The 179,883-nt window shown below is 50.5% G+C and carries 176 protein-coding genes, 2 tRNA genes, 1 other RNA gene, 4 pseudogenes and 1 riboswitch (1 of these 184 cut by a window edge); of the genes and pseudogenes, 17 read left to right on the forward strand and 166 right to left on the reverse strand.

The annotated features are described in order from the left end of the window. The 16 genes and pseudogenes from WMO29_RS05990 to plsX form a co-directional block, all read right to left on the reverse strand. On the reverse strand, positions 1 to 334 hold the beginning of the coding sequence (locus WMO29_RS05990; RefSeq protein WP_178038695.1) for a solute carrier family 23 protein. Its footprint begins 1,049 nt before the window's first position; 334 of the gene's 1,383 nt are visible here — the first part of the coding sequence; it begins with the start codon at positions 332 to 334; its stop codon lies off the left edge, out of view. Positions 335 to 426: 92 nt separating this feature from the next. Beyond that, the gene (locus tag WMO29_RS05995) at positions 427 to 1,779 is read right to left on the reverse strand and encodes an MATE family efflux transporter (protein WP_349164178.1); all 1,353 of its coding nucleotides are present in this window, start codon (positions 1,777 to 1,779) and stop codon (positions 427 to 429) included. 23 nt (positions 1,780 to 1,802) lie between these two features. Then, a complete protein-coding gene (locus WMO29_RS06000; protein WP_349164301.1) occupies positions 1,803 to 2,483 on the reverse strand; it encodes an HAD family hydrolase in 681 nt (226 codons plus the stop codon). Beyond that, positions 2,463 to 3,185: pseudogene (gene trmD, locus WMO29_RS06005) on the reverse strand (tRNA (guanosine(37)-N1)-methyltransferase TrmD); the annotation flags it as partial. The pseudogene trmD and the gene WMO29_RS06000, both read right to left, overlap by 21 nt. Beyond that, the gene (rimM, locus tag WMO29_RS06010; RefSeq protein WP_178038692.1) at positions 3,185 to 3,691 is read right to left on the reverse strand and encodes a ribosome maturation factor RimM; all 507 of its coding nucleotides are present in this window, start codon (positions 3,689 to 3,691) and stop codon (positions 3,185 to 3,187) included. The gene rimM and the pseudogene trmD, both read right to left, overlap by 1 nt. 125 nt (positions 3,692 to 3,816) lie before the next feature. Beyond that, on the reverse strand, positions 3,817 to 4,047 hold the full coding sequence (locus WMO29_RS06015) for a KH domain-containing protein (RefSeq protein ID WP_158362258.1): 231 nt from the start codon (positions 4,045 to 4,047) through the stop codon (positions 3,817 to 3,819). Between the two features lie 12 nt (positions 4,048 to 4,059). Beyond that, complete coding sequence (gene rpsP, locus WMO29_RS06020; protein WP_158362256.1) at positions 4,060 to 4,305, reverse strand: 30S ribosomal protein S16; 246 nt, start codon at positions 4,303 to 4,305, stop codon at positions 4,060 to 4,062. 48 nt (positions 4,306 to 4,353) lie between these two features. Next, positions 4,354 to 5,706, reverse strand: a complete 1,353-nt coding sequence (ffh, locus tag WMO29_RS06025) for a signal recognition particle protein (protein WP_349164179.1) — start codon at positions 5,704 to 5,706, stop codon at positions 4,354 to 4,356. Then, positions 5,707 to 6,039 (reverse strand): YlxM family DNA-binding protein, encoded by a 333-nt coding sequence (gene ylxM, locus WMO29_RS06030; protein WP_158362252.1) that lies wholly within the window; start codon positions 6,037 to 6,039, stop codon positions 5,707 to 5,709. A gap of 91 nt (positions 6,040 to 6,130) precedes the next feature. Then, positions 6,131 to 6,709, reverse strand: a complete 579-nt coding sequence (locus tag WMO29_RS06035; RefSeq protein WP_349164180.1) for a manganese efflux pump MntP — start codon at positions 6,707 to 6,709, stop codon at positions 6,131 to 6,133. A gap of 238 nt (positions 6,710 to 6,947) precedes the next feature. Beyond that, positions 6,948 to 8,159, reverse strand: a complete 1,212-nt coding sequence (gene ilvA, locus WMO29_RS06040) for a threonine ammonia-lyase (RefSeq protein WP_178038689.1) — start codon at positions 8,157 to 8,159, stop codon at positions 6,948 to 6,950. A 37-nt stretch (positions 8,160 to 8,196) separates the two neighbouring features. Continuing rightward, a complete protein-coding gene (gene ftsY, locus WMO29_RS06045; RefSeq protein ID WP_178038688.1) occupies positions 8,197 to 9,135 on the reverse strand; it encodes a signal recognition particle-docking protein FtsY in 939 nt (312 codons plus the stop codon). 21 nt (positions 9,136 to 9,156) lie between these two features. Continuing rightward, positions 9,157 to 12,717 carry a chromosome segregation protein SMC gene (gene smc / locus WMO29_RS06050; RefSeq protein WP_349164181.1) on the reverse strand — a complete coding sequence of 1,187 codons (3,561 nt, stop codon included), beginning with the start codon at positions 12,715 to 12,717 and terminating at the stop codon, positions 9,157 to 9,159. An 11-nt stretch (positions 12,718 to 12,728) separates the two neighbouring features. After that, positions 12,729 to 13,412 (reverse strand): ribonuclease III, encoded by a 684-nt coding sequence (rnc, locus tag WMO29_RS06055; RefSeq protein WP_178038686.1) that lies wholly within the window; start codon positions 13,410 to 13,412, stop codon positions 12,729 to 12,731. Between the two features lie 77 nt (positions 13,413 to 13,489). Beyond that, complete coding sequence (gene acpP, locus WMO29_RS06060) at positions 13,490 to 13,723, reverse strand: acyl carrier protein (protein WP_178038685.1); 234 nt, start codon at positions 13,721 to 13,723, stop codon at positions 13,490 to 13,492. Positions 13,724 to 13,727: 4 nt separating this feature from the next. Continuing rightward, complete coding sequence (gene plsX, locus WMO29_RS06065) at positions 13,728 to 14,732, reverse strand: phosphate acyltransferase PlsX (RefSeq protein ID WP_435391116.1); 1,005 nt, start codon at positions 14,730 to 14,732, stop codon at positions 13,728 to 13,730. A 193-nt stretch (positions 14,733 to 14,925) separates the two neighbouring features. On the opposite strand from plsX, the gene WMO29_RS06070 reads away from it, so the two are divergent. After that, the gene (locus WMO29_RS06070; RefSeq protein ID WP_349164183.1) at positions 14,926 to 15,882 is read left to right on the forward strand and encodes an aldo/keto reductase; all 957 of its coding nucleotides are present in this window, start codon (positions 14,926 to 14,928) and stop codon (positions 15,880 to 15,882) included. A gap of 178 nt (positions 15,883 to 16,060) precedes the next feature. Here WMO29_RS06070 and ssrA read toward each other — a convergent pair. The 3 genes from ssrA to WMO29_RS06085 all read right to left on the reverse strand — a co-directional run bounded on the left by ssrA (position 16,061) and on the right by WMO29_RS06085 (position 18,802). Beyond that, positions 16,061 to 16,400, reverse strand: a transfer-messenger RNA (tmRNA) gene (gene ssrA, locus WMO29_RS06075). A 119-nt stretch (positions 16,401 to 16,519) separates the two neighbouring features. Next, positions 16,520 to 17,869: a putative ABC transporter permease gene (locus WMO29_RS06080; RefSeq protein ID WP_349164184.1), complete on the reverse strand. Its 1,350-nt coding sequence runs from the start codon at positions 17,867 to 17,869 to the stop codon at positions 16,520 to 16,522. Between the two features lie 51 nt (positions 17,870 to 17,920). Next, on the reverse strand, positions 17,921 to 18,802 hold the full coding sequence (locus tag WMO29_RS06085) for a LysR family transcriptional regulator (protein WP_349164185.1): 882 nt from the start codon (positions 18,800 to 18,802) through the stop codon (positions 17,921 to 17,923). 108 nt (positions 18,803 to 18,910) lie between these two features. Between WMO29_RS06085 and WMO29_RS06090 the strand changes: the two genes are divergently transcribed. Next, positions 18,911 to 19,660 (forward strand): AzlC family ABC transporter permease, encoded by a 750-nt coding sequence (locus tag WMO29_RS06090; RefSeq protein ID WP_349164186.1) that lies wholly within the window; start codon positions 18,911 to 18,913, stop codon positions 19,658 to 19,660. After that, positions 19,657 to 19,962, forward strand: a complete 306-nt coding sequence (locus WMO29_RS06095) for an AzlD domain-containing protein (RefSeq protein WP_349164187.1) — start codon at positions 19,657 to 19,659, stop codon at positions 19,960 to 19,962. Before WMO29_RS06090 ends, WMO29_RS06095 begins: the two co-directional genes overlap by 4 nt. Positions 19,963 to 20,080: 118 nt before the next feature. Here the strand turns inward: WMO29_RS06095 and WMO29_RS06100 are convergent, their stop codons facing one another. From WMO29_RS06100 to WMO29_RS06210, 23 genes are all read right to left on the reverse strand, one after another. Next, positions 20,081 to 21,004, reverse strand: a complete 924-nt coding sequence (locus tag WMO29_RS06100) for a methylenetetrahydrofolate reductase (protein ID WP_158362230.1) — start codon at positions 21,002 to 21,004, stop codon at positions 20,081 to 20,083. Then, positions 21,004 to 21,654: a methylenetetrahydrofolate reductase C-terminal domain-containing protein gene (locus WMO29_RS06105; RefSeq protein ID WP_158362228.1), complete on the reverse strand. Its 651-nt coding sequence runs from the start codon at positions 21,652 to 21,654 to the stop codon at positions 21,004 to 21,006. The genes WMO29_RS06100 and WMO29_RS06105 overlap by 1 nt, the downstream gene beginning before the upstream one ends. A gap of 244 nt (positions 21,655 to 21,898) precedes the next feature. Beyond that, the gene (recQ, locus tag WMO29_RS06110) at positions 21,899 to 23,746 is read right to left on the reverse strand and encodes a DNA helicase RecQ (protein ID WP_349164188.1); all 1,848 of its coding nucleotides are present in this window, start codon (positions 23,744 to 23,746) and stop codon (positions 21,899 to 21,901) included. Then, complete coding sequence (locus WMO29_RS06115) at positions 23,743 to 27,096, reverse strand: UvrD-helicase domain-containing protein (protein ID WP_349164189.1); 3,354 nt, start codon at positions 27,094 to 27,096, stop codon at positions 23,743 to 23,745. Before WMO29_RS06115 ends, recQ begins: the two co-directional genes overlap by 4 nt. A 123-nt stretch (positions 27,097 to 27,219) precedes the next feature. Beyond that, positions 27,220 to 27,570, reverse strand: coding sequence for a VapD family protein (gene vapD / locus WMO29_RS06120; RefSeq protein WP_178038190.1), 351 nt, complete (start codon positions 27,568 to 27,570; stop codon positions 27,220 to 27,222). Between the two features lie 4 nt (positions 27,571 to 27,574). Continuing rightward, a complete protein-coding gene (locus tag WMO29_RS06125) occupies positions 27,575 to 27,910 on the reverse strand; it encodes a hypothetical protein (RefSeq protein ID WP_178038189.1) in 336 nt (111 codons plus the stop codon). Positions 27,911 to 27,935: 25 nt separating this feature from the next. After that, positions 27,936 to 28,403: an SsrA-binding protein SmpB gene (gene smpB / locus WMO29_RS06130; protein ID WP_178038188.1), complete on the reverse strand. Its 468-nt coding sequence runs from the start codon at positions 28,401 to 28,403 to the stop codon at positions 27,936 to 27,938. Between the two features lie 142 nt (positions 28,404 to 28,545). Continuing rightward, positions 28,546 to 30,678 carry a ribonuclease R gene (gene rnr, locus WMO29_RS06135; protein WP_349164190.1) on the reverse strand — a complete coding sequence of 711 codons (2,133 nt, stop codon included), beginning with the start codon at positions 30,676 to 30,678 and terminating at the stop codon, positions 28,546 to 28,548. 256 nt (positions 30,679 to 30,934) lie between these two features. Further along, entirely contained in the window at positions 30,935 to 31,171 is a 237-nt protein-coding gene (secG, locus tag WMO29_RS06140; RefSeq protein ID WP_158362216.1) for a preprotein translocase subunit SecG, read from the reverse strand. A 2-nt stretch (positions 31,172 to 31,173) separates the two neighbouring features. Next, a complete protein-coding gene (gene gpmI / locus WMO29_RS06145) occupies positions 31,174 to 32,718 on the reverse strand; it encodes a 2,3-bisphosphoglycerate-independent phosphoglycerate mutase (RefSeq protein ID WP_349164191.1) in 1,545 nt (514 codons plus the stop codon). Beyond that, a complete protein-coding gene (gene yajC, locus WMO29_RS06150) occupies positions 32,711 to 33,013 on the reverse strand; it encodes a preprotein translocase subunit YajC (protein WP_435391114.1) in 303 nt (100 codons plus the stop codon). Before yajC ends, gpmI begins: the two co-directional genes overlap by 8 nt. Before the next feature lie 123 nt (positions 33,014 to 33,136). Then, complete coding sequence (gene tgt / locus WMO29_RS06155; protein WP_178039375.1) at positions 33,137 to 34,270, reverse strand: tRNA guanosine(34) transglycosylase Tgt; 1,134 nt, start codon at positions 34,268 to 34,270, stop codon at positions 33,137 to 33,139. 156 nt (positions 34,271 to 34,426) lie between these two features. Beyond that, positions 34,427 to 35,527, reverse strand: coding sequence for a chorismate synthase (gene aroC, locus WMO29_RS06160; protein WP_178039374.1), 1,101 nt, complete (start codon positions 35,525 to 35,527; stop codon positions 34,427 to 34,429). 239 nt (positions 35,528 to 35,766) lie between these two features. Then, complete coding sequence (locus tag WMO29_RS06165) at positions 35,767 to 36,939, reverse strand: iron-containing alcohol dehydrogenase (RefSeq protein WP_349164193.1); 1,173 nt, start codon at positions 36,937 to 36,939, stop codon at positions 35,767 to 35,769. Between the two features lie 29 nt (positions 36,940 to 36,968). Then, the gene (locus WMO29_RS06170; protein WP_178039372.1) at positions 36,969 to 37,385 is read right to left on the reverse strand and encodes a PTS sugar transporter subunit IIA; all 417 of its coding nucleotides are present in this window, start codon (positions 37,383 to 37,385) and stop codon (positions 36,969 to 36,971) included. Further along, on the reverse strand, positions 37,385 to 37,819 hold the full coding sequence (locus WMO29_RS06175; protein ID WP_349164194.1) for a hypothetical protein: 435 nt from the start codon (positions 37,817 to 37,819) through the stop codon (positions 37,385 to 37,387). Before WMO29_RS06175 ends, WMO29_RS06170 begins: the two co-directional genes overlap by 1 nt. A gap of 11 nt (positions 37,820 to 37,830) precedes the next feature. Beyond that, positions 37,831 to 38,727 carry an alpha/beta hydrolase fold domain-containing protein gene (locus WMO29_RS06180; RefSeq protein ID WP_349164195.1) on the reverse strand — a complete coding sequence of 299 codons (897 nt, stop codon included), beginning with the start codon at positions 38,725 to 38,727 and terminating at the stop codon, positions 37,831 to 37,833. A 2-nt stretch (positions 38,728 to 38,729) separates the two neighbouring features. Beyond that, positions 38,730 to 39,140 (reverse strand): hypothetical protein, encoded by a 411-nt coding sequence (locus WMO29_RS06185; protein WP_349164196.1) that lies wholly within the window; start codon positions 39,138 to 39,140, stop codon positions 38,730 to 38,732. A 122-nt stretch (positions 39,141 to 39,262) separates the two neighbouring features. Next, a complete protein-coding gene (locus tag WMO29_RS06190) occupies positions 39,263 to 40,087 on the reverse strand; it encodes a PTS system mannose/fructose/sorbose family transporter subunit IID (RefSeq protein WP_349164197.1) in 825 nt (274 codons plus the stop codon). Continuing rightward, positions 40,088 to 40,825, reverse strand: a complete 738-nt coding sequence (locus tag WMO29_RS06195; protein ID WP_178039367.1) for a PTS sugar transporter subunit IIC — start codon at positions 40,823 to 40,825, stop codon at positions 40,088 to 40,090. Between the two features lie 45 nt (positions 40,826 to 40,870). Then, on the reverse strand, positions 40,871 to 41,362 hold the full coding sequence (locus WMO29_RS06200; protein WP_178039366.1) for a PTS sugar transporter subunit IIB: 492 nt from the start codon (positions 41,360 to 41,362) through the stop codon (positions 40,871 to 40,873). A 16-nt stretch (positions 41,363 to 41,378) separates the two neighbouring features. Then, a complete protein-coding gene (locus WMO29_RS06205) occupies positions 41,379 to 42,206 on the reverse strand; it encodes a ketose-bisphosphate aldolase (RefSeq protein ID WP_178039365.1) in 828 nt (275 codons plus the stop codon). Positions 42,207 to 42,248: 42 nt separating this feature from the next. Beyond that, positions 42,249 to 43,289, reverse strand: a complete 1,041-nt coding sequence (locus WMO29_RS06210; protein ID WP_349164198.1) for a zinc-dependent alcohol dehydrogenase — start codon at positions 43,287 to 43,289, stop codon at positions 42,249 to 42,251. 278 nt (positions 43,290 to 43,567) lie between these two features. On the opposite strand from WMO29_RS06210, the gene WMO29_RS06215 reads away from it, so the two are divergent. Further along, positions 43,568 to 44,329, forward strand: coding sequence for an SDR family NAD(P)-dependent oxidoreductase (locus WMO29_RS06215; RefSeq protein WP_349164199.1), 762 nt, complete (start codon positions 43,568 to 43,570; stop codon positions 44,327 to 44,329). Positions 44,330 to 44,332: 3 nt separating this feature from the next. On the opposite strand, the gene WMO29_RS06220 is transcribed toward WMO29_RS06215, so the two are convergent. The 47 genes and pseudogenes from WMO29_RS06220 to WMO29_RS06450 form a co-directional block, all read right to left on the reverse strand. Beyond that, positions 44,333 to 46,219: a BglG family transcription antiterminator gene (locus WMO29_RS06220; RefSeq protein ID WP_349164200.1), complete on the reverse strand. Its 1,887-nt coding sequence runs from the start codon at positions 46,217 to 46,219 to the stop codon at positions 44,333 to 44,335. 139 nt (positions 46,220 to 46,358) lie between these two features. Further along, positions 46,359 to 47,033, reverse strand: a complete 675-nt coding sequence (locus WMO29_RS06225; protein ID WP_349164202.1) for a SpoIIIAH-like family protein — start codon at positions 47,031 to 47,033, stop codon at positions 46,359 to 46,361. Beyond that, complete coding sequence (locus WMO29_RS06230; protein WP_349164203.1) at positions 47,030 to 47,641, reverse strand: SpoIIIAG-related protein; 612 nt, start codon at positions 47,639 to 47,641, stop codon at positions 47,030 to 47,032. The genes WMO29_RS06225 and WMO29_RS06230 overlap by 4 nt, the downstream gene beginning before the upstream one ends. Beyond that, positions 47,598 to 47,984, reverse strand: coding sequence for a stage III sporulation protein AF (locus tag WMO29_RS06235; RefSeq protein ID WP_349164204.1), 387 nt, complete (start codon positions 47,982 to 47,984; stop codon positions 47,598 to 47,600). Before WMO29_RS06235 ends, WMO29_RS06230 begins: the two co-directional genes overlap by 44 nt. Before the next feature lie 9 nt (positions 47,985 to 47,993). After that, a complete protein-coding gene (locus WMO29_RS06240; RefSeq protein ID WP_178039358.1) occupies positions 47,994 to 49,040 on the reverse strand; it encodes a stage III sporulation protein AE in 1,047 nt (348 codons plus the stop codon). A gap of 2 nt (positions 49,041 to 49,042) precedes the next feature. Further along, positions 49,043 to 49,426 carry a SpoIIIAC/SpoIIIAD family protein gene (locus WMO29_RS06245; RefSeq protein WP_349164205.1) on the reverse strand — a complete coding sequence of 128 codons (384 nt, stop codon included), beginning with the start codon at positions 49,424 to 49,426 and terminating at the stop codon, positions 49,043 to 49,045. Between the two features lie 27 nt (positions 49,427 to 49,453). Next, the gene (spoIIIAC, locus tag WMO29_RS06250; RefSeq protein ID WP_158362197.1) at positions 49,454 to 49,648 is read right to left on the reverse strand and encodes a stage III sporulation protein AC; all 195 of its coding nucleotides are present in this window, start codon (positions 49,646 to 49,648) and stop codon (positions 49,454 to 49,456) included. Between the two features lie 19 nt (positions 49,649 to 49,667). Beyond that, positions 49,668 to 50,186 carry a stage III sporulation protein AB gene (locus WMO29_RS06255; protein WP_178039356.1) on the reverse strand — a complete coding sequence of 173 codons (519 nt, stop codon included), beginning with the start codon at positions 50,184 to 50,186 and terminating at the stop codon, positions 49,668 to 49,670. After that, positions 50,159 to 51,172: a stage III sporulation protein AA gene (gene spoIIIAA, locus WMO29_RS06260; protein ID WP_349164206.1), complete on the reverse strand. Its 1,014-nt coding sequence runs from the start codon at positions 51,170 to 51,172 to the stop codon at positions 50,159 to 50,161. Before spoIIIAA ends, WMO29_RS06255 begins: the two co-directional genes overlap by 28 nt. Positions 51,173 to 51,275: 103 nt before the next feature. Further along, positions 51,276 to 53,915: an alanine--tRNA ligase gene (gene alaS, locus WMO29_RS06265; protein WP_349164207.1), complete on the reverse strand. Its 2,640-nt coding sequence runs from the start codon at positions 53,913 to 53,915 to the stop codon at positions 51,276 to 51,278. 89 nt (positions 53,916 to 54,004) lie between these two features. Then, a complete protein-coding gene (locus tag WMO29_RS06270; protein ID WP_349164208.1) occupies positions 54,005 to 54,253 on the reverse strand; it encodes a kinase in 249 nt (82 codons plus the stop codon). Between the two features lies 1 nt (position 54,254). Then, entirely contained in the window at positions 54,255 to 55,487 is a 1,233-nt protein-coding gene (tyrS, locus tag WMO29_RS06275) for a tyrosine--tRNA ligase (protein WP_349164209.1), read from the reverse strand. A 505-nt stretch (positions 55,488 to 55,992) separates the two neighbouring features. Continuing rightward, positions 55,993 to 56,781: an ABC transporter ATP-binding protein gene (locus WMO29_RS06280; RefSeq protein WP_349164210.1), complete on the reverse strand. Its 789-nt coding sequence runs from the start codon at positions 56,779 to 56,781 to the stop codon at positions 55,993 to 55,995. Positions 56,782 to 56,793: 12 nt separating this feature from the next. Then, a complete protein-coding gene (locus tag WMO29_RS06285) occupies positions 56,794 to 57,852 on the reverse strand; it encodes a FecCD family ABC transporter permease (RefSeq protein WP_349164211.1) in 1,059 nt (352 codons plus the stop codon). A gap of 75 nt (positions 57,853 to 57,927) precedes the next feature. Then, positions 57,928 to 58,989: an ABC transporter substrate-binding protein gene (locus WMO29_RS06290; RefSeq protein ID WP_349164213.1), complete on the reverse strand. Its 1,062-nt coding sequence runs from the start codon at positions 58,987 to 58,989 to the stop codon at positions 57,928 to 57,930. A 137-nt stretch (positions 58,990 to 59,126) separates the two neighbouring features. Beyond that, positions 59,127 to 59,344, reverse strand: a riboswitch (cobalamin riboswitch). Between the two features lie 268 nt (positions 59,345 to 59,612). Then, positions 59,613 to 59,684, reverse strand: a tRNA-Glu gene (locus WMO29_RS06295). Positions 59,685 to 59,910: 226 nt separating this feature from the next. Then, positions 59,911 to 61,158 carry a CapA family protein gene (locus tag WMO29_RS06300; protein ID WP_349164214.1) on the reverse strand — a complete coding sequence of 416 codons (1,248 nt, stop codon included), beginning with the start codon at positions 61,156 to 61,158 and terminating at the stop codon, positions 59,911 to 59,913. 116 nt (positions 61,159 to 61,274) lie between these two features. Next, positions 61,275 to 61,634 (reverse strand): PqqD family protein, encoded by a 360-nt coding sequence (locus WMO29_RS06305; RefSeq protein ID WP_349164215.1) that lies wholly within the window; start codon positions 61,632 to 61,634, stop codon positions 61,275 to 61,277. Then, the gene (locus WMO29_RS06310; RefSeq protein WP_349164302.1) at positions 61,635 to 63,557 is read right to left on the reverse strand and encodes an OPT family oligopeptide transporter; all 1,923 of its coding nucleotides are present in this window, start codon (positions 63,555 to 63,557) and stop codon (positions 61,635 to 61,637) included. It abuts the gene before it with no gap. Between the two features lie 257 nt (positions 63,558 to 63,814). Beyond that, positions 63,815 to 64,291, reverse strand: a complete 477-nt coding sequence (gene rnhA / locus WMO29_RS06315; RefSeq protein ID WP_349164216.1) for a ribonuclease HI — start codon at positions 64,289 to 64,291, stop codon at positions 63,815 to 63,817. 128 nt (positions 64,292 to 64,419) lie between these two features. Continuing rightward, positions 64,420 to 65,787 carry an NCS2 family permease gene (locus tag WMO29_RS06320; protein ID WP_178039473.1) on the reverse strand — a complete coding sequence of 456 codons (1,368 nt, stop codon included), beginning with the start codon at positions 65,785 to 65,787 and terminating at the stop codon, positions 64,420 to 64,422. A 162-nt stretch (positions 65,788 to 65,949) separates the two neighbouring features. Further along, on the reverse strand, positions 65,950 to 67,431 hold the full coding sequence (spoIVA, locus tag WMO29_RS06325) for a stage IV sporulation protein A (protein WP_178039474.1): 1,482 nt from the start codon (positions 67,429 to 67,431) through the stop codon (positions 65,950 to 65,952). A 64-nt stretch (positions 67,432 to 67,495) separates the two neighbouring features. Next, positions 67,496 to 69,031 (reverse strand): PucR family transcriptional regulator, encoded by a 1,536-nt coding sequence (locus tag WMO29_RS06330; protein ID WP_349164217.1) that lies wholly within the window; start codon positions 69,029 to 69,031, stop codon positions 67,496 to 67,498. A 179-nt stretch (positions 69,032 to 69,210) separates the two neighbouring features. Continuing rightward, a complete protein-coding gene (locus WMO29_RS06335; protein WP_349164218.1) occupies positions 69,211 to 70,062 on the reverse strand; it encodes a bifunctional 5,10-methylenetetrahydrofolate dehydrogenase/5,10-methenyltetrahydrofolate cyclohydrolase in 852 nt (283 codons plus the stop codon). Positions 70,063 to 70,085: 23 nt separating this feature from the next. Beyond that, on the reverse strand, positions 70,086 to 70,715 hold the full coding sequence (locus WMO29_RS06340; protein WP_349164219.1) for a cyclodeaminase/cyclohydrolase family protein: 630 nt from the start codon (positions 70,713 to 70,715) through the stop codon (positions 70,086 to 70,088). Positions 70,716 to 70,913: 198 nt separating this feature from the next. Continuing rightward, entirely contained in the window at positions 70,914 to 72,605 is a 1,692-nt protein-coding gene (locus WMO29_RS06345) for a formate--tetrahydrofolate ligase (RefSeq protein WP_349164220.1), read from the reverse strand. 487 nt (positions 72,606 to 73,092) lie between these two features. Then, complete coding sequence (locus WMO29_RS06350; protein WP_349164221.1) at positions 73,093 to 73,593, reverse strand: flavin reductase family protein; 501 nt, start codon at positions 73,591 to 73,593, stop codon at positions 73,093 to 73,095. 28 nt (positions 73,594 to 73,621) lie between these two features. Beyond that, positions 73,622 to 74,626, reverse strand: coding sequence for a tryptophan--tRNA ligase (trpS, locus tag WMO29_RS06355; RefSeq protein ID WP_178038675.1), 1,005 nt, complete (start codon positions 74,624 to 74,626; stop codon positions 73,622 to 73,624). 27 nt (positions 74,627 to 74,653) lie between these two features. Next, positions 74,654 to 76,009, reverse strand: a complete 1,356-nt coding sequence (mgtE, locus tag WMO29_RS06360) for a magnesium transporter (RefSeq protein ID WP_349164222.1) — start codon at positions 76,007 to 76,009, stop codon at positions 74,654 to 74,656. A 261-nt stretch (positions 76,010 to 76,270) separates the two neighbouring features. After that, the gene (locus tag WMO29_RS06365; RefSeq protein ID WP_178038673.1) at positions 76,271 to 76,978 is read right to left on the reverse strand and encodes an ABC transporter permease subunit; all 708 of its coding nucleotides are present in this window, start codon (positions 76,976 to 76,978) and stop codon (positions 76,271 to 76,273) included. Next, a complete protein-coding gene (locus WMO29_RS06370; protein ID WP_349164223.1) occupies positions 76,968 to 77,981 on the reverse strand; it encodes a methionine ABC transporter ATP-binding protein in 1,014 nt (337 codons plus the stop codon). The genes WMO29_RS06365 and WMO29_RS06370 overlap by 11 nt, the downstream gene beginning before the upstream one ends. A gap of 100 nt (positions 77,982 to 78,081) precedes the next feature. Continuing rightward, a pseudogene (locus WMO29_RS06375) lies at positions 78,082 to 78,363 on the reverse strand (MetQ/NlpA family ABC transporter substrate-binding protein); the annotation flags it as partial. Positions 78,364 to 78,441: 78 nt separating this feature from the next. Then, positions 78,442 to 78,930: pseudogene (locus WMO29_RS06380) on the reverse strand (MetQ/NlpA family ABC transporter substrate-binding protein); the annotation flags it as partial. A gap of 165 nt (positions 78,931 to 79,095) precedes the next feature. Next, entirely contained in the window at positions 79,096 to 79,824 is a 729-nt protein-coding gene (locus tag WMO29_RS06385; protein WP_178038670.1) for a methyltransferase domain-containing protein, read from the reverse strand. Between the two features lie 2 nt (positions 79,825 to 79,826). After that, entirely contained in the window at positions 79,827 to 80,585 is a 759-nt protein-coding gene (locus tag WMO29_RS06390) for a class I SAM-dependent methyltransferase (protein ID WP_349164224.1), read from the reverse strand. 138 nt (positions 80,586 to 80,723) lie between these two features. Next, positions 80,724 to 81,482 carry an ATP-binding cassette domain-containing protein gene (locus WMO29_RS06395; RefSeq protein WP_178038668.1) on the reverse strand — a complete coding sequence of 253 codons (759 nt, stop codon included), beginning with the start codon at positions 81,480 to 81,482 and terminating at the stop codon, positions 80,724 to 80,726. A gap of 2 nt (positions 81,483 to 81,484) precedes the next feature. Next, on the reverse strand, positions 81,485 to 82,276 hold the full coding sequence (locus WMO29_RS06400) for an ABC transporter ATP-binding protein (protein ID WP_349164225.1): 792 nt from the start codon (positions 82,274 to 82,276) through the stop codon (positions 81,485 to 81,487). 38 nt (positions 82,277 to 82,314) lie between these two features. Beyond that, positions 82,315 to 83,916 carry an ABC transporter substrate-binding protein gene (locus WMO29_RS06405; RefSeq protein WP_349164226.1) on the reverse strand — a complete coding sequence of 534 codons (1,602 nt, stop codon included), beginning with the start codon at positions 83,914 to 83,916 and terminating at the stop codon, positions 82,315 to 82,317. Positions 83,917 to 83,950: 34 nt separating this feature from the next. Further along, positions 83,951 to 84,814, reverse strand: a complete 864-nt coding sequence (gene nikC / locus WMO29_RS06410; protein ID WP_349164227.1) for a nickel transporter permease — start codon at positions 84,812 to 84,814, stop codon at positions 83,951 to 83,953. Further along, positions 84,811 to 85,755 carry a nickel ABC transporter permease gene (gene nikB, locus WMO29_RS06415; protein ID WP_349164228.1) on the reverse strand — a complete coding sequence of 315 codons (945 nt, stop codon included), beginning with the start codon at positions 85,753 to 85,755 and terminating at the stop codon, positions 84,811 to 84,813. Before nikB (WMO29_RS06415) ends, nikC (WMO29_RS06410) begins: the two co-directional genes overlap by 4 nt. A 149-nt stretch (positions 85,756 to 85,904) precedes the next feature. Further along, on the reverse strand, positions 85,905 to 86,807 hold the full coding sequence (locus WMO29_RS06420) for a LysR family transcriptional regulator (RefSeq protein ID WP_349164229.1): 903 nt from the start codon (positions 86,805 to 86,807) through the stop codon (positions 85,905 to 85,907). 86 nt (positions 86,808 to 86,893) lie between these two features. Next, on the reverse strand, positions 86,894 to 87,637 hold the full coding sequence (locus WMO29_RS06425) for an ABC transporter ATP-binding protein (RefSeq protein ID WP_349164230.1): 744 nt from the start codon (positions 87,635 to 87,637) through the stop codon (positions 86,894 to 86,896). Positions 87,638 to 87,640: 3 nt separating this feature from the next. Beyond that, positions 87,641 to 88,414 carry an ABC transporter ATP-binding protein gene (locus tag WMO29_RS06430; protein ID WP_349164231.1) on the reverse strand — a complete coding sequence of 258 codons (774 nt, stop codon included), beginning with the start codon at positions 88,412 to 88,414 and terminating at the stop codon, positions 87,641 to 87,643. Next, complete coding sequence (gene nikC / locus WMO29_RS06435) at positions 88,407 to 89,219, reverse strand: nickel transporter permease (RefSeq protein ID WP_349164232.1); 813 nt, start codon at positions 89,217 to 89,219, stop codon at positions 88,407 to 88,409. The genes WMO29_RS06430 and nikC (WMO29_RS06435) overlap by 8 nt, the downstream gene beginning before the upstream one ends. Then, complete coding sequence (gene nikB / locus WMO29_RS06440; protein ID WP_243167515.1) at positions 89,216 to 90,169, reverse strand: nickel ABC transporter permease; 954 nt, start codon at positions 90,167 to 90,169, stop codon at positions 89,216 to 89,218. The genes nikC (WMO29_RS06435) and nikB (WMO29_RS06440) overlap by 4 nt, the downstream gene beginning before the upstream one ends. Before the next feature lie 62 nt (positions 90,170 to 90,231). Then, on the reverse strand, positions 90,232 to 91,821 hold the full coding sequence (locus WMO29_RS06445; protein WP_349164233.1) for an ABC transporter substrate-binding protein: 1,590 nt from the start codon (positions 91,819 to 91,821) through the stop codon (positions 90,232 to 90,234). 40 nt (positions 91,822 to 91,861) lie between these two features. Continuing rightward, on the reverse strand, positions 91,862 to 92,446 hold the full coding sequence (locus WMO29_RS06450; RefSeq protein ID WP_349164234.1) for a DJ-1/PfpI family protein: 585 nt from the start codon (positions 92,444 to 92,446) through the stop codon (positions 91,862 to 91,864). A gap of 293 nt (positions 92,447 to 92,739) precedes the next feature. Here WMO29_RS06450 and WMO29_RS06455 point away from each other — a divergent pair, with 293 nt between their 5' ends. After that, positions 92,740 to 93,909, forward strand: coding sequence for a threonine synthase (locus WMO29_RS06455; RefSeq protein WP_349164235.1), 1,170 nt, complete (start codon positions 92,740 to 92,742; stop codon positions 93,907 to 93,909). Here WMO29_RS06455 and WMO29_RS06460 read toward each other — a convergent pair. The 45 genes and pseudogenes from WMO29_RS06460 to WMO29_RS06680 form a co-directional block, all read right to left on the reverse strand. Then, entirely contained in the window at positions 93,872 to 94,654 is a 783-nt protein-coding gene (locus WMO29_RS06460) for an ABC transporter ATP-binding protein (protein WP_349164236.1), read from the reverse strand. The two genes, WMO29_RS06455 and WMO29_RS06460, sit on opposite strands and share 38 nt — an antisense overlap. Then, positions 94,647 to 95,426: an ABC transporter ATP-binding protein gene (locus WMO29_RS06465; RefSeq protein WP_349164237.1), complete on the reverse strand. Its 780-nt coding sequence runs from the start codon at positions 95,424 to 95,426 to the stop codon at positions 94,647 to 94,649. Before WMO29_RS06465 ends, WMO29_RS06460 begins: the two co-directional genes overlap by 8 nt. Positions 95,427 to 95,446: 20 nt before the next feature. After that, positions 95,447 to 97,030 carry an ABC transporter substrate-binding protein gene (locus WMO29_RS06470; protein WP_349164238.1) on the reverse strand — a complete coding sequence of 528 codons (1,584 nt, stop codon included), beginning with the start codon at positions 97,028 to 97,030 and terminating at the stop codon, positions 95,447 to 95,449. Between the two features lie 55 nt (positions 97,031 to 97,085). Beyond that, positions 97,086 to 97,910, reverse strand: a complete 825-nt coding sequence (locus tag WMO29_RS06475; protein ID WP_349164239.1) for an ABC transporter permease — start codon at positions 97,908 to 97,910, stop codon at positions 97,086 to 97,088. Then, positions 97,903 to 98,862, reverse strand: a complete 960-nt coding sequence (locus tag WMO29_RS06480; protein WP_349164240.1) for an ABC transporter permease — start codon at positions 98,860 to 98,862, stop codon at positions 97,903 to 97,905. Before WMO29_RS06480 ends, WMO29_RS06475 begins: the two co-directional genes overlap by 8 nt. Continuing rightward, positions 98,859 to 99,629, reverse strand: a complete 771-nt coding sequence (locus WMO29_RS06485) for a class I SAM-dependent methyltransferase (protein WP_186871912.1) — start codon at positions 99,627 to 99,629, stop codon at positions 98,859 to 98,861. The genes WMO29_RS06480 and WMO29_RS06485 overlap by 4 nt, the downstream gene beginning before the upstream one ends. 21 nt (positions 99,630 to 99,650) lie before the next feature. After that, positions 99,651 to 101,027, reverse strand: coding sequence for an MATE family efflux transporter (locus WMO29_RS06490; protein ID WP_349164241.1), 1,377 nt, complete (start codon positions 101,025 to 101,027; stop codon positions 99,651 to 99,653). 172 nt (positions 101,028 to 101,199) lie between these two features. Further along, on the reverse strand, positions 101,200 to 101,511 hold the full coding sequence (locus WMO29_RS06495; RefSeq protein WP_349164242.1) for a hypothetical protein: 312 nt from the start codon (positions 101,509 to 101,511) through the stop codon (positions 101,200 to 101,202). Positions 101,512 to 101,528: 17 nt separating this feature from the next. Beyond that, a complete protein-coding gene (locus tag WMO29_RS06500; protein ID WP_349164243.1) occupies positions 101,529 to 101,948 on the reverse strand; it encodes a hypothetical protein in 420 nt (139 codons plus the stop codon). A gap of 121 nt (positions 101,949 to 102,069) precedes the next feature. Next, positions 102,070 to 103,281 carry a D-alanyl-D-alanine carboxypeptidase family protein gene (locus WMO29_RS06505; RefSeq protein WP_349164244.1) on the reverse strand — a complete coding sequence of 404 codons (1,212 nt, stop codon included), beginning with the start codon at positions 103,279 to 103,281 and terminating at the stop codon, positions 102,070 to 102,072. Between the two features lie 145 nt (positions 103,282 to 103,426). Next, positions 103,427 to 103,993 carry a hypothetical protein gene (locus tag WMO29_RS06510; RefSeq protein ID WP_178038657.1) on the reverse strand — a complete coding sequence of 189 codons (567 nt, stop codon included), beginning with the start codon at positions 103,991 to 103,993 and terminating at the stop codon, positions 103,427 to 103,429. A gap of 136 nt (positions 103,994 to 104,129) precedes the next feature. Continuing rightward, positions 104,130 to 104,300 carry a FeoB-associated Cys-rich membrane protein gene (locus tag WMO29_RS06515; protein ID WP_158365282.1) on the reverse strand — a complete coding sequence of 57 codons (171 nt, stop codon included), beginning with the start codon at positions 104,298 to 104,300 and terminating at the stop codon, positions 104,130 to 104,132. A gap of 2 nt (positions 104,301 to 104,302) precedes the next feature. Continuing rightward, the gene (locus WMO29_RS06520) at positions 104,303 to 104,578 is read right to left on the reverse strand and encodes a Fur family transcriptional regulator (RefSeq protein WP_349164245.1); all 276 of its coding nucleotides are present in this window, start codon (positions 104,576 to 104,578) and stop codon (positions 104,303 to 104,305) included. A gap of 185 nt (positions 104,579 to 104,763) precedes the next feature. Next, the gene (locus WMO29_RS06525; protein WP_349164246.1) at positions 104,764 to 105,174 is read right to left on the reverse strand and encodes a flavodoxin; all 411 of its coding nucleotides are present in this window, start codon (positions 105,172 to 105,174) and stop codon (positions 104,764 to 104,766) included. A 79-nt stretch (positions 105,175 to 105,253) separates the two neighbouring features. Then, entirely contained in the window at positions 105,254 to 105,823 is a 570-nt protein-coding gene (locus WMO29_RS06530; protein ID WP_349164247.1) for a DUF3793 family protein, read from the reverse strand. Next, a complete protein-coding gene (locus WMO29_RS06535; RefSeq protein WP_178038654.1) occupies positions 105,823 to 106,101 on the reverse strand; it encodes a DUF2325 domain-containing protein in 279 nt (92 codons plus the stop codon). The genes WMO29_RS06530 and WMO29_RS06535 overlap by 1 nt, the downstream gene beginning before the upstream one ends. A gap of 464 nt (positions 106,102 to 106,565) precedes the next feature. Further along, positions 106,566 to 107,828: a zinc-binding dehydrogenase gene (locus WMO29_RS06540; protein WP_349164248.1), complete on the reverse strand. Its 1,263-nt coding sequence runs from the start codon at positions 107,826 to 107,828 to the stop codon at positions 106,566 to 106,568. 30 nt (positions 107,829 to 107,858) lie between these two features. Continuing rightward, positions 107,859 to 109,037: a PHP domain-containing protein gene (locus WMO29_RS06545; RefSeq protein ID WP_349164249.1), complete on the reverse strand. Its 1,179-nt coding sequence runs from the start codon at positions 109,035 to 109,037 to the stop codon at positions 107,859 to 107,861. Between the two features lie 19 nt (positions 109,038 to 109,056). After that, positions 109,057 to 109,929 (reverse strand): SDR family NAD(P)-dependent oxidoreductase, encoded by an 873-nt coding sequence (locus WMO29_RS06550; protein ID WP_349164250.1) that lies wholly within the window; start codon positions 109,927 to 109,929, stop codon positions 109,057 to 109,059. A gap of 277 nt (positions 109,930 to 110,206) precedes the next feature. After that, a complete protein-coding gene (locus WMO29_RS06555) occupies positions 110,207 to 110,599 on the reverse strand; it encodes a hypothetical protein (RefSeq protein WP_178038650.1) in 393 nt (130 codons plus the stop codon). A gap of 126 nt (positions 110,600 to 110,725) precedes the next feature. Further along, positions 110,726 to 112,891, reverse strand: a complete 2,166-nt coding sequence (gene feoB, locus WMO29_RS06560; RefSeq protein ID WP_349164251.1) for a ferrous iron transport protein B — start codon at positions 112,889 to 112,891, stop codon at positions 110,726 to 110,728. Positions 112,892 to 112,965: 74 nt separating this feature from the next. Beyond that, a complete protein-coding gene (locus tag WMO29_RS06565) occupies positions 112,966 to 113,187 on the reverse strand; it encodes a FeoA domain-containing protein (RefSeq protein WP_178038648.1) in 222 nt (73 codons plus the stop codon). 67 nt (positions 113,188 to 113,254) lie between these two features. Continuing rightward, positions 113,255 to 113,479: a FeoA family protein gene (locus tag WMO29_RS06570; RefSeq protein WP_178038680.1), complete on the reverse strand. Its 225-nt coding sequence runs from the start codon at positions 113,477 to 113,479 to the stop codon at positions 113,255 to 113,257. A gap of 340 nt (positions 113,480 to 113,819) precedes the next feature. Further along, positions 113,820 to 114,419, reverse strand: a complete 600-nt coding sequence (gene scpB, locus WMO29_RS06575) for an SMC-Scp complex subunit ScpB (RefSeq protein ID WP_349164252.1) — start codon at positions 114,417 to 114,419, stop codon at positions 113,820 to 113,822. Between the two features lie 3 nt (positions 114,420 to 114,422). After that, on the reverse strand, positions 114,423 to 115,211 hold the full coding sequence (locus WMO29_RS06580) for a segregation and condensation protein A (RefSeq protein ID WP_349164253.1): 789 nt from the start codon (positions 115,209 to 115,211) through the stop codon (positions 114,423 to 114,425). A gap of 1 nt (position 115,212) precedes the next feature. Beyond that, positions 115,213 to 115,938, reverse strand: coding sequence for a metallophosphoesterase (locus WMO29_RS06585; protein ID WP_349164254.1), 726 nt, complete (start codon positions 115,936 to 115,938; stop codon positions 115,213 to 115,215). Between the two features lie 160 nt (positions 115,939 to 116,098). Then, complete coding sequence (locus WMO29_RS06590; RefSeq protein WP_349164255.1) at positions 116,099 to 117,568, reverse strand: FGGY-family carbohydrate kinase; 1,470 nt, start codon at positions 117,566 to 117,568, stop codon at positions 116,099 to 116,101. A 66-nt stretch (positions 117,569 to 117,634) separates the two neighbouring features. Further along, positions 117,635 to 118,804, reverse strand: a complete 1,170-nt coding sequence (locus tag WMO29_RS06595) for a D-alanyl-D-alanine carboxypeptidase family protein (protein WP_349164256.1) — start codon at positions 118,802 to 118,804, stop codon at positions 117,635 to 117,637. Positions 118,805 to 118,883: 79 nt separating this feature from the next. After that, positions 118,884 to 119,993, reverse strand: coding sequence for an anaerobic sulfatase maturase (locus WMO29_RS06600; protein WP_349164257.1), 1,110 nt, complete (start codon positions 119,991 to 119,993; stop codon positions 118,884 to 118,886). 19 nt (positions 119,994 to 120,012) lie between these two features. Next, positions 120,013 to 121,794 (reverse strand): sulfatase, encoded by a 1,782-nt coding sequence (locus WMO29_RS06605; protein WP_349164258.1) that lies wholly within the window; start codon positions 121,792 to 121,794, stop codon positions 120,013 to 120,015. A gap of 16 nt (positions 121,795 to 121,810) precedes the next feature. Beyond that, entirely contained in the window at positions 121,811 to 123,307 is a 1,497-nt protein-coding gene (locus tag WMO29_RS06610; RefSeq protein ID WP_178038640.1) for a tripartite tricarboxylate transporter permease, read from the reverse strand. A 15-nt stretch (positions 123,308 to 123,322) separates the two neighbouring features. Continuing rightward, positions 123,323 to 123,808: a tripartite tricarboxylate transporter TctB family protein gene (locus WMO29_RS06615; RefSeq protein ID WP_349164259.1), complete on the reverse strand. Its 486-nt coding sequence runs from the start codon at positions 123,806 to 123,808 to the stop codon at positions 123,323 to 123,325. 30 nt (positions 123,809 to 123,838) lie between these two features. Beyond that, positions 123,839 to 124,879: a tripartite tricarboxylate transporter substrate binding protein gene (locus tag WMO29_RS06620; protein WP_349164260.1), complete on the reverse strand. Its 1,041-nt coding sequence runs from the start codon at positions 124,877 to 124,879 to the stop codon at positions 123,839 to 123,841. Between the two features lie 156 nt (positions 124,880 to 125,035). Next, positions 125,036 to 126,049 (reverse strand): LacI family DNA-binding transcriptional regulator, encoded by a 1,014-nt coding sequence (locus WMO29_RS06625; protein ID WP_349164261.1) that lies wholly within the window; start codon positions 126,047 to 126,049, stop codon positions 125,036 to 125,038. A 398-nt stretch (positions 126,050 to 126,447) separates the two neighbouring features. After that, positions 126,448 to 127,845 carry a citrate synthase gene (locus tag WMO29_RS06630; protein WP_178038636.1) on the reverse strand — a complete coding sequence of 466 codons (1,398 nt, stop codon included), beginning with the start codon at positions 127,843 to 127,845 and terminating at the stop codon, positions 126,448 to 126,450. 204 nt (positions 127,846 to 128,049) lie between these two features. Beyond that, entirely contained in the window at positions 128,050 to 129,645 is a 1,596-nt protein-coding gene (locus WMO29_RS06635; RefSeq protein WP_349164263.1) for a xylulokinase, read from the reverse strand. 161 nt (positions 129,646 to 129,806) lie between these two features. Beyond that, complete coding sequence (locus WMO29_RS06640; RefSeq protein ID WP_349164265.1) at positions 129,807 to 130,706, reverse strand: mechanosensitive ion channel family protein; 900 nt, start codon at positions 130,704 to 130,706, stop codon at positions 129,807 to 129,809. Between the two features lie 5 nt (positions 130,707 to 130,711). Continuing rightward, a pseudogene (gene glgB, locus WMO29_RS06645) lies at positions 130,712 to 133,015 on the reverse strand (1,4-alpha-glucan branching protein GlgB); the annotation flags it as partial. A 159-nt stretch (positions 133,016 to 133,174) separates the two neighbouring features. Next, entirely contained in the window at positions 133,175 to 133,966 is a 792-nt protein-coding gene (locus WMO29_RS06650) for a Cof-type HAD-IIB family hydrolase (RefSeq protein WP_349164267.1), read from the reverse strand. Beyond that, complete coding sequence (gene ligA / locus WMO29_RS06655) at positions 133,963 to 135,918, reverse strand: NAD-dependent DNA ligase LigA (protein WP_349164268.1); 1,956 nt, start codon at positions 135,916 to 135,918, stop codon at positions 133,963 to 133,965. Before ligA ends, WMO29_RS06650 begins: the two co-directional genes overlap by 4 nt. Before the next feature lie 11 nt (positions 135,919 to 135,929). After that, positions 135,930 to 136,670, reverse strand: a complete 741-nt coding sequence (locus tag WMO29_RS06660) for a pseudouridine synthase (protein WP_349164269.1) — start codon at positions 136,668 to 136,670, stop codon at positions 135,930 to 135,932. A 266-nt stretch (positions 136,671 to 136,936) separates the two neighbouring features. Continuing rightward, positions 136,937 to 138,271, reverse strand: a complete 1,335-nt coding sequence (gdhA, locus tag WMO29_RS06665; protein ID WP_349164270.1) for an NADP-specific glutamate dehydrogenase — start codon at positions 138,269 to 138,271, stop codon at positions 136,937 to 136,939. Positions 138,272 to 138,497: 226 nt separating this feature from the next. Then, positions 138,498 to 138,938 (reverse strand): hypothetical protein, encoded by a 441-nt coding sequence (locus tag WMO29_RS06670; RefSeq protein WP_178038629.1) that lies wholly within the window; start codon positions 138,936 to 138,938, stop codon positions 138,498 to 138,500. A 96-nt stretch (positions 138,939 to 139,034) separates the two neighbouring features. Beyond that, positions 139,035 to 140,090, reverse strand: coding sequence for an SH3 domain-containing protein (locus tag WMO29_RS06675; RefSeq protein WP_349164271.1), 1,056 nt, complete (start codon positions 140,088 to 140,090; stop codon positions 139,035 to 139,037). Positions 140,091 to 140,207: 117 nt separating this feature from the next. Continuing rightward, positions 140,208 to 141,098: a DUF5688 family protein gene (locus tag WMO29_RS06680; RefSeq protein WP_349164272.1), complete on the reverse strand. Its 891-nt coding sequence runs from the start codon at positions 141,096 to 141,098 to the stop codon at positions 140,208 to 140,210. A 231-nt stretch (positions 141,099 to 141,329) separates the two neighbouring features. Here WMO29_RS06680 and WMO29_RS06685 point away from each other — a divergent pair. Beyond that, positions 141,330 to 141,402: transfer RNA gene (locus WMO29_RS06685), tRNA-Arg, on the forward strand. Between the two features lie 162 nt (positions 141,403 to 141,564). On the opposite strand, the gene efp is transcribed toward WMO29_RS06685, so the two are convergent. From efp to nrdR, 4 genes are all read right to left on the reverse strand, one after another. After that, complete coding sequence (gene efp / locus WMO29_RS06690) at positions 141,565 to 142,122, reverse strand: elongation factor P (protein WP_349164273.1); 558 nt, start codon at positions 142,120 to 142,122, stop codon at positions 141,565 to 141,567. Positions 142,123 to 142,258: 136 nt separating this feature from the next. Next, positions 142,259 to 143,332, reverse strand: coding sequence for a M24 family metallopeptidase (locus WMO29_RS06695; protein WP_349164274.1), 1,074 nt, complete (start codon positions 143,330 to 143,332; stop codon positions 142,259 to 142,261). After that, the gene (locus tag WMO29_RS06700; protein WP_349164275.1) at positions 143,329 to 143,832 is read right to left on the reverse strand and encodes a YqeG family HAD IIIA-type phosphatase; all 504 of its coding nucleotides are present in this window, start codon (positions 143,830 to 143,832) and stop codon (positions 143,329 to 143,331) included. The genes WMO29_RS06695 and WMO29_RS06700 overlap by 4 nt, the downstream gene beginning before the upstream one ends. Positions 143,833 to 143,852: 20 nt before the next feature. Then, positions 143,853 to 144,305, reverse strand: a complete 453-nt coding sequence (nrdR, locus tag WMO29_RS06705; RefSeq protein WP_349164277.1) for a transcriptional regulator NrdR — start codon at positions 144,303 to 144,305, stop codon at positions 143,853 to 143,855. Between the two features lie 172 nt (positions 144,306 to 144,477). Between nrdR and WMO29_RS06710 the strand changes: the two genes are divergently transcribed. Then, complete coding sequence (locus WMO29_RS06710; protein ID WP_158362143.1) at positions 144,478 to 144,729, forward strand: PRC-barrel domain-containing protein; 252 nt, start codon at positions 144,478 to 144,480, stop codon at positions 144,727 to 144,729. Between the two features lie 91 nt (positions 144,730 to 144,820). Here the strand turns inward: WMO29_RS06710 and WMO29_RS06715 are convergent, their stop codons facing one another. From WMO29_RS06715 to WMO29_RS06775, 13 genes are all read right to left on the reverse strand, one after another. Continuing rightward, positions 144,821 to 146,599 carry a M56 family metallopeptidase gene (locus tag WMO29_RS06715; protein ID WP_349164278.1) on the reverse strand — a complete coding sequence of 593 codons (1,779 nt, stop codon included), beginning with the start codon at positions 146,597 to 146,599 and terminating at the stop codon, positions 144,821 to 144,823. Further along, positions 146,596 to 146,973 (reverse strand): BlaI/MecI/CopY family transcriptional regulator, encoded by a 378-nt coding sequence (locus tag WMO29_RS06720; RefSeq protein WP_158362140.1) that lies wholly within the window; start codon positions 146,971 to 146,973, stop codon positions 146,596 to 146,598. Before WMO29_RS06720 ends, WMO29_RS06715 begins: the two co-directional genes overlap by 4 nt. 189 nt (positions 146,974 to 147,162) lie before the next feature. Continuing rightward, positions 147,163 to 147,672, reverse strand: coding sequence for a CarD family transcriptional regulator (locus tag WMO29_RS06725; protein WP_349164279.1), 510 nt, complete (start codon positions 147,670 to 147,672; stop codon positions 147,163 to 147,165). 309 nt (positions 147,673 to 147,981) lie between these two features. Beyond that, the gene (gene dagF / locus WMO29_RS06730; protein WP_349164280.1) at positions 147,982 to 148,716 is read right to left on the reverse strand and encodes a 2-dehydro-3-deoxy-phosphogluconate aldolase; all 735 of its coding nucleotides are present in this window, start codon (positions 148,714 to 148,716) and stop codon (positions 147,982 to 147,984) included. Positions 148,717 to 148,718: 2 nt separating this feature from the next. After that, positions 148,719 to 149,825 (reverse strand): DgaE family pyridoxal phosphate-dependent ammonia lyase, encoded by a 1,107-nt coding sequence (locus tag WMO29_RS06735; protein ID WP_349164281.1) that lies wholly within the window; start codon positions 149,823 to 149,825, stop codon positions 148,719 to 148,721. Positions 149,826 to 149,950: 125 nt separating this feature from the next. Then, complete coding sequence (locus WMO29_RS06740; RefSeq protein ID WP_349164282.1) at positions 149,951 to 150,604, reverse strand: DUF4310 family protein; 654 nt, start codon at positions 150,602 to 150,604, stop codon at positions 149,951 to 149,953. An 18-nt stretch (positions 150,605 to 150,622) separates the two neighbouring features. After that, positions 150,623 to 151,333, reverse strand: a complete 711-nt coding sequence (locus WMO29_RS06745) for a DUF4311 domain-containing protein (RefSeq protein ID WP_349164283.1) — start codon at positions 151,331 to 151,333, stop codon at positions 150,623 to 150,625. Between the two features lies 1 nt (position 151,334). Then, positions 151,335 to 151,670, reverse strand: a complete 336-nt coding sequence (locus WMO29_RS06750; RefSeq protein WP_158362132.1) for a DUF4312 family protein — start codon at positions 151,668 to 151,670, stop codon at positions 151,335 to 151,337. Positions 151,671 to 151,672: 2 nt separating this feature from the next. Beyond that, the gene (locus WMO29_RS06755; RefSeq protein ID WP_158362130.1) at positions 151,673 to 152,038 is read right to left on the reverse strand and encodes an SFCGS family glycine-rich protein; all 366 of its coding nucleotides are present in this window, start codon (positions 152,036 to 152,038) and stop codon (positions 151,673 to 151,675) included. Between the two features lie 27 nt (positions 152,039 to 152,065). Then, positions 152,066 to 152,431 carry a PRD domain-containing protein gene (locus WMO29_RS06760; protein WP_349164284.1) on the reverse strand — a complete coding sequence of 122 codons (366 nt, stop codon included), beginning with the start codon at positions 152,429 to 152,431 and terminating at the stop codon, positions 152,066 to 152,068. Continuing rightward, positions 152,397 to 153,536, reverse strand: coding sequence for an amidohydrolase/deacetylase family metallohydrolase (locus WMO29_RS06765; protein WP_349164285.1), 1,140 nt, complete (start codon positions 153,534 to 153,536; stop codon positions 152,397 to 152,399). The genes WMO29_RS06760 and WMO29_RS06765 overlap by 35 nt, the downstream gene beginning before the upstream one ends. A gap of 2 nt (positions 153,537 to 153,538) precedes the next feature. After that, a complete protein-coding gene (locus WMO29_RS06770; protein ID WP_349164286.1) occupies positions 153,539 to 155,446 on the reverse strand; it encodes a PRD domain-containing protein in 1,908 nt (635 codons plus the stop codon). A gap of 1 nt (position 155,447) precedes the next feature. Further along, positions 155,448 to 156,326: an HAD family hydrolase gene (locus WMO29_RS06775; protein ID WP_349164287.1), complete on the reverse strand. Its 879-nt coding sequence runs from the start codon at positions 156,324 to 156,326 to the stop codon at positions 155,448 to 155,450. A 205-nt stretch (positions 156,327 to 156,531) separates the two neighbouring features. Here WMO29_RS06775 and sigG point away from each other — a divergent pair, with 205 nt between their 5' ends. Beyond that, the gene (gene sigG / locus WMO29_RS06780; RefSeq protein WP_349164288.1) at positions 156,532 to 157,311 is read left to right on the forward strand and encodes an RNA polymerase sporulation sigma factor SigG; all 780 of its coding nucleotides are present in this window, start codon (positions 156,532 to 156,534) and stop codon (positions 157,309 to 157,311) included. Between the two features lies 1 nt (position 157,312). Here the strand turns inward: sigG and sigE are convergent, their stop codons facing one another. The 15 genes from sigE to WMO29_RS06855 all read right to left on the reverse strand — a co-directional run bounded on the left by sigE (position 157,313) and on the right by WMO29_RS06855 (position 174,245). Continuing rightward, positions 157,313 to 158,053: an RNA polymerase sporulation sigma factor SigE gene (gene sigE, locus WMO29_RS06785; RefSeq protein ID WP_349164289.1), complete on the reverse strand. Its 741-nt coding sequence runs from the start codon at positions 158,051 to 158,053 to the stop codon at positions 157,313 to 157,315. Further along, positions 158,001 to 158,891: a sigma-E processing peptidase SpoIIGA gene (locus WMO29_RS06790; protein ID WP_349164290.1), complete on the reverse strand. Its 891-nt coding sequence runs from the start codon at positions 158,889 to 158,891 to the stop codon at positions 158,001 to 158,003. Before WMO29_RS06790 ends, sigE begins: the two co-directional genes overlap by 53 nt. 367 nt (positions 158,892 to 159,258) lie before the next feature. Continuing rightward, positions 159,259 to 160,407 (reverse strand): PP-loop family protein, encoded by a 1,149-nt coding sequence (locus WMO29_RS06795; protein WP_178038615.1) that lies wholly within the window; start codon positions 160,405 to 160,407, stop codon positions 159,259 to 159,261. A gap of 69 nt (positions 160,408 to 160,476) precedes the next feature. Further along, positions 160,477 to 161,646 carry a cell division protein FtsZ gene (gene ftsZ, locus WMO29_RS06800; protein WP_178038614.1) on the reverse strand — a complete coding sequence of 390 codons (1,170 nt, stop codon included), beginning with the start codon at positions 161,644 to 161,646 and terminating at the stop codon, positions 160,477 to 160,479. Between the two features lie 163 nt (positions 161,647 to 161,809). Next, the gene (locus WMO29_RS06805) at positions 161,810 to 162,574 is read right to left on the reverse strand and encodes a cell division protein FtsQ/DivIB (RefSeq protein WP_349164291.1); all 765 of its coding nucleotides are present in this window, start codon (positions 162,572 to 162,574) and stop codon (positions 161,810 to 161,812) included. Positions 162,575 to 162,603: 29 nt separating this feature from the next. After that, on the reverse strand, positions 162,604 to 163,845 hold the full coding sequence (murA, locus tag WMO29_RS06810; protein ID WP_349164292.1) for a UDP-N-acetylglucosamine 1-carboxyvinyltransferase: 1,242 nt from the start codon (positions 163,843 to 163,845) through the stop codon (positions 162,604 to 162,606). Between the two features lie 28 nt (positions 163,846 to 163,873). After that, the gene (locus tag WMO29_RS06815; RefSeq protein WP_349164293.1) at positions 163,874 to 165,004 is read right to left on the reverse strand and encodes an FtsW/RodA/SpoVE family cell cycle protein; all 1,131 of its coding nucleotides are present in this window, start codon (positions 165,002 to 165,004) and stop codon (positions 163,874 to 163,876) included. A 51-nt stretch (positions 165,005 to 165,055) separates the two neighbouring features. Then, complete coding sequence (gene murD / locus WMO29_RS06820; RefSeq protein WP_178038610.1) at positions 165,056 to 166,414, reverse strand: UDP-N-acetylmuramoyl-L-alanine--D-glutamate ligase; 1,359 nt, start codon at positions 166,412 to 166,414, stop codon at positions 165,056 to 165,058. A gap of 14 nt (positions 166,415 to 166,428) precedes the next feature. Beyond that, positions 166,429 to 167,388, reverse strand: a complete 960-nt coding sequence (gene mraY, locus WMO29_RS06825; RefSeq protein ID WP_178038678.1) for a phospho-N-acetylmuramoyl-pentapeptide-transferase — start codon at positions 167,386 to 167,388, stop codon at positions 166,429 to 166,431. A 35-nt stretch (positions 167,389 to 167,423) separates the two neighbouring features. After that, on the reverse strand, positions 167,424 to 169,202 hold the full coding sequence (locus WMO29_RS06830; protein WP_349164294.1) for a peptidoglycan D,D-transpeptidase FtsI family protein: 1,779 nt from the start codon (positions 169,200 to 169,202) through the stop codon (positions 167,424 to 167,426). Positions 169,203 to 169,250: 48 nt separating this feature from the next. Next, a complete protein-coding gene (locus WMO29_RS06835) occupies positions 169,251 to 171,416 on the reverse strand; it encodes a peptidoglycan D,D-transpeptidase FtsI family protein (RefSeq protein WP_349164295.1) in 2,166 nt (721 codons plus the stop codon). Between the two features lie 5 nt (positions 171,417 to 171,421). Further along, positions 171,422 to 171,961 carry a hypothetical protein gene (locus tag WMO29_RS06840; protein WP_349164296.1) on the reverse strand — a complete coding sequence of 180 codons (540 nt, stop codon included), beginning with the start codon at positions 171,959 to 171,961 and terminating at the stop codon, positions 171,422 to 171,424. 2 nt (positions 171,962 to 171,963) lie between these two features. After that, complete coding sequence (gene rsmH, locus WMO29_RS06845) at positions 171,964 to 172,914, reverse strand: 16S rRNA (cytosine(1402)-N(4))-methyltransferase RsmH (protein WP_349164297.1); 951 nt, start codon at positions 172,912 to 172,914, stop codon at positions 171,964 to 171,966. A 17-nt stretch (positions 172,915 to 172,931) separates the two neighbouring features. Continuing rightward, positions 172,932 to 173,369 carry a division/cell wall cluster transcriptional repressor MraZ gene (gene mraZ, locus WMO29_RS06850; protein ID WP_178038606.1) on the reverse strand — a complete coding sequence of 146 codons (438 nt, stop codon included), beginning with the start codon at positions 173,367 to 173,369 and terminating at the stop codon, positions 172,932 to 172,934. Between the two features lie 261 nt (positions 173,370 to 173,630). After that, the gene (locus tag WMO29_RS06855) at positions 173,631 to 174,245 is read right to left on the reverse strand and encodes a DedA family protein (RefSeq protein ID WP_435391115.1); all 615 of its coding nucleotides are present in this window, start codon (positions 174,243 to 174,245) and stop codon (positions 173,631 to 173,633) included. Positions 174,246 to 174,913: 668 nt separating this feature from the next. Here WMO29_RS06855 and WMO29_RS06860 point away from each other — a divergent pair. From WMO29_RS06860 to WMO29_RS06900, 9 genes are all read left to right on the forward strand, one after another. Beyond that, positions 174,914 to 175,825, forward strand: coding sequence for a DUF6017 domain-containing protein (locus tag WMO29_RS06860; RefSeq protein WP_006859258.1), 912 nt, complete (start codon positions 174,914 to 174,916; stop codon positions 175,823 to 175,825). Positions 175,826 to 175,843: 18 nt separating this feature from the next. Continuing rightward, positions 175,844 to 176,062 (forward strand): DUF5348 domain-containing protein, encoded by a 219-nt coding sequence (locus tag WMO29_RS06865; protein WP_006859259.1) that lies wholly within the window; start codon positions 175,844 to 175,846, stop codon positions 176,060 to 176,062. Between the two features lie 82 nt (positions 176,063 to 176,144). Then, positions 176,145 to 176,621 (forward strand): PcfB family protein, encoded by a 477-nt coding sequence (locus WMO29_RS06870; RefSeq protein ID WP_006859260.1) that lies wholly within the window; start codon positions 176,145 to 176,147, stop codon positions 176,619 to 176,621. After that, positions 176,618 to 178,405 (forward strand): VirD4-like conjugal transfer protein, CD1115 family, encoded by a 1,788-nt coding sequence (locus WMO29_RS06875; RefSeq protein WP_119225564.1) that lies wholly within the window; start codon positions 176,618 to 176,620, stop codon positions 178,403 to 178,405. The genes WMO29_RS06870 and WMO29_RS06875 overlap by 4 nt, the downstream gene beginning before the upstream one ends. Continuing rightward, on the forward strand, positions 178,398 to 178,586 hold the full coding sequence (locus WMO29_RS06880) for a hypothetical protein (RefSeq protein WP_006859262.1): 189 nt from the start codon (positions 178,398 to 178,400) through the stop codon (positions 178,584 to 178,586). Before WMO29_RS06875 ends, WMO29_RS06880 begins: the two co-directional genes overlap by 8 nt. After that, positions 178,583 to 178,744: a hypothetical protein gene (locus WMO29_RS06885; protein ID WP_006859263.1), complete on the forward strand. Its 162-nt coding sequence runs from the start codon at positions 178,583 to 178,585 to the stop codon at positions 178,742 to 178,744. Before WMO29_RS06880 ends, WMO29_RS06885 begins: the two co-directional genes overlap by 4 nt. Positions 178,745 to 178,944: 200 nt before the next feature. Beyond that, positions 178,945 to 179,103 (forward strand): Maff2 family mobile element protein, encoded by a 159-nt coding sequence (locus WMO29_RS06890; RefSeq protein ID WP_117536630.1) that lies wholly within the window; start codon positions 178,945 to 178,947, stop codon positions 179,101 to 179,103. A 154-nt stretch (positions 179,104 to 179,257) separates the two neighbouring features. Beyond that, the gene (locus WMO29_RS06895) at positions 179,258 to 179,530 is read left to right on the forward strand and encodes a helix-turn-helix domain-containing protein (RefSeq protein WP_002592127.1); all 273 of its coding nucleotides are present in this window, start codon (positions 179,258 to 179,260) and stop codon (positions 179,528 to 179,530) included. Continuing rightward, positions 179,490 to 179,879, forward strand: coding sequence for a TnpV protein (locus WMO29_RS06900; RefSeq protein WP_117534454.1), 390 nt, complete (start codon positions 179,490 to 179,492; stop codon positions 179,877 to 179,879). Before WMO29_RS06895 ends, WMO29_RS06900 begins: the two co-directional genes overlap by 41 nt. Positions 179,880 to 179,883 lie beyond the last annotated feature (4 nt).

The raw sequence follows: 179,883 nt of genomic DNA on the forward strand, positions 1-179,883 counted from the left end.
TGACGCTCATGGTGGCGTACATGCCGGTATCCAGATGTGCTACGGTAGAAAATCCACTCAAGAAAGCGAATGAGGATCCCAGGAATGCCGGAACCTTAAACTTGGTGCAGACATGGAACAGCAGGGTTCCAAAGCCCGCGCAGAACAGTGTTACAGCTACAGTCAGTCCTCTTGTCGGTCCCTCTCCGCAGGCATCCACGAAATAGCTGTTGACCAGAATCGGAACCAGAATCGTAGCTCCGAACATGGCGAACATGTGCTGCAGACCCAGAATCAGCATTTTGGGTACGCCCAGTTTTCTGGCATCACGAATTACTCCATTTGATTCATTCATAACGTTCTCCTTCGTTTGATAAAATATACTTGTTTATAGTAGCTTAATCTTATTTATTATAGTGACATTAGTCCTCTATTACAAGAACTTTTTCATCGAACCGCAGAATTTTCTGTCTCCCTGGTAATATAGAAAAAGGTCAGCACAAAAATGATACCTTTTACAATGGATGTGGAGGAGAACGCCCACCAGATACCGGTCAGCCCCATACGTCCGCCCAAAAGAACGGCCAACGGAATCCGGGCGCTGGTGAAGCTAATGCTGATAATGCTGCAAAGGCGGGTTCGTCCAAGTCCCGATAAAGCCCCCACCGTCATCAGCTCTTCGCACATAAAGCCCTCACAGAAGCCAATGATAATCAGATAACCGACTGCAATGGAAATGGCTTCCGGCTCATAGAAAAAGATTTTCGCAATGGGCCCGGGCAGTAAAACAAAGGCCAATGTGATCAAAAGTCCCCAGACTCCCACAGTCCAAAGTGAAGCCCGGTAGCCTTTTTTTACCCGGTCCATTTTTCCCGCTCCATAATTCTGGCCGATAAAGGCATTCAGAGCCGCCGCGAAGCCATCTGCCGTATTCCAGGAGACGGATTCAATCTGACCGCCCACCCGCTGTACCGCCACCGCTGCTGCGCCATAAGCGGACACCATCCGGGTCAGCACCATGGAAATGGCGCAGTAAGCCATGCCCTGCAGGGCTGTGGGAATACCGATTTTACAGATGCCCTTCAGATATTTCGACGGGATCTTCGCATAGAGGTGAATGCCCTTCAGCACATTTTCATTTTTCCGGAACACCACACCCAGCACCATGATTCCCATTACGATAAACTGTGCCGTCACGGTAGCAATGGCAGCCCCGACCGCTCCCAGCTTCGGAAACGGACCAAGTCCCAGAATCAGCACCGGATCCAGAATCATATTGATCGCCAGACCGATGAGGTTCGCCACAAAAGGCGTCTTGGAATCGCCCTGGGCTGTATACAATCCGGTCAGTGTCAGTGTCAGAAATGAAAATACCAGCAGACCGCAGGCCACCCGTGTGTAGGAAAAGGCCGCATCCAGCGCTTCCGGATCCGTCAGCTTGAAAAAGCCTACCAGCGGATGCAGAAATATCACACACATGGCTGAAAAAGCCAGTCCCGTCAAAAGTGACAGCTGCACTGCTGCCTGGGCGTAGCCATGGGCTTCTTCCCAATCGCCCCGGCCAATATACTGGGCCACCTGCACCTGACCGCCCATACGGGACATAGATGCCAATCCTTGCGAAAGCCAGATATACATACCGCCCACTCCGACGCCTGCCACAGCCTTAGAGCCCAGCTGTCCTATCCAGGCCATATCGGTAATATTATATAAGGTCCCAAGAAAAGATGAAGCCATGATGGGAATCGCAAGCTTCGTCAATGTTTTCAAAATGGGACCCTTCGTCAAATTTCCTTCCAATGCCGCTTCCCTTTTCTCTCTTGTTACGGCAGAGCGCGCAAAATCGCCATACCCTCTGCCAGATCGCCGATTTTCCGATAATAATTCACATCCGGCTCCAGATCCCGGAAGCCCGGCTGTGGGACATAGACAGTCCGAAGTCCGGCCGCCCGAGCTGCCTTTACGCCGCTGAGCGAATCCTCAAAGGCGATAACCTCGGAAGGCTTTAAGCCCCCTCGCTTCATGGCCAGTCGATACAGATCCGGCGCCGGTTTTCCCGCCTGTACTTCATTTCCAAAAGCTGTACAGTCCAGCATCTCATAGATTCCGTGAAAACGCAGCATTTTCTCCGCCCGCTCCCGAATGGTACCGCTGGCCACACCTACGGTCATGCCTTTTTCTTTTGCCAGGGTCACGATTTCCTTTGCGTAAGGCATCAGGGGCATACGGCCATCCTCCAGCGCCCCGGCCAGATATCCGTCGCGGATCGCGCGCACCTCCGGTATAAGACGCGCTTCTCCGGTCACGCTCTCAATCGCACGATCCAGATCCTTTCCGCCGATGCCGTTCCAACTGTCCAGTGTCTCATCCGAAATGGGAATCCCCATCTTATGAAAGGCCATCTTCCAGCACTGGGCATAAAGACGCTCGGAATCAATCAGACAACCGTCCATGTCAAAGATAACGCCCTTGAAACGGCGTTTTCTCTTATTTTTCTCCTGCATTTCCTTTTGTTGCTCTCGATAAGTCTCGTAGAGATCCGGCCGCCGCTCTTTCGTCCGCAGAATAGACAGCTCCTGCCGCCATCCTTCAATATTTGTGTGATTTCCGGACAACAGCACCGGCGGTACCTCTTTATCGTGCCACACCTCCGGGCGGCTGTACTGGGGATATTCCAGCAGACCATCCTGGAAGCTTTCAAACTCCGCGGACACTTCATTATTCAGCACCCCCGGAACCAGCCGGGAAATGGCGTCGATCATGACCATAGCCGGAAATTCCCCGCCGGTCAGCACATAATCGCCAATGGATACATAGTCTGTCACAATCTCTTCCAGCACACGCTCATCAACGCCCTCATAATGGCCGCAGAGGAAAATCACATTCTCTTCCTTCGCCAACTCCTCCGCCATGCCCTGATGGAAGGTGGTTCCCTGGGGCGTTACATAGATGGTCCGGGCTTTTTTCCCGATTTTCTCCGTCACCGAAGCCCAGGCCCGGTACACCGGCTCAGCCTGCATGACCATACCCGCGCCGCCGCCGTAGGGGTAATCGTCCACTTTATTGTGCTTATTGTCTGCAAAGTCACGAATATTGACGGCATTCAGACCAATCGTTCCATTTTCGATGGCCCGGCCTGTAATGCTGGTCTTTAAACCATTTTCAATCATTTCCGGAAACAAAGTCAGTACATGATATCGGTTCATCAAAGCAGGCCCTCCGGGATACGCACGATCATTTTTGCAGCTTCCACGTCCACATCCAGAATGCAGGACGGAATCGCCGGAAGCAGGATCTCTTTTCCTTCGTCCGTCTCTACCACATATACGTCGTTGGCGCCGGTCTGCAGCACATCCGTCAGGGTGCCGAGACGCTTCTCCTCTTCATCGTAGACGTCCATGTCAATCAGATCCACGATGAAATTTTCATTTTCCGCAAGCGGCACCGCCTGCTCTCTATCGATTAAGAGATCTTTTCCTCTGTATTTTTCGATTTCGTTAATGTCCTGAAATTCCTGAAATTTCAGAATAACCTGATTTTTGAAAAACTTTATACCGGTGACCTTCAGAGGCATATAGTCTTTTCCTGTGTCCAGATATACCTTTTTCAGCTTCCGGAAACGCTCCGGATCATCCGTGGTCGGGAATACCTTTACCTCGCCCTTCAGACCATGTGTGGATGAAATGACGCCTACACGCAGATACTGTTCCATTGTGTTTCCTCCCTTTTTGTCATTAATAATAGAATCCTGCAAGGCAGGATTCTCCGCCTTTTATACAATAGTTCCTATTGTATAAAAGAACAGCGGGTGTCTCCACCCGCCGTCTGTGCGGAATTCTACTGAAGAATCTCCACAACTACTTTTTTCTCTTCCTTAGATGACGCTGCCTTGACAACGCTGCGAATGGCCTTGGCGATACGACCCTGTTTGCCGATTACCTTGCCCATATCAGAAGGCGCTACGCGGAGCTCGACCAGAATGGTTTTCTCATTCTCTGTCTCCGTAACGACAACCTCATCCGGATGCTCCACCAGTGATTTTGCAATCACTTCTACTAATTCTTTCATTCGATACCTCGATTATTTCTCTACGCCTGCTGCCTTCAGGATCTTGCCTACCATCTCAGTCGGCTGAGCGCCGTTTGCAAGCCACTTCTTAGCTGCCTCAACGTCTACCTTGAAAGTACTCGGATCTGTGCTCGGATCGTAGGTACCGATCTCCTCGATAAAACGACCGTCTCTCGGGGATCTGGAATCTGCTACGATGATTCTATAGAAAGGAGCTTTCTTCTGACCCATTCTTCTTAATCTAATCTTTACTGCCATTTGTTTCACCTCCGCATTTTCTGCTGTTAATATAGTATTTTTATTTATTTAAAAAGGAAAACGCATACGTCCCTTTTTACCACGTTTGCCGCCCATTCCCATCATGCCGGGCATCTGCTTCATCATCTTACGCATCTGCTCGAACTGCTTCACCAGGCGGTTGACCTCGGCGATATCCACACCTGCGCCTTTGGCAATGCGGTGCTTTCTCGACGGGTTCAGAATCTCGGGATTGGACCGCTCCTTCGGCGTCATGGAAAGAATGATCGCCTCGGTGCGCGCCATCTTCTTCTCGTCGATGGCGTTTTCAATGTCCTTCATCTGGCTTCCCAGACCCGGCATCATGGCCAGCACGCTGGAAAGACCTCCCATTTTCTTCATCTGGTTCATACTCTCCAGATAATCGTCAAAGCCAAACTGTGCTTTCTTCAGCTTCTGCGTCATGGCCTTGGCTTTTTCCTCGTCCACGGACTCCTGCGCCTTCTCAATCAGAGTCAGCACATCGCCCATACCGAGGATACGGGACGCCATACGGTCCGGATAAAACTGCTCCAGATCCGAAAGCTTCTCGCCCATACCTATATATAAAATCGGCTTTCCGGTCACTGCCTTGACAGACAGCGCGGCTCCGCCTCGGGTATCTCCGTCTAACTTGGTCAGGATGACGCCGTCGATGCCAATCTTGTCATTGAACACAGTGGCCACATTGACTGCGTCCTGTCCTGTCATGGCGTCTACGGTCAGAAGCGCCTGATCCACATGCAGATTTTCTTTGATCTCCTGCAGCTCCTCCATCATGTCTTCGTCCACATGCAGACGGCCTGCAGTATCGAGGATGACCACATTGAAGTTATTCTTCTTCGCGTACTCATAAGCGCCCTTCGCGATATTCACCGGCTTCTGATTCTCGCCCATGGTAAATACCTCGACACCCTGCTTCTCGCCGTTGACCTGCAGCTGCTTGATCGCTGCCGGGCGGTAAACGTCGCAGGCTACCAGCAATACCTTACGGCCCTTGCTCTTCAGCTTTCCTGCCAGCTTGGCCGCCGTGGTGGTCTTACCTGCTCCCTGAAGACCCATCATCATGAGGACGGTCACATCACTGGGGTTCTTCAGCTTCAGCTCCGTGGTCTCGCTGCCCATCAGGGAAATCAGTTCCTCATGGACAATCTTTACCACCTGCTGTCCCGGCGTCAGACTGTTCATCACATCCGCGCCGATGGCGCGTTCCTCTGCGGACTTGATAAACTGCTTGACTACCTTAAAGCTTACGTCGGCTTCCAGAAGAGCCATCTTGACTTCCTTTAAGGATGCTTTCACATCCGCCTCGGAAAGACGTCCCTTACCCCGCAGGTTCTTAAATACATTCTGTAATTTATCAGATAAACTTTCAAATGCCATCTATAAATTCTCCAATATCCCGTTTAACTGCCGCACAAGCGCTTCCTTGTCCGGCTCTTCGGTCTCCCTTAAGGACTTTTCCATCTCTTCGATCTGCTCTTTGATGGTCACAAACTTCTCAACCAGGTGAAGTTTCGACTCGTATTCCTGCAGAATCTTGTTGCACCGCTTAATCAGATCATGCACGCCCTGGCGGCTGATACCCTTTTCCTCCGCCACCTCGCTGAAGGAATAATCGTTCAGCACCACGTCCTCGTAAATCTGCTTCTGATGATCCGTCAGCAGTTCTCCGTAAAAATCATACAGCAGCGTCTGCTCCAGAATTTTATCCATACTTCTCACCTGCCTGACTTATCATACACAATCCGGGCAGTGATGTCAAGTATTTTTTCTTGACAAAATTATTTTTCGGATATTCTGCCCTTTAACCCAGAATTCCCAGGTGCTCCAGCAGGATCTTCAGGCCGATACAGATGAGAATCACGCCGCCCGCGAATTCCGCTCTGGATTTGTACTTCATACCAAAGATATTGCCGATGCGAATACCGATGGCGGAAATCACGAAAGTTGTTACACCGATAAATGTTACGGAAGGAATCAGCGCCACGTTTAAAAAAGCCAGGGTGATCCCCACGGCCAGGGCGTCGATGCTGGTGGCTACCGCCAGCATCAGCATGGTTTTGAACGCAAACGGATTCTCTTTCTTCGGACAGACCTCCCCGTCCTCTTCTTTTCCCAGAGCCTCCCGAATCATATTGACGCCGATGATGAGAAGCAGCACAAAGGCAATCCAGTGATCGACGCAGGTGATGTAATCCTTAAACTGGCTGCCCAGCAGATATCCAAGAAGCGGCATCAGCGCCTGAAAGCCGCCAAACCAGACGCCTGCGATACAGCATTCTTCTACACCCGCCTTCTGTACCGCCAGGCCCTTACAGACCGATACGGCAAAAGCGTCCATGGACAGGCCTACCGCAAGAACGAAAAGTTCTACCAATCCCATAATGAAGTTCTCCTTTTTCTTTTTACTCCGGCGCACAAGCCCCTATATAAAACAAGAGACCTACCCGCAGAATTTTTTCTGCGGATAAGTCTCGTTATTTCATACAAAACCAGGCTTTATGGCCAATGTGTTGATTTTGTCACGCCAGCCGGCGCTAACTACTCCCTTATGCACTGGTCGCCATTTTACTATATTTTTTCAACAAATGCAAGGGGAAATTCCTCATTTGCCAGATTTTTTACAGGTTGATCTTCACTAACCGCGGCCGGAAGCCTGCCTCGTCCAGCTTCTTGACGATGCGGTTCTTGTGCTCAGTACCGAAGGCCTCGATGGTGATACGCAGCTCCACGCCCTCGTTCCGGTTGGTACCGATAAACTGATTGTGATCAAGCTTGACGATATTGCCGTTCTCGTCGGCGATGACCTGGGAGATCTTGACCATCTCTCCGGGCTTGTCCGGAAGCATGGTGGATACGGTGAAGATGCGGTCTCTCTGGATCAGGCCGAACTGTACCATGGAGGACATGGTGATGATGTCCATATTTCCGCCGCTTAAGATAGAGACAATCTTCTTACCTTTCACGTTCAGGTGGTTCAGAGCCGCTACGGTCAAAAGACCGGAGTTTTCTACCACCATCTTGTGGTTCTCCACGATATCCAGGAACGCGCCGATGAGCTCGTCGTCGGTGACGGTGATGATGTCGTCCAGATTCTTCTGAATATACGGGAAAATCTTGGTTCCCGGAGTCTTCACTGCGGTACCGTCGGCGATGGTGCTGACCGTCGGCAGGGTGGTCACCTTCTTATTCTTCAGAGAAACCTGCATACAGTTGGCGCCTGCGGGCTCCACGCCGATAACCTTGATATTCGGATTCAAAAGCTTTGCCAGAGTAGACACGCCGGTGGAAAGTCCGCCGCCTCCGATGGGCACCAGAATGTAGTCCACCAGCGGCAGCTCCTTTACAATCTCCATGGCAATAGTTCCCTGGCCGGTGGCTACCGCCAGATCATCGAAGGGATGGATAAAGGTATAGCCGTGCTCCTCCGCCAGCTTATACGCATACTCACACGCCTCATCATACACGTCGCCGTGAAGCACGACCTCAGCGCCATAGCTCTTGGTACGCTCCACCTTCATCAGCGGCGTGGTGGTCGGCATCACAATGACCGCTTTTACGCCGTAGGCCTTGGCCGCGTAAGCCACGCCCTGGGCGTGATTTCCGGCGGATGCGGTAATCAATCCCTTGGAGCGCTCTTCGTCGCTTAAGGTACTGATCTTGTAGTAAGCACCGCGAATCTTGTACGCGCCGGTTACCTGCATATTTTCCGGCTTCAGATATACCTTATTGCCGGTGCGCTCGCTGAAATACGGACTGTATAACAGCTTGGTCTCGATCGCTACTTTTTTAACCACCTCTGAGGCTTCTTCGAATTTCTCCAGTGTAAGCATGTTTTTCTCCTCTTATATTGTATTTTTACAAATTTTGTCAGTCATCATTTTCCTGATGGAACAGGGCGTTCACAAATTCGTCCGCGTCAAACTTCTGCAGATCCTCGATGCTCTCACCCACGCCGATGTACTTCACCGGGATACCAAGTTCGGACTGGATTGCCACCGCGATACCGCCCTTGGCTGTTCCGTCCAGCTTCGTGAGAATGATGCCTGTGATGTCGCAGACCTCTTTGAACTGACGGGCCTGCTCCAGAGCGTTCTGTCCGGTGGTGCCATCCAGGACGACCAGGGTCTCACGGAATGCGTCCGGGTACTCCCGGTCGATAATCCGGTTGATTTTCCGAAGCTCCTCCATCAGATTCTTCTTATTGTGAAGACGTCCCGCCGTATCGCAGAGTAATACGTCCGCATGCCGCGCCTTGGCCGCGCAGACTGCGTCATAAACTACGGAAGCCGGATCTGCGCCCTCGCTGCCGCCGATAATCTCCACGCCGGCCCGGTTCGCCCACTCGGTCAGCTGCTCGCCTGCTGCCGCGCGGAAGGTATCTGCCGCCGCCAGAATCACCTTTTTGCCCTGATCCTTCAGCTTGCCTGCAAGCTTTCCTACCGATGTGGTCTTACCCACGCCGTTGACGCCGATGACCAGCACCACGGACTTCTCCTGCTCGAAGCGGTATGCCACGTCGCCCACCTGCATCTGCTCCTTGATGCTGTTGATCAGAAGCTGCTTGCATTCGGATGGCTCCTTGATGTGCTGCTCCTTCACCTTCTGCTTCAGATCCTCCAGGATAGCGTTGGTGGCATTAATGCCGATGTCGCCCATGATCAGGATCTCCTCGATCTCCTCATAGAAATCGTCGTCAATCGCGGAATATCCGCTGAAAATACTGTCAATACCGGCCGCGATGTTTGCTCTGGTCTTGGCAAGACCGGAGACCAGACGGCTGAAAAAGCCTTTTTTTTCCTCAGACATTTCATTTCCCCCTGAATTTAACTATTCATCTAATTCCTCTTCAATCAGATTTACGGAAACCAGCGTGGAGACGCCCTTCTCCTGCATGGTAATACCATACAGACGATCTGCGGACTCCATGGTTCCCTTCCTATGTGTAATAATAATAAACTGTGTATTCTTTGTCAACTTATGAAGATATTTTGCAAAGCGGTTTACGTTGGAATCATCCAGAGCTGCCTCAATCTCATCCAGCAGACAGAAGGGCGAGGGTTTCAGGTTCTGAATGGCGAACAGGAGTGAAATGGCCGTCAGGGCCTTTTCTCCGCCGGAAAGCTGCATCATGTTCTGCAGCTTTTTGCCGGGCGGCTGGGCGATAATCCGCACGCCTGCCTCCAGCATGTCCGCATCCGGATCCAGCTCCAGGGTTCCCTTTCCGCCACCGAACAATTCTTTGAAAGCCTTGTCAAACTCTACCCGAATCCGGGCAAACTGTTCTTCGAACTGGCGGCGCATGCCTGTATCCAGTTCCGAAATAATGCCCATCAGGGTCTCCTCGGCCTTTACCAGGTCGTTCCGCTGGGTGTTCATAAATTCATACCGCTCTGAGATATTTTTATAATCCTCAATGGCATTCACATTGACATCGCCCAGCTTCCGTATCTCATCCTTCAGCACACTGGTCTGCCTCTTCAGTGCCGCCAAATCCATATCCTCTTCCTGTTTCATGGGAAGGGCTGTGTTGTAGGTCAGCTCGTACTCCTCCCACATGTAATCGGTCAGGGAATCCACCGTTTCTTCCAGCTTTTCCCGCTGACTGTTCAGGCGGAAAATCTCTTTATCCAGCCGGGTCTGCTTATCGGACAGCTCCTCACGCTTCGTAAAGAAATCCTTCTGGCCGGTCAGCAGTGCTTCCCGCTTGCCGCCAAGCTCTGCGGTCTCACCGTTTAAGCGCTCGCTCCTGGCGATCATGTCCTCTATCTGCTTCCGCAAAGCGCCGATGCCTTCCTCTTTGGCTTCGATGTCGGCATTGCCCTTCTGCATACCCTCGTGAATCTCCTGCTCTTCCGTATGAAGTCTCACAAGCTCCCGCTCAATACGGGCCGCGTTTTCATCCACAAAGCCCGCCTTCTGGGTCAGGGCCGCCAGCTTCAGGTGCGCCTTTTCGTTGTCGCCGATGCTCTCAGCCTCGCTCTGCTTCAGCTCAGCCAATCTTGCCTGCGCCGTCTCGATTCTGGCCTCGTTCTGCTTCTCCTGCTCCTCAGACTCCCGTATTTCCCGGAAAATAGCTTCGCGGCTGTCGTGAATGTCCGCAAACTGCTTCTCGATTTCCGAAAGTTCCTTTCGAAGTCCGGAATAGCCCTCAATAATCTCATCCAGTCTTGCTTTCGCCTGATCGGAATTCATCTTCGCCGTATTCTGCTGCAGATACAGCCGCTGTAGCTCTGTACTTAAGGACTCTGCCTCCGCGCGCCGCTCCCGGCGCTGCTCCCGCAAAGTTTCAATCTGAAGACGGGCTTCCCGGATATCAGCCTCCAGCTTCTGTACATTCTCTTCCAGCTCCGTCAGTTCCCGCTTTCGGCCAAGCAAATTGCTGGAATTGCGGAAGGCTCCGCCGGTCATGGAGCCGCCGGGGCTTAAGGACTCGCCCTCCAACGTGACGATAAAGATAGAATGCTTGTATTTCCGGGCAATACGGATGGCGTCGTCAATGTGCTCTGCCACCAGTACCCGGCCCAGCAGATGCTGTACTACCCGATCATACTTTTTGTCCGCCCGTATCAGAGTACTGGCAAGGCCGATGGCGCCCTTTTCCTTCAGGGCCTCCGGCTTCGCGAAGCCGCCCCGTCCACCCACGCTGGTCAGGGGCAGGAAGGTGGCCCGGCCAAACCGGTTCTTTTTCAGATATTCAATCAGCTCCTTGGCAGTATCCTCATTTTCCGTGACAATATTCTGGATGCTGCCGCCCAGAGCTGTCTCGATGGCGGTCTCATACCGCTGATCCACTTTGATGAGGTCCGCTACCACGCCCTCGATGCCCGGCACGTTCTTTTTCTGCTCCATGACCTTGCGGATGCTGTTGCCGTAGCCATCGTAGCGCTCGGCCATGTTCCGCAGGGATTCCAGGCGGGAGGATTCCCGGTGAAAAGCGCTCTGGCCAATCTCCAGCTCCTCGTTCTTTTTTCCCAACTCCCGGCGCAGGCCTTCGGCTTCCTCCTCCTTCTCCCGCTGAGCTTCCGACAGTGTAATAATTCTTCCGGAAATTTCTTCCAGTTTCTTCAGATGTCCTTCGTACTGTACCCGCTGCTCTTCCTCACTGCTTTTCGCCAGCAGCAGCTTCTGATTCAGCTCCGTTCTCCGAATCTGGGCCTGCTCCTGCATGGCGTCGTAGCGCTGCAGGCGGCCCTTGGTGGAGGCCCGCTCATTTAACAAACTGATGATGGTGTTCTTGCTGATCTCAGCGGCTGTATTTTCCGCCTCGATCTGCTCCCGCAGCTCCTGTAAGCGCGCGTCGGCCTCGCCGGAAACGGAGGCAGCTGCCTCCAGCTGCTTTGCAAGCTCCGCCTGCTCTGCCGCCAGTTTTTCTCTGGCCTCCTGCCGCTCCTTCACATCCGCCGCGATATTTTTCAGACGTCCTTCCAGCTGCTCGCCGCCCTGTCGGACGGAGTTGATCTGCTCCTTCAGGACTTCAATCTGGCCTTCCAGCTGCTGACGGCCCAGACCCGCCCTGGACGCCGCTTCCTTCGTCTCATCCAGACGTCGGTTCAGCTCCTCTAACTCTTCTTCGATGCGGGCGTGTTCCTTTTTGATATTCTCATACCGTCCGGTAGTCTCTTTTAACTCCCGATCCGTATCGCTGATTTTCTGCTCCAGCTCCGTCAGCGCCCCCTGGACACGCTCCGTCTCCAAAAGGAACATATTCACATCGCAGAGCTTTAATGCTTCTTTTTTCTTCAGATATTCTCTGGCTGCCGCTGACTGCTTTTCCAGCGGTCCCAGCTGCTTTTCCAGCTCCGCCAGAATGTCGTTAATGCGGACGATGTTCTGCTTCTCGTCCTCCAGCTTCTTCTGGGCCGTGTTCTTCCTGCGTTTGAATTTCACGATTCCGGTGGCCTCGTCGAAAAGCTCCCTGGACTCCTCCGGCTTACTGCTTAGAATCCGGTCAATCTGGCCCTGTCCGATGATGGAATAGCCCTCTTTACCGATACCGGTATCGTAAAACAGCTCGTTGATATCCTTGAGCCGACAGGCTGCGCCATTGATCAGGTACTCGCTCTCGCCGGAACGGTAGAGACGTCTTGACACCGTCACCTCTTCATAATCTATGGACAGCTGATGATCGGAATTATCCAGCGTAATCGCCACATAGGCATAGCTTAAGGGCCGCCGGTTTTCGGTTCCCGCGAAGATGACGTCCTGCATACTGCCGCCTCGCAGCTGCTTCACCCGCTGCTCGCCCAGAACCCAGCGCACCGCGTCCGCCACATTGCTCTTGCCGCTGCCGTTGGGTCCTACAATGCCGGTGATCCCGTTGTGAAAATCGAATACAATCTTATTTGCAAAGGACTTAAAGCCCTGTACCTCTATACTTTTTAAATACATTCCTTACCCCGTTATCCGCGGACTTTTCTGGCCAGAAGTGCCCGGTACGCCGCTTCCTGCTCCGCCGCCTTCTTAGTCCGGCCGCTGCCGCTTCCAAGCACCTTCTCGCCCAATACCACATTTACCGTGAACCGCTTATTGTGATCCGGTCCCTCTTCCTTCACCAGTTCATAGTGAATCGGTTCCTCGGTTTCACTCTGAATCTGCTCCTGAAGGATAGTCTTGCTATCATAAAAGAGTTTTTTATGCTCAATGTCATTTAAAATAAAATGATGTACGAATTCTTTTGCATTAGCAAAACCACCGTCCAGATAAATCGCGCCAAGCAATGCCTCCATGGCATCTGAGGTAATGGAATCCCTGTCACGTCCGCCGGTCAGCTCCTCGCCTTTTCCCAGCCTCAGCCATTCGCCTAACCCCAGGTCTCTCGCGCACAGCGCCAGGGTCTGCTCACAGACGATGCTCGCGCGGGTACGGGTGGCCTCACCCTCCGGCATGGTCGGATAATTCTGATACAGGAACTCACTGGTGGCAAGCTCCAGTACCGCATCTCCTAAGAACTCCAGGCGCTCGTTATTCTGCAGGCGGTCCCAGTGGCGCTCGTTGGCATAGGAGCTGTGGCACAGGGCGTGCTCCAAAAGCCTCCGGTCGTGAAAATGGTAACCCAGTTTGTTTTCTAATTCTTCTAGCTTCATTTGTTCTCCTCACAAACAATAACGTAAAAATGTCTCAGAAAAGCCGCAGCCTTTCTGAGACAAGTTTCATATTCTTCTTAGTCCTTCTTCAGATTGCGAATGGCTTCCACCGCGTCGCCGACGGACACGATTTTCTCAGCTTCCTCCTGGGCGATCTCGATGTCGAATTCTTCTTCGATTCCCATGATAATCTGAAATACGTCCAGAGAATCTGCTCCCAAATCGTCTACAAATGTGGTGTCCATGGTGATCTCATCCTCATCCACATTCAGAACATCCGCAATAATTCCTTTCAGTTTTTCAAATTCCATTGTTTCATCCTTCCTCTCTTACGATATTCTCTTTAATCTTATCATTAATCCGCTGCTCTTTAAATGTTACGCACTGGATAATGGAGTTCTTTACTTCTTTTGCTTTGGAGCTTCCGTGGGTCTTCACCACCAGGCCCTTAAGACCCAGAAGCGGCGCTCCGCCGTATTCGGTAGCATCAAAGGACTTCAGCGTCTCCTTCAGCGCCGGCTTCACCAGCAGCGCGCCGATTTTGCTTCGGAGAGTGCTCATCATACCGGCCTTGATCTTGCTGACCAGCACAGCTCCCACACCCTCATAAAGCTTCAGGATGACATTTCCCACAAAGGCCTCACAAACGATAACGTCCGCCTGTCCGTGGGGAATCTCTCTCGCCTCAATATTGCCCACGAAATTAATACCCTCACACTCCTTCAGAAGCGGATAAGTCTCTTTCACCAAGGCGTTGCCCTTCTCCTCCTCGGCTCCGATATTCACGATAGCCACCCGGGGATTCTTCACGCCCATGACGTGCTCCATGTAGATGGAACCCATTTTCGCGAACTGTACCAGATGAGACGGTCTGGCATCCACGTTGGCTCCGCAGTCAATCAGCAGAGACACGCCTTTTTCCGTCGGAATTAACGGCGCCAGGGGCGGTCTCTCCACGCCCTTGATGCGTCCCACCAGAAGCTGGCCTCCTGCCAGTACGGCTCCCGAGCTGCCTGCCGATACGAAGGCGTCCGCCTTCTCCTCTTTTACCAGCTTCAGTCCGACTACAATGGAAGAGTCCTTCTTCGTCCGGATAGCTGCCACCGGCGGCTCCGCCGTCTCGATCACCTCTGTCGCGTTCACGACCTCTACCTGCTGCTCTCTGTATGAATATCCCTTTAGCTTCTCCCGAATCAGTTCTTCTTTGCCCACGAGCAGAACCTGAATGTCCTCCCGCAGCGCTACGGCTTCCATGGCGCCCTTGATAATCTCGTCCGGCGCATTGTCGCCGCCCATTGCGTCCACCGCAACTCTGATCATATCCTGCATAAATCCTTCCTCCTGATCTCCTGATCCTATGTATGCAGATCCTTTATCATAATACTAAATATCAAATGAGAAATCAACAGTTTCTTTTGGGTTTGATTTTTTCGCTGATCCATGTATAATTACAATAAATACAACAATTTTGACAACATATTTTACACAATATAAGAATTTCAGAGGAATCTTTATGCAGAAAAAAGCTTTAGGAAATACAGACATCAAAGTCAGCGTCGCGGGCTTCGGGGTGCTTCCCATGGGTCCAAGCCAGCTGGCTCTGCCGGTGGAGCAGGGTGCAGCGGTGATCCGCTACGCGCTGAAAAGAGGATTTAATTTTCTGGATACGGCGCAGTACTACCGAACCTATCCGTATATCAAAAAGGCACTGGAACATGAGGGCTTTGACGATGTGGTCATTTCCTCCAAATCCCTCTGTACCGATTATGACGGGATGATGGAAGCGGTACTGGAGGCCCGGGAGGAGCTGGGGCGCGACGTCATCGATATTTTTCTCATGCATGAGCTACGTTCGGGACAGCTTGAGGAGCGGGCCGGGGCTTGGGACGCGTTACAGGACGCCCGGGCAAAGGGGCTGGTGCGGGCCATCGGACTCTCTACCCATCACATTGATGTCACGGAGGCCGCTGCTTCCATGCCGGAGCTGGATGTGGTCTTTCCGCTGATCAATTACGCTGGACTGGGGATTCGAAAAGGGGATGCCTTCGGTTCGAAAGAGGAAATGCTCGCGGCCATCCGCCGCTGCCACCGGGCTGGCAAGGGCGTCTTTTCCATGAAAGCCTTCGGCGGCGGAAGTCTCACGTCCCATTATCAGGAAGCGCTTGACTATGTATTCTCCAAAGAGGAAATCGATTCGGTCATGATCGGCTTTGGAAAAAACGCGGAGGTGGACGATCTCATCGCCTATCTCGACGGCTCCATGCCAAAGACCTACAACCCGGATGTCTCCAAAAAGAGGGTCTACATCAACCAGGAGGACTGCGAGGGCTGCGGCTCCTGCAAGGCCGCCTGTCCCGCCGGGGCCATCTTTTACAACGACAACGGCCTGGCTGAGGTCAACCATGACAAATGCCTGACCTGCGGGTACTGCAGCCCGGTGTGTCCGGTGCGGGCTGTGATTATGTATTAAAAAAGAATGTGCCAATGGCACATTCTCGCGCCGAGGCGCGGTTGCTTCAGCAACCATCTACCACTGCGCCGAGTGCGCATCTTTGCAAGCTCTGCTTGCTTTTATGGAATAGGGAATTCTATCGGAATTTCCTATTCCATAAAAAAAATACCACCTGTCAAATGACAAGTGGTATTTTTTATGGACCTGAGGGGAATCGAACCCCTGTCCGAAAGCCTGTTCCCTGTTCTTCTACTATCGTAGTCAGTTCTTTGACATTCCCTCCGTCCGCCGGGAACTAACACCCTGCGGGCTTCAGTAGCTTCATGATACGCCCATGCGCGCAAAGCTTAACGCATGTCGTTTCCCACATAGTCGATGCCGGATTCTTAAAGTGCGGGTGCTCTAAGGCCGACAGCTGCCATTAGGCAGCGTATGCTAAATTATCTTCAGCGTTTATTTTTAATTTTGCGATTTGACGCATCGCCTGCGGATAGCTTCACCAGCTGCGAGACCCCCGTCGAAACCAGTACAAGCCCTGGTTGGGACTGCCTGAAACGCTGTGAACGGCAGCCGTTTTGCCCTCTTCGGGTAATCTGTTCTCCCAGTATAGACCGAAACCCCTGAAAAATCAAGCCCTTTTCTTAAATTTAAACTCTTATTCCACCAGAATCGCGTTCGGATAGATCCGGTCCATCCGTTCATCCGGAAAATGCGTATCCAGCCACCCGTCCGCGAAGGTCTCGATGCCCTCGCCGGTCTGCCGCACCGTATAGCGGTTCAGGGCCAGACCCGACAGGCAGACATCATAAATCATAAATACCAGTAGAATCCAGGTCATCCAGGTTCCGAATTTCTTCGGAATCTTCTCGATCCAGCCGGAAAACAGCGGATACAGTACCTTCATCCAGACCACCGCTGCGATGCCCCAGAAGAAGCAGTACAAGAGGTTAATTCTGCCGCCCAGATTGAACGGAATCTTACTGTAATCCCAGAACACTGTGCCGAATACCAGCTCCGTAAAGACGCTGCAGATATACTCATAAGCGCCGCCCAGAACCGTGCCGAAGCAGAAAATATAGCTGTCGCTCCGATCCTTATACCGGTACAGCACCGCCGTCAGAAGGGCACAGCCCAGTCCCCAGACGATACTGAAGGGTCCGTACACCACGCTGCTGCGGCTCATGAGCTTGCCAGCCGTCACATAGCAGAAAATGGTTTCGGTGATATCGCCCAGGAACGCGCCCAGCAAAAACAGGCACACCAGCTTATAAAAGCAGCAGCCCACCGCAAAGACGCCTGCCTTCGCCCGCGCCGCGTCCGCTTCCTTTTCCTGCTCCCGTCTGGCTCTAAGAAGCTCTTCAGCCGCCAGCCTCGGATAGGCCCGCTCCATACGGCGCAGCACAAAGGCTGTCAGCTTTCCGCCCATCTCATCAGAGGTTTTCTGCAGATTCTCCGCCACGCCATACAGCAGAGACGCCTTTTTCACGCTGGATCTCACCTTCAGGATTCCCACCAGTGTGCCGACAAAATCCATAATGAAAATGATACCAAGCACAAGTAGAATGATTTTTCCGACCCCATGGGGTAAAAGCTTCAGCACATCCCGTAAAAACGGATTCACAAAACGGATGCAGAGTACTCCAAGCAGACCCCACACCACCGACCAGGGCAGGCTCACATAGCCGCCGAACTGGAAGCGTTTCCGGGAGAAATCCCACCATTTCCGATGGAAAATCCGCTCCAGCAGGAAGCCGGTCGTATAGGTCACAATAAAAGAAAGAATCACGCCGCCCACAAACAGGAAAAACAGGCTGTCACGAAGCTCTGTCAGGAAAATGGCAAATAACAGTCCGCCCACGCCGTAAGCAGGACACCAGGGACCATAGAGAAAGCCCACATCCACAAATTTTCTCTGCCGCGCCGCCGCGCCGGCCGTGCCAGTCACCCAGCCCGCAAAGCTGTATGTAAAAAAGAGCCACAAAAGCTCGTATCCCGTCATGTCCATACCATTTTCCTCCTCTGTCCGTCCCTGCACAGGTCTCTTGTATGGGGCTTATTATAACGGTTTTCCGTGCTCCACACAAGCCTCTTTTACAAAAGAAGCGAAGCGCCTGGCCGCAAAAGGCATGGTTTCCCAGTTTCGCCACAAAAGCGCCACCGGCCGCTCCAGCCGTTCCCGGATTGGGCGCAGCTCCAGCCCATCCTCGAAGCCCTCCAGCACCAGCCGATACAGAATCGACACGCCCAGACCCTGACGGATCATGGCCAGAATCGAATAGTCATCGTATACCTTGTATTCGATCCGCGGCTCGATCTGAAGCTTCGCGAATGCCCGCTCCGGCACACTGTATTCGCCCTCATCCAACAGGATAAAGGGTTCTCTGCCAAGCTCCGCAAGCGAAACATCTTTCTGCCCGGCCAGCGGATGTTCCTCTGGCAGTACCGCCACCATCTCGTCCCGGTACAGGACGCTGACCTCCATGTCCGGCACCGCCTCGGCATTCACGAAGCCAAAGTCAATGCTTCCATCCCGCACCCAGCCTGCAATATTCGTGTACTCCCCCTGCTGCAGCACAAAGCGCGTACCCGGGTACTTTTTTTTAAACTCCCTCATAAGCTCCGGCAGCAGATTTCGGCTGACACTGGTAAAGGTTCCGATTTGGATAACACTGTTTTCCAGCCCCCGCATTTCCCGTTCCTTCCGCTCAAGCGCCTCCTCCGCCTGGTAAATCTGCTGAAAATAAGGCAGATAAGCCGCGCCGTCCACCGTCAGCAGCGTTCCGTCCTTTCGCCGGTTAATGAGCGTTGTCCCCGTCTCCTGCTCCAGCGCCTTGATCGTCTGGCTCACCGCGCTCTGGGAATAACCCAAAAGCTCCGCCGTCTTCGTAAAGCTCCCCGTTTCTATGATTTTACAGAAAATTCCGTATCGCGATATCATATGGTTCTCTCCATCAGTTTAACTTATGTTTTTATTATAATCATTCATTTTACTTATGTAAAGAGAACTGATAAAATAAAGCAAGCTACAAAAGGGAGGAATTATCTTATGAAAGAAAGTAAAGCCCAGGGATTCCGGCTCGGCATGCGGGACGGCATTCCCATCGGCCTCGGCTATCTGGCTGTGGCATTTTCGCTTGGCATCACCGCGCGGAACGCAGGTCTCAATGCCTTTCAGGGATTTCTGATTAGCATTTTAAATAACGCGTCCGCTGGTGAATACGCCGGCATCACGGTCATCGCTGCCAATGCCGCTTACGCGGAAATCGCCATTGTGACTCTGATTACCAACGCCCGCTATCTTCTGATGAGCTGCGCCATGAGCCAGCGGCTGGAGCCCGGACTTTCTCTGGGACACCGCCTTTTGATGGGCTTTGATATCACAGACGAGCTTTTTGGCATCGCCATTGCACGCCCCGGATATCTGAATCCCTATTATACCTACGGTGCCATGCTCATGGCAATGCCCGGCTGGTCCATCGGCACATCCCTTGGCATCATTGCAGGCAACATTTTACCGGAGCGCGTGGTCAGCGCCTTAAGCGTGGCCCTCTTCGGCATGTTCCTGGCTGTGATCATCCCGCCTGCCCGGAAAAATAAGGTGGTGGCTGTTCTGGTGGCCCTGTCCTTCGCCGCAAGCTTCGCCTGCTCGGTTCTGCCGTGGATCAGCACCCTGTCGGACGGTACCCGCACCATTATCCTGACGGTCGTGATTTCCGCCGGAGCCGCGCTTTTGTTCCCGGTTCCCAAAGAAAACACTGCTGAAAAAACTGCTGAGAAAGGAGTTTCCCACTCATGACCCATAATATTTACATCTACATCCTGATTATGGCCGCCGTATCCTACACAATCCGCGTGCTGCCGCTGACCCTGATTCGAAAGCCGCTGGAAAATCAGTTTCTCCAGTCCTTTCTCTACTATGTGCCTTACGTAACTCTGGCCGTCATGACCTTTCCGGCCATCATCCGCGCCACCCAGTCTCCCATCGCCGGAGCGCTGGCCCTCGTCATCGGCATTGCCGCCGCCTGGATGGGCGCGGGACTGCTGCCCGTAGCAGTCATCTGCTGCGCCGTAGTATTTGTGACGGAGTTCTTTTTGTAAGCTTACTTCTACGTAACCTTTCTTATTTCGCGTAGCCGAAAGGGCTGAGGCAGTTTTAAACCGCCTCAGCCCTTTTATCTCATACCTTCTCTTTTCCCCTTAAATCTTATCCGGATGCTTACTCAATGGTAATTCCGGCCTTTTCCAGAATCTTCGGCACATTCTTCTCTGCGCCGATAGCCATGATATGTACGCCGTCGCAGATGCCCTCGTCCTTGATCTTCGCGATCATCTCGGCAGCCATCTCGATACCAAGCTGTGTGGGCAGTCCCTTAACGCCCTTCTCCTTGCCCTCTGCTGCCGCAGCGGAGAGACGGTCAATCATATCCTGGGGTACTGCGATACCCGGTACGTTCTCATTCATGTATTTCGCCATACCAGCTGCCTTCAGCGGGATGATACCTGCCATGATGTGGGTATGGATGTTTGCCTTATCCACCTCATCCATGAAACGCTTCAGGCCTTCGATATCAAAGATACCCTGGGTCTGGATGTACTGTGCGCCTGCGTCTACCTTCTGGCGCAGCTTGTTAATCTGCAGCGGAAGCGGATCATAAACCGGAGTTACCGCAGCCCCCTTATAGAAGGTGGGCGCATTATCCAGATCATTGCCGCCGCAGTCCTTTCCGGTAGCTTCCATATAAGTCAGCATATGCAGGATACCTACGGAATCCAGATCGTAGACCGGCTTGGACTCCTTGCAGTCGCCTACGGTCGGATGGTCTCCAGTCAGAGCCAGCATGGTATCGATACCGAATGCCGCTGCGGAGAGCATATCGCCCATGATACCCATACGGCTTCTGTCACGTCCGGTAACCTGTACGATGGGCTCCAGCCCTGCTTCCTTCAGCTTGATACAAAGACCAAGGGAGGAAGCCTTCAGACAGGCTGACTGCATATCGGTTACGTTCACGCCGTGAACCTTGCCCTTCAGAAGCTCTGCTACTGCAAGCTGCTCTGTAAAATCATATCCCTTCGGGGGAGCCATCTCAACGGTTACACCGAATTTACCGCCTTCCAGCGCTTTCTCTAACATTCCCATTATTTATTCCCCCTGATATTAATTGTTCTCGGATAAGATACCTTTGCGTATCCTTTGTCCGGTCTTCTCTTTGTCAGGAGATCCAGTCTTCCCAGAGACTCCAGACGTTTGTAAATCATAATCCATGCGCAGTCATTGTCCGGATTCACCTCGCACTTGCCGTTCTTCTGTCCGCCGCAGGGACCGTTTACCAGAGACTTGGCGCAACGGGAAATGGGGCAGATGCCTCCGGTGGTTCCCAGCACACAGTCTCCGCACAGATGACAGGCTTCCTCAAAGAGACCGAAACGAACAGCCTCACCTAAGAACATGGTATTATTGGACGGATAAACCGGCGCGGACGGGCTGTGGGCTGCCGCCACCTGCACGCCGTCGCCGCAGGACATACAGACTACGGCGTCCGGTCCTGCCGCGTTCAGCTTCTTCATGGCTGTCTTCACGCCCATATTCATACAGCAGTAATCTGCCATATTCGTGGCTACTACGGTCTTTCCCTTAGATTCCAGATACGCTTTCAGTTCTGCTACTTCCTTCTCACCGCCGGTCGCGCATGCGGTCGCGCAGCTTCCGCAGCCCAGAATCGCAATCTTCTGCGCGTCTCCGAGCATCGCCATCAATTCATCGATGGGCTTTTTCTGTGTGATAATCATGATATCCTCTCCTTAAAATTCGGGTGTTTGTCCACGGGAGGCTTTCCTTTTTGAAAGTCACTTCTGCCCGAAGAACCTATTTCTATTTTAATACATTTCCCACAAAAATCAACCCGTAATTTTCTTTTTTTAACAGAAAATATCATTTTTATAACATCATTATTTTCATATCATAACACTTTATAACATTTTTGTTTTTAACAACTTTGCCTGATTTGCAAGCTCAGGCTATGATCTATCCTCTCTATGCCTCTGCTTTTTCTTCTTTCTCCTGTTGAAACTCCGCAATCGCATCCAGAAACTGTCTTCCGTACTTCTTCCGCTTATTTTCTCCCACGCCTGAGACCTCCAGAAATTCCTCTTCCGTGGCGGGCAGCTTCACACACATATCGATCAGCGTCTTATCGTTGAAAACGATATAGGGCGGCACCCCATTTTCCCGGGCTATCTCCATGCGGAGTTTTCGCAGAACCTCGAACAGCTCACTTCCTGCACTGGTCAGGCCGTCCGTACTCTTAACTTTGGCCGTCTTCTTCTTTTTCTCCGGCTCCTTCGCCTTCCAGGTCCGCAGCATGACCCGGGCATCCTCCTTCATAAGCGGCGCGGTATCCCCCAGCTTCAGGACACTGTACTGTTCCTCGGTCTGGCGCAGATACCCTTCGCTTACCATCTGGCTAATCAGAGCGCGCAGATCCGCTTCTTTTTTCTCCTTCAGGCTTCCGTAGGATTCATAGTTCATCATTCCCAACTCCCGCAGTCTGACCCGGTTGGCTCCAAGCAATGTGCCGATGACAATCTGAATGCCGTAACGTCCGCGGGTCTCCGTCACGCATTTCACCACCTGCCTGGCTTCCTCGGTCAGGTCGATCTCCGTGTATTCCCGGTGGCAGTTGCCACAGTTTTCACAGGGGTCTTCCGTCTCTTCTCCGAAATACTGTAAAATATAGTTTCTCAGGCATCCCGTACCCCGGCAGTACTGCTCCATGGTCTGAAGTCTCCTGGTATCCCGCTGGCGAATCAACCGCGCCTCTTCTCCGGTCAGCTCGGAAAAATCCTTCTGCTCCAGTAAAAATCGATTGATCATCATGTCCTGTGGTGAAAATAAGAGAATACACTGGGCCGGTTCGCCGTCCCGTCCGGCGCGCCCCGCCTCCTGGTAATAATTTTCCATGCTCTGAGGCATGTTGTAGTGAATCACAAAACGCACATTGGATTTGTCGATGCCCATGCCGAAAGCGTTAGTGGCAACGACGACTGGCGCCCGGTCATAGATAAAATCCTCCTGATTTTTCTTCCGTTCCGCGCCGCCAAGACCCGCGTGATAGCGCGTCACCGCCACGCCCCGCTTGAACAGTTCTTCGTAAAGCTTGTCCACATTTTTCCGGGTGGCGCAGTAAATAATGCCGCTGTCCGACGGGTGCTTTTCTATGTAGTCCAGGATAAAATCATCCTTTTTCCGGATATGCTCTACACTGTAATAGAGGTTTTCCCGGTCAAAGCCGGTCACAACCACGTTCGGGTTGGCCAGTTGCAAGGTTCGCAGGATATCATCCCGCACGTTTTCAGTGGCTGTGGCCGTAAAGGCGCTGACCACCGGCCGTCTTCCCAGCTTTCGGATAAAATCCACGATTTTCACATAGCTGGGCCGAAAATCCTGCCCCCACTGGGAGATGCAGTGGGCCTCGTCCACAGTCACCATGGAAATCTCCGTATGTGTGGCAAAATCCAGAAACTCCCAGCTTTCCAGCCGTTCCGGGGCCACATAGATAATCTTGTATACACCCTGGGCCGCCAGGGAAAGGGCCTTTCGAATCTGTCCTTCTGTCAGCGCTGAATTGATAAACGCCGCATGTACTCCGACGTCATTGAGCGCCTTCACCTGATCCTGCATCAGTGAAATCAACGGCGACACCACCAGGGTAATCCCCGGCAGCAGCAGCGCCGGCACCTGATAGCACACCGACTTTCCCGCTCCCGTCGGCATAATCGCCATCGCGTCCCTGCCATTTAAGATCGCCTCAATAATCTCCTCCTGCCCGGGGCGGAAGGTATCATAGCCGAAATAGTTTTTTAAAACTTCGGTTGGTTTCATACTTTCTTTCCTTCCATATAGCTTTTTAGTTCTTCCAGTTTCTTTACTGTCATTTTTTCTGAGTAGTGTAAGCCATCATAGGTAAGATGAAGTACGGGATATTGCCCTTTTGTCTTCAATAGCATATGTATTTCAATCAGCCATTCCACCACTGCCTGTATCTCATTTCGAGTCATATCCTTCAACGCTCCATACTCCGGTATTTCATTCAGATTGTTCTGTTGTATACGCTCCGACTGGTGTCCTTTCAAAATATCCGTAAGCATTGTAACTCCATAATATTTGGAACGGCTCATATTCTGTACCGCTGTCAATACTGTATAAACCACGTCATTCAAATCTAGCCCTTTTAGCGTAACCGATTCCATATTTACTTTTTCTATTTTCACATCTGCTATATCTGCCTGTATCTGTTTTCTTACTTTTACCTCCGTACATTTTCTATTCTGCACAAGTATTTCATCGTTTTTATCATTTTTTTCCTCTACGTCCGGAGTATATCCCATTTGATCATAAAATGCTTTTTTACTGATTGTTCGGTCGCATCCTCTTCCATCCTTTCTGTAATTAGTACATCCCAAAAAATAATCTTTTTTCTGACTCGCATCTTTTCCCGGTTTTATAATCAGATAACCATCTCTGCATTTGTCACATTTTTGAATGGACAGTTTTCCGCCATTACAATCATTTGTCATGAAACCACACACTTCAGGTTCATTTGTACAAATATACAGTCGGAGCCCATATGCTCTTTTATACTTCAGTTGTAAAGGATATCCACATATCGGACATACCTTTCGATCTATTCGCCTCTCTGCTTCTTCGTTCCATTCTCCTTCCAATTTAATATTTTTATAATCTCTCTTCAATTCAAGCAGAAACTCCGAGGGATTGCTTTCTGGTGCCACAAAATATACACGATTCTTGGTTCTTGTCATTGCCACATAAAAAAGCCGCCTTTCCTCTGCGTAATCAATGGAATGATCCCCTTTGATTACAAATCCAAGAACCGGATCGTCCTCTATTTTAGCAGGAAATCCATAGGTTTCATTTTTTCCGTTAATGATAATAACATCATCATAACCAAGCCCCTTTGATGAATGTGCCGTCATAAATACGATTTTCAAATTCGGATATTTTACGCTTTTTACTTTATCCCCACGCCTTACAAACTCAAATAGTCCTGTCCGTTCCAATTGGTCTCCGTCAAAACCGAATCTGCCAATCAGCAGAATTGTTCCCGCCTTTTTTCCTTCTTTTTTTCTGCTTATTACGATATGATCGAGGGCTGTCTGAACTGCATTTGCCAGTGCGTAGTTTGCTCCTGTTCTTCTGTCCGCATTTACCTCTTTTCTTCGGCTGTCATAGGTATAAATAATCACCGGATCTTCAATCGTTTTGGGCGAAATCAATTGCTTCTTTATTTGCGCACTGTTTTTTTGAATAAAATTGCCTGCGATATCTATTACTTCCTGAGAATTTCGGTAGGTTCTTACTATTTTAAGCATTTTAGCATATCCCATTTTCTCAGCAAATTTTGTAAACAGTGTAATATCAGAACCACTAAAGGCATAGATGGACTGCCAGTCATCACCCACCGCTATAATTTTAGCATCCGTTACTTCCGACAGCGCTTTTGTCAAATCAAACCTCTGTCTTGAAATATCCTGATATTCATCCACAATTATATATTTAAAATCAAGCTTCTGCTTCATTTCCTTTACTTCATTTAATAGCCTTGCAGATTCATTTATCATATCTTCGAAATCAACTGCTTTGTTTGTCTTTAGCCATCTGTCATATTCCAGATAACACTCCTGGCAAATATCCAGAAATAACTTACTTCTCACATTTGTTGTCGAATGATACATCCGTGCAAATTCATCGCTTCCATATCCATTTACCTTAAAATTGGATATAAAACGGCAAATCAGGCTCAGAAGCTTACGGATGTACCGGTTTTCTTCCCCCGCAACAAGCTGTTCCATCACTTCTTTGTTATTCCTTGGCCTTAATTCTATCCCGCACACCTCTAATTTTTCTTTCAGATGCTCAATCAGACTTCGATTATCCTTATAACTTGAAAATGTATAAATAAGCTTTGTTCCATGTTTTCTGTGGAGCATAATCTTATCATTTACCGCTTTTTTATAACATTCCAATTCTTCATCACTATATCTGTCATTTTTACCATCTTCTGAAATCCCGAAATGTTCAAGATAAACCTGATTATCTCCCTGTAGAATTGCAAAATCCGGTGTATAAGGCTTCCTGGAAAATGCAATATAATACGGATATGTCGGTTCGTATTCATAATCAATGTTATTCAGATACAGGAAATTTGCGATTTCAACTTCCTGATACGAACGTAAAATCTCATTTTGAATCGTGACTGATTTTTTTGTTCTTGCATCAATCACCTCTCTTTTAAAGTTTTCCAAATCACTGCGCAAGGTTGAGTAATTTGCTTTGGCGATATGATTGAAAAAACCATTCAGTTCATTCCCCTCATACGGCGCATCAAAATAAGTTGCAAAAAACATAATGAGTTTATTGACAATACTTTCATTTTTCAGCAGAGAATTTCTAAAATAATCCCGGAGTACAAAATACATTTTTGAATTATCCACAATTGTCATGGTTTCCTCCGGGGAATGCTTATGTATAATCGCATTTCCAGTAGAATGAAAGGTTGCGATCGGGCACTCAATATGAAGTCCTTTCTGAATTTTATCTTTCAGTTCATTCACAGCCTTATTGGTAAAAGAAATAACCAGAATCTGAGAGGGATCTATTTTTCCTTTTTCAACCAAATATTTTACTTTCGCTGCAACTGTGGTTGTTTTCCCAGCACCTGCACCAGCAATCACAAGAGAATAGTCTTCATCTGTCAAAACAACTTTTCTTTGATCTTTATCCAGGATAACATTCGGATCCACTTCCTTCAAAATATTGTCCAAATAATCTTTTTCCTGAGCCAACATCTTTGAGACATAATGTTCGTTATGCTCTTCCACATAGGTTTCCAAATGCGTATATCTTTCTAATATACAGCTTATTTCTGCTTCTTTTACACGGTTTGCCCGGCAGAAATCAGAAAGCACCCCGCCTTTTTGCAAAACTCCAAAAAAATCTATTACTTCCGTATATTGAGAATATATATCTGCATAGTCACTTTTTGCTATATACCCTGTTCGCTCCAGAAGCTTTTCAATTGTATCCTGTAATACCAGTATTCTATTACAATTTTCATTTCGTATTTCTGTCGTTGTATTTCCTTTATGAGAATCTGAGCCCTTTCCGTCAAATTTATCTTTGGCACGTCCTAATATGCGATCTAAAAATCCCATAATTTTCTCCTAATCGTATAAACTCTTTTCCTCATTATGTACTTTTTCCAACATTTTGTCTACTGTGATTTACTGATAACGAAACGCAAAATGGCAGAGGGGAAGCCTCCGCCATTTTTTCTGTCAGTACTTTTCTGTATAGAGTTCAGGAGCTTCATTTCCTGAATGCTCACTTTTCTTCAGTAACTCTACCAGTCCATGCTGGTTTCCCACATTCGTAACATCAATTTTATGTACACATTCTCCCATCCACGGCAATTGGCTGCTTAGTTCTTTCATTAACCGATAGATATCTACGGTTGTAATTCTATTAACAGACAAATATCCGGACCCCTGTCTATGCCGAAATCCATGCTTTCTAAAAAATTTTCGCAGATCACTATATGCATGATGGTAATCATTTCCAGGATAATGCTTTTTTAATTGATATGTATCCAGGTCAAAATTCAATGCTTTCACATATTTTCTTTCCAATATGCTAAGCCCTCATCGCCTGTCTGTAATTTCTCAGAAAATTTTCTTCGTTAAAATGCTCTGGAGCATCCAAATAGCCGTCACTCTCATAGAACATCCATTCCACTGCATTATTCATAAACCATGACTGATCGGATAGTATATTTGAAACGATCCCAAAATACGCGAAATCATTCTCATTCCCACTGTCCCGGTAAACCCTTGCGCCTGAGGTATCTTCCATTCGAAGCAGTCCATATTTGGCAAATAAACGGTCCAATGTCTGATAGACTGACTCCAGCTTATAGGTTTTCTCTTCCGTAATCTTCTTTTCATCCATCCGAATCAACATCTTCAGCATCCGAAAACCTCCCGTCCAATGAATTTTAATAGAGATTCTTCACCTTAAACTCCTTCTCTGCCTCGCGCCGCTGATCCTTTTTGGCAATGTCCTGACGTTTGTCGTAGAGCTTTTTACCGCGGGCCAGACCTACCTCGACTTTAACCAGGCTGCCTTTCAAGTATACCTTTAAGGGCACCATGGTGTAGCCTTTTTCGGCCATCTTGGACGCGATCTTCCGGATTTCATATTTGTGCATCAGAAGCTTCCGGGGGCGTAAGGGGTCTTTGTTGAAGATATTGCCCTTCTCGTAGGGACTGATGTGCATGCCATAGACCCATACCTCCTCCTTTTCCACCTTGACAAAGGCCTCCTTGACGCTGCATTTTCCCATGCGGATCGACTTTACCTCGGTTCCGGCCAGGGCGATGCCGGTCTCGTAGGTCTCGTCGATGAAATAATCGTGATATGCCTTCTTGTTATTGGCAACTAACTTGTAATTATCCTTCCCCATCTTGTTCTCCTCATCTATCTGTTCTGTATCATAACTGCTCACACCTAAGGGCTTGCCGCTGGCAGCTCCTCACGGATGCTTCGTACTCTCAAATCACTTTCCTACGTCTTCAGCAGTCAATTCTTCCGGCCATACTGAACCGTTACTCTGTATCTTTCGTCGATAATAATTCGTAATCAATGGTCCTGCACAGCCGATCCGTCCCCTTCACACGAATACGCACCCGCTCACCGATACGCCAGACCTTCCCGGTCCGAGCGCCCCGAAGCTCGCTTCCGGCCTCATCATACTCGTAAAAATCGTCGGTCAGCGAATTCACATGCACCAGGCCCTCCACTGTATTGTTCAGCTCCACATACAGACCGTAAGCTGTCACGCCGGAAATGACGCCGTCAAACGCTTCGCCGATATGCTGCTCCATGTACTCCACCTTCTTTAGCTTCACGGTCTCCCGCTCCGCCTCCTCGGCCCGCCGCTCCAGCTCGCTGGAGCGCTTGGCCACCTCCGGCAGAATCGCCTCGTAATGTACCACCCGGTCGCCGTTTAAGCGCCCCCGCAGGTTCTCCTTGATAATCCGGTGAATCTGCAGATCCGGATACCGCCGGATGGGCGAAGTAAAATGACAGTAATGGGTAGCTGCCAGTCCGAAATGTCCGGTGCAGTCGGTGGCGTACTTGGCCTGCTTCATGGAGCGCAGGGTCAGGCGGCTGATCATGGCCTCCTCCGGAGTCCCTGCAATCTTATCCAGCAGCTTCTGTACCTCGCCCGGATGAATCTCATCGCCCGATGTATGAAGCGCGTACCCGAAATTCCGGATAAAGGTTCCCAGACGGCTCATTTTTTCACTGTCCGGCTTCTCATGAATCCGGTATACAAAGGGCTGAGCCTGCCAGTAATAATCCTCTGCCACAGTCTCATTGGCCGCCAGCATGAAATCTTCAATCAGACGGGTGGCCGCATTGCGTTCATATGGCCTGATATCAATGGGATATCCCTTTTCATCCAAAATCACCTTCGTCTCCGGAAAATCAAAATCTATGGATCCCCGCTTTCTTCTCCGCTTTCGAAGGAGGGCCGACATCTCCGCCATCTCCTTCAACATGGGAACCAGCTCCGGATAGAGTGCTGTCTCCACCGGATCATTGTCCAGCACCTTCTGTACCCCTGTGTAGCTGAGTCTGCGATTCACACAGATCACCGTCTCCGCAATGGTATGGCCGATAATCTTACCTTTCTCGTCAATGGTCATGATGCAGCTCAAGGCCAGGCGATCCTCCCCTGCATTCAGAGAGCAGATTCCGTTGGAGAGATTGCGCGGCAGCATGGGAACCACCCGGTCCGCCAGATAGACGCTGGTGCCCCGGTCCAGAGCTTCCTGATCGAGGGCGCTGTTCTCCTGCACATAGTTGGTCACATCCGCGATATGCACGCCCAGCACGTAATTGTCGCCCTCTCTGCGCAAAGAAACCGCGTCGTCCAGATCCTTCGCGTCCTCGCCGTCGATGGTGACGCAGACCTCATCCCGCAGATCCAGCCGTCCGGCCCGATCCGCCTCTGATACCGGCTTCGCCACCCGTTCCGCCTGGTTCAGCACCCGCTCCGGAAACTCCGTGGGAATACTGTAAGCCAGCATAATAGCCAGCACTTCCGTAGCCGGATCATCCGCCTCTCCCAGCACCTGCGTAATCTTCCCCTCGGGATTTTTCCGACCCTTGCCGTAATCCGTGATTTCGGCCACAACCTTTTGCCCGCTGACTGCCGAACCGATTTTCTCCAGGGGAATAAAAATATCGTGGTTAATCCGTTGATTATCCGGTACCACAAAGCCGAAATTCTTGCTGCGCTCAAAGGTACCGATAACCTCAGTGAGTCCATGTGACAAAACCTTTGTAATCACGCCCTCCGGACGTTTCCCTGCATGGCCCTTGATCACCACTTCCACCGTATCACCCAGAAAAGCGTCTCCGGCGTCATTTTCTCCGATGAAGATATCCTGCTCCTCGTCCTCCACCGATACAAAACCGAAGCCCTTGGCATGGCTTGTATACACGCCGACCACTTTTTTGATCTCCGCTTTTCCGTAGCGCCCCCGCTTGGACAACGAGATTTTTCCTTCGGCGAGAAGTTCATCCAGAACTTTATTCAATTCCTCCCGGTCCCTCTTCTCCACCTGCAGGATGATCGCCAGCTCCTTCTGCTTCATGGGCACATAGCGCGGATCATTGATAAAATCATATATAATTTTCTTTCGCTCTTCAAATGTCTTGTCTGCCATAATTCCTCCGGCATATTACGTAAATCCGGCATGCAGACCTGAACTTCCGGACGCATGCCTCATTGCCATAACGCAGAAAGCACCCACGGTCATCCCGGGAGTGCTTTATCTTTCGTAAGTTCTTCAGAGTCAACCTCGAAAATGCTGCGCATTTCCTCGGTCTAGCGTATCCGCCAGATAGAATGTCAGATAAAAGTATTCGCTCATGCAAGCATGGCTCTTACTTTTATCTGACATTCTGCCTGACTCTGAACGATTAGAAAATATTTAAATTCAGTACCAGTGCCAGCACGATAAAGGCAATTGCCAGAATCTTGGTCGCAAGTACAATCTTACCCTCTGCGGAACGGCTCTTATTCTGCTCCCAGAAAGAATTGCCGCCTGCAATCGCTCCCAGACCGTTGGACTTGCCTTCCTGCATCAGTACCACAACCGTCAGCGCGATACACACCAGTACAAAAAGAACCATTAAAATAGCTCGGATTACTCCCATGCTTAAACCTCCTTAACCAGCAGAGATTTGCCGGTCATCTCTTTCGGCTGCTCCATTCCCATCAGCTCGATGAGCGTCGGAATGATATCTGCCAGACAGCCATTCTCTCTCAGACCGTATGCCGGATCTGCGTTTACCAGAATAAACGGAACCGGATTGGTGGTATGTGCTGTCCAGGGCTCGCCTGTCTTATAATCAATCATCATCTCGGCATTGCCGTGATCCGCGCAGATAAACATCTGACCGCCTGCCTCTTTCACTGCCTCAACCGCGCGTCCCACGCAGCCGTCTACGGTCTCAATAGCCTGTACTGCAGCCGGAATCACACCGGTATGGCCTACCATATCCGGGTTCGCGAAGTTGATGATAATCACATCGTACTTATCAGACTTAATGGCCTCTACCAGCTTGTCGCAGACAGCCGGAGCGCTCATTTCGGGCTGCAGGTCATAAGTTGCTACCTTCGGAGACTTCACAAGAATGTGATCCTCGCCCTTGTTCGGCTCCTCAACGCCACCGTTGAAGAAGAAGGTTACATGTGCGTACTTCTCTGTCTCGGCGATACGAACCTGTGTCATACTATGAGCTGCCAGATACTCGCCAAAGGTATTGTGAAGCTCTACCTTGTGGAAAGCTACCAGCTTGTTCGGAATGGTTGCGTCATATTCGGTAAAGCATACATAGGTCAAATTCAGGCGCTTCTCACGGGGGAAGCCGTCGAACTCATCACAGCAGAACGCTCTGGAAATCTCTCTTGCGCGATCCGGCCGGAAGTTGAAGAAGATCACAGAGTCGCCATCCTGAATGACAGCCACCGGCTTGCCGTCCTTCTTTACCACTGCCGGAAGAACAAACTCATCGTTCACACCCTCTGCGTAGGAAGCTGCGATAGCACTGACGCCGTCAGCTGCCTCGTTGCCCTCTCCCTTTGTCAGGGCGTTGTAAGCCTTTTCTACCCGATCCCAGCGGTTGTCGCGGTCCATGGCGTAGTAACGTCCCATAACGGAAGCCACTTCTCCGACGCCGATCTCCTGCATCTTGTCTGTCAGCTCCTGTACAAAATCCTTTCCGGAGGTGGGCGGTGTGTCACGGCCATCCAGGAAGCAGTGTACATAGACCTTCGTAAGACCGTGGCGCTTTGCCAGCTCCAGCAGTCCGTAGATATGGGTATTGTGGCTGTGTACGCCGCCGTCGGATACCAGTCCGAACAGGTGCAGTGCGGAGTCCTTTGCTTTCGCGTTCTCCACAGCCTTTACAAGCGCTTCATTTTCAAAGAAGTCTCCATCCTGGATCTCCTTTGTGATACGGGTCAACTCCTGATATACGATGCGTCCCGCACCCATGTTCATATGACCAACCTCAGAGTTGCCCATCTGTCCGTCCGGAAGACCAACTGCCAGTCCGCTGGCATTGCCCTTTACAAAGGGGTAGTCCTTCATCAGACCGTCCATAACCGGAGTCTTCGCCATCGCAATGGCATTGCCCTCCGGATTCTCATTCAGACCATAGCCATCCAGAATCATCAGTACTGTCGGTTTCTTACTCATTGTTCTTCTCCACCTCTGCGATCGCTGCTTTCTTCATCGGGATTCTGCAGTTGCGGTTGCTGCCGAACTCTACGATAACGTCGTCCTCTGTGATGTCAATGAGAACGCCGTAAAATCCGCTTGTGGTTACGACTACATCGCCTACTTCCATCGTAGAAAGCATGGCGTTCAGACGCTTCTGCTCCTTCTTCTGCGGACGGATAGCTGCAAAATACATAAATGCTCCGATTACTACTACGTAAAGAATGATGGTTCCCCATCCCATTGCTGCATTGCCTGTTGCAAGTAAATTCATGTTCATTCCTCCTGAAATATGCCCGTTCTTATCTTTTATCTGCGGGCGCTTCTATTATACTAGCATACTTCCCGATCTCCGGTCAAGTATTCCGGCTGTATTTTCTGCGGTTTTCTGCTGATTTTATGACTGGCCGTTCATCAGGCCGTCCAGCTTCCGCTTCTTGTAGGCCTGGTACTCGCCCCGGTCAATAGCGTCCCGGATCTCAGTCATCATGGTATTGTAGAAATACAGGTTATGAAGGACGCAGAGACGCATACCCAGCATCTCCTTCGCCTTTAACAGATGGCGGATATAGGCCCTGCTGTAGCGGCGGCAGGCCGGACACTGGCAGCCCTCCTCGATGGGCCGGTCATCCAGCTCGTACTTCGCGTTGAACAGATTGATCTTACCCAGGTTGGTGTAGAGATGTCCATGGCGTCCGTTGCGGCTGGGATATACGCAGTCGAAGAAGTCCACGCCCCGGTCTACCGCCTCCAGGATATTGGCCGGCGTTCCCACGCCCATCAGATAGGTGGGCTTGTCCTCGGGAAGATACGGCGTCACCGCCTCGATGATCCGGTACATATCCTCATGGGACTCGCCTACTGCCAGTCCGCCGATGGCGTAGCCGTCCAGATCCATCTGAGAAATCTCCTTGGCGTGCTCGATCCGGATATCCTCATAAATCGCTCCCTGGTTGATTCCAAACAGCAGCTGGTTCTGGTTGATGGTGTCCGGAAGGCTGTTCAGCCTCTGCATTTCCGCCTTACAGCGGGCAAGCCAGCGGGTGGTGCGGGCCACGGATTTCTCTACATAATCCCGCTCCGCCAGGGCCGGAGCGCACTCGTCGAAGGCCATGGCAATGGTGGAGGCCAGATTGGACTGAATCTGCATACTCTCCTCCGGTCCCATGAAAATCTTCCGTCCGTCAATATGGGAGTTAAAATATACGCCCTCTTCCTTTATTTTGCGTAAGGAGGACAGAGAAAATACCTGAAATCCGCCGGAATCTGTCAGAATCGGCTTGTCCCAGGACATAAATTTGTGAAGTCCGCCCAGCTTCTTCACCACCTCGTCGCCCGGTCTCACATGGAGATGATAGGTGTTGGAAAGCTCGATCTGGGTTCCGATCTGCTCCAGATCGGAGGTGGCTACCGCGCCCTTAATGGCCGCCACGGTTCCCACATTCATGAACACCGGCGTCTGTACCGTACCGTGTACAGTTGTAAATTCGGCACGCTTGGCGCGGCCGTCTTTCTTTAATATTTTATACATACTTATTTCAAACCTCTCGCTTTTAATTCTTCAATCACCTTATGGTACATGGGCATCTCCCGCTGCCGCCATGGGGCTTGTATATATGAATCTCCGGAAGGTATCCCGCTTCACCTGACCCGTATAAGCGCCGCCTCGTCGGCTTTCTGTCCCATCTTATCGTCCCCAAATTTTCTCTATAAAATCCATACGGGCGCTCATGCCCTCCATCAGCGCGTCCACAATTGTCAGCGCAGTCATGGCCTCTACCACAACTACCGCGCGCGGCACAATCACCGGATCGTGACGACCTTTCACGCTGATTTCGATATTTTCCCCTTTCTGGTTCACGGTATGCTGCTGCGCTGCAATGGAAGATGTGGGTTTCACGGCAGCGCGAAGCACAATTCGGCTTCCATCGCTGATACCGCCCAGCGTGCCGCCTGCATGGTTAGATTCCTTTTCAATACCATTTCCATGATTTACAAAGGGATCGTTGTTCTGCTTTCCGCGGGCCTTCGCTGCCGCGAAGCCGCTTCCAATTTCAAAACCTTTCACTGCCCCAATCGACAGAACCGCCTTGGCCAGATTCGCGTCCAGCTTTTCAAAGCAGGGCTCGCCGACACCTGTGGGCATGCCGTCTACGATACATTCCACTACGCCGCCGACGGAATCCTTTTCTTCCATACACTGTCCCGTGTATTCTCCCGCCTTTTCTGCTGCCTCTTTATCCGGCATATAGAAAGAATTCTTCTGAATTTCTTCCATGTCAAACTGCTTCTCATCTATTTCCACAGGTCCGATGGATCGGGTATAGGCACAGACCGTAATGCCCAGTTCCTTCAGAATCTTCGCCGCCACAGCTCCTGCGGCCACGCGCCCGATGGTCTCACGTCCCGAGGAACGTCCGCCGCCCCGGTAATCCCGAAAACCATACTTCATATCAAAAGTATAATCCGCATGTCCCGGACGATAATAAGACGCGATTTCGCTGTAATCCTGTGAACGCTGGGAAGTATTGGCTACCAGAATCGAAATTGGAGTTCCTGTTGTCCGTCCCTCAAAAACACCGGAAAGAATTTCCGCCTTATCTCCTTCGGTTCTGCTGGTTGTAAACTGAGATTGTCCGGGTTTTCTCCGGTTAAGATATTCCTGAATATCCGCTTCGCATAAAGGCAGTCCTGCCGGACAGCCGTCAATTACTACGCCTACTCCTTTTCCATGGGATTCCCCCCAGGTAGAGATTGCAAAATGCTTGCCATAAATCGATCCTGCCATTTTTTCCTCTTTCCCTTCTGATAGCGGTCTTCCGTAAAGCTTCCGCTTCTTATCTTATATTTCGTATGATCCTGTTTATCATACCGAACTTTTTTTCATTCGTCAACGCATAAAATATTTTCTCCATGAACACGCCTGAAACAGAGAAACCGCGGTTTCCGAAACATTTTTCGAATGCCGCGGCTTCTCTGTCGAGTTGTATAAATCATGGCAGATGATTAGATATTGTCTTATTGAAATTATTCTGCAAGCTTATAAACCTCCATTACCATATCCACGTCATAGCCTGAATATGCGCCCGCCTTTCCGGTGCCGGAAATCTTCATGGCATTCTCTGCGCAGATCTTGCAGTCCTCCGCCTTGATACCAATGTCGCTGAGTCTGGTGGGCAGACCCATACGCTTCTGCCAGTCTTCCAGATTGCGAAGACCTTCCATGACGGTATCCTCCTGGTTGTCATAGAGACGCGCGCCCATGCAATTTACAGCCCAACGTACGAATTTGGCCGGATTGCTCTTCCATGCATATTTCACCCAAGCGTCTGTGATAATGGAAAGAATCTCGCCGTGAGTTCTCTTGAAGGTAACAGTAATCGGATTTTCCATATGATGGCATACCCAGTCTCCCATCTCTCCGGCTGCCGGCTTCGTGTTGGACATGGCCATAATCGCGGCCAGATTCAGGTTTGCACGGGCATCGTAGTTGGTCGGTTCCTCTTTTGCCACCAGACCTTCCTTCAGAACCGCCTTTACGATAGCCTCGAAGTAACCCTCCATAATCTCATTTCCATTGATGGGGGCAAAGTATACTTCCCAGCAGTGGGACATGATATCCATAGCGCCGCAGGCCATCATCTTCGGCGGCAGGGTATAGGCAAATTCCGGATTGATGATTGCAAAATCAAAGAAGAAGCCCAGGTTGTAAAGACCAACCTTCTCCGGAACCTCCAGACTGTCATCTACTACCATCGCACACAGAGACTGCTCGCTTCCGGTTCCGCCCAGTGTAGAAATAACACCGTGAGGAATAACGGGATCCGGAGTGAAAATATCGCGGTTCACAAACAGGCTCTCCTTCATATTGGCCTGTACAGCGATAAATTTCGCGGTATCCATAACGGAACCGCCGCCCACAGCCAGAATAAAGTCTACCGGATCCTGATGTACCTTCTCGATACACTCCTTACAGTAGCTCAGACGGGGATTCGGCTTTACATCTCCCAGCTCATAATAAGAGATGCCGCTGGCATCCAGGGACGCCCGAACATCCTCCAGAATCTTGGTCAGATAGCTTCCGCCGTCGTGCACGATCAGGCAGCGGTTACCATATTTCTTTATTTCTTCTCCCACGGTTTTGTGAGTGTCTTTTCCGAAAATTACGTTTGTTTTCTGTGAATCATAGAAATTATTCATAATAATCACCTCATTCTCTGGCTGGAATTTTATTCCAGAATTCCCAGTTCCTTCATCCATGCATTTACATCAATGATTGCGTCCTTAGACGGCTCCAGTGTACCTTCACAGAGCGCGTCCGCATCTGCATCCTCTCCCAGCTGGCTCACCACATCGATGACCATCGGAAGATTCATCCCGGTCAGGTGACGGAACTTATAATGCTCCATCAGTCTGCTTACGCAGTTAAAGGGTGTTCCGTTGGGAATATCCGTCATAATGATGACGTCTCCCTTTTCCAGCTCCTCTTTCAGTCTTTTTTCTACCTTTGCTGTCAAATCGTCCGGTCCTTCGCCCGGCTCAAACGTGATAAAATCCAGATCCGGCTGATCTCCAATCAGCATTGTCGTACTTTCTACCATTCCCTTTGCCATTCCGCCATGGGAAACCAAGATTACTGTCACCATCACAAATGTCTCCTTATATATTCCTGCATATTTTTGCATAATTTTGAATTCTGATACATATCTGCAGCCATAGACATCTGCAGCTTCAAGGTACAGAGCTCGTTGCCGTCCTGATAGGTTAAAAGCACCTTGTCATAGACGTCGCTCATCCTGCCCGTTTCTCCCATCGCCATTTCCCGGCCCGTTTCCATTTCCAAGATTTTCACGTCTTTTATCAGCGGATAGGGAATCATGACGGAACAGAAGGTTTCTTCTTTTCCGTCGTTCGCCCGGATTACAATAGCTTTTTCCAATACCCGGACATGAACAATCGCCTGCTCCGGGTTATGCGGATCTCCGTCGAGATAAATCATCTCATACTGCCATCCCAGCACCTGATCGCTCTTTTTTCTGCCGCGTATCATATGAAATGGATGAAATTTTGCTTTTTCCATAACAGTTCTCCTCAGGCCTTTTTCCAGTTCAGCTTTTCGCACAGGAAGGCTTCCACGATATCAAGAACCTGCGGCGTCCAGAAGGGAGAACCTCCGTGGGCAGCGTTATGCATCCGGTACATGGTTGCGTCTTTTCCGGCCTCGCGCATCCTTCGATAGAGAATGACGCTCTGTTCGAAGCTGCAGCTCTTATCCTTATCCCCGTGCAGAATCAATACGGCCGGCGTCTCGCCTTCAAGATAAGATACCGGACTCGCTTTTTCCGCCAGATCAAGATGTTCCTTTACCGGCACGCCCAGAAGCTCATCCAGATGTTCGGTGGATGTGGAATGATAATCAATCATAGCCGGAAGATAAGCAGGACCGTAATAGTCCACTACTGCGCCAATCCGCAGGCTACGCTCCCGATATTCCGGCATCATAGCCATCAGAAGCGCCGTATGCGCGCCCGAGGAACTGCCCCAGGCTGCCAGCTTATCGGTATCCCAGCCAAGCTCCTCCGCATGCTCCCGCAGAAACTCAAGCGCCAGCCAGCCGTCGTCCGACTGAGTTGGGAAATGAAATCCCGGAGCAGGCCGGTATTCCACGCTTGCCACGATAAAACCGCGCCGCGCCATTTCCACCAGCTGCGGAATGCCCGGAACCACGCTCTGCTTCTGCCAGGCTGAACCGCGGATAAAGAGCACCAACGGACGCTTTTCACCGTCCCCGACCGTAGAAGGAAGCAAAAGCTGCAGTTTCAGAGATACGCCGTTGATATTGGCAAATTCCACATCCCGAATGTATTTTACAATCTTGACCTTTGAAAAATCTGCTTCCAGTTCCCGCATACCCTCCGCAGTCAGCGGAGAAGCCTCCATATCCGGCGCCGGAATGCTCCAGCGCTCATTTTCAGAACGAAGCTCCATCTCTATTCCTCCTCTATGCGCTCCATTTCCACCTGTTTCAGAATCAGGCCTTCTTCCATGGTGCATGCAATTTCAAAAAAGTATCGGACTCCCGCTTCTGCTTTCAAATTCAAGATCTGGCTTTTCATGGTGTCCAGTTTAATGTGAATCTTATGGAAGCCCGGCTCACACAAAATGTTGCACTGCTTCTCCATCTCAATTTTCGAAACAGGCGCCCCGTCCAAAATGATCTGAAAGCTCCGGATATGACCGCGGATTCCCTGCTGCCGGTAAAAGGACAGCATGGCCTCTCCATCGTGTGAAAGCTTCTCCTCGTCCACCGCGTCGAACCGTTCCCGGATGTCTGTCTTCGCATGTTGCTTGCCCGAACGGGAGCGCAGAAAGCTTTTTTCCAGTTTATTCCAAAAGCGCATATCCGTAACTTCCTTTCCCTTTGTACTGTCAGATCCCGATTTCAAAAATGGCTGCCGGAGTGCTTGCACTCTGACAGCCATCTCTCCGTCTCAACTAATCCGTCAAATTTGTTTCGTTCCGCTTACGCGCTGAAGATGCCAAGCAGACCGAATATGATTGCAAACACTACCATTGCCAGAATAATATGAATGGACTTCTTTCCGCTGCGCAGTGCCTTTACACATGCAAGAGTCAGCAGAAGGGGAAGAATCTTCGGGCAGATGGCGTCAAACAGAGCTGTCTGAATATTGAACTCTGTACCGCTGATGGTAAAATTCAGCGCGCACTGCAGATTGACGTAATTTACAATCAGACCACCCATAACGCAGCATCCTACGATACCGGCTGCATTCATGATCTTATCCAGGGTTCCTGCTGCCATCACATCAACGATGGCGTCTCCGCCCTTATTATAACCAAGTTTGAAGCATGCCCACATGCAGCCAACCATAATGGCGTACATTGCAACCGCGTAAATAATCGGTCCAAGAACCAGTCCGTTGTTGGTCAGGTCAATACACAGGGCCAGGACAATCGGAATAATAATACCCTGAATCAGGGAATCACCAATACCTGCCAGCGGTCCCATCAACGCAGATTTCAGGCCTACGATCTGGTCTGCGTCGCAGTCCGCTCCTGCTGCCACCTGCTCCTCCATGGCGATGGTTACGCCGTGGATAACCGTACCTACCTCAGGTTCGGTATTCAGGAAGGTCAGATGACGTGTCAGGGTCTCTTTCTGCTTCTCCACATCGTTCGGATACAGTTCCTTTACAACCGGAACCATGGAGTACATAAATCCAACGCCGTGCATGAACTCATAGTTGCCGCCTACGGCACAGGATAAAAACCAGTTTAAAATAGATTTCTTCTGTGTGCTTTTGGAAACCTTTACTACTTCAGCCATTTATGCCACCTCCGCTTTCGTACGATAGAAATACAGAACCGCGCCTACAAAACCAATCATCGCAATCGGGATCAGGCCCAGGCTTAAGTAAGCGGCTGCAATAAAGCCTACCAGAAGCCAGATGCGCGCCTCGTCCTTGAAGATGAAGGAAAGGTTGATTGCAATACCAACTGCAGGAAGCATACCACCGATAAGAGATACAACGGTCAGAATCTTGCCGTTCAGTATGTCTGCCAGAGAGTATACCAGATCGGAACCGAAGTACGCGCAGAGCATACAGGGGATACCGTATCCGATAAAGGTAATAATCAGTGGAAGCAGCCAGGCCGGAATCCACAGAGAATTAATTTTGCCGTCATCAATAAATTTCTGAGCCAGATGTCCGCATGCAGCCAGAACTGTCATCAGCATCGTGTACAGCGCGATAGCTACCAGACCTACCGGAACTGCCAGAACCAGAGCCGCGTCCATATCAAGACCGGTGGCCAGAACAAAAGCGGTACTCAGAACGCCAGCCGCACAGGGGTCTGCCGGGGAAGCTCCGCCGGCTCCAATCCATCCCAGGTAAATCATGTTGATCTGCGCACCAATCATCGCGCCCTCCAGCGGTTTTCCGAATACCAGGCCTACCAGGAAGCCTGCAACCAGAGGTTTGCTGAATACGAAATAGCCTCGTGCGAAGGAATTGTTACCAATCCAGTAAATTACACCGCACAAAAATGCTTGAAATAGTGTCATAACTGTACCCTCCTTGTAACATTACATATCTTTTGCTTGCCTATCTCATTTTAACAATTTCGCCAAGTCAACCGGTGCATTGTCAATCGCCAGCTGGTAGACCATGGTTACTCCCTTGTCAATCAATGCCCGCATAGCGTCCTTTTCACTGTCGCTTGCGAACAGATCCCGGATTAACTTCTTCCGTTTTCCGTATTTGTTGCCACTGACTGCCGCGGAACCGCAGATGATTTTGTCATATACGACTCCCGCTTCATTCATGCGCAGAAAACTCTGCGCACATTTGGTCAGAAGCATCACTTTCTCATTTTCAGGGGAATCCTCTTTCAGATATTCAATCGCCTGATCCACGGTGAAAATCTGCAGTTCCGTTCCAGCCGGCTTCATTCCCATAAAGATCTTACAGGTAAACTTATCATTTACCAGATCATCATCTGCAAGAACGATTACATTTGCATGGGTCGCCTGCATCCATTTGGTACAGACTTGTCCATGCAGTAATCTCTCATCGATTCTTGCCAGGACAACGTTTCTCATGTTTTTCCTCCTTTCCTTATGCCTTTCCGGTAGATCCGCACAGGTCCATGTGATGTGCCGCTACAGCCTTTGCTCCTTCGCCCAGCTTCTCATACAGATCGTACGGTGCCCAGCTTCTGAAGTTCTCCGGAAGTGATTCCTTATAGTTCTTATAGCTGTCAATTGCTCCTGTGTACAACTCATAAGCAACATTCAGTTTATTGATTCCCATGCTGCAGGCCTTCTTCAGGTTCTCATCACCTGTACCGGATCCGCCGTGCAGTACCAGGGGTACCGGAACGGTATCGCGAAGCTCCTCCAGCAGCTCAAACTGAAGCTTCGGGGTATCCTTATACGCGCCGTGCGCGGTTCCGATGGCTACAGCCAGCGCGTCTACGCCAGTCTCCTCAACGAATCTCTTCGCCTCATCCGGACGGGTAAATACGCTCTCATCGCCCATGGCCACATGTCCCAGCTCTGCCTCTACGCCCATACCGCATGCATGCGCGATTTTGGTCAGTTCCTTTACCTGTGCCATATTTTCTTCAAACGGAAGCTTGGAGCGGTCTACCATGATGTCTGTGAAGCCTGCGTGGATAGCCCAGATAGCATGCTCGTACTCTGCGCCATGGTCCAGGATAATGGATACCGGAACGCTGGCCTGTGCAGCCTGCTCACGCGCCCATTTTCCGAAACGCATGATGTCGTTCTTGCCGTACATGAACAGCATAATAACCGGGGAACGCTTCTCCTCTGCCGCCTGCAGGCACGCCATGAAGTTGATTTCATTACCGATTCCAAGTGCCGGAACGCAGTAGTTTTCCGCTTTTGCTTTTGTCAGAATGTCTTTGATATTTGCTAACATGTGATGTTTTCCTCCTTATTTTCTGTCGGTTCTTCGGTTGTCTTATTTATACTCGATGATGCAGCGGAAGGTATCCGGGCGAAGTGCTGTCTCAAACGCTTCCTTGCACTGCTCCGGAGTAAATACACCGCTGACCAGTCTGGACGGGTCGATGATACCCTTTCTCAGGCAGTTTACAGACTCGGTAAAGGAACGAACGCTCGGGCTCTTGGTTCCTGTAATCTTCACGCCCTTGCTGTGAACATATCCTACATCCAGCGGAACCTCCTTGCCGGCATGTACGGAGCTGTACATCACTACAGTTCCTCCGGGAGCTGTCATCTTGATGGCCTGCTCTGCAACAGCTGCCACAGCTGTGGTATTAAATACTGCTTCGGCACCCATACCGTCAGTGTGATCCTTTACAAACTGAACCGCATCCTCTTCCATCGGATTGAAGGTCAGATCACAGCCAAGCTCCTCGGCAAGCTTTCTTCTCTCCGGGTCAATCTCGCTCATGATTACGTAAGCGCCTCTTGCCTTTGCGCACATCACATGGAGCTGTCCCATGATACCGCCGCCGATAACGACCACATTATCGCCAAGGTTGATGGTGGTCTGGTTGACGCTCTGGATAACGCAGCCCAGCGGCTCTGCGAACACAGCCTTTTCTGTGGGCATGTCATCCGGCATGAAGTATACCTGATCCAGATTCAGTTTAATATACTCGCCAAGTCCTGCTGTTCCGGGAATCTCATAACCATCATCGATATCATCTGCCATCTTGCAGAGATTTTCCATGCCGTGACGGCAGAAATAACATTTTCCGCAGGGCTTCTTAATCAGGTTTGCCACGATTTTCTTTCCAATCGGATATGCCTTCGGATCAACGTTTTCGCCAATCTCCGCAATCTCACCTGCCACCTCATGTCCGCCCACAAACGGGGGTGTAATATACTTAATAACTCCGGAGTACATACGCTGCTCCCAGGTACAGAGCGCGCAGCCATTCACCTTCATCATAACCTGGTTCTTACCGAGCACAGGTTTCTTCACTTCACGAACTTCAACCTCGCGCTCGCCTGTAATCGCTACTACTTTCATTTCTTTATCTCCTTTCTGATGCTTGTGCACATTTTTCACACATTCCGATAAACCTTCAAGCCCTTCCATTGCTGTCTCTGACTTTATCTAGACTATAGCATGTTCCCTTCCGTCATAAAATACCAAAGCGCTTCCGTATCGATACAGAAGTATTGTACGCATTGACTATTTTATACATATCTATCTTTCTAGTTTTGTATATTTTGACGGATTTCTCTTGTAAGCGCAGGAAAACCATATTATAATAAGCCTGATTCAGATAAAGGAGGTTTTTAGACATGAATTTACAGCTGACAGATAAAATCGCGATTATTACAGGCGGCACCAGGGGAATCGGAGCCGGAATTGCCCGGGTTCTTGCCTCTGAAGGCGTCCATCTGGCGCTGGCTTACCGTTCCGATACCGAAAGGGCGCTCCAGTTTACACGGGAGCTCACCGCACAATACGGTATACAGGCCTATGCCATACAGGCCGACGTCACCATTCCGAAAGAAGTTGACACTTTTTACCAGAAGGTACTCACACTCTTTCCCACTGTCCACATCCTGATCAACAACGCTGCCGGCGGCACGCCGGAAAATACGCCGATGGAGGAGCTTTCCTTTGACCAGTGGAAGGCCTGCATGAACGGCTGTCTGTCCCATGTCTTCACCATGTCCCAGGCCTTTGTAAAGGAATGTAAAAAGTCCGCCCATGGCGGACATATCGTCAATGTTTCCGCAAAAGCAGCCTTCCACAGCGCCAGTCACAATAAAATACCATACGCCACGGCCAAGGGCGCTATCGCAACCCTGACCCAGCGTATGGCAAATGATCTGATCGAAGACGACATTTTTGTAAACGCCATTGTCCCCGGTTATGTTCTCAGTAATTATTACCGGGATCCGGAATCGCCCCAGTGCAAAGCCAAAGAAAAGGATCTGCGCATCGGCTGGGCCACACCGGAAGATATGGGAAACATCACCGCTTTCCTCTGTTCGCCTCTGTCCCGGCAGATCATTGGCGCTGTCATCGACTGTTCCGGCGGCACCATGCTGTAATATTTACAGGAAGAGCTGTTTCAAATCCTCCGTCGAGTAACATCTCTCCATCATTTCTCTGCCTTTGGAGCTGCAGAGAATCTGATAAGATTCTGCCAGCTGCTCCAGCAGCCCGTCGTAGGTACGGGCATAGCTGACCAGGTGCCAGACTTCCGTCTCATTTTCTCTGCGGTATACATAGGTTTTCTCATCTGCGTTAATACCGATAGCCACCTGCAGACAATGTCCCCAGGACAGACGTTTTCCCTGATAAGGCATTGTCCCGCGGAAAAAGTTATCCTTTACCTGCTCCACCGTATACAGTGCGAAATTTCCTTCTTCATACTGCCTTCTCAGCCGCTCCAGCGAAAAATCCGTCTCCAGCCAGCTGGCTGCGATGGTATCCTGGATATTCCGGATATCTGTGTCCGACATGACGCCTGACACCTGGATACAGGGAATTCCCATATTCTTCAGCGGCACCGTGGAAATAATAAAATCGACAGGCTCCATAGACGCAAGCTTCTCCAGCTGAATCATGGATACCACGTCCAGGATACGATAAGTCGGAAAATACTGGCGCAGCTTGGTTTCCAGCAGCTGTGTCGCCCCAAATCCGCTGTTCGTGACCACCAGAATCTTCTTTTCCATGCGTTTGGCTTCCAGCATTGCCTGATAGTAGATTGCAATGTAAGATACTTCCTTGATGCTTATCTCTTTCCTGCCGTATTTCCGGCAGATACACCAGAGCGCCGCCTGACACAGTCCCAGCAGTTCTCCGTAATTGGCCTCCATATCCTCCAGAATCCGGCTCTGAATCCGGATATCGTACTTCACCCGGTTCAGAAGCGGACGTACATGGGCCAGCAGTCCCTCCATCAGCTGAGAATCCGGCTCCACTGTGATCCGCAAAGCCTTCAGCATATAGTGACTCAGCTCCTTTACCAGCACCGGCGCAAAATCCGTCTCCTCCAGACAGTTCTGCTCCGATTTTCTCGGATACTCCTGTTTTCCCGGCACAATATCAGAGGATACCAGATAGCGGTACAGATAAAAGCTCTCCTGCTCTGCCGCCTCCCAGTGTTTACGGATTATTCCCAGGAGCTCCTTCGCGAAATTCAGCAGCACCGGCTGAATTTTCGGGAATTTATGCTCATCCCATTCGATAAAATGGCCTCTCCTGGTTCGGGACGCGCAGATCAGTATATGATCCCGCAGATAGCTGTAATAAGGCTCCGTAATCGTGTGGCTGCATTGCTGTTCCAGATACCGCATAACTTCGCCGGACAGTTCTACTTCTTCCTCTGTAAAAAAACCCGTATGAATAAAATGTGTTTCTTCTTCGCCGGACTGCATATACTCGCCCGGCGTAATCTCCGTATTCTTGGACGGATTATTCTCCCGTACCCAGGCTGCAATCGCATGGCGAATTCCTTTTTCCGGCCCTTCCAGGCTTCTGCCCTTCCGGCTGGTTACCAGCGTCAGCCCGTAATCAGCCACCCAGTTCTCAATGGCCTTAAAATCATTGACGATACTGGCTCTGCTCACATAGAATTCATCTGAAAGCTTCTGTATCGACAGGCAGCTCTCATCCATCAAAAGCAGACGTTTGATAATCTCCATCCGCCTGAATTCCGCAGGCACAGAGCCTTCCTCACCCGCGCTGCTGCGCAGGCCGTTCAGCAGTTCCTGATTTCCCCTGGCTTTCTCCGGAAGCAGAATACCGCTTCCCGTCTTGCGAATCAAGGTCACATGAAATGGATTCAGATATTCCTGAATCGCCTTGATATCCTGTAAAACTGTTTTGTCCGATACCTGGAGTTTTTCCGCCAGATACTTGGCGGAGCGAAATTCTTTCTCATTTAATAAGAGCTCCAAACATTTTTTCTGTCTCGTATTTAAGTTCGCCATGAGTCTCTTCTCTTTTCTGTAACATCGCTTCAGAGCAGTCCCTTTTGTCAGGAACTGCTCTTTCCTGTTTGTTTCTAACATTTTTTATATCATTTCATGTCTGATTATACAAGAAATCTTCTTTTCTGTAAACCCACCTCTACTCCGTCTGCGCCGCCGGCGTAATCACAATATTCTCTCCGGAGATCCCGGTTTTCCGCTTTACGATATCCTCGATCTGGGCCCTGCCCGCGTCGTCCACATTTTCCATATTAACCACCACATCGGCCTGGCCGTCGGTGATGCTGACCACCACGTCCTCGAAGCCCTTGGCTGCCAGCAGGATTTCCGCCGCCGCTTCCTTCTCGGCGATATCCGTCAGCTCCACCATGCTGTCCACTGCCTCCTGCTTCTGGGCTTCGGAGATATTGGTATTGTTGATAACCTCCAGAAGGGTTTCCTTGTTTTTGGAACGCAGCTGCTCCCGGCTAAGCTTCGCCTCCGCCGCAAAGCCGGTTCCCGCCGAAGAGCTGGCCAGCACCGCCTCGCCGGGTTCTTCTCCCTCCTCCACTTCCGCCGTCTCCTCCCCGTCGGAATCCAGGCTTTGGATATCGCCATCCGCGAACTGCAGCTCCTCCAGTCCGGTCTGGGCATAGAGATCCTCCGCGGAAATGTCGTCCGCGGCGGACGCTTCATCCGTGACAGAGGCGTCGCCTCCGGTCTGTACCTTTGCACCACTAAGCTTGCTGCCGGAATAGTTTAAATACCCGGCCACCGCAATCATAATGGCAAGCGCGGTGATGATCATCTGGTTCTTTTTAAATATGTTTTTCACTTTGCACCCTCCAACTTCATTATTTTTACTTTATGCGCCTCGATGGGAAATAATGCCTGCACAGCCTCCAGAAGCTCCTGCTTCACCACGGCACTGTCGCCGCCCTCCGCCAACACCAACACTCCTTCGATATTCGGCTCCAGCTCCTTCACCACATAGGGGCTTTTGCCGCCGCTGCCGTCCTCATAATATACCGTCTCTTCGCCCCAGTCCTGCTCGTCGGTGGTGCGGCTTCCGCCACTGCTGTCCGTTTCTTCCACACTTTTCCGGGATTCCGGCGTATCCTTCTCCACGATCCGTTCTCCCCGGGATTCCAGAGTCACCATGACCTCCACCCGACCTGCGCCTGCCACTTGGCTTAGGATGGCAGACAGACGCTTTTCCAGCTGTTCTTCATAGGTTAATGTGGCAGTATCTGTCCCTGCTGCCCCCTGTGTCCCGGAAATGTCCGCGTCTTTTTTGTCTGCCCCCATAGTCCCCGTCGTAGTCGGAAGTGCAATTACCACCAGCAAAACACCAAAAAGCAGGAGTACCACCAGCTGCTCCTTTTTCGGCTTCTTCAGCTTACTCATCCAGTACAATTTCCACTTTGATGTCTGAGCTTCCACCTTGCTCCTCCTCTCCGTCCGCCGGATTTTCTGTGCCGTCCCCGGTCATCTCCTGCTTCCGCTTTTCTATCTCCCGCGCATAGTCCGCTTCCAGTTCCGCCTGCCGCCGCGTGAAATCCTGAAGCTCCTCGTCATAGGTCTGCTCTGCGTAAATGCTGTCCAGCGTACCAGACAGGCCTGCCACGGATAACAGAGGCGACAGCACCACCAGCATCAGCACAACCCCCATGAAAAAACGGACATATTTCTTCTGGCCTTCCTCCGGCAGAAGATGGAGAATTACGGTCATCAGGATAGCATAAAACGCGATGTCACGAATCCAGCCATATAGAAACTCTTTCATCCCTGCCTCCTACCCACGCACCGACACGGTCACCACCACAATGGTCACCACAAAGAGCACGGTCACTGTAAAAACCGCCTGAAATAAAAGTCTTACGCCCTCTCCAGCCCCGGACACACAGCCCGAAAAGCGCTTATCACAAACCGGCTGAATCAGGGCGGCGGTTCCCTTTAAAAGCAGGGTCAGCACGCCAAGCTGCACCAGCGGTCCCAGGCAAAGCAGAGCCAGCACCAGCACCGCAGACGCGCCCACGCCATTTTTCAGAAGCACCGCAGAGCCCAGCAGCACATCGGCCACGCCGCCTGCCGCGTTACCGACGCCGGGCAGCATCCGGGCGGCCCTTGTAAAAGCTGTATTTTTCAGGGAATCAATGGCCGGGGTAATCATCCCCTGAATCGTGTTGAACCCCATCACCACCGTTAGCAGAATTTTCAGCGCCCAGCCCACCGCTTTTCCCGTAAGCTCGGTCATCTGGGACAGGTATTCCTCCTTTGTCAGATGATTGATGAAAACCAGAAGCATATACAGGTTCAATACCGGCAGCAGCGCCTCGCCAATCAGCCAGTCCAGCGCGTAGATAAGGCCCAGCAGGAACTGGTAAAACACCAGCGCTGTAGCACCGCCCGCCGACAGGGTCACCGCCAGGCACCAGGCCGGAATCAGGGCCTTCATAAACTCCTGCACCGAAGCGAATACCTGCCCAGCCAGCTTTGCCGCCCCGGAAAATACCTGCAGCAGCAAAAGGAACAGCAGCAGATAGGTCATTTCAAAACTGATTTCCCCGATCTGATCATTTTTAAATACGTCAGTAAAATTCTTAAGGAGCGCCGCCGCAATCCCCAGTACCAGAATCGACACAAATATCTGTTTATCCTGGGTGAAGCTCCGTCCCGCTTCCGTAAGCGCCGTCCGAAAAAAGCTCTCCAGCGTAAAGGGCTGCTCCCCGGACAGCAGGGAAAGCACCGTATCCCGAAAGGAAAAGCTCTGGTTCAGGATCTCGTCCATGGCCCTCTGAATCTCCGAAAAATCCAGTTGTTCCAGTGTAAACGTGTCCATACTCACCCTCCCAGGAAGCTCTGTATCGTCTGAAGCAGCGCGCTCACGATAGGCATGCTGACCGCCAGAATGGACAGCTTCGCGAAAACGCCGATCTGCCCGGCCACTGCCGCGCAGCCTGCGTCCCGACAGATATCGGCGGCAAATTCTGAGATGTAGGTGATGCCGATGATTTTCAGCAATACCTGAATGTAGGCGCTCTGGATGGAAATGGCACTCTGAATCAGACGGATATTTTCTATCACCAGACTTAAGCGCTCTGCCACAGGAAAAAGCAGCAAAATACCCGTTCCGGCGCTGACACAGACGGCATATTCCGGTTTTGTCTGTTTCAGAAACAGCGCCAGAAAAACGCCGGTAATTCCAATCATGACTGCCTGGATCATCTCATTTCCCCCTCTCCTGAAATGAAGCTAGAGTGCAAACAGCTGCTTCATAGTATCAAACAGTTCAAAGATGTAGGGCAGAATCCAGAACAGCACCAGTACCAGTCCCGCCAGACTGGTGAGAAAGGCCTGCTCCTCCCGTCCGCTGTGCTTCAGGACCTGACAGATAACTGACACCAGAATTCCCACTGCCGCGATTTTAAAAATGAGATTCACACTCATAATTCCTCCCTCTGTGAAATCAAAGCAAAAGTATCACCAGGAATACACCGCCTGCGATCCCCAGGCTCTGATAAAGCTTCTGCCTGCTGCCCATATGCTCCTGCGCCTCAGCGATACTGTTCTCCAGCTGTTCCAGATAAAGCCGGATGGCTGCGAGCTGCATTTCCGCGTCCAGATACCCCAGCACCTCGCCCAGACTCTCCAGCTGCTCCAGGTCAGCCCGCACCAGATGCAGTCCCTTCAGATGCTTTGCCTCTTCCATTTTCCAGACCTCTCCCAGCGTCCGTCCATCCGCTTTTTTCAGCTCGTCCGCAGTTTCGGACAAAAAAGTACCGAAGGGCACTGGCAGCCGCACAGACACATGACAGAATGCCTCCGGAAGAGGCAGGCGGGCGTAGCGTATCTCACCCTGAAGCATGTAGACCAGCTGTTTCAGGATACGGAGCTCCCGTACGCGCCGTTTTAAATCACCGCTGAAGCTTGCCCCAATGCCTGCCGCCGAACATAAAATCAGGCAGGCGCCTGTGATTTTGAGCATAGGATCTTCCCCTTTCCGTCCAGGATGGCTCGCACGGTTCCCGGTCCATGCCGCGCATCCAGCACCACGAAGCGTTCGAAAATTCCCGTCTGCAAAAGTCCCGAAACCAGGGGCTTTTGACGAATCTCCTCCAGGCTGCTTCCGTGTACGGTGGCCAGGATGCGACAGCCGCAGGAAATGGCGTTTTCCATAGCTTCCATATCTGCATTTCCACCTATCTCATCCACGGCGATGAGCTCCGGGGACATGGAACGCACCAGCATCATCATGCCCTCGGCTTTGGGACAGCCGTCCAGAATGTCAGTTCGCACTCCCACATCCAGGCCCGGAACGCCTAAGTGACTTCCGCCAATTTCGCTTCGCTCATCCACTACGCCTACCCGCATTCCCCGAAAACCGGTACGGCCATTGGAGATCTGACGGATTAGATCCCGCAGCAATGTGGTTTTACCGCAGCGGGGCGGGGAGATCAGAAGCGTATGGCAGAGGCCTTCCGAGCTGTAGAGCCAGGGCAGGACGGCGTCGGCGCAGCCTTTGACCTCATGGGCGACTCGAATGTTCAGACTGGTGATATAGCGAAGGGTTTTAACCTGGCCGTTTTCCGTCACTGCTTTTCCTGTGACGCCGATGCGGTGACCGCCGGGCAGGGTAAGATACCCCTGACGGATTTCATCCTCATAAGCATAGAGGGAATAGGCTCCGGCAAATTCCAGGGTTTCGCGGAGCTCCTGTGCAGTGACCTGGTGAGCGGATTTTGGGCTTCCCGTTTCATAGCCATCCTCGGTCAGGAAGGTTTCCCGTCCCCGATACCAAAGAGTCAAGGGGCGCGCCTGAGACAGGCGGATTTCCTGCAGCTCTTTCCAGTCTAAATTGACTTTTTTCAGAAGCTGGCGGAGCGGCAGGGACAGGATAGCGGAAATTGCTTCCTGTGGGGGCGGCGATACCTGATATGATTCTGTTTTTGGTTGTGAATTAGTTGGCTGCATGTCCTCTCACCTCTTAAGACAATATATGTGAGGGCAGGCCAAAAAAAGAACCGGCAGTTTGCTTTCGCTCCTGCCGGTTCTCTGATATACATCTGTGTAATTTTTATTTCATCTGCTCGGCTGCTACCTCGGCTGCCTTGGCGATGGCTGCGTCGATGCCATCCGCATTCTTGCCGCCGGCCTGTGCCATGCCGGGACGTCCGCCGCCGCCACCTCCTACGAGGCCTGCAATGGCTTTAATCAGGTTGCCTGCGTGAGCGCCCTTCTTCTGAGCTCCGTCAGTGGCGGTGGCCATGAGACTTACCTTGCCATCAACGGCGCTGGCCAATACGACCACGCCTTCACCCAGCTTTTCCTTCAGCTGATCGCCCAGATCCCGGAGACCGTTCATATCTACGCCCTCCAGCTTGGCTGCCAGTACCTTGACGCCGTTTATGTCTCTCACCTGATCCATCACGTCGCCCAGGGCGTCCTTCGCCGCCTTGCTCTTCAGAGCCTCGTTCTCGCTGTGCAGCTCTTTGATCTCTGCCAGCAGATGCTCAATCTTCTCAGTTAAGTTTACCGGAGTAGTCTTGGCTGTCTTAGCTGCCTCCTGAAGCTGCTCCTCCACATTCTTATAATAAGCAAATACGCCGTCGCCGGTCAGCGCCTCGATACGACGCACGCCCGCAGCGATACCTGCCTCGGATACAATCTTGAATACCATGATCTGAGAGGTGTTCGCCACATGGGTACCGCCGCAAAGCTCCTTGGAGAAGTCGCCCATGGATACCACACGCACCTTCTCTTCGTACTTCTCGCCGAACAGAGCCATCGCTCCGGTCTTCTTCGCTTCCTCGATATCCATAACGTCCGTCACAACCGGAAGCGCTGCCTGGATTTCCTGATTTACCAGAGCCTCAACCTTCTCGATCTCCTCCGGTGTCATAGCCTCAAAATGAGAGAAGTCAAAGCGGAGACGATCCGGTGTAACCAGAGAGCCCTTCTGCTCTACATGGCTGCCCAGTACCGTCTTCAGCGCCTTCTGCAGCAGATGGGTCGCGCTGTGGTTCTTGCAGGTGTCTGCGTGCTTCTTGGCTGCCACCTCCAGGGTTACCTGATCGGATACCTTGAACATACCCTTGGTCACACGTCCCACATGGCCAATCTTGCCGCCGCGGAGCTTGATGGTATCCTGTACCTCGAACTCGCCGTTCTCGGAACGGATCACGCCGGTATCACCCTGCTGACCGCCCATGGTAGCGTAGAACGGGGTCTCCTTTACGAAAATGGTTCCGCTCTGGCCGTCGGTCAGCGCCTCTGTCAGCTCGCTGTCGGTGGTCAGTACGGTAATCTCGGACTCTGCGGTCAGGCTGTCATAGCCTACAAAGGCAGAAGTCACCTTCGGATCGATCTGATCGTACACGGTAGCGTCGGCTCCCATGTAGTTGGTCACCGCGCGGGCCTCTCTTGCCTTGACACGCTGCTCCTCCATGGCTGCCTGGAAGCCCTTCTCGTCTACGGACAGCCCCTTCTCCTCCAGGATTTCCTTTGTCAGGTCTACCGGGAAGCCATAGGTATCATACAGCTTGAAGGTATTCTCACCGGAAAGCACCTTCTCGCCCTTTGCTTCCATCTCTGCTTCCATCTCTGCCAGAATGCTTAAGCCCTGGTCGATGGTCTTATTGAATTTCTCTTCCTCCTGATCGAGAACCTTGAAAATGAACTCGCGCTTCTCGTCCAGCTCCGGATAACCGTCCTTGGATCCCTCGATGACAGTCTCGCTAAGCTTTGCCAGGAACTTGCCTTCGATACCCAGAAGACGTCCGTGGCGGGCTGCCCGGCGGATCAGACGGCGCAGTACATAGCCCCGTCCCTCATTGGTGGGCATGATGCCGTCGGAAATCATGAAGGTGGCGGAACGGATATGGTCGGTAATCAGACGGATGGATACGTCCTTCTGTTCGTCCTTCTTGTATTCGGTGTGAGCCAGCTCGCAAACCTTGTCCCGGAGCGCTCTTACGGTGTCCACGTCAAAGATGGAATCCACGTCCTGCACCACGCTTGCCAGGCGCTCCAGACCCATACCGGTATCAATGTTCTTCTGCTTCAGCTCGGTATAGTTGTTGTGGCCGTCGTTGTCAAACTGGGTAAATACGTTGTTCCAGATCTCCATGTAGCGGTCGCAGTCGCAGCCTACGGTACAGCCCGGCTTGCCGCAGCCATACTTCTCGCCTCTGTCATAATATACTTCGGAACAGGGACCGCAGGGGCCTGCGCCGTGCTCCCAGAAGTTATCCTCCTTGCCGAAGCGGAAGATCCGCTCTGCCGGAATCCCGATTTCCTTATTCCAGATATTGAACGCCTCGTCGTCCTCCACGTAAACGGACGGATACAGACGATCCTTGTCCAGTCCCACCACCTCGGTCAGGAACTCCCAGGTCCAGTGAATCGCCTCGTCCTTGAAGTAATCGCCGAAGGAGAAATTGCCCAGCATCTCAAAGAAGGTGCCGTGACGGGCGGTCTTTCCTACATTTTCAATATCGCCTGTACGGATACATTTCTGACAGGTGGTCACTCTGCGGCGGGGCGGAATCTCCGCGCCGGTGAAATACGGCTTCAGCGGAGCCATACCAGAGTTAATCAGCAGAAGACTGTTATCATTGTGAGGTACAAGAGAAAAACTCTTCATTGCCAGATGTCCCTTGCTCTCAAAAAATTCCAAGAACATTCTTCGAAGTTCATTTACGCCATACTGTTTCATTTGTTCCCTCCTAAGCCCATATCTCGTTACACAGGCTCTCTCTATTCTAAAATCTTTTTTATTATAAATTCTGGAATAGGGTTTGTCAATTACCAGCGCTTCATTTCCCGGATCAGCTCTTCCTCGTAGTCGCCGAGGACCTCCTGCTGACGGCCGCCGTGGTAGAGATTGGTCTCTGCGCCGCGCTCACCGTTTTCCTCAAACTCCCAGATGTGATAGGGGACGCCGCGGTAGGAGAAGTCGATGCTGCCAAGCCCGTCCTCCTCCGTATATTCATATTCCCAGCCCTTTTTCTTCAGGAAGGCGCGGACGCGGGAAAGATACTGTCTTTCTTCCATATTAATCAGCCTTTACCTTGTGGTATGCCTTCTTGCCCTTACGAAGCACCAACGCTCCGTCGGCGTCCATATCATTGGTGGTAAATTTCTGGTACACATCTGTTACCTTTACATCATTGACCGTCACGCCGCCCTGCTGTACCAGACGTCTCGCCTCGGAACGGGTGGGAGCCAGCTTTGTCTCCACCAGAAGAGTCAGGATATCCTTGCCCTCGTCCAGGTCGGCCTTCGCATAGGTTGTGGTGGGCATATCGTCGGTCTTGCCGCCGTTGGCGAACAGGGCTCTTGCAGCCTCCTGCGCTTTCTTAGCTTCTTCCTCGCCGTGTACAATCTTGGTAATCTCGTATGCCAGAACCTCTTTTGCGTGATTGATTTCCGCGCCCTCCAGAGCTCCCAGGCGACGAACCTCGTCCATCGGCAGGAAGGTCAGAAGTCCCAGACACTCCTCTACCTTCACATCTTCGATGTTTCTCCAGTACTGGTAGAACTCGTAGGGAGAGGTCTTTTCCGGATCAAGCCATACAGCGCCCTTCATGGTCTTGCCCATCTTGATACCCTCGCTGGTGGTCAGAAGCTTGAAGGTCAGGCCGTAAGCCGGCTTGTTCTCTTTTCTCCGGATCAGCTCTACGCCGCCGATGATATTGGACCACTGGTCATTGCCGCCCAGCTCCATCTGACAGCCGTACATCTGATTCAGCTTCAGGAAATCGTAGGACTGCATGATCATGTAATTAAACTCAAAGAAGGTCAGTCCCTTCTCCATTCTCTGCTTGTAACACTCCGCGTTCAGCATACGATTTACTGAAAAATGCGCTCCCACCTCACGCAGGAAATCCACATAATTCAGATCCAGCAACCAGTCCGCGTTATTCGCCAGAATCGCGTTGTCGTTGTCAAAGTTGATGAAACGGGACAGCTGATTCTTGAAGCAGTCCGCATTGTGCTGGATGGTTTCCTTTGTCATAATCTTACGCATATCGGACTTGCCGGAGGGGTCTCCCACCATGGTGGTTCCGCCGCCAAGAAGGGCGATGGGACGATGTCCTGCCCGCTGCATATGCATCATAGCCATGATGGTCAGGAAATGTCCTGCGGTCAGGCTGTCTGCAGTGGCGTCAAAGCCGATGTAAAAGGTTACTTTTTCCTTTCCGAGGAGCTCTCTTACCTCCTCCGGATGGGTACACTGCTCTATGAAGCCGCGCTCCATGAGTACGTCATAAATATTTTCTGCCATGTTCTCTTCCTCCTAATTAGAAATTCACTCTGCTGTGCAAACCCTGGCTTTTTCAAGGCCAGGGTTCACGGGCTTCGCCCTATATTCCGGGCTCCATCCACATTTCCCATGCAAGCATGAAAAATGTTCCTGTAGCCCAGAATGCACGGCTCATTGCTTACGTAAAAAAACCCTCATCCTTATAAAAGGACGAGGGCTACGCTCGTGTTACCACCTTTTTTCATAAACAGCTCGCGCTGCTTACCTCTTCAAGTGCCCGGTATCGACACTCTAGCACGCTAACGGGTGCGGGATTCCGTCGCAGCCTACTTCCTGCCCCGGAAAACTGCTTCCGGAAATGGGTTCGGTGCGAAGCTCGGGGATGTATTCAAAATCAGGAGATACGCGCGCCTCTCATCGCCCGGCTGCTTTCTGTCCGCTCCCTCCGACTTCTACTTGTTCCCGTCAAAGCCTTTTGGTTTATGTGTAAATCTGCGTTTATTATAGGCAGGGGAAACTGGTTTTGTCAAGCCCTTTTTCCGCTTTTTATCCAGCCCGGCAGATAATAGATCTGGCGCTTTCCGGTGGCCGTATTGGTTGTGATCTGCGCTTCAATTCCAAAGTACTCCCGGATATTTTCTTTTGTGAGCACTTCTTCCGGCGTACCGTAATCCACAATCTTCCCCTGATACATGAAAATAATCCGATCGCAGTACAGGGCCGCCAGATTCAGGTCATGAATAGATGAAAATACCGTCACATCCTGCCCCTTTAAAATATCCATAATCTGATACTGATAGCTCACATCCAGATGGTTCGTGGGCTCATCCAGCACAATAAAGGCACTCTCCTGCATCAGCACCCGGGCCAGCAGCACACGCTGCTTCTCGCCGCCGGAGAGGCTTAAGTAGGAACGGTGCTCGTAGCCGGACAGTCCCACTTCCTTCAGGCATTTTTCACAGAGCTTCTTGTCCTCCGCCGAATCCCCCTGCAGGAATTTTTTCTTGGCGTACCGGCCGAACATGACCATATCCCGCACCTCGAAATCAAACTCCACATGATTTTCCTGGGCCATGACTGCCATTTCTCCGGCCATTTTCTTGAAGGAAAAATCCAGCACGTCCTTTTCGTTCAGAAAGACTGTCCCCCGGCCCGGCTTGTAGGTCCGGTAGATATTTTTGAGAAGCGTAGATTTGCCGCAGCCGTTCGGTCCTACCAGACCGACAAATTCCCCGTCCTTCACCTCCAGGCAGATTTGTTCCAGAATGCTTTTTCCGTCTATCTGATAATCCAGATTTTTTACCTGTAAACTCATATTCTGCCTCCTCTACTTTTTTCCCATATTGCCCCGGCGAATCAGATACAGGAAGAAGGGCGCGCCGAAAAAGGCCGCCACCACGCCGATGGGTAATTCAGACGGAGCAATGATGGTGCGTGAAATCAGATCGGTAAGCATTGTAAAAAGACCGCCTCCCAGAATCGCCATAGGGATCAGCCGTCTGTGTCCGGATCCCACAAAGCTTCGCATAATATGAGGTACAACCAGCCCCACAAATCCGATAACGCCGCTGACGGATACCACAACGCCGGTCAGGATCGTGGAAGCCGCAATAATAACCAGTTTCATTTTACGGGTATCCACACCCAGAGTTTCCGCCACGTCGTCGCCCAGAAGCAATACGTCCAGCTCCTTCGCGAACAGGAAAATAACCACGATTACCACAACGCCAACCACCACCACATATCTCAGCTTGCTCCAGGTGGCTCCGCTTAAGGATCCTACCATCCAATAGAGCGCCATCTTCGTCTTATCCGATCCCGTATTGATTCCGTATACCATCAGATTGGTAAAGGCGGAGAACAGGGCGGAAGTCGCGATACCCGCCAGCACCAGCTGCGTCGAGGTAATCCGACCATGAATGGAGGCGATACTTAAAGACAGACAGATGGAGACAGCCGCTCCCATGGTAGCGCCAAAGATAACGGAATACCCGCCCATGAAGCTGAACCAGCCAAGCAGGATGGCACAGACTGCTCCGGCGGAAGCGCCGGAGGAGATGCCAAGTACATAGGGATCCGCCAGGGGATTCTTGGTCAGCGCCTGCATCAGGACGCCGCACAGCGCCAGTCCCGCGCCTACGATAAAGGCCATCAGCACGCGGGGAAACCGGATATTCCAGATGATATTTTCTGTCTTGCCCTCCCAGGCAATCCGAAAGATATCCTTCCCAGAAATTTTATTTACCAGAATTTTTCCAATATCGCCGGCCGAAACGTTCACTGCGCCGATGGTGACCGATATGGTTAATACCCCGACAATCAGCAACAGTACCAAAAGCAGTGTCACAAAAAAACGGCCTTTCCCTGATTTTGCTGTTCCTTTCATAGATTCCTCCTTCGAGAACATAGATAGAATGAGCAAGAAAAACGGGGAGCTTTCACTCCCCTGTCTTTTCCCCTGTTAGAATTTGTCCGGATACAGCTGCTCTGCAATGGTCTTCACTGCATTGGCGCTTCCTGCGCTACCCTGCATATCGCTGCAGCATACGGAGTAGATTCTGCCTTCCTTTACGGCGCGCAGATCCTTGGTGAATTCATTGGTCTCCAGGAACTCCCGCTTCTCTGCTACATCGTCTCCGGTATACTCCAGAATCAGAATCACGTCCGGATCACGCTCTACTACTTCCTCCCAGGAGGGCTTTGCCCAGCCTGCTTCGATATCATCGAAGATGGAGATACCGCCGGCCTTCTTGATGATGTCGCCCGGCATACCCTGGCAAGCGGTAAACGGTACATCCTCTCCGGAATCATAAGCAAATACTTTTACCGGATTCTCATAGGCCTCATCGCCCAGAGCGTCCTGCACCTCCTGCAGGGTATCCTTCATAGCCTGCACCTTCTCAGCTGCCAGATCCTGCACCTTGAAGATCTCGCCCAGAGTTTCATAGTCCTTATACAGATCCGCAAAGGTTGCGCTGTCTGTGCATACATACGGGAAATACATGGCGATACCATTCTCATCGCAAAAATCCTTGTTGAAATTCTTATCAGAAAATGTGGAATCCCAGCCCATCAGGAAATCGCAGCCGGTTGCCAGCAGCTCTTCCTTGGACAGATTTGTCAGGCCTTCGCCCGGGTTCATCAGCTGGGGAACCTGATCGCGGGCCGGATACTCGGAAGCCGTACTCCAGCAAAAGCCCTTGGTATAGCCTACCATCTGATCCTGCAGTCCCAGATCAAAGAAAAAGTCTGCCATCTGGTCACCGGAAGCTACCACAGCGGAGGGCATTTTTGTGATGGTGTACTCTACGTTCTCGCCCAGTCCGGAACGCTCCAGGTTCAGAGTAATGGTAACCGGCTCATAGGCGTCGTCTGCGTCTGCAGTCTCCTTTGCCTCGTCGGTGCTTTCGGCAGCCTCTGTGTTCTCCTCTGTTGTGGTGTCCGCAGCCTTGGAACCGCAGCCAGCCAGCAGGCTCGCCGCGAGACAGGTACTTAAGAGTACGCTTACTACTTTCTTCTTCATGTTTCTTCTCCTTCGTTCTGTATAATAATTTGTCCATAAAAAAAGCACCCTCTGATCTATCCAAATCAGAAGATGCACCCGTATTCGGCATCCGGACGCACTGCGCCCTCTATCTTTCGCAAATGTCATGGACCGTGACAGCAAAAGCAGAATAAGCAGGTCTTCTGACTTACGCCGGCCTTATTTGTCTTCCTTCTTCCCGTCCCGTACCATTTCCTGTACCTTACGGACAGTGAAGGAAAACGGCCCTGAAACTTCGCGCTTACAGCGGCGGCACCGCACAGGATTTACACCTGTTTCCCTTTTCACCGGCCCAACATTTCTGTTAGCCGGCACTCACTCCGTTAGATATATTACCTATTTTCTTTTTTCTTGTCAAGCATCAAATATTGTTAATCTGTGCCAGTTCCTTCCACAGCGCCGCAGTGCACATTAAGAAAGAATCCTGCAAAGCAGGATTCTCCGCCTGCGGCGGGTCGCGTAAGCGACATTATTCCATTCCGCCGCAGTGCGATCCCCCGGAGGGGCTTTTTGCTCTATAGGAATCATGGCTTTTGCACTTTCATGTAACACGGTGCTTCCTATAGAGCAAAAAAGCTCCTGGATAACCAGAAGCTTTTCAGCAGTCGATAGGGGAATCGAACCCCTGTTTTCGCCGTGAGAGGGCGACGTCTTAACCGCTTGACCAATCGACCATTTCCTATGTTTTTGTGCCGCACCCTTGCGACTTGTTTAGTATATAATAAGGCAAGGGGAAATGCAAGTGTTTTTTCCAAAAAAATTAAATTCTTTATATTGCATGTTTTTTTTATATTTTTCTGATAATTTATTCACTTCTAACATACCAAAAAGAACCGCTCTTTTCCTGACTGTCAGAGCTTTCGCTTTTCCTTATCCAAAGCCCTGTCAGCATGTTCTCTTCTACTCTGGTACCCTCCCCCCTTCATCTATCGCTATCCCGCCAAAGCACAGCTCCTGCAGCCTGCCATAAAAGCCAGCCCGTTCGCCGCTGTTCATCAGCCCCATCTGATTGGCCGTACTGACACAGGGAATCACCCGGACATCCACGCCGCTGTCGGTCAGAGTCAGCTCCGCCATCATGGTCTCGTAAGCCCGGTTCGCAAAAATGAAATTACCCAGGCTGTAGAATATGGGCTTTCCATGATAATACTCGATGCCCTGCAGCACATGGGGGTGCGCGCCAATTACAGCGTCTGCCCCGGCGTCAATGTACTGGCGGGCCAGGGTTTTCTGATAATCCTCCGGCTCTGTGTTCCGCTCGATTCCCCAATGGACATAGACCACCACATAGTCGCAGGTCTCCTTCGCAGCCTGAATCTCCTCCAGAAGCTTCGTGGGATCATAGGTGGTAAAGAGACCGGAATTGCTCTGAGACGCAGTCCAGGAATGCTCCGGAATCACACGGGTGGCTCCCAGAAAGCCAATGACCCGTCCGCCTGCCTCCACGGTTTTCAGAGCCTTTGCCTCCTCCAGGTTCTGCCCCGCTCCCACATGGAGAATTCCTGCCTCGTCCAACGCTTCAAGGGTCTCCTTAAGCGGGCCCCGTCCATAATCCAGCATATGGTTATTGGCCAGGGTCACGATATCTGCCCCCAGCTCCGGTAATACAGATGCATATTTGGGATCCACCCGGAAGGTATATTGCTTATCTTCCATTGCCTCACCGGTAGTTCCAAAAGGAAATTCCTGATTCAGCATGAAGATATCGGCGCCGCGGGTAATGGAAAGCAAATCTGATGTGGCCACTGCAGAAATGCCATTTCGCTCGTATTTTTCCTGTAAAACATCAGTCAGAAACAGGTCGCCTGCAAACAATAAGGTAACCTCCTCTTTCCGATTCTCTCCATCCGAGGCTTCTGCACCTTCCGATTCCTCTGCCCAAGCTTCAGAGGCTTCTGATTTTCCGGGCGGCGTCAACACATGTACGGTCGGTACTTCCACTGACAGCTTTCCTGTTTTCTCAGTGTCCGCATTTTCCAGGGAATCCATCCCTGCATCCGCCAGAGCCTCCGCGCTTTTCCCGGGCGCAGAAAAGCCTTCCGCCGCCCACAATGCGCCGCCTACAAGGAGCGCCATGAGAACTGCCAGAATACTTATCTGAATGTATTTTATCATTTCCCTGTAAAAAGATCTTTTCCATCCCGCCATGGATTCCGTCCCTTCGCTGATGCCATTTTTCTCTCTAACCTCTATTTTACCCGCTCCCAAAGAAAAAGGCAACAGCTCTCCGGGAGGAAGAGCTGCTGCCAATTCTTAAGATTTTTTTATTTTGCTTTTTTCTCCAGCGGAGTACTGTATCCGATATAATGATTCTGATACAGAATCTGGAAAAACTTTGTAAGGCGCGGAAGAAGCGGCTCCGCCTCTTCGCCGTAGCGTTCCTTTACCAGAAAGCTGATGTCGTAGATGGTCCGCTGGCCGTCCATCTGCTGCCATACAAAGCTGCCGTACTCGTCCAGACTGATATAGCTGACCTTCGGCCGCTTGAAAAACTTCTGTGCCAGCCAATTATAGAAGCCTTTGTTCTGTACTTCTATCTCCACCAGCTTCTTTTCATTCAGCTTCCAGCTGTAGCCCGGCGCGCAGACCGGCACAAAATCCAGATAATTCTTTTTTTTCTTCATTTATTTCTTCTTTCTGCCAATGGTGATCTTGAACAGGGTCGCGGTCAGCAGGGCAAAGAATACCAAGCCACCGATATTGCCGTTGAGCGGGGTTCTGGAAAGAATGGTATCGCCCATCGCGTCGCCCAGGGAACCATCTGCCATGGGGATGATCGCAAAGACTGCCAGCAGGATACCTACCAGACCCTCGCCTGCGATCAGACCGGAGCAGTACAGTACGCCGTTATCAAGCATATCCTTCTTCGCCTTCTCGTCCATGCCCTTTTTCTTCTCCAGGAACAGACGAACCAGACCACCGATCATCATCGGGGTGCTCAGATGAATCGGCAGATACAGACCTACGGCGAAGGGAAGTACCGGGATACCCAGGACTTCCACTACGATGCCGATAAACGCGCCTGCAAATACCAGAGTCCAGGGCAGGTTTCCGCCCATAACGCCCTCTACGATCATCTTCATCAGAGTCGCCTGGGGAGCCGGAAGCTCGGTGGAGCCATAGCCCCATGCTGCGTTCAGCAGGTACAGGATCGCGCCGATGGCCACTGCGGATGCTACCACACCGATGAGCTCACCGATCTGCTGACGCCAGGGTGTAGCGCCTACGATGTAACCGGTCTTCAGGTCCTGAGAGGTATCTCCGGCAATCGCTGCTGTGATACAGATCACAGAACCGATAGCGATAGCTGCTGTCATTCCAGCCTGGCCTACCTGACCGGTTGCCTTCAGGATCATAGCGGTTACCAGCAGAGTCGCAATAGTCATACCGGATACCGGGTTGTTGCTACTTCCGATCAGACCTACCATACGGGAGGATACGGTTGCAAAGAAGAAACCAAAAATCACGATCAGAATTGCGCTGAACAGATTCACCGGAACAATCGGGATCAGCCAGATCAGCAGGGCCAGAGCTACTACGCCAAGGATGATAGCCTTCATCGGAAGGTCTTTGTCTGTACGCAGATCGCTTCCTGCATTGCCCTTGCCGTAGCCCTTCATGGCGTCGCGGAAGGTGCGAACGATCAGCGGCAGGGACTTGATCAGGCTGATGACTCCGCCCGCTGCTACGGCGCCTGCGCCGATGTATTTGATGTAGTTGCTCCAGATAGCGAAGGAACCGCCTACCGCGTACAGCTCAGCGACGCTTACACTCGCCGGGAACAGGGTGACATTCTGACCGAACAGAACGATCAGCGGCATCAGCACGAACCAACCCAGTACACCACCTGCGAACAGATAGGAGGAAATCTTGGTTCCGCAGATATAGCCGACGCCAAGCAGAGCCGGAAGTACGTCGATACCGACGCCGGATCCCTTGTAAGCCGGAATTTCATAGTGAACCTCGCTGGGAAACAGCTTCAGGCCGTCTGTGACGAACTTGTAAGCTGCTGCCAGACCCAGACCCTTGAATACGATACCGGCCTTCTCTCCGCCTTCCTCACCTGCCAGAAGTACCTCCGCGCAAGCCTGCCCTTCCGGATAGGGAAGTACGCCGTGTTCCTGCACAATCAGTGCTTTCCGCAGCGGAACCATGAACAGAACGCCCAGGCTGCCGCCGATAGCTGCGATGATGGCGATCTCTACCAGAGACGGAGCACTGGTGCCCCACTCGCTGGCCCACAGGAACAGAGCCGGCATGGTGAAGATAGCGCCTGCGGCTACGGACTCACCGGCGGAACCGATGGTCTGTACCATATTGTTCTCAAGAACAGAATCCTTTTTCAGGATGACACGGATGACACCCATGGAAATAACTGCCGCCGGAATAGACGCGGAAACAGTCATACCAACTCTCAGTCCCAGGTAAGCGTTTGCGCCGCCGAACAGAACAGCCAGCAGAATACCGAGAATGACAGAGGTCGCCGTAAACTCCGGAAGAGACTTCTCAGCCGGAATGTAAGGCTTAAAATTGTTATCACTCATAATTACTCTCCTTTTCTTCTCTTTCCGGTCTGTTTCTCCCGTCAGCACCGAAAAGGCAGTGATTTTGCTATTTTAGCATAACAGAGCAGCTTTTCGCAATCCCTTCTTCGCATTTTCTTAAGATTTCCACCATTTCCCGTAAGATATTCTACCTTCTTTTTCCATTTATGCAACAAATAAAAGCAGATGTCCGGTATTTCTGTATTTTTCTACCACACATCTGCTCCGTTATTTTATTTCCCTACTATTATAATAAGAAATCAGTCATTCAGTCCCTCGTCCTCTATCAGTCCGTCCCCGTCCGCCGCCGTGGTAGCCAGCTGATCGCAGCGCTCATTCTGCGGATGACCGTCATGGCCTTTGACCCAGATAAATTCCACCTGATGGGGCTCCTTCGCCTTTAAAAGCCGCTTCCAGAGGTCCACGTTTTTCACCGGTCCGGAGCTGCCCTTCCAGTTCTTTTTCAGCCAGGAATCCACCCAGCGCTTATTGAAGGCGTCCGTCACATATTTGGAATCGGAATACAGCTCCACCTGGCAGGGCCGCGTCAGCGCTTCCAGACCTGTGATAACTGCCATCAGCTCCATCCGGTTATTGGTGGTTTTCTTATAGCCCTGGCTGTACTCCCTCTCATGGAGCTGCCCCTTACTGTCCGTATAATGCAGCACCACGCCGTAGCCGCCCGGTCCGTCCGGGTTGCCGCGGGCCGCACCGTCCGTATAGATCTTTACAAGCATTTTTTCGTCCTCCCTGTTTTCTTCTATTCCTGATTATAACAGTTCCCACCGGTTCTTGCAAATAACGGCCGCATATCAACCGATATGCAGCCGTCATTTTCATGTGTAAAATCTGCCTTCCTCTCTCCTTAAATCAGGAAATATTTCAGCAGGAACAGCACAGCCAGTACATACATGACAATACTGATCTTCTTCTCCTTTGCCTTGCCTGTGGCTACATTCAGCACCACGTAAGAGATAACTCCCATGGAGATTCCCTCGGAAATGCTGTAGAAGAACGGCATAGCCGCGATACAGATAAAGGCCGGAATACCCTCGCCAAAATCGCTGAAGTCAATCAGGCCCACCTGATTGACCATGTAAAAGCCTACGACAATCAGGGCCGGAGCCGTCGCGAAGGACGGGATAGCCAGGAAAATCGGAGAAAGCAGCAGAGCCAGCGCGAAAAGTACCGCGGTGGTCATGGCCGTCAGGCCGGTTCTTCCGCCCTCGGATACGCCGGAGGCGCTCTCTACGAAGGTGGTGGTGGTAGAAGTTCCCAGAAGAGCTCCTACCGTGGTTCCCACTGCGTCTGCCATCAGCGCGCCCTTGATGTTCGGAAGCTTGCCGTCCTTATCCAGCATGTCCGCCTTGGAAGCTACGCCAATCAGGGTTCCCAGAGTATCAAACATATCCACAAACAGGAACGCGAATACAATGACAATGAACTGGCTGAACGGAATCGCCGTAAAGTTCAGCTTGCAGAAAATCGGCGCCAGACTCGGAATGGAGATTCCGGCCGAAAAATCCGGAAGCAGGTTATAGAAGCCAATCTCCGGATTCGGAACATAAATACCTGTGAGCTGGCAGATAATACCCAAAATCCAGGTGGCAAGAATGCCCCAGAGAATATTGCCCTTTACGTTCTTAATGACCAGAACAGAAGTGATCAGAACGCCTAAAATCGCCAGGAATACGGTAATTCCCACGTCATGCATGGTGCCTCCCTCTACGGCGTCCAGGGAGAAGAACTCTACCAGAGTCGCTCCGCCCACAACGATCTTGGCATTCTGCAGTCCGATAAACGCGATAAAGAAGCCGATACCTACGGATACAGCCTTTTTCAGGTTGGTCGGAATGGAGTTGAAAATCGCCTCACGGATATTGAACAGAGACAGCAGGATGAAAATCACACCCTCCACAAATACGGCTGCCAGAGCTGCCTGCCACGGATATCCCATGCCGATGACTACCGTATACGCAAAATAAGCGTTCAGTCCCATACCGGGCGCCAGCGCAAACGGATAATTTGCAAACAGAGCCATGCACACGGTACCGATCACCGCTGCCAGAACCGTCGCAGTGAAAATCGCTCCCTGGTCCATTCCCGTCGCGCCAAGGACACTGGGATTCACTGCCAGGATATACGCCATGGTCATAAATGTGGTGATACCTGCCAGGATCTCCGTTTTCACTGTGGTATGATTCTCTTTCAGTTTAAACAATTTTTCTAACATTGTTTCCCTCCTAATATCTTGTAGTGTACAAAGAACACAGTTACAAGTGTAGCATAGATACGCATTCCGGTAAACTGTTTTTATCAGGAAGGTCCACTTTTCACGGCCAAAAGACCGGAATCTCCCCCCGGCAGATCCCGATCTTCCTGTTCCGGCATTCTCTCAGATAATGATACACACCAGCCCGCCGGTGCTTTCATTTACAATCTTCTGCATGGTATCCTGAAGCTTCACCTGGCTTTCATCCCCAATCTGATAAATCTTGCTGCGGATACCGTCCTCTACCAGCTCCTCCACGGACTTGCCAAAGATATTCGTATTCCAGATTCCTTCCCCGCTCCCGGCGCTGTCCTTCAGATAGGTAATCAAATCCCGGGCCTGGTCCTCATTTCCTACGATAGGCGCAATCTCGGTCTCAATGTTGGCCCGGATCAGGTGGATACTGGGAGCTACGGAACGAATTTTTACGCCGTACTTGCTCCCCTGGTGAATCAGCTCCGGCTCCTCCAGAGTGATTTCCGCCTTCTCCGGCAGCATGACGCCATAGCCCTTTTGCCGCACGGCCCGAAGCGCCGTCTCTGCCTTCTCGTACTCCCGTTTCATCCGGGACAGCTCTTTCAAAAGGGCTATCAGCTCATATTCATCCGGAATCTCACTGCCGGTCAGCTCGCCCAGCAGCTCGTAATAATATTTCTCATCCACATCGAACTGCACCCGGGCGCTGCCGCTGTCCAGCCGCACCTCCTTAAGCACAGCCCGCTGAATATACGCGCTGTCCAGCTCCAGATTCTCCTGCTTCATATCCCGGATAGTCTGGAGGCGCTCTGCCATTTCCCGGATATGGGCAATCATATCCTGCCTGATTTTATGCTCCGGCGGCAGCATTTCCGTCCAACGAGGCGCGAAAAATTCCACGCGCACCAGCGGGAACGCGTAGAGAAGCTGGGTCAGAATCTTCGTCACATCCTCTTTTTTAAGCTGCGCGCAGTTCACCGGCAGCACCGCCACGCCGTATTTCTCCTGCAGGGCAGCCGCCTCCGTGGTCACGGGCTCGCTGTAGGGCTTTTCCGAATTCAGCAGAATCAGGAACGGCTTCCCCAGGTTCTTAAGCTCCGCCACGGTCCGCTCCTCCGCCTCTATGTAATTGGCCCGGGGAATGTCGCCAAAGGAACCGTCGCAGGTCACCACGATGCCCACCGTGGCATGCTCGGCAATCACCTTCCTGGTCCCTATCTCCGCGGCTTCTGAAAATGGAATCTCTTCTTCCATCCAGGGTGTCTTCACCATGCGCTCGGCCCCGTCCTCGATATGCCCCTCGCTTCCGGGCACCAGAAAGCCCACGCAGTCAATCATCCGAAGCTTCATTTCCACATCCTCGGAAATCCGCACGCTGGCCGCTTCCTTGGGAATAAATTTGGGCTCCGTGGTCATTATCGTCTTGCCCGCCGCCGACTGGGGCAGTTCATCTCGGGTTCTGGTCCGTTCATGCTCATCCGCTATCCCCGGCAGCACGCACAAATCCATAAAATGCTTGATAAAGGTGGATTTTCCGGTCCGCACCGGCCCCACCACCCCCAGATAAATCTCGCCTCCCGTCCGGGTCTGGATATCCTGATACAGATTATATTCGGAATTTTTGTCCATAAAAATACCCCTTCCATATATGCTGTTAAAATATATGCAAGGGGTATGCTTTCTATTCAGTTTCCTATTTCTGTTCCTCCTGCTCCAGAATCCGGAAGGTCATCATCACATAGAGAAGCGTGTCGTAATCATTCAAATCCAGCTTCACCAGCTCTTCGATCTTTTCCATCCGGTATAAAAAGGTACTTCGGTGGATAAACAGCTTCTTTGCGGTCTGTACTGCGTTCAGCTGACTCTCCACATAGGTCTTCAGGGTATGATAATAATCTGTGTGATGTGCCTCGTCGTAGGCCTGCAACTTCAAAATCCGATCTGAGCAGACCAGACGCACCGGAAGCTCTGAGCTGCTTCGCTCCAGCACGTAGTCCAGGGCCACCTCGTCGAAACGGTAAATCCAGCGATAGGGCTTTCTCCTGCAGCCCACATCCAGAGCTGTCACCGCCTGCCGGTAATAGGCATCCAACTGCTCAAAGCCTGTAAATTCATTGCTGACCCCGGCCTTTAAAAAGGTATCCTTCAGAAAGCTCACCATTTTCTCCAGCACCTCCTCCGCTCCGCTCTCCATCAGCGTCAGGTTGATGAAAATGGCGATATTATTTTCATACTGGAAGGCGCAGCTTCCACATTTTCCCAGCATACTTTCCATGTGTTTGCAAATGAATCGGACGGTCATATTGGCCCAGTCCAGGGAATTGACCTTCAGGCTGACACAGAAATAGCGATGCGTCGCCAGCCAGCCGAATTCCGAAAACCATTTTTCAGCGCTCTTATTGTCACGACCCGGATTGGACAGTATATCGGATAGGATACGATCCAGCCGGTGCCCGATTTCCACCCGGGAATCAATTAAGCGGGCCAGGGCCGTCTGAATATAGGCAGACAGATATTCCAGAAGCGCGCCGTCATAGGACTTGAACCGACTTAAGCTTTCCACCATCATAATCTGATAAATAAACTGAGCATTTTCAAATAGATTCACGCGAAGAGTCCGGGCTCCGGTGATGTATTCCGGCAGGTAGTATGCCCCCCGCTTTTTCCGCTGGTTCAGGATGCGCTTGCCGTTCTGGTACTCATCGCTGGACTGAATGACAGAATCCAAATCCACCAGGCTGGACAACTCCTCCCGGGTATCAATGACGCTGGAATAGCCGATAACAAAATAATCGGCGGAGCTTACGATAATGGGATTCAGGAAGATCCGGAAGCTCTCGTCCAGAAGCTCCTGAATATTGTCAGCCTGTCGTGTCAGCTCCTGAAGGCGCTTCTCCCACCGGTCGTAATAATCGAAAATCCGCTGAATTTCATTCAGAAGCGTAAAGGGCGACGTCTCGTCAATAACCTGAAAAACCTGGCCGTCGTTCTCGGTATTTCTTGTATGTACCTTACCCATGCAGAACAGTACTGTCCGCTCCGGAACCACCAGCATCTCCGCCGCGCCCGGCTTCTGGGTATAAATATAGATTTTATCCGGCTGCATCTCGTCTCCGTCGTCGTAAAATAAGACCTGCTCCAGATGCAGTTCATCGGACAGGGCCTTTTTGTTCTGTAGTCCGAATTTGGATTTTAACTTATCTGCCAGGATAGCGGTGCTCAGTTTCATAATGAGAAATACCTCCTCTTTGGTATCGTCATACATAGTGTACGAAAACCTGCCCCAAAAGTCAACCTGCAGGACCTGCCACTGGCAACAAAAAAACAGCCCTAAGCAGGATTTTGAGGGGACACCTCATTTTTCCCGCCCGGGCCGTCTCTTAACCGGCTATGTAAGCCGCTTTTTCTTTACATATATTTTCTCTTAGCTGCCTCTACCACATGTCCAACCAGCACGGAAGTGGTTACACTTCCAACGCCGCCCGGTACCGGAGTGATAGCGTCTACGATAGGCTCAACCTCTGCGTAAGCTACGTCGCCGCAAAGCTTGCCCTCTGCATTTACGTTGATTCCAACGTCAATTACAGTCTGGCCCGGAGCCACATAATCCTTGGTTACAACGCCTGCGCGGCCTGCTGCCACGATCAGGATATCTGCCTCGCGCGCTACGCTGGGCATATCCACAGTCTTGGTGTGGCATACGGTTACGGTTGCGTTCTTCTTGATAAGCATCATAGCTGCCGGCTTTCCAACAACCAGGGAACGTCCGATTACTACTGCCTTCTTGCCTGTGCAGTCGATTCCGTAATGGTCCAGAATCTCCATACATGCCTGCGGTGTACAGGGCGGGAAGCCTACTGCCTTGCCTGTAAATACGCCGGACATGGAACCGTCGGTCATACAGTCTACGTCCTTAGCCGGGTCAAGGGCATTCTCAATCTCAGTCTGGTTCAGGTGCTTCGGAAGCGGACGGAACAGCAGAACGCCGTGAATGCTGTCGTCCTTATTTACCTTATCTACAGCTGCCAGAACCTGCTCCTGGGTAGCGTCTGCCGGAAGCAGAATCTTCTCGCATGCTACGCCCAGAGTCTCACATCTCTTGGTTGCGCCTCTCTCATAGGAAATATCGCTCTCGTTCTCGCCTACGCGGATAATTCCCAGTGTGGGGTTTACTCCCTTTGCCTTCAAAGCCTCTACGTCTGCCTTGATACGCTCATTCAGTGCTGCTGTTACTTCTTTTCCTAATAACTGCTTTGCCATTTTTTTATTTCCTTCCTTTTATTTTATCTCAGTCTCGCTGTGACGCTTGCGAAAATATCATCCGCAATCTTGGTGTACTTTTCAAGCATAGCATCCGCCTTGGCGTTCAGCTCTGCCGCGTACTCCTTGTCCGCCATGGACTTGGTGTTGATAAATACATTCAGGGAAGCTCCCTGAAGAGCCGCCTTGCAGAACGCAGCGCCTACGCCTGCATCACTGATAGCAAGAGCAGAACCCTTTGCCGCAAACTCTACGATAAGATCCAGCGCCTCACAGCACTTCTCCATAATCTCCATGGGTACAGAGCAGGCGTCCTTCAGCACGATCGCCATGACACGCGCCTTCTCAGCCTTCTCCTCCTCGGTCTCACGGGGCATGCCGTAAGCCTTGGCCAGGGGCTCGAATACCTCTGCGTCACGCTCAATCAGACGAAGGAAATCCTTCTGAAGAGCCGTCGCCTTCTCCTTCAGCGCGTACATCTCTTCCTCTACGTCTGCGTACTTCTTCTTACCTACGGTCAGGCTGCCTACCATGTTGCCCAGGGCAGTGCCCACTGCGCCTACCAGTGCGGATGCTCCGCCGCCGCCCGGAACGGGAGCCTTGGAAGCCAGTACTTCTACAAATTCATCACATCTGCTGGTTGAAAATCCCATATCGTTCTCCTTTATGTATCAAAATGATATTCCAATTATACCATACATTTCCCTATGCGCACAAGTGGGAAGGGCCTGATGGTCCTTCCCTTTGTGCCTATTTGTTTGGGTTTATAATGGGTAGCTAATTCTATGGAAACGCTGTTCAAGCGTTTCCTGCGGAGCATCTGAGGAAATACGGATGCAATCCGGATTTTCTTAGAACAGGCCGCTGATCTTGCCGGTCTCGTCTACATCGATTCTCTCTGCAGCCGGTACCTTCGGCAGTCCGGGCATGGTCATGATTTCACCGGTCAGCGCTACGATAAAGCCTGCGCCTGCGGAAATCTTCAGGTTACGTACGGTTACCTCGAAGTCCTTCGGAGCGCCCAGCTTAGTCTGGTCGTCAGTCAGGCTGTACTGAGTCTTAGCCACGCAGATCGGGCAGTTGCCGAAGCCCATAGCTTCAAGCTGCTTTGCCTGCTTCTGAGCGTTTGCGGTCAGGACAACTCTCTTGCCGCCGTAGATCTTGGTTACGATAGCATTCAGCTTATCCTCAATGCTGGTTCCCTCAAGCTCGTAGGAGTATGTGAACTGGTCGTTGGGCTGCTCGCAGAGACGTACCACTTCTTCCGCAAGAGCTACGCCGCCTTCGCCGCCTTTTGCCCATACTTCGGACAGAACGACATTTACGCCCAATTCCTTGCACTTCTTCTCTACCAGGTCAAGCTCTGCCTTGGTATCGGTCGGGAATGCGTTGATCGCAACTACGCAGGGAAGCTTATATACGTTGGTGATGTTGCTTACATGCTTCAGCAGGTTCGGAAGACCAGCCTCCAGAGCCTCCAGGTTCTCATTGTTCAGGTCTGCCTTCGGAACGCCGCCGTTGTACTTCAGAGCACGTACAGTCGCTACGATAACAACTGCGTTCGGCTTCAGTCCTGCCATACGGCACTTGATATCCAGGAACTTCTCAGCACCCAGGTCAGCGCCGAAGCCTGCCTCTGTGATGGTGTAATCAGCCAGGTTCAGGCACATCTTGGTAGCGGTTACAGAGTTGCAGCCGTGAGCGATGTTCGCGAAGGGTCCGCCGTGTACGATAGCCGGTACATGCTCCAGAGTCTGTACCAGGTTCGGCTTCAGAGCGTCCTTCAGAAGAGCTGCCATAGCGCCCTGTGCGTTCAGATCGCCAGCGGTAACCGGCTTCTGCTCGGAAACCTTTCCGTATGTATATCCGATGATAATTCTTGCAAGTCTTTCCTTCAGGTCTGTGATGTCCTTAGCCAGACACAGAACAGCCATAATCTCGGATGCTACGGTGATATCGTAGCCGTCCTCTCTCGGCATACCGTTGGTCTTTCCGCCAAGTCCGTCTACTACGTTACGCAGCTGACGGTCGTTCATATCTACGCATCTTCTCCAGGTAATCTTTCTCGGGTCGATGTTCAGAGCGTTGCCCTGGAAGATGTGGTTATCAATCATCGCTGCCAGCAGGTTGTTGGCTGCGCCGATTGCGTGGAAGTCGCCGGTGAAGTGAAGGTTGATATCCTCCATCGGAACTACCTGTGCGTATCCACCGCCTGCTGCTCCGCCCTTTACGCCGAATACCGGTCCCAGGGACGGCTCGCGAAGGGCAACCATAACCTTCTTGCCGATCTTCTGCATACCGTCTGCCAGACCTACGGATGTGGTGGTCTTTCCTTCTCCTGCCGGAGTCGGGTTGATAGCGGTCACCAGAACCAGCTTGCCGTTCTCAGCCGGTTTCTCCTTCAGCAGATTGTAATCAATTTTTGCTTTGTACTTTCCGTACTGCTCCAGATATTTGTCGTCGATACCTGCCTTTGCCGCGATGTCAGTAATCGGCAGCATCTCTGTTTCCTGTGCGATTTCGATGTCAGTTTTGAATCCCATTGTAAAACTTCTCCTTTCATAGTTACCGGCCCTTCCGCGACCGATGTCTGTGGTTTTTTTGTAGATAATTTAACAAGTGATTCATTCGTATCTCTTATCTACTATGTGTCCTATTATAGTGTTCTCTTTCAAAATCAGCAATCATACACTTTGTTGAATATTGATATTCTTTTCACGAACTTGCTTTTTTCTGCTTTTCCGCTATCTTTCGCATTTTTCGCAGAAACTTTACCTGTTCTTTTCCATTTCTTTTCTGTTTTTCTATGGGAAACCGCATTTTTCATCCGACATATTGTATAAAATCCATTTCGTAAAGTCTTACTTTATATATTTTTTCACAAAACCTTTGATTTTCCACGTAATTTTCAGTCTTTATTTTCATTGTACAGCAAATGTTTTACAATATTTTCACAGTCAAAAAACGGCGGCTCCGCAGGATTTCTCCCGCAAGGCCGCCGTTTTCACCTCTGATTCCAGATTCACTTTTTTATTCTCTGACCAGAACCTTCTCCACCTCTGCAATATACATGGTGTGATAATCCTTGTCCGGATACCATTTTTCATCGCAGGACTTGTCGATGAAGCAGGCCGGATCGTAGTTCTGGGCGTACAGCTTTCTGCACACCAGCACGGTATTAGCTTCGCCGAAATAGGGCGTTCCGTCCGCATGTTCTACCGTAAGACCTGCCTTCGTAATCTTATCCTCATCCCGTCCGGACACGGTACCCAGATAGCTCAAGGTTTTCCGGTACTCCTCGTCCAGCACAGACAGGGAGAACGTCTCGCCTGCGTCTACGAACTCCTTTGTGTAGCGCTGGGGACGCAGCACAATGTAGGCCACATTTTTGCCCCACATGACGCCCAGGCCGCCCCAGGAAGCGGTCATGGTGTTCACCTTGCCCGCCTTCTCTGCAGTGACCAGCAGCCACTCTCTGCCGATCATATGAAATACATTTTTATCCAGTTCTTCCGGTTTGATACTTTTCATGTCAGATACCTCCTGTCAAATCATCTGCTTAACGGATTTTATCCGGGAAGCCTACTTTCTTCTGAACCTTCCGCAGCGTTTTATTGGCCACATAATCAGCTTTTTCTGCATTATTTTTGATCACGGAATCAATGTACGCCTTGTCGCGGGTCAGTTCAGCTACCCGAGCCTGCAGCGGCTTCAGAACGGAGATAACTGCCTCGCCGACTGCCGGCTTAAACTCGCCATAGCCCCTGCCGTCGAACTCCCGTTCCACCTCTTCCGGCGTCTTGCCGGTGCATGCGCAGTAAATGCTGATCAGGTTCTTGATACCCGGTTGCTCGTCGCGGTAGCGGATCTGACCCTCGGAGTCAGTCACGGCGCGCTTGAACTTTCGCATAATGGTATCCGGATCGTCCATCAGATAGATGCTGCCATTGGGGTTCTCGTCGGACTTGGACATCTTTCTGGACGGCTCCTGCAGGCTCATAATCTTCGCGCCTACTTTTCCGACATAAGCCTCCGGTATGGTAAATACGTCACCGTAAATGCTGTTAAAACGCTGGGCAATATCCCGGGTAATCTCCAGATGCTGCATCTGATCGATACCCACCGGAACCACATCCGCCTGATAAAGCAGGATATCTGCCGCCATCAGTACCGGATAGGTAAAGAGACCTGCGTTGATATTGTCCGCATGCTTGGCAGATTTGTCCTTGAACTGGGTCATACGGCTCAGCTCACCCATGTAGGTGTAGCAGTTCAGAATCCATGCCAGCTCTGCATGGGCCGGTACATGGGACTGATAATAGATGCAGTTCTTCTCCGGATCGATACCCGCCGCGATGAACAGGGTCAGAAGCTCTCTCGCGTGCTTCCGAAGCTCCGCCGGATTCTGACGGACGGTGATGGAGTGCATGTTCGCTACACTGTAAAAGCACTCGTATTCATCGCTTAAGGTAATCCAGTTTTTCAGGGCTCCCAGATAGTTGCCCAGGGTCAGGTTTCCAGTGGACTGCATGCCGCTGTATAATACTTTTTTATCTCCTAACATCTTGTGTTCTCCTCTTATAAATTATTTTTATGATAAATGCAATAGCATACTCGCTATTTTAAAATAAATCAGAAGGCTGCTGGCGTCCACGATGGTGGTGATGAGGGGCGCAGCCATAATCGCCGGATCCAGCTTCATTTTCTCTGCCAGCATCGGCAGAACGCAGCCGATGATCTTCGCCAGCACAATGGCCAGCATCAGGGAAAGGACGATGACCAGATTCAGGGCCTGTCGGTCCGGATACTGTAAAATCAGCCGGATAAAGTTGGCTGCCGCCAGTACCGCGCCGCACAGCAGTCCCACCCGGAACTCCTTCCAGACCACCCGCAAGACGTCCTTCAGTTCGATATCGCCCACCGCCATACCACGGATAACCATGGTGCTGCTCTGATTGCCGCAGTTGCCGCTGGTGTCCATCAGCATGGGGACAAAGCTTAAGAGCAGGGGAAGCACCTGAATCGCCTCCCGGTAATCCATCAGGATCGCGCCGCTCAAAATCGACGTAAACATCAAAATTAACAGCCAGGGAATACGGTTTTTCGCAAGTTCCAGCACGCCGGTCCGAAGATAGGGCTTCTCTGACGGGAACATAGCCGCCATTTTTTCGAAGTCCTCGGTGGCCTCCTGTTCCATGACCTCCACCGCGTCATCAACGGTGACGATGCCCACCAGGCGATCCTCGTGATCGACTACCGGCAGACACAGTAAGTCATACTTATTAAACGTCTCTACTACGTCCTCCCGATCCTCTGTGGTCACTGCGTAGATAATATTTTCATCCATGATGTCCTTTATGATTGTGTCATAAGGGTTCATGAGCAGATCCTTCACAGTCACTACACCCTGCAGACAACGCTTGCTGTCCGTCACAAAGCAGGTGTAAATGGTTTCCTTATCGACACCATTTTCCCGGATGTACGCAAAGGCCTGTTCTACGGTCATGTTCCGCTTCAGGCCGATATATTCCGCTGTCATAATGCTTCCGGCACTGTTCTCCGGATATTGTAAGAACTGATTGATCAGATTCCGTGTTTCCGGAGTTGCGTTCTGTAATACACGCTTGACTACGATAGCCGGTAATTCCTCCAGCATATCCACTGCGTCGTCCACGTACAGATCCTCTACGATCTTGCCCAGCTCATAATCCGTAATACTGTTGATAATATGCTCCTGGTCGTCTACCTCCAGGAATGAAAATACGTCTGCCGCCAGTTCCTTGGGCAGCATCCGGTATACAAGAACCTTCTTCTCGGGCTCCAGTTCCTCGATAAACTCCGCGATATCGACCTCGTTCATCTCCGACATCGTCTCACGCAGCTTTCGGAACTGTCGGTCCTCCAGAAGCTCTGTAAGCTCCTCCCGATCATAACTTCCGATTGCCATGCACTCTTGTCCTCCCACGTCGACAGGCACAGCATCTGTATCTCCTGCCGCCGGGTAACGACAGTTTATTTATCTGTAAGAAAAATCCGTGTCTGTCTCTATTCTATTCTCTTTTAAGCCACAACTTCGACTTCGCCCGTCCACGGACTCCTCACTTCCTTTTTTCGCATAGATTAGGCGTTCCCGCCTGCCACTCTTAATCATAGCACTAAAGGGCTGTTACCGTCAACCGATAACTGCCCTTTCGAGTTTTATGATTTTCTATTTTCCCTTCAACCGCTTATCTGATTTTACAGAAAGATGCGTTCCTACGCTCTGGAAAATCTGCACCAGCACGATCAGAAGTACCACAGCAATCAGCATAACCAGATATTTATAACGGTAATAGCCGTAGTTGATGGCGATTTTACCAAGACCGCCTCCGCCGATGATACCGCTCATGGCTGAGTAGCCGAGAATCGTCGTGATAGCGATGGTGAAATTGGAAATCAGGGACGGCACGCTCTCCGGAATCAGCACCTTTACGATAATCTGAAACGGGGAAGCGCCCATGCTCTGGGCCATCTCGATGATATTCGGATTTACCTCTCTGAGGCTTCCCTCCACTAGCCGGGCCACAAAGGGAAAGGCCGCGATAACCAGCGGCACAATGGACGCCACGGTTCCGACTGCAGTTCCCACAATGAGTCTCGTCAGCGGAAATACCATAATCATCAGAATCAGGAATGGCACGGAACGAAGCAGGTTAATGATTACATTCAGCACATGCATGACGCCCTTCGGCAGGGGACGCACGCCGTCCTTCTCGCCCACCACCAGAAGCACGCCGAGAGGCAGGCCAAGAATCACCGCAAAAGCTGTCGCCAGAACCGTCACATAGACGGTCTCCCAACAGGCCAGCGGAATCTCTGTCTGTAGAATCCGCAGGGTCTCCTCTATGGTCTCCGGGGAAAATAATTTATCGAACATCGCCTGTCACCTCCTCTACCAGTACATCCGGAATGCTGCTTAAGTAGGAAATCGCACGTTTTACTACATCGTCATCATCCGGCAGTCCAAGCAGCATATTGCCGTAGGCCTTGTCCCCGATGCTCTTGGTGGACGCGCCCAGGATGCTGGCTGTAATCTGCTCGTCGATGGCCATTTTCGCGATCAGGGGTTCTCTGGAGGCCACCGCGCCGCTGAATACCACGCGGATCCGGCGCTCGCCCGGAACCTCCTCCAGAATCTCGTCGGCGCCGTCCGGGAATACCAGGCGCTTGGCCGCTTTGGATTTGGGGCTGGAGAAGACTTCGCTTACGACGCCCTCTTCCACCACAGAACCGGAATCCAGAATCGCCACCCGGTTGCAGATCTCTTCCACCACACTCATTTGATGGGTAATGATGATGACCGTAATGCCAAGACGCTCATTGATGTCCCGAATCAGCTCCAGAATCGCATGGGTCGTCTTCGGATCCAGGGCGCTGGTGGCCTCGTCGCAGAGCAGCACCTTCGGATCGGTGGCCAGGGCTCTCGCAATGGCGATACGCTGCTGCTGGCCGCCGGAGAGCTGGGCCGGATAGGCATTGGCCTTATCGGGAAGCCCAACCACATCCAAAAGCTCCAGGGCACGTTTTTTTGCCTTTTCCTTGTCCATTCCGATGAGTTCCAGGGGAAAGCAGATATTTTTCAGGCAGGTCCGCTGCATCAGCAGGTTGAAGCCCTGGAAAATCATAGTCACATCCCGGCGCACCGCCCGAAGCTCTTTATCTGACAGCTTCGCGATGTCCTGGCCGTCGATGAGCACCTGGCCTTTGGTAGGCCGCTCCAGCATATTGATGCAGCGCACCAGGGTACTTTTTCCCGCGCCGCTCATACCGATGATACCGTAAATGTCGCCGTCCTGAATGTTCAGATTCACATTCCGGAGCGCTTCCACGGTTCCGTCGGCGGTCTGGAATTCTTTGGTCAAATCTTTAATTTCAATCATAAAACCCCTCCGTCTGGATTTTTCTCGTAGATCCGAAAAGCCGACAGCCTGTTGCCACAGACCGTCGGCTGTCACTTTTTCTATTATAACATTATTTTGTAATCGCGTCCAGACTTGTCTGCTTGCCGCCGTACAGTCCCATGGGCTCTACGTGGATAGCCGCTACCGATACGATATGAGTTCCGTTCTGCTCGTTGAAATCATCCAGGTACGGCTTATGCTGGAAGTAGTTTGCATCTACCTCGCCGCTGTCTACCACATTGTTCGGCTGTACATAGTCAGTGAACTCCATGATGTCCAAGGTAATGTCCTTCTCAGCCAGAATGTCCTTTGCCACCTTCAGGATATCTGCGTGGGGCGCCGGGGATGCTGCTACGGTAATGGTAGTTCCTGCCAGCGCGTCGTAATCTACACTTGCGTCATAACCATCTGTGGGATTGTCCACAGTACTGATCACTGCTCCGTCATACTGCTCTGTGATGTAATCTGCTACCGCCTGGCTCTCCAGAGCTGCCTTCAGAGCTTTGATCTTATCTGTGTTCTCATTGCCCTCCTTGACTGCCAGGATATTGCTGTACGCGGAAGAGGAGCCTTCCATGGTCAGCGCGTCCTCTGTGGGGTTCAGACCCGCGTCAATGGCATAGTTGGAATTGATGATAGCGTAATCTACATCCTTCAGCACGTTCGGTACCTGCGCCGCCTCTACCTCTTTGAAGGTGATATCATAGGGATTCTCCGCGATATCTGCTACGGTAGCGGTGATGCCTGCGCCGTCCTTCAGCTTGATGTAGCCGTTCTCCTCCAGCAGAAGAAGGGCTCTCGCCTCATTGGTGGTATCGTTCGGTACTGCGACGGTAACGCCCTTGCTGCTGCCGCCGCATGCAGTCAGAGACGCAGCTGTTACTACGCCGAGTGCCAATGCCACAAGTTTCTTTGTCAGCTTTCTCATAATATACTCCTCCTTGTTTTTTACATTACCTGTATTTCCTATTGGTTAAGTAGGATTATATAGGCTCTGCTTTTATTTGTCAAGCGTTTTTTTATCATAACGGACTTTTTCCGTCTTTGCAAGCAAATATCCCGATTTTCAGATAGGAAAATCGGGATATCATAACTATTTTATGACACGCAGGCCAAATACCGGCATTGGATTATAAAACGGGCTGTTTTCTTCCCGGTAAATACGCTGATAGACATCTGGATCCACCGTCACCTCCGCGCATCCGAGATGCTTTAATATCTCCACATCCCAGGATGGACGGCTCATACCATTTATCATAAGCTGCTTTTTAATCTTATCACATTCCTCTAACTGACCGCAGCTCATATGATTGTGGGCATGCTCCTCCGGAAGCCTCTCAAGCTCCCCCAGCAGATCCTCTTTCCCGTAATCCGCGTCAAAATTCAGAATCACACCACCGTCTTTCAGTACCCGCAGCCACTCGCCGTATGCCTCCGCCGGGTGGGGCAGGGTCCAGGTCAGATTCCGGGAAACAATCACGTCGAACGTGCCATCGGGAAAATCCGGATGCTCCGCATCCATCACTTCGAAATCTGCCTGCACGTCCCGCTCGTCTGCAATCATTTTCGCCTTCTCTATCATAGCCGGTGTCAGATCAATACCTGTTACCTGATGGCCCAGCTTCGCCAGCAGCACGGAGAAAAAGCCGCAGCCGGTTCCCACATCCAGAATCCTTAAAGTTTCTCCCTCCGGCAGCCCCTTCTTCAGTTCCCGAAGCCAAAGCTCAGCCATTTCACTGTTTAACTCCTCCTCACGAAGACGGGCGAAGTCTTCACTTCGCCCGGTCCAGTAGGAAGATATCTCTTTCTTTATCTCTTCCATCTCTATTTTACCGCCTTAATCATAAACATCGGTGTCGATGCGTAATTTACTTTCTCTGTGTCGCTCCAGACTCTCTGCCATACCTGCTCATCTGTACGGACGCTCTGAAAGCCCAGATTCTTCAATACCTTCATATCCCAGGCAGGACGAATCACCGGACTTAAGGGAACATTTCTGGCAATTTCTTCCATTTCATCAATATCCGTACCGATATAATGGTCTTCCATGGCCTGCTCCTCCACATGCTTCCGGTCTTCCTCATATTCCCGGCGCTTCTCGGCGTCAAAGAGATGGCCGTACCAGTTGGCGTCGAAATTCAGAAGCTGTCCGCCGGGCTTCAGTACCCGCTTCCATTCCTTGTATGCCTCGTCCGGATTCTCCAGATTCCAGGTCAGATTTCGGGATACCGCCACGTCGAACTGATTGTCCGGCAGTTCCAGCTTCTGGGCGTCCATGCGCATCCAACAGATCCTGTCCGCATAACGGCCTGCATTTTCCTTCGCTTTACAGAGCATCTCCTCCGTGTAATCCACGGCTGTCACCTGGTAGCCCGCCTTCGCCAGAATGATGGCGAAAAAGCCCGGGCCGGTGCCGATATCCAGCACTCTGATATCCTTCGGATCCCGGTGCGGGAACTCCATTTCCAGTGCCTTAAGCCACCGGTTCTTCTGCTCTGTCGCCAGCTCCTCCTGATTTACCTGTGAGTACCCTTCCGCCCGGTTTGTCCAGTACTCTTCAATTCTGCCAAGCATCTGTCCCATGTTGTCTCTCTCCCGTATCTCATGCAGCGTGCTTCTCCGTCTCAGCCGCATGTTCTTATTGGTAAAAATTATAACAAAGCCCCCCGGAGGCCACAAGCCTCCCGGGGGGATAAAAATTTGTTCTAAATCTGATTTAATTTATAATACGGAATCTACCAGCATTTTCGTATATGCGTCCTTTGGATTCTGAATCACTTCATCCGGGATCCCTTCTTCTACGATCCGCCCATCTTTCATAACGATGACACGGTCACAAAACTGCTGCACCAGTGCAAGGTTATGACAGATAAAAACATAGGACAGCTTCTTATTCTCCTGTAAATTCATAAGCAAATCGAGCACTTTCTTCTGAACTGTCACATCCAGCGCGCTGGTAGCTTCATCACAAATAATAATCTGAGGTTCTACCGCCAATGCTCTGGCAATAGCAGCCCTCTGGCACTGACCTCCGCTGACCTGATGGGGATATCTGTCCATGTAAGAAGCCTCCAGGCCACACTGTTCTAACAGGTTCGCTGTTTTTTTTCGGATCTCCTCTTTGGGAACGCCTCTGTTTTTCAGGCTTTCTCCGATTCCATAGCCTAATGTCTTTCTCGGATCAAAGGAACCAACCGGATTCTGGAAGACCATCTGAATTTTATCATAAATACTTTTAAGTGCCCTGCCTTTTCGATGTGTGATGTCCTGCCCATCCAGAATAATCTGTCCCTCTGTCACAGCTTCCAATCTTGTAATCAATTTTGCAACTGTACTCTTTCCGCTTCCGGATTCTCCGACAATTCCAAGGATTTCCCCTGCCCGCAGAGAAAAGCTCATGTTTTCTACCGCAGTCACATCCCGTTTTCCATGTTGATGGAATACTTTTTTCAGATCTTTCACCTGTAAAATGTTTTCCATACTCAACTGCCACTCCTTCTAAGCTTCGGTACTGCAGACAGAAGCTCTTTTGTATATTCGTTGCGCGGATGTTCCAACACCGATTTTGCCGGGCCATATTCCATCCTGTTTCCATTCTGAAGAACCAGCACGGTATCTGCCATAGCCGACACCACACCAATATCATGCGTCACGATGATGATCGCCGTTCCAAACAATTCCCGGACACGAAGCATCTCCTGAACCACCTGCCTCTGAACTGTCACATCCAGCGCACTGGTAGGCTCGTCCGCAAACAATACCGGCGGATTCATCAGCATGGAAATGGCGATACCTGCGCGCTGATTCATGCCTCCGGACATTTCAAAAGGATAGCTGTCCCATATCCGCTCCGGTTCCTTAAAATTCAGTTTTGATAAAAGCTCAAGGGCACATGCCTTTGCATCCGCCTCCGTGATTTTTCCATGTGCTTCCATACTCTCGCGAATCTGACTTCCAATGGTCCGGATCGGGCAAAGCGAAGCGCCTGCATCCTGAAAGATCATGCCGATTCCGGCGCCACGTATGAGTCGAAGCTCCCGTTCCGGCATATCCACCAGATTTTTTCCCTTAAATGTAATATCTCCTCTGGTCACCAGGCCATTGTCGCCAAGCAGTCCCATGGCAGCCTTGATCAATGTGCTTTTCCCGCTTCCGGATTCTCCTACCAGCCCAAGGATCTCTCCCGGACGAAGAGAGAAGGAAATATCATGAACCACAGGATTTCCGCCAAAAGAGATCTCCACGGAATCATATTTCAATAATGTATCGTCCATTCCATAACTCCTGAATCACTGTCAAAATGATATCATACTTAGTTGATATCAAGATCAGCCGTCAGCTCATAGTAATCGCATGCATGTGCGGTAAGGCCTGTCACATTTGCCTGACTGATCATACTCATCTTTAAGAAAGAGCAGAATACAAACGCATCATCATCCAGAAGCTGCTGCTGCATCTCAATGGCAACCTGGTTTCTCTCTGTCACATCGAACGTGCTGTTCAGTTTCACTGCCAGCTCTTCCAACTCATCGCTGTGATACTGTCCACGGTTCTTGGTGGACGCATCCAGACAATGTGTAGAGAAGAAGTTAGTCGGATCTCCCAGACCACAGTTTACATTGGCGCCTACATATACATCCCATGCTGCCGGATCTTTACAGATCGTATTGTGGTCTGCAGTTGCGTTGATCTGTACCTCTATTCCGATCTCTTTCAGAGTGCTCTGTGCAGCCTCTGCCAGCAGCGGCAGTTCCTGACGGCTCGGATAGGTAAGCCACCGGATGGTCAGCTTCTGTCCGTCTTTTTCACGGATTCCATCACCATCGCTGTCGGTCCATCCGGCTTCTTCCAAAACCGCTTTCGCTGTTTCCGGATCATAAGTCTTCGCATTCAGTGTGGAACCTCCGAACGCTACCGTATCAGGGAAGGCACCCGTTGCCACATATCCATATCCATTCAGAAGCACCTTAACAAAAGATTCCTTATCAATACCCATGGCAATGGCTTCACGGACCGCGTCATCTGCCACAACCGGAGATGCATAATTCATCTGTACGTAAAAGGAACGGCTGGTCTGCACACTGGTAAACTGGAACTTGTCATTTTCAAAAATCGGATAGCTTGCATATGCCATACCATATGCCGCATTGATCTCGCCGGACTGCAGTGCCAGTGCCAGAGTATCTCCATCTGAAATGGTACGGACTGTGATCTCATCTATGTTCACATTTCCATCCCAGTAATTTTCATTTTTCACAAGCTTCAGATGATCATCTGTCACCAGCTCGGTTGCCACATACGGACCCGTACCAACCACGATTCCGTCATCCGTCACACCCTCATCCACATCAATGATACATCCATAGGGCTCAGACAGATAGTTCATCAGACTCGGACACTCTTCAGCCGTATGGATCGTCAGCACCAGACCGTCTGCCTCCATAGACGCAATCTTCAAATCTCCTGCCGCGCGCTCATGCACAGCGATCAGATCCTCCAGACATTTCTTTACCGCTTCCGCATCACAAGGTTTTCCATTGGAAAAGCACACCCCATCTTTTAAGGTGATTTTCCAGGTAAGATTATCTACCAGCTCATAGCCTTCTGCGATCCACGGTTCCAGTTTCATGGAATCATTGATCTTCATCAGAGTCTCTCCGACTCCATAGCGCATACATGCCCATCCGCAGTATGCACTGTGCGGGTCAATCGTGGATTCCTCGTTTTCTGCATTAAATGTGGTATCGCCAAATACAAATGTCTTTTTACCAGTGGTATCTGCACCGGTCGCAGCCTGTGTACTTGTACTGTCTGCAGATCCATCTGTCTTTTCTGAACCACAGCCTGCCATGACACCTGCCATCATGGTCAGCGACAGAAGTAATGCAAGAATTTTTCCTGTTCTTTTCTTCATGTTTTTACTCCCCGTTTCTTTTACTTTTTTATATCTACCTTGAATGAGAATTCTTCGGATCCATATAATCACGGATCGTATCTCCCAGAAGGTTAAATATCACCACAGATACAAAGATGGCCAATCCCGGAGATAACACGATCCAGGGATAGGTTTGCAGCATGCTCCGGCCACTGCTCATCATGCTTCCCCACTCCGCCACCGGAGGCTGGGCTCCCAGACCCAAAAACGACAGTCCTGCAATCTCCATCATCATCGTACCGATATCTAACATGGAAGTGACCAGAATCGGTCCGACAATATTGGGAAGCACATGCCGGAAAATCATCTGAAGCGCCGAATCACCTGCCAGCTGCGCGGCCTGCATATACGGCAGACTCTTCATGGACAAGGTCTGGCTTCTGGCAATTCTGGAATACTTCGGCCAGCTGATCAGTGCCAGTGCAATGACCGCATTCTGCACACCACCATTTAAAATAGCTGCCACCGCCATGGCAAACACCAGACCCGGAAATGCCAGGCAGATGTCGGAGATCCGCATCATCACGGAATCAACAACTCCGCCATAGTAGCCACAGAAAATTCCAACTATCGTTCCAAACACCGTAATGATTGCGACCAAAGCAAACGTAGAAGAAATACTGGTCTGCGCTCCAATCAGTACGCGGGACAGCATATCCCGACCATAGGTATCCGTTCCCATCAGATGAGTCGCGCTGGGCGGCTGCATGGCCTGGGACAGATCCTGTGCGTAAGGATCATAAGGACAGATATACTTTGCAAAAATCGTAATCAGCAGCAATGTCGCTGCCAGTGCTGCAAACAAAAATAATTTCATCCGGATCCGGTTTCTCTTCACTTTCTGAACCCGGACAGTCACCTGACGCTCCTGACTCATTCCCGATCACCTCCCAGACGGATCCTCGGATCCAGAAAGCGATAGGAAATATCTGTCAGCAGATTGACCGCCACATAAATAATCGCCATCCACATCACATAAGCCTGAATAATCGGGTAGTCACGCATGCTGATAGCATCCACTGCCATCTTTCCGACCCCATCCCACATGAAGATAGATTCTACAATTGCAGTTCCTCCCAGAAGACTTCCTACTGATAACATCAGCAAGGTAATGATTGTTACCAGAGAATCTTTCATAACACTGCCCCACAGGATTCTGGAGAATTTGACGCCTCTTGCTTTTGCTCCAACCACATAATCTTTACTCAGTTCATCCAACACCGTTGCCCTTACCTGGCGAAGATATTTCGCGCTCATGGCAATGGCCAGTGTAATTGCCGGCATAGCCACACTTTTCAGACTGACCCCGGTTGCAATTACCGGAAACCAGCCCAGACGGATGGCAAACAGATACATCAATAACAGCGATACAAAAAAATTCGGTAAACTATTGCCAATAAAGCTGAATGTCCGGATCAGATAATCTGAACATCGATTTTGATGAACCGCCGATAAAATACCTAACGGAACAGAAATCAAAATCGTCAGCAGAATCGATGTGACCGTCAAAAGCAATGTTGCCGGAAGCTTGGATATAAATGTGGAGAACACTGGTTTACCAGACACATAACTGGTTCCCATATCCCCATGGAGAAGTCCTCCCAGCCAAACCACATACTGCGTCAGAAAGGGCTTGTCCAGTCCAAGCTCCTCTCGGGCTGCATCCACGACTTCCTGCGAAATATCGCTTCCAGTATTTTCCATTTTCTGCTCTACCACATCACTTCCGGCAACTCTCATCATGCCGTAGGAAAGAAATGTGATCGCCAGCAGAATCGGAATTAACTGAAGAAGTCTTTTTAAGACATATTTTTTCATGTATTGCAATCCTTTCCACAACAAAAATGCCCGAAAATCTAAACATCGGATTTCGGACATTTTTATTCTCTGATAAAATTGTAAGGCAGGAATGGGTTTTTCACAAGCCCCAGGCGGGGTTGTTACGTATTCCTGTTTTTCCTGTATTTTCATTCCTTTTTGGAATTTTCCAGTTTTCTCTTTACATATGCGATAAATTCTTTCTCCAGTTCGCCCAGCTGTTCCTCATTTCTGCTGACACAGCCAAACACTACCTCATTCCCTTTTCCCTCCAGCAGGATTCCCTCGGTACCACTGTAGGTTCCATCCAGGCTTTCACTGCTCAGATTCCAGAGATCAGAATGCTCCAGAAGATGGCGGAGCAGCGATCCGCTGTTCGTGGTCACAGACGTCTGCGGCGATTCCAAGGAAATGCCCTCTATGGCTCCCAGACGCAGCACATCCTCCGGACGCACCTCTGTCTGGCTTCCCTGAACCAGGCGGAGTTCTCCGTCCGCTGGCGGAAATTGTCCTATCTTTTTTCCTCCGTAAAGCATCAACTGAATTTTTTTTAGAGGTTCAAACTGTAGCTGGTACTTCCGCATCAGGAACTGGGCGGAGGCGCTCTGTTCTTTCAACAGATAAATGAAGCCCAGATCGTCCTGTCCTTTCTGTACCCGCTCGATGACGTCCCGGACATTTCCCTCAAAGTATTCATAATAGTCGCCCTTCTGGTACGCGCGCTCATAAAACTCCGTAAACGCCGCTTCCATCCAGGAGGACGGATTCACCGATACCTTCAGACTGCGTACCGGACTTTTCCCGGCCAGCTGCTCGATCTGCTCCATAGTATCCAGCACGTTGACCGCATAGTTATAAAGCTCCTGTCCCCGGGCTGTCAACCGGATTCCCCTTCCTGTCCGTTCAAAAAGCTCAGTCTGAAGCTCATGCTCCATGGCGTGAATGGTCTTGCTGACCGAGGACTGGGTGGTGTATAAAAGTTCTGCCGCTGCTGTAAAGGAGCCTGCCTCCACGCAGGTTACGAAGCAGCGGAGCTGTCGGATTTCCATCATAATCATGCTCCCTCGTCTATTATTCTATCTGTCCATTTTAACAGGATCCCTTCTCCGGCACCGGGATATTCTTGTTTTATAAATGTTTAAAAGGTAAGAACTGATTTTAAAAGTCTTTTTGTATATTCCTGCTGCGGATGCTCCAGCACCTGTCCGGTTGCCCCTTCCTCCACAATTCTTCCCCTGTACATGACTGCTACCCGGTCGCAGAAATGACTGACCAATGCGATATCATGGGAGATAAACAGATAGGAAAGTCCCATCTGCCGCTTCAGTTCACTCAATAGTTCCATAATCTGGACCTGTACGGAAACATCCAGCGCGCTGGTAACCTCATCACAGATCAGCAGCTCCGGTTTAATCAGAATCGCCCGGGCAATGGTGGCTCTCTGACATTCCCCTCCGGACAGCTCTCTTCCCTTTCTCCCTGCGTAGCTGCGATCCAGATGAACCAGATCCATGGCTTCCAGCGCAAGCTTCCGGATTTCAGCCATCGATTTCCCGTTTTTCCGGTAAATCAGGCCCTCGCAGATATTGTCCACCACCGTTCTGTGTGGATTCAGGGATTTTATCGGATCCTGGAATACCATCTGCATATAATTCCCGTAAAAATGTATTGTTCCCTCGGTCGGCTTGAGAAGCCCCGCCGTCATATAGGCCACCGTACTTTTACCGCTTCCGCTCTCGCCTATCAGCCCCAGGCTTTCTCCCTTTCGCAGGCAGAAGCTCACATCCTCCACCGCGCAGATGTCTTTTCCCTTTTTTCCATACTTTTCACGGCCCCGGAAAACCTTTTTCAAATGCTCTGCTGTCAGAATATATTCCGGCATACGCTACCTCCTGCCCATTCTGGGAATTGCCTTGATTAGCTTCTGTGTATAAGGGTGCTCCGGATGATAGAGAACCTGTTCCCGGCTTCCCCATTCCACCAGTTCTCCCTTTTTCATAACCCCGACCTTATCCGCCATCGCTGCAATGACTCCCATATTATGGGATACAATTACAATCGCTGTTCCAAACTGCTTCCGAAGATCCAGCATCGTATCTATCACCTGCTTCTGCACCGTTACGTCCAGCGCGCTGGTAGGTTCATCTGCCAGCAGGAGCCTGGGCCGATTCGCAATGGCGATGGCCAACGCTACTCTCTGACACATTCCGCCTGACAATTCGAATGGATAGGAATTCAGAATCCGTTCCGGATTTTCCAGACGAAGCAATCTCATGATTTCCACGGCTTCCCTCTCCGCCTGCCCCTTTGTGATCTTTCTGTGCGCCCGCACAGTCTCATAATAGGTTTTCCCCGTCTTCCAGAGCGGATCCAGGGACAGCTCCGGATGTTGAGACAGCATCGCGAGCTCATTTCCGCAAAGCTGGCGCAGCCTGTCCCGGGGAAGGCCAAGAAGATCCGTTCCCTCATATCTTATCTGTCCGCCGGTCACCTGTCCCGGATTATCCAGAATGCCCAGAATTCCCTTCAGCATGGTGCTCTTCCCGCTTCCGCTTTCTCCCACAATCCCGATGATTTCTCCCGGCTTCACACCAAAGCTCACCCGGTGCACTACTTCCGTTTTTCCGTATGTGATCTGAAGTCCGTCTACCTCAAACATCCGTTTCCCCCCTCTCGTTCAGCGCGTCCCGGAGACTGTCACCGGTTACGTTAAACAGTATCACCGTCAGGAACAACGCCAGACTTGGAAACAGAATCAGCCAGGGAGCCGTCTGCAAAAACGCCTTTCCGTTGCTAATCATAAGTCCCCATTCTGCCATGGGAGCCTGAACTCCCAGACCCAGAAAGGACAGCCCCGCCATACTTAAAATCACATTGCTGATATCCAGAACCGCCGTCAGCAGCATGGGAGAGAGAATACCCGGCAAAATATGGCGAAACAAGATCTGCCGCTTCTTGGCCCCGCATATCCTTGCCGCCTGAATATAGGTTTCATTTTTCAGCTGAAGCACAAGGCTTCTTGCTAGTCTTGCGTAAGTGGTCCAATACATAACCACAAGGGAAAGCATCGCGTTTTTCAATCCCGGTCCCAACATTCCCGCAATCGCCACCGCCAGGATAAAGCTGGGGAAAGCCTGAAATACCACCGTGATCTTCATCAGAAGCTGATCGAGCCAGCCTCCTCCATAGCCCGCCACAATTCCGATCAGCGTACCCACTGAAAATACCACGGCCACTACGCCGAGAGCCGAATATACCGATACTGTGGCGCCCTCCAGAATACGTGAAAGCACGCAGCGTCCCAGATTGTCTGTTCCGAGTGGATATTCTGCGCATGGCGCCCGGTTTGCATCCATCAGGTTCGACTGATAGGGATCATGGGGCGCAAACCTTCTCCCGACCACTGTTAAAATCAAAAATATAAAAAGAATGCTCAACATTATGAGCGCTTTTTTCTTCTTCATGCTTCCCTCTCCTGTCCGGCCCGGACTCTCGGATCAATCCATCCATAAGACAAATCTATCAGGAAATTGATCGCCAGAAAAATCAGCGCAAGCCATACCACATACGCCTGAATGACCGGATAGTCTCTCGCCGAAATCGCATCCATGGCCATCTTTCCCAGTCCCTGCAGGGAAAAAATATTTTCTACAATGGTGGTACCTCCCAGCATTCCCGCAAAAGAAATTCCCAGCAGCGTCAAAAGCGGCAGCATACAGTTTTTCAGCACATGCCGGAACAAAATCTGCCATTCCGGCACTCCTCTGGATCTTTCTCCTGCCACATACCCTTTTGCCAGCTCGTCCAGCACGACGACTCTCACCTGCCGGATATACCAGGAGCTTAATGACAACGCCAGAACCAGTACCGGCATAATATAGCCCTTCGACCCGTTTTTTGAGGCAATCACCGGGAACCACCGAAGCTTTACACTGAAAAGATAGAGAAACAAAAGCGCAAGAAAGAAAGAAGGCAGGGAAGCCAGGAGATACGTTATAAACCGTACCGTCCTGTCCAGAAAGCTGTCCTGAAATCTGGCGCATACGATTCCCAGCGGAACGGATAAAACCGTAACCACAAGCATGGAAAAAAAAGTCAGGATCAGCGTTACGGGAAGGGCCTTCCGAAGCTCGTCCAGAACGGGTTTTCCGTTACGCAGCGATGTTCCCATATCTCCGCTGAGAATTCCCTTCAGCCAGTCTGCGTATTGTACCGGAAACGGTCTGTTCAATCCCATTTCCTCCCTGGTCTTTTCCAAAAGCTCCTCCGTGGGCGCCACGCCCGTTTTATTCAGCTGGATTTCAGCCGGATCGCTGGGTGCCAGATAAGTCAGGCAAAAGGAAAGAAAGGTAATGCCGAGGAATATCAGAATCAGCTGTCCTGTTTTATTTATACTGTATTTTATCAGACGCATGAAAACCTCCACGCCAGAAGCGGTGCAGATTTTCTGCACCGCCCCCTCTTCTTATTCTCGTTTTATCGCACCAGATCTGTATTTACATCCAGCAGATAATACTCTGACGGATGGGTATGATAGTTTACCACATTCTTAGAGTAGATATTAATCATCTTCTGATGGTTAAATACGGTCATCGCATGGTCGTCCAAAGTCATCTGTACCATCTGGCGTACCAGCTCTGTTCTCTTATCGGTATCTACCGTCTTCTCAAGCTCTGCGGCCAGAGTATCCAGTTCCGGATTGGAATAATGGGAAGAATTGGAGCTGCCTCCTGTTACGAGCATAAGGTTGATAAAGTACTGCGCATTTCCGGTAGGAGCCTGCACGCCCGTCTCGCAATCCAAATCATAATCTCCTGCGGCTACTACGTCATTCGTACTCTCCAGGACTTCCACATTCAGTTTCACACCGATAGCCGCAAGCTCAGACTGAAGAAGCTCCAGAACCTGCCCCAGCTCTTTTCGGGAAGCAAAGGTAATGCCCTTCAGCTCCAGCGCCTTTCCATCTTTATCCAGGATTCCGTCCCCATCGCTGTCCTTCCAGCCGTCGGCTGCCAGCAGGGCCGCCGCACCTTCCGGATCATACTTGTCTACGCTTAAGGTCAGTCCCTCTGTTCCTCCATAGGGAAGCATATCCGGATAAATCGCCCAGCAGGGCGTAGCCATATTGTTATAAATACCTGCAGCGATACCATCTCTATCCAGACACATTTCAATGGCCTGACGGATAACCGGGTCTGACATCAGCTCCCGATCCATGTTGTAATATAACCGGTTCGCTCTTGTGGTGGTCACAGCGTCTACTACAAAGTTCTCGTCATTTTCAAATACCGGCACGGTAGAGGTTGCCATAGCCACTCCCATATCAATCTCTCCATTCTGAAGAGCCATGGTTATGGCTTCTGTATCGCTGATGGTGATCAGATGAACCTCGTCCAGCTTCGGTTCTCCTCCCCAGTAGCCCTCATATTTTTCTACAACAGTCTCTACATAGGGCTCAAATTCCCGGATTATATAGGGTCCGGTACAGTAAAGCGTGTCCGTGTAATTGCTGTTTTCTGAATCGTATACACTCCAGAGCGGATCGCAGAGATCATTTAACAGATTTACGCTCTCATGCTGCAGATGGAAAATCAGCTTCTGACCATCTGCCTCCAGTGTGTCAATAGCGATCTGCCCCTTTGCGCGGTCATTTATTTCATAGGTCCGCTCAAAGCATTTTTTTACTGCCTCCGCAGTCATCTTCTCTCCATTCTGGAAGGTTACATCGTCCCGGAGCGTTACCGTCCAGTTGATATAATCGTCACTCTCACAGGATACTGCCAGATTCTCCGTGGGCGTAATATTTTCATCCAGCTTAAACAGGGTCTCCGTGGTTCCGTCATACATCATATACCAGGCGTCCCAGCCATTGGCCGGATCCATGGTCTCCGCCGCAAAATAGCCCATAGAGCCGATATTCATTACTTTCTTTCCGTCTTCTGCCGCTTCTGTCTGCGCAGCTGTCGTATCTTCCGCTGCTTTTTCCCCGCCGCAGGCTGTCATGCCAAGTACCATACCAGCTGCGAGTCCCAGCGCCAACAGTTTCTTCACATTCTTTTTCAACATCGCTGTCCCTCTCTTTTCTCCATTGTTTTTTGTCCCATTTCTACTGATAAACAGCCTCATCCTCCGGATCCCACCGATACCCCAGACGCTTTGCGGTCTGCAGCGCCACGTCCAGATCAATCTGATCCGCCAGCATGGCCAATGCCATGGACAAGCCGTCCGCTGTGGTCGCCGCTGAATAATATTTGCCATCTGCCACCCAGCTGGCGTCCGGAACCTCATAAACTCCTGCCAGAAACATTCGTTTCCAGTTTTCTCCGGCTTTACAGGCTGCGATTTTTCTACGGAAAAGAAGACCGGTCTGCGCCACCAGGTACGCTCCTTCCGCGATCATCAGACAAAATTCCGAGCGCTCCGCCGCAATCTTAAGCTTCTTCTGGAGTTCCGTATCCTGCTGCAGAACTCTCCTTGCGCCACGTCCTCCCGGCACAATCAGAATTCCCTTCAGCTGCTCCGGATCAAGCGGCTCTGTCCAGACCTTCACGCCCTGCATGCTGTTCACCATATTGCCCGTCAGTGAAAGATAATTGACATGAAGTCCCTCTTTTTCACAGGACAAAATATCCGCAGGTCCAAAAGCGTCCATGGTTTCAAAATCATCAAATAATAATACATTTACTTCCATTTTTCTTTCCTTTCCCGCGCTACAGATTTTAACCCAAAAGAATCGTGTTTGACCGGACACGATTCTTTTGGGGTTGTTTGAAATTATCTGATAGAATGATTTATAATTGGGATGGTTAGAGTGTAGCAGTTTTTTTTATCCTCCACAAGCCTCCCTGGGGGTTGTTTTTCTATTCCCATTTTGCTTCTATATATATTCTTTTTTTGAATCCTGCTTATCCCCCCTGGTAGCTTGTACCCAATGCTATTATCCTGCTATACTGAATAAATTCTTTATAGAAAGGACGCCGCTTTATGTCAAGAACTTTACATCAACTGAACTCCCGCATTACCGGCATGATCTGTCCGCGCTGTCAGAAACGCTATCCGGTTGGGGACTACTTTTTTGGCTGTCCCGCCTGTCTGGAACGGGGCGCCAGTTCTAATCTTACCCTGGTCTACGAAGGAAAGGCACAGATTCAAAAGGATGCCACTGGCTGGCATCGTTATCGGGATTTTCTTCCCTATGACGACACGGTTTCTCTGGGCGAAGGCTTTACACCCGTGCGAGCCTTTCCCCGGCTGGCGAAAGAACTGGGCTTCCGAAAGCTCTATACCAAGCATGAATTTCAAAATCCCACCGGTTCCCATAAGGACCGCATGAATCCTTTCATCACTGCCCGGGCCAGGGAAGCCGGTTATTCCACCGTCACCTGTGCTTCCAGCGGAAACGAGGCCGCATCTCTGGCTGCCTATGCTGCAGCGGAAGGGCTGAACTGTGTCAACGTATCTACCCATTCCATTCCTTCTCTCTGGAAAAATGCTTCAGACGCCACCGGAGCGAAACTGGTACTTACCGATACGCCTGCTGCGCGCCTTTTCTATCAGAAGGAACAGCTTGCCCAGGGAAAAGACTGGTATCCTGCAACCAATCTTCTGGATCTTCCATCCGGCAGTTCACCCTACGGCATTGAGGGTTATAAAACCCTGTCCTTTGAGCTGTATGAACAGCTGGAAGGGCAGCTTCCGGACTATCTTCTGATTCCCACCTGCCGCGGGGATCTGTTATACGGCATCTATCTTGGTTTCCGGGATCTGCTGAAAACCGGTTATATCAAGACTCTGCCCCGTCTGGTTGCCTGCGAACCGATTCCCCGTCTGGAACTGATCCTTTCCGGTCAGAAAAGGGTGGAAGACAAATTTGAAGGCGATACCTCTTCCATGTCCTCCATCGGAGGCAATACCGCTACCTGGCAATCCGTTACGGCGCTTCGGGAAAGCGGCGGTTTTGCCCTCAGCGCGTCGGATACGGACATCCGAGACGCGGTGCGTGCTATGGCTTCCCATGGTCTCTACCTGGAAACCTCCTCTGCCGTGGTTTATCCCTGTGCAAAAAAAGCACAGAAACAGGGACTGATTTCCTCCCATGCCTCTGTACTTTTTGTACTCACTTCGAATGGTTATAAAAATACGGATCCGGCATAAATGCAGCTCCACTGGCCAGAAGAAGCTTTGTATAAGGGTGTTCCGGATTCCGGAGCACCTTTTTTACATCTCCTTCTTCCACAATTTTCCCCTGATACATTACCAGAACCCGACTGCACAAATGAGACACCAGCGCCAGATCATGAGAAATAACCAGATAGGTAAGCTGACGCTCCTTCTGTATTCTCTGCAGAAGCTCCAGAATCTGTTTCTGAATTGATACATCCAACGCGCTGGTCGCCTCATCGCAAATCAGAAGCTCCGGCTCCGTCAGAAGCGCCCTTGCAATGGCTATCCTCTGACATTCTCCACCACTGAGCTGCACGATTCTTCTGTCCGCATATTCTATCGAAAGTTCCACCTGGGTCAAAAGCTCTTCAATCACCGGCCTGGCCCGTCTTCTGTCTGTCCGCCTTGTATGACTCAGAGCTTCATAAAGGCTGGAAAATACTGTAATATGACTGTCAAAGGAATCCCGCGGATCCTGAAATATCATATTCACATAACATTTTTTATAACGGCCGCTTTTCAAACGGCGAGGTTCGCCCTGCAAAAGGACCCTTCCGCCTGTGGGCTTCTCCAGTCCCGCAATCAGACGCGCTGTGGTACTTTTCCCGCAGCCGCTTTCTCCTACGATTCCAACGGATTCTCCTTTTTCCACAAAAAAACTGATTCCATTTACCGCTCTGATTTCTCCATAGAATTTTTCCAGTTGTTCTACCTGTAAAAACGGCTGTTTATTCATCTTCCGTCTCCATTCTGAGCACACAGGACATCAGCATCTTCGTATAGTCATGAACCGGGTGCGAAAGGATCTCTTCTGCTGTTCCCCATTCTATCAGTTTTCCACTCTTCATAACTCCCACCTTATCTGCCATCTGTGCCACAACGCCCATATTGTGCGTAACCATCAAAATAGCCGCATTGGTGGCCTTTTTCATATTCTGCATAGCCTTCACCACCTCCGCCTGGACTGTTACATCCAGGGCAGAGGTAGGTTCATCTGCCAGAATCAAATCCGGCTCCATTACCATAGCAAGAGCAAGGGCAACTCTCTGATTCGTTCCTCCACTCAGCATCGAAGGATAGGAACGCAGAATTCTTTCCGGTTCCTTCAAGAGAAGCTGCTTCATACATTCTGTTGCCTTCCTGTCTGATTCCCGGCGGCCGATTTTCCCCTTCAGACTCAGTTCCTCCTGAAATTGTCTTCCGATCCGCATAACCGGATCCATGGATTCTCCCGCATGCTGGTAAACCATGGCGATCCGGCTGCCGCGCAGGCTTCTGTATTCTTTCGGATCTGACTGTGCAAGATTCCTGCCGTCAAATTCTATTCTGCCTCCGGTTATATGTCCTTCTTGTCCCAACAGTCCGGTTATCGCCTTCAGCAATGTGCTTTTTCCGCTTCCGCTTTCTCCTACGATACATACCGTTTCCCCGGGCTGTACAGAAAAATCCACATTATGAACAATTTCCCTGTTACCGTAGGAAACCGATAAGTCCTTTATCTCAAGCATGCCCTTCTCCTGTTTTTCTTTTACTCAGCCGCGATATCTGTATCCTTCGTCAGAATATAAGCCTCGGTTGCCTGTGTGGAATAACCGGAAACCTTATTATTTGCGGCAATCTGGTACTTCAGATGACCAAGGGTAAAGAAGCCGCAATCCTCCACCTCTACAGCCTGGATTTCCTTCGCAAGCTCTTCTCTCTTTACAGCATCAAATTCCTTATCCAGCTGCGCAATCAGCTCATCTACTTTTTCATCTGAATACTTTCCATAATTATAGTCCGCTCCGGTTCTCAACATAATATCGCAGAAATACTGCGGATCGGCTACCGGCGCCATAATATAGCTGTTCAGTGCCAGATCGAAGCCTCCGGCCTTCAGTATATTGGTATGTGCGTCATAATCATTGGTCTCAATATTGATGGCAATTCCAATCTCCTTTAAGGACGCCTGAATTGCTTCTGCAAAAGTCGCAAGCAAAGTTCCGTGCTCTCCATAGGTATACAGATTAAAACTCAACGCCTTACCATTTTTATCCAGAACACCATCTCCATCGTTGTCTTTGTAGCCTGCATCAGCCAGCAGCTTTTTCGCATGCTCTACATCATAGGACACGCCCGGTACTTTTCCGTAGGAAAAGCTGACCGGGAAAATAGCGGTAGCTGCTTCAGAATTTCCCTTATTGATAACATTCGCAAAGGCTTCCCGATCAATCGCAGAGGAAATTGCCTCTCTTACGCTGTGGTCCGCCAGAAACTCGTTGGTATAATCGAAATACAGAATCTGGGATCTGGATCCAGTATTGCTGGTTACCGTAATCTTATCACTGTCCATAAACTGGGTAATATTCTCGGTAGGCAGCTGGAATGCCAGATCTATCTCCCCGCTATCCAAAGCCATAGCCTGTGCGTTACCATCCAGGATATACTTGATGGTGACAGAATCCAGCTTCGGAACACCGTCCCAGTAATCCTTGTTTGCCACAAGCTCCATCTTGCCCTCTTCCATAGAGGCAATCACAAAGGGGCCGGTTCCCACCGGAATTGCGTTTTCTCCCTCCAGCGTATCCACATCCAAAATCGTACCTACCAGATCCGCCAGATTATTAAGAAGCGCCGCGTTTACATCGTTGGTGGTGATGGTAAGAGTCTGTCCCTCTGCTTCAATAGAAGCGATATTCAGCATGGTGACCGCTCTCTGATTTTTCTCACAGGTCCGATCCAGGCAGGCCTTGGCAGCCTCTCCAGTCAGTTCCTTCCCATTGCTGAATTTGATTCCGTCCTTCAGAGTGATTTTCCAGGTCAGATCATCTACCTGCTCGTAGCTGTCTGCCAGCCAGGGCTCAAGCTGCAGATCGTCATTGATACGGAACAGATTCTCACCTACCCCGATACGCTTGGTTTCCCAGCTGCTCGCGGCCGGATCCAGATTTTTTATCTCAGAATGATAAGCCATATTCAGATGCTTTTCTCCTGCATCTGCCTGTGTACTTTCCGACGCCTCCTCCGTACCCTTCTCCGTGTTTGCCGCAGATTCTTTGGAACCACCGCAGCCTGCAAGCAGGGATGCGCTCAGTACACTGGCCAGCAGCATGGTTAAAATCCTTTTCTTCATTGGTCTCCTCCTTAATTAAAATCATTTATTTGAACATGTTACCTGTTCTCAGTACTCATATACTACCTGTACGGTATTCCAGATATTCCTGTACGGAATCACCCAGACGGTTTAAAATGATAACGGATATCAAAATTGCTCCGCCCGGTATCAATGCCTGCCAGGGCGCCGTCATCAGCACCTTTCTTCCTTCGTTCATCATATAACCCCATTCCGGCGTCGGCAGCTTCGCGGAGAGTCCCAGGAAGGAAAGGCTGGAAATCTCCATCATGGTACCGGGAAGCGCCAGCATGGCTGTCACAAAAAGTACGCTGCCGATATTGGGAATCACATGACGCAGAATGATATAACCGGAATTACAGCCGCACAGACGTGCCGCTTTTATATAATTGCTTTCTTTGATCTTCAACACCATACTGCGGGACATTCTCGCATAAGGAATCCAGCCGATGCTGACAAGTGCAATTGCCGCATTTTTCACCCCGGCTCCCAGCACGCCCGCCACCGCGATAGCCATCACCTGTCCCGGAAAGGATTGTATGATCAATAAAAGCTTCTGTATCAGCCTATCCACCGGGCCTCCATAATACCCTGCTATTACTCCGGCTGCTGTTCCCAGCACAGCCGTCACCAGCACCACTGCAAACGTAGCGCTTAAGGAGCTTCTGGCTCCCGTCAGGATTCTGGAAAAAAGACATCTTCCCAGCTGATCGGTACCAAACCAGTATTCAGCTCCGGGTGGCTGATCGATTTTCAACAGATTGTTTTCATAGGGATCATGTGGGGAAAGCTGTTCTCCAAACAGCATGATAATAAGCAATCCTGCCGTCAGCAGCAGATACCATGCCAGTCTGATCCGAAGTTTCTTTTTCCTATCCATTCCGGCTGCTCTCTTTCTGCTTTTTTACCCGCGGATCAAACAAACTATAGGACAGCTCTGTCAATCCGTATATCACAAAGAAAATCAGGGCAATCACAACGACAAATCCCTGGATAATCGTATAATCGTGTTCTTCAATGGCCGTCATAACCAGCCTGCCGATTCCCGGCCAGGAAAATATGATTTCCGTGATGGCTGTACCTCCCAACAATTCACCAAAGGACAGGGCAATCAGGGTGATAATCGGAAGCATGGCATTTCTCAGAATATGTACAAACAAAATCTGTGTTTCCCGGATTCCTCTGGAACGCAGTCCATCCACATAGGGATGCTTCATTTCCTCATAAATCAGAGTCCGGATCTGTCGAATCATCCGTGCGCAGATACCGGTGGCCAGCGTCGCCGCAGGCAGGATCAGAGCAGACACTCCACCACTTCCGGATATAGAAATCAGTTTCAGACGATAGGCGAACAGATACAGAAATCCGATTCCCACCAGGAAGGAGGGCATACACAGCCTGATAAATACAAAAAAGCAGGTAATCCGGTCAAACATTTTCTCTTTTCTTGCCGCTGACATTACCCCCAGAGGGAGTGCGGCTGCTACTCCGGCAGCCAGGCTCGTCACAGCCAGTACCGCACTTTTTCCAAGCGCTTTTGTTACCTCGTATGACACATTCCTGCCATCAATCATGGATACTCCCAGATCTCCATGGACAAAATTCCACAGCCAGCTTCCGTATTGTTCCAGGAATGGACGATCCAGTCCCATTTCCTTCCGTTTTTCCTGCACTGCTTCTTCCGACGGCATGGTTCCTCCAGCCTGCAGAATGGTTCTGGCCGGATCCCCCGGCGCGATATACATCAGGGAAAAGGACAGTAAGGTCACTCCCAGAAGTACAATCAGGATACCCGCAAGCTGTGCCACCAGTTTTTGCATTTTTCTTTTCACGCCTGCATCCTTTCTGCCGGTTTATCCGCACAAACCAGAAACATAGGAATAGAACGGTACAAAAGCTGTTTCTTTTCGCTGTATACCTGTTCATTGACTCTTGGAACAATCTCCATATTTTCATAACCCAGAGTCGGCAGGTGTATTTCGTCCCAGTTTGGCCTCAAAATCTCATTAAAATACAGAACCTTCTGAAATTCCTGATCGGTATTTTCATCTCCGGTGTATGTATTTTCCGGATCGCCATAAAGCTTTCTGTATTCTTCTTCATCCCGTTTGATATCCTCCCTGTATTCTGCATTGCCGGTCATATGCCAGTTTGCGTCAAAATATAGAATCCTTCCGCCCGGCTTCAGCACCCGTTTCCATTCCGCAAAGGCTTTTTCCGGATCATAAAGAATCCAGGTCACATTCCGACAGATGATATAATCAAAAGTATCCTCCGGGAAGTCCAGCTGGTGGTTGTCCATCTGATAAAATTCCGCATGGACTCCCGCTTTTCCCGCATTTCGAGCTGCTGTCTCAACCATTTTTTCAGAACAGTCAATTCCTGTCACCTGCCATCCCATACGTCCCATCAAAACTGCAAAAAATCCCGGACCGGTTCCGATATCCAGTACCTTTCCTTTTTCGCAGGGCGCATGATTTTTCAGAATTTCACTCCATTTTTCTGCCAGTTCTTCTGCAAATTCATTCTGCACAATAGCGTCATAGCCATCCGCGCAATAATCCCAGCGTTTTCCGATTGTTTCCGCCTGTCTTTGCATCTTTTTCCTCCATTTCTTCATCTATTCTATAAAAGTTTCTGTTTCTTTTAAACCAAACCGTACCGATCGTTCTGCATTTCTGTGATATATCACATAATACCCCATCATACAGACTGCCGTCAGTGCCCAGGTAATCGGATAAGTCACGGTCACTCCCTGCAGGCTGCCCGTGCAGGGCACCAACACCCATAAAAGCAGGGTCCGGATAATACAGATATTCAGCATAACAATGAGCATGGGCTGCTTCACCTTTCCGCAGCCTCGCAGGCTGTCTCCCACCACCTGCAGGATGCAGTAGATAGGATAAAAGGGGAAGGATACCCGGATAATGCTTAAACCTGCCTCAATGACTGCTGCTTCCTTATTGAAAATCCGAAACAGAACCGCTCCGCCCCGCAGGGCTGCCGCACTGGTAAGCCCAGCCACAAGCATACTGAGCGCCAGACAAATTCCGGTTCCCTTCCGAATCCGGCTGTAATCCTCCGCTCCCTTACATTGTCCGGAAAATGCCATAATCGACTGTCCAAAGGCTACGATTGGCAGATAGATAATCAATTCCACCTTAAAATACGCAGTAAATGCTGCAATGGAATCTTCTCCAAAAGAATTAATAAAATACTGGGCAATCACGTTGGACAGGGTAATCACCAGGGATTGGCATCCGGCCGGGACGCCGATCCGAATCACTTCTTTTAAAATAGACGCTTCAAATCGGATCTCCCTTCCATGCAGCCGATAAGGAGCTGGAAGCCGGCTCAGATTATAAAGTGTAATCGCAGCCGCCACACTTTGTGAAAAAAGCGTAGCCCAGGCTACTCCGCAGACGCCATCATGAAATACACGGATAAACAGATAATCCATTCCCACATTTACAAGGCCGCCCGCAAATTGGGCCGCCAGCGGCGAACGGGAATCCCCCAAGGCGCGCAGTACTCCGGAGCCGATATTATATAGAAAAAGCACCGGAAACGACAGCATATAGATCTGAAGATAGCTGACTGCACCTGCCTGCAGCTCCCATGGCGTATTTATCAAGCGAAGATATAACGGAGCAAATACAACCCCCAACAGCATAAACAGCAAGCCTCCCGCCAGACAGAGAGCTACCGCATTGTGAACGGCTTTTTTCAGTTTTTCTTCATCTCTGGCACCATAAATCTGGGACACCACGACGCCGGATCCCACCGACATTCCTCCAAAGAAGCCCACCAGGCAGGTAATCAGAAGACTGCTGGCTCCAATGGATGCGGTTGCGGATTTTCCCAGAAAGTTACCGGCATAAATTAAATCCACGGTATTATAAAGCTGCTGTACCAGGCTGCTTAAAAGCATGGGAATTGCAAACAGAATCAATTCTTTCCCGATATTTCCTTTTGTCAAATCACGAACTTTTGCCATTTTTCACCTCATCCTGCGAAAAAAACAGTGGCTGCGAAACGGCCTACGCCATATCACAGCCACTGTTTATTATAATCATCCCTGTTCTTTTCCTACAAGCCCGGTAGGGGGTTCTAAATAATGCCAGATTTTCCTGCAAATCCATTACTTAACGGAATCCATTTTCCGAAACTTACATTTTTTTTGCAAGTGCCGCTCTGACAGAACCTTTTGGATCTTTCACCAGCAAAACAATCAGCCATACAATCAACCCCAGAGCTATCACTGAAAATCCCAGGAAACTGTCATTCAGCATGTCTGCAGGTGCCGGTGCAAAATATTCGGCTCCCAGCTCCATGTATTCAAAAATGGCATCTCCCAGCCACATCAGAGCTGCGCCCCAATACATAAAGCAGAGGATACCAAGCTTCATGCTGTCATCCTTACGGTTGTACCATTTTACTGTACAGATGATAGTAGCAAATACTGTAATCAGCAATGTCATTTCTATGTTCCTCCTTTTTATGCTGCCATTCCCCTCATATGGGATACCCGCTTCACCATCACATCCACCGCACAGACCATCATACCCCATGCTGCTGTCACAAGCACTGCCATGGTGACACCTACTGTAGACATCTCATGCAGCATTTCTGCCGTATCACCCGGGTCTGCCATCGCTGTCAGGAAGGGGAAGAACGGAACAACCTCTCCATGCCAGATATGCTCAAAACACAAAAGCAATGCACCACCCCATAACAGATAGGAAAGCCATTTCAGTTTTCTGCTCCAGGGAATCTCAGTCAGATTTTCTTCTGTGTTCAGTGGAACTGCACCTGCTACCTCTACGTGTCCAACGTTCTTCTGCTCCGATGCTTTTGACACATGCGCAGCAACTGTTACTACTACTGCCTCTGCGGCTGTTACCAGAAAACATGCCATAATCAATACCCTCCTTTAGATTTGTTGTTTCCTTTTTCCTATATTATAGCTCCCTGTTTTTCCCAGGCAAGCCCGGTAGGGGGTTCTGTGCAATGCTTCTTTTTCATGCTTACGGATTCCATTACAGAATATATTTTCGCCACAGTTTTTCCAGGCACCAGCCCAGGGTCACCGCCTCCACGTCTTCCGCAGCCTCCACCATATAGACCTTCACCACCTGGCCGTCCAGCAGATAGCGGACACTGCCCAGAAGCGTCCCCGGCTCCACCGGAGCGGTTACCTCCTGGGAAATATGGGTTTCCACCTGCACCTGCTCGCCTTCCGAGAGTAGAAGCTTCAGATCAGGTTCCTCCGACGAAAGACGAAGCCGGATCCGGGCCTCTTCCTCCAGATTTTCTCTGTCCGGAATCCCGTTCTTCACCGGAAGCTCCGGAAGCTTCGGTTCCTGCCACACATTCCGGTAGGTAAAGTGCTCCAGCCCGTAGTTCATGAGCTTCCGGGTATCGCTCCATTTGTAGCTGCGGTTGTTGGGCCAGCCGCAGGCCAGAAGAGCCACGATAAAGGTCCGTTTCTCCTGCCGCAGAGCCCCCACATAGCAGTACCCCGCATTCCCCGTAAAGCCGGTCTTGCCGGTCAGAGCGCCTTCCATCATATGCAGAAACGCATTCTTATTGCCCACGGTAAAGGTTCTTACGCCCTCCACATCGCTGAAGCTATACGCGTTTGTCCGGGTAATTTTTAAGAACTCTTCCTTTTTCGGAGACTGCATAATGCAATAACGCAAAATCCGGGCCAGATCCGCAGCCGTGGTCGAATGAACGCCTGTGTCATCCTCCGCATCCAGCCCATTGGGCGTAATAAAGTACGTGGCGTAACACCCAATATCCCGGGTCTTGGCATTCATGAGGGCCGCGAAGCCCGGAACGGTTCCACCCACATGCTCCGCAATCGCCACCGCGCTGTCATTATGCGACTCCAGCATCATGGAATAGAGAAGATCTCCCAAGCGATAATGCTCCCCCGCCCGCAGATGAAGCTGCACGTCCGGCATAGATGCGGCATAATCCGAGATCATAACAATATCGTCCGGATTCGCATTCTCCAACGCCAAAATCAGGGTCATGATCTTGGTGGTGCTGGCCATGGGACGCTGTTCCTCCGCGTTTTTTGCATACAAAATACGCCCGGTATCGGCATCCATCAGGACGGCCGACTGGGCGTATAGGGCAAGGGAGTCGTCGCCTGACGCGGCCCCGGCCTCTACAGGCAGCACAATGACAATGAGATGCAGGAACAGGAGTATAGAAAGCAAAGCGGCCAGAAATTTTTTCATAATCAGGGGACATCCCAGGGTATATTTTCATTTTATATTTATTCTCGGAGAGGGCGTTTTATTCGGATGGATAAAAATACCCTCCTTACTGGTTGTCCAGTAAAGAGGGTACATATCACTTGCCGGAAGGGATTTTGTCAAGAACTTAATTCTCCAGAGCCTGATAGCTTTTTGACAGGAACATGATGTACATGATACCTGCCACCAGACTCAGGATCACGGTAACGACACTGCCTGCGACCGCCAGCACTGTTCCCAAAACAGGAATCACGGCAAGAATCGTCAGAACGATATCCGCCACATAGCATCCCAGGTTAATTTTCCATACAGACCGTCCCTTATCTGCCACAACCCGCTGGTTCAGCTGATCCATCACCTCTGCCACCGACAGGCAGACCGCCCGGACAACCAGAAGCGCCAGAATATCATTTACAACAGAAAAAACCGTAGCAAAGACTCCCGTGCCAGCCAGATTACCGATTACACTCACGACCATCTGTACAATGGTAAGTGTAAAGGCTGTTTTGCAGCCTTCAATGTCTTTTCCTGCGCTGTTCAGTCCGATCAGGGACATAATTGTAAATACAAATACTCCGATCAGTCCGATTACTCCGATGAACGGAATCATCATAAGTACCACGCAGATAATAGAACCCACCTGAGCTGTGAACATTTTTTTGAGGCCGGATGCTGCATTTTCGTAACCATACATGGATAACTCCCCCTTTTTGTCATTTGATTTGAGTATATCACTTTTTTCGATTCTTTTCTACAAGATTTTGTTATAAGACAGATGAAAGCGCTGCGAAAAAATTTTTTCACCGCGCTTTCTGACTTTGGTAATTGTGTTATTTCTTGCGCTTCGCCGGAGCGCCGCCTCCGCAGCTTCCGCTGCAGCTACAGCCTGCGCAGCCCATGCTGCAGGTAGTTCCGCAGGTCTTCTTGTTGTGGATCAGAGTTCTGATACAGAATACTGCGATGATGGCCACGATTGCTACTACGATAATGTCTGCTAACATCCTCATGCACCTTCTTTCAAGCTTCCGATTCGATACATATTTCTCCGATCAATGACTCCGGCTTCTTCCAGGGTCTTGATCATACGATATACCGTGGCAATGCCGACGGTCTGATCTTTTTCTCTTACCTGATAATAGATTTCTTTGCAGCAGGAACAGTCATTCTCCAGGATGGTGCTGATAATCAGCTTCCTCTGTTTGGTGATACGAAATCCGCGCTCCCGCAGGCGTCCAAGAATCATCTCCTGACTCATATTCTTCCATTCCTCTCCTGACATTTTATCTCCTATCCTATGTGGTTTCAAGAAATTTTTGAATAAGGTTTATTGAGAATAACTCTCAATTTCTTTTTTCTAGTTCCTATTAAAGCACACTCAGAACAGTTTGTCAATACTAATTGTTTGTTTTAACTAACTCCTTAATATAGTAGAAGGGTCCTTTCGGACCCTCCGTTTTTAGGATTTTATACCAGCTTTTTCGCAAGCTCTGCAAGGTTCGCCTGGTCGTCGTCGCCCGGCTCGTTGTTGGCGATTACGGTACCGACTACTTCTGCTCCGGCTTCTTTCATGCGCTCTTCCCATTTGCGCATCCACTCACCGTCGCCCCAGTCATAGGAACCGAACAGCGCCACTTTTTTGCCTGCCGCGAATTTCTCCACTTCCTCTACAAACGGCTCCATCTCGCCCTCGTCCAACTCCTCATCGCCCATGGCAGACGCGCCCAGAGCAAAGACGGTTTCGCCTTCCAGGTCTGTCGGAGATACGGTGGATACTTCGCTTACTTCCGCGCTTCCCCCGGCATTCTTGATTTCTTCAGCCAGCATTTCTGCCATTCTCTCTGTGTTTCCTGTGCTGCTCCAATATACTACTTTCATGATGCTCCTCCTGATTTTTCTTTTCTTATTTATTTATAAACATTTATAAAAAGCTGTTTTACAGCCCTTTATTCCTTTTTTATGCTACTGTCTGTGCCGCGCAGCATTCGCGAAAGCTAAAGCCTGCCGCCAGCATGGTGGTCAGCGCCATTTTCAGCTCGTCGTAGAGACGGAAGGCCGCCCGGGCCTGTTCCACGTCGCCATAGACCTTCCAGTATCCGCTTTCCAGAGCGTCCTTGCCCTGATGCTCGATGAAGCCTTCGATATCGGCCAGCGGATATTCCAGGAACAGACCGATCTCATGGGGAAATGGATTTCCATGCTTCTGATAGCTTTCGTAGCGTTCCGCCAGCAGACTCAGCTGCTCCTCCATTGTCCGGCCGGCATAGCCGTGTTCCTTCAGAAAGCTCTGATGTCCTTCTCTTTGCAGATACCGTTCCAGACGCTCTCTGTCGTAAAAGAGGATATGGCAGTATTTTCTGCAGCCGCAAAGCTGTACCCAGGAAATTTTGCTGTCCGCAAGCACCTCCGGCAGCGCATCCATCAGTTCCCGTCTCGCCGCTACCAGATTGGCTGTCTTACGATGACAGAACACCGGCGCGCAATGATTGGCCAGAAGCCTTTCCAGCTCACATTCCGCCCCTGCCATTAGCAGTAGCTCCCGAGAATCTCTTCCAGCGCCGCCTGGCTGCTGGTATGGCAGCGAACGACTTCGATGTTGTTCTTCTTGGCTTCCTCCAGGGCACATTTGACCATCTTGTGGGATACGGTGTTCGTAAACAGTACGAACAGATCCGGTCTGCCCACCTGCTTTTTCAGGTCGCCTGTCATCTGGGTGAATACCTTTGCCTTACATTTATGCGCCTTGCAGATGTCATGGTACTGGCGCACCATCCGGTCGTGTCCCCCGATTATCACTATACTCATACGCATGCCCTCTCTTTCCTGCTGTAAAAATGTCCTGACGCGCACTGGTTAGTTCTCGCTAACTGCTCGCCTTTTAAAAAGAATCCATTTTTCAGGATTCCCATATGTTGGTTTTGTTATGTACTCAAAATGGCTTCTGTCTGTCCGTTTTAAATGGTTTTTTTGGTTAGTTCTTCCTAACTCATGTATTTATCCTATCATACTTATAGGGATAGCGCAAGAGGATTCGTTGATACTAATTCTCAATAAGGTATCATTTACATGTTTTTATTGAAAAATCATACCAACAACGCCCGCTTTCAGCATAGGAAAGAATGTGCCACTGCGCCGAGTGCGCTCCCCCGGAGGGGCTTCTTGCTCTATAGGAATCATAGCTTTCGCACTTCGACGTAACATAGTGTTTTCGATAGAGTAAAAAGAGCGCATCCCCGCAGGAAATGCGCTCTGTCTCTGTTCCTCTGTTTTTAGATGGCCGGTGCGTGCTCCAGCAGATATTTCTCTGCTTCCGCGTTCCACAGACCGTTGGTCTTCGCCACGATCTTCGCCAGCTCCGCGAACATCGGATCTTCCTTGCCCTTCTCTTCAAAGTCTGCGATAGCAGTCAGGGGCAGGGAAATATGGGTGTAAATCAGTTTCTTTCCGCCCGGTACCTTCGGCAGGTTCAGAGTGGTCTCTCTTGCCACGTTCAGGCCGCCAATGTGGGTTACCAGAATCGCCGGATCCAGCTTGCCCTGGCCAATCATAGACAGACACTCCTTCATATCGTCTGTATTGCCGCCGGAGGTTCCTACTACATGGGTTCCTGCGTAATGGACATTGTAGAAGTTGAACGGCGCGGAGAATGCCGGATTGGAGGGACCTGCGAAGAAGTTCAGGCAGCCGTCCTGTGCCAGAATGCTGTCAGCCAGCTCTACTACCGGAGCTACCGGAGCGAATACCAGCACATCGTTGAAGCCTTCGCCGTCTGTGAAGTCCATCATAAACTTATGGGCGTCCTCTACCTTACCTGTGTTGGCATATACCAGCTTGATACCCTTCTTGGCAGCCTCTTCCGGCGGAAGCACCTGAGCCGCACGGGTCAGTCTCGCGTCGTCGATGTCGGTAACTACTAAGAGAGACGGACATCTGTCACAATGTGTAATGTAGTCGATAGCAGCCAGTCCCATGGGACCTACACCTGCCAGAATTGCCATTTTGCCGCCCTCTACGATACCCATGTCATGCTCGTATTTTCCTCTGGTGGCATGGTACATGGCATGGAAGGTTCCTGCTACGCAGGACAGGGGCTCGGTCAGGGAGCCGCCGAAGAAATTGTCACTGTCAAAATGAAGCAGACATCCCATTTCCATAACTTCATTCGGAATAATAATATAGGTAGCGTCGCCGCCGATGTACTCATAGGAGTATCCCGGAGCTGCCAGGCTGCCCTTGTAGTTCAGAGCCGGCTGGATGGAGAATTTCTCACCCTCCTTGAACTCATGTGCCCATTTTGCTCCTACCTTTACCAGGTCACCGCAGAACTCATGGCCGATGATAACCGGATGCTCTTTGATATTTTCCGGAACACGCTTATGATCCTCGCCCTGCATGGCTGCCTTGTAGGAGGACATGCAGATGCTGTCGGATACGACTCTTGCCAGGATCTCGTCGTCCTTGATCTCCGGAAGCTCATATTCGTCCAGACGTAAATCCTCTTTTCCGTAAAGTCTCAGTGCTTTTGCTTTCATAGTTCTTCTCCTTTTATGATATCTATAAGGTTAATCTACTTTCTCACGCTCGATTAACTTCCAGGTGGCGTCTACCAGGTGCTTGAACTGCGGATCCTCCAACTGCTTGCAAATCATACTCTGGCGGGAGGAATTCACGTCCTCGCCGGAAATCTCCATCATGCCATAATTGCGGCAGAGCTTCTGCAGTCTGGTCATCTGCTCCTTCGTATTGCGGGCCGGCATGTAAGTGACGCCGTGTACGCCCTCTTCCTTCAGCATTTCAAACAACTCATCCAGGAAATCATCCTCGAATTTAGCCGCCTTCTTGTCGCCTGTCACAGAATTCGTCACATCGCCCAGGTAGGGATAGCAGAGAATCGCGCCCACCTCGTCGGCCAGCTTTACCAGATCTGCAAAAGGCATGCATTCATCGGTAGCCGGTACATAGATCTTGGACACCAGTTCTGCTTTCATCACGCCCAGCAGGTCGTAAATCAGATGCGGGTTCTCCGGATCCGACAGCCGTGCTTTTGCAGTGTCATTTAATGCGACGCCCAGCTCCTGCTCCACAAAGTCCGCACAGCCTCCCCGGGGTGCTTTGTCCAGAATCTTCTGACTTAAGGCGCAGAGCACATGGCGCTCGGTGATGGAACCGCCGTTCTGATACTGGGAAATGGGAACGACGTCCTGATCGAAATCCACTTCGATACCGTAGGGCTTCATCAGCTCATTGATATTCGCCACCATCTTGCGGTTCCGCACATTTCGCTTTTCCCGTAAGGGAGCGAAGACCTCGTCCAGACGCTTGAAGCCCGTCGCCGGGATACTGTGAATGGCCATGTAGCAGATGCCTGCCTGATCCGGGTTATTCAGCTTCCGGCCTGCCATCTTCGTGGCAGACAAGTCTACGCGGCACTCCATGCCACAGGTAGTGCCAATCCCGGCGATCTTGCCCGCTTTCCGGAACTCCACGGCTCCGGCGATACTGTCATGATCCATGATTCCGGCTGTCTGAAGGCCCTCGTCCCGGGCACAGTACACAGCCGCTGTCGGGGAGTACGGGGAAAATGAGTAAATAGTATGTATGTGATTGTTAGCGAACTGAGGCTTTACCTCCGGCTTTTCCTTCTCGCCTCCGATCAGAATGGCCAGATTCGCCAGCCGCTCTTCCGGTGTCGGCGCATTCAGAAGCTTCAAAACCTCCTGCCGCTCCACAAATTTATCCATAAAACCCTCCTGCCTGAAGCTAATTCAGCATAGTCTGACCACCGGTAACCGGGATCGCCTGGCCTGTCTCAAACTGCTGCTCCACTGCATAGAACAGAGCCTTCGCCACATCCTTCGGCGTGCAGCCTCTGTGAATCGGGGACTTGGAAAGATAGTAGTCCTTTACATCCTGTACGGTCTTCGCTCCCGGAACCTTGCCTGCGTTCAGGTACTGTACAAACAGTCCTCTCTCCGGATCGGACCACAGGGGGCCGTCGTAGAAGTTGCCCGGGCAGATGGAATTTACTTTAATATTTGCGGAAACCAGCTCCAGCGCAAAGCTCTGGGTCAGACCAATGCCGCCGAACTTACCGCCTGCGTAAGCGCTGTTGTTCTTGGAGCCTACCAGACCGGACTTAGAATTAATCTGGATAATATCGAACCACTGCTCCGGATCTGCCTCATGCTGCGCCTTCATGATGGCGGACGCGTACTTGGCAGCGTTGAAATATCCGATATAATTTACTTTGGTTACAAACGCGAATGCCGCCGGATCCATATCATCCAGGCTGCCTGCTTTCAGAACGCCTGCATTGGATACAAAAATGTCGATGCCGCCAAAATGCTCTACCGCATCGCAGACCATCTGCTCCATGGAAGCCGGGTCGGATACATCCACCTTCAGACCCACGGCGCGGTCTCCGAATGTCTTGGCCGCTTCCTTCGCCTGATCCACGTTCAGGTCTGCAAGTACGACACTTGCTCCCTCATTATACATCTCTGTGGCAATTCCAAGACCAAAGCCCTGGGCTCCTCCGGTTACCACTGCGATTTTACCAGCCAGACGGCCTGTGGTCGCCGGACGGTTGTGAATGTTTTTCTTGGCATATTCCTTTGCTTCTGCCAGATTCATGATAAATTCCTCCTTTGATGTGTGTGTTTCTTATATTCCTGATTGTTTATCCGCAATTTATGGTTTTATTATAGCATTATTTCAACATAAGTCAATATAAATATAAATAAATCCAACATAAAATCAACACATTTTATTTTTGCATCAAAGAAATTTCATACGAATTCTCCTGTTACCTAAAAACAGACGCTTCCACCACCTTTTATCCGGCTTCTGTGGAAACGTCTGTTTCTTCTTATTATAATAATATCGTAGCTTTTGTCTCTCAAGTGTGTGATTATCCCACGGTTACGTCTGTAATCGTATATCCCAACGGTTCAATTCCCGCATGAAGGGCTTCTGTAATGGCATCTGCAGGCATCTGTTCCGGCAGATAGAAAATAGCCTGGGCTTTCACATGGGAAGCCGACAGCCCTTTGGCCTGCGGAAATTTCTCGCGGATGGCGTCCTTAATGTGAGCTTCGCACATGCCGCACATCATGCCGTCAATACCGACGATGACCTCGGTGAGACCTGCTGTTTTGGCAGAGCGCCGGTGAGGCTTCACACCTGCCTTCGGCTTATCCGGCTTAAAGAAGCTGATGACGATGCGGACCGCTGCCACGGCCAGGACCGCCAGCAAAATCAATACGATTTTATCGGTGCTGTTTACAGGGACATTTGTATTCATAAAAACCACTCTTTCCTATTTTTCCAAAATACCGTATGGGGGTATATTTTTTCGTAAAGGTTACGCCCGCTGTCTCAGACAACGAGCGCTCCCTTATGGCTTATGTTATACTTAGAAATAAACTTTTTATGCGCCTGCCTTAACGCTCTTTCCTTCAACTGCTTTCTTCTTGTTCGGATCCGGACGGAACAGCAGGTACAGCAGAACTGCAAGTACTGCCAGTGCGACAACGGTAAATACGTTGAACGCCACCTCGCCGATAGCCAGACCAACCAGCTGATATACAACCAGTGCTACGCAGTAAGCCATCAGGTTCTGGAACAGGATAGCGAACCAGAAGAATTTCCGGTTGCCCAGCTCCTTCGCCATGGAGGAGATAGCTGCCAGACAGGGTGAATCGAACATATTGAACAGCAGGAAGGATACCGCCGCGATTCCGCTGGGGAAGAATGCAGCGAACGCGTCGTGCATGGATACCTCGTACTCCTCCACCTCAACAGCCAGAGAGGACAGAAGACCCATGGTGGAAACGATACCCTCTTTTGCTACGAAACCGGACAGAGAGGAGGCAACTGCCTGCCAGGTACCGAAGCCCAGCGGAGCAAACAGCGGAGCAAGTACGCCGCCGATCACAGCCAGCAGAGAATCTGCGGAATCTACCAGTCCGAAGCTTCCGTCTACGAAGCCGAAGGAACCAAGGAACCACATCACTGCACAGCAGAGGAACAGGATAGTACCGGCCTTCTTAATGAATGCCCATACACGCTCCCATACGTGAAGCAGTACGCCCTTCAGAGAAGGTACATGGTATGCCGGAAGCTCCATAACGAAGGGAACCGGATCGCCGGCAAACATCTTTGTCTTCTTCAGAATGATACAGCAAACGATAACCATGATGATACCGGCAAAGTACATCACCGGAGCCATCCACCATGCGCCGCCCATCAGGAAGCCTGCAATCAGGGCGATAACCGGCAGCTTCGCGCCACAGGGAATCATGGTTGTGGTCATCATTGTCATACGACGGTCGCTCTCGCTCTCAATGGTTCTGGTACCCATGATACCCGGAACACCGCAGCCGGAGGAAATCAGGAACGGAATGAAGCTCTTTCCTGACAGACCGAAGCGACGGAATACACGGTCCATGATGAACGCCACACGCGCCATGTAACCGCAGTCCTCAAGGATGGACAGGAACAGGAATACGATAGCCATCTGCGGAACGAATCCGATGGGAGCTCCCAGGCCGCCCAGGATACCGTCTACCACCAGAGAGATAACCCAGTCGGAAGCGCCTGCGCCCACCAGCAGAGTCTCAGCGCCGCCCTGCAGCCACTCGCCGAACAGCACGTCATTGGTCCAGTCTGTTACCACGGTACCGATGGTGGATACTGCGATATAGTAAACAAGGAACATAACAACTGCGAAAATCGGCAGAGCCAGAATACGGTTGGTTACGATCTTGTCAATCTTATCAGAAGTAGAAAGCTCACCGGCTTTACGCTTCTTGGAAACGCACTCCTTTACCAGGTCCTGAATGTACAGGTATCTCTGGTTTGTGATGATACTCTCAGCGTCGTCGTCCATCTCCTTCTCGCACTCTTTGATGTGCTCTTCCAGATGAGACTTCAGGTCAGCGGAAAGCTGAATGTGCTCCAGAGCCTTGGAATCGCGCTCGAACACCTTAATGGCGTACCAGCGAAGCTCTACTGCGTCTACCAGCCCCTGAATGGACTCCTCGATATGCGCGATAGCGTGCTCTACGCTGCCGGTAAAGACATGGGGAAGCTCCGTCTGCTTACCCTTCTTCGCTTCCTCGATACACAGCTCTGCCGCCTTCTTGGTAGCGTCGCCCTTCAGCGCGCTGATCTCGATGACCTTGCAGCCCAGCTTCTTCTCAAGCATAGCAATATCGATCTTGTCGCCGTTCTTTCTCACCAGATCCATCATGTTGATGGCGATAACCATCGGCAGACCTACCTCAACCAGCTGTGTGGTCAGGTACAGGTTACGCTCGATGTTCGTGCCGTCGATGATGTTCAGGATGACGTCCGGTTTTTCCTGTACCAGATAGTTTCTGGTTACGACTTCCTCAAGTGTATACGGGCTCAAGGAATAGATACCCGGAAGATCCTGGATGATGACGTCCTTATTTCCTACCAGACGTCCTTCCTTCTTCTCTACCGTTACGCCAGGCCAGTTACCAACGTACTGGTTGCTGCCTGTCAGATTGTTAAACAATGTTGTTTTGCCGCAGTTCGGATTTCCTGCAAGCGCAATTTTAATTGACATGTCTTCCCCTTTTCCTGACCCTTTCATCCTCTGGGCCATCATTTAATTTGAAAATAACGCTTTGTCTTTAAAACTTACTCCATCTCCAGGATATCCGCATCTGCCTTACGCAGTGAAAGCTCGTAGCCACGGACAGTTACCTCGATGGGATCCCCAAGCGGCGCCACCTTGCGCACATAGAGCTCTGTACCCTTTGTGATTCCCATGTCCATGATACGTCTCTTCAGCGCACCCTCTCCATGGATCTTCACTACTTTGGACACCGCTCCTACCGGAACATCTCTTAAGGTTTTCATTTCTTCCACTCCTCCTTCACATTTGTTGGATTTCTTTACAAATGTCATACTATGTTTACACAGATTCTCAGGTCTGCGGTACAACCATCACTTTGGAAGCCATCTGGCTTGTAATAGCAAGCCGGGATTCCTTCACGTTCACGATGATATTGCCGTCTCCCAGCTGGGAAATGATGGTGATATGCGCGCCGGCTACAAAACCCAAATCCTCCAGATGTTTCTTGGCCTCTTCATTCCCGCCGACTCTGGCAACCATGAGTTCGTCGCCCGCCTTGGACATCGCTAATGGCATCATGATCGATCGCTCCTCTCTTCTTTCGTCCGCATGGAACAGACTGCTTCGTCGCATCCTTTGCAGTTTGTCTATGCTTACTTAAGTTAGTTAATATTTACTAACATCGAGTTTTATTCTAACTCAATCAATTTTGATTGTCAATATCAATAAGGAAATTTTATTAGCTTATGCTAACTCTTTTTAGAGTTTCCGTCTTACAATGTCTATTTTGGTCAATTTTTCCTGTTTTCAGGGAAAAAAATAGTGCATAAATTCCAATCCTTTCCATCTGATGAATGGAAATTTTGAAATCCATGCACTATTTTCCAGTTTCTTCCTGTTCTGTTTTGAAACTATTTTATACTGACTGTTCTGTCGGTTTCTCCGGTTCTATGCCTGCTTCCTCTTCCGCCGCTTCTTTGAAATCCTCCATCTGCTCCGGCGTCGCCCGGGGCAGATCTCCCACGGAATTGACCCCGAACCGGCGCAGAAATTCCTCCGTCGTGCCAAAGAGAATGGGACGTCCCGGCGCGTCCATACGGCCCACCTCCTCAATGAGGCCGTATTCCACCAGCTTGTTCACAGCGTGATCGCTCTTGACGCCGCGGATCTTCTCCACCTCCAGGCGGGTCACCGGCTGCTTGTAGGCCACGATAGACAGTGTCTCCAGAAGTACGTCCGTGAGAACTGTCTTTTTCGGCTGCTTCACCACCCGGATCAGCTCCTCATAATGTTCGGTTTTCGTGCAGAGCTGCCAGGATCCGTCAAGCTCCACCAGACGGATGCCCCGATCCGCCTCTTCGTAACGCAGGGCCATCCGCTTCAGAATATCGATCATCTCCTGCTTATCCAGATCCAGCGCCTCCGCCAGCCGTTCATTTTCCACTGAATCCCCTGCGGCAAACAGTATGGCCTCCACTGCCGCCCGGATTTCACTTTCCGTTCTCTTTTCTTCCACGTTTTACTCCTCTTGCTTCGCAGGCTCTGACGGCGCTCCAAGCGCGTCTCCCGCTTCGATATAGATTTCTCCGAAGGTGTCATCCTGCTTTACGTTCAATTTCCCTACCTTCATCAGCTCCAGAATGGCCAGAAAGGTCACGATAACCTGCATTTTCCCATGCTTGCCGGAAGCCTTCAGAATACCCCGGAAGCTGGTGCGGGGGTGCCGAAGAAGCTCCTCCTCCACATAGACCATCTTGTCCTCCAGGCTGACCTCTTCCTTCTCGATCTCACCGAATTTGCTTCGAATGGGGTCGATCTTGTCCTCAGTGCGGCGCAAAATTGCCTGAAACACTTCGTTTAACCGAACCAGTGTCAGATCGCCGAGGAGCTCGTCCAGTTCCACGGGAGCCGTGTAGGCAGACACTTCTTTGGGAATATCCGCCTCCCGGTAGAGACTCCTCTCTGCCTCTCCCTGACGTCCCTTCAACTGCTCGGCCATACATTTGTACAATTTGTACTCCAGCAGGCGCTCCACCAGGTCGGCTCTCGGGTCGATCTCCTCGCCCTCTTCGTCCACCTCGGCGGGCAGCAGCATCTTCGCTTTAATCTCCAGCAGGGTCGCCGCCATCACCAGGAATTCGCTCATGACGTTCAGATCTTTTTTCTCCATGGCGCGGATGTATTCCATATACTGATCCGTAATGGTCACAATGGGGATATCGTAAATATCAATTTTGTTGCTTTCTATCAGATGCAGAAGAAGGTCCAAGGGACCCTCAAATGCAGGCAGTTTCACGGGGATGCCCATGTTATTCTCCCTTCAGACGAATCACCGACAGCTCTGCCGGATTAAAGATCCGTATATTCACTGTATGCGTGCCCAGGCCCCGGCTTACCACCAGGTTCTTTCCATTCTTTTTAAACTTCCCCGCGTCATACCTGGGAAATAATTTCGCCTGGGGCGTGATGATTCCGCCGATGCCCGGAATCCTTATGATACCGCCGTGCAGATGACCGGATACGGTCAGATCCGCGCCCCACCAGGCGTAGCTGTCAAAATAGATGGGGTTGTGGGCCAGCAGGATATTGAACTTCGTCGGATCGGGGCGTCCGATGGCCTTCTCCAGATCCTCCTGACGGAAAATGGCTCTGCAAAATTTCTTATAATAGAACTCGGGCAGCTCGTAGCCGTAGATATCCATGTCAAGACCCTTAGCGGAAAAGGAGACCTTTTCATTTTCCAGAGGCTTCACGCCGTACTCTCTAAGGGCCGCCGTGTATTCTGTATACATGCTTCCGTAGATCTCCGGGTGCAGGCGCATGCGGTACTCATGGTTGCCGTTGCCATAGAAGATCGGAAGTCCGCCCTCCCGGAGCCGCCTTATCAGCTCCAGCGCCGGCGTGAAATCCGCGCCTGGCCTGCCCACCGGCAGATCGCCCGCCACCAGCACCGTGTCCGGTTCCTGGGCGAAAATCGCCTCAGCCAGCCGCTCATTGCCTTCCCCATAGCTGAAATTATGAAGGTCCGCAAGCATAACAAAGACCGGCCCAGTAGAACCGGCCGGAAGCTTTGCTGTATTTATTTCGTATTCAAAAATTTTAAAATCAGACATGCTGTTAGATTACCATATTTCCCCGGGAAATGCAATCTGCAAGAAAATTTTTCATGCCCCGCATCCGAGACCGTAATGTATTTTACCCGTTCTCCCGCTGATATCTCTCATTCATCTTCGCCCGCAGCTCCTCATATACCGCGTGCTTCTCCGCATTTACCGTATACTCCTTGGAGCCTGTACCCTCGCGGATCTTGTCGAAAGCCTCGGCCACGTCGGCGTACTCGCCCATGGTGACGGTGGCTACCATCAGGGCGCCGATGGCAGTACTCTCGGCGTTGTCCATGCGGATGACCGGCTTGCCGTAAATATCGGCCTGCATCTGGTTGAAGGCCTCGCACTTGGAGAGACCGCCGTTGATGAGAATCCTGTGAAGGGGCACATATTTCTCAAAGGAAGCAATGTTATTGCCAATCTCCATGCAGATGCCCTCCAGCAGCGCCTTCAGCATGTCCTCTCTCGTAGTGCCGAGAGTCAGTCCTGCGAACTCCGCAGTGGCCTCGCTGTTCCAGTCCGGCGTGGACCGTCCCTGGAAATAAGGCAGCGCCATGCAGCCATGGGAGCCCGCCGGAATGCCGTTCAGGATATCGTCAAGCTTGCCGTAAAAGTCCGTCTCCTCCCGGAAAAAATTTCGCTTGCACCACTCCATGGCGGAGGTGCAGGTCAGCATATTGGCCTCCAGGATATAGTTACCTGCTGCCGAAGAAGCATTGCATACCACGTCCCAGTCCAGGTTCTCCGGCACTTCCTTACAGGTGGTCAGAAGGAAGCCGCCCGTACCCAACGTCAGGGATACCTGGCCGTCCTTTACCACGCCCTGGCCCAGCATACCGCACTGCTGATCGCCGCCTGCGCTGATAACCGGCGTTCCCTCGGCAAGTCCTGTCTCCTCCGCAAATGCCTTTGTGGTCCGTCCCAGAATGCTGCCCGGCGCGTGGAGCTCGCAGAGCTTTTCCTTATCCACCTCAAAAAGCTCCAGAAGCCGGTCGTCCCACTGGCAGGTCTTCAGGTTCATCAGAAGGGAACGGCTGCCGTAGGTCCAGTCTGTAGCGAACTCTCCTGTCATATGATACACCAGATAATCCGGAATCACGGTCAGCTTGTAAGCCTTCTCATATAAATCCGGCTGATTCTGCCGCATCCACTTCATCTTCGCGCCGGAGAACACCGGATTGACCCGGGAACCGCAGAGCTTGAAGATCTCCCTGTGGTGCTCCTCCATGGCCCTGCACATGGGCACAGTACGCTTATCCTGCCACATCTGCGCGTTGCCCAGGTGATTGCCGTTCTCATCTACCGGAATCACCGAAGAACGCTGGGAGGTAATCGCCACCGCGTCGATGGACTCTCCATGCTCCCCCGCCCAGGCAGCGGACTCCTTTACAATCGCCGTCATATGGTCCTTAAAATCCAGCGGATTCTGCTCCACCCAGCCATGATCCAGGGTAATGACCTGATAGGTCTTCTGCACTGTATGAAGCATTTCTCCATTGCCACGGAACAGGATGCCCCGCATGCTGGAGGTTCCCACGTCTAAAATCAGAAAATTCATTTGTACCTCTTCCCTTCTTCATCTTTATCAATTCATGCCCCGGAAATTCATATTCCGGGCCGTTCCTTACAAAAGCCAGCAGCCGAAACTCTGTTTCACATAATGCAGGTAATCCGCCCGCTCAATCGCTTCCGCCGCTGTAATTTCCACATTTCCAAGCTCCGTGCCGTCCAGATAATAAACCAGCTTTCCGATCTGCTGTCCTTTCTCTACCGGAGCCTCGATTTCTCTTTTAGCATACCACTTTTTTTCGATTCCGGTCAAGTCCTGACCCGTAGTACTCAGATAGGAAAAGGGGGTTCCGTATTCTCCCAGTATCTCCTCTTCCACACCGCCCCGCACGGGTACTGTCACCGGCGGCAGTTCGTCCGTATCCCGGTACAAGGTACACTTGGCATAGCCATAATTCAGAAGGGCTGTGGCGTCCGCAAACCGGCCTTTGGGGTCGGGCGCTGCCATAATCACGGCTATCAGTTCGATGCCGTCCTTTTCCGCCGTGGCTGATACGCAGAACTTCGCCAAACTGGTAGAGCCTGTTTTCAGGCCTGTGGCGTAGGGGTATTGGCGAATCAGCTTATTGGTGTTCGTCAATCCGAACTCTTCTGTTCCTCGCTTCGTGGTGTGGGTGATATTTTCCATCCAGATGGTCGAATAATTATGGATCTGCGGATACTTCGTAATCAACTCCCGGGACATCAACGCGATGTCGTAGGCGCTGGTCACATGCCCCTCTGTATCCAGACCGCAGCAATTGACGAAATGGGTGTCATTCATGCCCAGACTCTTGGCGCGCTCATTCATCATTTCCACAAAGAGGCTTTCCGTCCCGGCCACATACTCGGCCATGGCCACGGACGCGTCATTGGCCGAGGCCACGGAGATGCACTTGATCATCGTATCCACGCTCTGGGTTTCCCCGGCCTCCAGAAACACCTGGGAACCGCCCATGGACGAGGCGTACTCCGAAGTGGTCACTGTATCGTCCAGATGGATTTTCCCCTGGGAAATGGCGTCAAAAATCAGCAGCAGCGTCATGATCTTCGTCACACTGGCAGGAGGCAGCTTCTCATGGGCGTTCTTCTCCAGCACCACGGTTCCGGTGGACGCTTCCATCAGGATCGCAGAAGGCGCCGAGATCCCCAGCGTATCCGCCGGAGCTTCCTCCGCCCAGGCCGATATCACCGGAAATTGCAGCGCCAGAATAAGAGCTACCAGAAGGGACAGGAATTTTTTCATAGTATCACATCCGTGCGTTATCCGATTGTTGTAATCTATGCTTCAATGCATAAAATCAGACCTGCTTAAGGAAACAATCTCATCTGCATCTTTTACTTATCTCTACCATCCGTGATAAGCAGGCATCAAAAAACATTCGGTATGACTGGCAAAATCTGTTTTTCCCGTCCATCACTCCCATATTATCTCTGTGTTTCCGGCACCCTCCCCTGCATATGAAAAAATACTCACATTCTTTGCATTCTGATAAATGATTACAGGAATTCTCTACAAACTGAATTGCATTTCTTTTTTTCTGAATTTCTTCAAAACTATTTTCGTTTAAATTTCCCAAGTTGTACTCATCCAGCACATAGAAATCACAGGGATATACACTTCCATCTGCTTCTACCACATTTTGAAAACTGCAAATTCCCCGTTGCTCACATGCCTCCGGCATATAGCCCAGCAATATGGAAATATAATTTTCGAACTGACGGATATAGGGCTGTTTTCCCTGTTTCAAATCAATTTCCCATAATTCAAACAATTCAATTAAAAAGTTCCCGTATAATTCCGGCGTTAAGGAAAACTCCTTTTCTCCTTGAAGTTTTCCTATGGGATCCAGGCAGGCTATATACTGCTGCCAACAAAATCCCAGCTTTCTGTACTGTTCATAGATGCGTCGGATTTTAGGGGCTGTTTTGCTGTTCACAACGGTCAGTACATTAAATTGTACCCCTGCCTTTTTTAAACATTCTGCCTTTTCCAGGACATGATAATAGGTGTCATTCCCGCTTGCGTCTTTTCGAAAAGCATCATGCGTTGCTTTGATACCATCCACGGATAATCCCACCAGGAAATTGTTTTCCGCAAAGAAATGACACCATTTATCATCCAGGGCATAGCCATTCGTCTGCAACGCATGTTCGATTTTTACCTTTTTTGTATTGTATTTTTCCTCAATTTCCAAAAGTTTTTGATAAAAGTCCAGTCCGGCCAGGGTGGGTTCTCCTCCCTGAAAAGCAAATGTACAGGAACCGTCCGCAAATTCCAGACTTTTCCTTATAACATTTTCCAGCGTCGTTTCTGACATTTTTTTACACATGTTATCGCTGCGGTGTTCCATTTCATCTGCATAAAAGCAATAGGAACACCGCATATTGCATAATCCGGATACCGGTTTTATCATAATATGAACAGGCGGCATTTTTTACCTCTTTTATCTCTTATCGAATTCTTGCTAATTTGTTAATAAAATAAAAAATTTTACCTTCATCTTTTGAATAGAATTTTTTTGCAAGCATTTCAAAATGCTTCCGTTTTACAATGCTGTCTCCTGTCTGCTCCATTACATCCCTTAATGCTGAAAAATATTCTTCCAGACGTTCTTCCCCTATTAACGAAAGCATTCCTATGAAAATATGCTTAGCGTCTGGTTCCCACTGATAGTCCTTCGTAACGGGAAAACTCTCAAAACCCGGTCTTTTCGCGCGTTCGCTTAATACAAGTTCCGGGCTATACACAACATCTTTTTGAAGCCCCAAGCGTTCATATTGCTCATCCGGCGCATCACTTTCCTGCATCTTAGCGATTAATGCCCGGATCATTCTTGCCTCCAGTTCTGCATCATCCAAGGGACAAAGCTGTTCCGGATCCTCCTGCAAATCAAATAACAGATTTCCATACTGGAAAGAATTACAAAAAGTTGCATTCGCCAGTCTGCTCTGAACAGGAATCTTCATGAGACACGCCCCTTTTGTAAAAGAGAGCGGGCCGCATATTTCAATTTCTTTTAATTCCTTTGGCGTAAACAGATTTTCCTGGTGCGCAGGCATCAGGGTATATTCGTTTAGCGGCGTATTTCCTATAGAGGCAGAAGCCCGCATATAAAGATATCTTCCATCTGTAATATTTACGAAAGAACCATGAAAACCAAACAAAGCATAATCTCGAAGCTTTTCATCCGATTTCAATACAGAATTTAAAGATTTTCCCTGCATTTCCTGTTCAGCCGGAATGTCGAAAAAGTCTAACAGGGTCACTGGTATATCTATTGTCTGACATAACGCCTTTCTTCTCTCACCCTGAACCGGAGTTTTCGGATTCCATATAAAAAACGGAATATTTGCCAGTTCATTATAACACGGCATTACCGATTTTGCCCACCAGTCTTTTTCACCTAACAGGAATCCATGATCTGTGTTCACAATCAGCATGGTATCTTTCCACATATCATGCTCATCCATAAAGTCAAGTACTCTTCCTAAATTTCTGTCGCATTGTGATAAGACTGCTGCATATCTTTTTCGTATATGCTCAACCTGTTCCTTTGTCTCCGTTACCGGAGCATAGGGAGGCCAGTCAAAATGAGGTCCTTTATATTCCGGATCGCTTTCCTCCTGAACATCAAAGGGTTCATGTGGTGAAAAGGTCTCTATCTGCAAAAACCAGTTATCATGCTTTTCATTCAGCTTTAAAAATTCAAGTCCATCGTCAAACACACTGTCCATAGGCCATGTTCCCCGTTGACGGTACAATTCCCGATTACACCAGTTGTTCCGCCACCATTCCGGATGGGTAAACTCCCTCATGGTAGGCACATGCTCCGGAATTTGCGGTTCGTCCGTGCGAAGTGCCCACGGATCCGCTTCCTGCCCTCTCTTGCATTCCCAGCTGGAATACATTGTATGGTAGGTACAGCCCCCGGCTTCCCAATAATGTCCATGGTCACTGACCAGTCTGGAAAAAATTCCATGCTCTTTTAAAATCTGCGGCATGGAATTATCAAAGGGCTCCATCGGTCCCCAGCTTCTATGCAGGAAGCTGTATCGCCCGGTATGTAAATCCCTGCGCGCAGGCATACACGGCAGGCTTCCCACATAAAAATTATCAAAACAGGCCGTTTTTTCTGCCAGTCGGCTGAAATTCGGTGTTTTATTAAAATCACACCCATACGGCTCCAAAAAGCGGCGATTCAGCGAATCAAACATAACCATTATTGCCCGCATATTCGTATCTCCTTTTCTATCTCCGCGTCATCTTTTCTTTTTGTATGCGTCTCGCTTCTTTTACGAGTACGATAACCGGAACCGCTACAGCAATTGCAAATAAAACAGTTCCCACCGACATCCGAAATACACATTTACCGAAGCTTTCATAATATACAATCGCGCGGCGCAGATTTTCCTCTACATTTTTGCCCAGAATCATTCCCAGAATCAACGGGGCAATCGGATAACCGTTTTTGTCAAGTATATAGCCCAGCACAAGAAAGCCCATTGTATAATACAAATCAAACGCATTGGAATTCAGACAGAATATTCCGGTAATGCAGAAGACTGCAATATATGGCATTAAATACATTTTAGGTACCTGAAGAATTTTCGCCATTAATCCTAATGTAGACGCCTGATAAAGGAACATAAAAATGTTCGCTACGAAAACTGCCAAAATGATGGTCCGGAATAATACCGGTTGATCAATACTCAATTTAGGCCCCAGAGCGATTCCCTGAACTACCAATGCACCCATCATAACTGCGGTAGCAGTGTCTCCCGGTACAGAAAGTGATAACAGCGGTATCAGCGCTCCACCAGTTGTCGCGTTATTCGCAGTCTCCGAAGCAAACACTCCCTCCTCGCAGCCTTTTCCAAATTCTTCCGGCGTTTTAGAAGCTTTTTTTGCAGCAGCATAAGATACCAATGCTGCCGGTCCTCCACCTAATCCCGGAAGAATTCCTATCACCGTTCCGATAACAGATGAACGAAGCAGCGTTCGGATATTCTTTTTTATACTTTGGAAATCCAACATATGAAAAAATTTCTTTTCCACTTTATTTACTACCGGAATTTCCTTCAGTCTCGCCGCATTATTTATAATCTCCGGAAGCGCGAACACACCGATTACCACTGCTACCAAAGCAAAACCATTTCTCAAATACATGCTTCCGAAGGAATATCTGTATGCAACACCATCGATGGGACTTTGACCTACGCAGCAGGCCAACAGACCGATTCCCAGAGAAATACAACCCTTAATCATATTTCCCTTTGCCAGAACCGTAACCAATGATAAGGCAAGGATACTCGCTCCAAAATATTCCCACGGTCCAAATGTAAGCGCAATTTTTGACAAAAGCGGCGCAAGAATCAGCAGCATAACGGAACTGAAAATACCTCCAAAGAAGCTGGCGAACGCACCTATCGTCAGCGCCCTTGTTCCTTCTCCTCTTTCTGCCATCGGATACCCGTCAAAAACAGTCGCCACCGCCGCTGCCGTTCCAGGGATCTTCAACAACACTGCAGATATAAGTCCTCCCGAAACACCGCCCATATAGATTCCCATCAGAATACATACCGATGGAACCGGATCCATAATCATCGTAATCGGAAGCACCAACGCTATTGCAATTGGCGTATTCAAACCCGGAATTGCTCCGAAAATATTGCCCAACACAACGCCCGTCAAAATCAAAAGCAGACTGGAAGGGTTCAATACATTCTGTAAAACCTCAACAAACATATTTTACTCCTCCTCTCAACCTAACAACGCAGACCAAATTGCTCCCTGCGGCAGTGCTATATGAACAACTTCCGCAAAAAAGAAATTACATCCAAATACAAACGCAACAGCAACCCCATTTCTGACTATAATAGAGCGCATACTTCCGAAATTATCTCTTGTAATTTTATAAAATATATTCATCGTAATCAGCAGAAACAGCATCGTAGAAATAAGATATCCTGCATATCGGAACAGAATCACATATCCAAACAGGGAGAGAAGAAAAAACAGCCTGCTTCCCTGAAACAGCTCTTTAAATACAAATTGTTTTCTGTCCCTCTCCTTTATTACCTGAATTCCACGGATTATAATAATCATAACCAAAAAAATAATTACAATCCGGGGCCACAAAGCGGCCCCGCCAGAAGTATCCAGAATACTGGTTTTAAAGTCAAAACTCATTCCGTAAAACAGAGTACACACTGCTAAAAGCAACGCCAAAAACACTAATTCTCCCATGCCAGTCCTCCATCTTCTGTATGAATACGGTTAATTTAAAATATCTGCAACCGCCTCATTGGTCTTTGTCTGTACTTTCTCACAGATGTTTGCGTAATTTTCCGGGTCTTCACTGCGTGCTCCATATCCCAACGCATTCAGTTCCTTTATACACTCCGGGTCTTCCGAACAGGTTTTGATCAAATCTGCATAGTACTGTACAATCTTTTCATCTGTTCCCTTGGGCATCCACATTCCAAAGGACTGAAGCAGATAATCAAAGTCTGTATATCCCAGGCTCTCCGCTGACGGCAGATCTTCAAATCCGGGAATTACTGTATCATCCTTAGCAAATGCCATCAGCAAACGGAAGTCACCGGACTTCACATACTGGGATAACTGTCCTACACCATCAATGTAGGCGTCAATTCGTCCGCTCATCAATTCCGTCGCTTTATTATTTACTCCAAGATCTGTCATCTTAAAAGCAACATCTTCTTTTTTCTGTATTGCCAGTGCCGCCAGCTGCGGAAGCGTTCCTGACACGGTACCCATACGGATGCTTTGCGGATTCTCCTTAACTGCGGAAATAAAATCTTCATAAGTTTCGTATGGTGAATCTGCTTTAACCGCCAGCGCTACCCAGGAATCACACCACATTGTGACCGGAGTAAAGTCCTCATACGTAAAATCAGCGTTACCAAGCGCTGCCTGCAGATAATATCCGACCGGAACATGCAGCAAAGTGTAACCATCCGGCTCCATCGCTTTTACCTGTTCTGCCGCTACCTGTCCTCCTGAACCGGTAATGTTGCTGACTACCACATTTACGCCCGCATATTTTGACATATATTTCGCGACAATTCTTGCCGGGATATCTGCAGTTCCACCTGCGTCAAAGCCAACGATAAAAGAGATATCCTTTTCCGGCTTAAATGCCTCCTCTTCCTGAGCAGCTGTATCTACTGCCGCTTCTTCCTCAACTGTTTTTTCTTCTGCTGTCTCCTGTTTTGCTGTTTCTGCTTTGCCGCCACATGCACAGACATTCAGTGCCATCACGGCTGTCATTAAAAATACGAGTGCCTTTTTCATTTTCTTACCTCCATACATTTCTTTTACTTTTCAATCCTTTTTGTTACTCCGTTTTTAGTACCTTCTGTTTTTAGTACCTTCTGTTTTAATTACCTCTATCCTCCCTTTCTTTTTCATATTTCAAAAATGAAGCGCTTCATTTTTGAAGCGAAAATTTTATACTTTCTGAACGGTTGCTCCATTTTCCATATATCCTTTTATAAAAATTTTTCTCTGTATGTGCTCTGTCTCACCATTCGTAATCGCCAGAAACATATCCGTCGCCTGCTTCAGCAGACTTTTAAAATCTCGATTAAATGTTGTCAGCTTCTTCGGCGTCATATAATCAGAATAATACTTTCCAAAGCCTACAATCGACACCGTTTCGGGTACACTTACCTGATACTGCATACAGGCGCTGTAAACTCCAATTGCCATAGCGTCATCCCTTGCAAGAATGACCTTTGGAAGCTCCTGATTCCGAATCGCCTGTTCTGCGTACTGGTAACCAATCATTACCTCATCCTCAAGCGTGCTCTCTATCTCCTTAATTTCACATTCCATATTCATTTCCGCAGACCATCGGATAATACCCTTCCGGCGATCCCGAACAGAAGAGATCCCTCGATCCTTCAAATCCAGGAATGTAACCTTGCGATGTCCCATCTTATAGATATACTGAATCATTTCCATGGCTGCGTAATCATTGTCCACAACTGTAAATGGAATATCCACATCCTCCAGATATCGGTTAATGAAAATAATCCGGTCGCGCATCTGTTCCGAAAGTCGACGGAAATATTCCTTATTTTCTGAGGAATAAGGCATAATAAACAGGCAATCCACCTGACTGCTCAACATAATTTCACACTGATTTTTTTCCTCCTTCGCAGAATTATGCGAAGTGGAAAGCATAATCCGATATCCCTTCGATCTTGCAAACTCTTCCATATAACTGAACACTTCTGTCTCTCTCACATCGTTAATGGAAGGAACAATAACACCCAAAAGCTTCGCACTGTCTGAAGCCAGCGCCTTTGCCTGATAATTAGGACGGTAATCCAACTCCTCAATAGCTTCATATACCTTTTTTACATTCTCTTCTTTTACAGACCCTTTTCCGTTTAAAACATTAGAAATTGTTCCAAATGATAGTCCGGTCCGTTCCGCTATCTGCTTATAGGATGCCATACCTTTTATCACCTCCAAAAATGAAGCGCTTCATTCATTGACTACATTATACGTTCCGAATCTGTTTTCTGTCAATTAACAAATATCACAATTATCAATCCGCACTTTTATGCACTTCGCCTTTTTATCCCCCTTATCTCAGCCGAGATAGACCTCTACATTTTATTGTATTTCTCAATGACCTTCATCTCAGCCGTAACAAATAAATAGTGCTTCGGAAACGTTAGCTGATTTTCCGTAGGGACGAGCAGGCTGGCAGCATCTGAAGGAGGCCCTGTTTGAGGACCCTTGGGTCCGAGTTGGCCGGTCAGATGCGTATAAGCCGCCTGCGAGGAGCATGAAAATCTGCGTGTTTCCGAAGCACTATTTATTTGTTACGGCTGTACACAGCCTATAATCTATTTTTCTTTATTCTCTTCTTCCTCCGCATAAGCGCTCTCCCGCTCATCCAGATCGAGATAAGGCACATGGTGCCCCACATACTTGTAAGCCGGACGGATAATCTTGCCCGCATTGACGATTTCCTCGATTCGATGCGCGCTCCATCCTGAGATACGGGAAATCGCGAAGATCGGGGTAAACAGTTCTTCCGGCAGACCCAGCATGCTGTATACAAAGCCGCTGTAGAAGTCCACATTCGCGCAGACAGGCTTTAAGAGTCTGCGGCCTGACATGAGGCAGTCGCCTGCGATACGCTCCACGCGCTCGTAGAGGTTAAACTCCTCCTCCAGGCCCTTCTCCTCGGACAGCTTTCTCGCGTACTCCTTCAGAATCACCGCACGGGGATCAGACTCTGTGTAGACCGCGTGCCCCATACCATAGATAAGGCCTGCCCGGTCAAAGGCTTCTTTTCGGAGAATCCGCTGCAAATAAGACTCAATCATCGTCTCATCCCGCCAGTTGGTCACATGGGCCTTGATATCCTTGAACATCTCCTGCACCTTCAGGTTCGCGCCGCCGTGCTTGGGACCTTTCAGGGAACCTAAGGATGCCGCCACTGCGGAATAGGTATCGGTGCCGGTGGAAGAAACAACGTGGGTCGTAAAGGTAGAGTTATTACCGCCGCCATGCTCTGCGTGCAGCACCAGGGCCACATCCAGCACCTTTGCCTCCAGCTCCGTATACTGGCCGTCCTTTCGAAGCAGACGCAGGATATTCTCCGCTGTGGACAGATCCGGTTTCGGATTCCGGATAATCAGGCTTTTATTCAGATGATAATGACGGTACGCATGATAACCGTAGACAGAATACAGCGGGAACTGGGCAATCAGCTGCAGAGACTGTTTCAGGATATTGTGGATGGAGATATCCTCCGGGTTCTGATCATAGGAATACATGGTCAGCACGCATTTCTGCAGGGTATTCATCATATTGGAACTGGGTGCCTTCATGATAACATCGCGGACAAAGGTCTCCGGAAGCTCCCGGTAGATGCCGATCAAATCAATGAATTCATGAAGCTGCTGTCTGGTGGGCAGCTTTCCGAACAATAACAGATAGGTTGCCTCCTCGAAGGCAAACCGGCGGTTGGCCTCGCCCCGGATCAGATCCTCCACATTGACGCCCTGGAAGTACAGTTCGCCGTCGATGGGAACCCGCTCTCCATCGATATAGCCGAAGGAAACCACATCGGAAATCTCCGTCAGTCCGGTCAGGACACCTTTTCCGCCGGAATCACGCAGACCCCGTTTCACATCATAATCCGCATACAGCCGCACGTCGATTTTTCCGGAACGGCTGCTGTATTCTACCAGCTTGTTAAATTTCTCATCTACCAGCACATCATCTTTCTTCATTTTCTCATATCCTCCTCGGCGTCCGCTTCCGAACAACGGATATCTACACTAAGCGGACATTTTATTCAATTATAGCGAAAAAGTATCTGAATGGCAAGACCAGATTCCCCAGAAAGTAATAATCCCGTTTAAAAAAAGAGGAGCTGCGCAGACAGTCTCCTCTTTTTCGCTGTAAAATTTTCACCCTGTTTTAAGTTTTACTGTCTATTTCAGATGATCCACCGCCGCACGCTCGATAGCCAATCCCTCTGTGTAACGCGCAAGGAACGCGTCAAAGCCCTTTACATCCTCCGGATCCGGGGCAAGGGTTTCGCCCTTCTCGCCTGCGAATACCCGGTTGTTCAGGTAATCGCCCAGACTCTCGCCCTCCTTCTTCTCCTTCATGTAAGCTGCCAACAGCGCGATGCCCCATGCGCCGCCCTCGCCTGCAGTTTCCATGACAGTCACCGGTACGTCCATGGCTGCCGCCATGATGCTCTGGCCCACGCCTTTTGTCTTAAAGAGTCCGCCGTGCCCCATGACCTCGTCCGCCTCTACACCCTCTTCCTTGAACAGGATATCCAGTCCGGTCTTCAGCGCGCCTAGGGCGGTGTAAAGATGTACCCGCATGAAGTTAGCCAAGTTAAACTTGGCGTTCGGGGTGCGGACAAAGAGCGGTCTTCCTTCTTCAAAGCCGGTCAGATGCTCTCCGGAGAAATAGTTGTATGCCAGCAGGCCGCCACAGTCCTTATCTGCCTCTAGGGCCTTACGGTACAGGGTTCCAAAGAGCTCGTTCATATCTACCTTCATGCCGAAGCTCTCGGCAAATTCTTTGAAAAGGCCTACCCATGCGTTCAGGTCGGAAGTACAGTTGTTGCAGTGTACCATACCCACCAGGCTGCCGTCCGGGGTGGTCACCAGGTCAATCTCCGGATGTACCTTCTTCAGCTCATGCTCCAATACGATCATGGCAAATACAGAGGTACCTGCGGATACGTTACCGGTTCTCTGGGCTACGCTGTTGGTGGCCACCATTCCGGTACCTCCGTCGCCCTCCGGCGGACACATGGGAATGCCGCTCTCCAGAGTTCCCGAAGGATCCAGAAGCTTTGCGCCTGCTTCCGTCAGCACGCCTGCCTGCTCTCCCGCATTCTGTACCTTCGGCAGGATTTCGCGAATCTTCCATCCAAAGCCCTTATCCGCTATTTTTGCCTGGAACTTATCCAGCATTTCCTCGTTAAACTGCTTGGTCGCCGTATCAATAGGGAACATACCGGAGGCTTCACATACGCCCAGCGTCTTCTCTCCGGTCAGTTGCCAATGAATGTAGCCTGCCAGCGTGGTCATAAAAGTAATCTCCGGCACATGCTCCTCGCCGTTCAGAATCGCCTGATACAGATGGGCAATGCTCCATCTCTGGGGAATATTGTACTGGAACAGTTCGGTCAATTCCCGGGAAGCCTCACCGGTAATGGTATTTCTCCAGGTGCGGAAGGGCACCAGCTGCTTTCCGTCTTTATCAAATACCAGATAGCCGTGCATCATGGCGCTGATTCCGATGGAACCTACCTTGGTAAGCTCTACGCCGTATTTTTCCTTCACGTCCTCTTTCAGGGAAGCAAAGCTGCCCTGCAGTCCCTTCCAGACCAGACTAAGGGGATAGGTCCAGATGCCGTCGTGTAGCTGGTTTTCCCAGTCAAAATTTCCTACTGCAATGGCTTTGTAGCTGCCATCCACCAGTACCGCCTTGATTCGGGTAGAACCCAGCTCAATACCAAGGGATGTTTTTCCATTTAAAATAGCATCTTTTACTGTATTCACACTCTTAACCTCCACTATTATTCGTGTATTTGCCGTTTCAAAACGAACATCTACTCTATTTATACATCAGTTTGCACAACTCGTCAATGAGAAAAAATAAAAGCAATACAACTTTTTGCATAAAGTTGTATTGCTTTTATTCCTCGCTTTTTTCCTGTCCGCTACTGTTTCAGATTTACATCCAGCTGGTTAAAAGGAATCTCGATTCCGTTTTCATCAAAGGCTGTCTTTATCTTCTCCATCAGATCCCACCGGACGGTCCAGTAGTCCTCTGCCTGCACCCAGCAGCAGATCTTCAGATTCACAGAGCTGTCCGCCAGGTCGTCTACTACAACCATGTTATTCTGATCCTGCAGGACGGCGGGCTGCGCGGCCAGCAGATTCAGGCAGACTTCTTTGGCCAGCTTCAGGTTGGCGGTATAGCCGATACCCACCACAATGTCGATCCGTCTCTTTTCCTCCGCCGTCACATTAATCAGGCTGCTGTTGGAAAGCGTGCCATTGGGAATCACGACCTTTTTATTGTCTACCGTCAGTAAGGTCGTGTAAAACATCTCGATCTTGGTCACCTTTCCTTCCAGGTTGGCGGAGGTATAGATGATATAATCCCCTACCTTGAAGGGCTTGATCAGCAGAATCAGTACGCCGCCCGCAAAATTGGAAAGGCTTCCCTGGAAGGCCAGACCGATAGTCAGACCTGCGGAACCCACCAAGGCCATCACCGAGGTGGTATCCACTCCGATTCCATCTGCCAGAAACATAACCAGCAGAAAATACAGGAGTACCCGGATCAGGGAATCCATAAACTGGGTCACGCCCACATCGGCTCCCGCCCGCTCCATGGAACGACGGACAATTTTACGGACCAGCTTGATCAGTCTGCTGCCCACAAGGAATAAAAGAACGGTCAGCAGAAGCCGAAGCCCGAAGCCGATAGCCACCGGAAGATATTTATCCAGATACTCCTGGGTTTTGCTGATCTGCTGGGTTACGTTTTCTATATTTTCGGTAATCTGTGTCGCAAGCTCCGGAGAGTCCGCGACGGTCGCTAACCATCTCATGCCTTCTTAGCACGTCCCTTCTTTGCTGTCGGTTTTTCTGCTGTCTTTTTTCCTGCCGCCTTCTTTCCCGCCGGCTTTTTTCCCTTCACCGGCAGCCTCTCCTCGGTGCAGGTAAACACCGCCACTCCCATGGGCGGAACTGTGATCTCAATGGAATCCTCGAAGCCGTCGCACTCGGATTTTTTCGACGTCTTCACCCGCTTATTGCGTACGTCGGTACCGCCGAACTTTTCACTGTCACTGTTGAAGATTTCCTTATATTTTCCCTCAAACGGTACGCCAATCTTATGCTTCTCATAAACCAACGGAGAGAAGTTGCATACGACTAACAGTGTCTCTTTCTCGGCTTTTCGAAGGAATACCAGCATATTTTCATCAGCGGAGATATTGTTAATCCACTGAAAGCCCTCGGGGGTGCAGTCGCCCGCATAGAGCGCCGGATGCTCCTTCACGAAGCTGTTCAGCGCCTTCACGAAGCCTCGCATATCGCTGTGATCCTGATACTGCAGAAGATCCCAGTCCAGGCTTTCCTTCTCGTTCCACTCGTCGAAGGTGGCAAACTCCTGACCCATAAAGAGCAGTTTTTTGCCCGGATGCACAGCCATGAAACCGTAAGCTGCCCGCAGGTTATTAAGCTGGGAATCCCGGTCGCCCGGCATCTTGCCCACCATGGGGGACTTGCCATGAACCACCTCGTCATGGGAGAGACTTAAGATAAAGTTCTCACTCCACGCATAGATAAAGCTGAAGGTCAGCTCGCCGTGATGGTAGCCACGGAATACCGGATCATAGTGCATATAACCCAGGAAATCATTCATCCAGCCCATATTCCATTTGAAATCAAAGCCGAGGCCACCCTGGTCAAGATCGCCAGTCACCTTGGGCCACGCCGTGGACTCCTCGGCAATCAGAAGCGCGCCGTCTTTGCGTTTTTTATAGATAGAATTCAGGTGCTTCAAAAATTCAATGGCCTCCAGATTCTCCTTACCGCCATAGATATTCGGAATCCACTCGCCCTCATTTTTACCATAATCCAGGTACAGCATGGAAGCCACCGCATCCATACGGATGCCGTCGGCATGATACTTCTCGGTCCAGAACAGCGCGTTGGCAATCAGGAAGTTCTTGACCTGGGGACGGCCATAGTTGTAGAGCAATGTTCCCCAGTGGGGATGGGTTCCCTGCCGCGGATCAAAGTGTTCGTAGAGGCAGGTGCCGTCGAAGCCCGCCAGGCCAAAGACGTCTTTCGGGAAATGGGCCGGAACCCAGTCCAGAATCACGCCAATCCCCTGCTCATGCAGGTAATTCATGAAATACATAAAGTCCTCCGGCGTACCGTAGCGTGCCGTGGGGGCGTAATAGCCCGTCACCTGATAGCCCCAGGACTCATCCAACGGATGCTCCATAATCGGCATCAGCTCCACATGGGTATACCCCATCTCTTTCACATAGGAAGCCAGCATGGGAGCCAGCTCCCGGTATGTATAAAACTCCCGCTCGTCTTCCCCGTCCGGCTCCGGCTTTCGCCAGCTGCCCAGATGCACCTCGTAAATCAGCATGGGTTCTTTCTTATAATCTGTCGCCTTTCTCTGCTCCAGCCATTTCTCATCGGTCCAGGTAAAGCCGCCAAGCTCGGTGATAATGGAAGCCGTGTTGGGACGAAGCTCCGCCGCGTTGGCGTAGGGGTCGGCTTTCAGCATCGGCAGCCCCTGCTTCGTCTTGATTTCATATTTATAGCAGGCTCCTGCTTTCAGGCCCGGAATAAACAGTTCATGAATCCCTGCTTCTTTTATCTTGATCATGGGATTGCGGCGGCCATCCCACAGGTTAAAATCACCCACCACGCTGACGCGTTCCGCATTCGGTGCCCAAACTGCGAAATAGGTTCCCTCCACGCCGTCGATGGACATGGGATGCGCGCCCATTTTTTCGTAAATCGTATAGTGAATTCCATTGGAAAAGTTTTCCAAATCCTGTTTTGTAAATACCTGCGGTGAGAATCGATAAATATCCTCCATCTCCTGCACCGTATTGTTATCATAGGTAACCCGGAAATGATACGCCGGAATCTTTCTGCCCGGAACCAGCGCCGCGAAGAAGCCTTCCTCGTCCGTTTTTTCCATCTCCACTGCCTTGCCTGTATCTTTTAAGATTACTTCCATCTGAACTGCTGTGGGCAGAAAAGCCTGTATCAAAGTTCCCCCCTTGACTTTATGAGGTCCCAGGATCTCCTGCGGCTCGTCCTCCTCTGAATACACCAGGGCCTCAATCCGCGGCCAGTTCATAAGCTCGTACAACTTCTTGTCCATAACCTTCTCCTCCTTATGCGATAAAACCTGTAACTGTTCAGTACCTGACCAGTTACAATGCAAAATCCATGAGAATCGGCTTCGCCGATGGGATTTTGCACTCCTGAATCACTTTCTTACGCCCTCAGCAGCAAGTGCTTCGGGCTGTACTGAACTTTTTTAGATCAGGCCGTATCTTTGCAGCGCATGATAAATACCGTCTTCCCACATGCCTTCTGTTCGATATTTCGCCGTTTCCAGTACCTGCGTTTCCGCATTGCCCATGGCTGTACCATACTCCACGTACTGGAGCATCTCCATATCGTTGGGTCCATCGCCGAACGCATAGGTGTTCTTTAACGGAATCTCCAGCTCCTCCAGAAGAATCCGGATACCGTCGGCCTTGGAGATATTCTTCGGCATCATTTCCGTATAGGGTTCGTCCTCATAGCGAGCCAGTTCAAAAGCCCGTGAAAGCTCCGGAATCATTCGTTCAAAGGCCTCCATGTCTTTAATAGCCACGGTAATCTTGCAGGCCCGGTCCGTCATCAGTTCCATCTCCTTCAGGCGCTCCGGATAATCGTCTCTCAGCCGCAGCAAAATCCGAAAATAATCGAAGGCGTCGCCATCCATCCGGCAGCTTAAATATTCCGGTCCCTCCAGTACTGCTGTGCATCCGTTTTTTTCCATTCTCGGTACAGTCTGCATCAGCAGCTCGTTGGACAGTAACTCATTGCGCAGCACCTTATCCCCAAATTCCACCCGGGTTCCCGCGCCGCTTATGATGCCGTCATGGGGCAGACAGAGTATCTCCGGAAACAGCGAGGATACGGGTCTGCCGGTACATAGGATTATGATATGTCCATTCTCCTTCAGGCGTTTCAGTCCCTCCACCGCGCTGTCCGGAATTCCCTTTTCAAATTCATAAAGGGTTCCGTCTATATCAAAAAATACGATCTTTTTATCACTCATAGCTTTAGAAAATCCTCCTCAGAAATAATCGGGATGCCAAGCTCCTTTGCCTTCTTATTCTTGGATGAGGAAGAAGTCGTGTCGTTATTGATCAGATAATCCGTCTTGCCGGTGACGCTTCCGGTCACCTTGCCGCCCCGCTTCTCGATCTGATCCTTCAGCTCATTCCGGTTGGCAAAATGCGTCAGACTTCCGGTTACCACAAAGACCTTGCCCTTCAAATCCTGCTCCCCGGATACCTCCTCCTTTACAAGGGTCAGCCGGGAAAGCAGGCGCTCGAAACGCTCCCGTTTTTCCGCGTCCCGGAAGTACTCTGCGAAGCTTCCGGCAATGACTGCGCCGATGCCGTCAATGGCCGCCAGAGCTTCCTCGTCCGCCGCCAGCACCTGCTCCACCTCGTCCTCAAACTGTCTGCATATAAGTTTTGCGCCGGACAGTCCGATATTCGGGATGCCCAGACTGTAAATAACTCTGGCAAGGGTGGTCGTTCTGGCCCGCTCAATGCCAGTCATCAGATTCTCGTAGGACTTTTCCCCGAAACCCTCCATCTCCACAATCTCCGCTTTATGGGCGCTCAGCTTAAAGATGTCCGCGAACTCGTGAATAAAGCCCCGACCGATAAATTTCTCCAATGAAGCCTCGGACAGTCCCTCGATATTCAGGGCGTCACGGCTCACAAATAAGGTGAAGGACTTGATTTTCTTCGCCTGGCATTCCGGGTTCGTGCAGTAGAGGGATTCCACGTCGTTCGTTTTCCGAATCTCCGTGACACCGCCGCACACCGGACAGACCTCCGGGATATCCCGGACGCCGCTCCGGGTCTTATTTTCCGCAATCTGTGGGATGATCATATTGGCTTTGTATACTTCTATCGTATCACCCACGCCCAGCTCCAGTCCCCGCATAATGCTGATGTTGTGGACACTGGCCCGGCTCACGGTGGTGCCCTCCAGCTCCACCGGCTCAAAGATGGCCACCGGGTTGATGAGGCCGGTTCTGGACGGGCTCCACTCGATTTCTTTCAGTGTGGTCTCCCGAATTTCGTCAGCCCATTTGAAGGCCATGGAATTACGGGGGAACTTGGCGGTTCTGCCTAAGGCTTCGCCATAGGCAATGTCGTCGTAGAGAGCCACCAGGCCGTCAGACGGATATTCGTTCTTCTCGATGTGCTCCGCAAACCAATCCATGTTTTCCGACAGGGTCGCACCGGTTACCGCCTTATATTCTACCACATCAAAGCCCTGTTCCTTCAGCCACAGGAACTGCTTCTCCCTGGAATTCTCAAAATCCATGCCCTCGGCCCGCACCAGCGCAAAGGCAAAGAAGTGGACGTTCCGCTTCGCAGTGATCTCATTATTCAACTGACGCACGGAGCCGCTGCACAGGTTCCGGGGATTCTTATACTTGGCGTCCGCCTCGGGAATCTCCTCGTTGATGCGTTCAAACTCGTGATAGCCGATGACCGCCTCGCCGCGGAGCACCAGCTCACCCTGAAACGGAATCCGTAAGGGCACATTTTTGAAGACCCTCGCATTGTTGGTGATGACCTCTCCCACCTCGCCGTTTCCACGGGTAACTGCTTTGAAAAGCCCGCCGTTCCGATAGGTCAGCACGATGGTCAGACCGTCCAGCTTCCAGGAAAGCAGGGTGCGGTGTTCGCCGATCCAGGCTGCAAGCGCATCCCGATCCTTAGTCTTATCCAAGGACAGCATCGGACTCTCATGCCGCTCTTTGGGAAGCTCGCTTAACACCTCGTAGCCCACATGGGCCGTGGGACTTCCGGCCAGCACTGTGCCGGTCTCTTTCTCCAGCGCCGCCAGCTCATCATAGAGCGCATCGTACTCATAATTACTCAGGATCTCCCGGGCTTCCTGGTAATAGGCCCGGCTCGCAGCGTTCAGTTTTTCCGTCAGTTCCTTCTGACGCTTCTTTTTTTCTATATTATTGTTCATGTTCTGTCTTCCTAATTTTTAGAGTCCTTCAGAAGCTCCTGAAGCTCCGCCATTTCCCGCTCACTAATCTTCCGCCAGGTGCCGGGCTTCATGCCCTTCAGTTCGATATTCAGCACGCGGATACGCTTCAGATGCTCCACATGATAGCCAAGAGTCTCACACATGCGCCGAATCTGACGATTCAGCCCTTGCGTCAGCACGATGCGGAAGCTGCATTTTCCAAGTTTTTCCACTTCGCACGGACGGGTCATGGCATCCAGGAGCACCTCACCCTTTTCCACCTTCCGAATCCGCACGCCGGACGCCATCTTCTGTAAAAAGGCGTCAGTCACGGGCTTATTGACCCGCACCAGATATTCTTTCTCGTGATGATTCGTGGAGCGCATCATCCGGTTCACCAAGCTGCCATCGTTGGTCATGAGAATCAGCCCTTCCGAATCCTTGTCCAGACGTCCGATGGGGTAAATCCGGGTGGGATAGCCCACATAATCTACGATGTTACGCTTCTCCCGCTTGTCCGTGGTGCAGATGACGCCGGGGGGCTTGTACACCGCCAGCAGAATTTGCTCCTCTTTCTCCCCGCCCAGGATCGTATCGCCCACCTGGACCTTCTGGCCGGGCTGGACCCGCTGTCCCATCTTAGCCGGGACACCGTCTATCAGCACCTTGCCCGCTTCGATCAGTCTGTCCGCTTCGCGCCTTGAGCATACACCGGCTTCGCTTAAATATTTATTCAGACGAATTTCTTCCATAATTTTCCTCCTGTCCACATCTTTTTACGGACATGAAACTATGAGAAATGTGCTCTGCACATTTCCCAAGTTTTCGCGGCATCTACGTTCCACTTCGGTCGGTGCTGAACAAGCGCCACCGGCGCTTAGCACCGCCAAGGTCCCGTGCAAGCACGGACTTTTGCTCGTTGCCCGCGAAAAAATAGCAGTGGCAAATGGATTTTAAAATCCATTCACCACTGCCTATTATACTGGATATTTCCGCCAGAAGCAAGAAATAGATACGATTAGCAAACTCCCTGTGCCAACATAGCATTTACAACCTTCTCAAAGCCTGCGATATTTGCGCCTACTACATAGTTCTTTGCGTAACCGTAACGCTCTGCAGCGTCTGCTGCGTTGTGGAAGATATTTACCATGATGTTCTGAAGCTTTGCGTCAACCTCTTCGAAAGTCCAGCTCAGACGCTCGCTGTTCTGGGACATTTCCAGTGCGGATGTAGCCACGCCGCCTGCGTTGGACGCCTTGCCCGGTGCGAACAGAAGGCCGTGCTCCTGAATGTACTGGGTAGCCTCCAGAGTGGTCGGCATGTTCGCGCCCTCAGCCACTGCGATGCAGCCGTTCGCAGCCAGTGCCTTTGCATCGTCCAGCAGCAGCTCGTTCTGGGTCGCGCACGGCAGAGCTAGGTCTACCTTTACGCTCCATACGCCGCGTCCCTCATGGTACTCAGAGTTCGGACGATACTTCTTGTACTCGGTCAGACGGGCACGATTTACCTCTTTGATCTCTTTCAGGGCTGCTACGTCGATGCCTTCCGGATCGTATACCCAGCCGTTGGAATCACTGCAGGTCAGAACCTTGACGCCCAGCTGAGTTGCCTTTTCAATAGCGTAGATAGCTACATTACCGGAGCCGGATACTGCAGCGGTCTTGCCTGCGATATCGATGCCGTTTGCCTTCAGCATCTCCTGTGTGAAGTACAGAAGTCCGTAGCCGGTAGCTTCCGTTCTCGCAAGGGAACCGCCGTAGGAAAGTCCCTTTCCGGTCAGAACGCCCTCATAGAGACCGGTCAGTCTCTTGTACTGGCCATACATATATCCAATCTCTCTTGCACCGGTTCCGATATCGCCTGCCGGAACGTCGGTGTCTTTGCCGATGTGTCTGTAAAGCTCTGTCATGAAGCTCTGGCAGAATGCCATAACCTCACGGTCAGATTTGCCCTTCGGATCGAAATCAGAACCACCCTTGCCGCCGCCGATGGGCAGTCCGGTCAGGGAGTTCTTGAAGATCTGTTCAAAGCCCAGGAACTTGATAATGCCCACATTTACGGACGGATGAAGACGAAGGCCTCCCTTATACGGTCCGATAGCGCTATTGAACTGTACACGGTAACCTACGTTCACCTGAACCTGTCCTTTATCGTCTACCCACGGAACACGGAACTTAATCTGACGCTCCGGCTCAACTAGGCGCTCCAAAATTGCCTCTTTGCGGTACTGCTCCTCATGCGCTTCCACTACCGGACGCAGAGACTCCAGAACCTCTTTGACTGCCTGATGGAACTCCGGTTCGCCCGGGTTCTTTGTAACAACCTTCTCAATCACTTCATCAACATAAGACATTTTTCGTTTCCTCCTCGTGTGTTTCCCTTTTATTTTTAAGTACAAAAAAAGGCGTCCAAAACAGAAACGCGAAATTCTTTTCTCACGCTTCTTTTTGACGCCTTTGTCGAGGTTTATTATGCCACCGCAGCACTCTTTTTGCAAGCGTTTTTTGTAAAAAATCCAAAAATTTTTTCATGACGTTCTTTTTTTGCTTAAAATTTTATCGTTTTAAACTGAGCCATCGCTACTCGTCCAAATAATTTTTCAGGCACTCGATATTCTTTTCCTCAAAATCCATCAGTTCTTCTGCCAGCTCACAATACTCCCGCTTCGCCTCCTGATTTTTCTTCACGGCCTTCATCAAATCGGTGATTCCCTTCGCGTTTCCTTCGATCATCAGCTCAGCCACATGTCCGGTGCTTGTATTCAGAAGTGTTCCGGCCTGCAGTGCCGTCCAGCTGGCCGCCTTTTCCACCGCCGAAGCGCCCTCCGGACGTTCACTTGCCTTTCGGATTTCTTCCGCCGCCTTATCCTCGAAAGCCAAAAAATGCACGGCCTGCCGGTTCAAATCCAGGGCCAGATCGTCGTCGTACACCTTACTGATGACTGTATTAATGGTCTCCACTCCTTTTCGACTGCTGCGGTACGCCTCGTTCAGCACCGCCAAATCCGCGTTCGTAAGCATAAAAAAATCTCCTTTCCATAAGCGAAAGTCCGCCTGGGCTTTCGCTCATAGAATGTGGAGATTTTTAAAAAATATACGTTTGTCTTGCGGCTTTGCTTACTCCAGGTACTCAGTCATGCAGTAGCACTCTTTGCCGTTATAGCTGATCTTGCTCCAGCCGTTATCATAACTCTCGATCTGTGTAACGCTTTCTCCCTGATATGCAGTACCCAGATATTCCGCGTCGGTGCTTGCGTCCGCACGGAGACGTACGCTCTCCTTGAACCGGGTCGCACGGTTCTGGGCGGTCGCGCTGCCTGTATCCTCAGCCGGTGCCTCTTCCTGAGCCGGTTCTTCCTGAACCTCCTCCTGGTTTTCCTCGGCAGGCTGCTCTTCCGCATTCTCCTCCGGCGCCGCTTCTTCGGTATTCTCCTCAGCTGCTGTGGAATCCTGCGCAATCTTCAGATAACGTTCCTCCTGCTTCGCAAGATTCTCGTCTGCTGCCTTGGCTTCCTCGTACTTGGTCTTAACCTCCTCACGGAGCGCCATTACATCGTCCTCCTGAGCTGCCTTTTCCACATACGCGTTCAGCTCATCGCTGGCCTCGCCGTTGAAAACAACCAGATTACCCTCGTCGTTGGTGTAGACATACAGCGGGGAAAGTCCCGGCGCCGGGGTATCGATCTGTGCGAACTTCAGCTCGTAATATACAAATACCAGATAGGAACCATCCTCCAGGCCCTTCTTGGTGTAACAGGAGATATTCTGATAGCCTTCTACCAGATCCTTGGAACGAAGGATACGGTTCTGCTCCTCCTCGCTGATCTGATCCTCTACGGACGCCAGACCATCCACATCGCCTGCGGACATGTAATCATAATACTTCTGCACCAGGTCATTGACCTCCGGGTACGCGTCCTGCTCCAGCTGATTCGCTTCTTCCAGGGCTGTTTTCTCCGCCGCCTCTGTATCCTGCACTGCGCTGGTCATCACGGTTCCTCCCTCAGCAGCGTTTTCCGTCTTCTTACTGCTACTGCTGCTGATGACGCTGGCTCCTGCGGCAATCACGAGACAGGCTGCGATACAGCCTACGGCCACCTGACGCTTATGCTCGTTTACCCAGGCGCTGAAGTTCTCCTTGTCAAAAAGTTCTTTTATATTATCAAATTTCATAGTTGCCTCCAAGCAGTTTTCACTTTGTAACATTTTCGTAACAAATCGATTGTAACAAACTTGAGCCAAAAAGGCAACCGTAAATTGTGATAAATTTGTGAAATTGTGTAACGCTTTTCAAAAATCAATCATTTCCAGGCGTCTTGTCTCTTCCGAATAGAGATAAACCGTATCCGACAGTACTTCTGTACTGCGCACCTGGGTCCGGTTCATTTCCTGCACCAGGGCGCACAGCTCCCGGCTGTCGCCCACTGCGGAAGCCGGAATCAGAATCACTTCGTGGACGCTGCTGGGAATCAGATAATAGCTTTCCTCCAGCCGCCGGAAGCATTCTCCCAGGACTCCGTCGTAGAGCAGGCAGGCCGCCCCAAAGGATTTCCGGCTATTGGTCAGCACATACATGGGGACGCCTGCGTATTCCGGCTCCTGCTTTCCTTCCGACAGCTCGTAAATCATATCCTCCATGCTGACCAGTCTCTTTGGCAGCAGTTTTTCCGTATTCTCCTTCGCCGCCTCATAGAGCCAGGATGTATTTTTGCCCCAGAGCTCCAGATGGCTGTTACGAATCAACACTGTGGCATGTCCCACAGGCGTATCCGTCAGCAGGCTGTAGAATATCACTGCCAAATCGAGAAAGGGCAGATGGGGAATCTCCTGTAAAAGCTCCCGGTTTTTCTCATAATTGATGAGCCGATAGGCCACCGTGGGCCGCACCCGTTCCGGTTCCCGGAAGAAATCCACGTCAAAATGCTCCTCAAAGTCCGAATCTTCACAGCATTCCAGAATCTGATCACAGATCCCCCGAAGGGATCTACCGTCCAGATACTCCCTGTAATAGGAATCCAGATAAATCATGGGCGCTACCCGTTTCCCCTCTTTGCGTACTGAGAGTCCGTCCATGATGATTCCATTGTTTTTCTCCAGTGGAATCAGCTGCAGTCTGGTTCCGCCGGGCAGAGATTCACGAAGGAAGCCTGTCACGGAACCCACAAATTCCTGATAGTTCATAATATTTTCCTTTCTTAACTGCGTTTCGTATGCTTCTCTTTCGTGTTTTTATCTTTTTTTCGTTCCCGGGGAAGGATGCAGCGATTCGCTGCCGATTTTGAAGATGCCCTCATTATACTGGAAGCTTTTTCCTTTTGCAAGAGTTTTATGAAAATTTAACTTTTGGAACTTTTTTCATTTTTTACTTGCGTCAGCGAAAGATTTGTTGTAATATAGATTGGTAGCTGATATGCATCTGTAGCTCAGTGGATAGAGCACTGGCCTCCGACGCCAGGTGCCGCTAGTTCGAATCTAGTCAGATGCACTTCATTATACGTTTTCCGCGCCGCTGTCCTTCGGGATAGCGGCGCGGTTTTTTGCTCTATAGGACATACCCTATCGAATAGAATCCCAGACATAAAGAGGAGTCCCGCGTTCCGCGAAACTCCTCTTTTTATATGAACTGACTTTATTACAATCTAATAACTTAGACTCTGGACAGATACTCGCCTGTACGGGTATCGATCTTGATCTTGTCGCCCTGCTCTACGAACAGCGGTACGTATACAACTGCGCCTGTCTCTACAGTAGCCGGCTTGGTTGCGCCTGTAGCTGTGTCGCCCTTGAAGCCCGGCTCGGTCTCGGTGATCTCCAGCTCTACGAAGAGAGGCGGCTCAACCGCAAATACGTTGCCATTGTAGGAACATACCTTCACCATCTCGTTCTCTTTTACGAACTTCAGAGAATCTCCGATATCATCCTTGTTCAGAGCGATCTGATCGTAGTTCTCGGTGTTCATGAAGTTGTACAGGTCTCCGTCGCTGTACAGATACTGCATCTCTACACGGTCGATTCTTGCTGCCGGGAACTTCTCGGTCGGACGGAAGGTCTTCTCAACCACGCCGCCGTTGATGATGTTCTTCAGCTTTGTTCTTACGAAAGCTGCGCCCTTACCCGGCTTTACATGCTGGAACTCCATGATCTGATATACGTTGCCTTCAATCTCAAGTGTAACGCCGTTTCTAAAATCTCCTGCTGAAATCATTCTTAAACTTCCTCCTAATGTCTTAAGCGCAGCCTTCTGCGCATGAAAATTGAACTTGTAACTGCTCGCACACAATTACCTAAATTGTATTCTATAATAAAACTTCGGCTTTTTCAAGCCTTTTTCTGCGCGCAGCCTATATTTCTATCAATTCCTTCGGCGAATGAGTCAAATTGCGGACGCCATTCTCTGTGAGAACCACCATATCCTCGATGCGGACGCCCCCAAAATCCGGGATGTAGATACCGGGCTCCACGGTCTCAACCATGCCCGCCTGCAGCACATGTCCGTCCTTGGGCGACAGGGCCGGCTTCTCATGAATCTCCAGTCCCACGGAATGCCCCAGGGAATGACCAAAATACTGCCCGTAGCCCGCCTTCTCTATGACGTCCCTGGCCAGCCTGTCGCCCTCGGCGCAGGTCATGCCCGGGCGCAGACCTTTTAATGCAGTCAACTGTGCCTTCAGCACCACGTTGTAGACCTCTTTTTGTCGCTCGCTTGCTTTTCCAATGACCACGGTACGGGTCATATCTGAACAATAACCATGATATTTACAACCGAAATCCATGGTCACAAAGTCGCCTGCTTCCAGCTTTTTCTCTGAAGGGACCGCATGGGGCATGGCGGAATGGTAACCGGACGCCACGATGGTATCGAAGCTGGTTCCCTCTGCTCCGTGGCTTCGCATATAATATTCCAGTTTCGCTGCGATTTCCAATTCCGTAACGCCTGCTTTCAGTTCACCCAGAATATAGGAAAATGCCGCGTCGCCGATGCTCTCTGCCTTCTCCATCCACTGCAGTTCCTGCTCATTTTTCATCACCCGAAGCTCCGACAGGCTGTCTCCCAGCATCACCCAGTGCTCCGGTCCAAAACCCGATTTCTTCCAGAGGCTGTTCCAGGTACCGTAAAGCATGGCATTTTCCTCAAAGCCCAGGCGCTCCACACCGTCTTCCCGAAGAAGCTCGCCGAGCATCACGCCATAGCTCCGCTCCCGGCTCATGGTCCAAACCGCGCAGTCCTTCCCTTCCTCTTCCGCCTGCAGGGTATAGCGGCTGTCCGTCAGAATCACTTTCCGCTCCGGAGTCAGGTACAGATAACTCTCCGTGCCCGCAAAGCCGCTGAGATAGCGGATATTGGCTGGAGAGGACACAAGCGCCGCGTCCACCTTTTTTTCCTTTAAAAGCTCCGATATCTTCTCTGCTGTCATTTCTTTGCTTCCCTTCTTTTATAGAAAAACAGCACAATCTTTTCCAGATAGCGCTTCAACACAATCTGAATCTCCTCATGGGGATCGATGGGTTTTGTGAGAATCGAGTACATGCCCGTCCGGTTGGCCCCCCATACATCGGTGAAAAGCTGGTCGCCGACAAACAATGTATTGGTCTTATCTGTACCCATGCGGAGCATGCCCTCCTCGTAGCCCCTCCGGCTTGGCTTGTCCGCTTTGTATACAAAGGGCGTCTCCATGGCGTCCGCGAAAGGACGCACCCGGGGTTCCTTGTTATTGGAAATGAGACAGGTGGCAAAGCCCATCTCGTGAAGCCGCTGAAAGAGCTCCACGCTCTGTGCGGTAGCGGGAGCTCCATGAGGTACCAGGGTATTGTCCACATCAAACAGGATGCCGCGGAAGCCCCTGCGATACAGACCTTCAAAATCAATTCCATAGGTGGAATCTACATATTCTTTCGGGTAAAATGCCTGAAACAAAATCATTTCTCCTAACTCATTTACTTATCTAACATCTTTTTCAGCTCGCTTAAGAAGGTATTTACATCCTTAAACTCCCTGTATACAGAGGCAAAGCGCACGTAGGCCACGGAATCCAGATCCTTTAAGCGATCCATGACCATCTCGCCGATGACAGAGCTTGGAATCTCCCGCTCCTCCCGGTTGAAAATATCACTCTCGATGCCGTCTATCATGGCATTGATGTTCTTTAAGGGCACCGGCCGCTTGTGGCAGGCTCTTAAGATACCGTCCTCAATCTTACTTCTGTCATAATGCTCCCGGTTGTTATCCTTCTTTATTACCATGACCGGAATCGTCTCGATCTTCTCATAGGTGGTAAACCGCTTGCCGCATGCGTCGCAGAGACGGCGGCGGCGGATTGAGCTGTTGTCGTCTGCCGGTCTTGAATCAATCACGCGTGTATTTTCCTGACTGCAAAATGGGCACTTCATTCCATTATCCTCCGGTTTTTTGATGGTTCCAGTATAGTACATCTTCTGGTTTTATGTCAATCATTGTCATAGGAAATGATAAGAAATCGCCGGAAAAAGATTTTTAAGCTTCTGCACATCTCCGTTTCTATTGCATAAAATAATTTAAGAAACTTTCTTCCGGGAGCATCTCATGACCTTCTGCGAACTGCGTGAAAAAGATGTGATTAATATCCATGACTGCAAGCGCCTGGGCTGTGTATCCGATCTGGTCTTTGATCCAAAAAACGGCTGTATCCTGGCGTTACTTACCACCACCAGCGAAAAGCTCTGGGGCTTCCTGGGGAAAGAAAATGAGTGTGAGATTCCCTGGTGTAAGATCCGGCAAATCGGGCCGGACATTATATTGGTTGATATAGATGAAAAGCTGCATAGACAGCCATAAAGAATGGCCGCAAAAAGGAACTGTATCCAAGTTCTATTCCAGTTCCTTTTGTACGCTTTCGCTATTCATTTTCACATTGGCTATTTTCTCTTTACCCCATGGGAATCTCCTTCGGCACCCAGATCCGGCTGCCCTCGTCGATGCCCGGCTGGGTCATCCGCACCCGGATGGTTCCGTCTGGGAACTCATAATTTACCCACACATCGCCGCCATCCGCGTCTTCCGTCTTCCCTATGCCGCCGGACACGTGCAGAGTCGTCTCCAGTGCCTTCACCGGTGTGGAAAATGCTTCCCCATAATAGGACTCTGCCACATCGTTCTTCACCAGATAGGAAGCGAAGCTGGAATCCAGATCTGCCGTTTCGTCCATGGGCTTCAGATAATCCGGCTGCCACATCCGGTAAGCCTCCTCAAATTCTGCAGCACTGGTGATATCATCGTAATATTTCGTTTTCCAGGCCGTCACACGGTAGGTATCTCCGTTCTTTTCCAGTGTAATATAATCCTTCCAGGACCACCACAAAGGATCGCTGGTCATGGACGGATAGGTAATCTCCGCATCTGCGCTGCCGTCTCCAATGCTCAGGCTGATGGTCGGGCCGTCTGCCGGAAATGGGCTGGATACGCCCATGGTCTTGGTCCCGTCTTCCAGCACCTGGATACCCAGGTCGTCACTGTGCTGCAGCACCGGACTTAACAATTCCCAGACGGTATCCGCGTCCCGATTGCCTGCCGCTTCCGCGAAGGTTTTTACCACCTCGTATATTTTTTCCTCATCACCACCCAGCTTCAAATTTTCACCGGATACAAAGGAAGCCGTATCATCTCCACCGCTCAGTTTTCCGGCCAGAAAAATGGAGGTAGGACCGTCCGCGCCGCCGATGATATCCTCGTCGAAAGTCGAAGCCGGATTGGACAGGCAAAACCAGGCTGCGCCCGCCACCAGCGCCACGGCCGCCGCCGCGATTCCCGCTCTGGTCTTTTTATACCGGAGAATATTCTTAATCCGGCTCTTCACGGAATTCTCTCCAAATGCCACCGACGTACCAGTCAGAAACGCGCCCGGTGCGGAAAGCTTCAGCAAGAAGGTACTGTAACGCTTCTTTTCCTCTGTCCCCAACTGTTCCAGCACCTGTTCATCGCAGGCCATCTCCATATCCCGGGCCAGCAGTATAAAGGCCAGCCACAGCAGGGGATTGAACCAGTGTACCACACATACCAGCCAGGCCAACAATTTTACCCGGGAATCCTGATGCCGCTTATGGGTCTTCTCATGCGTCAGTACCAGAATCCGTTCTTCTGATGTAAGTCCTGCCGGGAGATAAATCCGCGGCCGGAAAAAGCCCATCAGGAAGGCAGAGCCTATCCAATCTGACTCATAGACGCCCTCTTCCAGCTTCACTGCCAGAGCAGTCTTCCTGCGCAGCCGCAGCCAGGAAAACAGACCGTAAAGCAACACCACTGTCACGCCGCCCAGCCAGATTCCAAACAGGATATTTTCCAATATAACCTCTGCTCCTGCCTCCGTTACCGTCGCCGCATTTACAGCCGCAGCGCCCTTTCCATCGCTCAGTGCGCTTCCTATGCGCTCCAGCACTGCTGTTATCCTTGCGCTCTGGTATCCGGCCAGAGTAAAGGTCATTCTGCCACCTGTCGAGTGAAAGCCCGGCACTCCATTCAGAATCCGGTAAAGACTGAAAGGCGACTGAAATGAAACCGAACACACCGCCCGGAAGAAGACCGGCAGCCACAAAAACGTCAGATATCGCTTGGGCAGCCGCGCCAGAAGCACCCGCACCGCCAGAACCAGCAGAACCGCCAGTGAAGCAGCCAGAGTCAGATTCCCTAATACCGTCATAAAGTCCGTCATCTCATATCCTCCCCGTCTTCCTGATAAGTGTCAATCAGCTGCTTCAGTTCCTCAGCCTCTTTCCGGCTGAGCTTCTTCTCTCCCAGGAATGCTGCCACAAAGCCCGGCAGAGAATGGTCAAACCATTTTTCCACCACAGCCTGGCTCTCGTAACGCTGCACAGTCTCCTTCTTTACCAGGGCTGTCACAGCCCCATTCTCATTTTTCAGAATTTTCCGTTCTACCAGCTTTCGAAGCACTGTGTAAGTGGTCGATTTCTTCCAGCCCAGTCTCGGCAGGCATTCCTTGTAAAGTTCTGTGGAGCTTAAGGGCTCCTTTTCCCATACAATCTCCAGCAGACGGTATTCCGCGTCGTATAACTTTAAATCTTCCATTGAGATTTTGCACCTCCATATCTTTTCCATGTTATATAGTCTATCACTTTAAACCGGTTTATCTAATTAAACCTTACCATAAACAGCTGCACCTGTCAATCTGCCAATTCTTAAGTTTTTCTTTCTTTTCCGGATCTGAAAAGGACGAAAAACCTTTCCGGCTTTTCGTCCCACTACCATATCCGCTATCTATACCTCCAACAGCTCGATTTTCTGCCCGATATACTGTCGCACATCGTCCTTCTCCATTCCCAGCACGACAGCCAGCTCCGCATACAGATGCTCCTCCGCCGTATGGAAATACCGATCGTCCACCGTAGTGGCACGCTTGCCTTCCGCCTCACGCTTCCGGCTCCGGAGATAGGAGGTCTTGATAATCCGGATCCATTCCCCCGGCTTACCGCTTTTGATGGCTTCTTTGTAAAGGCGCTCCCGTTCCTTATCGTCTGTCTCCGTCAGTTCCTCAATCTCCGGAATCCGCTCCACCAGCGCTTCCGCCTCTGCCTTATTCATGACGGCCCGCATGGCGATTTTACTGTTGTCCACCGGTGTGAAAATGGTGTTGCCCTTCTGAAAGCAGGGGCGAAGCACATAGTAAAGCTTCTCCCCGGAGGCTCCCTTCATCTTCATTCCCGTAATCTCTTCCACCAGACACACGCCTGTCGTTCCATATACAATATAGCCGCCTTTTTCAAACATGAGAAACCTCCCTCTTATCATCAGTCGTTCTACCTTTCACACAAAAAAACCGCGCGCAGTCAGCGAAACGGTTTATTAGCTACTATATTTTAATATTACCAGAATATTTTCTGTTTTTCTAATGTTTTTTCGTCTGTTTTCTGTTTTTCGTGATTTTGCATGATACACACGGATCCGTTTTTGTGCGTTTTTTCCATACTTTTGCGGCTCGGGGACGTGAAAAAGGCAGGTCGGCCTTGCAGCCTCCTGCCCTTTTCTTCTGTCCCGTATGTAAAGTCTTGTTATGGAAATATGATAGAACTATCTTTTTTATACCAGCTCTTTCACGATGGCCAGCAGCTTCTTCACATCCTCAATGCGGGTGTTGCCGGTAGCCTTGTCGATAATAGAGGAGTATACGTGCGGAATCACCTTCTCTACGCCGGCGTTCAGAACGATCTCCATGATCTCGCGGAAGTTATCCAGGTCAATACCGCCGGTCGGCTCCATGATGAAGTGGTTTCTTGCACAAGCCTCAGCTACAGCCTTCATCTCATCCTTGCACTTCAGTCCGCCCATGGGGAAGTACTTGATGGAGTTTCCGCCCATCTCCTTGATCATGGCGATAGCGGTATCTACCGGAACGATAGCCGGCTCTGCGCACTCCTTGGACAGCGGGCCTGTGGAAATCTTCACGTAGCCAACCTTGCCGCAGGGAGCGCACATGGAGTTCAGATGAATCTCATCCGTTCCCAGGTTCGCTCTGGTCCAGCCTACAGCGCAGAATGCCTGGTTGAAATGATTTGCCTTTACTTCCTTTGCGATCTCAGCTACTGCTCTCCACTGCGCCGGGTTTCCGCCGCCCAGACCTACGGAAAGGTTGCCCTCCAGCACGTCCATGTACTTCTTCATATCTTCTACTGCGCTCGGTACATCCGGATAATTTGCGGACAGAACGCCTACAGCCACATACTTCTCAGCTGCCTCGTAGATCTCCTTTGCGTTCTCCAGGCTGCCGCCCAGTACGTTTAAGCATACTCTGCCATTATAATAATTTAATCCCATTTTTATGCCTCCATAATCTCTTTCAGTTTCGCAACAATCAGTTCCTTGTCACCCTCCACCAATGGTCTCGGGTCAAAATCCAGACTTCCCAGGCTCATGAACTCGGTACGGCAGCGGATGGTCGGGGTACCGGCCTTCAGCTTGCCCTCCAGCTCTGTGGCGGTCATGCCGGCCTTCTCCGGGTCAACGAATACACGCGCACGGAAAATCGCCCGTCCGGCCTCGTCCTGAATCTTCTGTGCCTTCAGGTTCGGGATCTGGTTGATCTCGTCCACCAGCCAGTCCACAATCTTGACATTCTTTTCTACTTCAGCTTTCTTGTCCTTGTTCTCATACTGCTCCAGAGCTGCCAGCAGTCCCATGATGGCCTCTTTTCCCACCTTCATGGCACGTCCTACACCGTGATACTGCTTCTTAATATAGGAAATGAGCTCTTTCTTACCGGTGACAAAGCCGGATGTAGTTGCTTCCAGAGCCTTGGCACCGCTGTAGCATACCAGGTCAGCGCCCATGGCGATGTACTTGCGGAAATCCTCTTCTGCGGCCGCGTCTACCATCAGCGGCAGATTGTGACGATGGGCAATGTCGATCATGGTCGGCAGATCCAGCATACCCTTCTGTACGCAGTGATGGCTCTTTACATAGAGCAGCGCAACCGTCTTCTCATTGATTAACTCTTCCACATCTTCTACAACTACTTCCGTCGCGCAGCCTGCCTCCACGGGCACGCCGCCGCCCAGACGCAGCATGGTCTCGATGGGCGCGTTAAAATTGATGACATGACCCTTCTGAAGAATAATCTCATTGGCCAGTCCGGTGGAATCCGGCAGACGATCCATGATTGTCTTCTTTCCCTTGGAAATCATTCCTGCTACAGAAAGGGCAATGGCCGCGGACGCGCATACGGTGGGGCAGCTGTCCTCTCCGCCTGTATACTGAGAAATAATTTCTCCGGCTTTGTCAAGTAAATCTTCTACTACTACATAAGACTGTCCGCCCGCTACGGCTGCCTTGGCCACCTTGTCGCTGATGGTGGAGACGCCCAGCACCGTCACGCGGCCGCTGGCGTTGATCACGCGCGGAAGTCCGATTTCTTCATAAACTGTCATTTTTCTCTCCTCCCGAATCTGCGACGTTTTTCTTTTCCGCCCCAGTTCGGATTTCATTTCGCACTTTCTGTCAAGTTTAAATCCAGGCGCAGGAGCTTTTTGCTCCTGCACCCATATGTTTTTTATTAATGAATAAAGATACCGCCCAGAATCATAGCGCCCAGGATGGCACCACCGGTCATCTCCTTGCCCCACTTATAGAAGATAGCGGAACCAATAATCGCTCCCAGACCTGCGTATACATTGTAGCTGGTAGCTGCCAGTACGATAAGCGGAGCCAGGTAACGTCCTGTGGCATTTCCTGCGCCCATCATAACGGAGGTTCCGCCTACTGCTACGCCCTCCGGCATCAGCTTACGAACCAGCATAACGATTCCGCCAATCACCAGACCGATGACAGCTCCTGTAATCAGCGCGGTAAAGAAGTTGGTGAACGGCAGCTTCCATCCCATGGAAAGGAACAGAGCCGGCAGACCGATACCTACGCCGGTCTGCAGGGAACCGCCGATATCCATCAGACCTACCAGGGGGCCTTCCAGAATACGCGCAATCAGGAAGCCTGCCGCAAATGCAGCCGCTGCTGCGTAATCGCCTGTGTCAATACCGTCTCTCAGCATAGCTACGATTGAAATATCATTGAATGCGCCTGTACCGAAACTGATATACATATAAGTTCCTGCAAAAATTGCCGCGGCGGCTCCAATTACCAGAAGGATAAAGGTGCTGTCCTTCATCAGAAACTCATCCATTTTCTGACCAAATGTTCTCTTGTCTTCCATCTTTCTCTTCCTCCCTAATTAAAACTTGCCAAAGAAGCCTCTGAAGTATGCAATGGCAACGAACAGAATTACAACGATGGCGATCAGAATCTGAACAACCTTGCTCTTGTAACCGTTCTCCTCAGCAGACTTACCGATCAGGATACCAAGTACAACACCGGGAGTCGCGTTACCGGTAATCAGCGCGGATACGCCGCCCAGAACAGTACCCCACATACCTGTGGTCTTACCGGCATCCATTGCTGCCAGCCAGAAGATTGCAGGCATGACCGGGTTAATCAGCCAGGTAGTAGCCGGTCCAAGTACCTCGGAAGCGATCAGGGAAAGCTTCTCCGGGATGATGCTTGCCATGGTGTTCAGGAAGATAACGACCAGAGCGCCTACCACAGAACCAGCCATCATCATCTTGCGCGGATTCTGAACAGTCTCTTCTACCTTGTTGTTTTTAACAAGCAGGGCAGCGGCACTCCAGTTCGGCACAATACGATGCATAACATCCTGTGTCAGGGAACCTGCTGCTACTGCGGAAGCTGCAGCTGAGAAGAAAAATCCCAGACCAAAGGAAAAGTGTGCAATCGGGTCGCCGTTGCAGGCATTCAGCTCACCTAAGGTACGGAATGCACCCATGGACTGAACCTCCGGTGCATGGAACATACGGGCCGCACCCGCTGCGATGCATCCGCCACCGATGATACCGATGATTGCGGAATAAATGATAATCTGTAACATGTTAAAAATCCTCCTTCGTGATTTTAAGATATTTCACTCTTACCACAATCCTCGCGGTAATGGTAAAAGTCATCTTTTCTCTCGGCATGAAAAGAAACATAAAACGCTCGGTCTCTTTCTGAACCTGTACCTCATCGAAGTACACTTCTTTTGCTTCCATCTGAACGATGGGATAGGATATCTCCTGGAAAATCTGCTTACGCATCAGCTGAAACAGATTGCCTACCGCATTTTCCAGGGAGCCGCCGGTCATGGTGAGGATCATCTCATGATCCATCTCCTCCAAAAGCTGTTTTCCATTAAAGGTATCGATTCGTTCTGCATTCTTTCCAAACATTTTTACTCTTCTCCGTGTACTTCACGCCATGCCTGTACGACACGCTCACCCAGTTCCTCTGTGTCCATAAAACCAAGTCCGACTGCCTGGCAGCCTTCCTTCACTGCTGTGCATGCAGCCTCTACGGAACGAAGAGAGTATTTTGCCTTGTAGCCGTACTTGTTCTGAGCTGTCAGAGCGCCTGCTCCGCCGCTTCCGCAGAAGCTGATACCCAGATCCGCGTTGTTTTCCTTCATCACGTCGCCAAGCTTCATATCTGCTGCCATGCCCGGGATTACAATCGCCTTACCTCCGGCCTTCTCTACGCCTCTTGCTACCGCCTGACCTTTGCCCATGCGGTGGCCGATTACAACTAATACTTCTTTCATCGAGTGTTTCCTCCTTCTCCTGTTTCTTTATTGAACGGCTGACGCCGATGCAATCGCCATCTCCATGTGGGTTCCCACAAGGAATACTTCACTTTTGTCAATGGGCACGCCATGGGCCTCGAAAAGCGGGTCTACAATCATGTGGGCATATTTCCATGCCTCTTCGGATACCTCGTTCATCATTTCCTCCTCAATCGGATCCACGAAATGTCCCGTATAAATACGCTTGATCAGCGCCACCAGGTGGTTGCTGAGCATAGCGTCGGCGTCATCGCTTAAGGTAAGCGGCAGATTTTTGATTCTCTCCTTTGCCGCTTCGTACTCCCGGATAGTTCTCTCGCGATGCTCCGCATCAATTTCATTCATTTCCAATGCTTTTTCTAAATACTTCACTTTGCTCTCCCTTACTGTAAATGGTTTTTCTTACTGTAATTTTATTCTTGAGGATGATGGTATCGCCGATGGAATCCGCAATTTCCTCCTCGCAGGCGTCCAGGGTCAGAAGATTCAGATCTGCCGTGCAGCCCTCCCTTAATTCTCCAAGACCCTCAAGGCCATAATGCTTTGCCGGTACGTAGGTTACCTTATGTACCACCTGATCCAGGCTCTCGCCGCAGTTGATGAGCTTGCTCATAACGCTGGCGATATTGTATACCGGTCCGTTGTAGTTCTCTACATGCAGATCTGTGGAGATCATATCACAGTCAAAATTGTCAAGCAGCGCCTGCTTGTATACACGGAGGCTGAAGCTTGCCACGCCGTGTCCCACGTCGAAACGCACGCCTCTGGCTCTGGCGTCCTTCGCCTCCTGAATGATTTCGCCCTCTTCGGTCAGGATGCCGCCCTTCTTACCATGGTAAGCATGGGTGATGATATCGCCCTCGTCCACCAGCTTCAGTACATCCGTCAGCGCGGGCGGATAATTGCCCACATGAATCATCAGCGGCTTCTCAATCTCATGGGCGATCCGGGCAGCCTCCGCGATGGGGGTAAGCCCCATCTCTCCCACAACGCTCTGGCTGGCTCTGGCCTTCAGGCCTACGATGTTGTCGCTGTACTTTTCTGCTGTGGCCTTTACCTTTGCCTCGTCCAGCTTGTCCATGCTGTCCAGTTCATGGCCGCGGATCAGTCCCTCTTTGGATACATTTAACAGGGTAAATACCTTGGTCTTTGCCTTATCAATGTAATTGGCACGGAAGTCCTCATAGTTGTCGGCTCCGCTGCTTCCCGCGTCCAGAATAGCGGTGGCGCCCCGCTCCAGGCCCAGCACATCCGGGTCAAGACCCAAAAATGCCTTCGGATAGCAGTGCGTATGGATATCAATGAAGCCCGGCGTCACGATGCAGCCCTCTGCATCCATGACTTCCTCTGCATCCACATCCAGCTTATCGCCGATTTTCTCAATTTTTCCGTTTTTCACGAAAATATCTTTTTTGTCTCTCCGATAGCCGTTTGCAGGTGCAAGCAGCTGTCCGTTTTTGATTAACAGGCTCTTCATGTCTATTCCTCCTCTATGATATACAGAAAGAACGCGGTTCTCTCTGAAATGGGTATCCTTACCTGCAGCGTATTTTCCGCCATTTCGAAGAATTTTTCCATAATCAGGAACACATCCGGGTATTCCTTTTTCACCCGGTAATACTCCTGGTTAAATTCGCCGGTGGGATCCTCTGTGACCTCCCCGGACAGCCAGCGCTTCACGGCCATGCTCATATGAATCACCAGACCCAGCATGGCGTCCCGGCTCATGCGAATCTGAGGCGGAAGCTTGGCCACATATTCCAGAAGCGCCAGAATCAGATTACTCATGGTTCCAGCCGCCTCGGCCAGATTTTCACCGGAATTCTTCTGGCTCAGCTGCGCCGATACCGTAATATCCGGTTTGGCCTGGAACGACGCCTCATTCTTCTGCTTCATCGGAATGTCGTCCACCAGCTTTCCATATTTCAGGAAGTCCTGGATTCTCTGAATATCCTCCGCCAGCAGCACACCGGAAATCTTCACTACCGGCACCACGCTGTTCTCCAACGGAATCGTGGAAATGGCAAAATCCACGCCCTTCAGATCACTGGCCTTTAAAAGCTGATAGGGGGAAACCTGTCCCACCACATTCAGCATCGGGAATACATGCTTGATACGGAGCGTCAGGAAATGGGACAGGCCCTTACCGGTGGCGCAGACCACCATGACATTTTTCCGTTCGCTCTCCGCCTGGATTCCATTTTTATATAAGTAAACTGCCAGATAGCAGATTTCCATCACGCCGAGCTTCTGCCCGATCTCGTCCTCGATAATTTCCGCAAGCTTCTCTGCCAGCTGGAAATAGGAATAATAGTATTCCTGAATCTCCTGGAGCACATAGGCATTCTCTTCTTCCTGCCGGTCTGATCCACTCATGGTCAGGTAATTTTTCAGGTGCTCCTCCAAGTCCCGCCGGAGGCTCTGAAGCTCGAAGCTTTCTCGCTCTTCCCCGTTTTCCAGATAAGACATGATCCGTCTCATGATGCGTTTCAGAATCTCGTCCTTGACCCGATAGCCCTCGGTGCTGATTCCATAATCACGCAGAACTTCCTGAAGCCACGAAAGCTCCCGGGCTGTCTCCCTGGTCTTCTCCTCCGCCGAGAGCTCCCGCAGAAGTTCGGACGCGTAGGCCTCCTGCTCTTCCGGCTTTTCTCCAGTGCTTTCCAGCACCGGGAGGCGCACATGCCGCGCGATGCAGTAGCTCATCAGATTCAGGTAAGCGGTATTGGAAATCCAGATATTATACTTTCCGTTGACCTGCCGGATACTGCGACTGATATCCCGGATATTTTGGATACTGATTTTGCTTTTCAGCTCTTCAGGCAGAAGCAGGAACCAGTCGTCCGCCGTATAGCTGCCCTGGAACCGGGCCGCCAGAAGCTCCACGGCCTTTTTCCGGAGTGTCAGCTCGTCACCCTTCAGGCGGTAACCCTGGGCCTTTCGGATCTCCAGGATAAAGCTGTTGCCGAAATATTCCTCCAGCCGTCCAAGTCCCCGGGTCAGCGTGGACTTGGAAGCCAGATACACCTCGGCCAGCTTCTCGGCTGTCACATAGCCCTTCTGCACAAACAAGTAAAAGAAGAGGCTTGTGAACCGCTTTTCTTCCTCATCGTCCACGAAGCTGTTTTTCCCTCCGCTGTCCCACTGTACCAGCAGTGCCGAGCATTCCGGCTTCTGGGCTGCCGGGATGAAATAGCCCTTCTTCGTCAGGTATCCGATCTCAATTCCGTATTCCTGGCAGATGCGTTTCAAATCCTGTATGTCATAGCGGATGGTCCGCTCGCTTTTTTGCAGCTTTTCTTTTAATAGATTGATATCCAGCGGCACGCCGGATGTCATCAGCAGTCTGAAAATCTCAATCTGTCTCGGTTTCGGCGTATCTTTCATGTCATATAACTCCGTATTTCTCAAGCGCTGCCGCGATTCCGTCTTCGTTGTTGGTTGCTGTCACATCAAAAGCATGCTCCTTCACGTAATCCGCCGCATTGCCAACAGCGATCCCGTATTTTACTGTGCGGAACATATCTACGTCATTCTCGCCATCGCCAAAGGCCATGACCTCTTCAGGCCGGATCCCCGCCGCCTCCATCAGGCGCTTCAGGGTCTGTCCCTTGGTGATCCCCTTCGGGGAAATCTCGATGAGCCTGGGGCCTGTCCGCACGAATTCATATTGTCCGGTAAATTCTTTTTCAAAGAACTGATATAACTCGTGAATCCGGCCCTCCCGGTCTGTAGCGTTCATCTTATTGAGCTTCATCGGAAGTTCTTCCATTGTACAAATCTCAATCTGCCTCGGATAGCTGTTGATATTCTCCCCTATCCATCCCCATGCTCCTGCCACCAGCGGATAGTCGTCCGGATATCCTTTTTTCTGACGTTCCTGTTCTTTTAGAGGGCGCTGCCAGTCTGGAATCCAGTAGTAGACGCCGTCGTCCTCGTAACCCTGAATCTCCACTTCCCATTTCTGCAAAATGGGAAAGAGACGTTCGACATCCTTCTGTCCCAGATACGCTAGCTTATGCCGCCCTCCCGGAGTCATATCGTTGACAGTCAGCCCGTTATTCTCTATCAGGCAGCCTCCATACTCCCGAAGCATAAGCTCCTTTGCGTAAGGCATTTGGCGGACATAGCTCCTGCCGCTGGCCAGAATCAGTCGGATTCCTTTCTCCTGGCAGGCCATCAGGGCTTTCTTTGTCCGCTCGGTGATCTCATCTCTACTGTTCAGCAGCGTGCCATCCATATCTGTCACAATCCACTTTACATCCACTTAACCATCCCCTTACTTGCTGTTAGCATATCATACTTTGTTCTGTTTCTAGCCACTATTTCTTTGCAATTTTTTATGTATACATTGCAAAATTGAATCTGTTTTGTCAAGGCCTTATATTTTTTTTATTTCAGAAAATTGCGCATAGAAACCTATCTTTGGGAAATCTTGTGAATATCAAGGATTTACAGGAGGCATTTACCAGATGGCACTGAATAAAGTAGAAATATGCGGCGTAAATACAGCAAAGCTGCCGATTTTGAATCAGGATGAAAAGGATGCTCTGTGGGAACGGATTACAGCGGGCGACGCAACCGCCCGGGAGCTTTATATCAAGGGCAATCTCCGGCTGGTTTTGAGCGTTATCAAGCGGTTTTCAGGAAGTTCGGAAAATGCGGACGACCTGTTCCAGATCGGGTGTATCGGTCTCATGAAAGCCATCGACAATTTTGACAACACCCTGGGTGTCAAATTTTCCACTTATGCAGTCCCCATGATCGCCGGGGAAATCCGCCGTTATCTCCGGGATAACAACAGTATCCGGGTCAGCCGTTCCTTACGGGATACGGCCTACAAGGCTATTTACGCCAGGGAAAATCTGACCCGCCAGTATGCCAGGGAACCATGCTTAAGCGAAATCGCCACGGAAATCGGCATTCCGGACGAGGAAATCGTCTTTGCCCTGGACGCTATCCAGAGCCCGGTCAGCCTCTATGAGCCGGTCTACACCGAGGGTGGCGATACTCTCTATGTGATGGACCAGATCAGTGATAAAAAAAACAGGGAAGAGCTCTGGATTGAAGAACTCTCCCTGAATGAGGCCATGAAAAAGCTGTCAGACCGCGAACATTATATCATTGAGCTCCGTTTCTTCCAGGGTAAGACTCAGATGGAAGTTGCCGATGAAATCGGCATTTCCCAGGCCCAGGTCAGCCGTCTGGAGAAAAACGCGCTGAAATGTATGCAGAATTATCTGGCGCAATAATTTATTCGTATTTCATGATTTCTTTTTTCAGGCGGCGGATAATTTTCTTTTCCAGTCTGGAAATATAGGACTGTGAGATTCCCAGGAGATCCGCCACCTCCTTCTGGGTCATCTCCTCGCCATGAGGATTTTTCAGTCCAAAACGAAGCTCCACGATGGTGCGCTCCCGTTCAGACAGTGTCTGAATGGCCTTGTCAAGCAGTTTTCGCTCCATCTCTGTCTCGATATCACGGTAAATGACGTCCTCATCGGTTCCCAGAATATCAGACAGCAATAATTCGTTGCCATCCCAGTCCACATTCAGGGGCTCATCAATGGAAACCTCAAGGCGGGTCTTGTTGTTGCGGCGCAGATACATCAGGATCTCATTTTCAATACAGCGGGAGGCGTAGGTGGCCAGCTTGATATTTTTCCCTCTGTTGAAGGTGTTGATGGCTTTGATAAGTCCAATGGTTCCGATGGAAATCAGATCCTCCACGCCCACGCCGGTGTTGTCGAATTTTTTCGCGATATAGACCACCAGGCGCAGGTTGTGCTCAATCAGAAGGGAGCGGGCTTCACCGCCCTCCTCCGTGCCAAGACGCGCAATGGCCCGGGCCTCATCCTCCGCATTTAAGGGCGCCGGAAGCACCTCCGCGCCGCCGATATAGTGAATTTCATTTTTCCTTCCCACAAACAGGGTGGAAAAATTAGGGATCAGCTTTAACTGAACCTGATTTGGAATCGCTACTTTGATAAGCATACTTGTTCTTTCCTCCCACTCTCATTTCCGCATTCTCTGCGCTATATGGCTCCAACAGGGCCGGATGCAGAATCATGCTGTAATTTTCTGTCGAAGAAAGTGGTTCTTTGGTAATGCCAAGCAAAGGCTTTTCCGTGTGGATACACACGCCGTCCGGTCCTGTAAGCTCCAGTTCATCTGCGTAAAAGGCCGGAAGGAAACCGTTTTTCCGGCCTACGCTGTGATAAGGAACCGGATAAAAAACCATCTCCTTTTCCCCAAGAAGCGCCGCCTTCAGATCTGCTGTGATGATGCTCACAGGCTTTCCGAAGACCGGATCCCGAAGACTGTTGCCCGTGTCCAGGAGCGCCCGGACGGTGCAGGTGTTTTCCCGGTACCGGATAGTGACGGAATATACGCATCGTTCCTGTTCTTGCTGCCGAAATATAAGCCTGGCAGTCAGCTTCAGCAGCTCGTAGCTTACCAGTGTAAAGAACAGAAACGGATATACCGGAAAGGCAAATGCACTTCGAAGCCATCCGAAGATGCCTCCCAGCAGGAAGCCGTTCAGGTACAGCAGAAACAATGCTTTGCCCAACAGGCCTTGCTGATTTTTCGGAAGACTTACGCAGATCATTCCGACCGCCGCCGCTCCATACAGGATTAGTTTTCCGGCCAGACTGTTCTGTCCTCCTGCCAGGTAGACAAGACAAACCGTCAGACTTCCGACTCCTGCTGCAAGAAGTCTCCTGAATGCCGGAATCCTGATTTTCAGCATCTGTCCCGTCACCGTCAGCAACAGATAATCCGTCAGCAGATTTTGCAGGAAAAACGCGTCTATGTACAGCGTGTAGTACACGGCCCACCTTCTTTCTGTTCTCCATTATAGGGAAGGTGGGGCGCGGAATTTGTAACTATGTGGGGGATGGGGGATAGATTTATCTTACTTATTTCGACAATAATAAACGGACGAAGATAGAGAAATTCCTCATGTAAAATTCCTATCGTCTTTCAATAAGCAGAAGATAGAAATATCCCCTCTCACCTGGTTTAGCTTGTTTTCCACAGCTTTTGTTTGCGCTGGCAGCGCCTGAAGGAGCCACTGTTTGAGGCCCGTAGGGCCGAGTTTGGCGGTCAGGCGCGAATAAGCCGCGCGAACGAAAGCAGGAAAACCATGCGTTCCAGGTGAGAGGGGATATTTCTATCTTCGTACGTATTAAATTTTTCTAACGCTCATTGTAATCGTCTAAGAAGTTATACACTTCATCATCCTTGTGATATCCGATGACCGTCCGTAGGTTAATATTGTGGACGCTCTGGAAGATATTGGACTCGATGACGTCGCTGGTGGCACGGAACTGCTTCATCAGGTCCTTCATCTCGTCGCGCTTGGAGCCCCGCTCGCCGCCGCAGGTGGCGCAGTTCTCAGTGAAACGGCAGGCGCACTGGATGAAATGGAGCTTGTGATAGTCGCGCCATGCTTTGATGTCCTCTTCCTTGATCTTGTACATGGGGCGGATCAGCTCCATACCCTCGAAATTCTTGCTATGAAGCTTGGGCATCATAGTCTCGATCTTGCCGCTGTAGAGCATCCCCATCAGGATGGTCTCGACCACATCATCAAAATGATGTCCCAGAGCGATCTTATTACAGCCCAGGGCCTTGGCCTCGGCGTACAGGTTACCCCGGCGCATGCGGGCACAGAGGTAACAGGGATTGCGGTCCACACCGGCCACGATGTCGAAGATCTCGCTCTCGAAGACGGTAAGCGGAATGCCCAGTACCTTGGCGTTGTCCTGAATGATTTTCCAGTTATCCGCATTGTAGCCCGGGTTCATCACCAGGAATACCAGTTCGAAGGGATATTTGCCGTGGCGCTGCAGTTCCTGCATGAGCTTGGCCATCAGCATGGAATCCTTTCCGCCGGAGATGCAGACCGCAATCTTGTCTCCAGGCTGAATCAGATCGTAATCCGTGATAGCCTGGGTGAATTTGCGCCATATAGGTTTCCGGAATTTTTTAATAATGCTGCGCTCGATTTCCGCCGTTTTCTCTTTGCGGGCGTCCTCTTCCTGCACAAAACTGGCCAGCTGCATACGCAAATAGGCGCGGTAACCGCCTTCCACGTTCCAGGCGTCGTAGCCGTTCTGCTCCAGATAGTCCACATACTCCATGCTGCGCTCACCGGTATGACAGAGCAGATACACCGGTTTGTCCTTGGGAATCTCTTCCTTGCGCTCCGGGATCTCCTTCATGGGCATGCTGATCGCTCCGTCGAAGGTTCCTCTCCGGTATTCGTCCGCCGGACGCACATCCAGAACTGTTATAGTCTCGGGCTTTTGTTTCATCAATTCTTCTATGGTAATGGTATTCATCCTGTTCCTCCATTTAAAAAGCCGTGGAAGCAATCGCCACGGCTTTTTTGATTCTCATACGTTCTCGGTTTATTTATGTCTCTGCAGGAATTCCGGAACCTTCAATTCGTCCACCTGGACTCTGCTCTCCGGACGCTTCGGAATATTCAATCCCGGCAGGGGCTTGAATACCGGCGGCTCGGCGGAAGTCTGTGTGCCGGCGCTCTGGGCGGAAGCTTCAAAGCCTGTCTTCGCAGCTGTGGGCATCTTTCCAAAACTGCTGTTCTTCGGCAGAACCTTGGTGCTGCTGTTCTCATCCAGTCCGGTGGCAATGACGGTGATGGTAGCTTCATCGGTGTATGTATCGTCGTACATCGCACCAAAGATAATGTTGGCGTCATCACCTGCCAGCTCCTGTACATAGCTTGCGGCGTCGTTGGCATCCATCAGGGAGATATCTCCGGAAATATTGATAATAACATGGGAAGCGCCCACAATGGTCGTCTCCAAAAGCGGGCTGGCCACAGCCTGCTTTACTGCGTCCAGGGCCTTGTCATCGCCCTTACCGGAACCGATACCGATGTGTGCAATACCCTTGTCGGTCATAACCGTCTGTACATCCGCGAAGTCCAGATTAATCAGGGCCGGCAGGTTAATCAGGTCGGTAATTCCCTGTACCGCCTGCTGCAGAACCTCATCTGCCTTCTTCAGAGCATCCGGCATGGTTGTACGGCGATCCACAATCTCCAGCAGCTTGTCATTGGGGATCACAATCAGGGTATCCACGCTCTCTTTCAGCTTCTGAATACCTTCCAGCGCGTTCTTCATACGTACTTTATTCTCAAAACGGAACGGCTTCGTAACCACACCGACAGTCAGAATCCCCATATCCTTAGCCAGTCTGGCAATAACCGGCGCTCCGCCGGTACCGGTGCCGCCGCCCATTCCGCAGGTTACGAACACCATATCCGCACCCTGAATAGCTTCCTTAATCTCCTCGATGCTTTCTTCGGCAGCCTTCTCGCCGATCTCCGGCTTGGCTCCGGCACCCAGTCCCTTAGTCAGCTTCTCGCCGATCTGGATGGCCCGTTCCGCCTTGCAGAACTGCAGCGCCTGCTTGTCCGTATTGACTCCGATAAATTCTACTCCTGCAATCTGCTCATCTATCATGCGGTTCACCGCGTTATTGCCGGCGCCGCCGACTCCAATCACGATAATTCTGGCTGCGGATTCCGCATCGTTCATCATAATTTCAAGCAAAACCTTGCCCTCCTGTTTTCCCAATCTATTTTTATAAATCTAAGCCCGTAGGCAGAGAACTTCCAATTTTTCTCATACTATACATGATAACTTTTTTCCTAAAATTAATCAACCCTATTTATAACATTTCCAAAATTAATTTTTTCTATACGCGTTTTCTGCGTTACTCTGTCGAATCCGCTTTTTCGAAGCTGATAAATTTGGAATCCAGGGTATAATTTTCCATATGCAGGGTACCGGACAGAGACTCCAGATCGCTGTAAATATCATGCAGCCGTCCTATCTTATCTTCCAGATCATCGTTGCTTCCAAGAGCCACCTTCACGTTTCCGAAATACAGGGTCAACGCAAGGTCCTTCCCAAACTCAATTTTATCCGGGCTCAGCTCATATTTTTTCAGCAGCTGGGTGATATTCAGAATACGGCCGAAAATTTTGTCATTCTCCACAGCCAGCTTCTGATACATGGCCAGGGAACTGAAACGCACGCCGGAAATGCAGGGAATATCCTCCTTCACATCCGTGGAGCTTTCCACCACTACGCCGTCTTTGTCAAAATAGAAATTCGCCCCCATGTAAGTAACATAGCCGACAACACTCTTTTCATACACGCGGATTTTCACCTTTCCGGGTCCCTGAAGGCTCACCTCCAGTTTATCCACAAACGGAATTTCCTCTTTATTGAAATACTTATATTTCAGATAGAGATAAAGGGAATTCTCTGTATATCGATCCGTAATGATTCGATCCTGAATTTCCTGCGCGCTGTAAAAGCTGTTGCCGGTGATTTCCACGGTACGGATTTTGAACAGGCTGATGACGCCGACGGTGAGAAGCGCCAGCGTCATCAGTACCAGCAACGCTGTCAGCAGACCTTTTCCCCTTCGTTTTCTTGCTTTTATTTTTTCACGTTCCCGAAATTTTAACATGCTTTTCCTCTGATCTGTTTTCGTTTTGTCTAGTGTATCACAACTCCGAGTGCTTGCAAATCCCTGATTATATTTTCATAGCCCCTGGCAATAAAAGGATACTGTAAAATGCGGCTTTTCCCTTGAGCCGCAGCCGCCGCGATGCAAAGGGCCGCCCCGCCCCGAAGCTCCCGGGCAGTAAGTGCCGCGCCCTGCAGGCTTCTGCCGCGCACCAGGGCTTCTTCCCCTGTTACTGTAATATCCGCGCCCATTTTTCGAAGCTCTTCCACGATTTTATAACGGGCCTCAAAAACCCGCTCGCAAATCCTGCTCTCTCCGGGCAGAGCTGCCAGGACCGCCATGAGGGGTGACTGCAAATCTGTCGGAAAACCCGGATAAGGCGCGGTGGAAATGGCAAGGTGACAGGGTTTTACTTCCCGCCTGGTAAGGCTCACACCGTCCTTCCCTGTTTTGCTTTCCACCCCAAGCTCTGACAGCACCGGCCAGAGACTGTCAAGCTGCTCCACGGGAGCTTCCCTGAGTCGAATCCTGCCGCCTGTGGCAGCCAGTAAAAGCATATAGGTGCCCGCCACTATCCGATCGGGCATTACGGTAAATTCCGTATCATAAAGCTGTTGTCCGCCCTCTATCACGATGCGTCCGCTCCCCTCGCCCCGGATACGCGCTCCCATACTTCTTAAGAACCTGCAGAGCTCGCAGATCTCCGGTTCCCGGGCCGCGCCGTGCAGAATGGTCTCGCCCTCAGCCTTTACAGCCAGCAAAATCACATTTTCCGTGGCGCCCACACTTGGAAAGGGCAGATGAATTTCTGCACCGTGCGGACTCCTGCAGACTGCATAAATTCCATTTTCTTCCAGTTTTATTTTCGCGCCCATCTGTGTAAGCGCCGCCAGATGAATATCCACGGGCCTGGCCCCGATGACGCAGCCACCCGGATAGGGAAGCCGCACCTCCCCCAGCCTTCCAAGAAGACTTCCCAGCAGCATGATCGATGATCGCATTTTCTCCGCATAGGCCTCCTCCGCCTGAAGCGGCATGAGCGCCGAAGCATCCACGACCAGCGCTCCACGCTCCTGCCGCACCTGACAGTCACAGCCCCTCAGAAGCTCCAGCATGGCCGTCACATCCGTGATATCCGGACAGTTTTTCAGCACTGTCACGCCGGAATGAAGCAGAGCCCCGGAAAGAATGGGAAGGGCTGCGTTTTTCGATCCCTGTATACGCGCTTCGCCCCGTAAAGGGTAACCGCCCTCGATGTCCAGATAATCCATATGTCTTCTCCCCGTCTCTGCTATACCTTTAGCATATGCCGCTCTCCCCGTGGGGGTGATTACGGGACACATTTAAAGCCATCCCCATTTCCGACAGGAGAAATAAGACTGAGGTACCGCCATAGCTGACGAAGGGCAGGGTGATCCCTGTATTGGGGATTGTATTGGTTACCACCGCGATATTCAAAATCACCTGAATCAGGATGTGGCCCAGAATTCCGGTTACAATGAGACAGCCAAATAAATCCTGCACATGCACCGCGATGCTGTATAACCGCCAGACCAGCAGCACAAAAAGCAGCATCAAAAGTACCGCCCCCATCAGTCCAAACTCCTCGCATACAATCGAAAAAATCATATCATTCTGAGCCTCCGGCACAAAGCCCAGCTTCTGAAGGCTGCCTCCGAAGCCCACGCCGAAGAGGCCGCCGGAACCAATGGCGTAGAGCCCCTGCATGGTCTGATAGCCCTTCTCATAAGCCTCAGGATGCCGCCAGATGGCCAGACGCTCCAGGCGGTAGGATTCCAGACTTAAGAACACTGCCAGAAAACCGGCGCCGCCTGCGCCGATCAGAACAAATCTCAGATAACCGGGGCTGGCCACAAAAATCAGAATCACCGCAATTCCCATGATAATGATGGCAGTACTCAAATTATTGGTGCCCACCAGGCCCACCAGCGGCAGGGCCAGAAGCATAACCCCCAGCATCTGCCGCAAAGTCACAATACGCTGCAGACGGCTGCTGATCACCCGGGCTAATAGCAGGATAACCGCCACCTTGGCGAATTCCGAAGGCTGAAAGGACACCGGACCGATTGCCAGCCAGCGCCTGGAACCGTTATACTCGTCGCCAAAGATCAGCACTGCCACCTGAAGAAGCAGGGAAATCAGGTATCCCAGGCCTGCCAGTTTTCCCCATTTGTGATAATCAATGCAAGATACCGCATACATGGCCGCCAGTCCCAGAGCTGTGGCCAGAAGCTGCTTTTTCAGATAATAGGCCGGGTCGGCGAACTTCACCTGCCCATTCCAGGAGCTGGTGCTGTAAAGCACAACAAGTCCGAATCCCGCCAGAAGCAACACAGTCAGCACAAGGCCGTAATCAGGAGCTGTGCTCCCGTGCTTCTTCTCTTTTCCGGCGGAATCCGGACCTGTCATAAAACCTCCGTCCCGGGGCCTAAACCCACTGCTTTATTTTTCTTCCCTTTTTTATTCAGGAAGCGCGCGGACGTAATCTTTAAACATTCTTCCTCTCTGCTCGTAATTATCGAACATGCCCCAGCTTGCGCAGGCCGGAGACAGCAGAACCGCGTCGCCACTCTCTGCCTTGCCGGCGCAGACCTGCACTGCTTCTTCCAGGCTCTCGGTAAATACGATATGGGTAAAGCCATGCTTCTTCGCAGTCTCCGCAATCTGATTCGCGGTCTGACCCAGCAGCACCAGCCATTTCACCTTGTCGCCAAAGCACGCGATCCAGTCGTCAAAGGTGACGTGCTTGTCGTAGCCGCCGCCGATAACAATGGTAGGACGATTCATGGCCTGCACTGCCTTGATGGAAGCATCGGTATTCGTTCCCTTGGAATCATTGTAATAAGCAACCCCCTTTTTCTCCGCCACAAACTCAATGCGGTGCTCCACAGCCGTGAAATGAATAACCGTTTCACGGATATACGGGAAGGGCACGCCCATGGCTGCCGCGATGGCCACCGCTGCCATAACGTTCTCATAATTATGGGTTCCGAGAAGTTTCAGTTCTGACACATCACAGATCTTTGTCCGGACGGACTCATCTGCATAGACGATGGCTGTTCCATCCATATATACGCCCTGATCCAGTATATGCTCCCGGCTGAAATACAGAACCGAGGCCTTGCAGCTCCCGCCGAAGCGTCTGGTCTCCTCATCATCGTAATTCAGGACGCAGGTATCATCCCTGGTCTGATTTTCCGCAATCTTCTCCTTGGTTTCGATATAGCACTGCATGGTATGATGGCGGTTCAGATGATCCGGCGTGATATTCAGGATAGCGCTGACCTTTGGGTGGAAGTTCTCGATGGTCTCCAGCTGGAAGCTGCTGATCTCCGCAGCGATCACGCTATTGTCGGTCATCTTCAGCGCCTCCTGGGTGTAGGCGGTTCCGATATTACCCACCACGAAGACCTCCGGGTAATAGCTCTTGAAAATCTCTCCCACCAGGGTTGTTGTTGTAGTTTTTCCGTTTGTTCCGGTAATGGCCGCAATTTTGCCCTTGCCAAAATGGTAAGCCAGCTCCACCTCACCCCAGATGGCTGCGCCGTTCGTACGCAGCTCCTCCACCAACGGCAGATCCACCGGCACACCCGGGCTTAACACGACCAGCTCAGTCTCTTTCTTTAAATTCTCCGGGAATTCGCCCAGCACAACCTTGCACTTGCTGCCCTCGGGCAGTCTTTTCCGTACTTCCGCTTCCGTCAGTTTCTCATTGCTGTCATAGAGGGTCGGCACCGCGCCCGCCGCCTCCAGAAGCTTTACCGCGCCGACGCCGCTGACACCGCTGCCAATCACTACTATCTTTTTATCCGTAATCATTTCCCATATCCTCCTTAAAGCGCCAGTAAGCCAACCAGGCACAGCAGTGCCGTCACGATGGAAAATACCGCCACGACACGGGTCTCAGACCAGCCGCCCAGCTCGAAATGATGATGAATCGGCGCCATCCGGAAGATACGTTTTCCACCGCTCATCTTAAAATAAGTTACCTGAATCATAACCGACAGAATCTCCACCCAGTAAATCAGCGCCACAATCAGAATGAAAATCGGCATATCCATCATGTAAGCCGTGGCCGCCACAAAGCCGCCCAAAGCCAAAGATCCGGTATCGCCCATAAAGACGCTGGCCGGAAATACATTAAAGAGCAGGAATCCCATCAGGCTTCCCACCACTGCGCAGGTAATCGGATGCAGACCGCTTCCGGTTCCCACTGCAACCACTGTAAAAAATACGGCAATCAGTACGGTGACACTGGAAGCCAGGCCGTCCAGGCCGTCGGTAAAGTTGGCGCCGTTGACCGTTCCGATGATAGCCAGAAAGGCCACCGGAATAGCCAGCCAGCCCAGATGCAGATAGTGTCCCGGCCAGAACGGAATCAGCATAGCCATGTCGCCGCCGGTCAGGTTATAATAGTAAAAAATGAATACGCCGGTCACCAGGAACTGGCCGAACATCTTCTGTCCGGGCGTCAGGCCCTCGGAGCGGTGCAGAATAATCTTGATATAATCATCCAGAAATCCGATAATGCCAAAACCCACGGTCACAAAAAGCACCGGGATAATCTTTGGGAAATCCTTTGCGTAAATCAGGGATGTTACAATAATGGCAATCAGAATCATGACGCCACCCATGGTCGGCGTACCCGTCTTCTTCAGATGGCTCTTGGGTCCCTCCTCACGCTCTGTCTGGCCAAATTTCATCTTGCGAAGCAGTGGAATCACAACGGGTCCCAGAGCCGCGCTGATAGCAAATGATATCAGAACCGGAAATATCAGTGTTTTCAAATCCATAACCAATCTACCTCTCATACTTATTTCTCTTATGGCTAATCTGCATTATAAGCCTTTTCTTCCGTTTTTTCAATGCCAAGATAGGGAAGAATATTTTCAAAAATATCCCGGACGACCGGAGCGGCGATGGTGCCGCCGTAATAGACCCCCTGGGGATTGTGAATCACGCACATGGCCAAAACCTGCGGATTGTCCGCCGGAGCAAAACCGATGAACGAGGAAATGTAGCGTCCGGTGCCTCTGGGGAGCGTCTGGGATGTGGCCGTCTTGCCGCCGATACGGTAACCCTCAATGTACGCCTTCTTTCCGCCGCCCTCGGACACCACCTTTTCCAGCAAAAAGCGCATGGTTTCTGAGGTTTCAGCGCGCACCACCCGTTTTCCTTTGGGCCAGGACAGCTTCTTCAGCACCTTTCCATCCTGATTTTCAATGGCAATCCCGAAATGAGGCGTAATCCGAAGCCCGCCATTTATGATGGAACTGACCGTAGCTGCCATCTGCATGGGCGTAATCTGGAAGGACTGCCCAAAGGACATGGTCGCCAGCTCGACTAACCCAATATTTTCCAGTTTGTGCATGATAATATTGGCCTCTCCGGGCACATCAATTCCTGTCTTTTCCATCAGGCCAAATTGCCGGAAATACCCGTAGAAATCCTCTGCGCCCACCCGTTGACCGATATCGATAAAGACCGGGTTGCAGGAATTTTCGATGGCCTGTACAAAGGTCTCGCTCCCGTGTCCCCTCACCTTATGGCAGCGGATCCGCCGATCCTCCACGATGCGGAAGCCCGGACAGTTGAAGGTATCGTTTAAATTCACCACGCCTTTTTCCAATGCGGCTGCCGCCGTCACCACCTTAAAAACAGACCCCGGCTCGTAGGTATCATTGATGCTCTGGTTCCGCCACATCTGATTGCGCAGATCCTGCTTCTGCTCCCCGGCAAGCGCTGCTGCGTCCTGTCCGGTGTCCGCAAGATACGCCGTCAGGTCATAGGGATTGTTCAAATCAAACTCCGGCACATTTACATTGGCGTAGATCTCGCCATTCTGGGGGTTCATGACCAGAATCGATACATAGGCGGCCTGTTTTTCTTCCCGGACCTTCTTTGCCGCCTGCTCCGTGTAGAGCTGGATATTATAGTCCAGACTGACCCTCAGATCTGCCCCCGGCACCGGTTCCACCCGCTCCTCGCCCGCGTCGGCCAGTTCGATACCCCGGGCGTCTGTCAGCGTCAGAATTGTACCGTTCTGCCCCTGCAGATAGGAATCATACCGGACCTCCAGTCCGATGATGCCCTGATTATCGCCGCCGGTGAAGCCAAGCACCTTGGACGCCAGGGAACCGTAAGGATAAGAGCGCTTATAATCCTCGTCAATTTTCACACCGGCCAGTTCCAGGGCACGGATGCGGTCGCCGGTTTCTTTGTCCACATTGGCCTTGATCCGCTCGATGGAGCTGTATTTCTCCACCCGTCCGCGTACCTGCTCATCCGGCAAATTCAGTTCATGTGAAAGCGCCGTAATTACCGCCTCCGGGTCGGTCAGCTGGCTATGTACCACCGACACGGTACACACGGTACGGTTGGAAGCCAATACCGTACCATTCCGGTCGAGAATCCTTCCCCGGGCTGCCTTGATGCTCCGCTCCCGCTGGTGCAGATCCTCCGCCAGTTCCTGATAATAGTCCGCCTCATAAACCATTAACCGCACCAGCCTCGCCACCAGACCCACCAGCATCAGCACACACACGCAGAACACCAGCGTCAGCTTCTTCCGGTTATATGTTCTGCTTTTCGTTTCCTTTTCTTTCATAAAAACCCCATAATCGGTTTGTTACAACCTATTATGGGGTTTCTGATTTTATTCTGTCTCTGCAGGGTTGCTTCCGTCCTCAGGAAGAATCGGGCTTTCATAGTCATCCAACGGACCACTGTCGCCTTCTGCCTCTACCTCTTCTTCCGTAGGCATCTTCACAGTCTCGCCGGTATTCGGATCCACCAGTGTACCTTCTTCAATCGGAGTTTCCTCTTCCGTCGCCTCTTCTTCTGCTTCCTGCTCTGCCCGGGCTGCTTCCTCAGCCGCCACTTCCTCCTTCATGTCTTCCGGAATCTCTGCGTTTCTCGGAATATTCAGATATGGCATAGCCTCTTTCATAATATTTTTGAATATCTCCTGGGCAAAAGCGCTGCTTGCCTGAGTCGTCGGGCTGTCCGCGTTGGGCTCGTCCACCACCACATAGCAGACCACCTGGGGATTATCCGCCGGCGCAAAGCCGATGAATGACACCAGATATTTTCTGGCGGAACGGGGAACCTTCTGAGCCGTTCCGGTCTTACCGCCCATAGTATAACCTGCTACGCGGCCCTTTTTACCTGTGGGGTTATTGCCGTTGGCGTCCGCAGTTCCGTACATGGTGTGATACAGATACTGCCGGATCATGGAAGACGTCTTATTGGAAATGGTCTGGCGCACCAGCACCGGATTGACAGTCTCCACTGTGCCGCCCTCCGCGTTCAGAATCTTCTTCACCACGTGGGGCTGGTAATAATAACCGCCATTGATAACGGAAGAAAAGGCCGAAGCCACCTGAATCATAGACGTATTGAAGCCCTGACCGAAAGAGCTGGTCGCCAGCTCCACCGGACCCATGGTGTCCTTCGTAAATACCGTCGACGCGTTATTGGTCTCGCCGGGCAGATCGATGTTGGTCTTCAGACCGAAGTTAAAGATCTGCTGGTACTTCAGAAAGTTATCATAACCAATCATGGCGCCCATCTGCATCAGGGCGTCATTGCAGGAAAACATCAGGGAGCCTTCCAGGGAAATGATACCGTGGCCGGTCTTCTTCGCGCATTTAATCTTGGGTTGGCCCTGTACGATAACCTGTCCGCCGTCGCAGAGGAAGGTGGTGGAATCATTGACCAGGCCCAGCTCCAGAGCCGCTGCCACCGTCATGGGTTTTACGGTTGATCCGGGTTCGTATCCGTCGCTGATGCAGAAGTTTCGCCACATCTGGTTCTTGGCGTCCAGCTGTTCTTCCTCGGACATGGCATCCACCTGCTCCTGGGTCAGGTAGCCATTGCCCACCAGATCCTGGGGATTATTCAGATCGAAATCCACATCACCCGCCATGGCCAGAATCTCGCCGGTCTGGGGATTCATCATCAGCACGCCAATATTCTTCGCCGCCGGTCCTTCCACGCTTTTATTCGTATAATCTTCGATAAATTTGTCGATGTATTTCTCTGCAATGCCTTGCAGGGTTGCGTCAATCGTAGACACCACTGTATTGCCATCTACGGCCTTCTTTACCGAGGTAGACTGCTCCAGCTCCTCGTTCAGGTACTTGTAGCTGCGGCCATTGATGCCGTTCAGGGTATCACTGTATTCTTCTTCGATACCGGTCTGCCCCTGATTTCCCGTAACGGTATATCCAATCACATGGCAGGCCAGAGAATTGTACGGATAACGACGGATATAAGAGTCCTCAAACCAGACGCCTTTGATTTTATTTTCGGTTTCTTTGTCCTCCTGCGCTGCCTTAAAATCAGCAATTTCGTCTTTACTCAGCTGTTTTCTTAAGATAACATAGCTGCTGTCTTTCTTTTCGCTTAAGGTGGTCCGAAGTTCTGACTCATCCAGTTCAAAATACTGCACCAGCGCCTTGATGGTCGGTTCCACGCAGTCCTTCTCCGCATCCTCCTTGTCCTGGTTCTGCCACAGTACCTTCGGATCCAGAATCAGATTGTAAACCTTTTCACTGGTAGCCAGAATTGTGCCGTTGCGATCCAGAATATCGCCTCTTCTGTATGGCAGCGTAGTACTGTTGGTATCCTGCTGCGCCAGTACTTTTTTCGTATACTTATCTCCGCTGGTTTTATTGATATAAGCCAGTCTTACGCTCACTCCCAGCAGAGCAAGCACAATGAGCGCGAATACCAGCGCCAGCTTACGCTTCATTCGGTTGGTAAGCAGCGCCTGCATCCGCGCTCTCGGTTTTCTTTTTTTCTCTGTACGATCGTTCAAATTACTCACCTGCTAATCGTGCCAAGCGCTCCCTTGAGACTCTTATCGTCCTCCGGGATCTCGGCATACTGCTTTACGTAATCGCTCCCCTCATCGTCGTAAAGTACTACCTGATCCTCATTTGCGTATACCATGCCAAGCTCATTCATGGCAATGTCCCGGATTTTCTCCAGATCCACAGAAGTCGTCACCCGGTTATATTCATCGTCATTCTCATCCTTCAGCGTGGAAAGCTGCGTCTCCAGCGCCGTGATGTTCTTTGCCCGGGCGGTGTTGTCCGCCTGCAGCTTCAGATATCCCACACAGACCCACATGGCCACGCCCAGCGCTACTGCCAGAAACATGCCATATCCCAGGCCCATGCGTTCCTTCGCCTTTACTCTGCGGACCGTATGCACGGAAAACCGGTCTTCCTGCCTGCGTCGTCTCTCCGGCTGCTCGCCGGCCCGAAGCTTGCGGATCGCCGCTCCATCCACATAGGTGGTTCTGCGTTCTGTTTTTCCCTCTGTTCTGTTATTCGTATAAATGCTTCTGATCTCTGCCATTTTTACGCTTCCTGACTCCCAATCCGTTCAAAGACGCGAAGCTTCGCGCTCTTGGATCGCTTATTATATTCCAATTCCTCCGCACTGGGAGCAATCGGCTTTCTAATCGGTGACCTGCCCTTCGGTTTTTTACCACACACACACACAGGAAAGTTAGAAGGGCAGGTACAGGGATTTTCATTGGTTTTAAATATGGTTTTTACTATCCGGTCTTCCAGGGAATGGAAGGTTATCACACAGATTCTGCCGCCCGGATTCAACAGATCAATCATATCGTCCAGTGAGTTCTTCAGTACCTCCAGCTCCTGATTCAGCTCAATGCGAATGGCCTGGAAGGTACGTTTGGCCGGATGTCCGCCTACGGCCCGTATCTTCGCCGGAATCGCCGCCCGGATAATCTCCGTCAGTTCTCCGGTGGTCTCGATGGGCTTCTTCTCTCTGGCCAACGCAATATGCTTCGCGATATTGGCTGCGAACTTTTCCTCGCCGTAATCCCGGATGACCCGGTACAGCTCATGCTCTGTATAGCCATTTACAATATCCCGGGCCGTCTTCGTCTGACGCTGATCCATACGCATGTCCAGCGGGGCGTCCACCCGGTAGGTAAACCCCCGGTCTGCCGCGTCCAGCTGATAGGAAGAAACCCCCAGATCCAGCACGATGCCGTCCACATGGTCAATGCCAAGATTCTGAAGCTCCCGGCGCATATTGCAGTAATTGCTTCGGACGATAGTTACCCGGTCGCCGAATTCCTTCAGTCTCTCTCCCGCTGCCGCAATGGCGTCCGCATCCTGGTCGATTCCGATAAGCCTTCCTTTATCCGAAAGCTGCTTACAAATCTCATAAGAATGTCCGCCGCCGCCCAGCGTACCGTCTACGTATATTCCATCCGGACGGATATGCAGTTGTTCAATCGTCTCATGCAGTAAGACGGATACATGTGAAAATTCCATGTCTGTCCCCTTTATTGTTAGATATCCAGACCAAGCTCTGTCAGCTGACCTGCAATCTCGTCCATGTCAATCTCTTCGTAATTGTTGTTCTCGTTCCACTTCTCCTCACTCCAGATCTCGATACGGTTCAGGAGTCCGGCCAGTACAACGTCTTTTTCAATTCCCGCGAACTTCCGTAAGGTTGCCGGAATCAGTACTCTTCCCTGCTTGTCAAACTCACAGGAAGTGGCGCCCGCAGTCAGAAAACGTACAAAAGAACGCGCATTCTTATTGGTCATAGGGAGCTGCTTCAGCTTTTCTTCGTAGTTTTCCCATTCTTTCATGGGAAATACGAATAGGCAGCCATCCAATCCTCTTGTCACAATGCACTCGTCACCGAGCTTTTCCCGAAACTTAGAAGGAATGATCAGCCTGCCCTTGGTGTCTACCGTATGGTTATATTCGCCCCGGAACATAGCGTCACCCCACTTTCATCGGTTTCTGGTTCTTATCTACCACTTAAATGCACTTTCAAACCACTTTCCACCACTATTCACCACTTATGGATTAATAATATCTTAAATTTTCATAAAAAGCAAGTCCTTTTTCTGTGTATTTTGCACAAACGCAAACAACAATATCTTGTTTTTTGCATTTTCATGCATACAAGATATTGTTGTTTTATTGATATAACTTGTGTCATTTCCACTTCTTTTTACAAAATGCTTCAGAATTTCTTAATTTTTTCTTCTTATATAAAAACCAAGCACTCCACTCAGGGCGCTGATTCCCAGTATAATCAGCATCACATGGGAATATTCCCCCACAAGCCAGGCAATATAACTCCAGGATTCACCCATGAACGCCCCAAGGGATACTAAAAGGATGTTCCAGATCAGAGTTCCGGCTGCGGTATAGAGGAGAAATAATGGGAATTCCATGCGGCTCATGCCAGCCGGAACTGAAATCAGACTGCGCACTACCGGAACGCAGCGACAGAAAAAGACCGTTATGTGCCCTTTACTCCGAAACCAGTCGTCTGCCTTTGCGATATCTTCTCCCTTCAGGCGTAGAAGCTTTCCCACTTTTCCATCCACCAGACGGGTCAGCCGCTCCCGATTTAAAAGATATCCTGCTCCGTAGAGCACCACAGCCCCAGCCAGGGAACCAAGCGTCGCGAAGCATACAACTCCCGGCACGCTTAAGGCTGTATGAATTGTCAAAAATCCGCCAAAAGGCAGAATCACCTCTGAGGGAATGGGCGGGAATACATTTTCCAGGAAAATCAGAAAAAAGAGCCCGGGATACCCGTACTGCTCCATCACAGACAGAATCAGGCTTTTCAAAATCACGCCTCCTGCGGCTTTCGCTCCTTTTTCTATCCTATGCGGCTATTTTTTCGTTTATCCCGGTTATTCCCGACTATTTTGGCCGAATCTTTCCCATCTGAGAATTTACATTTCCCGCCGAGTATGCTATAGTATACTGTAAATGTTTTGAAATCATATGGTTTTAAGGAGGATATAGATCACATGAAATTAGGTATCGTTGTAAATTAGCCTTTTTTCATAAATCTATATACATCAATAAAAGTCCGTAAAACCGCATGGTTACAAAGTTTTTTGAAATTGTAAATTCATAAAACTTCATACAAAATCATATACTTTCATGCCATTTGGGTGTAGAAATGGGTGTAAAAAGATAGTCGAAAACCAGAGTCCAACGCATTTTATGTATTGATAAATGGGCATACAGATTTCTACGGATAGAACCATATAGCATGATAGAACAGAAGTTAAAATATTATAATGTACCGCACAGGCGGCGTTACCTTATCCCAACAGGGAAACAAGGAACGCCGCTATTTTTTTACCCTCATGTTACGCAGTAGGGGCAAAAAGAGCTTTGCTACATAAGGCTTTGCGGGTGCGGTTTTCACACAGTAAGGGATTGATACCTAAACCCTCAAAATTGCTGTTCTACTGCGTAACAAATATGAAGCAAAGGAGTTGATGAAGCTATGGCAGTTTTCCGCGTGGAGAGAAACACAGGATATACGGTTATGAGTAACCACCATTTACGCAATAAGGAGCTTTCCCTAAAAGCAAAAGGGCTGTTATCACAAATGCTGTCCTTGCCGGAGGATTGGGACTATACCCTTGCAGGACTGTCCTATATCAACCGGGAAAGTATCGACGCTATCCGCACCGCTGTATGGGAGCTTGAAAAAGCCGGATATATCACAAGACGGCAGGGACGCGACGAGAAAGGTAAAATGACCGCTATCGAGTACACCATTTACGAACAGCCACAGCCCCCGGCATTGGATTGTCCGGTATTGGAAAATCCAACAGCGGATAACCCGATATTGGAAAATCCGACACCGGATAACCCGACGTCGGAAAATCCAATGCAATTAAATAAAGATATACAAAAGACTAACTTATCAAAAAAAGAAAAATCAAATACGGATTTATCAAATAACCATTCCATTCCTATCCTTTCCCCTAACCCCTCTCCTTTGAGGGAGGAAACGGCAGAGCCGGAACGGAAAGGAACGGAAGCGGCAGACGCATACAGTGTGTATGAGGAAATCATCAAGGACAATATCGAGTATGAGCATTTTATCAAGCATACCGACATTGACAGGGAACGCTTGGACGAGATTGTGTCCCTTATCCTTGAAACGGTCTGCACCAAACGAAAGACAATCCGTATCGCCGGGGACGATTATCCGGCAGAGCTTGTCAAAGCAAAGTTTATGAAACTCAACAGCAGCCACATTGAATTTGTCTTTGACTGCATGAAAGAGAACACCACGAAAATCCGCAACATCAAGCAATATCTGAAAGCGGTACTTTTCAACGCACCCAACACCATTGACAGCTATTACACCGCCCTTGTCAACCACGATATGTACGGCGGCTATTAAAAACAGGAGGATTTTAATATGGCACAGAAAACAGGAGCTTTGATTTTTGATGAAACGGCAGACCGTTACGACATTCGCTTTGACCTTAACGACTACTACGGAGGATTGCATTGTGGGGATTGCTTTGAAGTATTTGTACGCGGCAAATGGAAGCCGACCCGCATGGAGTACGGGGACAACTGGTATCTTGTGGGTGTGAGGGCTTCGGATTTGAATGGGCTGCGGGTGCGTATCTAAAGGCGGCATGAAAAATGTACGCCTTATTTTTATGCCCCGAAGCGGCATACCACCCTAATAAAACCACGAAAGGAGGGATTTCATGCAAGATGAAGTCAACGAAAAAGTCGTATCTTTAGCAATCAAAACATCTAAGCTGACCGCCGAAGTGCTGCAAAAGGCTATGAAAGCCCTGCTTGCCAAAGGCAAAGGGCAGATAACCAAAGCCCCGCATGGGAAAATCACTATGCGGCAGCTTATGAAGCCGGGAGAAAAGGTTTCCAACATTGAGATTACCGACCAGAATATCAAAGCCTTTGACCCTATCGCAAGGAAAAACGGGCTTGATTACAACGTCAAGAAGATTGAGAACGGCAAGCCGCCGACCTATCTTGTGTCTTTTCGGGGCAAGGATATTGACGTTATGACCGAAGCGTTTCGGGAATTTACCGCAAAGAAATTAGGCAGGGATAAAAAGCCCTCTATCCGCAAGCTGCTTTCCACTCTAAAAGACAAGGCGGCAGCTCTGAACGCACAGAGGGACAAAGTGAAGAAAAAGGACAGGGAGGTATCGCTATGAAGCCGGAACTTAAAAAGCTGCTTATCCTAAATGCCCCCTATCTGCTCTTTGTCTATCTCTTTGACAAAATCGGACAGGCGGTGCGGCTCTCTCCGGGAACTGACCTTTCCGGCAAGGTGCTTTCCCTTGCAGACGGCTTTTCTGCTGCCTTTACAAACCCGCTTCCGAGCCTTGCCCCTATGGATTTGCTTATCGGTATTGTGGGGGCTGTCCTTATCCGGCTTATGGTGTACTTCAAAGGTAAGAACGCGAAGAAATACCGAAAAGGTATCGAATACGGTTCTGCCCGTTGGGGCAACGCCGAAGATATAAAGCCCTACACCGACCCGGTATTTCAGAATAACGTGCTGCTGACGCAGACGGAACGGCTTACCATGAACAGCCGCCCGAAGCAGCCGAAGTATGCAAGGAATAAAAATATCCTTGTTATAGGGGGAAGCGGCAGCGGCAAGACGAGATTTTTTGTGAAGCCCAACTTAATGCAGATGCACTCAAGCTACGTTGTAACCGACCCGAAAGGTACGGTTTTAGTCGAGTGTGGGAAGCTCTTACAGCGCGGCGGGTATCGGATAAAGGTGCTGAACGCGATAAATTTTAAGAAATCCATGCGTTACAATCCATTTGCCTATATCCGCAGCGAAAAAGACATTTTGAAACTGGTAAATACCTTGATTGCCAACACCAAAGGGGACGGGGAAAAAGCCGGGGAGGATTTTTGGGTAAAATCGGAACGGCTCTTTTACTGCGCCCTTATCGGCTACATTTGGTACGAAGCCCCGGAGGAAGAAAAGAACTTCACGACGCTGCTTGAAATGATAAATGCCAGTGAAGCCCGCGAGGACGACCCGGAATTTCAGTCCCCCGTTGACCTCATGTTTGAACGGTTGGAGGAAAAAGACCCGGAACACTTTGCCGTCCGGCAGTATAAGAAATTCCTGCTGTCTGCGGGAAAGACACGAAGCTCTATCCTCATTTCCTGCGGTGCGCGGCTTGCTCCTTTTGACATTAAGGAACTGCGCGACCTTATGGAAACCGACGAAATGGAGCTTGACACCATAGGCGACCGCAAGACCGCCCTGTTTGTTATCATCAGCGACACCGACGATACTTTTAACTTTGTCGTGAGTATTCTTTACACGCAGCTTTTCAATCTCCTTTGCGACAAGGCAGATGATGAATACGGCGGCAGGCTGCCCGTCCATGTGCGCTGTCTGTTAGACGAGTTTGCAAATATCGGGCAGATACCGAAGTTTGAAAAGCTCATAGCCACCATACGAAGCCGGGAAATCTCCGCGTCGATTATCTTACAGTCGCAAAGCCAGTTAAAGGCAATCTATAAGGACAACGCCGATACCATAGTCGGCAACTGCGACACCACCCTTTTCTTGGGCGGCAAGGAGAAAACCACCCTCAAAGAAATGTCGGAAATCTTGGGGAAAGAAACCATTGACAGCTTCAACACTTCCGAGAACCGGGGGCGCGAGGTATCGCATGGGCTGAACTATCAGAAGTTAGGTAAGCAGCTTATGACGGAAGATGAAATAGCGGTCATGGACGGCGGGAAATGTATTTTACAGCTACGAGGGGTGCGCCCGTTTTTCTCTGACAAGTACGACATTACAAAGCACCCCAACTATAAATATCTTTCCGACTATGACAAGAACAATACTTTTGATATGGAAAAGCATTTAAGGCGCAGACCCGCCCTTGTAAAGTCGGACGAAATATTTGACTACTACGAAATCAGCGAAAGCGATTTGCAGGAGGACACCGACCATGAATAAACGTATCAGAAAGAAAAAGCAGAAACAGCAGGAACAGATTGAACAGGCGATTGCCGGGCTTTTAGAAGTAGTTGAGGAAGCACAGCGGAAACACTGGCAGCTATGGGTGGAGAAAAGCACAAAGCAGTTTGTTGCGGCGGTTATGCGCCACTATGAGCAAAGGGAGGAATACAGCGTATGAATAAACGTATCAAGAAAAAAGTCGCAATCCGAAAATGCCAAAAGAGCTTAGAAAAAATGAAGCAGATTTTTCATGGCGCAGACGAAGAATTTTTACAGGGCATGGAAAATATGTACGCACGCCGGATAGCAACTATCCGAAAAGGAGGGCTGAAATAATCACAGCACAAAACAAAGGCTGCATGATACGCGCCCCTTGCGTATCAAAGCCGCAGCACATATTTTTTTACAACTGAATACCGCCGCGCGGCAGACACTTACGCAGCGCGGGGACTTATGACCGCGGCAGTTTGAAAACTGACCGCCGTTTTTTATACCCTTTTACGGGGCAAGCCGCATTTGCGGCAGAAAGGAGTTTTATGGAATTTTTCAACAGCGCAATCGGCGTATTACAGACTTTGGTTATCGCTCTTGGAGCAGGACTTGGCATTTGGGGCGTTATCAATCTCTTAGAGGGATATGGAAACGACAATCCGGGCGCAAAATCACAGGGCATTAAGCAGTTCATGGCTAATTAAAGGGAACAAAAAGAAAGGAAAAACCAATCCAGACGGTATCAGCGGCAGGCTACAAGAATAAATTGTGATTTCACAAGATTGGTGTTATAATAAGAGAAAAGTTCCTGCCGGGGCAACCGCCCCGGTGGTATGGATAGAAAGGCAGGAAAATAATATGCACATCAGCTATAAACCACTCTGGCACACACTGTTAGAGCGTGATATGAGAAAAGAAGATTTAAGGCTTGCCGCTGGTATGACAACGAATATGATTGCCAACATGAGCAAAGAGGGAAAGCACATCAGCATGGACACATTAGCCCGTATCTGCGAAACGCTGAATTGTGAGATTACCGATGTAATTGAGTTAGTACCAGACGAGCCTGCTTCCACAGGAGGTAAGGAACATGAGCGAATTGAAACCAAGAATAACAGAAAACGGAATTGATTATATCCTTGTTGGAGATTACTACATCCCAGACTTGAAGCTGCCGGAAGAACACCGCCCCATCGGAAAGTACGGACGGATGCACCGGGAATATTTAAGAGAAGTCCACCCAGCCAGATTGAACACATTGACCTTGACCGGGGAGTTATGGACATACCTTGCAGACCTGAACGAACAGGCACAGGAACGGTTAGACACCATCATGGAGCAGATGAAAGCCACCGAGGGCGTGACCGAGGAATTGAAGCGTACCCGTCAAATGGAATGGGTGCAGCGTTGCAATAACATTCACAACCGAGCAGAAGAAATTGTTTTGCATGATATAATTTATTCATACGGGAGTAATTAAATCG

Source organism: Laedolimicola intestinihominis, from assembly GCF_040096155.1.
GTDB lineage: Bacteria > Bacillota > Clostridia > Lachnospirales > Lachnospiraceae > Laedolimicola > Laedolimicola intestinihominis.

Bases quoted from the DNA above. Each gene is read 5' to 3' on its own strand.
- WMO29_RS06000 (WP_349164301.1), bottom strand. From the start codon at position 2,483: ATGCAGGAGAAAAATAAGAGAAAACGCCGTTTCAAGGGCGTTATCTTT.
- rimM (WP_178038692.1), bottom strand. From the start codon at position 3,691: ATGGAACAGTATCTGCGTGTAGGCGTCATTTCATCCACACATGGTCTG.
- WMO29_RS06015 (WP_158362258.1), bottom strand. From the start codon at position 4,047: ATGAAAGAATTAGTAGAAGTGATTGCAAAATCACTGGTGGAGCATCCG.
- rpsP (WP_158362256.1), bottom strand. From the start codon at position 4,305: ATGGCAGTAAAGATTAGATTAAGAAGAATGGGTCAGAAGAAAGCTCCT.
- ffh (WP_349164179.1), bottom strand. From the start codon at position 5,706: ATGGCATTTGAAAGTTTATCTGATAAATTACAGAATGTATTTAAGAAC.
- ylxM (WP_158362252.1), bottom strand. From the start codon at position 6,039: ATGGATAAAATTCTGGAGCAGACGCTGCTGTATGATTTTTACGGAGAA.
- WMO29_RS06035 (WP_349164180.1), bottom strand. From the start codon at position 6,709: ATGGGATTGGTAGAACTTTTCGTTCTTGCGGTAGGCCTGTCCATGGAC.
- ilvA (WP_178038689.1), bottom strand. From the start codon at position 8,159: ATGCTTACACTGGAGAAATTCGAAGAAGCCTCAGAGGTGGTTAAAAAA.
- ftsY (WP_178038688.1), bottom strand. From the start codon at position 9,135: ATGTCTGAGGAAAAAAAAGGCTTTTTCAGCCGTCTGGTCTCCGGTCTT.
- smc (WP_349164181.1), bottom strand. From the start codon at position 12,717: ATGTATTTAAAAAGTATAGAGGTACAGGGCTTTAAGTCCTTTGCAAAT.
- rnc (WP_178038686.1), bottom strand. From the start codon at position 13,412: ATGAAGCTAGAAGAATTAGAAAACAAACTGGGTTACCATTTTCACGAC.
- acpP (WP_178038685.1), bottom strand. From the start codon at position 13,723: ATGGAATTTGAAAAACTGAAAGGAATTATTGCGGATGTTCTGAATGTG.
- plsX (WP_435391116.1), bottom strand. From the start codon at position 14,732: ATGATCAGAGTTGCGGTGGACGCAATGGGCGGCGACAATGCGCCGGAC.
- WMO29_RS06070 (WP_349164183.1), top strand. From the start codon at position 14,926: ATGCAGAAAAAAGCTTTAGGAAATACAGACATCAAAGTCAGCGTCGCG.
- WMO29_RS06080 (WP_349164184.1), bottom strand. From the start codon at position 17,869: ATGGACATGACGGGATACGAGCTTTTGTGGCTCTTTTTTACATACAGC.
- WMO29_RS06085 (WP_349164185.1), bottom strand. From the start codon at position 18,802: ATGATATCGCGATACGGAATTTTCTGTAAAATCATAGAAACGGGGAGC.
- WMO29_RS06090 (WP_349164186.1), top strand. From the start codon at position 18,911: ATGAAAGAAAGTAAAGCCCAGGGATTCCGGCTCGGCATGCGGGACGGC.
- WMO29_RS06095 (WP_349164187.1), top strand. From the start codon at position 19,657: ATGACCCATAATATTTACATCTACATCCTGATTATGGCCGCCGTATCC.
- WMO29_RS06100 (WP_158362230.1), bottom strand. From the start codon at position 21,004: ATGGGAATGTTAGAGAAAGCGCTGGAAGGCGGTAAATTCGGTGTAACC.
- WMO29_RS06105 (WP_158362228.1), bottom strand. From the start codon at position 21,654: ATGATTATCACACAGAAAAAGCCCATCGATGAATTGATGGCGATGCTC.
- recQ (WP_349164188.1), bottom strand. From the start codon at position 23,746: ATGAAACCAACCGAAGTTTTAAAAAACTATTTCGGCTATGATACCTTC.
- WMO29_RS06115 (WP_349164189.1), bottom strand. From the start codon at position 27,096: ATGGGATTTTTAGATCGCATATTAGGACGTGCCAAAGATAAATTTGAC.
- WMO29_RS06125 (WP_178038189.1), bottom strand. From the start codon at position 27,910: ATGCTGAAGATGTTGATTCGGATGGATGAAAAGAAGATTACGGAAGAG.
- smpB (WP_178038188.1), bottom strand. From the start codon at position 28,403: ATGGGGAAGGATAATTACAAGTTAGTTGCCAATAACAAGAAGGCATAT.
- rnr (WP_349164190.1), bottom strand. From the start codon at position 30,678: ATGGCAGACAAGACATTTGAAGAGCGAAAGAAAATTATATATGATTTT.
- secG (WP_158362216.1), bottom strand. From the start codon at position 31,171: ATGGGAGTAATCCGAGCTATTTTAATGGTTCTTTTTGTACTGGTGTGT.
- gpmI (WP_349164191.1), bottom strand. From the start codon at position 32,718: ATGAGTAAGAAACCGACAGTACTGATGATTCTGGATGGCTATGGTCTG.
- yajC (WP_435391114.1), bottom strand. From the start codon at position 33,013: ATGAATTTACTTGCAACAGGCAATGCAGCAATGGGATGGGGAACCATC.
- tgt (WP_178039375.1), bottom strand. From the start codon at position 34,270: ATGTATAAAATATTAAAGAAAGACGGCCGCGCCAAGCGTGCCGAATTT.
- aroC (WP_178039374.1), bottom strand. From the start codon at position 35,527: ATGGCAGGATCGATTTATGGCAAGCATTTTGCAATCTCTACCTGGGGG.
- WMO29_RS06165 (WP_349164193.1), bottom strand. From the start codon at position 36,939: ATGAATAATTTCTATGATTCACAGAAAACAAACGTAATTTTCGGAAAA.
- WMO29_RS06170 (WP_178039372.1), bottom strand. From the start codon at position 37,385: ATGGTGACAGTAATCTTGGTTTCCCATGGCGGAATGGCAAAGGGAATG.
- WMO29_RS06175 (WP_349164194.1), bottom strand. From the start codon at position 37,819: ATGGAAAAAGCAAAATTTCATCCATTTCATATGATACGCGGCAGAAAA.
- WMO29_RS06180 (WP_349164195.1), bottom strand. From the start codon at position 38,727: ATGGAGCTTCGTTCTGAAAATGAGCGCTGGAGCATTCCGGCGCCGGAT.
- WMO29_RS06185 (WP_349164196.1), bottom strand. From the start codon at position 39,140: ATGCGCTTTTGGAATAAACTGGAAAAAAGCTTTCTGCGCTCCCGTTCG.
- WMO29_RS06190 (WP_349164197.1), bottom strand. From the start codon at position 40,087: ATGGCTGAAGTAGTAAAGGTTTCCAAAAGCACACAGAAGAAATCTATT.
- WMO29_RS06195 (WP_178039367.1), bottom strand. From the start codon at position 40,825: ATGACACTATTTCAAGCATTTTTGTGCGGTGTAATTTACTGGATTGGT.
- WMO29_RS06200 (WP_178039366.1), bottom strand. From the start codon at position 41,362: ATGAGAAACGTTGTCCTGGCAAGAATCGATGAGAGATTACTGCATGGA.
- WMO29_RS06205 (WP_178039365.1), bottom strand. From the start codon at position 42,206: ATGTTAGCAAATATCAAAGACATTCTGACAAAAGCAAAAGCGGAAAAC.
- WMO29_RS06210 (WP_349164198.1), bottom strand. From the start codon at position 43,289: ATGAAAGTAGTAGCGATTACAGGCGAGCGCGAGGTTGAAGTTCGTGAA.
- WMO29_RS06215 (WP_349164199.1), top strand. From the start codon at position 43,568: ATGAATTTACAGCTGACAGATAAAATCGCGATTATTACAGGCGGCACC.
- WMO29_RS06220 (WP_349164200.1), bottom strand. From the start codon at position 46,219: ATGGCGAACTTAAATACGAGACAGAAAAAATGTTTGGAGCTCTTATTA.
- WMO29_RS06235 (WP_349164204.1), bottom strand. From the start codon at position 47,984: ATGAAAGAGTTTCTATATGGCTGGATTCGTGACATCGCGTTTTATGCT.
- WMO29_RS06240 (WP_178039358.1), bottom strand. From the start codon at position 49,040: ATGGACACGTTTACACTGGAACAACTGGATTTTTCGGAGATTCAGAGG.
- WMO29_RS06245 (WP_349164205.1), bottom strand. From the start codon at position 49,426: ATGATCCAGGCAGTCATGATTGGAATTACCGGCGTTTTTCTGGCGCTG.
- spoIIIAC (WP_158362197.1), bottom strand. From the start codon at position 49,648: ATGAGTGTGAATCTCATTTTTAAAATCGCGGCAGTGGGAATTCTGGTG.
- WMO29_RS06255 (WP_178039356.1), bottom strand. From the start codon at position 50,186: ATGCTCAAAATCACAGGCGCCTGCCTGATTTTATGTTCGGCGGCAGGC.
- spoIIIAA (WP_349164206.1), bottom strand. From the start codon at position 51,172: ATGCAGCCAACTAATTCACAACCAAAAACAGAATCATATCAGGTATCG.
- alaS (WP_349164207.1), bottom strand. From the start codon at position 53,915: ATGAAACAGTATGGCGTAAATGAACTTCGAAGAATGTTCTTGGAATTT.
- WMO29_RS06270 (WP_349164208.1), bottom strand. From the start codon at position 54,253: ATGGAAGAAAGACAGTATCTTTCCCGCGTCCGCGCCTTCCTGAAGAAA.
- tyrS (WP_349164209.1), bottom strand. From the start codon at position 55,487: ATGGCAGAAAATATTTATGACGTACTCATGGAGCGCGGCTTCATAGAG.
- WMO29_RS06280 (WP_349164210.1), bottom strand. From the start codon at position 56,781: ATGAGTTTACAGGTAAAAAATCTGGATTATCAGATAGACGGAAAAAGC.
- WMO29_RS06285 (WP_349164211.1), bottom strand. From the start codon at position 57,852: ATGAAAGGAACAGCAAAATCAGGGAAAGGCCGTTTTTTTGTGACACTG.
- WMO29_RS06290 (WP_349164213.1), bottom strand. From the start codon at position 58,989: ATGAAGAAGAAAGTAGTAAGCGTACTCTTAAGTACCTGTCTCGCGGCG.
- WMO29_RS06300 (WP_349164214.1), bottom strand. From the start codon at position 61,158: ATGGCGGGATGGAAAAGATCTTTTTACAGGGAAATGATAAAATACATT.
- WMO29_RS06305 (WP_349164215.1), bottom strand. From the start codon at position 61,634: ATGAAGAAAAAAAAGAATTATCTGGATTTTGTGCCGGTCTGCGCGCCG.
- rnhA (WP_349164216.1), bottom strand. From the start codon at position 64,291: ATGCTTGTAAAGATCTATACGGACGGTGCGGCCCGCGGCAACCCGGAC.
- WMO29_RS06320 (WP_178039473.1), bottom strand. From the start codon at position 65,787: ATGTTAGAAAAATTGTTTAAACTGAAAGAGAATCATACCACAGTGAAA.
- spoIVA (WP_178039474.1), bottom strand. From the start codon at position 67,431: ATGGACAAAAATTCCGAATATAATCTGTATCAGGATATCCAGACCCGG.
- WMO29_RS06330 (WP_349164217.1), bottom strand. From the start codon at position 69,031: ATGAAACTGAGCACCGCTATCCTGGCAGATAAGTTAAAATCCAAATTC.
- WMO29_RS06335 (WP_349164218.1), bottom strand. From the start codon at position 70,062: ATGGCAAAGCAGTTATTAGGAAAAGAAGTAACAGCAGCACTGAATGAG.
- WMO29_RS06340 (WP_349164219.1), bottom strand. From the start codon at position 70,715: ATGGGATTTTCAACCAGCAGATGTGATGAATTTGTAGAAGTACTGGCT.
- WMO29_RS06345 (WP_349164220.1), bottom strand. From the start codon at position 72,605: ATGGGATTCAAAACTGACATCGAAATCGCACAGGAAACAGAGATGCTG.
- WMO29_RS06350 (WP_349164221.1), bottom strand. From the start codon at position 73,593: ATGAAAAGTATCAAACCGGAAGAACTGGATAAAAATGTATTTCATATG.
- trpS (WP_178038675.1), bottom strand. From the start codon at position 74,626: ATGTTAGGAGATAAAAAAGTATTATACAGCGGCATGCAGTCCACTGGA.
- mgtE (WP_349164222.1), bottom strand. From the start codon at position 76,009: ATGGCAATCGGAAGTTATGATCGGGAGGAGCTTACAGAGCTTCTGGAG.
- WMO29_RS06365 (WP_178038673.1), bottom strand. From the start codon at position 76,978: ATGTTCGATAAATTATTTTCCCCGGAGACCATAGAGGAGACCCTGCGG.
- WMO29_RS06370 (WP_349164223.1), bottom strand. From the start codon at position 77,981: ATGATTGAAATTAAAGATTTGACCAAAGAATTCCAGACCGCCGACGGA.
- WMO29_RS06385 (WP_178038670.1), bottom strand. From the start codon at position 79,824: ATGGAAGAGATAAAGAAAGAGATATCTTCCTACTGGACCGGGCGAAGT.
- WMO29_RS06390 (WP_349164224.1), bottom strand. From the start codon at position 80,585: ATGGGACAGATGCTTGGCAGAATTGAAGAGTACTGGACAAACCGGGCG.
- WMO29_RS06395 (WP_178038668.1), bottom strand. From the start codon at position 81,482: ATGGAAAACATTTTACAGGTGAAAGATCTGAAAAAAGTATTCCATCAA.
- WMO29_RS06400 (WP_349164225.1), bottom strand. From the start codon at position 82,276: ATGGACGATACATTATTGAAATATGATTCCGTGGAGATCTCTTTTGGC.
- WMO29_RS06405 (WP_349164226.1), bottom strand. From the start codon at position 83,916: ATGAAGAAAAGAACAGGAAAAATTCTTGCATTACTTCTGTCGCTGACC.
- nikC (WP_349164227.1), bottom strand. From the start codon at position 84,814: ATGAGTCAGGAGCGTCAGGTGACTGTCCGGGTTCAGAAAGTGAAGAGA.
- nikB (WP_349164228.1), bottom strand. From the start codon at position 85,755: ATGAAAAAATATGTCTTAAAAAGACTTCTTCAGTTAATTCCGATTCTG.
- WMO29_RS06420 (WP_349164229.1), bottom strand. From the start codon at position 86,807: ATGATGGAAATCCGACAGCTCCGCTGCTTCGTAACCTGCGTGGAGGCA.
- WMO29_RS06425 (WP_349164230.1), bottom strand. From the start codon at position 87,637: ATGCCGGAATATATTCTGACAGCAGAGCATTTGAAAAAGGTTTTCCGG.
- WMO29_RS06430 (WP_349164231.1), bottom strand. From the start codon at position 88,414: ATGTTTGAGGTAGACGGACTTCAGATCACATACGGAAAAACGGAAGTA.
- nikC (WP_349164232.1), bottom strand. From the start codon at position 89,219: ATGAAGAAGAAAAAAGCGCTCATAATGTTGAGCATTCTTTTTATATTT.
- nikB (WP_243167515.1), bottom strand. From the start codon at position 90,169: ATGCGTCTGATAAAATACAGTATAAATAAAACAGGACAGCTGATTCTG.
- WMO29_RS06445 (WP_349164233.1), bottom strand. From the start codon at position 91,821: ATGTTGAAAAAGAATGTGAAGAAACTGTTGGCGCTGGGACTCGCAGCT.
- WMO29_RS06450 (WP_349164234.1), bottom strand. From the start codon at position 92,446: ATGGAAGTAAATGTATTATTATTTGATGATTTTGAAACCATGGACGCT.
- WMO29_RS06455 (WP_349164235.1), top strand. From the start codon at position 92,740: ATGTCAAGAACTTTACATCAACTGAACTCCCGCATTACCGGCATGATC.
- WMO29_RS06460 (WP_349164236.1), bottom strand. From the start codon at position 94,654: ATGAATAAACAGCCGTTTTTACAGGTAGAACAACTGGAAAAATTCTAT.
- WMO29_RS06465 (WP_349164237.1), bottom strand. From the start codon at position 95,426: ATGCTTGAGATAAAGGACTTATCGGTTTCCTACGGTAACAGGGAAATT.
- WMO29_RS06470 (WP_349164238.1), bottom strand. From the start codon at position 97,030: ATGAAGAAAAGGATTTTAACCATGCTGCTGGCCAGTGTACTGAGCGCA.
- WMO29_RS06475 (WP_349164239.1), bottom strand. From the start codon at position 97,910: ATGGATAGGAAAAAGAAACTTCGGATCAGACTGGCATGGTATCTGCTG.
- WMO29_RS06485 (WP_186871912.1), bottom strand. From the start codon at position 99,629: ATGCAAAGACAGGCGGAAACAATCGGAAAACGCTGGGATTATTGCGCG.
- WMO29_RS06490 (WP_349164241.1), bottom strand. From the start codon at position 101,027: ATGGCAAAAGTTCGTGATTTGACAAAAGGAAATATCGGGAAAGAATTG.
- WMO29_RS06495 (WP_349164242.1), bottom strand. From the start codon at position 101,511: ATGACATTGCTGATTACAGTATTTGCTACTATCATCTGTACAGTAAAA.
- WMO29_RS06500 (WP_349164243.1), bottom strand. From the start codon at position 101,948: ATGGCATGTTTTCTGGTAACAGCCGCAGAGGCAGTAGTAGTAACAGTT.
- WMO29_RS06505 (WP_349164244.1), bottom strand. From the start codon at position 103,281: ATGAAAAAATTTCTGGCCGCTTTGCTTTCTATACTCCTGTTCCTGCAT.
- WMO29_RS06510 (WP_178038657.1), bottom strand. From the start codon at position 103,993: ATGTATGGTTACGAAAATGCAGCATCCGGCCTCAAAAAAATGTTCACA.
- WMO29_RS06515 (WP_158365282.1), bottom strand. From the start codon at position 104,300: ATGTTAGCAGACATTATCGTAGTAGCAATCGTGGCCATCATCGCAGTA.
- WMO29_RS06520 (WP_349164245.1), bottom strand. From the start codon at position 104,578: ATGTCAGGAGAGGAATGGAAGAATATGAGTCAGGAGATGATTCTTGGA.
- WMO29_RS06525 (WP_349164246.1), bottom strand. From the start codon at position 105,174: ATGAAAGTAGTATATTGGAGCAGCACAGGAAACACAGAGAGAATGGCA.
- WMO29_RS06530 (WP_349164247.1), bottom strand. From the start codon at position 105,823: ATGGCAGGGGCGGAATGTGAGCTGGAAAGGCTTCTGGCCAATCATTGC.
- WMO29_RS06535 (WP_178038654.1), bottom strand. From the start codon at position 106,101: ATGAGTATAGTGATAATCGGGGGACACGACCGGATGGTGCGCCAGTAC.
- WMO29_RS06540 (WP_349164248.1), bottom strand. From the start codon at position 107,828: ATGAAAGCAAAAGCACTGAGACTTTACGGAAAAGAGGATTTACGTCTG.
- WMO29_RS06545 (WP_349164249.1), bottom strand. From the start codon at position 109,037: ATGGATAAATTTGTGGAGCGGCAGGAGGTTTTGAAGCTTCTGAATGCG.
- WMO29_RS06550 (WP_349164250.1), bottom strand. From the start codon at position 109,929: ATGAATCTGGCAGAAGCAAAGGAATATGCCAAGAAAAACATTCACAAC.
- WMO29_RS06555 (WP_178038650.1), bottom strand. From the start codon at position 110,599: ATGAATACAAATGTCCCTGTAAACAGCACCGATAAAATCGTATTGATT.
- feoB (WP_349164251.1), bottom strand. From the start codon at position 112,891: ATGTCAATTAAAATTGCGCTTGCAGGAAATCCGAACTGCGGCAAAACA.
- WMO29_RS06565 (WP_178038648.1), bottom strand. From the start codon at position 113,187: ATGAAAACCTTAAGAGATGTTCCGGTAGGAGCGGTGTCCAAAGTAGTG.
- WMO29_RS06570 (WP_178038680.1), bottom strand. From the start codon at position 113,479: ATGCCATTAGCGATGTCCAAGGCGGGCGACGAACTCATGGTTGCCAGA.
- WMO29_RS06580 (WP_349164253.1), bottom strand. From the start codon at position 115,211: ATGGGCATCCCCGTGAAACTGCCTGCATTTGAGGGTCCCTTGGACCTT.
- WMO29_RS06585 (WP_349164254.1), bottom strand. From the start codon at position 115,938: ATGCTTGCGGACCTTCATAATTTCAGCTATGGGGAAGGCAATGAGCGG.
- WMO29_RS06590 (WP_349164255.1), bottom strand. From the start codon at position 117,568: ATGAATTTTCTGATTTTAGACGTGGGAACCTCCAGCATGCGGGGCATC.
- WMO29_RS06595 (WP_349164256.1), bottom strand. From the start codon at position 118,804: ATGAAAAAATTCCTGTCCCTTCTGGTAGCTCTTATTCTGGCGCTGCAA.
- WMO29_RS06600 (WP_349164257.1), bottom strand. From the start codon at position 119,993: ATGCCGCCTGTTCATATTATGATAAAACCGGTATCCGGATTATGCAAT.
- WMO29_RS06605 (WP_349164258.1), bottom strand. From the start codon at position 121,794: ATGCGGGCAATAATGGTTATGTTTGATTCGCTGAATCGCCGCTTTTTG.
- WMO29_RS06610 (WP_178038640.1), bottom strand. From the start codon at position 123,307: ATGTTTGTTGAGGTTTTACAGAATGTATTGAACCCTTCCAGTCTGCTT.
- WMO29_RS06615 (WP_349164259.1), bottom strand. From the start codon at position 123,808: ATGGGAGAATTAGTGTTTTTGGCGTTGCTTTTAGCAGTGTGTACTCTG.
- WMO29_RS06620 (WP_349164260.1), bottom strand. From the start codon at position 124,879: ATGAAAAAGGCACTCGTATTTTTAATGACAGCCGTGATGGCACTGAAT.
- WMO29_RS06625 (WP_349164261.1), bottom strand. From the start codon at position 126,049: ATGGCATCCTATAAGCAGATAGCGGAACGGACCGGACTATCATTTGGA.
- WMO29_RS06630 (WP_178038636.1), bottom strand. From the start codon at position 127,845: ATGAAGAAAGATGATGTGCTGGTAGATGAGAAATTTAACAAGCTGGTA.
- WMO29_RS06640 (WP_349164265.1), bottom strand. From the start codon at position 130,706: ATGAGATGGTTAGCGACCGTCGCGGACTCTCCGGAGCTTGCGACACAG.
- WMO29_RS06650 (WP_349164267.1), bottom strand. From the start codon at position 133,966: ATGAGTGATAAAAAGATCGTATTTTTTGATATAGACGGAACCCTTTAT.
- ligA (WP_349164268.1), bottom strand. From the start codon at position 135,918: ATGAACAATAATATAGAAAAAAAGAAGCGTCAGAAGGAACTGACGGAA.
- WMO29_RS06660 (WP_349164269.1), bottom strand. From the start codon at position 136,670: ATGGAAGAAATTCGTCTGAATAAATATTTAAGCGAAGCCGGTGTATGC.
- gdhA (WP_349164270.1), bottom strand. From the start codon at position 138,271: ATGTCTTATGTTGATGAAGTGATTGAGAAGGTTGTTACAAAGAACCCG.
- WMO29_RS06670 (WP_178038629.1), bottom strand. From the start codon at position 138,938: ATGCTTACGAACGCGGATTTGGCGGTGCTGAACGAGGCGTACCGCAGC.
- WMO29_RS06675 (WP_349164271.1), bottom strand. From the start codon at position 140,090: ATGAAATTTGATAATATAAAAGAACTTTTTGACAAGGAGAACTTCAGC.
- WMO29_RS06680 (WP_349164272.1), bottom strand. From the start codon at position 141,098: ATGAACTATCAGGAATTTGTGGGTTCCGTGACAGGCTTCCTTCGTGAA.
- efp (WP_349164273.1), bottom strand. From the start codon at position 142,122: ATGATTTCAGCAGGAGATTTTAGAAACGGCGTTACACTTGAGATTGAA.
- WMO29_RS06695 (WP_349164274.1), bottom strand. From the start codon at position 143,332: ATGACAGCAGAGAAGATATCGGAGCTTTTAAAGGAAAAAAAGGTGGAC.
- nrdR (WP_349164277.1), bottom strand. From the start codon at position 144,305: ATGAAGTGCCCATTTTGCAGTCAGGAAAATACACGCGTGATTGATTCA.
- WMO29_RS06710 (WP_158362143.1), top strand. From the start codon at position 144,478: ATGACCTTCTGCGAACTGCGTGAAAAAGATGTGATTAATATCCATGAC.
- WMO29_RS06715 (WP_349164278.1), bottom strand. From the start codon at position 146,599: ATGACGGACTTTATGACGGTATTAGGGAATCTGACTCTGGCTGCTTCA.
- WMO29_RS06720 (WP_158362140.1), bottom strand. From the start codon at position 146,973: ATGGAAGATTTAAAGTTATACGACGCGGAATACCGTCTGCTGGAGATT.
- WMO29_RS06725 (WP_349164279.1), bottom strand. From the start codon at position 147,672: ATGTTTGAAAAAGGCGGCTATATTGTATATGGAACGACAGGCGTGTGT.
- dagF (WP_349164280.1), bottom strand. From the start codon at position 148,716: ATGGGATTAAATTATTATAATGGCAGAGTATGCTTAAACGTACTGGGC.
- WMO29_RS06735 (WP_349164281.1), bottom strand. From the start codon at position 149,825: ATGACAGTTTATGAAGAAATCGGACTTCCGCGCGTGATCAACGCCAGC.
- WMO29_RS06740 (WP_349164282.1), bottom strand. From the start codon at position 150,604: ATGGAAGACAAGAGAACATTTGGTCAGAAAATGGATGAGTTTCTGATG.
- WMO29_RS06745 (WP_349164283.1), bottom strand. From the start codon at position 151,333: ATGTTACAGATTATCATTTATTCCGCAATCATCGGTATCATCGGTGGC.
- WMO29_RS06750 (WP_158362132.1), bottom strand. From the start codon at position 151,670: ATGTTTGGAAAGAATGCAGAACGAATCGATACCTTTAATGGAAAACAG.
- WMO29_RS06755 (WP_158362130.1), bottom strand. From the start codon at position 152,038: ATGAAAGAAGTATTAGTTGTAATCGGCCACCGCATGGGCAAAGGTCAG.
- WMO29_RS06765 (WP_349164285.1), bottom strand. From the start codon at position 153,536: ATGAAGAGCCTGTTAATCAAAAACGGACAGCTGCTTGCACCTGCAAAC.
- WMO29_RS06770 (WP_349164286.1), bottom strand. From the start codon at position 155,446: ATGAAAGATACGCCGAAACCGAGACAGATTGAGATTTTCAGACTGCTG.
- sigG (WP_349164288.1), top strand. From the start codon at position 156,532: ATGGCACTGAATAAAGTAGAAATATGCGGCGTAAATACAGCAAAGCTG.
- sigE (WP_349164289.1), bottom strand. From the start codon at position 158,053: ATGCTTATCAAAGTAGCGATTCCAAATCAGGTTCAGTTAAAGCTGATC.
- WMO29_RS06795 (WP_178038615.1), bottom strand. From the start codon at position 160,407: ATGAATACCATTACCATAGAAGAATTGATGAAACAAAAGCCCGAGACT.
- WMO29_RS06805 (WP_349164291.1), bottom strand. From the start codon at position 162,574: ATGTTAAAATTTCGGGAACGTGAAAAAATAAAAGCAAGAAAACGAAGG.
- murA (WP_349164292.1), bottom strand. From the start codon at position 163,845: ATGGATTATCTGGACATCGAGGGCGGTTACCCTTTACGGGGCGAAGCG.
- WMO29_RS06815 (WP_349164293.1), bottom strand. From the start codon at position 165,004: ATGACAGGTCCGGATTCCGCCGGAAAAGAGAAGAAGCACGGGAGCACA.
- murD (WP_178038610.1), bottom strand. From the start codon at position 166,414: ATGATTACGGATAAAAAGATAGTAGTGATTGGCAGCGGTGTCAGCGGC.
- mraY (WP_178038678.1), bottom strand. From the start codon at position 167,388: ATGGATTTGAAAACACTGATATTTCCGGTTCTGATATCATTTGCTATC.
- WMO29_RS06830 (WP_349164294.1), bottom strand. From the start codon at position 169,202: ATGAAAGAAAAGGAAACGAAAAGCAGAACATATAACCGGAAGAAGCTG.
- WMO29_RS06840 (WP_349164296.1), bottom strand. From the start codon at position 171,961: ATGGCAGAGATCAGAAGCATTTATACGAATAACAGAACAGAGGGAAAA.
- rsmH (WP_349164297.1), bottom strand. From the start codon at position 172,914: ATGGAATTTTCACATGTATCCGTCTTACTGCATGAGACGATTGAACAA.
- mraZ (WP_178038606.1), bottom strand. From the start codon at position 173,369: ATGTTCCGGGGCGAATATAACCATACGGTAGACACCAAGGGCAGGCTG.
- WMO29_RS06860 (WP_006859258.1), top strand. From the start codon at position 174,914: ATGGCAGTTTTCCGCGTGGAGAGAAACACAGGATATACGGTTATGAGT.
- WMO29_RS06865 (WP_006859259.1), top strand. From the start codon at position 175,844: ATGGCACAGAAAACAGGAGCTTTGATTTTTGATGAAACGGCAGACCGT.
- WMO29_RS06870 (WP_006859260.1), top strand. From the start codon at position 176,145: ATGCAAGATGAAGTCAACGAAAAAGTCGTATCTTTAGCAATCAAAACA.
- WMO29_RS06875 (WP_119225564.1), top strand. From the start codon at position 176,618: ATGAAGCCGGAACTTAAAAAGCTGCTTATCCTAAATGCCCCCTATCTG.
- WMO29_RS06880 (WP_006859262.1), top strand. From the start codon at position 178,398: ATGAATAAACGTATCAGAAAGAAAAAGCAGAAACAGCAGGAACAGATT.
- WMO29_RS06885 (WP_006859263.1), top strand. From the start codon at position 178,583: ATGAATAAACGTATCAAGAAAAAAGTCGCAATCCGAAAATGCCAAAAG.
- WMO29_RS06890 (WP_117536630.1), top strand. From the start codon at position 178,945: ATGGAATTTTTCAACAGCGCAATCGGCGTATTACAGACTTTGGTTATC.
- WMO29_RS06895 (WP_002592127.1), top strand. From the start codon at position 179,258: ATGCACATCAGCTATAAACCACTCTGGCACACACTGTTAGAGCGTGAT.
- WMO29_RS06900 (WP_117534454.1), top strand. From the start codon at position 179,490: ATGAGCGAATTGAAACCAAGAATAACAGAAAACGGAATTGATTATATC.